Annotated in this window: 225 protein-coding genes, 4 tRNA genes, 1 rRNA gene, 1 pseudogene and 1 riboswitch (2 of these 232 running past the window's edge); of the genes and pseudogenes, 142 read left to right on the plus strand and 89 right to left on the minus strand. The window is 63.1% G+C overall.

Going from position 1 to position 222,478, the window contains the following annotated elements:
- From MRUB_RS00915 to MRUB_RS00925, 3 genes are all read right to left on the minus strand, one after another.
- Positions 1-404, minus strand: the 5' portion of a protein-coding gene (locus MRUB_RS00915; RefSeq protein WP_013012480.1) for a hypothetical protein. The gene continues 40 nt to the left of window position 1, outside the view; the window shows 404 of its 444 coding nt (coding positions 1-404); its start codon is at positions 402-404; the stop codon falls past the left edge of the window.
- 94 nt (positions 405-498) lie between these two features.
- Positions 499-1,119 (minus strand): nitroreductase family protein, encoded by a 621-nt coding sequence (locus MRUB_RS00920; protein WP_013012481.1) that lies wholly within the window; start codon positions 1,117-1,119, stop codon positions 499-501.
- Positions 1,120-1,287: 168 nt separating this feature from the next.
- On the minus strand, positions 1,288-2,061 hold the full coding sequence (locus tag MRUB_RS00925; protein WP_013012482.1) for a pseudouridine synthase: 774 nt from the start codon (positions 2,059-2,061) through the stop codon (positions 1,288-1,290).
- Between the two features lie 213 nt (positions 2,062-2,274).
- Here MRUB_RS00925 and MRUB_RS15895 point away from each other — a divergent pair, with 213 nt between their 5' ends.
- The 7 genes from MRUB_RS15895 (at position 2,275) to MRUB_RS00955 (ending at position 5,495) form a co-directional block, all read left to right on the plus strand.
- Positions 2,275-2,442, plus strand: coding sequence for a hypothetical protein (locus MRUB_RS15895; protein ID WP_013012483.1), 168 nt, complete (start codon positions 2,275-2,277; stop codon positions 2,440-2,442).
- Complete coding sequence (locus tag MRUB_RS15900) at positions 2,435-2,578, plus strand: hypothetical protein (RefSeq protein WP_013012484.1); 144 nt, start codon at positions 2,435-2,437, stop codon at positions 2,576-2,578. Before MRUB_RS15895 ends, MRUB_RS15900 begins: the two co-directional genes overlap by 8 nt.
- A 384-nt stretch (positions 2,579-2,962) precedes the next feature.
- Positions 2,963-4,057: a hypothetical protein gene (locus MRUB_RS00935; RefSeq protein WP_013012485.1), complete on the plus strand. Its 1,095-nt coding sequence runs from the start codon at positions 2,963-2,965 to the stop codon at positions 4,055-4,057.
- Between the two features lie 51 nt (positions 4,058-4,108).
- Positions 4,109-4,342, plus strand: coding sequence for a hypothetical protein (locus tag MRUB_RS00940; protein ID WP_013012486.1), 234 nt, complete (start codon positions 4,109-4,111; stop codon positions 4,340-4,342).
- Between the two features lie 230 nt (positions 4,343-4,572).
- Positions 4,573-4,935, plus strand: coding sequence for a BrnT family toxin (locus tag MRUB_RS00945; RefSeq protein WP_015586263.1), 363 nt, complete (start codon positions 4,573-4,575; stop codon positions 4,933-4,935).
- Positions 4,936-4,939: 4 nt separating this feature from the next.
- Positions 4,940-5,128 (plus strand): hypothetical protein, encoded by a 189-nt coding sequence (locus MRUB_RS00950; RefSeq protein WP_015586264.1) that lies wholly within the window; start codon positions 4,940-4,942, stop codon positions 5,126-5,128.
- Entirely contained in the window at positions 5,121-5,495 is a 375-nt protein-coding gene (locus tag MRUB_RS00955; protein WP_013012490.1) for a hypothetical protein, read from the plus strand. The genes MRUB_RS00950 and MRUB_RS00955 overlap by 8 nt, the downstream gene beginning before the upstream one ends.
- Positions 5,496-5,519: 24 nt before the next feature.
- Here the strand turns inward: MRUB_RS00955 and MRUB_RS16295 are convergent, their stop codons facing one another.
- Positions 5,520-5,684, minus strand: coding sequence for a cyclic lactone autoinducer peptide (locus MRUB_RS16295; protein WP_412176855.1), 165 nt, complete (start codon positions 5,682-5,684; stop codon positions 5,520-5,522).
- A gap of 622 nt (positions 5,685-6,306) precedes the next feature.
- Between MRUB_RS16295 and MRUB_RS00965 the strand changes: the two genes are divergently transcribed.
- The 3 genes from MRUB_RS00965 to MRUB_RS00975 all read left to right on the plus strand — a co-directional run bounded on the left by MRUB_RS00965 (position 6,307) and on the right by MRUB_RS00975 (position 9,441).
- Positions 6,307-7,653 carry an MFS transporter gene (locus MRUB_RS00965; protein WP_013012492.1) on the plus strand — a complete coding sequence of 449 codons (1,347 nt, stop codon included), beginning with the start codon at positions 6,307-6,309 and terminating at the stop codon, positions 7,651-7,653.
- Positions 7,654-7,712: 59 nt separating this feature from the next.
- The gene (hisG, locus tag MRUB_RS00970) at positions 7,713-8,351 is read left to right on the plus strand and encodes an ATP phosphoribosyltransferase (protein WP_013012493.1); all 639 of its coding nucleotides are present in this window, start codon (positions 7,713-7,715) and stop codon (positions 8,349-8,351) included.
- Positions 8,352-8,424: 73 nt separating this feature from the next.
- On the plus strand, positions 8,425-9,441 hold the full coding sequence (locus MRUB_RS00975; RefSeq protein WP_013012494.1) for an aldo/keto reductase: 1,017 nt from the start codon (positions 8,425-8,427) through the stop codon (positions 9,439-9,441).
- On the opposite strand, the gene MRUB_RS00980 is transcribed toward MRUB_RS00975, so the two are convergent.
- A complete protein-coding gene (locus tag MRUB_RS00980; protein WP_013012495.1) occupies positions 9,438-10,406 on the minus strand; it encodes a quinone oxidoreductase family protein in 969 nt (322 codons plus the stop codon). The genes MRUB_RS00975 and MRUB_RS00980 overlap by 4 nt on opposite strands.
- A 32-nt stretch (positions 10,407-10,438) precedes the next feature.
- Here MRUB_RS00980 and trmH point away from each other — a divergent pair, with 32 nt between their 5' ends.
- Together trmH and MRUB_RS00990 are read left to right on the plus strand one after the other, a co-directional pair.
- On the plus strand, positions 10,439-11,071 hold the full coding sequence (gene trmH / locus MRUB_RS00985) for a tRNA (guanosine(18)-2'-O)-methyltransferase TrmH (protein ID WP_013012496.1): 633 nt from the start codon (positions 10,439-10,441) through the stop codon (positions 11,069-11,071).
- A 41-nt stretch (positions 11,072-11,112) separates the two neighbouring features.
- Positions 11,113-12,294 (plus strand): VanW family protein, encoded by a 1,182-nt coding sequence (locus MRUB_RS00990; protein WP_013012497.1) that lies wholly within the window; start codon positions 11,113-11,115, stop codon positions 12,292-12,294.
- A gap of 54 nt (positions 12,295-12,348) precedes the next feature.
- Here the strand turns inward: MRUB_RS00990 and MRUB_RS00995 are convergent, their stop codons facing one another.
- Genes MRUB_RS00995 through MRUB_RS01005 form a run of 3 tightly spaced genes read right to left on the minus strand, consistent with a single transcriptional unit; the run spans position 12,349 to position 15,089 of the window.
- Positions 12,349-13,164, minus strand: a complete 816-nt coding sequence (locus tag MRUB_RS00995; RefSeq protein ID WP_013012498.1) for a transglutaminase family protein — start codon at positions 13,162-13,164, stop codon at positions 12,349-12,351.
- A gap of 12 nt (positions 13,165-13,176) precedes the next feature.
- Positions 13,177-14,118: a ribokinase gene (gene rbsK, locus MRUB_RS01000; RefSeq protein ID WP_013012499.1), complete on the minus strand. Its 942-nt coding sequence runs from the start codon at positions 14,116-14,118 to the stop codon at positions 13,177-13,179.
- A 41-nt stretch (positions 14,119-14,159) separates the two neighbouring features.
- Positions 14,160-15,089: a nucleoside hydrolase gene (locus MRUB_RS01005; RefSeq protein ID WP_013012500.1), complete on the minus strand. Its 930-nt coding sequence runs from the start codon at positions 15,087-15,089 to the stop codon at positions 14,160-14,162.
- Positions 15,090-15,142: 53 nt separating this feature from the next.
- Between MRUB_RS01005 and MRUB_RS01010 the strand changes: the two genes are divergently transcribed.
- From MRUB_RS01010 to MRUB_RS01020, 3 genes are read left to right on the plus strand one after another with little or no spacing between them, the layout of a single operon-like run.
- Positions 15,143-15,406 carry a hypothetical protein gene (locus MRUB_RS01010; RefSeq protein WP_013012501.1) on the plus strand — a complete coding sequence of 88 codons (264 nt, stop codon included), beginning with the start codon at positions 15,143-15,145 and terminating at the stop codon, positions 15,404-15,406.
- A 10-nt stretch (positions 15,407-15,416) separates the two neighbouring features.
- Positions 15,417-16,514: an alanine racemase gene (gene alr, locus MRUB_RS01015; protein ID WP_013012502.1), complete on the plus strand. Its 1,098-nt coding sequence runs from the start codon at positions 15,417-15,419 to the stop codon at positions 16,512-16,514.
- 58 nt (positions 16,515-16,572) lie between these two features.
- Positions 16,573-16,893 (plus strand): DUF3208 domain-containing protein, encoded by a 321-nt coding sequence (locus MRUB_RS01020; RefSeq protein ID WP_013012503.1) that lies wholly within the window; start codon positions 16,573-16,575, stop codon positions 16,891-16,893.
- A gap of 5 nt (positions 16,894-16,898) precedes the next feature.
- Here MRUB_RS01020 and MRUB_RS01025 read toward each other — a convergent pair whose 3' ends face one another.
- Positions 16,899-17,474 carry a GNAT family N-acetyltransferase gene (locus MRUB_RS01025; RefSeq protein WP_015586269.1) on the minus strand — a complete coding sequence of 192 codons (576 nt, stop codon included), beginning with the start codon at positions 17,472-17,474 and terminating at the stop codon, positions 16,899-16,901.
- Between the two features lie 42 nt (positions 17,475-17,516).
- Between MRUB_RS01025 and MRUB_RS01030 the strand changes: the two genes are divergently transcribed.
- Positions 17,517-18,023 (plus strand): MogA/MoaB family molybdenum cofactor biosynthesis protein, encoded by a 507-nt coding sequence (locus MRUB_RS01030; protein WP_013012505.1) that lies wholly within the window; start codon positions 17,517-17,519, stop codon positions 18,021-18,023.
- A gap of 222 nt (positions 18,024-18,245) precedes the next feature.
- On the opposite strand, the gene MRUB_RS01035 is transcribed toward MRUB_RS01030, so the two are convergent.
- Positions 18,246-18,503 (minus strand): hypothetical protein, encoded by a 258-nt coding sequence (locus MRUB_RS01035; RefSeq protein WP_013012506.1) that lies wholly within the window; start codon positions 18,501-18,503, stop codon positions 18,246-18,248.
- 111 nt (positions 18,504-18,614) lie between these two features.
- On the opposite strand from MRUB_RS01035, the gene MRUB_RS01040 reads away from it, so the two are divergent.
- Complete coding sequence (locus MRUB_RS01040) at positions 18,615-20,819, plus strand: MMPL family transporter (protein WP_013012507.1); 2,205 nt, start codon at positions 18,615-18,617, stop codon at positions 20,817-20,819.
- 12 nt (positions 20,820-20,831) lie between these two features.
- Here MRUB_RS01040 and MRUB_RS01045 read toward each other — a convergent pair whose 3' ends face one another.
- On the minus strand, positions 20,832-22,004 hold the full coding sequence (locus tag MRUB_RS01045; RefSeq protein ID WP_013012508.1) for an alanyl-tRNA editing protein: 1,173 nt from the start codon (positions 22,002-22,004) through the stop codon (positions 20,832-20,834).
- 22 nt (positions 22,005-22,026) lie between these two features.
- Positions 22,027-23,907 (minus strand): ATP-dependent zinc metalloprotease FtsH, encoded by a 1,881-nt coding sequence (gene ftsH / locus MRUB_RS01050; RefSeq protein WP_013012509.1) that lies wholly within the window; start codon positions 23,905-23,907, stop codon positions 22,027-22,029.
- Positions 23,908-24,189: 282 nt separating this feature from the next.
- Here ftsH and dnaK point away from each other — a divergent pair, with 282 nt between their 5' ends.
- The 4 genes from dnaK to MRUB_RS01070 all read left to right on the plus strand — a co-directional run bounded on the left by dnaK (position 24,190) and on the right by MRUB_RS01070 (position 28,188).
- Complete coding sequence (dnaK, locus tag MRUB_RS01055) at positions 24,190-26,055, plus strand: molecular chaperone DnaK (protein WP_013012510.1); 1,866 nt, start codon at positions 24,190-24,192, stop codon at positions 26,053-26,055.
- A 78-nt stretch (positions 26,056-26,133) separates the two neighbouring features.
- Entirely contained in the window at positions 26,134-26,688 is a 555-nt protein-coding gene (locus MRUB_RS01060) for a nucleotide exchange factor GrpE (RefSeq protein WP_013012511.1), read from the plus strand.
- 55 nt (positions 26,689-26,743) lie between these two features.
- The gene (locus tag MRUB_RS01065; protein ID WP_013012512.1) at positions 26,744-27,619 is read left to right on the plus strand and encodes a DnaJ C-terminal domain-containing protein; all 876 of its coding nucleotides are present in this window, start codon (positions 26,744-26,746) and stop codon (positions 27,617-27,619) included.
- A 23-nt stretch (positions 27,620-27,642) separates the two neighbouring features.
- Entirely contained in the window at positions 27,643-28,188 is a 546-nt protein-coding gene (locus tag MRUB_RS01070) for a DUF4256 domain-containing protein (RefSeq protein WP_013012513.1), read from the plus strand.
- A gap of 61 nt (positions 28,189-28,249) precedes the next feature.
- On the opposite strand, the gene MRUB_RS01075 is transcribed toward MRUB_RS01070, so the two are convergent.
- Positions 28,250-28,336: transfer RNA gene (locus MRUB_RS01075), tRNA-Leu, on the minus strand.
- A 165-nt stretch (positions 28,337-28,501) separates the two neighbouring features.
- Here MRUB_RS01075 and cas10 point away from each other — a divergent pair.
- From cas10 to MRUB_RS01200, 27 genes are all read left to right on the plus strand, one after another.
- Complete coding sequence (cas10, locus tag MRUB_RS01080) at positions 28,502-30,922, plus strand: type III-A CRISPR-associated protein Cas10/Csm1 (RefSeq protein ID WP_013012514.1); 2,421 nt, start codon at positions 28,502-28,504, stop codon at positions 30,920-30,922.
- Between the two features lie 9 nt (positions 30,923-30,931).
- Positions 30,932-31,414, plus strand: coding sequence for a type III-A CRISPR-associated protein Csm2 (gene csm2, locus MRUB_RS01085; protein ID WP_013012515.1), 483 nt, complete (start codon positions 30,932-30,934; stop codon positions 31,412-31,414).
- Positions 31,415-32,089, plus strand: a complete 675-nt coding sequence (csm3, locus tag MRUB_RS01090) for a type III-A CRISPR-associated RAMP protein Csm3 (RefSeq protein ID WP_013012516.1) — start codon at positions 31,415-31,417, stop codon at positions 32,087-32,089.
- Positions 32,086-32,973 carry a type III-A CRISPR-associated RAMP protein Csm4 gene (gene csm4 / locus MRUB_RS01095; protein WP_013012517.1) on the plus strand — a complete coding sequence of 296 codons (888 nt, stop codon included), beginning with the start codon at positions 32,086-32,088 and terminating at the stop codon, positions 32,971-32,973. The genes csm3 and csm4 overlap by 4 nt, the downstream gene beginning before the upstream one ends.
- A complete protein-coding gene (gene csm5 / locus MRUB_RS01100) occupies positions 32,970-34,100 on the plus strand; it encodes a type III-A CRISPR-associated RAMP protein Csm5 (protein ID WP_013012518.1) in 1,131 nt (376 codons plus the stop codon). The genes csm4 and csm5 overlap by 4 nt, the downstream gene beginning before the upstream one ends.
- Before the next feature lie 31 nt (positions 34,101-34,131).
- Positions 34,132-34,398: a type II toxin-antitoxin system VapB family antitoxin gene (locus MRUB_RS01105; protein WP_013012519.1), complete on the plus strand. Its 267-nt coding sequence runs from the start codon at positions 34,132-34,134 to the stop codon at positions 34,396-34,398.
- On the plus strand, positions 34,398-34,778 hold the full coding sequence (locus tag MRUB_RS01110) for a type II toxin-antitoxin system VapC family toxin (RefSeq protein WP_013012520.1): 381 nt from the start codon (positions 34,398-34,400) through the stop codon (positions 34,776-34,778). The genes MRUB_RS01105 and MRUB_RS01110 overlap by 1 nt, the downstream gene beginning before the upstream one ends.
- Positions 34,775-35,563 (plus strand): CRISPR-associated endoribonuclease Cas6, encoded by a 789-nt coding sequence (cas6, locus tag MRUB_RS01115; protein ID WP_013012521.1) that lies wholly within the window; start codon positions 34,775-34,777, stop codon positions 35,561-35,563. Before MRUB_RS01110 ends, cas6 begins: the two co-directional genes overlap by 4 nt.
- The gene (locus MRUB_RS01120) at positions 35,517-36,983 is read left to right on the plus strand and encodes a TIGR02710 family CRISPR-associated CARF protein (RefSeq protein WP_013012522.1); all 1,467 of its coding nucleotides are present in this window, start codon (positions 35,517-35,519) and stop codon (positions 36,981-36,983) included. Before cas6 ends, MRUB_RS01120 begins: the two co-directional genes overlap by 47 nt.
- Entirely contained in the window at positions 36,980-37,951 is a 972-nt protein-coding gene (gene cas1, locus MRUB_RS01125; RefSeq protein ID WP_013012523.1) for a CRISPR-associated endonuclease Cas1, read from the plus strand. Before MRUB_RS01120 ends, cas1 begins: the two co-directional genes overlap by 4 nt.
- A gap of 114 nt (positions 37,952-38,065) precedes the next feature.
- Positions 38,066-38,230, plus strand: a complete 165-nt coding sequence (cas2, locus tag MRUB_RS16305) for a CRISPR-associated endonuclease Cas2 (protein ID WP_013012524.1) — start codon at positions 38,066-38,068, stop codon at positions 38,228-38,230.
- A gap of 578 nt (positions 38,231-38,808) precedes the next feature.
- Positions 38,809-39,015: a hypothetical protein gene (locus MRUB_RS01135; RefSeq protein ID WP_015586271.1), complete on the plus strand. Its 207-nt coding sequence runs from the start codon at positions 38,809-38,811 to the stop codon at positions 39,013-39,015.
- Positions 39,012-39,236, plus strand: a complete 225-nt coding sequence (locus tag MRUB_RS16030) for a PIN domain-containing protein (protein WP_241476932.1) — start codon at positions 39,012-39,014, stop codon at positions 39,234-39,236. The genes MRUB_RS01135 and MRUB_RS16030 overlap by 4 nt, the downstream gene beginning before the upstream one ends.
- Positions 39,237-39,431 (plus strand): PIN domain-containing protein, encoded by a 195-nt coding sequence (locus MRUB_RS16035; protein ID WP_241476931.1) that lies wholly within the window; start codon positions 39,237-39,239, stop codon positions 39,429-39,431.
- Between the two features lie 178 nt (positions 39,432-39,609).
- Entirely contained in the window at positions 39,610-40,821 is a 1,212-nt protein-coding gene (locus tag MRUB_RS01145) for a TIGR02710 family CRISPR-associated CARF protein (RefSeq protein ID WP_013012526.1), read from the plus strand.
- 57 nt (positions 40,822-40,878) lie between these two features.
- Positions 40,879-41,021: riboswitch (cobalamin riboswitch) on the plus strand.
- Positions 41,022-41,137: 116 nt separating this feature from the next.
- Positions 41,138-42,019, plus strand: a complete 882-nt coding sequence (locus tag MRUB_RS01150) for an ABC transporter substrate-binding protein (protein WP_013012527.1) — start codon at positions 41,138-41,140, stop codon at positions 42,017-42,019.
- A 44-nt stretch (positions 42,020-42,063) separates the two neighbouring features.
- Positions 42,064-43,086 carry a FecCD family ABC transporter permease gene (locus MRUB_RS01155; protein WP_043956606.1) on the plus strand — a complete coding sequence of 341 codons (1,023 nt, stop codon included), beginning with the start codon at positions 42,064-42,066 and terminating at the stop codon, positions 43,084-43,086.
- Entirely contained in the window at positions 43,079-43,879 is an 801-nt protein-coding gene (locus tag MRUB_RS01160) for an ABC transporter ATP-binding protein (protein WP_013012529.1), read from the plus strand. Before MRUB_RS01155 ends, MRUB_RS01160 begins: the two co-directional genes overlap by 8 nt.
- Entirely contained in the window at positions 43,880-44,218 is a 339-nt protein-coding gene (locus MRUB_RS01165; RefSeq protein WP_013012530.1) for a hypothetical protein, read from the plus strand.
- Complete coding sequence (locus MRUB_RS01170) at positions 44,209-45,060, plus strand: ABC transporter substrate-binding protein (protein ID WP_013012531.1); 852 nt, start codon at positions 44,209-44,211, stop codon at positions 45,058-45,060. The genes MRUB_RS01165 and MRUB_RS01170 overlap by 10 nt, the downstream gene beginning before the upstream one ends.
- Positions 45,061-45,063: 3 nt before the next feature.
- Complete coding sequence (locus tag MRUB_RS01175) at positions 45,064-45,609, plus strand: histidine phosphatase family protein (RefSeq protein WP_013012532.1); 546 nt, start codon at positions 45,064-45,066, stop codon at positions 45,607-45,609.
- Positions 45,610-45,615: 6 nt separating this feature from the next.
- Positions 45,616-46,125, plus strand: coding sequence for a bifunctional adenosylcobinamide kinase/adenosylcobinamide-phosphate guanylyltransferase (gene cobU, locus MRUB_RS01180; protein WP_013012533.1), 510 nt, complete (start codon positions 45,616-45,618; stop codon positions 46,123-46,125).
- Between the two features lie 5 nt (positions 46,126-46,130).
- Positions 46,131-47,177, plus strand: coding sequence for a nicotinate-nucleotide--dimethylbenzimidazole phosphoribosyltransferase (gene cobT, locus MRUB_RS01185; protein ID WP_013012534.1), 1,047 nt, complete (start codon positions 46,131-46,133; stop codon positions 47,175-47,177).
- A 109-nt stretch (positions 47,178-47,286) separates the two neighbouring features.
- Positions 47,287-47,520 (plus strand): C1orf53 family protein, encoded by a 234-nt coding sequence (locus tag MRUB_RS01190; RefSeq protein WP_013012535.1) that lies wholly within the window; start codon positions 47,287-47,289, stop codon positions 47,518-47,520.
- A 1-nt stretch (position 47,521) separates the two neighbouring features.
- A complete protein-coding gene (locus tag MRUB_RS01195) occupies positions 47,522-48,232 on the plus strand; it encodes an adenosylcobinamide-GDP ribazoletransferase (protein WP_235438136.1) in 711 nt (236 codons plus the stop codon).
- A 60-nt stretch (positions 48,233-48,292) separates the two neighbouring features.
- Positions 48,293-49,039, plus strand: coding sequence for a hypothetical protein (locus MRUB_RS15705; RefSeq protein ID WP_013012537.1), 747 nt, complete (start codon positions 48,293-48,295; stop codon positions 49,037-49,039).
- 19 nt (positions 49,040-49,058) lie between these two features.
- Positions 49,059-49,391 carry a hypothetical protein gene (locus tag MRUB_RS01200; RefSeq protein ID WP_013012538.1) on the plus strand — a complete coding sequence of 111 codons (333 nt, stop codon included), beginning with the start codon at positions 49,059-49,061 and terminating at the stop codon, positions 49,389-49,391.
- 338 nt (positions 49,392-49,729) lie between these two features.
- Here MRUB_RS01200 and MRUB_RS01205 read toward each other — a convergent pair whose 3' ends face one another.
- The 10 genes from MRUB_RS01205 to MRUB_RS01250 form a co-directional block, all read right to left on the minus strand.
- Positions 49,730-50,488 carry an FAD-dependent oxidoreductase gene (locus tag MRUB_RS01205; protein ID WP_081439933.1) on the minus strand — a complete coding sequence of 253 codons (759 nt, stop codon included), beginning with the start codon at positions 50,486-50,488 and terminating at the stop codon, positions 49,730-49,732.
- 6 nt (positions 50,489-50,494) lie between these two features.
- On the minus strand, positions 50,495-51,037 hold the full coding sequence (locus tag MRUB_RS01210) for an FAD-dependent oxidoreductase (protein ID WP_015586275.1): 543 nt from the start codon (positions 51,035-51,037) through the stop codon (positions 50,495-50,497).
- Between the two features lie 469 nt (positions 51,038-51,506).
- Positions 51,507-52,019 carry a hypothetical protein gene (locus tag MRUB_RS01215; protein ID WP_013012539.1) on the minus strand — a complete coding sequence of 171 codons (513 nt, stop codon included), beginning with the start codon at positions 52,017-52,019 and terminating at the stop codon, positions 51,507-51,509.
- Between the two features lie 65 nt (positions 52,020-52,084).
- Positions 52,085-53,374: a cytochrome b gene (locus tag MRUB_RS01220; protein ID WP_013012540.1), complete on the minus strand. Its 1,290-nt coding sequence runs from the start codon at positions 53,372-53,374 to the stop codon at positions 52,085-52,087.
- A 9-nt stretch (positions 53,375-53,383) separates the two neighbouring features.
- Positions 53,384-54,028, minus strand: a complete 645-nt coding sequence (locus MRUB_RS01225; protein WP_013012541.1) for a Rieske (2Fe-2S) protein — start codon at positions 54,026-54,028, stop codon at positions 53,384-53,386.
- 24 nt (positions 54,029-54,052) lie between these two features.
- A complete protein-coding gene (locus tag MRUB_RS01230; protein ID WP_013012542.1) occupies positions 54,053-54,544 on the minus strand; it encodes a hypothetical protein in 492 nt (163 codons plus the stop codon).
- Positions 54,545-54,558: 14 nt separating this feature from the next.
- A complete protein-coding gene (locus MRUB_RS01235) occupies positions 54,559-55,314 on the minus strand; it encodes a c-type cytochrome (protein ID WP_013012543.1) in 756 nt (251 codons plus the stop codon).
- Between the two features lie 181 nt (positions 55,315-55,495).
- Positions 55,496-56,257: a sugar phosphate isomerase/epimerase family protein gene (locus MRUB_RS01240; RefSeq protein WP_013012544.1), complete on the minus strand. Its 762-nt coding sequence runs from the start codon at positions 56,255-56,257 to the stop codon at positions 55,496-55,498.
- A 95-nt stretch (positions 56,258-56,352) separates the two neighbouring features.
- The gene (locus MRUB_RS01245) at positions 56,353-58,170 is read right to left on the minus strand and encodes a hypothetical protein (RefSeq protein ID WP_013012545.1); all 1,818 of its coding nucleotides are present in this window, start codon (positions 58,168-58,170) and stop codon (positions 56,353-56,355) included.
- A 12-nt stretch (positions 58,171-58,182) separates the two neighbouring features.
- Positions 58,183-58,812, minus strand: coding sequence for a roadblock/LC7 domain-containing protein (locus tag MRUB_RS01250; protein ID WP_013012546.1), 630 nt, complete (start codon positions 58,810-58,812; stop codon positions 58,183-58,185).
- 133 nt (positions 58,813-58,945) lie between these two features.
- On the opposite strand from MRUB_RS01250, the gene MRUB_RS01255 reads away from it, so the two are divergent.
- From MRUB_RS01255 to MRUB_RS01270, 4 genes are all read left to right on the plus strand, one after another.
- A tRNA-Gln gene (locus MRUB_RS01255) sits at positions 58,946-59,019 on the plus strand.
- Between the two features lie 76 nt (positions 59,020-59,095).
- A tRNA-Glu gene (locus MRUB_RS01260) sits at positions 59,096-59,170 on the plus strand.
- Between the two features lie 57 nt (positions 59,171-59,227).
- Positions 59,228-60,331, plus strand: a complete 1,104-nt coding sequence (locus MRUB_RS01265; protein WP_013012547.1) for an MFS transporter — start codon at positions 59,228-59,230, stop codon at positions 60,329-60,331.
- Positions 60,300-60,950, plus strand: a complete 651-nt coding sequence (locus MRUB_RS01270; protein WP_013012548.1) for an HAD family hydrolase — start codon at positions 60,300-60,302, stop codon at positions 60,948-60,950. The genes MRUB_RS01265 and MRUB_RS01270 overlap by 32 nt, the downstream gene beginning before the upstream one ends.
- Positions 60,951-61,025: 75 nt before the next feature.
- On the opposite strand, the gene MRUB_RS01275 is transcribed toward MRUB_RS01270, so the two are convergent.
- The 6 genes from MRUB_RS01275 to MRUB_RS01300 are packed head-to-tail and all read right to left on the minus strand — an operon-like array spanning position 61,026 to position 65,688.
- Positions 61,026-61,481, minus strand: coding sequence for a methyltransferase family protein (locus MRUB_RS01275; RefSeq protein WP_013012549.1), 456 nt, complete (start codon positions 61,479-61,481; stop codon positions 61,026-61,028).
- A 56-nt stretch (positions 61,482-61,537) separates the two neighbouring features.
- Positions 61,538-62,191, minus strand: coding sequence for an outer membrane lipoprotein carrier protein LolA (locus MRUB_RS01280; RefSeq protein ID WP_013012550.1), 654 nt, complete (start codon positions 62,189-62,191; stop codon positions 61,538-61,540).
- Entirely contained in the window at positions 62,188-63,039 is an 852-nt protein-coding gene (locus MRUB_RS01285; protein WP_013012551.1) for a hypothetical protein, read from the minus strand. Before MRUB_RS01285 ends, MRUB_RS01280 begins: the two co-directional genes overlap by 4 nt.
- 57 nt (positions 63,040-63,096) lie before the next feature.
- Positions 63,097-64,218: an ABC transporter permease gene (locus MRUB_RS01290; RefSeq protein WP_013012552.1), complete on the minus strand. Its 1,122-nt coding sequence runs from the start codon at positions 64,216-64,218 to the stop codon at positions 63,097-63,099.
- The gene (ccmA, locus tag MRUB_RS01295) at positions 64,215-65,090 is read right to left on the minus strand and encodes a heme ABC exporter ATP-binding protein CcmA (protein ID WP_013012553.1); all 876 of its coding nucleotides are present in this window, start codon (positions 65,088-65,090) and stop codon (positions 64,215-64,217) included. The genes MRUB_RS01290 and ccmA overlap by 4 nt, the downstream gene beginning before the upstream one ends.
- A complete protein-coding gene (locus tag MRUB_RS01300) occupies positions 65,083-65,688 on the minus strand; it encodes a TetR/AcrR family transcriptional regulator (protein WP_013012554.1) in 606 nt (201 codons plus the stop codon). The genes ccmA and MRUB_RS01300 overlap by 8 nt, the downstream gene beginning before the upstream one ends.
- Before the next feature lie 103 nt (positions 65,689-65,791).
- Between MRUB_RS01300 and MRUB_RS01305 the strand changes: the two genes are divergently transcribed.
- Both MRUB_RS01305 and MRUB_RS01310 read left to right on the plus strand, forming a co-directional pair.
- On the plus strand, positions 65,792-66,331 hold the full coding sequence (locus tag MRUB_RS01305; protein ID WP_013012555.1) for an inorganic diphosphatase: 540 nt from the start codon (positions 65,792-65,794) through the stop codon (positions 66,329-66,331).
- Between the two features lie 133 nt (positions 66,332-66,464).
- Positions 66,465-66,869: a hypothetical protein gene (locus MRUB_RS01310; RefSeq protein WP_015586276.1), complete on the plus strand. Its 405-nt coding sequence runs from the start codon at positions 66,465-66,467 to the stop codon at positions 66,867-66,869.
- 35 nt (positions 66,870-66,904) lie between these two features.
- Here the strand turns inward: MRUB_RS01310 and moaA are convergent, their stop codons facing one another.
- The gene (gene moaA, locus MRUB_RS01315; protein ID WP_036199943.1) at positions 66,905-67,879 is read right to left on the minus strand and encodes a GTP 3',8-cyclase MoaA; all 975 of its coding nucleotides are present in this window, start codon (positions 67,877-67,879) and stop codon (positions 66,905-66,907) included.
- A 111-nt stretch (positions 67,880-67,990) separates the two neighbouring features.
- Here moaA and MRUB_RS01320 point away from each other — a divergent pair, with 111 nt between their 5' ends.
- Positions 67,991-68,398, plus strand: a complete 408-nt coding sequence (locus MRUB_RS01320) for a thiol-disulfide oxidoreductase DCC family protein (protein WP_013012558.1) — start codon at positions 67,991-67,993, stop codon at positions 68,396-68,398.
- Positions 68,399-68,449: 51 nt separating this feature from the next.
- Positions 68,450-69,280, plus strand: a complete 831-nt coding sequence (locus MRUB_RS01325; protein WP_013012559.1) for a patatin-like phospholipase family protein — start codon at positions 68,450-68,452, stop codon at positions 69,278-69,280.
- Here the strand turns inward: MRUB_RS01325 and MRUB_RS01330 are convergent.
- Together MRUB_RS01330 and MRUB_RS01335 are read right to left on the minus strand one after the other, a co-directional pair.
- The gene (locus MRUB_RS01330; RefSeq protein WP_013012560.1) at positions 69,264-70,331 is read right to left on the minus strand and encodes a quinone-dependent dihydroorotate dehydrogenase; all 1,068 of its coding nucleotides are present in this window, start codon (positions 70,329-70,331) and stop codon (positions 69,264-69,266) included. The genes MRUB_RS01325 and MRUB_RS01330 overlap by 17 nt on opposite strands.
- Positions 70,332-70,372: 41 nt before the next feature.
- Positions 70,373-71,557: an acyl-CoA dehydrogenase family protein gene (locus MRUB_RS01335; protein WP_013012561.1), complete on the minus strand. Its 1,185-nt coding sequence runs from the start codon at positions 71,555-71,557 to the stop codon at positions 70,373-70,375.
- 202 nt (positions 71,558-71,759) lie between these two features.
- Between MRUB_RS01335 and MRUB_RS01340 the strand changes: the two genes are divergently transcribed.
- Entirely contained in the window at positions 71,760-72,137 is a 378-nt protein-coding gene (locus tag MRUB_RS01340) for a S1 RNA-binding domain-containing protein (RefSeq protein WP_013012562.1), read from the plus strand.
- A 169-nt stretch (positions 72,138-72,306) separates the two neighbouring features.
- Here MRUB_RS01340 and MRUB_RS01345 read toward each other — a convergent pair whose 3' ends face one another.
- Positions 72,307-73,101, minus strand: a complete 795-nt coding sequence (locus MRUB_RS01345; RefSeq protein ID WP_013012563.1) for an enoyl-ACP reductase FabI — start codon at positions 73,099-73,101, stop codon at positions 72,307-72,309.
- A gap of 227 nt (positions 73,102-73,328) precedes the next feature.
- Between MRUB_RS01345 and MRUB_RS01350 the strand changes: the two genes are divergently transcribed.
- From MRUB_RS01350 to MRUB_RS01365, 4 genes are all read left to right on the plus strand, one after another.
- A complete protein-coding gene (locus tag MRUB_RS01350; protein WP_013012564.1) occupies positions 73,329-73,556 on the plus strand; it encodes a hypothetical protein in 228 nt (75 codons plus the stop codon).
- A gap of 64 nt (positions 73,557-73,620) precedes the next feature.
- Positions 73,621-74,160, plus strand: coding sequence for a DinB family protein (locus tag MRUB_RS01355; RefSeq protein WP_015586280.1), 540 nt, complete (start codon positions 73,621-73,623; stop codon positions 74,158-74,160).
- A gap of 88 nt (positions 74,161-74,248) precedes the next feature.
- The gene (locus MRUB_RS01360; protein ID WP_013012566.1) at positions 74,249-74,452 is read left to right on the plus strand and encodes a YgaP family membrane protein; all 204 of its coding nucleotides are present in this window, start codon (positions 74,249-74,251) and stop codon (positions 74,450-74,452) included.
- Between the two features lie 244 nt (positions 74,453-74,696).
- Entirely contained in the window at positions 74,697-76,481 is a 1,785-nt protein-coding gene (locus MRUB_RS01365) for an ExeM/NucH family extracellular endonuclease (RefSeq protein ID WP_015586281.1), read from the plus strand.
- Between the two features lie 190 nt (positions 76,482-76,671).
- Here the strand turns inward: MRUB_RS01365 and MRUB_RS01370 are convergent, their stop codons facing one another.
- Genes MRUB_RS01370 through MRUB_RS01425 form a run of 12 tightly spaced genes read right to left on the minus strand, consistent with a single transcriptional unit; the run spans position 76,672 to position 87,247 of the window.
- The gene (locus MRUB_RS01370) at positions 76,672-77,319 is read right to left on the minus strand and encodes a monothiol bacilliredoxin BrxC family protein (protein ID WP_015586282.1); all 648 of its coding nucleotides are present in this window, start codon (positions 77,317-77,319) and stop codon (positions 76,672-76,674) included.
- A 54-nt stretch (positions 77,320-77,373) separates the two neighbouring features.
- Positions 77,374-78,096: a PIG-L deacetylase family protein gene (locus MRUB_RS01375; RefSeq protein ID WP_015586283.1), complete on the minus strand. Its 723-nt coding sequence runs from the start codon at positions 78,094-78,096 to the stop codon at positions 77,374-77,376.
- Between the two features lie 45 nt (positions 78,097-78,141).
- The gene (locus MRUB_RS01380; RefSeq protein ID WP_013012570.1) at positions 78,142-79,278 is read right to left on the minus strand and encodes an oligogalacturonate lyase family protein; all 1,137 of its coding nucleotides are present in this window, start codon (positions 79,276-79,278) and stop codon (positions 78,142-78,144) included.
- A 55-nt stretch (positions 79,279-79,333) separates the two neighbouring features.
- Positions 79,334-79,669: a cupin domain-containing protein gene (locus tag MRUB_RS01385; protein ID WP_013012571.1), complete on the minus strand. Its 336-nt coding sequence runs from the start codon at positions 79,667-79,669 to the stop codon at positions 79,334-79,336.
- 9 nt (positions 79,670-79,678) lie between these two features.
- A complete protein-coding gene (locus tag MRUB_RS01390) occupies positions 79,679-80,617 on the minus strand; it encodes a sugar kinase (RefSeq protein WP_013012572.1) in 939 nt (312 codons plus the stop codon).
- A complete protein-coding gene (locus MRUB_RS01395) occupies positions 80,614-81,255 on the minus strand; it encodes a bifunctional 4-hydroxy-2-oxoglutarate aldolase/2-dehydro-3-deoxy-phosphogluconate aldolase (protein ID WP_013012573.1) in 642 nt (213 codons plus the stop codon). The genes MRUB_RS01390 and MRUB_RS01395 overlap by 4 nt, the downstream gene beginning before the upstream one ends.
- Before the next feature lie 10 nt (positions 81,256-81,265).
- Complete coding sequence (kduD, locus tag MRUB_RS01400; protein WP_015586285.1) at positions 81,266-82,015, minus strand: 2-dehydro-3-deoxy-D-gluconate 5-dehydrogenase KduD; 750 nt, start codon at positions 82,013-82,015, stop codon at positions 81,266-81,268.
- Positions 82,016-82,032: 17 nt separating this feature from the next.
- Positions 82,033-82,830 (minus strand): 5-deoxy-glucuronate isomerase, encoded by a 798-nt coding sequence (gene iolB / locus MRUB_RS01405; RefSeq protein ID WP_013012575.1) that lies wholly within the window; start codon positions 82,828-82,830, stop codon positions 82,033-82,035.
- 52 nt (positions 82,831-82,882) lie between these two features.
- Positions 82,883-84,415, minus strand: coding sequence for an extracellular solute-binding protein (locus tag MRUB_RS01410; protein ID WP_013012576.1), 1,533 nt, complete (start codon positions 84,413-84,415; stop codon positions 82,883-82,885).
- 9 nt (positions 84,416-84,424) lie between these two features.
- Complete coding sequence (locus MRUB_RS01415) at positions 84,425-85,294, minus strand: carbohydrate ABC transporter permease (RefSeq protein WP_013012577.1); 870 nt, start codon at positions 85,292-85,294, stop codon at positions 84,425-84,427.
- A gap of 10 nt (positions 85,295-85,304) precedes the next feature.
- A complete protein-coding gene (locus MRUB_RS01420) occupies positions 85,305-86,252 on the minus strand; it encodes an ABC transporter permease (protein WP_013012578.1) in 948 nt (315 codons plus the stop codon).
- Positions 86,249-87,247 (minus strand): LacI family DNA-binding transcriptional regulator, encoded by a 999-nt coding sequence (locus MRUB_RS01425; RefSeq protein ID WP_235438137.1) that lies wholly within the window; start codon positions 87,245-87,247, stop codon positions 86,249-86,251. The genes MRUB_RS01420 and MRUB_RS01425 overlap by 4 nt, the downstream gene beginning before the upstream one ends.
- Positions 87,248-87,454: 207 nt before the next feature.
- Between MRUB_RS01425 and MRUB_RS01430 the strand changes: the two genes are divergently transcribed.
- The 9 genes from MRUB_RS01430 (at position 87,455) to MRUB_RS01470 (ending at position 98,827) form a co-directional block, all read left to right on the plus strand.
- Positions 87,455-88,483, plus strand: coding sequence for a LacI family DNA-binding transcriptional regulator (locus tag MRUB_RS01430; protein ID WP_013012580.1), 1,029 nt, complete (start codon positions 87,455-87,457; stop codon positions 88,481-88,483).
- A 94-nt stretch (positions 88,484-88,577) separates the two neighbouring features.
- Positions 88,578-89,810, plus strand: a complete 1,233-nt coding sequence (locus MRUB_RS01435; protein ID WP_013012581.1) for an ABC transporter substrate-binding protein — start codon at positions 88,578-88,580, stop codon at positions 89,808-89,810.
- Positions 89,811-89,861: 51 nt separating this feature from the next.
- The gene (locus MRUB_RS01440; RefSeq protein ID WP_013012582.1) at positions 89,862-90,845 is read left to right on the plus strand and encodes a carbohydrate ABC transporter permease; all 984 of its coding nucleotides are present in this window, start codon (positions 89,862-89,864) and stop codon (positions 90,843-90,845) included.
- A gap of 1 nt (position 90,846) precedes the next feature.
- The gene (locus MRUB_RS01445; RefSeq protein WP_013012583.1) at positions 90,847-91,686 is read left to right on the plus strand and encodes a carbohydrate ABC transporter permease; all 840 of its coding nucleotides are present in this window, start codon (positions 90,847-90,849) and stop codon (positions 91,684-91,686) included.
- Positions 91,687-91,775: 89 nt separating this feature from the next.
- A complete protein-coding gene (locus MRUB_RS01450; protein ID WP_013012584.1) occupies positions 91,776-92,777 on the plus strand; it encodes an endo-1,4-beta-xylanase in 1,002 nt (333 codons plus the stop codon).
- Positions 92,778-92,785: 8 nt separating this feature from the next.
- Positions 92,786-94,120 carry a GH1 family beta-glucosidase gene (locus MRUB_RS01455; protein WP_013012585.1) on the plus strand — a complete coding sequence of 445 codons (1,335 nt, stop codon included), beginning with the start codon at positions 92,786-92,788 and terminating at the stop codon, positions 94,118-94,120.
- Positions 94,117-95,715: a glycoside hydrolase family 43 protein gene (locus MRUB_RS01460; protein WP_013012586.1), complete on the plus strand. Its 1,599-nt coding sequence runs from the start codon at positions 94,117-94,119 to the stop codon at positions 95,713-95,715. The genes MRUB_RS01455 and MRUB_RS01460 overlap by 4 nt, the downstream gene beginning before the upstream one ends.
- 154 nt (positions 95,716-95,869) lie before the next feature.
- Positions 95,870-97,358 (plus strand): 16S ribosomal RNA (locus MRUB_RS01465).
- 173 nt (positions 97,359-97,531) lie between these two features.
- Positions 97,532-98,827, plus strand: coding sequence for a cytochrome P450 (locus MRUB_RS01470; protein ID WP_013012587.1), 1,296 nt, complete (start codon positions 97,532-97,534; stop codon positions 98,825-98,827).
- Positions 98,828-99,029: 202 nt separating this feature from the next.
- Here the strand turns inward: MRUB_RS01470 and MRUB_RS01475 are convergent, their stop codons facing one another.
- On the minus strand, positions 99,030-100,016 hold the full coding sequence (locus tag MRUB_RS01475) for a hypothetical protein (RefSeq protein WP_013012588.1): 987 nt from the start codon (positions 100,014-100,016) through the stop codon (positions 99,030-99,032).
- A 148-nt stretch (positions 100,017-100,164) separates the two neighbouring features.
- Here MRUB_RS01475 and MRUB_RS01480 point away from each other — a divergent pair, with 148 nt between their 5' ends.
- The 14 genes from MRUB_RS01480 to MRUB_RS01545 all read left to right on the plus strand — a co-directional run bounded on the left by MRUB_RS01480 (position 100,165) and on the right by MRUB_RS01545 (position 113,014).
- Positions 100,165-100,773 carry a DUF3105 domain-containing protein gene (locus tag MRUB_RS01480; RefSeq protein ID WP_013012589.1) on the plus strand — a complete coding sequence of 203 codons (609 nt, stop codon included), beginning with the start codon at positions 100,165-100,167 and terminating at the stop codon, positions 100,771-100,773.
- An 18-nt stretch (positions 100,774-100,791) separates the two neighbouring features.
- The gene (locus MRUB_RS01485; protein ID WP_013012590.1) at positions 100,792-101,757 is read left to right on the plus strand and encodes an alpha/beta hydrolase family protein; all 966 of its coding nucleotides are present in this window, start codon (positions 100,792-100,794) and stop codon (positions 101,755-101,757) included.
- Between the two features lie 332 nt (positions 101,758-102,089).
- Entirely contained in the window at positions 102,090-102,287 is a 198-nt protein-coding gene (locus tag MRUB_RS01490) for a CopZ family metallochaperone (RefSeq protein WP_013012591.1), read from the plus strand.
- A 1-nt stretch (position 102,288) separates the two neighbouring features.
- Complete coding sequence (locus MRUB_RS01495) at positions 102,289-102,573, plus strand: metal-sensitive transcriptional regulator (protein WP_013012592.1); 285 nt, start codon at positions 102,289-102,291, stop codon at positions 102,571-102,573.
- Positions 102,574-102,587: 14 nt separating this feature from the next.
- Complete coding sequence (locus tag MRUB_RS01500; RefSeq protein ID WP_425277001.1) at positions 102,588-105,083, plus strand: heavy metal translocating P-type ATPase; 2,496 nt, start codon at positions 102,588-102,590, stop codon at positions 105,081-105,083.
- Positions 105,084-105,168: 85 nt separating this feature from the next.
- Positions 105,169-105,402 carry an SHOCT domain-containing protein gene (locus MRUB_RS01505; protein ID WP_013012594.1) on the plus strand — a complete coding sequence of 78 codons (234 nt, stop codon included), beginning with the start codon at positions 105,169-105,171 and terminating at the stop codon, positions 105,400-105,402.
- 11 nt (positions 105,403-105,413) lie between these two features.
- Positions 105,414-106,043, plus strand: coding sequence for a hypothetical protein (locus MRUB_RS01510; protein WP_013012595.1), 630 nt, complete (start codon positions 105,414-105,416; stop codon positions 106,041-106,043).
- Positions 106,044-106,086: 43 nt separating this feature from the next.
- The gene (locus MRUB_RS16040; RefSeq protein ID WP_013012596.1) at positions 106,087-106,332 is read left to right on the plus strand and encodes a hypothetical protein; all 246 of its coding nucleotides are present in this window, start codon (positions 106,087-106,089) and stop codon (positions 106,330-106,332) included.
- 9 nt (positions 106,333-106,341) lie between these two features.
- Positions 106,342-106,533, plus strand: a complete 192-nt coding sequence (locus MRUB_RS16045; protein ID WP_013012597.1) for a hypothetical protein — start codon at positions 106,342-106,344, stop codon at positions 106,531-106,533.
- A 66-nt stretch (positions 106,534-106,599) separates the two neighbouring features.
- Entirely contained in the window at positions 106,600-109,020 is a 2,421-nt protein-coding gene (locus tag MRUB_RS01525; protein ID WP_013012598.1) for a heavy metal translocating P-type ATPase, read from the plus strand.
- 48 nt (positions 109,021-109,068) lie between these two features.
- Positions 109,069-109,734, plus strand: a complete 666-nt coding sequence (locus tag MRUB_RS01530; RefSeq protein WP_013012599.1) for a response regulator transcription factor — start codon at positions 109,069-109,071, stop codon at positions 109,732-109,734.
- Complete coding sequence (locus MRUB_RS01535; protein WP_015586294.1) at positions 109,734-110,813, plus strand: sensor histidine kinase; 1,080 nt, start codon at positions 109,734-109,736, stop codon at positions 110,811-110,813. The genes MRUB_RS01530 and MRUB_RS01535 overlap by 1 nt, the downstream gene beginning before the upstream one ends.
- Before the next feature lie 88 nt (positions 110,814-110,901).
- Positions 110,902-112,401 (plus strand): multicopper oxidase family protein, encoded by a 1,500-nt coding sequence (locus MRUB_RS01540; protein WP_013012601.1) that lies wholly within the window; start codon positions 110,902-110,904, stop codon positions 112,399-112,401.
- Between the two features lie 34 nt (positions 112,402-112,435).
- Positions 112,436-113,014: a DUF305 domain-containing protein gene (locus tag MRUB_RS01545; RefSeq protein WP_013012602.1), complete on the plus strand. Its 579-nt coding sequence runs from the start codon at positions 112,436-112,438 to the stop codon at positions 113,012-113,014.
- A gap of 10 nt (positions 113,015-113,024) precedes the next feature.
- On the opposite strand, the gene MRUB_RS01550 is transcribed toward MRUB_RS01545, so the two are convergent.
- Genes MRUB_RS01550 through MRUB_RS01560 form a run of 3 tightly spaced genes read right to left on the minus strand, consistent with a single transcriptional unit; the run spans position 113,025 to position 116,973 of the window.
- Positions 113,025-113,477, minus strand: a complete 453-nt coding sequence (locus tag MRUB_RS01550; protein WP_013012603.1) for a low molecular weight protein-tyrosine-phosphatase — start codon at positions 113,475-113,477, stop codon at positions 113,025-113,027.
- On the minus strand, positions 113,474-115,051 hold the full coding sequence (locus MRUB_RS01555; RefSeq protein WP_013012604.1) for an alpha-amylase family glycosyl hydrolase: 1,578 nt from the start codon (positions 115,049-115,051) through the stop codon (positions 113,474-113,476). The genes MRUB_RS01550 and MRUB_RS01555 overlap by 4 nt, the downstream gene beginning before the upstream one ends.
- 11 nt (positions 115,052-115,062) lie before the next feature.
- Entirely contained in the window at positions 115,063-116,973 is a 1,911-nt protein-coding gene (locus MRUB_RS01560) for an alpha-amylase family protein (RefSeq protein WP_013012605.1), read from the minus strand.
- Positions 116,974-117,194: 221 nt separating this feature from the next.
- Here MRUB_RS01560 and MRUB_RS01565 point away from each other — a divergent pair, with 221 nt between their 5' ends.
- Positions 117,195-118,775, plus strand: a complete 1,581-nt coding sequence (locus MRUB_RS01565; protein ID WP_013012606.1) for a hypothetical protein — start codon at positions 117,195-117,197, stop codon at positions 118,773-118,775.
- A 164-nt stretch (positions 118,776-118,939) separates the two neighbouring features.
- Here MRUB_RS01565 and MRUB_RS01570 read toward each other — a convergent pair whose 3' ends face one another.
- Entirely contained in the window at positions 118,940-119,374 is a 435-nt protein-coding gene (locus MRUB_RS01570; protein ID WP_241476930.1) for a hypothetical protein, read from the minus strand.
- 122 nt (positions 119,375-119,496) lie between these two features.
- Between MRUB_RS01570 and MRUB_RS01575 the strand changes: the two genes are divergently transcribed.
- The 4 genes from MRUB_RS01575 to MRUB_RS01590 all read left to right on the plus strand — a co-directional run bounded on the left by MRUB_RS01575 (position 119,497) and on the right by MRUB_RS01590 (position 122,550).
- Positions 119,497-119,970, plus strand: coding sequence for a hypothetical protein (locus tag MRUB_RS01575; RefSeq protein ID WP_013012608.1), 474 nt, complete (start codon positions 119,497-119,499; stop codon positions 119,968-119,970).
- A gap of 74 nt (positions 119,971-120,044) precedes the next feature.
- Entirely contained in the window at positions 120,045-120,593 is a 549-nt protein-coding gene (locus MRUB_RS01580; RefSeq protein WP_013012609.1) for a TetR/AcrR family transcriptional regulator, read from the plus strand.
- A 32-nt stretch (positions 120,594-120,625) separates the two neighbouring features.
- Positions 120,626-121,276 carry a response regulator transcription factor gene (locus MRUB_RS01585; RefSeq protein WP_013012610.1) on the plus strand — a complete coding sequence of 217 codons (651 nt, stop codon included), beginning with the start codon at positions 120,626-120,628 and terminating at the stop codon, positions 121,274-121,276.
- Positions 121,273-122,550: a sensor histidine kinase gene (locus MRUB_RS01590; RefSeq protein ID WP_013012611.1), complete on the plus strand. Its 1,278-nt coding sequence runs from the start codon at positions 121,273-121,275 to the stop codon at positions 122,548-122,550. The genes MRUB_RS01585 and MRUB_RS01590 overlap by 4 nt, the downstream gene beginning before the upstream one ends.
- A 19-nt stretch (positions 122,551-122,569) precedes the next feature.
- On the opposite strand, the gene MRUB_RS01595 is transcribed toward MRUB_RS01590, so the two are convergent.
- The gene (locus tag MRUB_RS01595) at positions 122,570-122,986 is read right to left on the minus strand and encodes a PIN domain-containing protein (protein WP_013012612.1); all 417 of its coding nucleotides are present in this window, start codon (positions 122,984-122,986) and stop codon (positions 122,570-122,572) included.
- Complete coding sequence (locus MRUB_RS01600) at positions 122,983-123,237, minus strand: AbrB/MazE/SpoVT family DNA-binding domain-containing protein (RefSeq protein ID WP_013012613.1); 255 nt, start codon at positions 123,235-123,237, stop codon at positions 122,983-122,985. Before MRUB_RS01600 ends, MRUB_RS01595 begins: the two co-directional genes overlap by 4 nt.
- Before the next feature lie 54 nt (positions 123,238-123,291).
- On the opposite strand from MRUB_RS01600, the gene MRUB_RS01605 reads away from it, so the two are divergent.
- The 10 genes from MRUB_RS01605 to MRUB_RS01650 all read left to right on the plus strand — a co-directional run bounded on the left by MRUB_RS01605 (position 123,292) and on the right by MRUB_RS01650 (position 137,244).
- Positions 123,292-124,827: a GMC family oxidoreductase gene (locus MRUB_RS01605; RefSeq protein WP_013012614.1), complete on the plus strand. Its 1,536-nt coding sequence runs from the start codon at positions 123,292-123,294 to the stop codon at positions 124,825-124,827.
- Between the two features lie 171 nt (positions 124,828-124,998).
- The gene (gene typA / locus MRUB_RS01610; protein WP_013012615.1) at positions 124,999-126,786 is read left to right on the plus strand and encodes a translational GTPase TypA; all 1,788 of its coding nucleotides are present in this window, start codon (positions 124,999-125,001) and stop codon (positions 126,784-126,786) included.
- A 173-nt stretch (positions 126,787-126,959) separates the two neighbouring features.
- Entirely contained in the window at positions 126,960-127,781 is an 822-nt protein-coding gene (locus MRUB_RS01615) for a sugar phosphate isomerase/epimerase family protein (RefSeq protein ID WP_013012616.1), read from the plus strand.
- A gap of 76 nt (positions 127,782-127,857) precedes the next feature.
- Complete coding sequence (locus MRUB_RS01620; protein ID WP_013012617.1) at positions 127,858-128,790, plus strand: carbohydrate ABC transporter permease; 933 nt, start codon at positions 127,858-127,860, stop codon at positions 128,788-128,790.
- Entirely contained in the window at positions 128,783-129,607 is an 825-nt protein-coding gene (locus tag MRUB_RS01625; protein WP_013012618.1) for a carbohydrate ABC transporter permease, read from the plus strand. The genes MRUB_RS01620 and MRUB_RS01625 overlap by 8 nt, the downstream gene beginning before the upstream one ends.
- 15 nt (positions 129,608-129,622) lie before the next feature.
- Positions 129,623-130,930, plus strand: coding sequence for an ABC transporter substrate-binding protein (locus MRUB_RS01630; protein WP_013012619.1), 1,308 nt, complete (start codon positions 129,623-129,625; stop codon positions 130,928-130,930).
- A gap of 122 nt (positions 130,931-131,052) precedes the next feature.
- Entirely contained in the window at positions 131,053-131,913 is an 861-nt protein-coding gene (gene purU / locus MRUB_RS01635; RefSeq protein WP_013012620.1) for a formyltetrahydrofolate deformylase, read from the plus strand.
- Positions 131,914-131,971: 58 nt separating this feature from the next.
- Positions 131,972-133,213, plus strand: a complete 1,242-nt coding sequence (locus tag MRUB_RS01640) for a S1C family serine protease (RefSeq protein WP_013012621.1) — start codon at positions 131,972-131,974, stop codon at positions 133,211-133,213.
- A 77-nt stretch (positions 133,214-133,290) separates the two neighbouring features.
- Positions 133,291-135,996, plus strand: a complete 2,706-nt coding sequence (locus MRUB_RS01645; protein WP_013012622.1) for a PD40 domain-containing protein — start codon at positions 133,291-133,293, stop codon at positions 135,994-135,996.
- 45 nt (positions 135,997-136,041) lie between these two features.
- Positions 136,042-137,244 carry an adenylosuccinate synthase gene (locus tag MRUB_RS01650; RefSeq protein WP_013012623.1) on the plus strand — a complete coding sequence of 401 codons (1,203 nt, stop codon included), beginning with the start codon at positions 136,042-136,044 and terminating at the stop codon, positions 137,242-137,244.
- On the opposite strand, the gene MRUB_RS01655 is transcribed toward MRUB_RS01650, so the two are convergent.
- Complete coding sequence (locus MRUB_RS01655; protein ID WP_013012624.1) at positions 137,241-137,723, minus strand: YbaK/EbsC family protein; 483 nt, start codon at positions 137,721-137,723, stop codon at positions 137,241-137,243. The two genes, MRUB_RS01650 and MRUB_RS01655, sit on opposite strands and share 4 nt — an antisense overlap.
- On the minus strand, positions 137,720-138,838 hold the full coding sequence (locus tag MRUB_RS01660; RefSeq protein WP_013012625.1) for a M20 family metallopeptidase: 1,119 nt from the start codon (positions 138,836-138,838) through the stop codon (positions 137,720-137,722). Before MRUB_RS01660 ends, MRUB_RS01655 begins: the two co-directional genes overlap by 4 nt.
- Before the next feature lie 56 nt (positions 138,839-138,894).
- On the opposite strand from MRUB_RS01660, the gene MRUB_RS01665 reads away from it, so the two are divergent.
- The 3 genes from MRUB_RS01665 to MRUB_RS01675 all read left to right on the plus strand — a co-directional run bounded on the left by MRUB_RS01665 (position 138,895) and on the right by MRUB_RS01675 (position 143,115).
- On the plus strand, positions 138,895-140,736 hold the full coding sequence (locus tag MRUB_RS01665) for an arginine--tRNA ligase (RefSeq protein WP_013012626.1): 1,842 nt from the start codon (positions 138,895-138,897) through the stop codon (positions 140,734-140,736).
- 538 nt (positions 140,737-141,274) lie between these two features.
- Positions 141,275-141,883: an AfsR/SARP family transcriptional regulator gene (locus MRUB_RS01670; protein WP_013012627.1), complete on the plus strand. Its 609-nt coding sequence runs from the start codon at positions 141,275-141,277 to the stop codon at positions 141,881-141,883.
- Positions 141,884-141,918: 35 nt separating this feature from the next.
- Entirely contained in the window at positions 141,919-143,115 is a 1,197-nt protein-coding gene (locus MRUB_RS01675) for a hypothetical protein (protein ID WP_244403984.1), read from the plus strand.
- Between the two features lie 53 nt (positions 143,116-143,168).
- Here the strand turns inward: MRUB_RS01675 and MRUB_RS01680 are convergent, their stop codons facing one another.
- Positions 143,169-143,429: a glutaredoxin family protein gene (locus tag MRUB_RS01680; protein ID WP_013012629.1), complete on the minus strand. Its 261-nt coding sequence runs from the start codon at positions 143,427-143,429 to the stop codon at positions 143,169-143,171.
- Between the two features lie 140 nt (positions 143,430-143,569).
- Here MRUB_RS01680 and MRUB_RS01685 point away from each other — a divergent pair, with 140 nt between their 5' ends.
- Positions 143,570-144,376 (plus strand): DNA-formamidopyrimidine glycosylase, encoded by an 807-nt coding sequence (locus MRUB_RS01685; RefSeq protein ID WP_013012630.1) that lies wholly within the window; start codon positions 143,570-143,572, stop codon positions 144,374-144,376.
- A 4-nt stretch (positions 144,377-144,380) separates the two neighbouring features.
- Here the strand turns inward: MRUB_RS01685 and MRUB_RS01690 are convergent, their stop codons facing one another.
- Together MRUB_RS01690 and MRUB_RS01695 are read right to left on the minus strand one after the other, a co-directional pair.
- Positions 144,381-144,713 carry a hypothetical protein gene (locus MRUB_RS01690; RefSeq protein ID WP_013012631.1) on the minus strand — a complete coding sequence of 111 codons (333 nt, stop codon included), beginning with the start codon at positions 144,711-144,713 and terminating at the stop codon, positions 144,381-144,383.
- Between the two features lie 39 nt (positions 144,714-144,752).
- Positions 144,753-145,718: a helix-turn-helix transcriptional regulator gene (locus MRUB_RS01695; protein WP_013012632.1), complete on the minus strand. Its 966-nt coding sequence runs from the start codon at positions 145,716-145,718 to the stop codon at positions 144,753-144,755.
- A gap of 73 nt (positions 145,719-145,791) precedes the next feature.
- Between MRUB_RS01695 and MRUB_RS01700 the strand changes: the two genes are divergently transcribed.
- From MRUB_RS01700 to MRUB_RS01740, 11 genes and pseudogenes are all read left to right on the plus strand, one after another.
- Positions 145,792-146,706 carry an SDR family oxidoreductase gene (locus MRUB_RS01700; protein WP_013012633.1) on the plus strand — a complete coding sequence of 305 codons (915 nt, stop codon included), beginning with the start codon at positions 145,792-145,794 and terminating at the stop codon, positions 146,704-146,706.
- A gap of 300 nt (positions 146,707-147,006) precedes the next feature.
- Positions 147,007-147,975: a D-alanine--D-alanine ligase family protein gene (locus MRUB_RS01705; RefSeq protein ID WP_013012634.1), complete on the plus strand. Its 969-nt coding sequence runs from the start codon at positions 147,007-147,009 to the stop codon at positions 147,973-147,975.
- Positions 147,976-148,536: 561 nt separating this feature from the next.
- Positions 148,537-148,746: a hypothetical protein gene (locus MRUB_RS15975; protein WP_013012635.1), complete on the plus strand. Its 210-nt coding sequence runs from the start codon at positions 148,537-148,539 to the stop codon at positions 148,744-148,746.
- Between the two features lie 34 nt (positions 148,747-148,780).
- Positions 148,781-150,868, plus strand: coding sequence for a peptidase domain-containing ABC transporter (locus MRUB_RS01715; RefSeq protein WP_013012636.1), 2,088 nt, complete (start codon positions 148,781-148,783; stop codon positions 150,866-150,868).
- A gap of 3 nt (positions 150,869-150,871) precedes the next feature.
- Positions 150,872-151,855, plus strand: coding sequence for an efflux RND transporter periplasmic adaptor subunit (locus MRUB_RS01720; RefSeq protein WP_013012637.1), 984 nt, complete (start codon positions 150,872-150,874; stop codon positions 151,853-151,855).
- A complete protein-coding gene (locus MRUB_RS01725; protein WP_013012638.1) occupies positions 151,852-152,415 on the plus strand; it encodes a helix-turn-helix transcriptional regulator in 564 nt (187 codons plus the stop codon). Before MRUB_RS01720 ends, MRUB_RS01725 begins: the two co-directional genes overlap by 4 nt.
- A gap of 32 nt (positions 152,416-152,447) precedes the next feature.
- The gene (locus tag MRUB_RS01730; RefSeq protein WP_013012639.1) at positions 152,448-152,612 is read left to right on the plus strand and encodes a hypothetical protein; all 165 of its coding nucleotides are present in this window, start codon (positions 152,448-152,450) and stop codon (positions 152,610-152,612) included.
- A gap of 48 nt (positions 152,613-152,660) precedes the next feature.
- Complete coding sequence (locus tag MRUB_RS15715; protein WP_152024864.1) at positions 152,661-152,960, plus strand: hypothetical protein; 300 nt, start codon at positions 152,661-152,663, stop codon at positions 152,958-152,960.
- 95 nt (positions 152,961-153,055) lie between these two features.
- Complete coding sequence (locus MRUB_RS15720) at positions 153,056-153,949, plus strand: hypothetical protein (RefSeq protein ID WP_152024865.1); 894 nt, start codon at positions 153,056-153,058, stop codon at positions 153,947-153,949.
- A gap of 123 nt (positions 153,950-154,072) precedes the next feature.
- A pseudogene (locus MRUB_RS15460) lies at positions 154,073-154,504 on the plus strand (transposase); the annotation flags it as partial.
- Between the two features lie 1,201 nt (positions 154,505-155,705).
- Entirely contained in the window at positions 155,706-158,219 is a 2,514-nt protein-coding gene (locus MRUB_RS01740; RefSeq protein ID WP_013012641.1) for a tetratricopeptide repeat protein, read from the plus strand.
- A gap of 84 nt (positions 158,220-158,303) precedes the next feature.
- On the opposite strand, the gene MRUB_RS01745 is transcribed toward MRUB_RS01740, so the two are convergent.
- The 4 genes from MRUB_RS01745 to glgC form a co-directional block, all read right to left on the minus strand.
- Positions 158,304-159,647: a glycogen synthase gene (locus MRUB_RS01745; protein ID WP_013012642.1), complete on the minus strand. Its 1,344-nt coding sequence runs from the start codon at positions 159,645-159,647 to the stop codon at positions 158,304-158,306.
- A 15-nt stretch (positions 159,648-159,662) separates the two neighbouring features.
- Positions 159,663-160,091, minus strand: coding sequence for a gamma-glutamylcyclotransferase family protein (locus tag MRUB_RS01750; protein ID WP_013012643.1), 429 nt, complete (start codon positions 160,089-160,091; stop codon positions 159,663-159,665).
- A gap of 57 nt (positions 160,092-160,148) precedes the next feature.
- Positions 160,149-160,838, minus strand: coding sequence for a SagB/ThcOx family dehydrogenase (locus MRUB_RS01755; RefSeq protein ID WP_013012644.1), 690 nt, complete (start codon positions 160,836-160,838; stop codon positions 160,149-160,151).
- Between the two features lie 68 nt (positions 160,839-160,906).
- Complete coding sequence (gene glgC, locus MRUB_RS01760) at positions 160,907-162,148, minus strand: glucose-1-phosphate adenylyltransferase (RefSeq protein WP_013012645.1); 1,242 nt, start codon at positions 162,146-162,148, stop codon at positions 160,907-160,909.
- Positions 162,149-162,267: 119 nt separating this feature from the next.
- On the opposite strand from glgC, the gene MRUB_RS01765 reads away from it, so the two are divergent.
- Positions 162,268-164,436, plus strand: a complete 2,169-nt coding sequence (locus MRUB_RS01765; RefSeq protein WP_013012646.1) for an AAA family ATPase — start codon at positions 162,268-162,270, stop codon at positions 164,434-164,436.
- A 46-nt stretch (positions 164,437-164,482) separates the two neighbouring features.
- Positions 164,483-165,493 (plus strand): S41 family peptidase, encoded by a 1,011-nt coding sequence (locus tag MRUB_RS01770; RefSeq protein WP_013012647.1) that lies wholly within the window; start codon positions 164,483-164,485, stop codon positions 165,491-165,493.
- A 7-nt stretch (positions 165,494-165,500) separates the two neighbouring features.
- Here the strand turns inward: MRUB_RS01770 and MRUB_RS01775 are convergent, their stop codons facing one another.
- The 11 genes from MRUB_RS01775 to MRUB_RS01825 all read right to left on the minus strand — a co-directional run bounded on the left by MRUB_RS01775 (position 165,501) and on the right by MRUB_RS01825 (position 179,179).
- On the minus strand, positions 165,501-166,700 hold the full coding sequence (locus MRUB_RS01775; protein ID WP_013012648.1) for an acyltransferase family protein: 1,200 nt from the start codon (positions 166,698-166,700) through the stop codon (positions 165,501-165,503).
- Between the two features lie 39 nt (positions 166,701-166,739).
- Positions 166,740-168,575 carry an asparagine synthase (glutamine-hydrolyzing) gene (asnB, locus tag MRUB_RS01780; RefSeq protein ID WP_013012649.1) on the minus strand — a complete coding sequence of 612 codons (1,836 nt, stop codon included), beginning with the start codon at positions 168,573-168,575 and terminating at the stop codon, positions 166,740-166,742.
- The gene (locus tag MRUB_RS01785; RefSeq protein WP_013012650.1) at positions 168,576-169,721 is read right to left on the minus strand and encodes a glycosyltransferase family 4 protein; all 1,146 of its coding nucleotides are present in this window, start codon (positions 169,719-169,721) and stop codon (positions 168,576-168,578) included.
- A 17-nt stretch (positions 169,722-169,738) separates the two neighbouring features.
- Complete coding sequence (asnB, locus tag MRUB_RS01790) at positions 169,739-171,649, minus strand: asparagine synthase (glutamine-hydrolyzing) (RefSeq protein ID WP_013012651.1); 1,911 nt, start codon at positions 171,647-171,649, stop codon at positions 169,739-169,741.
- Between the two features lie 19 nt (positions 171,650-171,668).
- On the minus strand, positions 171,669-172,784 hold the full coding sequence (locus MRUB_RS01795; RefSeq protein ID WP_013012652.1) for a DegT/DnrJ/EryC1/StrS family aminotransferase: 1,116 nt from the start codon (positions 172,782-172,784) through the stop codon (positions 171,669-171,671).
- Complete coding sequence (locus tag MRUB_RS01800) at positions 172,781-173,359, minus strand: acyltransferase (RefSeq protein ID WP_013012653.1); 579 nt, start codon at positions 173,357-173,359, stop codon at positions 172,781-172,783. Before MRUB_RS01800 ends, MRUB_RS01795 begins: the two co-directional genes overlap by 4 nt.
- Before the next feature lies 1 nt (position 173,360).
- Positions 173,361-174,305: a Gfo/Idh/MocA family protein gene (locus tag MRUB_RS01805; RefSeq protein WP_013012654.1), complete on the minus strand. Its 945-nt coding sequence runs from the start codon at positions 174,303-174,305 to the stop codon at positions 173,361-173,363.
- A gap of 8 nt (positions 174,306-174,313) precedes the next feature.
- The gene (locus tag MRUB_RS01810) at positions 174,314-175,633 is read right to left on the minus strand and encodes a nucleotide sugar dehydrogenase (protein WP_013012655.1); all 1,320 of its coding nucleotides are present in this window, start codon (positions 175,631-175,633) and stop codon (positions 174,314-174,316) included.
- A gap of 9 nt (positions 175,634-175,642) precedes the next feature.
- Positions 175,643-176,881 carry a glycosyltransferase family 4 protein gene (locus tag MRUB_RS01815; RefSeq protein WP_013012656.1) on the minus strand — a complete coding sequence of 413 codons (1,239 nt, stop codon included), beginning with the start codon at positions 176,879-176,881 and terminating at the stop codon, positions 175,643-175,645.
- Positions 176,882-177,132: 251 nt separating this feature from the next.
- Positions 177,133-178,158: a right-handed parallel beta-helix repeat-containing protein gene (locus MRUB_RS01820; protein ID WP_013012657.1), complete on the minus strand. Its 1,026-nt coding sequence runs from the start codon at positions 178,156-178,158 to the stop codon at positions 177,133-177,135.
- A gap of 295 nt (positions 178,159-178,453) precedes the next feature.
- Positions 178,454-179,179 (minus strand): hypothetical protein, encoded by a 726-nt coding sequence (locus tag MRUB_RS01825; protein WP_152024866.1) that lies wholly within the window; start codon positions 179,177-179,179, stop codon positions 178,454-178,456.
- A 307-nt stretch (positions 179,180-179,486) separates the two neighbouring features.
- On the opposite strand from MRUB_RS01825, the gene MRUB_RS01830 reads away from it, so the two are divergent.
- The 8 genes from MRUB_RS01830 to MRUB_RS01865 all read left to right on the plus strand — a co-directional run bounded on the left by MRUB_RS01830 (position 179,487) and on the right by MRUB_RS01865 (position 192,540).
- Positions 179,487-180,917 carry a lipopolysaccharide biosynthesis protein gene (locus tag MRUB_RS01830; protein WP_013012659.1) on the plus strand — a complete coding sequence of 477 codons (1,431 nt, stop codon included), beginning with the start codon at positions 179,487-179,489 and terminating at the stop codon, positions 180,915-180,917.
- Positions 180,918-181,042: 125 nt separating this feature from the next.
- A complete protein-coding gene (locus MRUB_RS01835) occupies positions 181,043-182,200 on the plus strand; it encodes an O-antigen ligase family protein (RefSeq protein ID WP_157413559.1) in 1,158 nt (385 codons plus the stop codon).
- Complete coding sequence (locus MRUB_RS01840) at positions 182,175-183,338, plus strand: glycosyltransferase (protein WP_013012661.1); 1,164 nt, start codon at positions 182,175-182,177, stop codon at positions 183,336-183,338. Before MRUB_RS01835 ends, MRUB_RS01840 begins: the two co-directional genes overlap by 26 nt.
- A 2-nt stretch (positions 183,339-183,340) precedes the next feature.
- Positions 183,341-184,246 (plus strand): hypothetical protein, encoded by a 906-nt coding sequence (locus MRUB_RS01845; RefSeq protein WP_013012662.1) that lies wholly within the window; start codon positions 183,341-183,343, stop codon positions 184,244-184,246.
- A gap of 402 nt (positions 184,247-184,648) precedes the next feature.
- Positions 184,649-186,715 carry an Ig-like domain-containing protein gene (locus MRUB_RS01850; protein WP_013012663.1) on the plus strand — a complete coding sequence of 689 codons (2,067 nt, stop codon included), beginning with the start codon at positions 184,649-184,651 and terminating at the stop codon, positions 186,713-186,715.
- Between the two features lie 230 nt (positions 186,716-186,945).
- Positions 186,946-188,136 (plus strand): DegT/DnrJ/EryC1/StrS family aminotransferase, encoded by a 1,191-nt coding sequence (locus MRUB_RS01855; protein WP_013012664.1) that lies wholly within the window; start codon positions 186,946-186,948, stop codon positions 188,134-188,136.
- A 14-nt stretch (positions 188,137-188,150) separates the two neighbouring features.
- Positions 188,151-189,722, plus strand: coding sequence for an NAD-dependent epimerase/dehydratase family protein (locus tag MRUB_RS01860; RefSeq protein WP_015586309.1), 1,572 nt, complete (start codon positions 188,151-188,153; stop codon positions 189,720-189,722).
- Positions 189,723-189,783: 61 nt separating this feature from the next.
- On the plus strand, positions 189,784-192,540 hold the full coding sequence (locus tag MRUB_RS01865; RefSeq protein WP_013012666.1) for a PA14 domain-containing protein: 2,757 nt from the start codon (positions 189,784-189,786) through the stop codon (positions 192,538-192,540).
- Here MRUB_RS01865 and MRUB_RS01870 read toward each other — a convergent pair.
- On the minus strand, positions 192,537-193,772 hold the full coding sequence (locus MRUB_RS01870; protein WP_015586311.1) for a choice-of-anchor Q domain-containing protein: 1,236 nt from the start codon (positions 193,770-193,772) through the stop codon (positions 192,537-192,539). The genes MRUB_RS01865 and MRUB_RS01870 overlap by 4 nt on opposite strands.
- Before the next feature lie 484 nt (positions 193,773-194,256).
- On the opposite strand from MRUB_RS01870, the gene MRUB_RS01875 reads away from it, so the two are divergent.
- Positions 194,257-195,201 carry a glycosyltransferase family 4 protein gene (locus MRUB_RS01875; protein WP_013012668.1) on the plus strand — a complete coding sequence of 315 codons (945 nt, stop codon included), beginning with the start codon at positions 194,257-194,259 and terminating at the stop codon, positions 195,199-195,201.
- Between the two features lie 5 nt (positions 195,202-195,206).
- Here the strand turns inward: MRUB_RS01875 and MRUB_RS01880 are convergent, their stop codons facing one another.
- The 4 genes from MRUB_RS01880 to MRUB_RS01895 all read right to left on the minus strand — a co-directional run bounded on the left by MRUB_RS01880 (position 195,207) and on the right by MRUB_RS01895 (position 197,975).
- Positions 195,207-195,479: a hypothetical protein gene (locus tag MRUB_RS01880; RefSeq protein WP_013012669.1), complete on the minus strand. Its 273-nt coding sequence runs from the start codon at positions 195,477-195,479 to the stop codon at positions 195,207-195,209.
- 46 nt (positions 195,480-195,525) lie between these two features.
- A complete protein-coding gene (locus MRUB_RS01885; RefSeq protein ID WP_013012670.1) occupies positions 195,526-196,425 on the minus strand; it encodes a complex I NDUFA9 subunit family protein in 900 nt (299 codons plus the stop codon).
- A gap of 7 nt (positions 196,426-196,432) precedes the next feature.
- A complete protein-coding gene (gene ldrP / locus MRUB_RS01890) occupies positions 196,433-197,023 on the minus strand; it encodes a transcriptional regulator LdrP (protein WP_013012671.1) in 591 nt (196 codons plus the stop codon).
- A 70-nt stretch (positions 197,024-197,093) separates the two neighbouring features.
- Positions 197,094-197,975, minus strand: a complete 882-nt coding sequence (locus MRUB_RS01895) for a MerR family transcriptional regulator (protein WP_013012672.1) — start codon at positions 197,973-197,975, stop codon at positions 197,094-197,096.
- Between the two features lie 121 nt (positions 197,976-198,096).
- Between MRUB_RS01895 and MRUB_RS01900 the strand changes: the two genes are divergently transcribed.
- The 11 genes from MRUB_RS01900 (at position 198,097) to MRUB_RS01950 (ending at position 208,479) form a co-directional block, all read left to right on the plus strand.
- Positions 198,097-198,774, plus strand: coding sequence for a class I SAM-dependent methyltransferase (locus MRUB_RS01900; RefSeq protein WP_013012673.1), 678 nt, complete (start codon positions 198,097-198,099; stop codon positions 198,772-198,774).
- A gap of 41 nt (positions 198,775-198,815) precedes the next feature.
- Complete coding sequence (locus MRUB_RS01905; RefSeq protein ID WP_015586313.1) at positions 198,816-199,643, plus strand: phytoene/squalene synthase family protein; 828 nt, start codon at positions 198,816-198,818, stop codon at positions 199,641-199,643.
- 65 nt (positions 199,644-199,708) lie between these two features.
- The gene (gene relB / locus MRUB_RS01910) at positions 199,709-199,921 is read left to right on the plus strand and encodes a type II toxin-antitoxin system RelB family antitoxin (protein WP_013012675.1); all 213 of its coding nucleotides are present in this window, start codon (positions 199,709-199,711) and stop codon (positions 199,919-199,921) included.
- Positions 199,905-200,174 carry a type II toxin-antitoxin system RelE family toxin gene (locus MRUB_RS01915; RefSeq protein WP_013012676.1) on the plus strand — a complete coding sequence of 90 codons (270 nt, stop codon included), beginning with the start codon at positions 199,905-199,907 and terminating at the stop codon, positions 200,172-200,174. Before relB ends, MRUB_RS01915 begins: the two co-directional genes overlap by 17 nt.
- A 41-nt stretch (positions 200,175-200,215) precedes the next feature.
- Positions 200,216-201,748 (plus strand): phytoene desaturase family protein, encoded by a 1,533-nt coding sequence (locus MRUB_RS01920; protein ID WP_013012677.1) that lies wholly within the window; start codon positions 200,216-200,218, stop codon positions 201,746-201,748.
- Positions 201,749-201,868: 120 nt separating this feature from the next.
- On the plus strand, positions 201,869-203,062 hold the full coding sequence (locus MRUB_RS01925) for a lycopene cyclase family protein (protein ID WP_013012678.1): 1,194 nt from the start codon (positions 201,869-201,871) through the stop codon (positions 203,060-203,062).
- Positions 203,063-203,064: 2 nt separating this feature from the next.
- Positions 203,065-204,228 (plus strand): carotenoid biosynthesis protein, encoded by a 1,164-nt coding sequence (locus tag MRUB_RS01930; RefSeq protein ID WP_244403985.1) that lies wholly within the window; start codon positions 203,065-203,067, stop codon positions 204,226-204,228.
- Positions 204,225-204,914: a lysophospholipid acyltransferase family protein gene (locus tag MRUB_RS01935; protein WP_013012680.1), complete on the plus strand. Its 690-nt coding sequence runs from the start codon at positions 204,225-204,227 to the stop codon at positions 204,912-204,914. The genes MRUB_RS01930 and MRUB_RS01935 overlap by 4 nt, the downstream gene beginning before the upstream one ends.
- Before the next feature lie 4 nt (positions 204,915-204,918).
- Complete coding sequence (locus MRUB_RS01940; protein WP_013012681.1) at positions 204,919-206,007, plus strand: glycosyltransferase family 2 protein; 1,089 nt, start codon at positions 204,919-204,921, stop codon at positions 206,005-206,007.
- Positions 206,004-207,359, plus strand: coding sequence for a phytoene desaturase family protein (locus MRUB_RS01945; protein ID WP_013012682.1), 1,356 nt, complete (start codon positions 206,004-206,006; stop codon positions 207,357-207,359). The genes MRUB_RS01940 and MRUB_RS01945 overlap by 4 nt, the downstream gene beginning before the upstream one ends.
- Positions 207,343-208,479 (plus strand): cytochrome P450, encoded by a 1,137-nt coding sequence (locus tag MRUB_RS01950; RefSeq protein ID WP_013012683.1) that lies wholly within the window; start codon positions 207,343-207,345, stop codon positions 208,477-208,479. The genes MRUB_RS01945 and MRUB_RS01950 overlap by 17 nt, the downstream gene beginning before the upstream one ends.
- Here MRUB_RS01950 and MRUB_RS01955 read toward each other — a convergent pair.
- From MRUB_RS01955 to MRUB_RS01965, 3 genes are read right to left on the minus strand one after another with little or no spacing between them, the layout of a single operon-like run.
- On the minus strand, positions 208,473-209,036 hold the full coding sequence (locus MRUB_RS01955) for a GNAT family N-acetyltransferase (protein WP_013012684.1): 564 nt from the start codon (positions 209,034-209,036) through the stop codon (positions 208,473-208,475). The two genes, MRUB_RS01950 and MRUB_RS01955, sit on opposite strands and share 7 nt — an antisense overlap.
- A 54-nt stretch (positions 209,037-209,090) precedes the next feature.
- Entirely contained in the window at positions 209,091-210,368 is a 1,278-nt protein-coding gene (locus tag MRUB_RS01960) for a Glu/Leu/Phe/Val family dehydrogenase (RefSeq protein WP_013012685.1), read from the minus strand.
- Between the two features lie 41 nt (positions 210,369-210,409).
- Entirely contained in the window at positions 210,410-211,684 is a 1,275-nt protein-coding gene (locus MRUB_RS01965) for a Glu/Leu/Phe/Val family dehydrogenase (RefSeq protein ID WP_013012686.1), read from the minus strand.
- Between the two features lie 173 nt (positions 211,685-211,857).
- Between MRUB_RS01965 and MRUB_RS01970 the strand changes: the two genes are divergently transcribed.
- Positions 211,858-212,217 carry an acyl-CoA thioesterase gene (locus MRUB_RS01970; protein WP_013012687.1) on the plus strand — a complete coding sequence of 120 codons (360 nt, stop codon included), beginning with the start codon at positions 211,858-211,860 and terminating at the stop codon, positions 212,215-212,217.
- A gap of 3 nt (positions 212,218-212,220) precedes the next feature.
- Here the strand turns inward: MRUB_RS01970 and MRUB_RS01975 are convergent, their stop codons facing one another.
- From MRUB_RS01975 to MRUB_RS01995, 5 genes are read right to left on the minus strand one after another with little or no spacing between them, the layout of a single operon-like run.
- Positions 212,221-213,180, minus strand: a complete 960-nt coding sequence (locus MRUB_RS01975) for a polyprenyl synthetase family protein (protein WP_013012688.1) — start codon at positions 213,178-213,180, stop codon at positions 212,221-212,223.
- A gap of 55 nt (positions 213,181-213,235) precedes the next feature.
- A complete protein-coding gene (locus MRUB_RS01980) occupies positions 213,236-213,634 on the minus strand; it encodes a hypothetical protein (protein WP_013012689.1) in 399 nt (132 codons plus the stop codon).
- Positions 213,631-214,272 carry a redox-sensing transcriptional repressor Rex gene (locus tag MRUB_RS01985; protein ID WP_013012690.1) on the minus strand — a complete coding sequence of 214 codons (642 nt, stop codon included), beginning with the start codon at positions 214,270-214,272 and terminating at the stop codon, positions 213,631-213,633. Before MRUB_RS01985 ends, MRUB_RS01980 begins: the two co-directional genes overlap by 4 nt.
- 22 nt (positions 214,273-214,294) lie before the next feature.
- Positions 214,295-215,149: an SPOR domain-containing protein gene (locus tag MRUB_RS16160; RefSeq protein WP_024049769.1), complete on the minus strand. Its 855-nt coding sequence runs from the start codon at positions 215,147-215,149 to the stop codon at positions 214,295-214,297.
- 9 nt (positions 215,150-215,158) lie between these two features.
- On the minus strand, positions 215,159-216,598 hold the full coding sequence (locus tag MRUB_RS01995; protein ID WP_013012692.1) for a tetratricopeptide repeat protein: 1,440 nt from the start codon (positions 216,596-216,598) through the stop codon (positions 215,159-215,161).
- A 152-nt stretch (positions 216,599-216,750) separates the two neighbouring features.
- Here MRUB_RS01995 and MRUB_RS02000 point away from each other — a divergent pair.
- Positions 216,751-216,827, plus strand: a tRNA-Met gene (locus MRUB_RS02000).
- A 31-nt stretch (positions 216,828-216,858) separates the two neighbouring features.
- Here the strand turns inward: MRUB_RS02000 and fni are convergent.
- Entirely contained in the window at positions 216,859-217,881 is a 1,023-nt protein-coding gene (fni, locus tag MRUB_RS02005; protein WP_013012693.1) for a type 2 isopentenyl-diphosphate Delta-isomerase, read from the minus strand.
- A 57-nt stretch (positions 217,882-217,938) separates the two neighbouring features.
- On the opposite strand from fni, the gene MRUB_RS02010 reads away from it, so the two are divergent.
- Together MRUB_RS02010 and MRUB_RS02015 are read left to right on the plus strand one after the other, a co-directional pair.
- Positions 217,939-218,850 (plus strand): 2-hydroxyacid dehydrogenase, encoded by a 912-nt coding sequence (locus tag MRUB_RS02010; protein ID WP_013012694.1) that lies wholly within the window; start codon positions 217,939-217,941, stop codon positions 218,848-218,850.
- Entirely contained in the window at positions 218,840-219,307 is a 468-nt protein-coding gene (locus MRUB_RS02015) for a hypothetical protein (RefSeq protein WP_013012695.1), read from the plus strand. The genes MRUB_RS02010 and MRUB_RS02015 overlap by 11 nt, the downstream gene beginning before the upstream one ends.
- Before the next feature lie 3 nt (positions 219,308-219,310).
- Here MRUB_RS02015 and MRUB_RS02020 read toward each other — a convergent pair whose 3' ends face one another.
- Genes MRUB_RS02020 through ftsY form a run of 3 tightly spaced genes read right to left on the minus strand, consistent with a single transcriptional unit; the run spans position 219,311 to position 221,303 of the window.
- Positions 219,311-219,736 carry a disulfide bond formation protein B gene (locus MRUB_RS02020; protein WP_015586316.1) on the minus strand — a complete coding sequence of 142 codons (426 nt, stop codon included), beginning with the start codon at positions 219,734-219,736 and terminating at the stop codon, positions 219,311-219,313.
- 5 nt (positions 219,737-219,741) lie between these two features.
- Positions 219,742-220,389 (minus strand): hypothetical protein, encoded by a 648-nt coding sequence (locus MRUB_RS02025; protein ID WP_013012697.1) that lies wholly within the window; start codon positions 220,387-220,389, stop codon positions 219,742-219,744.
- Complete coding sequence (gene ftsY / locus MRUB_RS02030; protein ID WP_013012698.1) at positions 220,386-221,303, minus strand: signal recognition particle-docking protein FtsY; 918 nt, start codon at positions 221,301-221,303, stop codon at positions 220,386-220,388. Before ftsY ends, MRUB_RS02025 begins: the two co-directional genes overlap by 4 nt.
- A 64-nt stretch (positions 221,304-221,367) precedes the next feature.
- On the opposite strand from ftsY, the gene MRUB_RS02035 reads away from it, so the two are divergent.
- Positions 221,368-222,318: an L-threonylcarbamoyladenylate synthase gene (locus MRUB_RS02035; protein ID WP_013012699.1), complete on the plus strand. Its 951-nt coding sequence runs from the start codon at positions 221,368-221,370 to the stop codon at positions 222,316-222,318.
- A 41-nt stretch (positions 222,319-222,359) separates the two neighbouring features.
- A protein-coding gene (locus MRUB_RS02040) for a LapA family protein (RefSeq protein WP_013012700.1) crosses the window boundary here: on the plus strand, positions 222,360-222,478 show its beginning. Its footprint extends 388 nt past the window's final position; only the first 119 of its 507 coding nucleotides appear in the window; the start codon lies at positions 222,360-222,362; the stop codon falls past the right edge of the window.

The following is a 222,478-nucleotide window of genomic DNA, read 5'->3' on the forward strand; positions in this document are numbered from 1 at the left end:
AGCAACACCAGGGCTACGCTCAGCCCGTACCAGATCAGGGCTTGGCGGTGCTTGAGCAGGGCGTCGGCGGCTTTTTTGACGCGGACGTTGCCCAGATGCGCCAGTATCACGGCGGCGAGCATCAGCACCCAGTGTTCGGCGATAAAAAAGCGGGTTTGGCTGTTTTGCATGGCCGCGCCAGGGTTGTTCAGCGCGCTTTGAACAAAGGGACTCAGCAGCATCAACAGAATACCCAGAAGCAGTTGAAGATCCATCAGACCGGTATACACCTGGCCGGCGCGGCGATCGGCGGCAGTATAGGTGTGGTTTTTGAGCCCCATGATGCTCCGATAGATCAGGTACACAGCGGCGAGCAGCACCAGCCAGCGGGCGATGTTGTGGAAAGAGAGTAGAAACTCGTACATACCTTTATCCTACAGCCCGATGGATGCAGCCAGGCCGGCAAAAAGGCGCCAGCTTGGCTGATAAAAACACACGCACCAATGTCATGCGCGCTGGCTACTGCCAGCGCACCACCCGCTGTAGGTTGTGGCGGTGGTGCTCAAAACCGGCTTCATCGGCGATGCCAATCGGTAGCAGCGCGGTGATGGCAACATGTGGGGGTAAGTTCAGAATTTCTTTTACCTTGCTGGCATTGAACCCACCCATCGGTACGGTGTCATAGCCATACGAGCGAGCAATCAACATCAGGAAAGCCAGCAGAATAAAGCCCTGGGCCTTACCCCAGTTTTCGCGCTCCTCGTCGCTTTTGCTTTCCCAGGCTTTGCGCAGATTGGCGGCCCGAAGTTGTTTTTGCTCCTCGGAAAAGCCCGGATGAAAGATTTCTTCTACGTGCTCGAGGGTGTCCTTCATATCGCTGTATACCACCAGCACGGCAGGGGCCGAGCTGACCTGGGCCTGGTTGTTGGCGGCTTCGCGCAGACGCTCTTTGAGTTCGGGATTCTGCACCACCACCACCCGCCAGGGCTGGAGGTTGTTGGAGCTGGGCGCTTTGAGCGCCAGTGACAGGATTTCCTCGAGCACTTCTTGGGGAATGGGCTGGGGTTTGAACTTGCGGATGCTACGACGGGTAAGCACCGCGTCTTTGACCGAGAGGATGCGCTGGCCTACTGCTTCCATACAGGGGCTCACTCTACCGGATGGGCCTCAACCAACCATGCTTCACTTTACAATTTATAGCTTAGGGGTTTGGGGCCTGGGCTGGGGCTTTTTTGCATACCACTTTTCATTTTTGAATAGTCTGCTATAATTATCTTTAGCGCGGGAGATATCCCGCCTATTTTATTTTCAGCCGGGCAAGCCAACCACCTCGTAGAGGGCTTTGATCTCATCTGGGGTAAGTTGGCGGCTGGCCCCAGGGGGCAGGTTGGGCGGAAGTTGGAGAGGCCCAAAGGCCAGGCGTTTGAGGTAGGTTACCTGGTTGCCGCGAGCGGCGAACATTCGTTTGACCTGGTGAAACCGGCCCTCGCGGAGGACGAGCTCGACCTTACGAGGGTCGGGGCCCAGGTACAGCTCTGCTGGCTGAAGTGGTTCGCCCTCGAGCTCGAGCGTACCCGCTGCAAAGACCGCGACATCCTCGGGGGTTGCGGGGCTGGCTAACTCCACGTAATAGCGCTTGGTTACCTTCCAGCGCGGATGGGTGAGCCGGTGCAATAGCTCACCGTCGGTGGTGAGCAGCAAAAGGCCCTCGGTATCTTTGTCCAGGCGACCCACGGGCATCCAGTCGTTGCGCCAGAATTCTTCGGGCAGGAGGGCCGTGATGGGGGTGCCGCTGGGGTCTTTGGTGGAGGTGATGTAGCCGGCGGGTTTGTTGAGCAGAAGGTAGAAGAATTTTTGATATACCAGCGGCTCCCCAGCCACCTCGATGTGGGCCTGGCTGGGGTCAAACTTAAAGCCTGCATCGGCGACGATCTTGCCGTTGATGGTAATCAGGCCTGCTCGAGCCAGCCGGTGTATCTCTTTGCGGCTGCCCACGCCCAGGTGCCCCAGCACTTTGTCTAAACGCTCGTAGGCCATGTTAAATAAAAAACCCCCGATTACCGGGGCTGATAGTATCAGCATACACCCATATACGCTATGCGTCAAGGCTATGCAGGCCTGCGGGGGTAAGCTAACGCAAACCCCCGGACAGTTCCTAGGAAGGAAGCTGTCCAGATGCCCAAAAATCGCCAAGACGATAATCTCACAAGCCCTGCAAGACCCCAACCTGTAGACCCCCCTACAACCAGGAACTATTTCGAGGCCCTTGCTCGCGCATCTGCGTGCAAGGCGGCTGTGGATGAGGCGCTGCTGACCAACGACATGGCAATGCTCGAGGCCCGCCTGGCTATGTTTGCCCAGGCCCGGCGTGAGCTGGTGGCGGCTCGGGCTGCATTGTTTACCGAAACAGCCCGTTGGGTGCGGGCCATGTTCCGCCCCTGGAAGGGAGTGCGGTATGGATAGGGCCCAGCTCGCCTACCAAATCTGGCTGGCCCAGCTAGCCCTATACCGCTCTCGCTTGCAGGTGCACGAGCTGTTCTTTGTTACCGAGTACCTCGAGTTCACCCGAGAGAAAAGCCGGGAGGTGTACCGTGCCTAGCCCCACCTCCCCTTACGCCCAACAAGATGAACAGTTCAGAAAGCTGCTTGAGCAGGTACATCACGCCACCCAGCAACCGGGTGTGAAATTCCTGGCGCTGATACGCAAGCGCTACCAGGGGGCCATCATCTGGGTCTGTGCCTCCACCTCCAAGGCCCCCCAGTACGCCGAAATCTGGGGCACTGGCGAGTCACCCCTCGAGGCCCTCCTCGACCTGGTCGAGCTGCTGGGTATGGTGCCGGCCTCTCCACCGGAACAAGGGGGCACACCCACTATACAAAATGAAGCTTGTCCCTCACGCAAAAATCGAGGCTCTGTAAGCCACGCTAAGGCCCCTCGCAGAGGTGGCCCAGGGTCTACCACCGGAGAAAGGGGTGATCGGGCATGACCGCACCCCGCCCATCCATCGAATCCCCAGCCTTCAGCAACCTCAAGGCCGACCTGGCCGCCAACCCGCCCAAGGTACGCAAGACCATAGACTACTACCGACAGCAAATCGCCCTTGAGGCCAGGGAACGCCACAAGCTCAACCAACAATCCTTTGAGCTATACAGCCACCTGCTAAACGCCGCCTTGCTGTGGCTGGGGCACAAGCGACTCTCTACCCTGCCAAAACAGGTTACTTTGCACGCCCCTCTCGAGCAGGTGGCCCTGGACTTCGGGGTGCACCGCCACACCATCAAGCACTGGCTACGGCCCCTGGTACAGGCTGGCCTGGTGGTCTACCGGCCTCAGAAGGTCACAGCCTGGGGCCGCACCTGCCATACCGGCACGGTCTGGTTCGTGAGCCTTGACCCCACCCGTAAAGCCCGCCTGATCTGGAGCGACATGAAAGAAACCTACCGCAACCTGGAGCAGGATAAAGCCAACGGAAAGCTGTCCTACACGGTGATTCGACATACAAAAGAAAGTGGACAGTTAGGATTGGATGCAGGTCTTCTTAACTGGGCGATCCCCTCCAGATCTATCCAACCCGAGAATAATCTGTATGTCGAAAACTCGTCCAGCACGGTAGAAGTGCTATTTGAAGTCGAGTTTGCCAGCCGAAAAGAGGTGGGCGAGGTGGTGGAGCGGGCGGCCAGGGCTATCCTGGCGGCTCTGGGCGACGACCCCAGGCGGTTTGGGGGGTGGTGCTGGTTGCTCTGGCAGGCCCGCCGGCTGGCCGATGTGGGGCAGAGCATTTTTACGCGTCTGTATGAGCAAATCCGACGAGGCATGGATGCCCGCGAGCGCGGCCGGCTCAACAACCCGGCAGCCTACACCCGCCACCTGCTGGACGAAACCGGGCTGCTGGACATGCTACGGAACGCTCCGGTGCGTCGGTGGCCTACCTGGGAGGGCGGTCATGAACATCTACCAGCAAAAAGCCGCCTGGCGGATGCTATCCGACATTCGTATCGGTCTGCGGCTGTACACCGGCCTCGAGCCCCACACCAGCACCCGCCACCGCATCCACAGCGGCTACCGACTGGCTCTTAACAGGGCCCGGCAACTGGTGGCCCTGCTGGAAAGCCTGGAAAAGGAGCATGCATGGCAAAACCTGGCCGAAAACTAGGCTACCGCACCCCCAATAGCCTGCTGACCTACCCCATCCTGGAGAACCTGTATCTGATGGGTTACAGCTCTGATAAAGCTGCACAGATCGTGCGAGAACTGGGCTACACCTGTAGCAACCATACCGCCTGGAGGCGCTGGAAGGAGTTTGAGCGTAAGCACCCCGAGGCCCTATTGCGGTACGGCCAACCCAAACGGGAGGTTGTGTGATTGCTTTTGGTTTGCTTTTTGTCCTGGTCGTGGCAGTGGTTTGGCTGGGGCCGGAGAACACCTTTTGGCAGGCCGTGTTCCTGGCTGCACTGGCCGTTGCTATTGGATTGTGGATATCCACAGCGCTCAACACCCTCAGGAGGAAGTAAGTGCGCCGGCACATTGAGCGCGTCTTGCAAGCCGGCCCAGCGACGCTCGAAGAGATCGCCAGTCGGTTGTAGGTTACCCCTGTGGAGGTGCTAAATCAGATGGAACGGGCCGGCACAGTTTTGGAGATGGGGGGCTACTGGTCTTTGCTGCCATCAGCAGATAAAAACTGGGAGCCCAATGTAATCATCACCGCCGAAATAGAGGGCAAGATCAGGCGCAAGCACAACGTGAGGCCCCAGGAGGTGCACCAGGCTCTTGCCGATCCCAAGCGGCGCAGCAGGCCCGTAATGAGCGAGGGGGAAAACCCGGTGGCTCTTGTGGTGGGCAGCACCGACGCTGGGCGCAAGCTCACAATGATTGTGATTTTGCTGCCCGACAGCTTGTATCTGGTATCGGCTCGAACTGCTAGGGCCAGAGAAATCGCTGAGGTACACTATGAGTAGAGCCATGGCTAGAACCACCTCCAAAACCCCCCGCAAAGTTAAGGTGCCCCGCCGTCTGACCCAAGGGCCCGAACAACTGGGCCCCCTTGCCGACTGGGTCGATCGGCACAGCACCCGGCTGGAGCTGGGCCCGATTGACCCGGAGCTTGACCGGCAGATCACCCACCGCCTAACCAAGCCGCGCTATGAATGATGCACCCCCTTTTACAACCCGTCGCAGGGCTACCTATGAACGCTCGCTAGCCTACCGTTTGGGCCTGCGGGCCTGTGCCAAGCGGAATAGCCTATCGCCTGCTGAGATCGAGCACCGCCACATCCTCGAGGTCATTACCGGCTCCGCCGAGGCTGCCGAGTACCTGGCCCACGAGTTCCCCACCCTGTACGCCCTGGCCCAGTTTGGTAGCCGTTACGGGTTCAAGCGGCTGGAGTTCTGCCCAGGGATCAGTTACGCGGCCATTGGCAAGCTGGAGGTGTGGCTCGAGTCCCAGGGCCGCGTAGGGATGCAGCTCACGGTGGCGCATGGTTCGGATTGGCCAAAACGAAAACATCGGAGGGGGTGAGCGGCTTTTCAAACTGACGGTAAGCTAACGCAAACCCCCGGACAGACCTGTCCTGAGGCCATAACTTTGCGCGTCAGGTCTCGAGGGTTGGTGCCAGACCCAGGTGCAGCACATATTTTTCCGAGCCGTTCCGGTGAGCATAACGCTCATATAGCTCCCAAAGTTCGCGTTGCAGGGCTTTGGCATCATCTCTGTCCAGCATCAGGCCTCCGTTCCAGAGGTTGAGGATGGCGGGGTGCTGGGGGTTTAGGTGTTCGGGTGGGTGGGCTTCCTCCTCGAGGTAGGAGCCCCAGACCAGCAGCCCATCAGCGTTGCGGTAGACCACAATTTCCGATCCGGGGTGTTCTCGCAGGGCTTTTTGCAGGCTGCGCTCGAGGCGGGCCTTCCAGAAAGCATGACCGGTTAAGTTCTCCAAGAGGCGCTGGGGTATCAGTTCCAGGGGAACGCGAAAAGAGGTAGAGATGGCCTGGTAGTGCTTGATGGGCCGCCCTTGTCTTTTGGAGACCGCTACCACCTTCAACAAGCCGGCCTTGTGCATCTGCTCGACCCGGTAGTGCAGGGTTTGGATGGGTAGACCGAACGCCTCGGCCGCGGCTTTGATGGTGGTGGGGCTGCGCATAAAGGGCTTGAGAAATACGGCGCTCTTGGGGTCGGCCAGAATGCGGGCGGCCAGCGCGTTATCGACCAGGTGTGCCCTGGGCATGCTCTGGGACATATTTGTAGCCTACTCTAAGTTTTGTATTTTTTGTGGAGTAGATATTCCCTAAACTCGAGGGCTAGGAAGGTGCTTGTGGGTAGCACACAAACCAATATGCAGCCGTACTTAACTGGATTGAGGGGCTTCACGCTGGTGGCCCTGGGGCAGTTGGTCTCGCTGGTGGGCAGCGGCATGAGCCAGTTTGCCCTTACCATCTGGGCCTTCGAAAAAACTGGGTTGGCCACCTCGCTGGCTCTGATGGGCTTTTTCTATATGGTTCCGCTCATCCTGATCTCGCCCCTGGCCGGGGCCTGGGTCGATCGGGGCAACCGCAAGCTCATGATGATGCTCTCCGACCTGGGCGCTGCGGGGGGTACGCTGGTGGTATTTTTGCTGTATTTGAGTGGAAACCTTGAGATATGGCATCTGTACGTGGTGGGCACGCTCAACGGCCTGACCAGTGCCTTCCAGTGGCCTGCCTACTCGGCGGCCATCTCCACCATGGTGCACAAGCGAGACTACGCCCGGGCCAATGGCCTGCTCTCGCTGGCGGAGTCGGCTTCGGGCATTGGGGCTCCCATTCTGGCGGGTATCCTGCTAGGGCTGGTGGGGCTGAGGGGCATTCTTCTACTGGATCTGCTCACGTTTACGGCGGCTTTCACTACCCTTATGCTGGTGCATGTACCGCAGCCCAAGCCAAGCGCAGCGGGCAGGGAAAGCCGGGGCAGCCTGCTGGGTGAGGCCCTGTATGGCTTCCGGTTCATCTTTGCCAGACCCAGCCTGCTGGGCTTACAGACGGTGTTCTTGCTGGGTAATTTGGTGGCCAACCTGGGTTCAGCCATCATGGCCGCAATGATTCTGGCCCGCACAGCCTCGAGCGAAACCGCCCTGGCAACCGTGCAGAGTGCCGCAGGGGTGGGGGGGGTTCTGGGTGGGGTGCTGCTCTCTACCTGGGGCGGCCCCCGCCGCAAGGTGCACGGAGTGCTTATGGGCTGGGTGCTCTCGAGCTTTTTTGGCAGCGTGTTGCTGGGCCTGGGACAGAGCGTGTGGGTCTGGGCTACCTGTGCCTTTATATTTGCCCTGATTGTGCCCATCCTGAACGGCTCTAATCAGGCCATCTGGCAGGCCAAAGTGCCCCCCGATGTGCAGGGCAAGGTGTTCGCGGCCCGGCGCATGATCGCCTGGGTGGCTGGGCCTTTGGCGATGCTGGTGGCCGGCCCCCTGGCCGACCGGGTGCTGACCCCAGCCATGATGCCCGATGGGGCCCTGGCGGGTGTTTTTGGAGGTTTGGTGGGGGTGGGGCCCGGGGCCGGAATGGCGTTTTTGTTGGTGATTAGCGGTCTGCTGGGGATGGTGGTGGGCCTGGGGGGGTACTTGTTCCGGGTGGTGCGGGAGGCCGAAGACCTGATCCCCGACCACGACCACACCCCTGAGGTTCGTCCAGAACCGGTAGCATCGTAGCCGCATTTAGAGAGGGCCGAATGAAGCGCCTGGCTTTGGTGTGATATAAGGAAGCTCGGATGATTCGAGGACGTTTCACGCTGGTGGTGGCTTTGCCCAAGGGGCGCAACTTCGCAGATGGCTACAGGGCCCTGGCGCAGGCCGGGCTGGAACTGCCCCCCCTCGAGGGCGAACGGGCCTTGCTGCATGGGCAGGAGGGGGGGGTGGCGGTGCTCGAGCTGCGCAACCACGACGTGCCCACCTACGTCGACCTGGGCATTGCCGATGTGGGGGTGGTGGGCAACGACGTGCTGCTGGAGTCGGGGCGCGATGTGTACGAGCCGGTGGATCTGGGCACGGGGGCCTGCCGCCTTTCGCTCATCCGCCACCCGGCTGCGACCGACCCCATTCGCCGAATTGCCACCAAATACCCCCGCTTTACCGCGCAGGTGCTGCGCGAACGGGGGATGGTGGCCGATATCATCGAGCTGGCCGGTAATGTTGAGCTGGCCGCCCTCACCGGGCTGGCCGATGCGGTGGTGGACGTGGTGCAGACCGGGGCTACCCTCAAAGCGGCGGGCTTGCTCGAGGTCGAGGTGCTGGCCCACTCCACCGCCCGCTTTATCGTGAACCGCCAGTCGCTTAAGCTCAAGCGCGACCTGTTGCGTCCCCTTATCGAGCGCCTGCGGGCCAACGCCCACAACCTGCCCGCTTCCTAAGCCCAGAGCTGCCAAGGGCAAAGATGAAAAACGTTGCAATGCTCGAAGGCCGATGGCCGTAGAATCAGGCCCTATGCGCTACCGCAAACTAGGAAAATCCGGTCTGTTTGTTCATCCCATCGCCCTGGGCACCATGCAGTTTGGCTGGACGGCCGACGAGCCCACCGCCTTTGCCATTATGGACGCTTTTGTGGAGGCGGGCGGTAACCTGATCGATACCGCTGACATCTACAGCACCTGGGCGCCAGGCAACCCCGGCGGGGTCTCGGAGGAAATTATCGGGCGCTGGCTCAAAAGCCGGGGGCTGCGCGACCGCGTGATTGTAGCTACCAAGGTGCGCGGCCCGATGGGGCCGGGGGGCTCGGAAGGGCGCAACCACCCCCTGCAGCGCGAGGGGCTCTCGCGGGTCTGGATTATGCGGGCGGTGGAGGACAGCCTGCGCCGCCTGCAGATCGATCACATCGACCTGTACCAGGTGCACTGGGTGGATAACCAGGTGCCCATCGAGGAGACCCTCTCGGCCCTGACCGACCTGGTGCGCAAGGGTTATGTGCGCTACATCGGCTGCTCCAACTTCTCGGCCTGGCGCTTAATGCAGGCCTTGTGGGCCTCGGATAAGCACGGCTTTGAGAGCTTTATCTCGATCCAGCCCGAGTACAGCCTGACCATGCCCACCCGCATGAACTTCGAGCGCGAGCTGGCTCGAGTCTGCGAGACCTATGGCCTGGGTGTCATTCCCTACAGTCCCCTGGCCGGTGGTTTCCTGACCGGTAAATACCGGCGCGACCAGCCCCTACCCGAGAGCGTGCGGGCCCAGGGCATCGCCAGCGGACGCTTTAGCGAGCAGAACTGGAAGATACTGGATAAGGTTCTGGAAATTGCCCAGCAGCGCGGAGCGCATCCGGCCCAGGTGGCCCTGGCCTGGCAGCTATCACGCCCCTTCATCACCGCCCCGATTGTTGGAGCCAACTCCGTGCAGCAACTGCAAGATCTGCTACCGGCTGCGCAGCTACAACTGAGCGCGGAAGAGGTGGCGGCGCTCAACGAAGTGTCGAGCTGGCCGCTCTCCCGCACCGAGCGGGAAGTTTAGGGATAGAGCAGGATTTTGCCGGTGCTCTGCCGGCTTTCCATTAGGGCGTGGGCTTGGGCGGCCTGCTCGAGGCTGTAGCGCGCTCCAATGTGAAGCCGGATCCTACCTGACCGGAGCAGGGCAAAGACGGCCTCCACGGTGGGCCGCAGCAGCTCGGGCCGATTGCGCCGGTAATGCCCGCTGCTGTAGCCGATGACGGCTTTGGTCTGGCGGTGCAGCGGGCGGGTCTCGAAGCTGCCGGCCTGGCCGCTGGCATGCCCGTACACCACCAGGCGGCCAAAAGGGGCTAGGCAGCGCATGCCCTGGCTAAAAACCTCCCCCGCCACCGAGTCGAGGATCAGATCAGCGCCTTTTTGCTGGGTTCGCTCGAGCACCTGTTCAGCAAAGCCCTCGTACCCCACCACGGCATCGGCCCCCAGACTGCGGACGAACCCGGCCTTGGCCGGATGCCCCACGGTTCCGATGACCAGCCCCGCGCCCAGGGCCTTCGCCATCTGCACCGCCAGGCTGCCCACGCCACCCGCAGCGGCGTGCACCAGCACGGTCTCGTTTGGCTGCAAGCGCCCAGCCCAGGTCAGGGTGTTGTAGGCCGTGACCAGGGCGGTCAGGCCCGCGACCGCTTCGTCGGGCAGGTCGTCGGGAACTGGGTAGGTTAGCACCCCTTTAGCCAGTACTTTTTCGGCGTACGAGCCCCCACTCGCAAAGACTGCCACCCGTTGCCCCAGCGCCAGGCCCCTGACCTCCGCGCCCAGGGCTTCCACCACCCCTACCGCATCCAGCCCCGGTATAAAAGGGGGCGGTGAACCGGCCTCGTAGCCGCCCCGCCGGGCCTGGACGTCGGCGTAGTTGAGGCTGGTCAGGCTGGTGCGCACCAGCACCTCGTCGGGCCCGGGGCTGGGTTCGGGCACCTCCCGGTAGCGCAGGTGTTCGGGCGGGCCGTTCTGTTCAACCACGATGGCTTTCATGCCGTCATTTTGGCACAGTACAATGAACCTCCGTGACGCCAGAACGCCTTGCCAGGATTCGCGCCGTATTGAACAAACGCCAGCCCGACCTGACGGTGCTGATGGAGCGGGTGCATAAGCCCCACAACTTTTCCGCCATTCTGCGCTCGTGCGACGCGGTGGGGGTGCTCGAGGCCCACGCCATCCCGGCCAAGCACGGTATTCCAAACCTGGAGGAAGCCGAGGATCTGAGCCTCAAAGGCAAAACCTTCAACGAGACCTCCGGCTCGGCGGCCAAATGGGTGGGGCTGCAACTGCACGCCGATACTGCCTCGGCTTTTGCCCACCTCAAGGCGCGGGGATTTCAGGTGCTGGCCGCGCATTTTTCCGAGCGGGCCGTGGACTACCGTCAGGCCGATTACACCCGCCCAACCTGCATCCTGCTGGGTACCGAGAAGTGGGGGGTCTCGCCGGAGGCCGCCGAGCTGGCCGATGCCCACATTCTGATTCCCATGGTGGGCATGGTGCAGAGCCTGAATGTTTCGGTGGCGGCGGCGGTGATTCTGTTCGAGGCCCAGCGCCAGCGCTTGCAGGCAGGTTTTTACGAACAGGTTCGTCTTGCCCCCGAGCAGTATGAGGCTGTGCTGCAAAGCTGGATGGCCCGGCATGCGCAGGGCCAGGGTTAGTTTGCACACTTTTTGTGTATTTGGGGCCTTAGAGTGGGGGTATGCGTACTACCACATTGGCTATTTTTTGCTGGATTTCGCTAGCTTTGGCAGGGCCGGACGGCCTTTACTACGCTTTAGAAAACCGCATTGAAAAGGGCCAGATTGTGACCGTGGGGGTGTCCCAGCGCATCAAGATTGGGGGGGTGGGGCAGCTTCCGCTTCTGCTCAAGCAGGCGGCCCGGCCCGCGCTCGAGGCCCGCTGGCGCTACGACGCGGCTTTGAAGGACTGGGTGCTGCAAGACCAGATGGGTCATACCTTCGATCTGGCCGAGGCCAAGAAGCGCTACCTTGAGGCCCTGCAATCCGGCCAGACAGAGTTTTTGCTACCGGTGCGCCACACCCTGCACCCTCGAGGCACGCCGTATTTCTACAACCTGGGCATTCGTGAGCTTTTAGCCGAGGCCACCACCTCCTTTGCTGGTTCCTCCTACGAACGCCGCTACAACATTCAGCTTGGGGCCAGCCGCCTTGATGGCGCGCTGATTCCTCCAGGCGAAATTTTTTCGTTTGCCAGGGCCATGGGCGAGGTCTCCGAACGCACCGGCTTCAAAAAAGCCTTTGTGATCTCCGGCGAACAAACGGTAGAAGGGGTGGGTGGGGGGATGTGCCAGGTCTCAACCACCCTCTTCCGCTCAGCCTACTTTGCGGGACTGCCCATCGTGCAACGCCAGCCCCACAGCTACCAGGTGCGCTACTACCAGCCCACCGGCCTGGATGCCGCGGTGTTTCTGCCCTCCCTCGACCTCAGGTTCAAAAACGATACCCCCGGCCACCTGCTAATCCAGAGCAGCGTGCGCGGCAGCCAGATCACCTTCCGCATTTTCGGCACCAGGGACCGCCGGGTCACCTGGAGCAACCCCATCGTGCTAAACCGCACGCCGGCCCTGCCCACCCGCTACATCGCCACGCTCGAGCTGCCAGCCCAGCGCTTTGTGCAGGTAGACTGGGCCGCCGAAGGCGCCACGGTGCAGGTTCACCGCACCATTCGATTCTCCAATGGCAGGGTGCAGAAAGACACCCTCACCAGCACCTACCGGCCCTGGGGGGCGGTGTATCTGGTGGGGGAGGGCACCCAGCTTAAATCGGGCCGGGTTATTACCGCTGCCACCGACGACGCCCCCGACAACCACGGTTACCGCCTGCCCACCCAGAACATTCTGCGTCCCACCCGCAGCCCCTAGACAGGGCAAAAGAACACCGGTTGTGAATAGGGGTTGGCGGGGGAGCAGCCCACCCTACAGCACCTTGACCTGAACCAGCACGTTCAGGCGCTCCTGGCCCCCCCCACGGCGAAGCCCCTTAAGCGGTGGGCAGTCGTCGTAGTCGCGCCCATGGGCTTTTTTGATGTACTGCTCGGTAATGGTGGAGTTGTTGGTGGGATCGTAACCATACCAGCCTGAGCCGGGCACAAAGGCTTCAACCCAGGCGTGGCTGCCCTGTGAGCCAACCCCTGTGGCCAGGTACCCCGAGACGTACCGGGCCGGAATTCCCACGCTGCGTAGAACCGCCAGCATGGCCTGGGCGTAGTCCTGGCAGACCCCAGCCCGGCCTTCCACAAATTGCAGCAGTGGGGTGTTGAGCTCGGTGGCGGTGGCGTCGTAGCGAAAACTCCGGTGGAGGTGCTCCGTCACTTCCAGCAGGTAGCTGTGCAGGTTTTCGTGGGGAAGAGGGCGGCGCACACCCAGCAGCTCGAGCCAGTTGTGGTGCAGGGGTATCCTGGCCGTGGGGGCCAGAAACTCAAAGAACCTGGGCTGCAGGCTTCTTAAGGCCTGAACGGGTACCGGCCGGGGCTCGGGTATGGCAAAGGTCAGGACTTTGGCCTGGGTTTCTACCCGCAGGGTGGTGTGGGGATGATGCAGGTGAAAGCTGTACACCCGGTTATGAAAGTAATCCTGCCGGCTGCGGGCTGGGGCATGGGGCGTAATCTGAAGGCGAAACTCCAGAAGCCCCTGGCGGTGATCATCGACTGGATAGAGCCACAACTCGTTGAAGGAGTCCCGCGCCGCGTCGGGGTAGAAGTACTCGGTTAGGTGGTAGACCGCAAGCAGCACCGCTGGCAACCTTCAAAGCTCGAGCCGCGCGCACACCTCCTCGCGCCAGGGCAGCGAGGATTGAGCGCCGGTTTTGGTGGTAGCCAGGGCCCCGGCCACACAGCCGTGGGCCACCGCCTGGGCCAGGGGCCTTCCCTCACAGAGGGCTGCGGCCAATGCCCCGATAAAGGCATCCCCGGCCCCAGTGGCATCGACGACCTCTACTTCGGGAACTGGCTGATGTCCCTGGCCCTCGGGGGATGCCCACACTGCTCCCTGTTCACCCAGGGTGATGATGACGGTGGGCACTTTTTTAGCCAGTAGCTGGGCTACCTCGAGGGCCATCTCGGGTGAGTCGGGCTTGACCCCGCTCAGGCCCAGGGCTTCGATTTCGTTGACCACTAGGATGTCGATATGGTGTAGGAGTTTATCGGGCAGTTTTTGCGCAGGTGCAGCGTTCAGGATGACCTGAGCGCCGGCCTGGCGGCCCAGCTCGGCCGCCCGTCGCACGGTCTCGAGGGGAATCTCGAGCTGCAAGACCACCACCCGGGCCTCCTCGAACTCGGCGGGGGAGAGGTGCTCGGGCCGTAGGCGGTGGTTGGCCCCCGGCGAGACGATGATGGTGTTCTGCCCTTCCTCATCAATCGCAATGAAAGCCACGCCGGTGGGGGCCGCGATGGGAAGGGTGGCGCTCACATTGATCCCCTCGCGCTTGAGGGCGTTGCGCAGTTGCTGGCCGAACTCATCCTGCCCCACCCTACCAATCATGCGCACCCCGGGGGCTGGGCCGGGGCTGGCGCTTTTGGTGGGCATGGGGCGGGCCAGCATGCGCGCGGCGGCCACGGCCTGGTTGGCCCCTTTACCGCCGTGATGGGTCTCGTAATCCGAGCCCAGGAGGGTTTCGCCGGGAACCGGATGTCGCTTGACCCGCACCACCAGATCCATGTTGATGCTTCCCACCACCACAATGCTCATGGCCTATAGCTTATATCTTTACGGCCAACAGGACTCCCGTGCTATGCGTAGCGCGCAATGCGCTCCAGCAGCAGCTCGTAGAAGCCGTCTACGTCAACCTCGAGGCCCACTTCGCAGTTGGGTTGCCTGCCGGTCACCCGCCAGTAATCGCAGACCGTGCGCCCAAAGGTCAGCCCCTCATTGGCCTCGATCTCCACGTTGAACATCGCGGTTTTGAACAGCTCGGGACGTAGCAAATAAGCCACCGCGCAGGCATCGTGGATGGGGGCCCCGTCCCATTTGTAGCGCTGAACGTGGTGTTCGCGGAAGAACTCGAGCAGCTCGGCCACGAAATTGCCAACCCGTGTTTCCAGGGCCCGGAAGCGCGCCACCCGGGTGGGGTGGGCGATGGTTTGATGGGTCAGGTTGAGGCCCATCATCACCAGCGGAACCCCGGCTCCAAAGACAATTTTGGCGGCATGGGGGTCACACAGGATGTTGAACTCGGCGCTTGGCGTCCAGTTGCCAATGTCAATCGAGCCGCCCATCAGCACAATTTCTCGAATCTGGGGAATGATGCGGGGCTCGAGCCGCATAGCCAGGGCGATGTTGGTGAGAGGGCCCACCGGCACCAGCGTGACCTCGCCGGGATGCTGGAGCACCTGCTCAATAATGAAGTGCACAGCGTGTTCCGGCTCTGCCTGGCCGCTAGGGGTGGGCAGATGGGGGCCTTCCAGCCCCGAGACCCCATGCACAGCCTCGGCGCTGATGCGCTCGCACACCAGGGGGCGGTCGGCTCCGGCGTAGATGGGCACGCTTTTGCCCAGCACCTCCCGCACCACCAGGGCGTTGCGGGTGGTGCGCTCGAGGCTCACGTTGCCATACACGGTGGTGATGCCCAAGACCTCGAGCTCCTCGCTGGCCAGGGCCAGCATGATGGCGATGGCATCGTCGTGTCCGGGGTCGCAGTCGAGGATAATTTTGCGCGGCACGCCAGATAGCTTACACCAGCGGCGGTCTTGCTTGGAGTAGAATCGCCTTATCTATGCTCGAGGTCAAAGAAGCGGTCAGGATCGCCACCGAGTATATCCAGACCCTCTTCAACGAAAAGCAGATTCCCGAGTTGCGGCTCGAGGAGGTCGAGCTCACGCCCGACAACCGGTTCTGGGAGGTCACACTGTCCTTCGTGGTGCGCGAACCCACCGCCTACCTGAGCCTGGGCGATGCGGCCCGCACCCGTGAGTACAAGATCTTCCGCATCAACGCCGAGACCGGCCAGGTGCAGAGCATGAAGATTCGCAAAGTATAAACTAGCAGTCATGCGGCCTGCCTGGCTGGAAATCAACCTCGATGCTTTAGCCCACAACTACAACCTGCTGCGCTCCCGAGCTGGAAATACCCAGGTGATCGGTGTGGTCAAGGCCAACGCCTATGGGCATGGGGCGGTGGAGGTGGGCAAGGAACTGCTGCGCCTGGGGGCCTGGGGGCTGGCGGTGGCCACCACCGACGAGGCCCGCGAGCTGCGCAAGGCGGGCATTGTGGCCCGTATCCTGCTGATGGGGAGTCTGCACCCCCAGCAGGCCAGGGAGGTGGTCGAGCTGGATCTGATCCCTTCCATCTCGACCCTCGAGAGCGCCGAGGCCCTCAACGCCCTGGGTAAGCCGGTGACGGTGCACCTCGAGTTCGACACCGGCATGGGCCGGGTGGGCTTCCAGCCCGAAGAAGCCCCACAGGTCAAAGAACACTTGGTTCGCTATGAAAACCTGCTCGTCCAGGGCATCTACTCCCACTTTGCCGATGCTGAGGAGGATGTGCTCTGGACTAAAGAGCAAATTGCTCATTTCAAGCAGGTGCAGCAGGTGTTTGGGCCGGGCTACTTTTACCACCTGTGCAATACGGCCGGAACTTTTAATTTTGGCGAATACGGCCTGAGTGCGGTGCGTCCGGGCATCGGCCTGTATGGCCTCCTGCCCCACTTGGGCCTGAAGCCCATTGCCCGCCTGCTGGCCAAACCCACCCAGGTCAAAGAGCTGCCGCCGGGGCGCAGAATCGGCTACAGCGGACTCTACACCACCCAGGGCCGGGAATGGATCGCCACCCTGCCGGTGGGCTACGCCGATGGCATCCCCCGCCTGGTCTTCAACCGGGCGACGGTTCGGTATTACCCGGATGACCAGCCCTGCACCTGCCCGGTGGTGGGCCGGGTCTCGATGGATCAGATTACCGTGAAGCTTCCGGGGCCGGTGGGCCTGGAGCAGGTTTTTGAGGTGGTCACCCCCGACTTCGACCCCACCAGCAGCCTGTGGGGCTGGGCCGAGCTGACCGGAACTGTCAGCTACGAGCCGGCGGTGCGGCTTGCGGCCCGCCTGCCCAGGGTATACCTACGGGATGGAACCGAGGTGGCGCGGGTGGGATAGAGGGCCAAAGCCACTTTTGGTTTCGCCCCCAGCGGCGAAAATCAGACCTGTGACTGCGATGAAGGCCATCAAGCTGTTTCAGGGTTATCTGTGGCACCCCAAGGAACTCTCCTTCGACCCCCGCGAGGCAATTCCCCGCCAACTGGGGGAGGTGCACGTGCTGATTGATAAAGTGCGGGCCCCCATGACCTTTTTCGAGGACGGCACCCCCACCGAGACCCAGCAGTTTTACCAGGTGACCCTGCTGGTGCGCACCGAACAGGAGCCACAAGACCTTAAGCCGCTGGCGCTGTGGGTGAGCCAGGCGCTAAAGCCCTACCTCGAGGCCACCCCCAAGGAGGTGGGCTGGCAACTGCTGGAAGACCTGCGGCAGGTTTGAGCTGGCTAGCGATACAGCCGGGCCTCGAGGCCTTTTTTCACCTGGGGCCACTCGTCGTCGATAATCGAATAAACCGCGGTGTTGCGGATGGTGCCGTTGGGGTAAATCTGATCCTTACGCAGAATGCCCTCAAAGGTAGCCCCCAGCTTCTCGATGGCCTTGCAGCTACGGGTGTTACGGGCGTCGGCCCGAAACTGCACCCGGATGGCCTTCAGATCCTCGAAAGCCCTGCACAAAAGCAGGTATTTGCTCTCAGGGTTGGCATAGCCCCCTTGAAAAGGGGTAAAAATCCAGGTGGTGGTCTCTAAACCGCGGTACTCTGGGTTGATCCGCACATAGCCGGTGCGCCCGGCCATCTGGCCGCTGGCCCTGTCGACGATGACCCAGTTCACCCGATCTTTAGCGCTCAACAACGAGCGGATGTAATTTTGCATGGCCTCTAGGGTGGCTTCCCTGGGGGCGTTGCTCAGGTACTGCACCATCTCGGCGTCGTAGTGCTCGAGCAAAGCCGGGGCGTGCTCCAGGCGCAGGGGCTCTAGTCGAATATACAGACCCTCCAGGATTGGGCAATCGTGCCACATATAACCCAAAACTACCATCTTTATGCTCTAAATTTGTACTGAATGATTCGAGTCGGCATCCTTACCATTTCCGATCGTGAAGCCCGCGGGGAGAGCGAAGACCACGCTTATGCGGCGTTGCGCGAGAGCCTGGCCTTAGGCCCCTACGAGATTGCCAATTACGAGATTATCCCCGATGAGCCGGCCCAGATTAAGCGGGTGTTGCGCTTGTGGGCCGACCGCGATGGGCTGGACGTGATCTTGACACTGGGCAGCATCCGCCTCAGCAACCGCGATCACGCCCCGGAGGCCACCCGCGAGATGCTGGAGAAAGAGGCGCCCGGGATTGCGGAGCTTATCCGCATGGAAACTTACAAGAAAAACCCTTTAGCAGCGCTATCCCGTGGGGTGGCGGGCGTGCGGGGCAAAACCCTGATTATCAACCTACCGGGAGGGCCGCAGGGCAGCAAGGACTCCCTCGAGGTCATCCTGCCCCTCATTCCCGAGGCGGTGCAGCGCATCACAGGCCGCCCGGTGGCCCATCTGGCCAACGGCTTTTCCTTCGACTGACCCTAAGCCCAGAGGCACCCCAAGGCTGGGGGTGCGGCCCCCGGGTTCACCGGGTGGTTTGTATATGGGTGAGGGGCAGCGCAAAACGATGATAACCTTGGCCTGGGTCGCTTATGCATTTTGAAGAAATGCTGGTTTTGCTGGTTCACAAAGGGGTCTCCGATATTCACCTGCACGCCGGCATGCCGGTGCTGGCTCGCATTGGCGATGAACTCAGAACCGTTAGTTCAGCCACCGGCTCCGCTGGTAGGGGCAGCGGGCCATCTCCGGGCATTTGCGTCGGCCCTGGCGTAAAGCGGCAACCTCCGCGGGGTTGAGCAGTTCCTTGCAGACCTCACAGCGCTGATGCGACCGGCTCAGCAGGCGCAGCCCGCGCGAGCGGGTGCGGGCCTTCCAGCCTGCCGGCAGCACCCCCTGCAAGACCCGGAGGAGAAAATAGAGCACCAGCCCAACCGATAATGCGGCGACCAAATAATCCACCCCATCATCCTAAGGCCTCATAGGGGCGCTGGAGCAAGCGCGGGCTTGGTCAATTGCAGCACCCATCCTTGTCTTCGTGTGAAAGAAGGCTCATCTTGAGTGAGTTTTCGTATGCTTGCCCCCCTGGCCCGCCTGGTTGCCCGCTATCCTGTACAGATCGTTCTGGTGTGGCTGTTGCTGGTGCTGTTGGCCATACCGGCTGCCCGGCTGGCCCCGCAAAACCTGGCCGCCAACGCCAGCGCTGTAAAAAACAGCGAAGCCCAGAAGGTTTTGCAGATCTTGACCGAGGCCTTTGGTCTACCTCCGGTCGACCGTACGGTGCTGGTCAGTGAATCCAGCCTACCTGAGCACGACCCCCGCTTTCGCCAGACCTACAACCAACTGATGGCCCGGATGCAGACCCTGGAGGGGGTGCTGCGGATTCACCGCTACGACGCGCCCAGCCCGCTCCAGCAGCAAAGCCAGGATGGCAAAATAACCGCCACCCTGCTGGACACGCGCCTGGAGAACGGCGAGGCCGTGATCGAGGCTTTGAGACGGGAAGCCAGGGCTGCCCAGACACCCGAAATTCGCTTTTATGTCACCGGGGCCACCGCCGTTACCAAGGACTTTTTGCACCTGCTGGAGGCCGATGTCAAGCGCAGCGAACTGATGGCCCTGCCCTTAACCGGGCTGGTGCTGCTCCTGGCCTTTGGCGCCCTGGTGGCGACCGGCCTGCCCCTTTTGGTGGGGGTGGTGGCCATCACCACCGGCCTGGCCTGCTTGTTTTTCCTGACGCTTTGGGGCGAGGTGAGCAGTTTTGCGCTTTCGGTGATTACCATGCTCTCGCTGGGCGCGGGCATCGATTACGCCTTGCTGATGGTCAATCGCTTCCGTGAGGAACTGGCCGCGGGCCGCCCGGCGCAGGCGGCGGCCGCCATCACCACCCAGACCGCCGGCCGCACGGTGGCCTTTAGCGGGCTGGTGGTGGCCATTGCCATGGGGGCCATGCTGGTGCCCGATCTGACCTTTATCCGTTCGATGGGGGTGGGCGGGGTGATGGCCATTACCCTGACGGTGCTGGTTTCCATCACCCTGCTCCCGGCCCTTCTGGCCTTGCTGGGCGAGCGGGTTAACGCGCCACGCCGCTGGGCCTTCAAACCCACCAGCAGCGGGAAGGCCAGCCCCTTCTGGGGTCGGTGGGCTAGCGTGGTGATGCAGCGCCCCTGGATGTGGTCGTTTGGGGTGATGGGGCTGCTTCTGGCGCTGGCCTGGCCGGCCACCCAGATGAAGCTGGGCTACACCGGCGCGTTTGGACTGGGCCCCCATGTGGAGTCACGCAAGGGCCTGGAGCTCATCCGACAGCTCGAGCTCGGGGGGGCGCTGGACGCCTTCGAGGTGCTGCTCGACCTGGGCGAGGAGGGCTTTACCCCTCAGAACCGGGCCCGCTGGCGGGCGCTCGAGCAGCGTCTTTCGGCCTGGCCGGAGGTGCGGCTGGTGGTCTCGCCCTTCCTGGCGGGCCGCCTGGAAGGCCAGGGCGGGTTTGCTGAGCTGGTGGGCCTCACCAACCAGTACATCAGCCAAGACCGCCGCTACCTGCGTCTTACGGTCATTCCCCGCGACGCTGTTCACGCCCCTAGCATCCCCGATTGGTATGCCCGCCTCAAACAGGAAGCGCAGCAGGCTGGGTTCCAGCGGGTGCTGCTGGGCGGCGCGCCGGTGGGTTCGATGGAGTTTACCCAGGCCCTGGTGGGGGCCATGCCCGCTGCCATCGGGACGGTTTTTGTGGCCACCTTCCTTTTGCTGGCGGTGGCCTTTCGCAGCCTGGTCATCCCCCTCAAGTCCATCCTGATGAACACCCTGACGGTGGGGGCGGCCTATGGCCTCATTACCCTGGTGTTTCAGGAGGGGTTTGCAGCGAGGCTGGTGGGTGCGCCCACCGATGTGGGGGGCATCGACAGCTCGCTCCCGATCCTGATGTTTGCGGTGATTTTTGGGCTTTCCATGGACTACGAGATCTTTTTGCTCTCCCGCGTGCAGGAGGCCCACCTGGCCGGGCTGGACACCCCCCAGGCCGTGCGCTACGCCCTCGAGCGCACCGCCGGGGTAATTGGCAGCGCCGCCCTGATTATGGTGATCGTCTTCTCGGCCTTTGTGGTGGGGCAGGTGGTGGCCAACAAGACCATTGGTCTGGGACTGGCGCTGGCGGTGCTCCTGGATGCCACCCTGGTGCGGCTGGTGCTGGTGCCGGCGGTGCTGGTGCTGGCGGGCCGGTGGAACTGGTGGTTGCCCGAGCCGCTCCAGCGGGTCATGCCTAGGGTGCGCCTCGAGCCGTAGTCGGTTTGGGTTTTAGCGCTCCTGGGCCAGGTATCGCTGAAAGGCTAACAAAGCCGGGTGGAGTGATTTCAGGGGCATAACCCCCAGCTTGACCAGCGCCCCTCCGCCCCGGGCCCCCAGCGGCTTGAGCACCTCCTCCCAGATGGCTTGCAGGTCTTCGCTGCGGCTGGGGTGTTTGAGCAGGACATAGCGGGCTTTGTCCTCGGCCTGGGCTACCAGCAGGGCCAGCACCCCCGGCCACTCGGCCAGGCGCTTGCCCACCATGTCCAGCACGCTGTGGGGCACCTGGGCGGCCATGGTCTGTGTGGGGAACTCGGTCAGCAGGTCGCGCATAATGCGCTCGGCCAGCTCGTCCTTGAGGGCGGCGTTTTCGGCCCGCGCCCTGCGCCACTCCTCGCGCAGGTTGCCGATGGGTTTTTCGACCTCGAGGGGGCTCGAGCTAAACCACTCCCCCAGGCGGGCCAGCAGGCGGTGCTCCTGCTCAAAGAGCTCGAGGGCCTCCCAGCCGGCCATGAAGTAGACGCGCGTGCCGCCTTTGTAACGCTCGAAGCGGGTTATTTTGATGGGGCCAGCCTCGCCGGTGCGGGCCACGTGCAGGCCGCCGCAGGCCACCCTGTCCCAGCCTTCAATCTCCACCACCCGGATAAGCCCGGCCACCTTGGGGGCGCGGCGCAGGCCGTGGGCTGGGGCCTCCGCGTCGTTTATGAAATAGGTACGCACCGCTGTGTTGGCGTACACCGCCCAGTTGGCCAGGGCCTCGGCCTGGCGGATCACCGCTTCGTCGGGTGGGCCGTCGAAGTCCATGGTGCAGACCGGGTTGCTCATATTCACAGCCACCACGTTCCAGCCTGCGGCCCGCAAAAAGGCCTGGCCCAGCATGTGCTCGGCGGTGTGGCGTTGCATATGCCGGTAGCGCCGGGCCCAGTCGAGCTGGCCCACCACACGCTGCCCCTCCAAAAGGGGGCTTTCCAGCCGGTGGATCACCGGGCCGGTGGCCTTGGCGTCCTCGAGCACCTCCAGCACCGCAACCCCACCCAGGTGGCCGGTATCACAGGCCTGACCGCCCGAGGTGGGGTAGAAAAGGGTCTGATCCAGCACGGCAAAGTGCTTGCCGCCCTCGCTCCAGGCCCGCACCACCTGGGCCTCGAACTGGCTTTCGTAGGGGTGATCCCAGTAAGCGCGCACGCCGACAGCTTACCCAAAAACCTCAGGCCCCGCCCAGGTTGGGTTTGACCTTGGGGACAACCCGTGGGGGCTCCTTTTCCTCTTTGTCCTTGGGGGTTTCGCTGGTGGGCTCGAGGCGCTCCAGCTTCTCGCCTTCCACCACCCGCACAAACTCTTCGGCGTTCAGGGTCTCACGCTCCAGAAGCGTCTGCGCGACCCGCTCGAGCACCTCCCTCTTTTCGGTGAGCAGGCCCAGCACCCGGTCGTGCTGCTCCTGCAACAGCTTTTGCACGGCCTCGTCAATGCGCCGGGCGGTGTCCTCGGAGTACTGCCGGGTGTCGTAGCCACCCAGGTAGGTGTCCTCGCGCACCTGGTAGGCCACCATGCCAAAGTCGGGGTGCATCCCCCACTCGGTAATCATGCGGCGGGCCAGGTCGGTGGCCTGGCGGAAGTCGTTCTCGGCCCCGGTGGTCACGTCGTCGAAAATGAGTTCCTCGGCCACCCGGCCCGCCAGGGCCACGGCGATCTGGTCGGTCAGGCGCTTTTTGCTCCAGTGCAGGGTGTCCTGGCGGCTGGGCATCATGAAGCCCATGGCCCGTCCCCGCGGGACGATGGTCACCTTGTGCACCTTGTCGGCGTGCTCGAGGAAGTGCGCGGCCAGCGCGTGCCCGGCCTCGTGGTAGGCGGTGACCTCGCGGTCTTTCGGCGTGATCACCATGCTCTTTTTGGCGGGGCCCATCATCACCCGGTCGGCGGCTTCTTCCAGGTCTTTCATGGTGATTTTTTTGCGGCCATCGCGGGCGGCCAGCAGGGCTGCCTCGTTGAGGAGGTTTTCCAGATCGGCTCCCACAAAGCCGGGGGTGCGCCTGGCCAGCAAAGATAGATCCACATCTTCGGCCAGGGGCTTGCCCTTGGCGTGAATCTTGAGGATTTGCTCACGCCCCTTCACATCGGGGGCATCAATGGCCACCTGGCGGTCGAAGCGGCCCGGCCGCAGCAGCGCGGGGTCGAGCACGTCCGGGCGGTTGGTGGCTGCCATAATGATGATGCTGGTTTCTTTCTCAAAGCCGTCGAGCTCCACCAGCAGTTGGTTGAGGGTCTGCTCGCGCTCGTCGTTGCCGCCGCCCACGCCGCCCCCGCGCCGGCGGCCCACCGCGTCAATTTCATCGATGAAGATGATGCAGGGTGCGTGGCGCTTGGCGGTCTCGAACAGGTCGCGCACCCGGGCGGCCCCCACCCCCACGAACATCTCCACGAAGTCGGAGCCCGAGGCGGCGATAAAGGGCACCTTGGCCTCACCGGCCACCGCCCGCGCGATATGGGTTTTGCCCGAGCCGGGCGGCCCGACCAGCAGCACCCCCTTGGGAATGCGGGCCCCCATCTCGTGAAAGCGGGCCGGGGCTTTGAGGAACTCCACGATCTCTTTGAGCTCCTCTTTGGCCTCTTCGCAGCCGGCCACGTCTTTGAAGCTGGTTTTGGGCGCCTCGGTCAGCACCTTGGCCCGGCTTTTGGTGAAGCTAAAGGCGTTGTCGCCCGATGGGCCCCGGTTGCGCGAGAAAAAGAAGAAAACCCCGATCAGCAAACCGATTAGCAGCAAAGGGATCAGGAATCCCAGCAAGGGATTTTCTCGTCTGGGTGCGGCAATATCCACCTGGATTTTTTTGTCGCCCCACTCGCGGATGGTGCTGGTGTCTATGGGGCCCGGCGCAAAGGTGACGTATTGATCGCCGTCCTCGCGGCGGGTGACGTTGAGCTGCCGTCCATCAACCGTAATTTTGGCCACCCGGCCCTGGTCAATTTCGTTAAGAAAAGTGGTATAGGCAACCTGGTTGGCGGGCTGCTGATGCGAGGTAAGGCTGAAAGCCCAGGCAATCAGGATAGCTGCCAGCAGGATAAACCATAAGTTGAACGGCAGGCGGTTCATTGTTTTTTTAGCCTACACCGATTTACAGGTATAAAGGTAGTCAAAAGAACCGTGTTGGGATAAGGGCTGTTTATCGCTTTTCGGGCCCCCAGCCGAGCGGTGCTGCTTGCCGCTACGGAGCCATCTGCCGCGCACAGGTTGAGGGTGTGCGCTATACATCGGTACGCGGCTGGAGCGGGGTTCAAACTTGATAATACTAGACTCAACTCTATTGACTATATCAATAATAACTGGTATCATATGGCTCAGTGAGCCGTGCTTAGTGCGGCCAGCGGAGGATGTATGGCAAAAGCCGTAGGAATTGACTTAGGAACGACCAACAGCGTTATCGCCATCATGGAAGGTGGCAGCCCGGTGGTGCTCGAGAACGCCGAGGGCGAGCGCACCACCCCCAGCGTGGTGGCTTATAAGGGGAGCGACCAACTGGTGGGCCGGGTGGCCCGCCGTCAGGCCGTGCTTAACCCCGAGGGCACCGTCTTCGAGATCAAGCGCTTCATCGGGCGCCGGTGGGAAGAGGTGCAGGACGAGGTCAAGCGGGTGCCCTATAAGGTGGTCAAGGGCCCCGATGGCGGGGTGCGGGTGGATATCGCCGGCAAGCTCTACACCCCCGAAGAGATTTCGGCCATGATCCTGCGCAAGCTGGTGGACGACGCCTCCAAAAAGCTGGGGGAGAAGATCACCAAGGCGGTGATTACCGTACCAGCCTACTTCAATAACGCCCAGCGCGAGGCCACCGCCAACGCCGGTAGGATTGCCGGCCTCGAGGTGCTGCGCATCGTCAACGAGCCCACCGCGGCGGCCCTGGCCTATGGCCTGGACAAAAAAGGCCACGAGACCGTGCTGGTCTTCGACCTGGGCGGGGGTACCTTCGACGTGACGGTGCTGGAGATCGGCGACGGCGTCTTTGAGGTCAAGGCCACCGCGGGGGATACCCACCTGGGCGGCTCCGACTTCGACCACGCCATCGTGAACTGGCTGGCCGAGGAGTTCAAGAAGGAGTCGGGCGGGGTGGACTTGAAGGCCGACCGGCAGGCCCTGCAGCGCCTGATTGAAGCCGCTGAGAAGGCCAAGATCGAGCTTTCGGCGGTTACCGAGACCACCATCAGCCTGCCCTTCATCGGCCTCGACCCGATCTCCAAGACCCCCCTGCACCTCGAGCGCAAGCTCACCCGGGCCAAGTTCGAGGAGCTGATCCAGCCCCTGCTGAAGAAGATCCGCGGCCCGGTAGAACAGGCCCTGCGCGATGCCGGCCTGAGCGCCAGCCAGATTGACGAGGTGCTGCTGGTAGGTGGTTCTACCCGTGTGCCGGCGGTGCAGCAGATTGTGAAGGAGATGCTGGGCAAAGAGCCCAACCGCAGCGTCAACCCCGACGAGGTGGTGGCCCTGGGGGCGGCGGTGCAGGCCGGTGTGCTGACCGGGCAGGTGGAGGACGTGGTGTTGCTGGACGTGACCCCGCTCTCGCTGGGGGTGGAGACCAAGGGTGGGGTGTTCACGGTGCTGATTCCGCGCAACACCACCGTACCGACCCGCAAGTCGGAGATCTTCACCACCGCCGAGCACAACCAGCCCTCGGTGGAGATCCACGTGCTGCAGGGTGAGCGCCCCATGGCCGCCGACAACAAGAGCCTGGGCCGCTTCCGTCTCGATGGCATCCCGCCCATGCCGGCCGGCGTGCCCCAGATCGAGGTGACCTTCGACATCGACGCCAACGGCATCCTGCATGCGACCGCCAAGGAGAAATCCACCGGCAAGGAAGCCTCCATTACCATCCAGAACACCACCACCCTCTCCGAGCAGGAGATCGAGCGCATGATCAAGGAAGCCGAGGCCAACGCCGAGGCCGACCGCAAGCGTAAAGAGCACGCCGATCTCAAGAACAACCTCGATGCCGCGCGCATTCAGGCGGAGCGGGTGATGGGGGAGAAGGAGAGCACCGCCGAGGCCAAGAGCCGCCTCGAGGCCGCCATCAGCCGGGCCAAGACCCTGGTGGACACCGACGGCTCCGACGCCGACCTGCGCCAGGCCACCGAGGAGCTGCTCGCGGCCCTGCAGGCCTACGAGCAGGGGGCGGCTGCGGGCAGCCAGGCCCAGAGCAGCACCCCCAAGTCCGACGACGTGATCGACGCCGATTACAAACCCGCCGACTAAGCCGCCAGCGATGGGGTGTGGGGAAGCCTGGCCTAGGCCGCGCCCCACGCCCCACTTTGGCCCACAGAGGTGCGATGTATGGAGAATAACGAACCGGTGGTTGAGACCCCAGAGGCCCAGAACGATCTGCCTGAAGTGGAGCGCCTCAAGGGTGAGGTGGAGTTTTTGAAAGCGGAGCTCGAGGCCTCCAAAAACAAATTCCTGCGCCTGTACGCCGACTTTGAAAACTACAAAAAGCGCATGGTGCAGGAGCTCGAGGCCGCCCAGCGCAACGGCAAATTCGATGCGGTGCGGGCCCTGCTGGGCACCCTGGACGACCTCGAGCGGGCGTTGGGCTTTGCCAGCGTGAAGCCCGAAGATCTGATTCCGGGCGTTAGAAGCGTGCTGGAAAACTTCACCCGCAGCCTCAAGAGCCTGGGGGTAGAGGCCGTGCCGGGGGTGGGGGCCGAGTTCGACCCGCGCTACCACGAGGCCATCGGGGCCGTGGAGGGCGAGGAGGGCAAGGTCATGCACGTCTACCAGCAGGGCTTCAAGTACGGCGACCTGCTGGTGCGGCCGGCGCGGGTGGTGGTTGGCAGCGGCGCTAAACCGGAAGAGGCCGAAGGCCCAAAACCGAGCGCCGAGAGCAACTAGCCTCCGGCGTTCGGCCCTCGGCCTCGAGCCTTACGTCTAACTTGCGGGGATGAATATGGCCTACAAGGACTACTACAAAATTCTTGGGGTTCCTAAGAACGCCAGCGAAGATGAAATCAAAAAGGCCTTCAAGAAGCTGGCCCGTAAGTACCACCCGGACGTGAACAAAGAGCCGGGGGCCGAGGAGAAATTCAAAGAGATTAACGAGGCCTACACGGTGCTGTCCGACCCGGAAAAGCGCCGCTACTACGATACCTACGGTGCGGCTGCGGGCAGCGCGGGCTGGCAGGGCCCCCCGCCGGGGCCGGGTGGTTTTGGGGGTTTTACCGGCAATGTGGGCGATTTCTCCGACTTTTTCCAACAGCTTTTTGGCGGCCGGGGTGGTTTTGGCGGCCTGGGTGACCTGTTCGAGCAGACCCCAGGCCGGGGTGCGCGCCGGGTGGCGGGCGACCTCGAGGCCGAGCTTCCCCTGAGCCTCGAGGAGGCCTACCGCGGCGGAGAAAAAACCATCTCCGTTGGCGCCGAGCGCCTTACGGTGCGCATCCCACCAGGGGTGCGCGAGGGCCAGAAGATCCGCCTGGCCGGCAAGGGGCGCGCCGGGGGCGACCTGTACCTGCACGTCAAGCTGCAGTCCCGGCCGGAGATGCGCCTGGAAGGCGATGACATTTACACCGTGGTGGAAGTACCGGCCCCCATTGCGGTGGTGGGGGGCAAGGTGCGGGTGCAAACCCTCGACGGCCCGGTGGAAATCACCATTCCCAGGCGAACCCAGGCCGGACGCAAGCTGCGCCTGGCCGGGAAGGGCTGGCCCCGCAAAGACAAAAGCCGGGGCGACCAGTACGCCGAGGTGCGGGTGACCATCCCCACCAACCCCAGCCCCGAGGAAGAGCGCCTGTATGCCCAACTGGCCGAGCTGATCAAGGTTCAGTAACGTCTGCTTGTAAACTAATAGACATGACCCCCCAACAGCGCGACGACTTGCTCAGGCTGCTCAAAAACCGCTTCGAGCAACACCCGCACCGCCACCCAGGGCTGCGCTGGGCCGACCTCGAGGCCCGCCTCCTGGCCCAGCCCGATAAGCTGGCCTCGCTTCTGGAAATGGAAAACACCGGCGGTGAGCCGGACGTGGTGGGCCGCGACCCACAGACCGGCACCTTTATTTTTTTCGACTGCGCCCCCGAAAGCCCCAAAGGCCGCCGCAGCCTCTGCTACGACCAGGCTGCCCGTCTGGCTAGAAAGCAGAACAGGCCTGCCAGCTCAGCCCTGGAGATGGCCGCGGCCATGGGCATCGAGCTTTTGACCGAGGAGCAGTACCAGGCCCTGCAGCAACTGGGCCGGTTTGACACCAAGACCTCGAGCTGGCTCAAAACCCCCGAGGCCATTCGCAAGCTGGGTGGGGCCATCTTTGGCGACCGGCGCTACGACCGCGTGTTCATTTACCACAACGGGGCCGATTCCTACTACGCGGCTCGAGGGTTTCGTGGCTGCTTGAGGGTTTAATCGGAGGTGGCAAAGCAGAGCGGCGCAGCCTGTAAACTGGGCCGCAATTGCTTTGTATGGCTGGTGCCGGGAGCGGGACTTGAACCCGCATGAGCTTGCGCTCGCTACCCCCTCAAGATAGTGTGTCTACCAGTTCCACCATCCCGGCAAAAGGGCGGTCTGATTGCTCAGACGCAAAGATTAGGTTAGTCGGTGGGGCGCCCCTTGTCAAGAACGGCTCGAGGCCAGGGAGGGTGCTGACCTGCGAAAAAACGCACTTGGTTTATATAGCAGCGGTTGGGTTGCAAGGATGCTGTATAAAAGTGGACACTGTATGTCAGACCCAGCGAACATCGCTTTGGCGGCCCTCCTGCACGACCTCGGCAAGCTCTACCAGCGGGCCTACTGGGGCCATGCGCCGGAAGGGGTTTCGGACTGGAGCCATCCGGCCTATACCGAATGGGCCATTCGGCAGCACCGGAGGCTCTTCGAGCAGGCGGGCCTCGAGCCCGACTGGCTGGCCCAGACCGCAGCCCGCCACCACGAGGGCTGGAGCAATAAGCCCCAGTACCAGCCCCAGACCCCCGAAGGGTGGTGCGTGGCCCTGGCCGATACCTACGCCTCGAGGGAGCGCCTCGAGGTAGACGAAAAGGGCAGCCGTGCGCCCGATACGCCGTTGAAATCGGTCTTTGCAAATTTGCGGGTTCAGGAAACCTACGGCCAGCGCGACCACGGCTACAGCATGGTGGAAGCCGGGCGGGAAGTGGGCTTGAAGCTGGGCGGGGCCTATCCCCAGGCCCGCCCCAACGTCTCCCGCGACACCTACTGGCGCCTGGCCGAGCGGCTGGACGGGCGCCTGACCGAGCTGGCCAAGCACTCCCTGGGCCCGGAAGCCCTGCTCATGAACCTGCTGGGCATCTTCCAGGAGCTCCTGTGGAACGTACCCTCGGACACCCAGGGCGAGCCGGACGTATCGCTTTTCGACCACCTGCGCCTCACCGGGGCCATCGCCGCGGCGCTCTGGGCCTACCACGACGGCAAGGCCACGGTGGAAGCCCTCAGGGACGAGACTCCCGAGAAGTTCCTGCTCGTTTTGGGTGACCTGGGGGGCATCCAGGGCCACATCTACCGCATTCAGGGAGCGCAGACCGGGGTGGGCGGCCTGGCCAAGCGGCTGCGGGCGCGCAGCCTCGAGGTCTCCCTGGCCGCCGAAGCCCTGGGCCTCGAGCTCCTGCAACGCACCGGCTTCACCCCTCTGCAGCGCATCATGAGCGCAGGGGGCAAGTTTTACCTGCTCCTGCCCAACACCGAGGCCGTGCACCGGGCGCTGGATGCGGTTCGTCAGGGCTGGGAAGCATGGGCTTTGCAGCAAGGGGCCACCTTACTGCCCTTTCTGGCGGCCCATCCCTTTGCACCGGGGGGCTTCCGGGCTTTTAGTGAGGTGCTGAAAGCAGCGCACCAGAAGCTAGTCGAGGCCAAACTAAAGCCGCTCTCGAGCCAGCTTTCCACGCCCTACCTGACCTCGGGCAGCACCAGCCTGCGCCCCTGCAGGGCCTGCGGGGTGCGGCCTGCTCAGTCCGCCACCGACGAGCTTTGCCATGGCTGTGAGCGCGATGGGCATATGGGCCGGCTCATTCCCAAGCGTACGGAGATCGGCTTCTTCCCTCAGGATGCCCCCAGGCCCCACTACCGCTTTCCGGCCTGGCAGGTAGCGCTGGAGGCTTCCCCAGCCCACACCCTGCGCACCCGGCCCGACTTCACCCCGGCGGCCCACCCCTGGGAGGTGCGCCTCCTGGCTGGGCATATCCCTACCCTAGCGGATGCCTTGCGCCAGGGCCGCTGGCGCGATCTGGCCGAGTACCAGGCCTGGGCCAAGGAGCAGGGGCTCTGGGAAGAGGAAGAAGAAGGGCGCAAGGCCGACGACCCCCTTACCCTGGCCGAGCTGGCCGAGTTCTCCACCGGGGCCAAGTACCTGGGGGCCCTGATGCTCGACGCCGACCGCATGGGCGAGGCCTTCGCCACCGGCTTCAAAGACGAAGAAGGGCAGGACAGCAGCAGCCCCAGCCGCATCGCCAGCTTATCGCGGATGCTCGAGCTCTTCTTCGCCGGGGAGGTGCTGGAGCTGATCAAAAACCCCCAAACCTACGCCAAGCGCCTGGGCTGGGACGAGCTGAAGGCCAGGGAAAAAGCAGCGCGCTACCCCCTCATCTACTCGGTGTATGCCGGGGGCGACGACCTCTTCTTGCTGGGGCCCTGGGACGTGCTTTTGGAGTTCGCCCTGGATCTGCAGGCGCTGTATCGGGAGTTCACCCAGCACCCCGCCCTCACCCTCTCCGGTGGCTTTGTGCTGGTGAGCCCCAGCCTGCCCATCCCGCTGCTGGCGGAGGCGGTGCAGGAAGCCGAGCAAGCAGCTAAAAATGCGGGCCGCAACCGGCTGCACCTGTTCGGGCAGGGCGTGCCCTGGGACGAGTTGCGTAACCTGCTCCCCTGGGTGCGGGACTTCCGCCGCCACCTCGAGGCCGAGGGCAAAGCGGGCCTGAGCAGCGCCCTGGCCTACCGCCTGCTCAGGCTGTGGAGAGGACACCAGGATGAGGACGAGGCCCGGCGGATGCGCTACAAGCCGCTCTTGGCCTATGCCCTGCGCGAGCGGAACGAGGAAATTCGCAAGCACTACCTGCAACTTACCGACCACACCCAGGCTGCGTGGCAATATCTGCCGGTCTGGGTGCAGTGGGGGTTGTATCTGGAGCGATAGGAGGCGCGTATGGAGTTTTTTGAGAACCAAGAGAAGGGTATTTATAAGAAGGGTCTCTTTGATGAGGATGCCAAACGCTGGGCACAAGATCTACGAAACGAAGGGCAGGGGCAGGATAAGCTCAAGTCGAGCCAGTTCCGCAACTACTTTCACGAGTTTCGCAGGCTCGAGGACGTCTTCGACCGTTACAAGCGCGAGACTGGGGGTGATGAGGCGCTGGCCTGGAACCGGCTCACCTCCCAAATCGAGTTACTGAGGGCAAAGCTGGCCTATGGGGGGCGCTCGAACGGTGGCCCTCTGCAAAAACTTCCTCTATTCCGGAGCAAGATGGACGAACTCCTATCAGATGCCAAGAGAAGCCCCAAGCACTTCGCCGCGGTCATGCTGTTTTTGGAGGCAGTATTAGCCTATTTCTACGGTCTGGAAGGAGAGCGCGGAGGCGAAGCTGCACCCCGTAGTCCAGAGCGGCCTGCTCAGGGGAGGAGGTACTAAATGAAATTACTCGGCTACAAGCGCATCCACGGCATCATTCACCTTAGAAGCGGCCTACGCATCGGCATGAGCAAAGACCAGATGGCCATCGGGGACGTGGATAACCCGGTCATCCGCAATCCCCTGACCGATGAACCCTACATCCCCGGCTCCTCGCTCAAGGGCAAGATGCGGTATCTGCTAGAGTGGCACCTCGGCGGGAAGTACATCACCGAGTCCGACCAGTACCATGTTTACAAGGACGAGGATGGCCCCATCGGGCGCATTTTCGGTGTAGCTCCCGGCAACGACCGTCGCAGTAAAGAACTAGCTCAACAGCGCGGTCCCACCCGCCTCCTGGTGCGCGATGCTTACCTAACGCGCGAATCTAAAGAAAGACTCGAGGCCATGACCGCCCGCGGCGGCTACCTGACCGAGGTCAAGCAAGAGGTGTTTATCCCCCGCATTGGCGGCAACGCCAACCCCCGCACCGCCGAGCGTGTACCGGCCGGGGCCAAGTTTGCCTTCGAGATGGTCTACCGGGTGATGGACACCGGCGACGGCGGCCAGACCGACCAGAGCAACTTCGAGTATGTAAAGAAGGCCCTCGAGCTGCTGCAACTCGACGGGCTGGGCGGCTACATCAGCCGGGGGTACGGGCAGGTGGAGCTGCGTTACGAAGTCGAGGAAAAATGAGGGTTCGGGCCTTTCATCTAAAGCTCTCCAGCATCACCGCCCCGCCCAGGGCTCCCACCCTGTGGGGCCACCTGGCCTGGTGGGTGCGCTATACCCAGGGAGAGGAAAAGCTGAAAGAGTGGCTCGAGGCTTTCCAGCACGACCCGCCCTTCCTGTTCTCCTCGGCCTTCCCCACCGGTTACCTGCCCCGCCCCTACCTCCCCCAGCTTCAGGTGGAGGACACCCAGGCGCGCAAAGCCCTCAAGAAGATCCGCTACCTGAGCCTAAAGACCTTCGCCAGGGTCATCCAGGAAGGCGAACAAGCGCTACGCGATGCACCTGAACTCAAAGAGGGAAAAGCCCCCAAGGTCACCTTGGCCTCCCAGACCCGCGTGGGCATCAACCGCACCACCGGCACCGCGCAGGAGGGCATCCTCTTCACCGACCGGGTGTACTGGCTGAACGACAAAGCGCAACAGCAGACCTGGACGGTCTACGCCCAGGTTCGGCAGCAGGCCGACTATTTGGAGCAAGCCCTGCGGGAGGTGGGCACCTTTGGTTACGGCGGTAAGGCCAGCGTGGGGCTGGGCCGCTTCGAGGTAGTAGACACCCAGGAACTCGAGCTGCCCGAGGCCGAGAACCCCACCCACTACGTCATCCTATCGCCCACTTTGCCCCAGGGCGAGGGGTTTTATGCCCTCGAGACCTACTGGGGCCGCCTGGGCGGGCACTTCGCCCTGGCCGAGACCCCCTTCAAGCGCCCCTACCTGCGGGCGGTGGAGGGAAGCGTGTTCAAGGAGAAGCCCAAAAGTGGCCTGCTGGACGTGACCCCAGCGCCGGCCCCGGAAGCGGGCGTGCGGGTGTGGGAGTATCTCTATCCCTTCTGCTTGGGGGTGCGGATATGAGTTTCATGGAGGCTTACCGCCTCGAGCTCGAGCTCCTGGGCCCCGTTCACGTGGGCACCGGGGAGGCTTTCCCGGCCTACAGCTACTTGGTGGACGAGGCAAGGAAAGAGGTACTGATCCTGGATTCTGGCCGCCTGCTGGAGTTGCTCTCCGAGAAGCAGAGGGACAACTACCTGCAAGCCGTGGCCCAAGGCCCCAAGCAGGCCCAGAACACCTTGCGATCGCTCTGGGGCAGCGGCCTGCTGGACCTCACCCCGGCTGTTCTGCGGCGGGTAGCGGCTAGCCCAGCCTTCATCAACACCGTCAAGAGTGCCACCGACGCCGCGGGCCTCGAGTTCCGCACCCTGCCCAGGAGCCCGCTGGGGGCCTACCTGCCGGGCTCGAGCGTCAAGGGGGCTTTGCGCACGGCCTGGATGTTCCAGCGAATCCTAAAACGGGGTCAGGATATCGGGTATCACGATCGCTGGACATGGGGCAAGAAACCCCCGAAAGACGAATGGCCCCTCGTCCAGCCTCCCAAAAGCATCAACACCCGGGTTGCCCAGGAGTTTGAGGCCCTGGTGCTGGGCTACGCCACCGACCGTGGCCCTAACCTGCACCGTGACCCCTTCCGCCAGGTGCGTGTGGGAGACGGTGAGCCCTGCAAGAATCTGCTGCTCAACCGCATCGGGGTGTTTCATCCCGAGGGCAAGATGGATGGCACGGTGTTGCTGGCCGAGACCTTCCGCAGCAAGACCCGGCTCGCAGCGCTGGTGCGGCTTCACACTGGGCTGGCCCGACAGACCCACAACGACACCGTTTCTCACGCCATCTCGGCCCAGGCACTGATCAAAGCGTGCCAGGAGTACTACCAGGAAGTCGCGGCCAGGGAAAAGGAATTTGCCGAGAAACATGCCCTGGCACAGGGCCTGAAAATCTATCAAGAGCTAGAATCTCGCCTAAACTCTGACCCACAGGCATTCCCCCTGCGCATCGGGTTCGGCTCAGGCCGAATGTCCATTCGACTGGCTCTGCTTCTAGATGGCGAGGAGGGGCAAGAACCCAAAACCCGCAAAACCGCCGGGCACTCTAACCCCAAGGACGGCTTCCCCATGGGTTGGGCTATTGCCAGGCTCGAGCCTTACTGAAATCCAGCTTTTTTCAAGCTACACTGAACCCATGGCCCTGACCGTCAAAAACCCCGAAGTCGAGCGCCTGGCCGAAGAAGTGGCCCGTCTGACCGGCGAGACCAAAACCGAGGCCATCCGCAAGGCCCTTTTGGAACGCAAGGCCCGGCTTTTGTACCCGCAGCGCCCCAGCAAGGAAAGCGTGCTGGAATTTCTAGAGCGCGAGGTCTGGGCCAAACTGCCGCCCGAAAGCTTAGGTAAAGCCCCTACCAAGGCCGAACAAGAGGAAATTCTGGGCTTTGGCCCGGAGGGCTACTGATGGTGCTGGACAGTTCGGTTCTGGTACAGCTTATTTTTGCCGAGCCAGGGCATCGGGAGACGCTCGAGCACATTCTTGAGGCCGAGGTGCGCGTGGTGGGGGCACCCACGCTGGTCGAGGTGGGTATGGTGTTGACCAGTCGGTTGGGGCCGGACAACCTGTACCTGCTGGACGAACTTCTGATGCGCCTCGAGGCCCGGGTGGTTCCTTTCGAGGCAAGCCATGCGCACCAAGCCCTCTCGGCCTTCCGCCGCTGCGGCAAGGGCCGCCACCCTGCGGCCCTCAACTTTGGCGACTGCCTGAGCTACGCGGTGGCTAAGGTGGCGGGGATGCCCCTGGCCTACGTAGGCGACGACTTCGCCCAGACCGACCTGGCATGATACTCGCAGCGCTGATACTCCCCCTCGAGGGCCCCACCCGCCCCGACCCCGACGGTTGGCGTGGCCTGGTGTATGGCCTGCTTAAGGAGATAGATCCCGAGCTGCACGCGGCCCAGCACAACCCCTTCAGCCTGGGACTGGGCGGAGCCCTGGGGCAGTGGTGGGTGCGGATTGCTTTTTTGGAGGAGGGCCTGTATGCCCGGCTCTCACCCCACCTGTTTGGCCTGGCAGGCCAGACCGTGCGGCTCAAGGAGGCCTTCCAGGTGCGCGCGGTGCTGCAAGAAGCGCACCCCTGGGCCGGCGTGAGCACCTATCCCAAGCTCTTCCAGGGCCAAGCCACCGCCAGCCTGGGGCTTCAGTTTGCCAGCCCCACCTTTTTCCGCCGCAAGGGGCACAGCTACCCCCTGCCCGAGCCCCGGCTGGTCTTCGAGTCGCTCACCCAGCGCTGGAACGCCTTTGCTCCGGTAAAGGTGCCCCAGGAGGTGCAGGAAGCCTGGGAACGCCTTTTGGTGGGCCAGTTCCAGGGCCGCACCCACCACATCGCCCCCAACCAGGACGAGCGGGGGGTGGGCTTTGTGGGCCGGGTGGTCTACTACCTGCCCAAAGCCAGCCCCACCGAGGCCCAGTGGCTCCAGGCCCTGGGGCGCTTTGCCTTTTACGCCGGGGTGGGGGCCAAGACCAGCCTGGGGTTTGGGCGGGTGCGGATGTTTGACCCATTGCAACAAGAAAGGAGGCCCGATGAATCAGAACAAGGAGCGCTTACGGGAACTGTGGGCGGAGTATAAAACCCTTATAAGGCAGGAGAGTGCAAATCGAGCGGGGTCTTCCCCTCAGAGCCAAAAAGCTAAAGAGCTGTACGATACGCAAATCTGGCCCCTCACAAAAGAGGGTTTTACCGATCGAGGCCAGCAGCAGTATGTCGCGTCCTTTCACACAGTTGGCACAACAGCGGAACCGATCATTCTTTCGGTTCGGGCGCTGGATGCAGAGAAAGTGTATTTGTTGCATACCAAAGACACCGAAAAGCTCTGTGGGCGGATTGAGAGGGAATTGGGGTGGGGGGTGGAGCGCATCAAGACCCTCCTGGTTGGCCGCAGCGACCCAGAAGACATTTATAAACAGGTGCGGCAAAAGGTAGACGAACTTCCCCCGGATGCGGCCATTGCCTTCGACCCAACTGGAGGCACCAAGGCGATGGTGGCTGGGTTGGCGATGTTTGCCTTCTCGCTGGCCGAGGAAGGGCGCACGGCGCATGTTTACTACGTTGACAACGAAGAATACGACGATGAGTTGCGCCGTCCTGTCGCAGGAACAGAGTTTTTGAAGCGCCTCGAGAACCCCCGTGAGGTCATACCCGACTGGATATACCACCGCGCCAAAGATGCCTACAAACGAGGTGATTTTTCGCTTGCAAAACAGCTTTTTGACCAAGCTAAAGATCGTGAAGGGCGAGCGCATAGCCTCGAGGCGGTGTTATCGGAGGCTTACGAATCTTTGGATGCCGCCCAGTTCAAGCAGGCCAAAGACAGGCTTAATGATCTGCTCGAGCTACTACAAAAACCCGCACATAGGCAAAGTTTCCTTACTAGAAATATAGCTACCATCGAGCGTCAAAAAGAAGCCCTCGAGGTCGTTGTTCAGCTTACCGAGGCACTTTCTGCCAAAGACAAGAGCATAGCGCCTCTGGCAGACCCTCAACAAGTGGCTTGCGTGCTGGCAGCCCTCGGTTTTATGACCGAAAAGAGACTAAAGACGGGCCGTATAGCCGAAGCCGTGCTCTTGCGCTACCGCGCCCTCGAGCTGTTCTTGCAACACCGCCTTGCGCTCAGGGGTTTTGACACAGAGAAGCCAGACTTTCCGGGATTGTGCGCTGCAAACCATACCTCTATCGAAGATCTCCAGGAGAAGTACCAAGCTGAGCGCAAAGCTGCAAAGGCTGGATCAGACGATAAGCTGATAGAAAAAAACGCAGTAGACTTTATCACCGCCTTCTTTTTGCTCCGGGCCTTAGGGGATGGGCCGGCTTTAGCCGTCAATGTAAACAAGGTGCTCGGACTAACTAAAACCCGTAACGCCTCGGTTTTTGCCCACGGCTTTACGCTTCCCACAGAGGACAACGCCAAAAACCTGTCTGAAGTGTTGGTGGCTCTTGTTCAAAGTGGAGGCTTGCCAGAGGTCAGGTTCGAGCCCATTCCCCTGTCGTGACCCTCCACCTCACCGAGCAATCCTCCACCCTGCGCCTCTCCCAGGGCCGCCTGCGGGTGGAGCTCGACGAGCAAACCCTGGCCGAACTGCCCGCCCGCAAGGTGCGGGGGGTGGTGGTCTGGGGGAATGTGCGGCTGACCACCCCGGCCCTGGCCTTCCTGTTGCGGCAGGGGGTTCCGGTGCTGTACGCCACCTTGGAGGGCCAGCTTTACGGGCAGGCCCAGGCGCCCCAAAGCCTCGCACCCGAGGTGCTGCGGGCCCAGCTTCTGGCACAGCAAAACCCCCTTCCGCTGGCGCAGGGCTTTTTGCTGGGCAAGCTGCGTTCGGGGCAGATGCTGCTCGAGCGCCTCGCGCGCCAGGCCCCCATCACACCCCAGCAGGCCGAGATAGAGGCCGCCCTCGAGGCGCTGCCCCAGGCCCGGAGCCTCGAGGCCCTGCGCGGTATCGAGGGCAACGCCGCCCGCGCCTACTTTGCCGGGCTGCAAGCGGTACTAGCGCCCTACGGCTTTTCCGGGCGCAACCGCCGCCCCCCCACCGATGCCGTGAATGCCGCGCTCTCCTATGGCTACATGGTGTTGCTGGGCCGGGTGTTGCTGGCCCTGGGCATAGCTGGCCTGCACCCCGAGCTGGGCCTGCTGCACACCGAGGGCCGCCGGGTCCCCGCCCTGGCCTTCGACCTGATGGAGGAGTTTAGGGTTTCGGTGGTGGACGCGGTGGTAATTGCGGCCTTTTTACGCAGCGAGCTAACCCCCCAGCAGCACAGCGAGGCCCGCAACGGCGGGGTTTATCTGAACGAAGCCGGGCGCAAGGCGCTGCTTAGGCGGCTCGAGGAGCGCTTTAGCCAGGAGGCCCAGCACCCCAAGGGCTTCCGCAAGCCCTACCAGGAACTCATCGAAACCCAGGCGGCCCGCCTCAAGGCGGCCATCCTGGGCCGCGAACCCTACACCCCCTTCTACCTTTGGAGGTAAAACCGGTTTTATGAAAAACAGAACCGGAAGGCGCTGTAAAAAACCCTCGAGCGCCATTTGGCGCGGCAAGTGAGTGGCGCTTCATGCGTCACTCACGCGCAGATTAGGTAAAAAATGCCCGACGAACGCTTCTACACCATTGCCTACGACATCCCCGACGATGGCCGCCGGGTCAAGGTGGCCAACGTGCTCAAGAGCTTTGGCGAGCGGGTACAGCTTTCGGTGTTCGAGTGCTGGCTGGCCCCAGGGCAGCTCCAGCAGCTCAAGCAGCTTTTGTAAAAGAAGCTCGAGCTCTCCCAAGACAGCGTCCGCATCTACCCCATTGGCGGTACGGTGGAGGTGCTGGGTCTGGGCCGCCTCACCCAAAGCCCCGACTTCCTGATTCTCTAGCCGTTACACCCCCCGTAACCTTGCCCCCACCCGCCAAAAATGCCTGCGCGATCGCACCCCACCTCACACAAAACCCAACCCGAAGCCAGTCCAGAACAGCATGGAAACACTTTCACTAAATAACCCATTATGTTTTGCGCAAAATGCTATAATACTTTCGTCGAGCAATTCGACAGCGCACTTTGAAAGCCAGCTTTTGCGATGAATAAGGCAAACCCACACCACAAAAAATCTAAAAGTGCGGGAAAGTAAGCCCTCATCGCAAAAAACGCACTTTTTACCCCAGTTATCCACAGGGGGCTGTGGATAACTCCGGTTTCTCATAAATACCCCCTCCAGCACCCCTGTACAGCACGGTGTTTAACGGGGTATGCTGTTGCAAACAAAAAGCCCCGTAAGGGGATTGAAACTCGACTGGGCCAGGCGGCGCTGTGGCGGGGCTAACAGGGGTGAGCTATCATGAGATTATGGTTCTGCCCACTACTTTAGAAAAGGAACTCGAGCGCTTCAAAGAAGCTTATGGCCCAGGCTGGTACAAACGGCTACGGGAAATTCTTAGAGAGGAAGCCAAGCGCAAAAAAGCCGCTTTGGAGGCTGCAGAGCTGGCGAGGAGAATCAGTGCTACCAGCGGGCTTACCGAAGAAGAAGTATTCCGAACGCTGGAGAAAAGTTGAAAGTTGTTTTGGACACCAATGTTTTGATAGCGGCCATCCTGACCCGTGGTAGAGCACATCATCTGGTGGTTGATCTGGGGCTAGAGGGAAAGCGCTTTGAAAATGTGACCTCCCAAGACCAAATCGAAGAATTCAAGCGGGTAATTCAAAAAAAGTTTCCCAAAGTTAAAAACAAAGTGCTTATCGGTCGGTTTATACGGCAGTTCAAACAAGCCTCGTAGGTGGTTACGCCCGAGCGGGTGCACCTTTCGCCCGACCCCGATGATGATGCGATCATCGGGACGTTGCTGGCCGCCAAAGCCGACTACTTGGTCACAGGGGACAAGAGCGACTTGCTGTCGCTCAAAAAAGTCCATAACATCCCGGTTGTAAGCGTAACTTGGCTCCTAAAAAAGCTGGATCCCTATGGCCTTTAGTCAAATCTGCAGCGTGCTGATTTTGCCCAAATCGGGTTTAAGTAAAAGTTTCCGGGCCTGGTGGGGTTGGCAGTGGTAGTTGACCATCGCTTGTCGCAGGTGGGGGGGTGGCATAGCCATCCCAGGGTTGTAAACAAATGCCACGCAAAGGCCGCGTGAAGTTTGATAGATTGGGGGCGTGCAGGAGCAACTAAACACAGTTTTGATACTGGGGGTGGGGCAGACCCTGGAGCCCCTCGAGTTTGCCCTGACCGAGCACACCCCGCAGGGGGTGATTTTTATAGCCAGCCAGGATTCGCAGGTGGTGTCGGCAGAGCTTATCCAACGCTATGGGGAAGCGCTGCGCTTTCACACCCTGCTGCTCGACGACCCCGAAGACCTGGGCGAGGTGTTTCGCAAGGGGCGCTTGGCACTGCAAAAGGCCCTCGAGTGGGAGGCGCGGGCCATTGTGGCCGATATTACCGGGGGCACCAAAACCATGTCGGCGGGGCTGGTGCTGGCCCTTACCGGGCAGGGCGTTACCTTTAGCTACGTGGGCGGCCAGGCCCGCGACGGTCAGGGGCGGGTAAAAAGCGGCAGCGAGCGGCTGCGGCTGCTGGAAGACCCCACCTACCGCTACGGCCTGCGCGAGTGGGAGGGTTTCCGGCGGGCCTGGAACCAGTGCGACTACCAGGCCGCACAGGCGTTTCTGGACGCACTGCTGGCCCGGCCCCTGACCCCCTCCGAGAAGCGCTTTTACGAGCACCTGAAGGGGATTACCGAAGGCATGCTGGAGTGGGACTTGTTTTACCACAAGGCGGCCTGGCAGAAGCTGGAGAGACACCTCGAGCCCACCCTTACCATTGCCGAAGCCTGGGGGCACGGGGGCAAGGTGCGGGTGTTGCAGGAATTGCAGCAGGCCCAAGCCCGGCTGCGGGCCATCCTGGATCGGGAGGGCAAGCCCACCTTTGCCCTGCTGGCCGACCTTTTAGCCAACGCCCAGCGCCGGGCTTCCAGGGGCCGCCACGACGACGCGTTGGCCCGGCTGTACCGGGCGGTGGAGCTGGCCGCTGAGGCCGACCTGTACGAGCGGCACCAGATTGTGCTGAGCGACCCCAAAAGCTATCCGCAGGCAGCCCAGCACCTTGCTCAACAGATTCAGAGGGCCACCGGCCTCAAGGATCGGCTGTCCCTGGCGGCTACCATAGATGGGGTATTGGGGCAGTCCCAGACCCTACCCCAGCGGCTCTACGCGGCCTACCTGGGCGAGCTAGGGAACCTGCTCCAAGCGCGTCACAACAGCATTCTGGCTCATGGGTTTACCCCGGTGAAGCAGGAATCGTGGGAGAAACTTTATAAGTCCCTTCAGGGCTTGGGCCTCGAGGCCGCCCCCGCCTGGCCCACCTGGTAGACGCTTGTCGGGTGGGTCTTGGGGGTGTAGCCTGAAGCCAAGGCCCGCTAGGGCCAGACAACCCGGTCAAGTTTTGGTGCCTGGGCGCGTAGCCCTGGCTTAAAGTGGGGAAGTCCGGTGAAAGTCCGGCACTGTCGCGCAGCGGTAACGGTGCATTGATCGCCCGAAGTCCGAATACCTGCCAAAACGCCTTCTTACTCCGATACGGAAGGCACCTCTCGCAAGAAGGGGGAGTTTCGGGGAACCTGTTTGGCGTCCTCACTCCCGAGGGCGTTTTTTTACGCCTAATAGCGAGACCGGGTTGGGGAGGGACGCGATGAAGAGATCTTTCTGGCTTTTGCTTCTGGCTTTAAGCTTTGCGCTACTGGCCCCTGGCCTGGCCCAGCCGTTCCCGCGTACCCTGACCGACGACCTGGGCCGCAGCATAACCCTCAAAGCCGCGCCCCAACGCATTGTGGCCCTGCTGCCCTCGGTCACCGAGACGGTGTGCGCCCTGAATGCCTGTGGGCGGCTGGTGGGGGTGGACGACTACTCCGATTTTCCCGAGCAGGTCAAGCGGCTGCCCAAGGTGGGGGGGCTGTATAACCCCAACCTCGAGGCCATCCTGGCCCTCAAGCCCGACCTGGTGATCGTCTCAGTCTACGGCAAGCTGCACGAGGGGCTCGAGCGGGCCGGGGTCGCCAGCTTTGCCGTCAAGCCCGAGACCTACGACGACATCTTCCGCACCACCCGCCTGCTGGGCCGGGTGCTGGGCCTGGAGGCCCAGGCCGAGCGGCTGGTCGCGCAAATTCAACGTGAGGTGTACGCGGTGGAGAGCCGCGCCGCCAAGGCCGCCCAGCGCCCCACGGTCTACTACGAGATTGACCCCACGCCCTACACGGTGGGGCCCGAGTCCTTCATCGGCGTGCTGATTACCAAGGCCCGCGGCCAGAACATCGTCCCCAGGGAGCTGGGGCTCTTCCCTCAGATCAGCCCCGAGCTGGTGGTGCAGAAGAACCCCGCCGTTATCGTGCTGACCCATCCAGGGGCCGCCGACCTACCCAAGCGGCCTGGCTGGGCAGGGGTGGCGGCCATCCGCAACCAGCGCATCTGCACCTTTACCGGTCAGCAGGATAACCTGCTTTCGCGCCCCGGCCCGCGGGTGGCCCAGGGTCTGCAACTGCTGGTGGGCTGCTTCCACCCAGAACTGCGCCGCTAGGAGGTACGGTGCACACCCCAGCCCTCACCACACCTAAGCGCCGGGTGGCGGCGGGGCTTCTCCCGCGGCTGTCGGCTTTTGCTGCCCTGCTGGTGTTGCTGGGGCTGGGTGGGCTGCTGGGGCTCTGGTATGGGGCGGTGCAGATACCAGCCCAGGAGGTGCTGCGGGCCCTGCTGGGCTGGCAAGACAACCCCATCATCACCGAGCTGCGCCTGCCCAGGGTGCTGGGGGCCATCCTGGTGGGGGCCGCGCTGGGCCTCTCGGGGGCGGCTTTCCAGGGCCTGTTCCGTAACCCTTTGGCCGACCCCTACCTGATGGGTTCGGCGGCGGGGGCGGCCTTTGGGGTCACACTGGCAGTGAGCCTGGCCGGTGGCTTGAGCGGTGCATTTGCGCAACACGCCATCTTTGGCTTTCTGCCTTCCTCGGCCACCTGGTTTGGTTTTCTGGGTGCGGTGGGGGCGGTGCTGCTGGTGTTGCTGCTCTCCGGGGGGGCCAGCCGCACCCACGACCTGATTCTGGCCGGGGTGGTGGTGGGGAGCATACTGGTGGGCCTGACCAGCTACCTGATGCTGCAGGACGCCGACCGGGTGCGGGCGGTGTTCGCCTATACGCTGGGCAACCTGGCCTTCATAAGCTGGCAGGGGGTGGGGTCGCTGGCTGGCTATCTGCTCCTCACCTTGCCGGTTTTTTTGCTGCTGGGACGCACCCTCAACGCCCTCACCCTAGGCGAGGAGACCGCCCGCAGCCTGGGTCTGCCCTTGGAGGGCCTCAAGCTACTTCTGATTGGGGTCTGTACCCTGCTGACCGCTGCGGCGGTGGCCCAGGCGGGCATCATCGGCTTTGTGGGCCTGGTAGCCCCGCACGTGCTCCGGCGGCTCTTGGGGGGTGACTACCGCTACCTGCTACCGGCCTCGGCCCTGGGGGGGGCGGTGCTGCTGCTCTGGGCCGACCTGGGGGCGCGGGTGCTGGTGGCCCCGGCGGAGCTGCCGGTGGGCATCGTGACCACGCTGCTGGGGGGGCCTTTCTTTTTGTACCTGCTGTGGCGGGAGCGGAGGCGGTATGGCTAGGCTTCCCCATTCCGATGGTGTGGCAATTCCAAGGGGGCTGGCGGCCCATAACCTGGGCTTTTCGTACCGGCATAAAAGGGTGCTCGAGGGTCTTAGCCTGCACCTGGAGCCGGGGGAGTGGCTGGCTTTGCTGGGGCCCAACGGCTCGGGGAAGTCTACCCTGCTGCGCTTGCTGGCAGGGCTGGTGAAGCCCACCGAGGGGGCGGTGTACCTGGAGGGTCGGCCCCTGGGATCCTACTCGAGCTGGGCTCGAGGGCAGGCGATTGCCTTTCTGCCGCAAAACGGCGGCTACCCCGAGGATCTTACGGTAGAGGAGGTGGTGGCCCTGGGCCGCACCCCGCACCTGGGGCTTCTGGGCCGGCTGGGTAAGGCCGATCTGGAGGCGCTCGAGTGGGCCTTGACCCAGACCCAGGTGGCGGCCTTCCGTCACCGGCGGCTCCCCACCCTTTCCGGCGGTGAGCGCCAACGGGTACTCCTGGCCCGAGCGCTGGCCGCACAGCCCAGGTTTTTACTCCTGGACGAGCCCACCAACCACCTCGACCTGCATCACCAGGCCGAGTTTTTGGGCCTGCTGGCCGGTCTGCGTTCTCTGGGCTTGGGCATCCTTACGGTGCTGCACGACCCCAACCTGGCCGCTAGGGCCGACCGGGTGGCTTTCTTGCTGGAAGGCAGCCTGCTGGCCCTGGGCCATCCCGCCGAGGTGCTCAACCAGCCCTTGCTGCGCAGGGTGTACGGGCCAGGGGTGCAGGTGCACCGGGTGAAAGACCGACCGGTGGTGCTGTTGGAGGAGTAGATGCAGGCCAGCCTGAAAGTAACCGAGAAGCTGCTTTTGCTCGACCTGGGAGAGGTGCGCCGTCTGATGACCCAGGACGGCCCCTGCCTGGCGCGCTATATAGCCGTGGCGCAGGAGGCCCGCATCCGCTGTGTCCGCCCTGCGCGGGCCCGGCTGATGCGGCTGGGGGTTGCCCCTGGCGAGACCCTGCTGTACACCCTGCCGGGGGATCCGCTGGACTTCGAGCAGGAAGGTGCCAACCTGTTGCTGCCAGGGCTCCGGCTGTATCTGGAGGGGCCACCGGAGTTTGTAGAAACCCCGCTGTATGCCTGGGTGGAAGGGGGGAGCGGATGCGGGTAGCCAGCCTGGTGCCTGCGGCCACCGAGATTCTGCGCTTTTTGGGGGTGGAGCCGGTGGGGGTCTCGCACTGTTGCGCCGTGGCAGACAAGCCCGTGCTGACCGAGAGCATCCTACCCAAAGGACTTTCGCAAGCCGAGATAGATCAGCGGGTGCGTCAGGCCGCCCAGGCCGGCCAGAGCCTGTACCGGGTGCGCACGGAGGTGCTCCAGTCTCTGAAGCCCGATCTGATCCTGACCCAGGGGGTTTGCGAGGTGTGTGCGGTGGGGCCCAGCGAGCTGCGCCAGGCGGTGGACTGCCTATCCTTTGGGGTGCCCACCCTCAGCCTGCAGGGCACCCGGCTGGCCCATCTGTGGGACGATCTGCGGGCGGTGGCAGCAGCCACCGGGGTCTCGGCAGAGGCAGGGATTGAGGAGCTACAGGGCCGGCTCGAGCGGGTGCGGCGGGCTGTGGCTGGGCGAAAGCGGCCCCGCGTGGCCTTTGTGGAGTGGCTCGAGCCCCCCTTTTTAGGCGGCCACTGGGTGCCCGACCTGGTCGAGGCCGCCGGGGGCGCACCCTTGGGGGCCAGCCCCGAGGCGCCCAGCTTCCGCACCACCTGGGAGGAAATAGCCGCTTTGCAGCCCGAGGTGGTGCTGTTTTCCTTTTGCGGCTACGGGCTGGAAGCAGCTTTGCGGGATCTGGCGGGCTGGGCAAACCCCCTGTCCGGGGTGGAGTGCTGGGCCCTGGACTCGGCCTATTTTTGCGCCCTGACCCCCCAGGTGGTGCAGGGGGTGGAGATTCTGGCCGGGATTCTGCACCCCGGGGCCTGGCCAGCGCCCGCGCCCGCCGAGGCAGTGCGGAGGTGAGGGGTGGGCGAGCTTTGGCTGGTGCGCCACGGGGAGACCACCTGGAACCGGGAGGGCCGGCTTACCGGCTGGAGCGATGTGCCGCTCACGGCTTTGGGGGAGCAGCAGGCCCGGGCGCTGTCGAGCTGGCTGGCCGCCGAACGCTTCGAGCGGGTGGTGGCCTCCGACCTGCAACGGGCCATCCAGACCGCCCGGCTGGCCTACGGCGAACCCCAGGAAGTCTCGGCGGCGCTGCGTGAGCTCGAGTTCGGCCAGCTTGAGGGCCTGCGGTGGGCCGAGCTGCCCGAGGCGTACAAAGCGGCGCTCCTGGCCTTTGATGGCTTCCAGGCGCCCGGGGGGGAGTCCACCGCCCAGTTGCGCCGTCGGGTGTACGGCTTCTTCGACCGCCTGCCGGCGGGCCGCCACCTGGTCTTCACCCACGGGGGGGTGCTGCGCATGGTGCTGCGGGAGCTGGATCAAGACCGCTTCCTGCCGCCCTGCGCGGTGGTGGGGCTGGACTGGGCGCACAAGCGGGTGCTCTTTGTGCGGGCGCCCGAGAACGGGGGTTGAGGCCCTATGCAGAAGCATCTGGTGCTTATCACGGGGGGGGCCAGGGCCGGCAAGAGCCGCTTTGCCCAGGCCCAGGCCCAGGCCCTGGGGCAGGCGCAGGTGAGCTTTATCGCTACAGCGGAGCCGCTGGACGGGGAGATGCGCCAGCGCATCGCCAAGCACCGGGCCGAGCGCCCCCCCGCCTGGGAAACCCTGGAAGCCCCGCTCGAGGTGCCCCAGGCCCTGCAGCAGGCCCGGCATGGGGTGGTGCTGCTGGACTGCCTGACCTTGTGGGTCTCCAACCTGATGCTGGCCGGGCTCGAGGTGCTGCCCGCGCTCGAGCGCCTGTTGGCGGTTTGGGCCCAGAGCGACAAGACCCTGCTGGTGGTCACCAACGAGGTGGGCCTGGGCATCGTGCCCGAGAACCCCCTGGCTCGGCGCTACCGCGATCTGCTGGGGGCGGCCAACGCCCGTGTCGCCCAGGAGGCCCACCGGGTCTACCTGCTGGTGGCCGGTATCCCGCTACAAATCAAATAGTTGCTATGCTTCACTTCAAGATCCAACCCATTGCTCAAGAATGGCTGGCCCAGGCCCGCGCCCACCAGGATCAGCTCACCAAGCCGCCCGGCTCCCTGGGGTATCTGGAGGAACTGGGGGTTCGCCTGGCCGCCATCCAGCAGACCCTGCGCCCCACGCTGGGCAAGGGCGCCGTGATCGTCTGCGCCGCCGACCATGGCGTGACCGCCGAGGGCGTCTCGGCCTACCCATCCGAGGTGACCGCCCAGATGCTGCTGAACTTTCGGGCGGGGGGCGCGGCCATTAATCAAATTGCCCGAGCCGCCGACGCCCAGGTTTACGTGCTCGACGTGGGTATCAACTCCCCCACTCCGTCGCCGGAGCGGGTGCGCTCGGGCACCGGCAACATCGCCCGGGAGGCCGCCATGACCCGCGCCGAAGCCGAGCAGGCCATCCAGGTCGGGGCCGAGGCCGCCCGCCGGGCCATCGCCGAGGGCGCTACCATTCTGGCCGCCGGCGATATGGGCATCGGCAATACCACCGCCGCGGCAGCCCTCACGGCGGCTTTGCTGGGCCTGGAGGCCAGGGCGGTGACCGGGCGCGGTACCGGGGTGGATGCGGCCCGCTACCAAAACAAGGTGCAGGTTGTGGCTACGGCGCTGCGCCGGGCCCAGGCTCGTTTGGGTGAGCTTACTAAAGCCGGGCCGCTCGAGGTACTGGCCGAGCTGGGGGGGCTGGAAATCGCGGCGGTAGCGGGGGTGTTTCTGGCCGGGGCCGAGGCCGGCCTGCCCCTGGTGACCGACGGCTTCCCGGTGACGGCAGGGGCGCTGCTGGCTTGTCGGATCAATCCGAACGTGCGCGATTACCTCTTTGCTGGACACCGCTCGCTGGAGCCGGGGCACAGCAGGCAGCTAGAGGCCCTAGGGCTCAGGCCCGTCCTCGAGCTGGATATGCGCCTGGGCGAGGGCACCGGGGCGGTTTTGAGCTTTCCCATCCTGCGGGCGGCGGCCTCGGTAATGGCAGGCATGGCTACCTTTGCCCAGGCCGGGGTGTCGCAGACTGGGGGATTGTAGAAAGCCGGTAACAGACCAGATGAGCATGCGGGTGAGGCTGGACTGTAATCCCAAGCCAGATTGATATTCAATCCAGAGAACAAAGTAGGATATTTGCAAGGAAGCAAAGATGGCCAGAGCAGAGCTCAAAGAAAACGTGGATTACTACATCGAAAATGGTCTCTACGTTTTCACCGCAGACTACCACCGGCGGCGCGGCTACTGTTGCGGCTCCAGGTGCCGCCACTGTCCTTACCCTAAAGAGATTCAGGCCCAGACCGTGCAACTGCGGCTCGAGGGCCGTCCCATCAAAACCAAAGAAGAGTTCGAGGCGCGTTTTGGGGCGGTTCTGGTACAACCTTAAGGTGCGCCCTTTCTGGCTGGCTGTAGGCTTTCTAACCACGTTTCCCGTGCCCAACCTGGGCGAGGTCAAAGACGGCGAAATGAAGGCCGCCTCGGCTTTCTACCCCCTGGCGGGCTACCTGATTGGCGGGGTGCTGGCGCTGGTGGCGTGGCTGACCGCTGCCCTGCCCGACGGTCTGCAAGGGGCCCTCCTGCTGGCGGCCTGGCTGGCCTGCACCGGCATGCTCCACCTGGACGGCCTGCTGGACTCCGCCGACGCCCTGCTCTCCATGAAGCCCCCCGCCGAGCGCCTGCGCATCCTGGGCGATGTGCACATGGGCAGCTTTGCCTTTGGGGTGGGGTTTGTGGTGCTGCTCCTGAAGTGGCAGTTGCTGGCCTCGAGCCCCTCGCCCTGGCTGCTTTTGTGCCTGCCCGCCCTGGTGCGCTTTGCTTTGCTCCTGCCCATGAACCTCTTTCCGGCGGCCCGCAAGGAGGGCCTGGGGGTCCGCAGCCGTGAGGGGCGAATCTTCCCGGCCTTGCTGTTTGCCCTGCCAGCCATCTACTTCTTCCCCTGGGTTGCGCTGGCCGTGGTTGCGGCGATGCTACTGCTGGCCTCCTGGGCTGCCAGAAGGCTGGGGGGTGGGCTTTCCGGCGATGTGTACGGGGCGCTGGTGGAGATAGGGGAGGTGGCGGGCTTGTTGGTGGGGGTGTGGTGGATTAAGTACGAAATGTAACGCGCACTACACATTGGGGGGTTGGTCTAAATTGCAAAAAAACATTCCAAAGGGGGCATTATGCTACACAATCGCAAGGCGCTGGCTTGGCTGATGGTGGCGTTGCTGGTATTGGCGGGGTGCTCGAGCACGCCCAGGGTGGTGGAAACAAAGCCAAACCCAACCGTTGTAACCCCCGAAATCCGGGCGCAAATAGAAGCTGATCCTGAGGTTCAAACCTTGATTTTACTGGCCAAAAATGAGGGGAAGGGACTAGATTGGACGAAGGCCACTCAGAGTGCTGACTCCAACGATAGTTTAGTTGTTCAAGTCCCCATTTACATTAGTGAGGAAACCCTTGAGCTAGTGGTCGTAACTTTTGAGCAGAATAGGGTCACGAGTGTACTGTTATCCCGTCTTTCCCGTGAACGGGAAAAAGAGCTTATAGCATTAGCATTTTCAGACCTCAAGACTCATCTAGTTGTAAACGGTACTGTTGATCCATCACAGGGTCGTCCTGTCTTTCAAAAGGTTATTTGGGGCATCAACAGAGTAGGGAGCACCCAAACCCTAGGCGACCTGTTAGAACTTCAATCGCTTGAGCGAGACAGCTTGCATTATTCGCAGGCCAATTGTTCAGAAATCATTGCAAACTATGTAGCTGCTACTGCAGCCCTTGTAGCAGCGACGTACGCACTTTATGCAACATGCAATCCTTTTACATTTTGGACCCCTGCGTGTTTGATTGCAGTAGTAAGTTATTCGCTTGCGTTAAGCAGCTATAATTACTGGGCGAATCAGATGATAAGACATGGATGTGTATACTAACCCAAAATAGGTGATTACAATGAACGCGGTTCGGCAGCACACCCTCGAGTTTTTCGGTCGAGTAGCATTCTTTGCCGGGGCTAGCATGATGGCGGTCAAGGCGAGCGTGGGTGTCACTTCCGGAAGTCTGTCGCTTGGCGCATGGGTCTCGAGCCCGGAGTTTCTCTGGTTCTTGTTTGCGCTAGCGATGGGGCTACAGGCCATTTTTGGAGTCAACCGCAAGCTAATTGCACGGCGTCCCGAACTCACAGGTTTCGTCCACTGGAATTACCTGGCGCTGGGTGTGCTGTATTTTCTACTCTCGCTCTTTTACAGCTTCTTCGTAAAGCCCTCGTATCAAATCTTGCCGTGATTTTCGGTGGATGATACCGTTTCCGCTTGAATCCTTCAGCTTTGGACGCAGTCATAGGTGAAGGATTCAAGCCGACCGAAGGGAGTAGAAAAGCATTTCGGTAGTATTGTTTAGGCTTGTCAAAGTGAACGATACTACCGAAATGCGTATAACACCCAGGGCTTCAGGCTGGCGGTTGGGCTCGAGGTGCTTCCATGAGCAAGCGGTGGTGGACCTTTTTTGGCTTCGCTGCCGCGTTCCTCCTTTCAACGCGGCAATACCCCAGTCCACAGTAAATGCCCAGCACGGCGGTTTTTCGCCGTACTGGGCAGTCTGCGGTGTCTCTGGCCAATGCCCCGTCATGCCCCCAAGGGCAGGGCGGGTCGCAGGGTTTCGGAGCGGGGGATCGAATAGGTGAGCGCGCGGGCTTGCAGGACTTCGCGGGCGGCCCGCCGTCCGCTGGCATAGGCCCCGTGCACGGTGGCGGCCCAGGCGTTGGAGGCGGTGTGCTCGCCGGCAAAGAAGAGCCGGTTGCCCACCGGCTGGGCCAGGATGCGGCGGGCCTGGGAGGCCCCCACGCTGGCCTTGGAGTAGGCCCCCAGGGTGTAGGGGTCGTCCTGCCAGTGGGCCAGCCGGGCCCGGCGGGGGGTGAGGTCGGGGCGGCCTAAGGCCTGGCGCAGGGTTTGCAGGGCGCTTTGCAGGGCCTCTTCCTCGGGCAGGGCTAGGAGCTCACGGGCTTTGGGGCCGGTGGCCAGGGCGGTCAGAATCTCGAAGTTTACGCCGTGGCCAGCAGCGCTGCTCCACCACTCGTCGGGGCTGTGGCCGGGCACGTAGAGCTCCACAATGCCGGGCGGGAAGACCGGCCCATCGAACAAAAAGAAGAGCTTAACCGCATCGGTGAGGCCTAAGCGGTGCAGCGCTTCTTGCTTGGCCTCGGGCAGCTCGGGCACAAAACGAATCTTGCCGGCTTTCAGCACGCCCAGCGGCACGGCGATCACGGCCTGGTCGGCCAGGAAGATCCGCCCGTCGGTGGTGAGGGCCTTGACGCCAAAAGGGCCCCACTCGAGCGTCTCCACCACGGCCCCCAGCCGGATGTCCAGTGAGGTCGCAAGTTTTATCGCTAGTTAATCGTAGCCCTCGAGGATGCGGTAATCCCCCTCCTCGGCGGACTTGTCGCACAGAAACTCCAGCGCGGCTTGCGCGCTGAGGGTTTCTGGAGCATCGAAGTCGGAGATGTACTCTTGCAGCTTGTAGGGGATTTTTTGGCCCTCGAGCCGGTTGCGCTGGAGGTACGCGGCCAGCGACTCCTCGCCGATGGCCTGGGGCCAGTCCACCAGCCGAATGTTGTTGTATCCCAGTTCCTCGCAGCCGACCTCGGCAATGGTGCGCAGGCTGCCATCCGGCAGGCGTACCAGGGTGTCGTCCTGCTGGTTGAAGTAGCGGGTGCGCAGGCCAAACTGTGCGGGAAGGGGATAGGTGGGAACCTGGCTGCTGTGGATGAATTCCGCGCCCAGCTCGATAGGTACAGCAGCAAAACTTCTATCGGTGCGGATGCGTCCTCCGACGCGGTGTTGGGCTTCAAGAACAGTAACCTGATGTTTAGCTTTCTGTAGGTCTTGGGCCGCGGCCAGGCCGGCGGCTCCGGCGCCTATGACGAGCGTTTTCATGCGAATCTACCTTTTTACACTTCTGCAAACCTTTCTCCCGAGAATTGTTCTGGATGCTCGGGCATCACCCTGCCGACTTAGTCGCTCCATCGCACGGTGGCATACCGTGTGGTGGCAGTTCGTCGTATTGCTTGTAATCAAGGTCTAACCAGCAATGGGAAGTTCCTTGCGGTGTTCGATCAACCTCCTTTCTGGCTTGGTTTCCCCTTGGCGGGGTGGATTTAGTTTAGCTCGAGGCCCCAAAGCCCGATGAAGGATTACGCACAATTGAGGCAAAAACCGTATTTTTTGTTACGGCAAAGCACCGACAAACGAATCCTGGAGAACATAGTGCCATATTTCGCAAGTGCATATTTATTCAAATGGAAAAATGCGGCCCGAGCGAACAGCGAGAAGCGGGCCGCACTCGGGTAGACCCGGCACGCCACGACGAGCGCGGGGATGATTAGCCATGCGCTGGGGTGGGTCTCTATTGGGATGTGTATGCACTCGAGGTCGGCAGCTCGAGCAGGGCCAGAATTTTTTCCAGCCGCTCACGCTCGCTCATAAACCCCAGCCCCCGGCGCCGCACCAGCCAGGCGCGCAGGGCCTGCTGGCGGTGGGGCAGGCCCCGCAGGCGGCACAACCCGTCCAGCCCGTGCACAAAGGCCCCCACCGTCTCGCTGCTGTACGAACACACCGGACAGCCCAGGTACATGGGGTTGGAGTCGTACTGAAAAACCAGCCGGCCCCGGTGGTAGGCCCAGAGCAGCAGGGCGCTGTCCTCGAGGTTCATCACCGCCAGGGCGGTGCAGTGGAGCTTTTCGGAGAGCTGGGCTGCACGCTCCGCAAAACCCGCCTGCTGCTGGCACAGATGCTCCAGGTCGGGCTCGAGCGGGGGGTATAGCCACCAGTAGTCGCCGCAGGACACAGCCCTCAGGTTTTCTAATTCCCGGTGGGCCGCACCGGGCACGCCCCACAGGAGGATGTACGGCCTGGGCATGCTTTATTATGCAGCGGAACCAAAAAAAGCGCTCCACAGGGGAGCGCCTTGGGACGGAACAAGCCTTAATCGTCGGCAGCAGAGCCTTTGCCAGTCAGCTTAATCTCGGGCTCCCGGTTCCAGTCCTTGCCGTAGATGGCCTTCATGATGATGTAGCAGACCACCCCGGTAACGATGGGCACGATAAAGACCAGTACCCACAGCAGCCCGTTGGAGAGGCCCAGATCCACCTTGTAGCCGGCCAGGGTGCTCATGATGTAGAACATCAGCATCCCCACCACAAAGCTGGTGCGGAAGGGGTGCTGGCTGGGGAGCTCGAGGTAGCGCTGTTTCTCTTTGGAGTAGTCCAGGAAGGGAATGGCCAGGGCCCCCAGGATGATAACCGTGGGCACCAGGATACCGCCCCAGAACTGCGGGCCAAAGGTGGCCCCCAGGAACTCAAAGCGCCAGTTGGCCGGGATGATCTGCAGAATCCCGTAGATCCACATGAAGTACCAGTCGGGCTTGACCGCTGGGGTGTTGGCGGTGGGGGGGCCAAAGGCCTGCACCGGGTGGGCCAGGAAAGCCCCGGCGATGAAGGTGGTCACGGCGATGTAGACCAGAAACAGAATGCCCATCATCGCGGCCTGCTGCGGGAAGAGCGGCACGCCCACGATCTTGCCCGGTGCCACCTTTTCGGCGTACTTGGGCTGGGTGTGCTTCTGCTTGATCATGATGGTCAGGTGCGCGCCAATCAGGGCGATCAGGGCCAGCGGCAGCCAGAGCACGTGGATGGGGAAGAGCCGGGGGATGGTCTGGGTGTTGGTGGGCGAAAGCTCACCAGCAAAGAGGATATCCGAGAGCAGCTTGCCCACCCAGGGGGCCGCCGCGCCAATCTCGTAGCCGATCTTGGTGGCGGTGAGGGCGTAGTTGTCGAAGGGCAGGGCGTAGCCGGTGAAAGCCGTGATGATGGCGAGCACCAGCAAAAACACCCCCACAATCCAGTTCAGCTCGCGGGGGTTTTTGTAGGCCCCGGTGAGGTGGATGCGCAGCATGTGCAGGAAGGCGGCGGCGATCATGATGTGGGCGGCCCAGTGGTGCAGCGAGCGGATCACCGCCCCAAAGGGCAGCGAGTCGATGTAGAGAATCGAGTAGTAGGCCGCCGGCACTTCCTGCCCGCCCGAGAGCGAGCCCGAGACCGGGCGGATAGAGGGTTCGTAGTTGAGGGTCAGGAAAATGCCGGTGAGCACCAGGGTGACAAAGGAAAACAGGGTGATCTCGCCCAGGAAAAACGAGTGGTGCACCGGGAAGGCCTTGCGGAAAGCCTTGGCGTATAGCTTTCCGATGCTCAAGCGATCATCTAACCACTGATACATACTCCCTCCCTATACGTCGGCGCCGGGCTTGCCCAGGAACTCGCCCGCCACCACCACCTTGCCCCCCTCCACCTTAACCGGCAGTTGGGGAACGGGGGCCGGCACGGGGCCCCCCACCACCTTGGCCTGGTTGTAGATGTCATACCGGCCGCCGTGGCAGGGGCAGAGCCAGGTGTCGTTCTGCCACAGGCTCACCGTACAGCCCAGGTGTTTGCAGACCGCCGAGTAGGCCAGCACCCCTTCAGGGGAGGCGTGCTGGCGGGTCTCCGGGCTCATCTTGGCCGGGTCGGCCAGGATGACCATGATGGTGTTGGTGATCAGGTCTTTTTTGACCACGTTCTCGGGGCTTTTGGGGAAAGCGATGATGAAGGGGATTCTTTCCCGTTGAGCAGCCCGCAGGTCGTCCAGCGTAATCTCTTGCTCGGCTTTGGGGCCGGTGGCAAAAACCAGGACATCACCCACTGCCACCGGTTCTTTGCTGGGAATCTTTTCTTCGCGGGGCATCAGACCCGCACCCACCCACAGGGTCGAGAGCACCGCGGCCCCTGCGCTCACACCGATGGCCGCCTGCAGGATGGCCCGGCGGGTGGCGTGGGCCTGGGGGTCTTCGGTATGGTGCTCGTGGTGATGGGCAGTGGCTTCATGATCGGCCATTGTCAAATCCTCCAAACTCCTGTGCTACCAGGGGAAGTCGCTTTTCTCGTCCTCAGCCAGAACTTCTTCTGGTACGAAGTATTTTTTGTAGATGGCAATGAGCAGGGCCAGGATAAGCATCATCGAGGCAAACACCCCGGCCTGTAAGGTGGTGGCGTTGTAGTAGCCAATCTCGGGGTTGTTGGCGAACACCAAAGTGCGCACGAAGAAGCCCGAGAGCATCACCAGTAGAAGCGAGAGCACCACCCCGGCCACCATCGGCAGGCTGCTGGGCTCAGGTTCGTGTTTGCCGGGGCGCAGCTCGGAGCCCTCGAGCCAGTTGCTCAACAGCCCGATAAATCCATAAATGAACAGCACCATGGCAAAGGCCATCAGCCCGATGTTGCCCACCGTGAGGTGGGGCACCACCCCGGCCTCGTGCACCACCCGCATCCGGTCGTTGAGGTAGGCCATCAGAAACAACGCCGCTGAGAAGACCAGGGCGAAGTAGGGAACCACCGTATCGTTGCGGTACATCTTCCCTCCAGGGTTTAGCGGGCCGCCTTGAACTCGTCGGGCGTCACACCGCCAAACTTGTTGCTCCAGCTATTCTTGATATAGGTGGCAACTGCGGCCAGTTCCTCATCGGAGAGCCGGGCAAAGGAGGGCATGCCCCCCTTGCCTTTGAGCAGAATGTTGATGGTGTAGGCCTTATCGGCCACGTTCTTGCTGCCGTCCAGGGCCGGGAAGACCCCCGGCAGGCCCTTGCCGGTGGGCTGGTGGCAGCCGGCGCAGTTGGCGCTGTAAACCTGCTCGCCTTTGGCTTTAAGGGCTTCGTCCACGGCCGCCACCGCCCCGCCGTGATCGCCCCCATGGGCCCCTGCCTCGGCGGCAGCGGGGGGTTTGGCTACTTCCTCGAGGGTTTTGTTGGTCACGCCAGTTGCGGCAAAGAAGAGCCAGATCCCGCCCAGAATTACAGCGGTGGCGATGGCCGCGCCCAGCCCGGGGAAGCGCTCGCGGCCGGGCTTCACATCGGGGTCGGCCACCCGCAGGGTCACGTCCAGGGTGCCCGAGACCTCCTTACCCTCCTCGAGGCCCTGCAGCAGCACCCCCGGGGTGTTGGCTACCTTAAAGGGCACTTCCTTTACTTCCTGCGCGCCGTTGGTGTAGTAGGTAACCACCCGCAGCAGGTGTTCCCCATCGCTTAGTGAGCGGGTGTCGTAGGTGACTTTGAAAGGGGGTTGGGTGAGCACCTGCACAGGTTCGGCGCCGCCATCCAGATACACTTCGATTCGCTCAATCGGCATTGCTTGATTCCTCCTGGCCAGGCCCGTTCAGGGGGGCTGGGCACTGCTTTCAAGACTACCAGAAAATTAGGGGCCTGCGCCCCGGTAAGACCATCATAAAAACTCGTTGAGGGGCAAATGTCCCTAGCAGGGGCTGCAACAATAAAAGCTTGCGTGCCCCAAATTGTAGCTTGGAGTAAGTTTAGGAATTGGCCCGTAACAGGGCCACGCTCCGGCGCACACCCCCCTCGCCGCCCGATACCTCGAGGGCCGCAGTACCGCCGAAGTTTTCCAGCAGCTTCCGCACCCAGGCCCAGTCCACGGCCCCTTCCCCACAGGGCAGGTGCTCGTCTTGGATGCCCCGGTTATCGTGCAGATGAAGATGCAGCAGGCGGTGGCCCAGCAGGTGGTGGTACTCCTGGGGGCCGGTGGGGCCCCGCTGGATAAGCGCGTGGCCCACATCCAGGCAGAAGCCGTACTGGGGGTGGGCCTCCAGCAGGTTCCGCAGTTCGCTGGGGGTTTCAAGCAGATCGGTTGTCTCAAGACCCAGGTTTTCCAGCGCCACCGGTATGGCCAGCTCGAGCTGCTCGAGGGCCTGATGGGCGAGCTGGTGGGCGTGGTTCACGGCCTCGGGCAGCCGCAGCGGAACCAGGCCGGTGTGCAGCACCCCGCAGGCCGCGCCGATCTGGGCCCCGAACTCGATGGCCCGCTGGGTGCGCTCGAGGGAGAGCCGCCGCACCTCCGGCACCAGCGAGACCAGGTTCCAGTCCACAAAAGGCAGGTGTACGGTAAACCCCACCCCGGCGGCCCGGCCCATCTCAGCCAGCTCCCGGGCCTTGGGCAGCCGGGGATCCATCTCGTGCTGGTCAAAGGCGATTTCCAGAAACAGGCCCAGCTCGGCGGCCAGCTCGAAGGATTGCCGGTAGTTGAGACCAGCGGTAAGGGGACTAAAACCCAGTTTCATATAGAAAAACCGGGTGGATTATACCGCCTGGGCGTTGGGGGTATGGCGTTACATGGTCTGCGGGGCTGGCTTAACTCTGGAACAGTGCAGGTTTTTCAGAACTCCTCATCCCACTCCACGATGGTCTCGCTGGTCAGGCCGGGGTGCGGCTTGGTGCTGGCGGCGGCCCCCGCTGCACTGCCCGCAGCGGTCTGGGCTAAGGTGGAGCTGCGGCTGCGCTGTACTGGGGTGCGCTGGTTTTGCAACAAACCGAACTGGGTTGCGATGCCCCGCAGGCCAATGGTGGCGAAGATGATCACCAAGAACACCGTCAGGCCCCAGAACAACTGGGCCACCAGGTTTTGCTGAATGGACAGGTTGGTGAGAACGCCCAGGAAAGGCAGCCGACCGTAGCGCGGGTCGGACAGGATGGAGCCGATGTAGGATAGGCCTTCCATCATGGCTGGCAGCAGCAGGAAGAAAAAGGCCAGGCCCAGGAGGCGCCAGTAGACGTTGCGCCCGCCGAAGGTCAGCTTAAGCAGGTAAAGCGGGAAGAAGGCCAGCAGTCCGGCCAGGATGAACAGAAAAGCCCGGGGGATGCCCAGGATGGTTTGCAGCAGCCAGATCTGCAGGCTATGGAAAGCCCCTAGGCTCCTGCCCTCCAGAACCAGGGCGTTTTCCAACAGCTCCCCCGAAAGCACCGTGAAGTCGCTGGTGCGCAGACCCACGGCGTTCTCGGCCAGGTCGAGCACCCGGTTGGTGCGTTGGGCCAGCTCGGGTCGCAGGGCCTCGATTAGGGGAGCGATGGCTGTTCTGTAGCGGGCGCTGACCTGGGCCAGGGTGCGGCGGGCGAGGTCGGTCTGCCCGTTTTCAACCTGGGCCTGGGCTTCCAGCAGGCGTCCGCGCACCTCCAGCAGGGCCCGTTTCCAGTCGTCAATGCTGTAAACGCCGGCCCCTGTCAGGCTGTCGGCCACACGCTCGAGCTGGCGGCTATCTTTGATCAGAAAGCGCAGATCCCCCAGCAATTGCTGGTAGGCATCCGGGGTAGAGGCCGCCTGGACGGCCGGGCGGGTTTGCACTGCAATGGCCGGGGCCGTTTCCCTGGGGGCCGGGGGGGTGCGGGGGGCCTCTAGGCGAACCCCCCCAGCGGCCGGGGGGGTTTGGGTGGTGGTGGTGGGGTTACTTCGCCGCTGGCTCTGGGGGCTCGAGGCCGCTCTTAGGAAGTTCTGTGCCTGGGTTAACAGCCCCTGCACATCGGTCTTGAAACCACCCAGGTTACCGCTGGACAGTTTGCCCAGGGCATCCACAAAGGCTTTGGCGCTGAGCCCGCGGGCGCGGGGCGAGTCTTGCACGATCAGGTAGAGGGCATAGGCCCGGGTGGCCTCGAGGTAGGCCCGCACCGCACTGGTCTGGGCCTGGGCCCGCTGGAGGGCGTTGGCGATGCCCTGGGCATAGGTGCGCTCAAACAAACGGCGCACCCCCTCCAGGTTGTTCGCGGCGGCCAGGGTTTGTACCTGGGCCTGCAGGCTGTTGGGCAGCCCGCTGGCCGCGAGCACCTTGGGCAGCAGGCGCCCCGCATCCTCGGTGTTGCCCTTGTCGAGGGCGTTGAAGTAACCATCGTACAGGGCCTTGCCCAGGATGGCCTTGATGATCTGGATGCGGGCCTCGAGGTCGGCGCTGCTGCGGCGCGCTAAAGCCTGGCGGGCGTCGGCCAGGGACTGCTGTATGCCTTCACGCAGCACCGGGGGCAATTCACCGGCCCCTTTGCGGAAGTTGTCCTCGGCTTGCGCCAGGAGCTCGAGGGCCCGTGCAGGGTTGCTGTTTTGTAGCGTGCGCACCTGATCCAAGATGGGTGCGAGCTGGTCGTACAGGGTGAGGGCCGGAGCGGCCCAGGCCAGGCTAAATAGCGCGATTATCGCGAACCAACGCTTCATGATCATAACCTCCTATTGCTCAGCGCCCACCTGGAGGGCTTCGATCTTGCCCATTCGGTATAGCAATTGCCCCAGATTGGCCTCGTTGCGCGTGAGCACAGCCAGGTAGCCTTGCCCCAACGGGCGCAGCACCAGCTGAGCCTCCCTGAACACAGTGTAAAACACCCGGTAACTCCCTTTACGGTCAAGTAACCGGTGCATGGTAGAAAGCAGATCGGCCAGGCCCTCGCTGTAAGCTCCCAGGCGCAATTCGCGCCCGTAACTGGACTCCAGCACCACCGCCAGCACCCCCTCCTTGCGAGCCAGTTCCAGCACCAGGCGCTGGCGCTCGGACTCGCTTTGCAGGTCTATGTACTCGGCCAGATCGGTGACCTCGAGGGTAGGAGCTGCCACTGGCTGGGGGCTGCGGGCTTGGGTTTTGAGCTGCTGAGCCAACTGCTTTAGCTCGGGCAGAAGCCCATTCATCGGCAGGATCTCTCTGATTTCTCGCTGCAACGGCCCCTCGATCAGTTCGGCCCAGCGCTGCGGCTCCAGTGCCTCGGGCGACTGCCCCCCCAGCGCCCGTTTGAGCAGGCTGCTGGCTGCCAGGGGCGAGACCACCTGGGACAGGGCCTCGATGATTTTTTGTGCGGTTTTGTCCAATTGTCCTCCCACGCTGGGTTCGGGCCGGAAAGCCCCAACTCAGGCCCGGCCTGGGGATGATTATAGTGAAGGACTTGCCAAAACCTGGGTCATCTTGTACCATACCCGTTGCCTGCTCGAACAGGCTCCCTGTTGGGGCATCGTCTAACGGCAGGACTACGGATTCTGGCTCCGTCAATCGTGGTTCGAATCCACGTGCCCCAGCCAGATTTATCTCGAAGAGCTGCTATCTGCTGCGCCCTGACCTGGGCGCAGGGCAGCACCCCCGAGATAAAACCAACCTGGCCCCATCGACTAGCGGTTAGGTCACCGCCCTTTCAAGGCGGCGGCAGGGGTTCGAATCCCCTTGGGGTCACCAGCAGCCCTCGGTTCGCGCCGGGGGTTTTAGCTTTGCCGAGAAATTGTGAGCCCACCCATGAACCCGGTAGACAACGCCCAACGTTCACGCCTGACCTGGGGCAGCGCCCTGGGGCTGTTTATGACCGGGGCCATTGGGGCGGCGGTGGGGGCGGCCATCCCCCAGTGGCAAGCCCAGTTTGCCGTGGGCCCCGAGCTGGCCTGGTACTTCAACCTGTTTTTTGTAGGGGCTTTGCTGGGCATTTTCCTGGGCAGCCGCCTGCGCCGGCGCCACCCCTGGCTGCCCCTGGCCTTGCTGGCCGAGGGGTTGGGCCTGTTGTGCATGGCCCTGACCCCCTGGATGGGCGGGGTGTTTGCGGCTGCTTTGCTGCTGGGCCTGGGGGTGGCGGTGGTTAACTTCCACTGCAACGCCCTGCCCCTCGAGCTCTACCCCAGGGGCCAACTGACTGTGCTTTATCGTGTCAACACGGCCTTTGGGGTGGGGGCGGTGCTAGCGCCCTTGCTGATGGTGGGGCTGGGCTGGCGGGTGGGCTATGCGGTGCTGGCGCTGGTGGCCCTGGGGGCGGCGGGCCTGTTGTGGAAAGCCCCGGCGGCGCACCCGCGCCCCCAGGCTGAAGGAGCCCGCAACCCGTCGGGGCTGCTGCCCTTGGCGCTGCTGGCAGCGGTCTCGTACGTGGGGGTGGAGCTGGTGGTCTCGAGCTTCTCCGGCCTCTATTTGCGCCACCTGGGTTACGACCCCCGCTGGGTGGGGGTGCTGCTCTCGCTGTACTGGGTGAGCCTGACCCTGGGCCGCTGGCTCCTGGCCGACTTCGTGGCCGCCAACCCCCTGGCCCGGCTGGTGGGGCTGCACCTGGGGGCGTTGCTGGTGGTGGGGTGCTATTTTGTGCCTCCGCTGGCCTGGGTTTTTCCCCTGGTGGGGTTCTGGGTGGCCCCCACCTTTCCTACCCTTTATGCCTTCACCGAGAAGCACATCGGCTACGGTGGGCTGGCCTTTTTGTTTTATGCGGCGGCGGTGGGCAGCAACCTGATCCCGGCGGGATTTGCCCTGCTACCCAGGGAAACGCTAGCCACCGGTATGCTTTTGGTGGTGGCCTGGATGGCCGGCATGACCTACCTGCTCTGGAGGAAAAGTGAAGCTGAGGGCCCTGCTCTTCGACCTTGACGGCACCCTGGCCGACACCGACCGCCTGCACGAGCAGGCCTGGCTCGAGGGCCTGTCCCGCTACGGCATCCAGGGCGACCACCACTTCTACCAGACCCAGATCAGCGGCGGCCTGAACCCCGAGATTGTACAGCGCCTGCTGCCCCAGCTTTCGGAGGCCGAAGGGCAGCGCTTTATCGAACAAAAGGAAGCCCGCTTTCGCGAACTGGCCACCACGGTACAGCCTTTGCCGGGCTTGAGGGTGCTGTGGAACTGGGCCGGCGAACGGGGGCTTGGGCGGGCGCTGGTTAGCAACGCTCCGCGGGGGAATGCCCTGTACCTGCTCGAGCGGCTGGGCCTGGTCTTCGACCACATCGTTCTGTCCGAAGACCTGCCCGCTGGCAAACCCGACCCGCTGCCCTACCGAATGGCCCTACAGCATCTAAACCTTGCCCCCCAGGAGGCCCTAGCCTTCGAGGACTCCCCCTCCGGGGTACGCTCGGCGGTGGGGGCCGGCCTTCCCACCGTGGCCCTCACCACCGGCCACCCACCCGAGGCCCTGGCCCAGGCGGGGGCTTTCTTGTGCATCCCCGACTACACCGACCCGCGCCTGTGGGACTGGCTGCGGGCGCTGGGCTAGGCCCCCTACCGCCCATTTTTCTCATCCTGGGGCCCCCGCGGGAAGCGCAAACAGGCGTGGCTTCCCGCGGGGTATCTAGTAGACCCAGGGAATCAGCTTTTTGACCCGTTGGCGATAGGCGCTGTACCCGGGGAAGCGCTCTTGAAGCCAGGTTTCCTCGAGGCTGGCCTTGCGGTCGAGCCAGACAAACAGCAGCCCACACAGCAGAAGCGTCCAGAGGTTCAGATGGGCCAGGCTGCTGCCCAGCGCCCACAGCAGCACCCCGCAGTAGATGGGATGCCGCACCACCCGGTAGAGCCCCTGCTGTACCAGGTAGCCCCCCGGCCTGGGTTTGGGCAGGGCGGTCAGGTTGCGGCCCAGTTGCCAGGCCGCCAGCAGCAGCACCCCCAGCCCCACCCAGGCCAGCCCCCGCCCCAGCCCCCCCAGCCAGGGCGGGCTAAAGGAAGGCGTAACCCACAAAGCCAGCACCAGCAGGCCCAGCAGGGCAAACTGCCCCACCACATACCCCTCGCCCCGCTCGCCCAGGCGCATGGGTACAGGATACAGCGTAAAAAAGCAGAGCAACAGGCGCTGTGTGAAACCCCGGCTCAGTTGCGCCGCAGCACCTCGGCATCGGCGGGCCGCTTGCGCAGGGTCTGGGGGGTTAGGTTGGCCCGGCGGAAGTTGGTGAGATTAAGGTCAGCCAGCACCTTGTTGCTGCTGTCGCGCAGGGTGATGGAGAGGGGGCGGGGGTCGGACTTGAGCACCAGAATTTCCATGCTGGCAAAGCCCAGCGAGGCGTCCTTGGGGGCGCCGCCAATGCGCCAGGCCGGGCCGGCGGGGGTGTTTTGCTCGCCCAGAAGCCGCAGCGTGACCCGCTGGGTGAGCTCCTCGAAGTCGCCGAGGTCGGTCAGGTTGAAGCCCAGGCCTTCGATGCGGGCTTTGGCGCGGGGCTGGATGATGAGCTGGTTGGTCAGGAACAGGTAGTTCCAGACTTCCTTATCCGAGATCACCACGAAGTTGCCCTCGAGGGCGGCGGGTTTTTTGAACTCGACCCGGGCGAGCTGCTCCTTGCCCGGAATCACCTGGAGCCGGAAATCGGCCTCCTGGGTGCTGCCGTCGGGTAGCTGCACCTTGCCCGTGACGGTGGCCTCCCAGGGCGAACGTTCCATGTTGGCCTGCACCTGGCGGGTAATTTCGGCGATGCTCTGGGCCATAGCCAGCCCAAGGGATAAGAAGGCGATTGCTAGCAGTTTTTTCATTCATTACCTCCGAACTCGAGGATGTACCTTAGCCATAGGGAAAATCCACCGTCGTAGCTTGCATCGGCGCGGAAGCCGTAGGCCTCCACCCCCAGGGTAGCAGCCCAGGGGTAGGCCACGGTTAGGCGCAGCTTAAGATTGTTGAGCTGCTCCTCGTCTAAAGGCGTGGTTAAGGCTGCTTCCAGCCGGTTGAGCTGCCCGGCCCGCAGGGTGGCCTCGAGCAGCGTCCCGGCCTCGTCCAGCTCACCCCGCCAGCCCAAGAGGCCGTACAGGCGCGAATCGTCCACCCCCAGCCCAAAGGTGTAGGTCTGTTCCTGTCGCAGGGCATAGCTCAGCTCCCCCGAACCGCTGGCGATACCCGCCAGGCTGTTTTTGAAGCCCAGTTGCAGGCCCAGGGTCTGCCGGGGCTCGAGGCGGTAGCGCCCGCCCAGCCCCAGCTTCAGCCCGCCTTCGGCCTCGTCGCCCACCCACAGGCTCGAGCGCGGGGTGGTGCTGTACAGCGCCTCCAGGCTGGCGGCCACCGGGCCCAGGACGGCGCTGGCCCCGGCCTGCAAGCCCCAGCCGGCGAAGCCCAGGCTAAAGCCTGCGCCGTAGCTCAGCCGGCCCAGGGCGCTTAGCTCCAGCGCGCCGTTCAACCCCAGGCCCAGCGCATCGCGCTGCAGCCGTGCGCGTAGCTCCAGCTCGCCCAGCGGAAGGGTGGCCTCGAGGGTGGGGGTCAGGTGGTCGGGCGACAGGCGGCCAAAAAGCCCGAAGGTGAGGGACTGCCCAAGGCCGAGGGTCGAAAGCTGTAGACCCACCGCCGCCAGGGCGAGTTGCAGGAGACGTCGGTATGGGTGAAATCCTTTCATGAGCGTTCTTTTCCTCACGGTCAGAAAGAGCAGGCTAACGATACCATCCAGCGCCCCTCAGGCCGCCAGCCGTTTGCCAAAGCGCAGGCTGGCCAGACCCAGCACGGCCACGCTGAAAATGACGAGCGCCACCAGGTCTACCCAGAGGGTCTCGAGGCCCGCGCCCCGGAGCATTACCCCCCGCGTGCCATCAATCAGATAGCGGGCCGGAATCACCGCTGCCAACCACCTGAACAGCAGGGGCATGCCATCTACGGGGAACACAAACCCCGAAAGAAAGATGGTGGGCAGGATGTAGGCAAAAGTGCCAAACACCGCCTGAATCTGGGTGCGGGCCAGGGTGGAGATCAGCACCCCCACCCCCAGCGAGCCCAGCACGAAGAGCACGATCAGCCCAAAGAGCAGCAGCAGGCTCCCACGCACCGGCACGCCAAACACCCAGTGCCCGATCGAGAGCACCACCAGGCTCACCAGGGTGGCGATCACAAAATAGGGCAGCACCTTGCCCAGCACCACCTCGTAGGGTTTGATGGGGCTGGCCATCAGGGCCTCCATGGTGCGGCCCTCGTTTTCGCGCACGATCGAAAGCGCGGTCAGGAGCACCGTAAAGATGGTCATAATCAGGCCGATGATGCCCGGGATGGTAAACCAGGCGGTTTTGTTGTCGGGGTTGTAGAGGGTGTGCAGGCTGGGGGTGAGGGGCGGGGTGGTGGCGGTTCCGGCCAGCACCTTGCCGGCCAGCAGGCGGCTGTTGACGTCTCCCAGCACCTTGCGCAGGGCGGCCTGGGCCTGGAAGGCAAAGTTGGGGTCGGCGCCATCCACAAACACCTCGAGCTGTACGGCTTTATCCTGCCGCACGGCTTGCAGGGCGCCCGAAGGAATCACCAGGCCGACCCGGGCCTGGTTTTTCTGGATGGCCTGCGGCACCTCCGCCGGGTTTTGTGCGATGTGGGTGAGGGTAAAGCGGTTTTCCTTTTGCAGCTCTTGCAGCAGGTACTGGCTGATGCGATCCTGCGAGCCATCGTAGACGGCCAGGCGGATGCCCGAGAGGGTGAAGTTGATGGCGTAGCCGAACAGCAGGGTCATGACGATGGGCAGCCCCACAATAAGCCGGGACAGCACGTGATCGCGGCGGATCTGGGTGAACTCCTTTTGCGCCAGGGCCAGGATGCGGCTCATGCGGCACCCCCTTGACGGCGGGTCAGGATGATGAAGACGTCCTCGAGGTTGGGGTATACGGTCTGGAGGGGCAGGCTGAGGGAGGCCTGCTGCTCCAGAATCAGCCGCACCCCGCGCCCGCTGGGCCAGGCGTCCAGCACCCCCGGCAGGGCCCGGATGCGCTGGAGGGGCAGGTCGGTCTCGCAGTAGGCCACCCTGGCTTGCTGCAGCGCGAGCTGCTCGAGCTCGTGGGGGGTGCCCTGGGCCACCACCTGACCGCCAAAGAGCAGGGCCAGCCGGTGGCAGCGCTCGGCCTCGTCCATGTAGTGGGTGGTGACCAGCACCACTGCCCCTCGAGCGGCTTCCTGGTGAATCAAGTCCCAGATGATGCGGCGCGAGACCGGGTCGAGGCCGGTGGTGGGCTCGTCCAAAAACACCACCCTGGGCCCGTGCACCACCGCCTGGGCCAGGGCCAGCCGCTGCCGCCAGCCCCCGGAGAGGGCCCCGGCAAGCCGATGAGCAAAGTCCTGCAAGCCAAAGCGCTGCAAGGTGGTTTCGACGGCTTGTGGTACAGCCTGCGCTTTCAGGTAGAGCCGGGCGCGGAACTCCAGGTTTTCCCGCACCGTGAGGTCGCGGTAGACGCTGGCCTCCTGGGTGGCGTAGCCGATGGCGGCCTTGACCTGCTCGGGGAAGCGGGTTACATCCAGTCCGGCCACCTGGGCCTGGCCGGCGCTGGGCAGCAGAACCCCGCTCAGGATGCGAATCAGGGTGGTTTTGCCCGCACCGTTGGGCCCCAGCAGGCCAAACACCTCGCCGGGGCGAACCTCCAGGCTTACATTGTTAAGGGCCACCAGAGGGCCAAACCGCCTCGAGATCTGCGTAACGCTAATCACCTTGCCTCCCTTTCAGAAAACCCCGCACATGGGCCTGTAAATCGAACGCCGGGCGGAGGGCCAGGGCCCCCAGAAGCACCCCCCGGGCAAAAAGCGGCCCCAGCAAGGCGACGGCCACCTGAGAAGGGGCTTCATCAGCACGCAACAGGCCCTGTTTTTGCAGCTCGGCAAAATACTCAAAAACCGCCGACATGGCCTTTTGCAAACCCAGTGGCCCGGTTTCACCGCGCAGCTCGGGGTGGCGGGCCAGCTCGGGCAGGAGCCGAACCAGAAGCCCCTGGTTGGCCTCGAGCATCTGCGCGTACCCCTGGGCCAGGTGCAGCAGGCTGTCTTCCAGCGAAGACGCGCTCATCTGACCGTGGGATGGGCGGGGCAGGATCAGCTCTACCGGTGGGCGGAGCTTCTGTACCGCTGCTTGCAGCAGGGCTTTTTTGCTGCCAAACTGCCTGAACAGCGTGACCTCGGAGACCCCGGCCCTGGCCGCGATTTCGCGGGTGGTGGTGCCTTTGTAGCCTTTCTCGGCTAGAAGCTCCAACCCCGCGCGCATCAGGGCGGTGCGGGTGGAGTCGGCCTCGTCGAAACTTGAAAGTAAGTACATACTTACATAGTAAACCTCGAGCCCCGCCTGGGCAAGCCCTGCCCAGGGCCATTGGTAATAAACCTTTGCCGCTTTTGCCGGAGGATGTCAGAATAGGTGCGCTATGGCGAATCTCAAGAACCTACCGGTTGGGAAAAAAGCCCCTGAAATTGTCCACATGGTCATCGAAGTGCCGCGCGGCTCTTCCAACAAGTACGAGTACGACCCCGACCTCGAGGCCGTCAAACTTGACCGGGTGCTGCCCACCGCCCAGTTCTACCCCGGCGACTACGGCTTCATCCCCTCCACCCTGGCCGAGGACGGCGACCCCCTGGATGGCATCATCCTTTCCACCCACCCCCTCTTGCCGGGCGTGGTGGTGGATGTGCGGATTGTGGGCATGGTGGACATGCAAGACGAAAAAGGCGGCGACGCCAAGATCATCGGGGTGGTGGCCGAAGACCCCCGCTGGGATCACATCCAGGATCTGAGCGACGTGCCCACCGCCTACAAACAGGAGATCCAGAACTTCTTCGAGACCTACAAGGCCCTGGAAGCCCACAAGGGCAAGTGGGTCAAGGTGGCGGGCTGGAAGGACAAGGCCGGGGCGGTGGCCGAGGTCAAGGCCTGCATCGAGCGCTTCCAGCAGACCAAGGGCCACTAGCCTGGTTTTTGAAGACAACCGGGCGCAAACAGGGTCGGGTTAGCCGCGGTTGGGTTTGCTTGACCGGTTTGCGCATTTGTGGTTATGTAATCAAACGAGCTTGCTTATGGCCTTGCAACAGCGAATAGAATCCTTGCTGAGAGCGCTGGGGGTGCCCGACCTGAATGTCGAGGTACCTTCTGTGGCCGACGAAGAGGGCTTTCTCGAGGCCCTCGAGGCGGCCATTACCAGCTTTGTGGAGGATGGCGAGGACGACCAAAGCCCCCTGGGCCTGATCGAGGCCGATCCTTCGGCCTACGACCTCTCCGACGAACCCGATCACGAGGAGCTGCAAAATGCTGTGCGGGACTTCATGAATGCGGGCGATTCCCAGCTCACCCTGATCACCCCCGAAAGCCCCATACAGCCCGATGGCGGCGAGAACCCCAGCAAGTTCTGGGTGTTTCTGCTCCAGATGCCCTCGCTCTCCGAACACCGCTGGTGGGCCATTGTGGACAAGAATGGCCGCCACGATACCTACAACTACGGGGTCATCTAAGTACCCTACCACTGATTGTTCTCATTCTGGGGCGCTTAGCCGCCAATGCCCACCATCACCCGCTCGCGCAGGGTGGGCAGGGTGTTGCCGAAGGCCGGTTTGCGGTCGGTGGCCAGCAGGATGGCGTCTACCAGGGCCTCAACAGGGTTCTCGGCCTCGAAGGCCCAGGCAATGTCCATCTCCAGGTCGGTTAGCAAGCAGGGCCGGATTTTTTTGTCGGCGGTCAGGCGCAGGCGGGAGCACTTGGAGCAAAAAGGCTCGGTAACCGGGTTGATAAAGCCCACCGTACCCACCGCGCCGGGGATGTGATAAACCCGCGCGGGGGCGGTGGGATCGTGGTCTACGCGCTCGAGGGGGCCAAAGTGGGCCTCGATTCTGGCGCGGGTCTCGGCCCCGCTGATAAAGCGGGCGTGGTAGAGCTCGGGGTTGGAGTTGTCGAGGTGCATGTACTCCAGGAAGCGCACCTCGAGGGGTTTGTCCAGCGAGAGTGCGGCCAGCGGAATTACCTCCTGTTCATTCATGCCCCGGATCATCACCGCGTTGATTTTGACCGGGTGCATGCCCAGCTCCCAGGCGGTTTCGATGGCCTCCCAGACCTTCTCGACCTGCCCACCCCGGGTCATGCTGCGGAAGACCTCGGGGGTCACCGCGTCCATCGAGAGGTTAATCCGTTTGAGCCCAGCGCTTAGAAGCTCCCTGGCCTTGCGCTTGAACAGGAGGCCGTTGGTGGTGATGGCGATGTCGGGGATGCCCAGCTCGCTGGCTGCTGCAATCATCTGGGGCAGCTCTTTGCGCACCAGCGGCTCGCCGCCGGTAAAGCGCACCGATTCCAGCCCCAGTAGCTGCATGGCCCGCAAAAAGTGGCGGGTGTCCTCGACCGAGATGGTGCCGGGGGGTTCCGACTGTTCCCAGCCCAGCGGATGGCAGTACAGGCAGTGCAGGTTGCAGCGCGGCGTGACCGAAAGCCGCAGGTCTTTGATGATGCGCCCGTATTGGTCGGTTAGTTTCACGCTGGCCACCCCGTGTTGCACATTCTAGCAACACGGGGGGTCTGAGGCGCAAGGCGGGTTACAAATACCCCCGCCACATTCCCTCGAGCCACACCCGCCTAAACTGAAACCATGAAGACGGTGGTGCTGTTCGATGGCGTTTGCAACCTTTGCCACCGCAGCGTGCAGTTCATTCTGCGCCACGACCGGGCCCAGCGCTTTGTGTTTGCCTCCCAGCAGTCCGAGGTTGGGCAGCAACTGCTTCGCCAATACGGTGTCCCGACCGAGGCGGCCCTGGCCGATAGCCTGGTGGTTATCGAGGGGGCGCGGGTCTGGCTGGAATCGGACGCCGCCCTGCACATCCTCTACCGGCTGGGGGGGGTGTGGCGCATAGCGGCTGTGCTGCGGTGGGCGCCCAAGGGGTTGCGGGACTGGGTTTATCGGTTGATCGCCAAAAACCGCTACCGTCTTTTTGGGCGGCTCGAGCGCTGTATGGTGCCAACCCCCGAACTCAAGAGGCGCTTTTTAGATGCTTTGTAAGTGGCGCTTGTCTAAATGGAATAACGAGCGGCTTGGGGTTAGGCTAGAGGCATGGCGGAGTCTAAGCGCTTTGGAATGGCTTTGGGCGGCGGGGGGGCTCGAGGGTATGCCCACATTGGGGTCTTGCGGGTGCTGGAGCGCGAAGGCTTCCGCCCCAGCGTGGTGGTCGGAACCAGCATGGGCAGCATCATGGCGGCCTTTTTCGCCGCAGGTCACTCGGCCAATCGGGTACAGGAGATCCTGTCCCAGATGTCTTTTTGGCGCTTTTTGGACTTGAACCCCCTGAGCGATATGCTCAACTTCAGCGAGCTGGTGCGCTTTTTGGAGCCGCACCTACCCCGCCAGATAGAAGATTTTCCTATTCCGCTGGGCATCACCGCCACCGATCTGGTTACCGGAACCGAGGTGTATTTTCGCCAGGGCGATGTGTTCCAGGCCATTCGGGCTTCGATTGCCTACCCAGGGGTGATCAGCCCCATCTGGGTGGGGGAGCAACTGCTGGCTGACGGCGGCATTCTGAACCAGATTCCGGTGGATCTGGCCCGCTTTTTGGGGGCCGAGCGGGTGATTGCGGTGGATGTGACCCCGCTGGAGGTGCTGCGCGAGCACCCGCAGAAAAAAACCTGGTGGCAGCAGATTTTCCGCCGGGGCACGGATACCAATCCGATCCAAAACGTGTATCGCTCGGTGGAGATTATGCAGATTCGGCTGGCCGAGGTAAAGCTGGCGGTCTCGCGCCCCGACCTGATTTTGCGACCCAGCCTCGAGGGCATCGGGCTTTTTAGCTTCCAGCAGCTCGAGCAGGCCATCCAGGACGGCGAGGCGGCCGCCGAAGGGAAGCTCGAGGAAATCCGCCAACTGCTGGTTATGGAGTCGAACTGAGCTCCGCGAGGCTGCCCACGCCCTCTTGCTCCATTCTTTGCAGCAGCCCTTTGCACAGCTTTTTCACCATCAAGGGCCCCTCGTAGACCAGGCCGGTATACACCTGTACCAGGGTGGCCCCGTTCTCCAGCCGTTGCCACACGTCCTCCGGGCTGAAAATGCCCCCCACCGAGACGATGGGCAGGCGGCCTTGTAGCTGTGCGTGCAAGTATTTGAGCACCTCGAGCGAGCGCCCCCGCAAGGGCCTGCCCGAGAGGCCGCCGTCTTCGTCTATGGGGGTTTGCAGGCCGGTGCGGGCGGTGGTGGTGTTGGTGGCGATCAGGCCCGCGAGCCGGTAATCTTCCACCAGGCTCAGAATCTCGTCAATCTGCTCCCAGGTCAGGTCGGGGGCAATTTTGAGCAGCAGGGGCTTCCGGCCCTGCACAAAACCGGTAAGCGCGGCCAGCAGCTCTTCCAGCCGCGCTTTGTCCTGTAAGGCCCGGAGGCCCGGCGTGTTGGGGGAGCTTACGTTGATGACAAAGTAGTCGCCATAGGGCCAGAGGCGGGAAAGGCTTTGCAGGTAGTCCTGGGGGGCTTCCTTCAGGGGGGTGACCCTGGACTTGCCCAGGTTGATGCCCAGCGGCACCGGGGGCCGGCCAAAGGTTTGTTGCAAGCGTTCTAGTCTTTGAGCGATGGCCTCGGCCCCCTCGTTGTTGAAGCCCATGCGGTTGATTAGCGCCTGATCCTGGGGCAGCCGAAATAGGCGGGGCCTGGGATTGCCCGGCTGGGGCAGGGCTGTAACCGAGCCAATCTCCACGTGCCCGAAGCCCAGGGCGGCCCAGCTTCGCACAGCCACCGCGTTTTTATCGAAACCCGCCGCCAGGCCGATGGGGTTGGGGAAGCGCAGGCCAAACGCCGCGACCTCGAGGCGTGGGTCGCGCAGGCTGAAGAACTGGCGGATGAGCTCGAGGCTGGGCCCCCGCTGCCCCAGCCAGGCCAGGCCGTGCATCACCCGCTCGTGGATGGTCTCGGGGTCTTGGCGGAACAGCCAGGGTTTGAGCAGCTCGTACACCGGAAAAGGATAGCAGGGGGCAGGGAGGGCGGGAAGGGTTTCTAGCGGTACTGGGCCAGCAAGTGCTTGGCGATGATCACCTTCAACACCTCGCTGGTGCCCTCCCCGATGCGGGTCAGGCGGGCGTCGCGCCAGTAGCGCTCGACCGGGTACTCCTTGATGTAGCCATAGCCGCCTAGAATCTGGATGGCCTCGTCGCAGGCCTGCACCGCCACCTCCGAGGCGAAGAGCTTGGCCTGGGCCGCAGCCGGGCCGAAGGGCTTACCGGCGTCGCGCAGTTCGGCGGCCTTCAAGTACAAGAGCCGGGCGGCTTCTAGCTGCGTAGCCATATCGGCCAGCTTGTGTGAGACTGCCTGGAACTCGGCGATGGGCCTGCCAAACTGTTCGCGCTCGAGGGCGTACTTGGTAGCAAACTCCAGAGCGGCCCGCCCCAGCCCCACCGCCATGGCAGCGATGCCGATGCGCCCGCCTTCCAGCACCCTCATCACATCGTAGAAGCCCCTGCCCCGCTCACCCAGCAGGGCCTCTTTGGGCAAGGTAATATCCTCAAAGATTATCTGCGCGGTGTCTGAAGCGTTAAGCCCTAGCTTCCGCTCCTTGCGCCCAATCCGCAAGCCTGGAATGGGGGCCTCGAACACCAGCGCCGAGAGCCCCAGATGCTTTTTCTCCTCGCTGGGGGCGGCATCGGTGCGGGCGTTGACCACATACACCCCGGCCACCGACCCCTGGGTGATGAACTGCTTGGTACCGTTCAGCACCCAGCTCGAGCCGGTGTCTTCGGCTTTGGTGCGCATGGCCGCGGCGTCCGAGCCGCTGCCTGGCTCGGTGAGGCCCCAGGCCCCCAGCACCTCGGCGGAAGCCAGCCGGGGCAGGAATTGCCGCTTCTGCTGCTCGTTGCCGGCAATCAGGATATGGCCGGTACACAGGCTGTTGTGCGAGGCCACGGTAAGCGCCAGCGAACCATCTACCGCTGCAATTTCTTCGATAATGCGGGCAAAAACGCGCGTGGATAGCCCCGCCCCGCCGTACTGCTCGGGTACCTGGGCTCCCATCACACCCATCTCGCCCAGCTTCTTCACGATTTCAAACGGAAAGGCGCCGGTCTCGTCGCGCTCGGCGGCGGTGGGGGCCACCTCGGCCTGCAAAAAATCCCGCAGCGTACCGATAATCTGGCGTTCCTCGCTATCAAGCTCAAACCATAAGTCCCTGGGGCGATCGGCAATCATTTTGCGTTCCTCCGTGGTTCAAATATATCACTTTTTACATTTGGTGTTGCAAATACGTTACATTTGGAGCCGCCAGGCCCCTCACAGCACCCGGCTTTGCGACGAAGCAGACCGGGGATGGTATAGTGAGGTATCGTGAATCCCCAACAGCTTTAGTACACCTGAGCTATGGGATTGCGTATCGTTTTGGAGGAACGCTTGAATGGAGCTTGAAGCCGGTGCAATCGTAGAAGGTCGTGTTACGCGAATTATGGAGTTCGGGGCTTTTGTGGAGTTTCCCAACGGCGAGTCGGGTCTGGTGCATATCTCGCAGGTGGCCCACGAGTTCGTCAAGAACATCCGCGACCATTTGAATGAAGGGGATGTGGTCTCGGTGCTGGTTTTGGGGCGCGACGAGAAGGGCCGCCTGGATCTTTCCATCAAGGAGCTGACCCCAGCCCCAGTGGAGCCCCCCCGGCCCAAGCGCTTGCCCCGCCAGGCCCCCGATTTTGAGAACAAACTCAAAAGCTTTTTGCGTGGCTCGGGAGGTTTTGGTGGCGGTAAAAAGCCCGGCGGCAAGGGAGGACGCAAACGCCGCTAGGTGTTGTCCGTAAGAAATTGCCCAAAGCTGGCCGCTCCAGGGCGTTGCTCTGGAGCGGTTGCTTGCTGTGGGGCTGACCAGGGCCACCCCACCCTTTTGCTTATACTTGCGGCAGGTAGATGTTAGCCTGAGCGCCCACAAATAAACGTTGCTGAAGAAAGCACAGGATCTACTCCTGCACGTCATCCCAGCTCATGCCCATGATGCTGTAGCCCGCGTCCACGTAGACGGTCTGGCCGGTGGTGCCGCTGGATAGGGGGGAGAGCAGGTACAGGCCCAGGTTGCCCACTTCCTCGTGGGTAATCATGCGCCCCAGGGGGGCTGTGGCGTTGTACTTGGCCACCATCTTGCGGAAGCCGGGGATGCTCATGGCCGCCACGGTGCGAATAGCCCCGGCGCTGATGGCGTTGACCCGGATGTTTTTCTTGCCCAGCTCATAGGCCAGGTAGCGCACGCTGGCTTCCAGGGCAGCCTTGGCAATGCCCATCACGTTGTACCGGGGCACCACCTTTTCGGAGGCGTAGTAGGTCAGGGTGACCAGGCTACCCCCCTCGCGGAGCAGCGGCTCGGCTTCGCGGGCCACAGCGACCAGCGAGTAGGCCGAGACCTGCAGGGCGGTATTCCAGTCGGCGGCGGTGGTGTCGATGAAGCGTCCTTCCATGGCGGCGCGGGGGGCAAAGGCGATGGAGTGCACCAGATAGTCGAGGCCGCCCCAGGCCTGCCCCAGGTCGGCGAACATGGCCTTGAGGGCGGCTTCGTCGGTGACATCCACCTGGTACAAGCGCTGGTTTGGACGACCCGCGGTGAGTTTTTCCAGCTTTTCCCGCAGCCGCTCGCCCTGGTAGCTGAAGGCCACCTCGGCCCCAGCGGCATACAGCTTTTCGGCGATAGCCCAGCCCAGGCTATGCTCGTTGGTTACGCCCATGACCAGGGCTTTTTTACCGGACAGATCAATCGGAACCATAACCCCCGTATCTTACTCGCACCTGCTCGAGGGTAGGCAAATTCATTTAGGGAAAGTGAGCGGCCGGGTCTCTGAGCCAACCCTCATTGAAATGCTTTATAATGTACCTAGAACACACTGTTGAGTACATGGCCCGCAACGGGACATAATTCTCTACTCCAATCCAACCCGTTCGGCTATAAACACCTTCGAGACCAGGTTTTGTAGCAGTGAGGGGGTGTAGAGTTATGCAGGCGCTTCAACAAGGATTGGTGGCGAGGGGAGGTATTCAGTGCGAGTGGGTTCCGGGCACCATGAACCAGGTCAGGGTGTATCTGCCGGATCACCAAGTGCAGATCTCGCTCGAGCGTTTGCAGCAGATTGCTGGCATAGATGCGGTGCATGAGCTTTACTTGAAGGGCCTGGTCTGCCTGCCCTGCACCAGCAGTCTGTGCGAGGCCTTTGATAAGGCCTAGCATCAAGCACTGGAGGCAAAAAGCCATTTGTTATCGGGGGGCTTGTTTTTTGTAGAATGCTCCCATGTCTTCCGCACAGGAGATGCTGTCTCGCTTCGGCGATGCGGATCGCTGCCTGCGGCATCTGGAACGTTCACGGCAGGAGCTTTTGCAATTGGTGGAGGGCCTCACCGACGGGGTCTTGTTGGGGCGGCCTGGGCCAGAGGTTTGGAGTCCCGCCGAGGTGCTCGAGCACCTGGCGCTGGTGGAGGAGTCGGCGGGAAAAATTATCCGGCGGCTGCGCAAGGTTGCCCTGGGCGAGGCCGAGCCCTTCCCACCGCCGCCGCCCGGTCGAACCCGGCCCGACGGCCGCTTCCTGGCCCCGCCCCCGATGGAGCCCAAAGGGGGGTTGACCCGCGCACAATTGCTAGAACGCCTGGAGGCAGTGCGCCAACGCCTGCTGCTCGAGGTGGCCGAAAGTGGGGAGCGTCTGCCCCGGCCCCCCACCTATGCCCACCCCTTTTTCGGTGAGCTGACCGCCCTCGGCTGGCTACAAACCCTGGCCTACCACGAGCGGCATCACCTGCAGCAGCTCCGCCAACGGTTGAGCCGCCTTGCACCGTGAGATATAAAAGACTTATGGGCGGCGTATAATAGTAGCAAAGGCCTATGTACCTGCTCGCAACTGCTAGGCTCTGACTAAGGAGGGAGCTATGATTCCCAACGTAGGCAGCACAGATCGGCTTGTTCGCTACATCCTGGCGGCGGTGTTTTTCCTGATCGCTTTTTTCGGTAGTGGCGGCGTCTGGGCCTGGGTGTTTGGGCTGCTGGGGGTGGTCATGGTGGTAACCGCTACCCTCAATTTCTGCCCCATCTGGGCGGCATTCAAGATTAATACTCGAGGGAAAGCCTCTTAATTTCTCGCTTCCCCGCTCCGGTCGCGAAGGCCGGGGTTTTTGTTTGTTACGGTTTTGATTGGCGGTAGGGGCTCGTTTCGGATACAGTTTGCCTGGAGGATATATGGAGCCATTTTTGCGCATAGGGGTTTCATCGCTTGTCTTGGCTGGGTTGTTTTCGTACACGCACGGGCTTCTATCTTTCAGTACGTCCTCTGAATGCGATCTGCCTTATACCCCGATCTATAAAATTCAGGGCAGCGGCATGTCGGCAGCCATCACCGGCGATGTGGCAACCAAAGGCGTGGTGGTGGGGGATTACGAAGGCCCCACCCCGGCCCTGCGGGGCTTCTACATCCACGACCCCAGCGGTGACGGGGATGTGAACACCTCCGACGGCATCTTTGTGTTCAACGCTAACAACGACAGCGTGCGCCTGGGCGAGGTGGTGCGGGTGGTGGGAACCGCGGGTGAGTTCCAGGATCAGACCCAGATCAGCGCGGCCTCCATTACCAGGTGCGGAACCGGTACCGTAACGCCTACCGACGTGACCCTGCCCTTCGCCTCTGCCACCGAGGCCGAGCGCTACGAGGGCATGCTGGTGCGGCTGCCCCAGACCCTTTATGTAACCGAGCACTTCCAGCTTGGGCGCTTTGGCCAGGTGGTGCTTTCGTCGGGCGGGCGGCTGAAGCAGCCCACCCACGCGACCACCCCCGGCGCGGCGGCCAACGCCCTGCAGGCCCGGAACAACCTCAACCGCATCATTCTGGACGATGCCCTGCAAAACCAGAACCCCGACCCCATCCTGTTTGGGCGAAACGGCCAGCCCCTGAGCGCCAGCAACACCCTGCGCGGCGGCGACACCGCGACCGGCATCGTGGGGGTGATGACCTACACCTGGGCTGGCAACGCGGCCAGCGGAAACGCTTACCGGGTGCGGCCCATGGGGGCTCTGAACGGGTATGTCAATTTCGTGGCGGCCAACCCACGCCCGGCCACCCCGCCTGCGGTGGGCGGCACGCTGCGGGTGGTGGGGTTCAACCTGCTCAATTTCTTCAACACCTTTGATGGTCTGCCGGATACGGTAGACAACTGCACCTACGGGCTGGGTGGGGCCCCCGCCGACTGCCGCGGCGCTGATACCCCGGCCGAATTTGACCGCCAGTGGCCCAAGACGGTGGCGGCCATCCTGGCTATGAACCCGGATGTGCTGGGGCTGAACGAACTCGAGAACGACGGGTACGGCCCCGATAGCGCCATCGCCTTTTTGGTGAACAAACTCAACGAAGCCACCGCGCCGGGTACCTATGCCTTTATTGATGCGGACGCGGCCACGGGTCAGGTGAACGCCCTGGGCACCGACGCCATCAAGGTGGGGCTGATTTACAAGCCGGCCCGCGTGACCCCGGTGGGCCAGACCGCGGTGCTCAACACCCCAGCGTTTGTCAACGGCGGCGACAGCGCGCCGCGCAACCGGGCCTCGCTGGCCCAGGCCTTCCGGCAGAACGACAATGGGGCCATCTTTATCGTGAACGTGAACCACCTCAAGAGCAAGGGCTCGCCCTGCGACCTGCCCGACCAGGGCGACGGCCAGGGCAACTGTAATGCGGTGCGCACCAGGGCCGTTCAGCAACTGGTGGCCTGGCTGGCCACCCACCCCACCGGCATTGCCGACCCAGACATCCTCTTGATTGGCGATTACAACTCTTATGCCCAGGAGGATCCCATTGCCACGCTCAAGAAGGCCGGCTTTATCAACCTGCTCGAGGCCCGCCTGGGCCCCGATGCCTACTCCTATGTGTTCGATGGGCAGTGGGGCTACCTGGACTACGCGCTGGCCTCGGCCTCGCTGAACGCCCAGGTGTCGGGGGTGGCCGAGTACCACATCAACGCCGACGAACCCAATGTCCTCGACTACAACACCAACTTCAAAACCCCCAACCTGCAGGTCCTGCTCTACGCCCCCGATCAGTACCGCACCTCCGACCACGACCCGGTGGTGGTGGGGCTGAATCTTAGGGGAGAACCACAGCCCCCGGCCAGACCGTAGGGCCGGGGTTACATAACAAGAGCCTCCTGGGTGCGGCCCGTCGAATCCGGTATCATACGCATTTCGGTAGTATCGTTCACTTTGACAAGCCTAAACGATACTACCGAAATGCTTTTCTACTCCCTTCGGTCGGCTTGAATCCTTCACCTCTGCCTACGCAGGGCGGTGAAGGATTCAAGCAAAAACGGTATCAGAGTGTGTCGAGGCGGGCCCGCAGGTGTTGGGCGCGCTCAAATAGCGGCGTGGCCTGGGGGTTGGCTTGCTCAAACTGCAGGATGGTCATGGGGTGGATGTGGTGCTCGTCGGGATTGCCAAACAGGGAGTTGAGCAGTTCGAACTCCTCCTGTGAGCGCAGCGAGGCGTCCTCGCGGAACATGTTGAGATAGGCCCAGGCGAACTGCTGCTCGCTGATTGCTCCGCTCAGGTAGGCGTCCAGAAGCCGCTTGTAGGGCTCGAGGTTGCTTCTACCCCCTTCTTGTGCGGGTTCGACTTTTACATCCGGGAGGTGTTGCTGGAAGAGGGCCTCGAGGTTTTCCAGGGTGATCTCCCAGTTGTTCAGCTCGAAGAGCGGCTGGCCGTTGCGGAACAGAATAATTTGCGGGGAGTGGTGCACAATGCCGGTGCGCTCGGCCACCCGGTTCGAGGCTGGGCGGTGCTCCACCACCTTGATGATGCCCACCGGAATTTCGGGCCGCTCGCGCAGCATTTTTTCGACGTTGCCCCAGCCCTGCATGGTCTTGTGGCAGGTGCCGGCCTTGAAGATGGCCGTGATGGGTTTGCTGTCGATAAAAGCGTCGGCCTCTTCGGGGGTGGTGATGGCGAACATGCGCTCTCTCATGGATTTGAGTCTAACCCTCGAGGCTGCCCACAACCGTCAGCCGGAACACTTCCCCTAAGGCCGGGCATACCAGAGCAGTTCGTGTTGTATGGGCCCTTCATAACCTGCTAGGTGGAAGGTTTCGCTGGCTAGCCGGGAGCTAAAGCGATCCATAAAGTTGAGCACCGAGAGGGCCTGGGTGCGGTGCTGGGCCATGGCCCGCAGCTTTTGCAGCAGCACCTCCATGGGCAGGTGGCGCACATGGTTGGGGGGCAGCCAGCCCTCCAGGTACTCCGGCAGCGGCTGCGGGGAAGCGTAGAAGAATAGCTTGATCTTCTGTCCGGACTTTTCTACGGCCTTCACCACAAACCGATGGGTGGCGACGTGGTCGGGGTGGCGGTTGGAGCCATTGGGGCCAAAGGTAATGATGGCCCTGGGGCGCAGCACCTCCAAACGCCACAGCAGCAAATCGACAATTTCGGGGTGATCGGCCACGCCCTGCGGGGTGGAAAAACCGTGGCCCCTGGCTTCGCCGTCCACCGGGTTGTTGGGCAGACCATTGGGAAAATCGTAGAGCTCGAGGTGGCCCAGTTTGAGAATTTGCGCCGCCCGCTGTAGCTCCTGGGCTCGCAGTTCACCCAACTCCTCCGGCCTGCACAGCCCCAGGGTTCGCCCGGCCTCGCCTTTGGTAAGGGTGATCAGGCCGGTCTCCAGCCCCCAGTCGGCGTATTGAATGAGCGTTCCGCCTGCGCCGAACACCTCGTCGTCGGGGTGAGGCACCACCACCAGCAAGTCCATGGGCTCTATCATGGCCCACCTACACGGCCCGCGCAACCGCAGCGCTCAGAGCTCGAGCAGATACAGGTTGACCCGCCCGCCCCGGTCGGAAGCATAGAGAATGCGCTTCCCGTCCCAGCTCCAGGTGGGGTGGCAGTGGCTGGCCTGGGTGTGCCAGGAGGTGCCGTGCTCGCACAGCACCTCGAGCCGGGCCTGCTCCCCGGAGATATCGATGAGCACCAGGTTGTCGGCATCATCGCCCACCAGCAGGGTGTTGGAGGGGTTGGCGTGGTAATGGTTGCAGTAAAAAGGCATCTCGATCCGGCGTACCAGCCGCCCTTCGCGATCCATCAGGCCCACATATGGACGGAAGTTGTCTGGAGAGGGGGATTGCACCACCGCCTGGGTCTTGGCGGAGGTGATGGTGCCGTCGTGGCCGGGGCCGCGGTTATCGAAGAAAATCAGCCCATCCTGGGTCCAGAACTCGTGGCCGACCGAGTCCTGCTCATCCTGGCGAAAGATGGGTTTTACTTGCCGGGCGGCCAGGTCGAGCAGCCAGATGCGCTGGGTTACCAGGTTCCAGGGGCCTTCGTGGCAAAACATAGCCAGGGTGGGATCGTCCGGTGCGAACTGGAAATGCCCCAGCCAGTGGGTGTCGCAGTGGACGTCGAACCAGCTCGAGCCATCGGTGCGGGCCAGGGTGATGCGCCCATCCTTGATCTGATAGAAACTCTCCTTAAAGCCCCCGTAGTTGACGTTGGTGTTGACGGCCTTAACCCGTTCGTTGCGGGCAAACCCCACATACCGGCGGTTGGGGCTGATCGAAGGGGAGTAGAGGTTGTAGTCCCCTTTGTCTTCGTAAAGCACGGTGGTTTTCCCGGTGCGGGTGTTCAAAAGCTTAACCTTTCCGGCCGTCAGGTAGGCGATCAGCTCGCTGTCGGGGGTTTTGGTGACACTGCCAACCGGCTGGTCTTCGTCGGTAAGCTGGGTGATCTCGCCGGTCAGGTAGTTCAGGCGAAAGAGGTTGTAGTGCGGGTTTTCGTGTGGGGCGCGCTCCTGCTTGGCGGCCCGGTCTGAGCGGAAGATGATCTCGGGCCGGGTGAGGTCGAAGGCGTTTTCGGTGAAGTAGAGGTGTACGTTGTTCCCTCGGTCGGTGAGCTGGGTGATGAGCCGACCGGTTCGAGGGTCGCGGAACTGGCGCATGGTGTCTCCTTGCATCAGGGCTGCACGGTTAGGGGCCGATCCTCCAGGGTGCCGGCTACTCCGGATGGGCGGTGGGGCCATCGAGCAGATCTTCGCGCAGAGGGGAGAACACATCGAGCAGTTCCCCCGCCTCCAGCGCCTCGGCGCCGTGCTCGAGGCCGCCGGGGATGAGCAGGCTTTCACCCGCAACCACCTCCCGCGCCTCCTGGCCCAGCCAGAAGCGGAAGCGTCCGCTCAGAACCTGGGTAAGCTGCTCGTGTGGGTGGGTGTGCGCGGTGCCTGCTGCGCCTTTAGCAAAACGAACCCGCACCGCCATCATGCGCTGGCCTAAAGCCACCAGCCGGCGTTCGATGCCTGGTTCCACGGCTTCCCAATCTCCGTTCAACTGCATGTACACTCCTCAAGCAAGATCAGATAGTTCCAGTGGCCAGGGTCTGGGGGGTATAGCGCCCCGGTAGGCCAGTTTGGCCGCGGCCAGGCGGTTGGCCTGGAGGGCTGCCTCGAGGGGGTTCCACCCTTGCAACAAACCGTGTAGGAAGGCGCCGTTCCAGGCATCCCCGGCCCCCGTGGTGTCGCGAACCTGGTGAGGAGAAGCCGGAGGGACGTGCTGGATTTGACCCTCCCAGCCCAGCCAGGCTCCCTCGGCCCCTGCCTTGAGCCCCACCCGTGGGACGTACTGCAGGAGAACCCGCAAGGCTGTGGGGGCCTCGAGGTGCTCCAGGCCCCACAGGGCCAGGTCGGCGGGCTGGCTCGGCAGCAGCAGGTCTACATAGGGGAGGATTTCTCCCAGGGCTTGCCGGGCGGTCTCCAGCCCCCCGCGCAGGGCCCACAGGCGGGGACGGTAGTTGGGGTCAAAGGCCACCCAGAGACCTGCTGAACGGGCCTGCTCGGCAGCCCGCAGCGTGGCCGCCTGGGCCGAGGGCGAGATGGCCTGGGTGATGCCGGAGAGCAGCAGCATGCGGGCGCCGGCCAGGTAGGCGGGCTGGATGTGTTCGGGGGAGAGCCTCGAGGCGGCGCTGCCCTGGCGTCGGTAGGTGAACTCGCGCTCGCCATTCTCCAGCAGCGAGATGAAGTACACCCCGTTCTCCCCCTCGACCAGGGGGGCCAGGGCTGTGTCAACGCCCTCGGCCTGCCAGGCCTGGAGCAGCCCCGGGCCAAAGGGATCGTTGCCCACCAGGGTGATGAAGCCGGTGGCACTGCCCAGCCGGGCCGCGGCCACCAGCGCGTTGAGCACATCCCCCCCAAACGACCGGGTAAAGGTGCGGGCCTGGCCCAGGGGCTCGTCGGTAAAGAACTCCACCATGCACTCGCCCAGGCCAACCAGATCGAGCGTTTTCATGCAACCCCCGCTTCCGCCAGGGCCTGGCGGGCGGCGGCCTCGACGGCCGCCCAGTCGCCTCGCTCGAGCGCTGCCTTGGGAAAGAGGTTGGAGCCCAGACCCACCGCCCAGACCCCCGCCTGGAGGTAAGCCGGTACTTCGCCGGGCCGGATACCCCCGGTAGCCAGAATCTTCAGATGGGGCAAAGGCCCCAGCAAGTCCTTGATGTAGGCCAGGCCCCCGCTCGAGCCCGCCGGAAAAACCTTGACCATCTGGGCCCCCAGGCCCAGGGCCCGCACAATCTCGCTGGGGGTCAGCACCCCCGGTAGGTAGGGCACACCCGTTTCGCTGGCTAAGGCCAGCAGATCCTCGCCCAGGTGGGGGCTGACCAGAAACTCCGCGCCGGCCTCGAGGGCGGCGCGTCCTTCCTCTGCCGTCATGACCGTACCGGCCCCCAGTCGAACGTGTTCGGGGAGTTGCTGGCGCAGTGTGCGCAGGACCTCGAGGGCGCCGGGGGTGGTAAAGGTAACCTCGAGAACCTGCAAACCGGCCCGCACGGCCGCCAGCGCCGCTTCCACCGCCGCAGTGGATGTGCTGCTGCGCAGAATGCCCACCACCCGGGCCGCGGCCAGGGTCTGCATGAAGTTGGGTTGGCTCACAGGCATCCTCCTACCGGGCCATCCAGCCCCCATCCACCACCAGGACATGCCCGTGGACGTAGTCGGAGGCGGACGAGGCTAGAAAAATGGCCGCGCCTACCAGGTCGGACGGCTGGCCCCAGCGCCCGGCGGGGATGCGCTCGAGGATCTGCCTCGAGCGCTCGGGGTCGGCCCGCAGGGCTGCGGTGTTGTCGGTGGCGATGTAGCCGGGGGCGATGGCATTAACGTTGAGCCCTCTGGCGGCCCACTCGTTGGCCAGGGCTTTGGTGAGCCCGGCCACCGCGTGCTTGGCCGCGGTATAAGAGGGCACCCGGATACCCCCCTGGAACGAGAGCAGCGAGGCGATGTTGATGATCTTGCCCCGGCCCCGTTTCAGCATTCCTTGCCCCGCTGTCTGAGAGAGGCGCCAGACCGCGTTCAGGTTAAGCTCGATTACCTCCTGCCAGTCGGTATCGCTAAAGTGTTCGGCCCACTCCCGCCGGATGATGCCGGCGTTGTTGACCAGGATATCCAGAGGCCCCAGGGCCGCCTCGGTCTCGGCGATGGCTCGAGCCGCCGATTCCGGCTGCATCAGATTGGCCTGCACCAGGTGAAAGCGCCGTCCAGCGGCCTGCACGGCCTGCCGGGTCTGCGCTGCATCGGCGGTATGGGTCACGATCGCCACATCGGCCCCGGCCTGGGCCAGCCCGATGGCGATGGCCTGGCCGATGCCCACGGCCCCGCCAGTGACCAGCGCGACCCGGCCTTCCAGCGAAAACATCTGCACCTTCAGCCTCCTCACACCATGCCCACGGTTTTCTGTACCCAGGCCAGGTCGGGGTCGAAGCGCACCCCCTGCCGCCGCCCGTCGCCGGCCAGGAACCACAGGTAGTAGCCGGTGTAGCCGGGGGCGCTCACGTAGGTGTGGTAGCCATGCGGAATGGAGAGCAGGGTCTCGTCCTTCACCACATAGGTCTGGTCGTAGCCGCGCTCGGGGCTGTAGTGGCGGGTCAGCCCCCAGCCTTCCGGGGAGGAGATGCGGAAATAGTACATCTCTTCGTGGAATACCTCGCTCCCCTGGGCGGTTTCGTGTTTGTGGGGCGGGTAGGTGCTCCAGTTGCCGCTGGGGGTGATGGTCTCGCCCACGATCAGGCGGCTGGCCGGGCGCCCATCGGGTTCAACCAGGATTTCCCGGAACTGGCGGGTGAAGTTCAGGGTGCCCCAGCGGCCGGTGTTCACCTGCTCGGGGCGGATTTCGTAGGGCTCGGTCTCCAGATCGCTGGGGGCGGAGGGCAGGGCGGCCTCGAAGCGGGTAAGGGCGCGCACCCGGAAGCGCTGGCCTCGAGGTAAGTAAACGCTGTGGGGGCTGCCCGCGAACACACTGGGCCGGCCACCGATCGGGGCAAACTTTCGCCCGCCCACCTCGAGCTCCGCTTTGCCGGAGAGCGCCACCAGCAGTATCTCGCGCTCGCCGGTCTCGCCCTCATAGCTCTGGCCGGCCTCGAGGTTGAGCTTGGCGAAGGCCAGCAGTTGACAGGCCTCGTCGGCAAGGGGCAGGAGGCCCGAACCTTGGGGGATGGTGTGAAAGTACTTCATCGGATGGTTCCGCTCCTTTTGGGGGAGGGGCCGCTAGCGACCCCTCTAGGGCTTACTTGAGGTATCCGCTTTCTCGGAGGGTTTTGGCCGCTGCTTCCTCGTACTGCTCGAAACGCACATTGCGCAGGCCGCTCAGGAACTGGCCCCAGCTTGCGTCGCTGATGGGCCGCTGGCCCAGCGCAAACTGCACCAGGTTTTCCGATACGTAGCGCTCGATGTCGGCCTGGTTGGCGGCGGCCTTCACGACCAGGTCGCCGGTGCGGTCGATCCAGTTGCCCTGCCGCTGGGCCTGGGCCATGAGCTGGTGCATCACATATTTACGCCCACCCACATTGATCTCGGGGTAGCGGCCGCGCATCTCCAGGGGGTTGCCGTTGAAGGCCAGCCAGCGCATCTGGGTGTAGCTCCCGCGCACGCTGATGGGGATCTGGGTGTTGATGGTGGGAACATTGTTGGGCAGGGTGTAGTCGGTCTTGTAGCGCCCCCAGCCCAGCAGGAAGTACCCTTCGCCGCTGTGGGCCCACTCGAGGAAGCGCGCGATGGCCGGGCCTTTGCCCGCGTCCATAGCCCGCTTGGAGACCGCGTAGAGCCAGCCAGCCGAGGAGTAGGTGCCCATGGCGCTTTTGCCCTCGGGGCCTTTGGGTGGGGGGAGCATGAGCAGCTCCGCGCCGGGGTTGTTGGCGTGGAAGTTCTGCAAGCCCGCCTGCAAACCGCCTACGCTTTCAAAAAACATCCCATAGCGGCCCTGCTGCCAGCGGGTGCGCAGATCAGCCCGGCGCATGGTGGCCCAGTCGGGGTCAATAACCTTGGCCTCCACCAGCCGTCGGATGTACTCGGTGGCCCGGCGGAAGTTGGGGTCGCGCAGATTGGCGGCGAAGGCTTTGGGGTTGTAGTTCCAGGTGCCCGCTACCCCGTAAGCCCCATAGACCCACTGAAAGTGGTTGCCCAAACCCAGCCCCGGCAGGATACCGGCCGTATCAAAATCAATCACCCCGCCGAAACCAAAGGTGTCGTTGCGGCCATTGCCGTCCGGGTCGCGCTCGGTAAAGGCCCTGGCTACTTCGAAAAATTCTTCCAGGGTGGTAGGCGCCTTAAGTCCAAGCTTATCGAGCCAGTCCTTACGCACCCAGATGGCGTACTGGCGGCTCAGGGTTACCGGCTCCTGCAAACCGTAGATCTGCCCATTGGTGGTGACCAGCAGGTTGCGCCTGGCATCGCTGTAGCGCTCGGCGGTGCGTTTGGGCATCTGAGGCAGAAGGCTGTTGACCGGGGCGAGCTGGCCTTGCTGCACCAGGCGGTCGAAAAGGGCCAGGCTGCGCACCTCGAAGAGGTCGGGTAGGTCGTTGGCGGCAGCCAGCGCGCCCAGGCGGTTGTCCCCATCGGCCCCGGTGGGCAGCATGGTGAACCTGAGGTTGATCCCCAGCTTCTCCCGCACCAGGCGGTAGACCTCCCAGTTGGCCGGTGGGGCCGGGGCCTCGGGGTTGGCCGCGTACAGGGCCACGCTGAGGTCGGTCAGGTTGGCCTGGGCCAGCGCGCCTGGAGCGGCCAGGAGCAAAGAACACAAGACTCTAGCGCCAATCTTCATACGTACCTCCTATTCCTTCACGCTGCCGATCAGCACACCCTTGGTGAAATAACGCTGGATCCAGGGGTATACCAGAAGCATCGGTAGCGTGATAAGGACAACCGCCGCCATCTTCAGAGCCTCCGCCGGCGCAGCCTGGGCCGCCGTGCCCTCCACGTACTCGGCCACGTTGAGGCCGGTCAGGATGTCCCGCAGCACCACCGGTAAAGGCATCAGGCTGCGGTCGGAAAGAAAGAGGATGGGCTCGAAGAAGTTGTTCCAGTTAGCCACGCCGTAGAACAGCCCAATGGTCAGGAGGATGGGCCGGGACAGGGGCAGCACCACGTGCCACAGCACCTGCCAGTCGTTGGCCCCATCTATGCGGGCGGCCTCCTCGAGGCTCTCGGGCAGGCTCTGAAAGAAGGTTTTCATCACCAAAAGGTTGTAGACGCTCACCGCCCCGTTGAGCAGCACCGACCAGTAGGTGTTGAGCAGGCCCAGATCCTTGACCACCAGGAAGGTGGGAATCAGGCCGGCGTTGAACAAAAAGGTGAAGAGAATCAGGCCCACAAACAGGTTCCTGCCGGGCAGTTCGCGGCGTGAAAGAGGGTAGGCGGCCAGCACGGTAAGGGTCAGGCTGATGGCCACACCGCCCAGGGTGAGCACCAGGCTGTTGAGCGCGGCCCGCCAGATGGTGGGCTGGAAAACGAGCTGGGCGTAGGCTTCAAAAGACCAGTCCCAGGGGGCCAGGAACAGACTGGGGCTTTTGCCAAAGGGCAGCAGCGAGATCATCACCACGTACCACAGGGGCACCAGGGTGACCACCAGCACCCCCACCAGGAACAGGTCGATGCTCCACTCAAAGAGGCGGTCGCCGGGAGATAGGCTGCGCTTTTTCAAGATGCACCTCCTAGTACAGGCTGCTGCCGGTAAAGCGCCGGGCCAGGCGGTTCGCCACCACGATCAAGACCAGGCCGATCAGGCCCTTGAACAGGCCCACCGCTGTAGCCAGGCTGAACTGAAAGTTTTGAATGCCCTGCCGGTACACCCAGGTGTCGATGATGTCCCCCACGCTGTAGACCGGCAGCGAGTACAGGACAAAGATTTGGTGAAAGCCCGCGTCCAGGATGCTTCCGATCTTGAGCAGCACCACCAGCACCAGTACATCCATCAGCCCCGGCAGGGAGATATGGCGCACCTGTTGCCAGCGCGAGGCTCCGTCGATGGCGGCGGCTTCGTAGAGGGCCGGGTTGATGGAAAGCAGGGCGGCCAGAAATAGAATCGCGCTCCAGCCGGTCTCTTTCCAGACCTCCGAGAGCACCACCACCGGCTGGAAGGTGGCGGTGGAGGTGAGGAAGGGGATGGGCTCGAGGCCCAGCGCCCGCAAACCGTGGTTCAGCAGGCCCTCGCTGGGGGAGAGCATGGCCAGCAGAATGCCGTAGACGATGACCCACGACAAAAAGTGCGGTAGGTAGCTCATGGTCTGCACCACCCGGGCCAGAAAGCGCCGGCTGGTTTCGTGCAGGGCAATTGCCAGTAGGATGGCGGGGGGAATACCCAGCGCGATCTTGGCCAGGCTGATCACGAGGGTGTTGGCTAAAAGCTGACCAAAGTAGTAAGAGCTGAAGAAGTCCTGAAAGTGCTGCAGGCCCACCCACGGGCTGCTCCAGACCCCCAGCGTGGGCTGGAAGTCCTTAAAGGCGATCTGGGCGTTCCACAAGGGCCAGTAGCGAAAAACCAGAAAGTAGAGCAGGCCGGGCAGCAGCATCAGGTAAAGCAGCCGGTAGCGCCAGATCCGGCGGACGAGGGTTGCAGGCCCGTTGTGGCCAGCCAGGCTTTTTGCGGTTGCGGGGTTCATACTTTTTCTCCGGGGATTCGGGGGGGTGCGCTCGATTCCCGAACGATCAGCTCGCTGGGAAACTCCACCAGCACGTCGCGCACCTGCTCGCCGGCCTTGGCCTTGATGATCAGATCCACCATGGCCTGGCCCATGGCTTGAATGGGATGCGCTACGGTGGTCAGGCTGGGGTGGGAGTGGGCCGCGGTGGGGATGTCGTCGAAGCCCACCACCGAGAGGTCTTGCGGCACCTGCAAACCCCGGGCCTGGGCCGCGGCGATAACCCCAAAGGCGGTGAGGTCGCTGGCCGCGAAGATGGCGGTGGGGGGCTCCTCGAGGCTCAAAAGCTCATGGCCGGCCTCCACCCCCCGCTGCTGGGTGAAGTCCCCGGGCCGCACCAGCCGCTCATCCCACAGCCCCGCCGCCAGCATGCACTCCCGGTAGGCGCGCAGGCGCTCGGTGGCCTGGCTGGAGTGGGCCGCTCCGGTGATAAAACCGATGCGCCGGTGGCCCAGGGCCAGCAGGTGCCGCACAGCGGCCAGGGAACCCTCGAAGCTGTCGGCCCGCACCACCGGGAGGTGGGTTGGTGCGCCGAAATGGTTGACCAGCACCACCGGGGCGCGGCTGCGCTCGAGGCTGGCTAAAAAGCCCGCCGACCCAATCGGCACCACTATGATCAGTCCGTCGGCCAGCCCACCGAGCAGGGCCCCCACCCGCTCGCGCTCCCGCTCCGGGTCGCGTGAGGTGGTAAACACCGCCAGGTCGTAGCCCATCTGGCTGGCCGCATCGGCCGCGGCCCGCGCCAACTCGGCAAAATACGGGCTGACCAGCTCGGGAATGACCATCCCCAGAATCTGGGTGGGGTGCCCGCGCAGGCTACGCGCCGCCGTATTGGCTACGTAGCCGAGCTGGTTGGCGGCCTGGAGCACCCGGGCCCGGGTGGCCTCCGAGAAGCGCCCTTTGTTGTTGAGCACCCTGGAGACGGTGATGATGGAGACCCCGGCGAGGCGGGCCACATGAGCTAAGGTAACCTTTTCGCTAGACATTTAATTTTGCCATCCTTACGAGGTATTTTTTTGAGATAACGTTAGCGCAAACAATATCACCCATCCTTCCTACTGTCAACCCTGGGCGGCGGTCGCGCATCAAACAGGCACTTGACAGCGCTTTCAAAATCTGATTTACTCTTCCCTCAGAAACCTAAAGCAGTTCTAGAGGTCAGCATGCGCGAAGCCGTAACCCTTAGCGATGTAGCCCGTGAGGCCGGAGTCTCGCCCAGCACCGTTTCGCGGGTGATCAATGGCACGGCTCGAGTAGCTGCCAGCAAGCGGGAAGCCGTTCTCAGGGCCATTGAGCGCCTGCACTACCGCCCCAACATCATGGCTAAGGGCCTGGCCCAGGGTCGCTCGCTCACCATCGGGGTCATCACCCAGGAGATCAGCAGCCCCTACTACGCCGAGATGCTCAAGGGGGTGGAACAGGCCCTCGAGGGCACCGCCTACCACCCCATCTTTGCCAGCGGACACTGGCGGGTTGACCAGGAAGAGGCGGCCTTGAAGGTGCTGGTGGGCCGCCAGGTGGATGGTCTGATCGTGATGGACGGCAGCGTGCCGGAGGAGCGCCTGAAGGAACTGGCCCACACCATGCCGGTGGTGGTGGTGGGCCGCAGGATACCAGGTTTGCAATGCCTGGGTATAGACAACCGACGGGCAGCCTATGAGGGCGTCCAGCACCTGATTGAGCTGGGCCATCGCCGGATTGCCCACATTGCCGGCCCCACCTCCCATCCCGACTCTATCGAGCGCCTCGAGGGCTACCGGGCGGCCCTCGAGGATGCCCATATCCCCTTCGACCCCGCCTTGGTGGTGGTGGGGGACTACATGGAGCAGTCCGGGGTGCTGGCCGTCGAGGCGCTGCTGGCTCGAGGCGCTCTGTTCACCGCCATTTTCGCCGCCAACGACCAGATGGCCTACGGCGCCAATGTGGCCCTGTACCGCCGGGGAATTCGCGTTCCCCACGATGTCTCGCTGGTGGGCTTCGACGATCTACCCAGCTCCAGCTACTTCACCCCACCCCTCACCACCGTCCGCCAGCCGGGCCCGGCCATGGGCTGGGAGGCTGCGCGCCTGATGCTGGCCCTCCTCGAGGGGCGCGATTACACCCCTAAACCCCTCTCCACCCACCTGGTGGTACGGGAATCCACAGCCCTGATCCGTTCTACGGGCGCCCTGGCTGCGCACCTGTTGACCTGACGGCTGGAGTGAAGGAGGTGATGAAGGCTATCTGAATAACTTTGAAAGCGCTTTCAAAACCGGCTTAGGCAATCTGCTTGTTTAGGAGGAAACCATGAAGCAAATCCCATCGCTGCTGGCACTGCTGGTACTGTTTGGACTGGGCCTGGCCCAGAAAACCACCCTCACGGTTGGGGTCTTTCCCAACCTGGACGACGCCCTTAAAGCCCAGATACAGCTGTTCAACAAGAAGTACCCCGACGTCGAGGTCAAGCTGGTAATCCAGCAGTACGCCGACCACCACAACGCCCTCACCACCGCCCTGGCTACCGGGCAGGGCCTGCCCGACGTGGCGGCCATCGAGATTGGCTTTGTGGGCCGCTTTGCCGAGGGGCAGGGTTTCGAGGATCTGAACAAGGCCCCCTACAACGCCGGGCAGTACAAGCGGTTCTTTACCCCCTACACCATCGCCCAGGCCACCGCGTCGGATGGCCGGTTTATTGCCATGCCGGTGGACATCGGCCCCGGCACCTTCTTCTACCGGGTGGATATCCTGCAAAAAGCCGGTGTAGACCCCAAGAACATGATGACCTGGCCGGGCTACATTGCAGCAGGCCGCAAGATCAAGGCCACCACCGGCGCTTTCCTGATTGCCGATGCTTCCGATGTGGCCTGGATCAATATCTTCGCCACCACCCCGGCCAATACCAGCCCCTACTTCGATGCCCAGGGCAAGGTGATTGTGGACAGCCCCCGCTTTGTGCGGGCCTTTGAGCTGGCTAAAAACATTCGTGCGGCTGGGCTGGATGCCCGGGTTGGGGCCTGGACCAACGAGTGGTACGATGCTTTCAAAAAAGGTACCGTGGCCACGCAGTTCTCTGGGGCCTGGCTGCAAGGCCACCTGCAAAACTGGATGGCCCCCGAAACCAAGGGACTGTGGCGGGTGCAGCAACTGCCCGAGGGGATGTACGCGTCCTGGGGTGGTAGCTTCTACGCCATTCCCACCACTTCCAAGAACAAGGCCCTGGCCTGGGAGCTCATCAAGTTTGTAACTACCACCAAAGAAGCGCAGGTGGCTGCTTTTAGGGCCATCGGCGCCTTCCCCTCTCTATTGTCGGCCCAGGAAGACCCCTCCTTTAACGAGCCCATTGAGTTCTTGGGTGGTCAGCAGGCCCGGCTGCTCTGGCGCGACGCAGCCCGCCGGGTCAAGCCCCTCAAAGCTAATAAGTATGACCGCATCGCCAACGAGATTCTGACCCAGGCGCTGTCCCAGGTGCTGGACGAGGGCAAGGACATCCAGGCTGCCCTGACTGAAGCCAAGCGGCTCATCGAACGCCGTATGCGCTAGCCCAACGGGGGGAGGAGGGTAGGCCCTTCTCCCTCTTTCTGAGGAGCATCCGTGCGAAAGTCTGTTCGCATCCCAACCTCCGGCCATGCCGGCCCCAGCCTGGCTATGCGCTGGAGCAGCTTCCAGCGCCGCTATGCGCCCTACATTTTTGTCAGTCCCTTTTTCATCCTTTTCCTGATTTTTGGCCTGTACCCCACGCTGTTTTCTCTGTACATGTCCTTTCAGGCCTGGACGCCCAGCGACGGGTGGGGCCGGTGGAAGTACGTGGGCCTCGAGAACTACACCTTCACCCTGACCGACCCCATGTTCTGGCGCTCCATGTGGAACACCGTCTGGCTGGGGGTGTTCTCGGGTATCCCACAGCACCTGATTGCCATTCCGCTGGCCTTTGTGATTCACATGGTGCTCAGCCGCTTCAAGACCTTTGTCACGGCGGTTTACTTCCTCCCCTACATCACTTCTTCGGTGGCCATTGCCCTCATCTTCAACACCCTTTTTGCCACCAACAACGGTGTTATCAACCTGGTGATCGCCCACCTCAACACCTGGCCTCTGCTGGGTGCGCTGCTGCCCGACCAGAACATCAACTGGTTCACCAGCGCCAACATCAAGTACGCCCTTGCACTGGTGGTAATCTGGCAGTTTACCGGCTGGAACACTCTGCTCTACCTCTCGGCCATCCAGGCCATTCCCAAAGACCTTTACGAAGCCGCTGCGGTGGATGGGGCCACCCGCGTTCAGCAGTTCCGCTACATCACCCTGCCCCTTCTGCGGCCCATGATGTTTTTTGCTGTTAGCCTCACCATCATTGGCAACATGCAGCTTTTTGAGCAGCCCTTTGTGTTGCTGAACGGGGGCGCCAGCGCGGCCACACCGGGGGGACAGACCGCCACCATGTACATGTACCGCACGGCTTTTGAGTGGCTTGAGATGGGCACGGCGGCTTCCATCGCCTGGATACTCTTCGTTTTTATCGGCATACTCACCTACCTCAACAACCTGATTTTTGGGCGTGCAGCTCGAGGAGGCGATTAGTATGGCTCGAGTTTCCCCGGGGGGTTGGCTGCTGCGCCTGGGGGGGTACGCCCTCCTGGTGCTGGGTGGGGTGCTGACCATCGCGCCGTTCTACTTTATGTTCGTGTTTGCGACGCACCAGCGCTCGGAAATTTTCGGCTTTCCACCCCCCATCTGGTTTGGAGAACACTTCCTGACCAACTACCAGATTCTGATCGAGAAGATACCCTTCTGGCGGGCTTACTGGAACAACTTTTACCTGGCCCTGATGACCACCATCACCAGCCTGTTCTTTTGCAGTCTGGCTGGTTTTGGCTTTGCCATGTACCAGTTCCGCTGGCGCGAACAGCTCTTTGCGGTGGTCATGGCGACCTTGTTGATACCCGCCATTCTCAACCTGATTCCCTTCTATTTGCTCATCTACCAGATCGGCTGGATCAACACCCCCAAAGCCCTCTGGGTGCCGGCCATGGCCGGTGCGCTGGGCATCTTCCTGATGCGGCAGTACATCATCTCGGCCATTCCCAAGGAACTGGTGGATGCGGCGCGAATTGATGGCTGCAGCGAGTTCCAGATTTACTGGCGCATCGTGCTGCCCCTGATCCGCCCGGCCCTGGGCACCCTGGGCCTGATTACCTTTATCGGCTCATGGAACCGCTTTGCCGATGTGAACGTGATTATGCGTACCCAGGAGACCAAAACCCTGCCGGTGGTGCTGCGCACCCTGCAAGGGGCCACCGACGTGGAGTGGGGGGCCATTATGGCCGGGACGGCCCTGCTGGTTGCCCCGCTGCTGCTGGTGTTTGCCCTGGCGGCCCGGCAGCTCATGGAGGGGTTGACCTCGGGGGCGGTCAAGAGCTAAGGCGGCACGGAAAAGTTGAAGAACGGTTCCACCTTATGGGCCGGGCTCGAGGTTCATTACGGCCGATTCCATACGCGATAGGAGGTTAGATGTACCTAACTCGCTGGACTTTCGTGGGGGTTTGCTTGGGACTGATGGTATGGGCCCAGCCCGGCCCGCCGCTGCGAAGCCTGGCCGAGGCTCGGAAAATTCAGATCGGAGCGGCTGTGGAACCGAGTCTGCTGCTGCAGGAACCCCAGTACGCCCAGGTGCTGGCTCGGGAGTTCAACCTGGTGGTGGCCGAGAACGTGATGAAGTGGGGGGCCTTGCAGACCGCTCGAGGTGAGTACAACTTTGCCGCTGCCGACCTGCTTCTGAACTTTGCCCAGAGGAACCGGCAGGCGGTGCGGGGGCATACCCTGGTCTGGCACCAGCAACTGCCCCGCTGGATGTACGGCAGTTTTACCTCGGCCGAGATGGAGGCCATCCTGAGCGATCACATCCGCACCGTGGTGGGGCGTTACCGCGGCCAAATCGCCTACTGGGACGTGGTGAACGAGGCGATCGGCGACGATGCCCGGCTGCGCTCGACGCCCTTCGATGTGCTGCCCGGCTACCTGGAAAAAGCCTTTCGGCTGGCCCGTGCGGCCGACCCCAGCGCCAAGCTGTTCTACAACGACTACGGGGCCGAGGGCCTGGGGGCCAAGTCGGATGCCATCTACGCGCTTCTGAAGGAGCTCAGAGCAAGGGGGGTGCCGGTGGATGGGGTGGGCTTCCAGGTGCACGTGGACTCGAGCTTCTCCCCCAGGCAGGTGCGGATGGCCGAGAACCTCGAGCGCTTCGCCCAGCTCGGACTGGAAATTCACATCACCGAGATGGACGTGCTGCTAAGTAGCACCGGCTCCAGAGCCGAACGGCTCGAGAGGCAGGCCCAGGTGTACCGCGAAGTGCTGCAAGTCTGCTTGCGCCAGCCCCGCTGCAAGGTCTTCACCCTGTGGGGCTTTACCGATGCCCACTCCTGGCGGGGGGCCAGCGAGCCCCTCATCTTCGACGTGGATTACCAACCCAAACCGGCCTACTTTGCCCTCCAGCGCACCTTACAACAACCCTAAGGAGACCTATGAAACGAAGCGATTTCCCCGCCAACTTCATCTGGGGCACGGCGACCTCCGCCTATCAGATCGAGGGCGCGGTATCCGAGGACGGACGGGGGCCCAGCATCTGGGATACCTTCAGCCATACCCCCGGCAAAACCAAAGGCGGCGACCACGGGGATGTGGCCTGCGACCACTACCACCGCTATCCAGAGGACATCGCCCTGATGAAAGAACTGGGGGTGAACGCCTACCGCTTCTCGGTGGCCTGGCCGCGCATCCTGCCCGAGGGCCGGGGGAGGGTGAACCCCAGGGGCCTGGACTTTTACAACCGGCTGGTGGACGCCCTGCTGGAGCAGGGTATTACCCCCTGGGCCACCCTCTACCACTGGGATCTGCCCCAGTCCCTGGAGGATCAGGGCGGCTGGCCGAGCCGGGAGACGGCCTACGCTTTCGCCGAATACGCCGATCTGGTAACCCGGCACCTGGGGGATCGGGTCAAGCACTGGATTACCCTTAACGAGCCCTGGTGCTCGGCGTACCTGGGCTACCACGCTGGCATCCATGCACCGGGCCAGCAGAACTTTAAGCACTCGATATGGGCCTCGCACCACCTGCTGCTGGCCCATGGGCTGGCCGTACCGGTGATCCGTCGGAATGTAACGGGCGCTCGGGTGGGGATTACCCTCAACCTTTCGCCAGGCTACCCGGCCTCTCCAGACCCCGCCGATGTGGCCGCTGCCCGTCGCTTCGACGGTTTCCAGAACCGCTGGTACCTGGATCCGCTGTACGGCCTTGGATACCCAGCGGATATGCTGGCCCTCTACGGCGAAGCCCCGTCCGTGCAGGGCGACGACCTAATCACCATTGCTGCACCCACCGACTTCCTGGGGATCAACTACTACTCCCGCGCGGTGGTGCGCAACAGCGACCTCGAGCCCTACCGCTTCCAGTATGTGCGGGTCGGCGAGGAGCACACCGATATGGACTGGGAGGTGTACCCCGAGGGGCTTTACGACCTGCTCATACGGCTGGGCCGGGAGTACCGCCCCAAAGCCATCTACATCACCGAGAACGGGGCGGCCTACCCCGACGCCGTCGCCGACGACGGCGGGATTCACGACCTCGAGCGCGTCCGCTACTTCCAGCGCCACCTGGCCCTCTGCCTGGAAGCCCTGCAGCACGGCGCGCCCCTGAAAGGCTACTTCGCCTGGAGCCTGCTGGATAACTTCGAGTGGGCCGAGGGCTACGCCAAGCGCTTCGGGCTGGTGTACGTCGACTTTCCCAGCCAGCGACGCCGCATCAAGGCCAGCGGCTACTGGTTCCGGGATTTTCTGCGGGAGGCGGTCGCCAGCTCATGACCCGGATCCTCAACCCCATCCTGCGGGGCTTCCACCCCGACCCCTCCATCCTGCGGGTGGGGGACGACTACTTCATCGCCACCTCCACCTTCGAGTGGTGGCCGGGGGTGCGGCTGCACCACTCGCGCGACCTGGTGCACTGGCGGCCCATCGGCTACGCCCTGACCCGCACCTCGCAGCTCGAGATGCTGGGCAACCCCGACTCCGGGGGCATCTGGGCCCCCTGCCTGAGCCACGATGGGGCGCAGTTCTACCTCATCTACACCGACGTGAAAACCTGGGGCAACGGCGAGGTCTTCAAGGATGCGCACAACTACCTGGTAACCGCTCCAAGCATCGAAGGCCCCTGGTCGGAGCCGGTGTACCTCAATTCCTCGGGCTTCGACCCCTCGCTCTTCCACGACGAGGACGGGCGCAAATGGCTCTTGAATATGCGCTGGGATCACCGCAAGGGCCGCAACGCCTTTGCCGGCATCCTGCTGCAAGAGTACGACCCCCAGCAAAAGCGGCTGGTGGGGCCGGTGCACAACATCTTCCGGGGAACCCCCCTGGGCGTGACCGAGGGGCCGCACCTGTACAAGAAGGACGGCTGGTACTACCTGGTGGTGGCCGAAGGCGGTACGACCTATGCCCACGCGGTGACGGTGGCCCGCTCGCAGCGCATTGAGGGGCCCTACGAGGTGGATCCCTGCTACCCCACCCTGACCGCTCGAGGCCACCCGGAACTACCCCTGCAAAAAGCCGGCCACGCCTCGCTGGTGCAGACCCAGCAGGGGGAGTGGTACATGGCCCACCTGGTCGGGCGCCCCCTCGAGCCCCCCCAGGCCCTGCGCCGCCACTGCCCGCTGGGCCGCGAAACGGCCTTGCAAAAGATCCGCTGGAGCCCGGATGGCTGGCCCCGGCTCTGGCACGGGAGCAATACCCCGGCCCTGGAGGTGGAAGCCCCGGCCCTTCCCGCCCACCCCTGGCCGAAGGAACCCGAACGCGACGACTTCGAAGCGCCAACCCTGAGCCTCCACTTCCAGACCCTGCGCCACCCCCCCGATCCCTCCTGGCTCTCGCTCACCGAGCGCCCCAGCTACCTGCGCCTTTTTGGCCGGGAGTCGCTCAGTTCGCGCCACCGCCAGAGCCTGGTGGCCCGCCGCCTGCAGCACTTTTACGCCGAGGCCGAGACGGTGCTGGAGTTCGAACCCCAGCACTTCCAGCAGATGGCCGGGCTGGTCTGCTACTACGACACTGGCAACTGGGTCTACCTACGGGTGAGCCGCGATGAAGCACTGGGCAAAACCCTTAGCATCCTGACCTGTGACAACGGCCACTACGACGAACCGCTGGATGGGGAGCTGGGAATCGAGGGCTGGTCAAGGGTCTACCTCAAGGTGCGATACCAGCGCGATACCTTTGGCTTCGCCTACTCAGCCAATGGCCTGGACTGGAGCGAGATTCCCCTGCGCTTCCCGGCCTACAAACTCTCCGACGACCACTGCCGGGGGCTGGGCTTTACCGGTACCTTTATCGGGCTGTGCGCGCAGGATCTGAGCGGAGCGCGCCTGCACGCCGATTTCGACTACTTTGTCTACCGGGGGCTCGAGTAAGCCTATTGACATAACCCAAAGCATTTGATAATCTCCTCTTTGCGTCGCCAAACGGTGATGCGAGAATCTTGAAAGCGCAGGTTAGGAAACACATACGACAAAAACGTGGTTTTCCACGTTACAAATCTTGAGCATCACAGCTCAAACCCAAATGTTTTCGGAGAGTTTGATCCTGGCTCAGGGTGAACGCTGGCGGTATGCCTAAGACATGCAAGTCGAACGGGCTGTTTATGCAGCCAGTGGCGGACGGGTGAGTAACACGTAGGTGACCTACCCCAAAGTCTGGGACAACTAGGAGAAATCTTAGCTAATCCTGGATGTGGACATCTACTTTGGTGGATGTTTAAAGCTTCGGCGCTTTGGGATGGGCCTGCGGCGCATCAGGTAGTTGGTGGGGTAATGGCCTACCAAGCCGACGACGCGTAGCTGGTCTGAGAGGACGATCAGCCACAGGGGTACTGAGACACGGACCCCACTCCTACGGGAGGCAGCAGTTAGGAATCTTCCGCAATGGGCGAAAGCCTGACGGAGCGATACCGCTTGAAGGACGAAGCCCTTCGGGGTGTAAACTTCTGAACTCGGGACGATAATGACGGTACCGAGGTAATAGCACCGGCTAACTCCGTGCCAGCAGCCGCGGTAATACGGAGGGTGCGAGCGTTACCCGGATTTACTGGGTGTAAAGGGCGTGTAGGCGGTCTCTCAAGTCCGATGCTAAAGACCGAAGCTCAACTTCGGGGGTGCGTTGGATACTGTGAGGCTAGACGGTCGGAGAGGGTAGCGGAATTTCCGGAGTAGCGGTGAAATGCGCAGATACCGGAAGGAACGCCAATAGCGAAAGCAGCTACCTGGACGATTTGTGACGCTGAGGCGCGAAAGCGTGGGGAGCAAACCGGATTAGATACCCGGGTAGTCCACGCCCTAAACGATGAGTGCTGGGTGTCCGACATCTGTTGGGTGCCGTAGCTAACGCGTTAAGCACTCCACCTGGGAAGTACGGTCGCAAGACTGAAACTCAAAGGAATTGACGGGGGCCCGCACAAGCGGTGGAGCATGTGGTTTAATTCGAAGCAACGCGCAGAACCTTACCAGGTCTTGACATCCACGGAACCCTGGTGAAAGCCGGGGGTGCCCGCAAGGGAGCCGTGAGACAGGTGCTGCATGGTCGTCGTCAGCTCGTGTCGTGAGATGTTGGGTTAAGTCCCGCAACGAGCGCAACCCCTGTTGCTAGTTGCCATCAGTTCGGCTGGGCACTCTAGCGAGACTGCCTACGAAAGTAGGAGGAAGGCGGGGATGACGTCTGATCCGCATGGCCCTTACGACCTGGGCGACACACGTGCTACAATGCCTGCCACAAAGCGCTGCGACCCGGTAACGGGAAGCCAATCGCACAAAAGCAGGCTCAGTTCGGATTGGGGTCTGCAACTCGACCCCATGAAGCCGGAATCGCTAGTAATCGCGGATCAGCCATGCCGCGGTGAATACGTTCCCGGGCCTTGTACACACCGCCCGTCAAGCCATGGGAGTGGGTTTTGCCTGAAGTCGCCGGGAGCCACAGGCAGGCGCCTAGGGTAAGGCTCATGACTGGGGCTAAGTCGTAACAAGGTAGCTGTACCGGAAGGTGCGGCTGGATCACCTCCTTTCTAAGGAGTTCATGCGCCCTTTGTGGCGCCAATCTGGCGGCTGTCGTAGCCGAGCCAGACTTCGCGCAAGCGAAGACTCGCCTAACCTGCGCCAAGATTTATGCCCGCCCTTCGGGGCGGGTTTTTTATTTGCGTGGTAGAACCTTCCAGGCCTTGCAGTATTCTTTATCTGGATGATTCTGGATCCCACCGAACTCGAGCTACGCCAAGACCCGCTGGCTTTTTTTGTCCACCTCTCACGCACCAGCCCCGATATCACCACCTTTCGCTTTGCTTCGGGTAAGGAGATCGTTTTTCTCAACCACCCTGACCTGATCCGGGAGGTGCTGATTGAGCGGGCCGAGCAGTTTCATAAGTCCGACCTGACCCGCTCCTTCGCTGGAGGGATGGGCAACGGCATCCTGCTTTCCGAGGGGGAGTTCTGGAAGCAGCAGATTCGCTTGATGCGCCCGGCCTTTCACTACAAGCGCCTGCAGGGCTATGCCGAGGTGATGAGCCGCTTCACCCTGGAGATGCTTTCGCACTGGCAAAACAGCGAAATCCGGCACATCGACGAAGACATGAACGCCCTTACCCTGCGGGTGGTGGCTAAGTGCATGTTCGACGTGGAAGCTGGCGAAGACCGCGAGATTATGCACCAGGCCATCATGCTGGGGCAGAAGGTGGTGGGGCAGATGGTTTATGGCTGGCTCAACCTGCCCGACTGGCACCCCGGCCTCAACCGCGATGGCATCCGGGTGGTGCGGGCCCTGAACGACATGGTGAGCCGCCATATCGCCTACCGGCGCGAGCGCGGTGACCTGGGCGACGACCTACTCTCAATGCTGCTAGAAGCCCAGAACCAGCCCGGTGTCGAGCTATCCGACCGGCAACTGCGCGACGAGGTGCTCACGGTCATTACGGCGGGTCTCGAGACCACCGCCAACGCCCTGATATGGACGTGGTATCTGCTCGACCAGCATCCAGACGTCAAGGCCCGGCTCAAGGCCGAAGTGGACAGCCTGGGCAAGCTGCCCGGCTTCGAGGATGTGCAGCGGCTGCCCTACCTGGATCAGGTCTTCAAAGAGAGCCTGCGACTGTACCCGCCGGTCTGGATCATCGGGCGGGAAAACGTGGAGGAGCTGGAGCTGGGGGGGATGCGCCTCGCGCCCAGAACCCAGATCGTGATGAGCCAGTGGGCGGCCCACCGCGACCCCCGCTTCTTCGAGCACCCCGACGAGTTCCGGCCCGAGCGCTGGACGCCGGAGTTCGAGAGGTCGCTGCCGCGCGGGGCTTACTTCCCCTTTAGCCTGGGGCCCCGGGTGTGCACTGGGCAGGGGTTTGCGACCCTCGAGTACAAGCTGATTGTAGCCACGGTTTTGCAGCAGTTTGACCTCGAGCTCGTCCGTCCCGCGCCTGTGCGCCCGGAGCCCAACTTCACCCTCTGCGCCCATGGTGGGATGCCCATGCGGGTGCGCCGGTGGAAGTAATGCCGGGCTGGGGTGGATTTGGAGAACCGCCCACCCCAGCCGAATAGTTGCTTTGAATCCGGTATTATACCGTTTCCGCTTGAATCCTTCGCCGTTGAACGAAGTCAGAGGTGAAGGATTCAAGCCGACCGAAGGGAGTAGAAAATCCTTTCGGTAGTATCGTTTAGGCTTGCCGAAGTGAACGATACTACCGAAATGCGTATTACTCCACAGGCTGTCCGTTCAGGGTCACGGTAAACTGCCCACAACCGCTGAACTCGATGCGCAGGGTGGATCTTTCACCCGCTGGGTTGGTGTAGACAAACACCTTGGCCCCGCTGTCGAAGTTCATCAGGCGGCCCAGGGGATTCTGGCAGGCTGCGCGGTTCCAGTGCAGGCTGGGGTCGGTGTACCAGATCAGGCTGCGGGTGTTGTTGTTGCGCGTCCAGGTGGCGCTGCCGGGGTTGTTTTGCTCAACCGTGATGCTGCCGGCATCCCAGGGGTTGCTGTTGCCGTCCTGGTCAGGGGCATAGGTCTTGCTGACATCAAAGACCAGCGAGCCGGTGTAGGTGTTGTTGAAGACGGTCTTGGTGACGGCATGGGTGTAATTCTTGGTGATCTTGAAGAGGGTGGCATCCTGCTTGTCGATGGAGTAGCTACCATTCAGGGTGCGCTCGATGCTGGTGTTGCCGCTGGTCAGGCGCGTGGTGAACCGGTCGAAGGCAACGCTGTAGCCGCTGTAGGGCTGGTTGTCGTTGGTGTCTTGCAGGGTCACGCTGCCCTTCAGACTGTAGCTGGTGTTGCCAGGGCCGGTATAGGTGCAGTCGTAGGTGGTGGTGGCGCTGGCTGGTACGCCGTCGTTGTCGGCATCCACCGGGGTGGCGGGGTTGGTGCTGATGGAGCAGTTGGCGCTGGAGGTGGGGGGTAGGTACAGCACGCCCACCGCCCGCAGAATCAGGCTGCCCCTACGCGGCAGGCCCCAGGCCTGGGCGGCGGCCTCGAGGCCATCCACCTGGCCCTGGGCGCCCAGTGCGGCAGTACTTGCGTCGCCGAGCATGGCGCCGGTGAGTTGCAGATCCCCCTGAACCGCTTCAGATAGGGCCTGGGCATCGCTCTGGCTGAGCTGGTCGGAGCTCGAGGACGGATTGCTGCAAGCCGCCAGAAGCCCCAGTAAGGCCAGTCCTGCGAGTGCGCGAAGGTGTTTGTGCATGGTTGTTCCTCCCGGTTTAACAAGCTGCGCTTTAAAGCTGAAGGCCAGAGGGGTATAAGCTTAAGCCAGCCTTAAGGTGGAAAATGTGAAATGATTGGGTACTCTAGATTCTAAAGTGCTCCTAAGCTAGGGTTTCAAGGGTGATCCAATGGCAACGCAATCAAAAAAGAAAAGGAAAGCAGCCGCCAAGTACCGCTCCCAGCCCAAGCCCTCGCCCATGCCCTGGGTGCTGGGGGGGGTGGTGGTGCTGGCGGTGCTGGTGGGTGGCTATTTCTGGTGGCAGTCCAGGCAGACCGCACAGGCCTTTGAGAGGCTGGTTGCGGCAGGCAAGGCCAGTCTGGCGGCGCGGGAGATTACCTACCCCGATGCCGGGCGGGGCCATAGCAACATCGGGGTGTCCATCGTATATGCCACCGACCCGCCCACCTCGGGGGTGCACTGGCCCAACTGGACGGAGCCGGGGTTTTACACCCGCCCCGAGCCCAAGGAAAAGCTGGTACACGCCCTCGAGCACGGCAACATCGTCATTTACTACGACCAGCCCTCAGCCGAGGCCCTGAGCCAGATTCGCGCCTGGCAGCGCCGCTTTACCGGGGCCTGGGATGGGCTGGTGGTGGTGCCCAAGCAAGGGCTGGGTCAGACCATCGAACTCACCGCCTGGACCAAGCTGCTGCGCCTGGAGACCTGGGATGCCGCTTTGGCTGCGGCCTTTATTGATGCCTACCGGGGCCGGGGGCCGGAGAACCCGGTGCGCTAAAGTAGGCCACGGCCAACCATGAGCCACACCCTGCGCTTTGGAACAACGCTGCTGGCGGTCTTGCTGGGTACGGCGCTGGCCCAGGGGGGGCTCGAGGCCCATCCCATGTCCATCGAGGCCCTGCGCCAGGGCAGCTATCCGGGCAGCGCCATCACCCTCGAGCAAACCCTGGCCCCCGGCGCCAACTACCGCCGCTATATTGCTTCATACCGTTCGGAGGGGCTGAAAATCTACGGCCTGCTCACCGTTCCCAACGGCGCACGCCCCCGGGCGGGCTGGCCGGCCATCGTCTTCGTGCATGGCTACATCCCACCGGCCCAGTACCGCACCACCGAGCGCTATGGGGCCTATGTGGACGCGCTGGCCCGGGCCGGCTATATCGTGTTCAAGATTGACCTGCGCGGGCACGGCAACTCCGAGGGCACCGCCAGCGGGGCCTACTGGTCGCCGGACTACACCATTGATACCCTCAACGCCTTTGCCTCGCTGCGCCGGTTTCCCCAGGCCAACCCCGAGCGCATCGGCATCTGGGGCCACTCCATGGGGGGCTACCTGGCCCTGCGGGCCATGGTGGTGGAGCCGCGCATCCGGGTGGGGGTGATCTGGGCGGGGGTGGTGGGCACCTACGAAGACCTGCTCTACCGCTGGCGGCGCAGCCCCCCGGCCCAGCTTCCGCCGGGCGCCTTGCGGCGGCGTGAGCTGTTTCTGGCCCGCTACGGCTCGCCCGAGAGCAACCCCGGTTTCTGGGCCTCCATCACCGCCCACAACTACCTCGAGCGGGTCGGGCCCATCCAGCTTCACCACGGCCTGGCCGACACGGTGGTGCCGGTGAGCTTTTCCCAGCGCCTGGCCCAGTACCTGCGGGCCGCCGGGCGGCCCTACGAGCTTTTTACCTATCCTGGCAACGACCACAACCTGAGCCAGAGCTTTAGCCTGGCCATGCGGCGCTCGGTGGCCTATTTCGACCGTTACCTGAAGCGCTGAGAGGGGCTTGACTCACCCGGACGCAGGTGTGGCACGCTAAAGCCTCCCCTACGCGGTAGGGAGGACTTTACCATGCCGTTTCGGCTTATTGGAGGTAATACGCATTCCGGCAGTATCGTTCACTGTGGCAAGCCTAAACGATACTACCGAAAGGATTTTCTACTCCCTTCGGTCGGCTTGAATCCTTCACTACAGGGCGGTGAAGGATTCAAGCGGAAACGGTAAAAGACCCAATCCCCTTGAATCCGCTCTGGCCTGCCTCGAGCAAAAAGTGACTTTTGTCCTTACCCCACCCCAGGGGGGGTGGGTATACTGGCGCTGTGGAGGTAACCATGACCCAACTCAAGATTGAAGGCATGAGCTGCAACAACTGCGTGCGTCACGTGACCGAAGCCCTCAAAAAGGTGCCGGGGGTTGAGCACGTGGAGGTCTCGCTGCAGGAGGGCCGGGCCACCGTAACCGGGACGGCGCCGGTGGATAAGCTGATCGAGGCGGTGCAGGAAGAGGGTTACACCGCCCGGGTGGCCTGAGATGACCCACGAACACACCCTGCACCTCGACCCCAGGGTGCGGCAGGAGGCCCGCAACCGGCTGCTTTCGGCCAAGGGGCACCTCGAGGGCATTCTCAAGATGCTCGAGGGTGAGCCGTACTGCGTGGACGTGCTCAAGCAGATTAAGGCCGTGCAGGGGGCCCTCGACAAGGTGGGGGAGATGGTGCTCAGAAGCCACCTCGAGCACCACGTGGCCAGCGCCGCTGTGCGGGGCGACACCCAGAGGATGGTAGAGGAACTGATGGAGGTGCTCAAATACCGCTAACCAAGGAGCTACAAATCGGCGTTCAGGGCATGACCTGCGCGGCCTGTGTCAACCGGGTGGAGCGCGGGCTGGGAAAGCTCGAGGGGGTGGCGCTGGCCTCGGTCAACCTGGCCACCGAACGCGCCCGGGTGGTCTACGACCCCGAGAAGACCACCCCCCAGGCCCTGCTGGAAAAGGTACGGGAAGCGGGCTATACCCCGGAGGTGGCCGAGGTTGAACTGGGCATTACCGGCATGACCTGCGCGGCCTGCGTGAACCGGGTCGAGCAGGCCCTGCAGCAGTTGGACGGGGTGCTGGAGGCCCGCGTTAACCTGGCGACCGAGCGGGCTTTGGTGAGATACCTTCCGGCCAGCACCGGGGTGGCCCAGTTCAAGCGGGCCATCCGCGCGGCGGGCTACGGCGTGCTCGAGCTGGGGAGGGGCCAGGAGCGCGCCGACCTCGAGCGCGAGGCCCGCGCCCGCGAGCTGGCCAGCCTGCGCCGGGCGCTGCTGGTCGCGGCGGTGTTTGCCCTGCCCCTCTTCCTGATCGCCATGCTGCCCATGCTCTTCCCGCCCGTCGAGGCCTGGTTGATGGGCACCTTTGGGCACGGGGTGATGAGCGCCCTGAACTGGGTGATGCTGGCCCTGGCCACCCCCATTCAGTTTGGCCCTGGCCTGCGCTTTTACCGCCACGGCTGGAGGAGCCTGCGCTCGGGCTCGCCCGATATGAACGGCCTGGTGATGATTGGCACCAGCGCGGCCTACTTTTACAGCCTGGGGGTGGTGCTTTTTCCGGGCCTCTTCCCCCCGCAGGCCCGCCACGCCTACTTCGAGGCGGCGGGGGTGGTCATCACCCTGATTTTGCTGGGCAAGTACCTCGAGGCCATCGCCAAGGGCCGCACCTCCGAGGCCATGCGGCGGCTGCTCTCGCTGCAGGCCAAAACCGCCCGCATCGTGCAGGACGGCCTCGAGCGGGAAATCCCGGTGGACGAGGTACTGGTGGGCGACCTGGTGCAGGTCAGGCCCGGCGAGAAGATACCGGTGGACGGGGTGGTGGTCGCGGGGCAGAGCTATGTGGATGAGTCCATGATTACCGGCGAGCCCCTCCCGGTCTACAAAACCGAGGGGGCCCCGGTGGTGGGGGGGACGCTGAACCAGAACGGAACTCTCACCTTCCGGGCTACGGCGGTGGGCGAGGGCACCGTGCTGGCCCAGATTATCCGGCTGGTCGAAAACGCCCAGGCCTCCAAGCCGGCCATCCAGAACCTGGCCGACCGGGTGGTGGCGGTCTTCGTGCCCATCGTGCTGGCCATCGCCGCCCTTACAGCAGGGGTGTGGCTGGTATTGGGCGGCGAAAATGCCCTTACCTATGCCCTGGTCAACACCGTAGCGGTGCTGATTATCGCCTGCCCCTGTGCCATGGGCCTGGCCACCCCGGTGAGCATCATGGTGGGCACCGGCAAGGCCGCCGAGCTGGGGGTGCTTTTCCGCAGGGGCGAGGCCCTGCAGACGCTGCAGGAGGCCCGCGTCATCGCCCTCGACAAGACCGGAACCCTCACCCAGGGCAGGCCCGAACTCACCGACCTCGAGGTGCTGGAAGGCTTCGACGAAGCCGAGGTGCTGCGCCTGGTGGCCTCGGTCGAGCAGAAATCCGAACATCCCCTGGCCCGCGCCATCGTGCGCGCGGCTCGGTCCAGGGGCCTCGAGCTGGCCGAGCCGGAAGATTTCGAGGCCTTCCCCGGCTTTGGGGTGAGGGGTCGGGTGGGCCTCTACCGGGTGGAGGTGGGGGCCGATCGCTATATGGCTCAACTGGGCCTCGAGGTGCACACCCTGGCGGCGCTGGCCCAGAAGCTGGCCGAAGCCGGTAAAAGCCCCCTCTACGCGGCCATCAACGGAAAACTGGCCGCCATCCTGGCCGTGGCCGACCCCCTCAAGCCCGGCAGCGCGGAGGCTGTGGCCGCCCTGCACCGCCTGGGTTTGCGGGTGGCCATGATTACCGGCGACCATACCCGCACCGCCCAGGCCATCGCCCGGCAGCTTGGCCTCGACGAGGTGCTGGCCGAAGTTCTGCCCCACGGCAAGGCCGAAGCGGTACGGACGTTGCAGGCCAAGGGCCACAAGGTGGCCTTCGTGGGCGATGGCATCAACGATGCCCCCGCGCTGGCCCAGGCCGATGTGGGTATCGCCATCGGCACCGGCACCGACGTAGCCATCGAGACTGCCGACGTAATTTTGATCTCGGGCGATCTGCGCGGCGTGCCCAATGCCCTGGCGCTCTCGAGGGCCACCCTCAGGAACATCCAGCTCAACCTGTTCTGGGCCTTTGCCTACAACGTGCTCCTGATTCCGGTGGCCGCCGGGGCCCTGTACCCTCTCACGGGCTGGCTCCTTTCGCCGGTGCTGGCCGGGGCGGCCATGGGCCTCTCCTCGCTGTTTGTGCTGTCCAACGCGCTGCGCCTGCGCGCTTTCAGGCCGCCCTTTGGGCCGGGTGAACAAACCACAATGGGAAAGCTGGTACGGGAAATGGGATAAAGGCCTCGCTGGAGCGTTTAACGTTTACTCGAGTGCTTTATACCAGCTTAACAACACCCCCCTATGGTGAGAAAGGAGGTTGAAGATGATGCACTGGTGGCCTTATGGCTATGGCATGATGGGCGGCTGGGGTTGGCTGGGCATGCTGATTCAGCTTGCCATCCTGGTGCTACTGATCTACCTTCTGGTGCGGGCTTTCTCCCGCCCAGCCTCGAGCGAGGGAAGAGACCGCGCCCTGGAGATCCTGCGGGAACGCTACGCCAGAGGAGAGATCGATAAGGAGACCTTCGAGCGCATGAAGCACGACCTGAATGGGTGAGGAGGTCTGACATGCGACGCGAGATGCTCTGGGTGGGAATCACAGGCCTGGTTTTGGTAGGCGTTGTCCTCACCCAGGGTCTGTGGGGCTACGGGGGCCCCATGCACGGCTACGGATACGGCCCTGGAATGATGGGTGGAGGAATGGGCATGATGAGCGTTTACCCCGCCCAAGCCCAGCCCATCCCCCCTGCCGAAGCCAGGGCTCGCCTCGAGTCCTTCGCTAAACGCTTCGGTTCCGAGGCCAGGCTCAAGGACTTCATGAGCTTCAGCGAAAACTACTACGCCCAGGTAGTTGATGCCAAGGGGAACGGGCTGGTGGAGATCCTGGCCGATCGCTACACCGGTAGCGTCTACCTCGAGCCCGGCCCCAACATGATGTGGAACACCCGCTGGGGCATGGGCATGATGCAAGTCCAGCCTTCTGTAGCTGTGCGCTACGACAAGGCTGCCGCACAGAAGCTGGCCGAACAGTTTCTCAAGGGCTACCTGCCGGGAGCCAGGGTCATGGAGGGCCAGGCTTTCAGCGGTTACTACACCTTTGACTTTGGCCGCAAGGAGATCGAGGGCATGATGTCGGTGAGCGCCTATACCGGTGAGGTCTGGATCCACACCTGGCATGGGGTCTTCTTGGGCGAGTAGTGAACATGCGTGCCAGGTTAGGATTGCGATTCGAGGAGAAACCGTGGCAATCACCGAAGCTTCACTGGGTCAGTACGTTGCCAGCCTCAAGGCCAGTAAAGGCCTCGTGCGCGACTGCGAAGCCTTTCTCGAGCGCTGCCGCAAGTACCAAACCCCCAGCCTCGCGGGCTTCCCGATGGTGGGACTGGGCGGTAGTTGCGGCAAGCCTGCTTTTCTTCTGCCCTTTGTCGTCCGCTTCGACTTGCCCAAGGTGCTGGCGCTCGAGGCGTGGTTTCGCCGAACGAAGTGAGGGGTGGCCGTGGCCGAGCGCTTCGGCATGTACGTCGAGTACGGGGCCTATCCCCACCTCAAGCTGCCCGTCGACACCGAAATCGCCGCTGTGCAAGACTGGACCAACGCCACGTTGGTCTTCCTGCGGCCTTCTTACGAGAGCAAAGAAGAGTTGATCGCGGCAATTCCGGTGTTGGTGATTTGTAAGCCACAGGGCTAAACCAATCCAATACCCCACCCCAGGTGGGTTGGAATAAAGAGAGAAACCTCCCAACGAGATTCAGTCATGTCGAAAGCAGACCACGATCCCCACCTGCCCGAAGCGTTACTCGAGCTCAGCCTCAAAAACTGCCACGACGCTTCCGAACAAGCCGACCTGGAACGCCACCTGGCCCGGCTGCCCGGCGTCAGCAGCGTCCACCTCGACCGCACCCGCGCCCTAGCGCACATCAGTTTCGATCCTGGACAAATCAGTGCCCAGGACTTGCGCGAGCGGCTCGAGCGGGGCGGCTATAGCTGCGCCTGCCAGGAATGTGAGGCCTCGGTCTGCCAGCCCGGCCATCCCAGGGTCGGCTCGGATGACCAGCCACACACGCATCCCCATCACCACCCAGCCCATGAGGTCGTAACAGAGCCCCACGCACACCGTACTGCTCCGACCAAAGCCCACGACCACGCGGCCATGCCGCCAGTGCACGACGCTCACGCCGGGCATGGGGCGGCGATGGTGGCTGACATGCTGCGGCGCTTCGTGGTCTCGCTCTTGCTGACCCTGCCCATCGTGATCTTTTCACCCATCGGCGGATCCCTGGGTTTCCCTGAGATGCCACCCTTTGGTATTTCGATGGGACTGTGGGGTTTCCTGCTGAGCACCCCCGTGGTGTGGTGGGGTGGCTGGCCCTTCATACGTGCGGCCTGGCGGGCACTGCGGCGCGGCGAGGCCAACATGATGACCCTCATCGCCACGGGCATTCTGGTCTCCTGGACTTTCTCGGTGGCAGCCACCTTCCTTTTCGAGGGCGAGGTCTTCTACGAGGCCGCCGCGATGCTCACCACCTTCAGCCTGGCTGGGCACTGGATGGAGATGCGCTCGCGCTTCGCTACCGGGCGGGCGGTGGAGGCGCTGCTGAAACTGGCCCCGGCCACGGCCCGGGTTCTGCGGGGGGGGCAGGAGGTGGAAATCCCGCTCGAGCAGGTGGTTGTAGGGGACGTAATTGTGGTCAAACCGGGCGACCGGGTTCCGGTAGATGGAGTGGTGCTCTCAGGTCAGAGCTACGTCGATGAGTCCATGATCAGCGGTGAACCCATCCCCGTAGCCAAGGCTCCCGGCTCTAAGGTGATCGGGGGGAGCGTCAACCAGACCGGGGCTTTCACCTTCGAGGCCACGGCAGTAGGGGCCGACACGGCCCTCTCGCGCATCGTGCAGATGGTGCAGAACGCCCAGGCCTCCAAGGCTCCGGCCCAGCGCCTGGCCGACATTGCCGGGAAGTATTTGGTGTTCATCGCCCTGGGGTCAGGCCTGCTGACCTTCGTGTTCTGGTACTTCTTTGCCGCGCAGGGGCTGGTCTTCGCCCTCACCGCGGGTGTCTCGGCCATCGTAATCGCCTGTCCCGACGCCCTGGCCCTGGCCACCCCCACCGCCATCACCGTAGGGGTAGGCGTGGCCGCCCGGGAGGGCGTGCTGTTCAAGAACGCGACGGCGCTGGAAGCCACGGCGGGCGTGGACACAGTGATCTTCGACAAGACCGGCACCCTCACCGAGGGCAAACCGGCCCTCACCGACCTGATCACTGCTGGGGGCATGGCGGAGCAGGAACTGCTGCGCCTGGCGGCCTCGGCCGACCTGCCCTCGCAGCACCCCCTGGCCGAGGCCATCGTGCGGGCGGCCCGTGAGCAGGGCCTGACCCTGAACCAGCCGGAGGAATTCGACTCGGTGCCGGGTCACGGGGTGGTGGCGAAGGTGCACGGGCAGAGGGTGCTCATCGGCAACAAGAAGCTGATGGAGCGGGAAAAGGTGGCAGTGGAGGCGCTCGAGGAACGCGCAGCCCAGCTTTCTGCTGATGGCAAGACGGCTATGTTTGTAGCGGTGGATGGCCGGGCTGCTGGGGTGGTGGCGGTGGCCGACGCCGTGCGCGAATCGGCCAAGCGAGCGGTCGGGTTGCTCCATGCGCTGGGTATCGAGACGGTGATGCTCACCGGAGACAACCGCCGCACCGCCGAGGCTGTGGCTCGACAGATTGGCATAGATACGGTGATCGCCGAGGTGCTGCCGGAGGACAAGGCCGCCAAGGTCAAGGAATTACAGGCCCAGGGGCGTAAGGTGGCGATGGTCGGCGACGGGGTGAATGACGCCCCCGCACTGGCCCAGGCCGACGTAGGTATCGCCATCGGGGCAGGAACGGATGTAGCGGTGGAGTCCGCCGAGGTGGTGCTGGTGAAGAACGACCCCGCCGACGTGGCCAAGGCCATCCAACTGGCCCGCAAGGTGCGCGGCAAGATCAAGCAAAACCTCTTCTGGGCGGCCATCTACAACGTGCTCGCCATCCCCATCGCGGCAGGAGTGCTCTACAACAGTTACGGCCTGCTGCTGCGGCCCGAGTGGGCGGCGCTCTTGATGAGCGCCTCGACGGTGATCGTGACGCTGAACGCCCTGCTGCTGGGGGTGAGATCCCGACCTCGGGAGCTTACAAAGGGAGTTGGTGCATAACAATGTGCTCTTTATGGAAGCTTAACCAAGCCTGGCGCACAATAAGGTATGGCCCGGGTGCTGCTTGTAGACGATGACCCCGCTATTCGCGAGGTGCTGGGGGTGTATTTGCGGCAAGAAGGCTGCGAGGTGCTGGAGGCCACCAACGGGCTCGAGGCCCTTCAGCTCCTTCCCCAAGCCGATGTGGTGATTTTGGATCTGATGCTACCCCAGCTTACAGGCTGGCAAGTAGCCCAGGAGTTGCGCCGGGACTACCCCGACCTGCCCTTGCTGATGCTGACGGCTCGAGGTGAAGAAGCAGAACGCATCCAGGGGCTTGAGCTCGGCGCGGACGACTACGTCACAAAACCCTTTAGCCCCCGTGAGGTGGTGGCTCGAGTGCGGGCCCTACTACGCCGTAGCGGCTTCAAACAGGAACTGGTGTTTGGCGATCTCATCTTACGGCCCCGTCAACGCGAAGCCCTTTTCAAAGGGCAGGCCCTCAACCTGTCCAAGCTGGAGTTTGACCTGCTGCTGACGCTGGCCCAGCACCCGGGGCTGGTGTGGAGTCGCGAACGCCTGCTCGAGCGGGTATGGGGGAGCGATTTTCCCGGGGTGGATCGGGTGGTGGATGTGCATGTGGCAGGCTTGCGTAAAAAGCTAGGAGAAGATGCGGAGAACCCCCTGTATATCGAGACGGTGCGCGGCGTGGGCTACCGCTTTCGGGGAGAATGATGTTTGTACGCCTGTTCATTACCCACTGGTTGGTGGCCCTGGTGGCCCTGGTGGCCTTGCTGGCCTTTGCCGAGTGGCTTGCACCCCGGTTTTACCGCAGCCACCTCGAGCAGATGATGACCCTGATGGGGAGCCAGAGCTTGGAGTTGCGCAGCGACCTCGAGCGCGGGTTGCGTTCGACTCTGACCACGGCCTGGCTGGCCTCGCTGCCTTTGGCCGGGTTGCTGGCGGGCCTTATGGCCTGGCTGGCCTCGAGGCGCATCAGTCAAAGCGTGCGCCAGCTTGCGCAGGGGAGCCGGGCGATAGCCTTGGGCCAGTATCAAAACCGTCTAAAAGTCCAGGGCGACGACGAGCTGGCCTCGCTGGCCCAGGACTTCAACCGAATGACCGAGGCCCTGGAAAAAGTTGAACAACACCGCACGGAACTGCTGAGTAGCGTGGCCCATGAGCTGCGTACCCCCCTGAGCGCGCTGCAGGGCTACAGCGAGGCCCTAGCAGATGGGGTTTTGCCGCCCGAACAAGCGGCAGCTCATATCGAACGCGAGGTGCGGGCCATGGGCCGCCTGATTGACGATCTGGCCCTGGTGTCCCGCATCGAGGCCCAGGCGGTGGAGCTGCACCCCCAGGTGGTCGCTGTAGAAGCCGCTTTCCAGGAAGCACTCGAGCGCTACGCGACGGCCTTTGAGGCCTGTGGGGTGGCTCTAAAGCTAAATCCCCTCCCTTCTTCCGTTGCGCTGTGGGCCGACCCGTTGCGCCTACAACAGGTGCTTTCCAACCTGCTTTCCAACGCCCTGCGCTATACCCCAGCCGGAGGGGAGGTCGTGCTCAGCGCCAGCCTTCAGTCGCACCACGTGCGCATTTGTGTGTGTGATACCGGTGTGGGAATCCCGCTCGAGCACCAGCCCCGCATTTTCGAGCGTTTTTATCGAGCCGACCCTGCCCGCAGCCGCCATACAGGGGGTAGTGGCGTGGGCCTTACCATTGCCAAGGGCCTGGTTGAAGCCATGGGCGGTCAGATGGGCTTCGAGAGTGAAGTGGGCAAGGGAAGTTGCTTCTGGTTTACCCTGCCCAGGGCCTAAGACTTTACAAAGCCTTAACACCCCTTCTGCACAATGGCGCTGGAAGCGATAGATAACCCTCGAGCTTCCACACACGGGGAGAATCCCAATGAAGCTAACCCGACGCAACACCATCAAACTACTGGGCGCTGGCCTGGGCAGTGCCCTGGTAGGAGCCCATTGGCCCGGCCTGGCCCAGGGAACCCTGGCCTTCCCCGAGCCCAAGTTGCTTCCACTCAGGCGACTCGAATCAGGCTTGGTTGAAGCCAGCCTTGCCGCCAGGGAGAGCAATCTAAGCATAGGCGGCAAGCCCGTAACCCTGCTGACTTACGGGGGCATGCCAGGGCCAACCCTACGACTCCGGGAAGGGGAGACGGTGCGGCTGCAGTTCACTAACCACCTGACCCAGGTAACCAACCTACACCTGCACGGACTGCACGTATCGCCCGAGGTAGACGATCCCCTGGCCCAGATTCAGCCTGGTCAGAGCCGTATGTACGAGTTCACGGTTCCCAAAGGTTCGGCGGGCACCTACTGGTACCATCCCCATATCCACGGAAGGGTGGCCGAACAGCTATATGCGGGGTTGCTCGGTCTCATCGTGGTAGAGGGCCCTGTGGATGCCATACCCGAACTAAGAGAAGCTGAAGAGCACGTACTGGTGCTAAAGGACTTCGCTTTTTCTGGCAGCCGCATTGCCCCTTTCACCCCGATGGACTGGATGAACGGCAAGGAGGGGGACCTACTGACCGTCAATGCCGTAATTCGCCCGACTTTGCGGGCCCAGCGGGGAACTTTGCGATTGCGCATCTTGAATGCCAGCAACGCCCGCTACTATCGGCTGGCCCTGGAAAACCATCCCCTTTACCTGATTGCCACCGATGGCGGTTTTGTCGAGAAGCCGGTGGAGCTTCGCGAGCTCCTGCTGGCCCCGGGTGAGCGGGCCGAAGTGCTAATACGCCTAACCCAGGCAGGCAGCTTCCGCCTACAGGCCTTGCCCTACGATCGGGGTGCGATGATGATGCACGGTGGCGGGATGGGGATGATGAATCATCAGGGCATGGGTGGAATGAGCCATGGAGGGGAGCAAAGTACGCTGGCAATGCAGGGTATGATGATGGGGATGGGGCCAAGCCGCCTCGAGACCCTTCTAACCATCGTCGCACCGCCCAACCCCAAGCCGCTGCCCCTACCTACTTCCCTGGCCACGGTCGAGCGGCTCGACCTTACCAAGGTGGCCGCTACCCGCCGCTTTGAGCTGGGTGAACGTATGATGCAGGCTGAATTTTTCATCAACGGTCGGATGTTTGATCCAGGCCGGGTAGATGTGCGGGCTCGACGGGGCACCCTCGAGGTTTGGGAGCTGATTAATAAAACCGACATGGATCACCCTTTCCACCTACACACCTACCCATTCCAGGTGCTTTCGATCAACGGTAGGCCCCAGCCTTACCGGGCCTGGAAGGACACCGTCAACCTAAAGAAAAATGACGTGGTGCGCATTGCCATCCCCTTTCGCGACTTTATTGGCACCACGGTGTACCACTGCCATATCGTCGAGCACGAAGATCGTGGCATGATGGGGGTCTTGCAGGTAGAAGCCGAATAAAGAAAGTCGAGCAAAAAGAAACAAGGGAGGATACATGATGCGCAGATTGTGGATGGTTTTTGTTCTTTTGGGATTGAGCTTTGCCCAGATGGATCACACAGGCCATGGGGGTATGACCATGCAGGCCACGGCCGAGCTGCAAAAGCTCCAGGGGCGCGACTTCGACATCGCCTATATGTCCATGATGATTGACCACCACAAGGGGGCGGTGGAGATGGCCCAGGCCATTCTGAAGGTTTCCAAAGACGCCCGCATCCGCAAAGCCGCCCAGGAAATTATCGCGGTGCAGAACAAGGAAATTACCCAGCTTACCGGTTGGCTTAGAAGCTGGTACGGCGTAGCCCCCAGCCAGCGCTACATGGCGATGATGCGCGCAGACATGCAGGCCATGATGGACACTGCCATGATGGGCATGATGCCGGGGCACGGCAGCTCCCCCGACCGGGCTTTTTTGCAGGGCATGATTCCCCACCACCAGGATGCCGTGGATATGTCCAGGCTGTGTTTGCAAAAGGCGGCCAGGGCCGAACTCAAACGCTTCTGCCAGGGTGTCATCACCGTACAGAGCCGCGAGATTGAGCAGTACCGGCAGTGGTTGAAAAACCTGCCCTGAGCCTTAGCGATCAGGTCGCTGTGTGCTTCTGGAAGAAGGCCTCGAGGGCCCCGTCGAGCATCTGATAAACCGCCTCAAAATCCTGGGGCCCGCCGTAGTAGGGGTCGGGCACCTCGCCCCCGCCGTTCAAGTCCAAAAGCAGCCGGGCCTTGCCCCGATGGGCGGGAAACATGCGCTCGAGGGTGCGCAGGTTTTCCCTATCCATCACAAAGATGTGATCGAAGTACAGCAGGTCTTCTGCACGAACCTGGCGGGCCACATGGGGAAAATGGGCGTCGTACTTGCTCAGCACGGCCTGGGTGCGGGGGTCGGCGGGCTCGCCCGCGTGCCAGCCGCCCGTACCGCAGGAGTCCACCTCAAACTGCCCCTCCAGCCCCCGCTCGCGCAGCTTGCGACGGAAGATGCCCTCGGCCATGGGGCTGCGGCAGATGTTGCCCATGCAAACGAACAGCACGCGGGTCATAGCTTTACAATCAGGCCTTCGTGGGGCCGCAGCTCGAGCACCCCTTCCACCTTCCCGTAGCGATCCAGATGGGTCGAAAGCAGAATTTCCCCGCCGGGTGTCGAGAGCGCTTGGGGCTTCTGGGTAAAGTTCAGCGCCACCAGCACCTCCCCCCCACGCAGGTAGGCGAACACCCCCTGGGGGGCCTTGTAGCTCTGGTAGGCCCCGTGCAGGAGGGCCGGCGTTTCCTTGCGCACCACCAGCAGGGTGCGCACCAGGGTCAGCATCGAGAAGGGGTCGGCGTCCTGGGCCTCCACGTTGCGCTCGGGGTAGTCCGGGTTGATGGGGAGCCAGGGCTCACGGGTGCTGAAGCCGGCATAGGCGTGGGGGGTCCACTGCATGGGGGTGCGCTCGGGGTCGCGGCCGTGTTCGCCCGCGGCCCCGCGCTGGCGCAGGGCCGCGGGGTCCTGCACTTTCTCAGGGGGGATCTCTCCGTTCACCATGCCAATCTCGTCGCCGTAGTACCAGGTGGGTGAGCCCCGCAGGGTAAAAAGCAGCATGGCCGCGATCCGGGCCTGCTCGTGCCCGATGCGGGTGGCCAGGCGGTGCTGGTCGTGGTTGCCCAGCACCCAGTTGGGGGTGGCGAACGGGGGCAGGCTGGCCTCGTACTCCTCCACAATGCTGCGGATGTTCTCAGCCGTCCAGTTGTTCAGGCCCCTGGAAATCAGGTGGAAGTTGAAGGGCAGGTGGCAGCCGGGTCGCTCCGGGGTGCCGTAGTAGGGTATAAGCTGGTGGTAGGGCAGGTAAATTTCCCCAATCATCACCCGGTTGCCGGGGTACTCGTCCAGCACGGCGCGCATCTCCTGCACAATCTCGCGGGTCTCGGGCTGGTCTTCCTGGTAGATGTGGATATGGCGGAAGCGGTCAATGTCGCCGGGCTTGTACTGGGGGTTGTCGGGCTCGTCGCGGAAGAGCGCATCCTCCACCAGCAGCCAGATCACATCAACGCGGAAACCATCCACCCCCTTGTCCAGCCAGAAGCGCATTACGTCGTACATGGCCTGGCGTACCTCGGGGTTGCGCCAGTTGAGGTCGGGCTGCTCGGGCAGGAACTGGTGCAGGTAGTACTGGCCGGTCTTTTCGTCCAGCGTCCAGGAGGGACCGCCGAAGTGGGCCTGCCAGTTGTTGGGGGGGCCTCCGTCCGGGGCGGGGTCGCGCCAGACGTACCAGTCGCGCTTGGGGTTGTCGCGGCTGCTCCTGGACTCCAAAAACCAGGGGTGCTGGTCGGAGGTGTGGTTGGGCACAAAGTCGATGAGCACCTTGAGGCCCAGCCGGTGGGCCTCGGCCAGGAGCTCGTCGAAGTCTTTGAGCGTGCCGAAGATGGGGTCTACGTCGCAGTAGTCGGCCACGTCGTAGCCGAAGTCCTTCATGGGCGACCTGTAAAAGGGCGAGAGCCAGATGGCGTCGAAGCCCAGGTCGCGGATGTAGGGGAGGCGCTTACGGATGCCTGGCAGGTCGCCAATCCCATCGCCGTTGGAATCTTGAAAGCTGCGCGGGTAAATCTGATAGATGCTTGCGGTTTTCCACCATTCCATAACGCGCTCCTTTATACCGGGCGCTGGGTCAGCCATAGCCGGGCATAGGGCCCCAGATAGGCCGGGGCCGGGGCCTGGGTGATCTGGTCGAAGGGCTGCACGATGCCTTCTTGCTGAAGGGCCTCGAAGGGGAAGGGCTGATCCTGCTCGCTGAAGTTGTAGACCTGCACCAGCCGGCCCTGGGGGTGTTCACGCCTGAGCAGAAGCAGGTGGGGGTTGGGTTGCCAGAGGGCCTGCGTAGGGAAGGCCGCATGCATCTGGGGGATGCGGGCTCGAGCCTGCAAGAGCCCTTTGATGCCGTGGAAAATCCGGTGCTCCACGGTGCCTTCCTGGTGGCGCTTCTGGGCTTTGGCCCAGTCCATTCTGGGCCGGTGCAGCCAGCGGTTGTCGTCCTGGTGGGCGGGCTCCTGGGCGTAGTCGTAGTCGTTGAGCATCCCCAGCTCGTCGCCCATGTAGATGAGCGGGATGCCCTCCCCATAGCCGATAAAGACCGCGTGGGCCAGCAGAATGCGCTCGATGGCCAGGTTGATCAGGCGGGGATTCCCGGACTCGAGCGCGGCCTCCAGCCCGGCCAGGCTGGCCGCACTGCCCGAGGTGCGCCGGTCGCCGGTGGCGGGGTTCTCCTGGAAGTGCAGGCCTCGAGCGAACGAGCCCGGGAACTCGCCCCTGTAAAAGTCCGATAAAAAGCGCCGGTGGGCCGGGCCGCTCAGGCCCACCGCGGCGGCGTCGGTGTCGGAGATGGCCCAGCCGATGTCGTCGTGGCAGCGCAGGTAGGTGGCCCAGGCGGTGCTGGGGGGTTTTTGCGGAAAGCGCCGGAGGGCCTGGGTAAAAAGCCGGGTGTCGCGGCTGGCCAGGCTGCTCCAGATCTGCACCATCAGGGTGTTGTGGTAGGCCAGCTCGCTCACCTTGCCGTAGTGCTTCCCGCTACCCAGGTAGGCGATCAGGTCTTCCGGGGCCACGATGGCCTCGGCCTTGAAGGCCACCGCCGGCGCGGCGATGCGCACCGCGGCCCGCAGGGCCTGGGTGAGGGCGTGCACCTCGGGCTGGTTCTGGCAGTGGGTGCCCAGGCGCTTCCAGGTAAAGGCGATGGCATCCAGCCGGAAGACCTCCACCCCTTTGTTGGCGAGCCACAGAATCAGGTCGAGGTACTCCAGAAACACCTCGGGGTTGCTCCAGTTCACGTCCCACTGCCAGCGGTTGAAGGTCGTCCAGACCCAGCCCTGCAGCTCCTCGTCCCAGGTGAAGTTGCCGGGGGCGAAGTCGGGGAAGACCTCGGGCAGGGTGCGCTCGAAGGCGTCGGGGAGGGTGCGGTCGGGGTAGATGTAGAAATAAGCGCGGTACCTGGGGTCGCCACGCCGGGCGGCCTGGGCCCAGGGGTGCTCGCGGGCCACGTGGTTGAGCACCAGATCCAGGCAAAGGCTGATGCCTTCGTGGCGGAGCTGGGTGCAGAGGGCCTCGAGGTCCTCCATGCTGCCGAGGTCGGGGCGCACCTGCCGGTAGTCGGCCACCGCGTAGCCGCCGTCGTTCTCGCCCTCGCGCGGGAGCAGCAAAGGCATCAGGTGCAGGTAGCGGATGCCCAGTTCCTTCAGGTAGCCGATGTGCTGTCCAACACCCTTTAGCGTGCCCGCGAACCGGTCGGCGTAGGCGATGTAGCCGTGCATATGGGGTTGCTGAAACCAGTCCGGGGTGTGGATGCGCTCGAGGTCCAGAGCCAGCAGTTCGGCCGGGCGCTCGGCCAGGTTCCGCCCAATCACCTGGGCCGCCCGCCCGGCCACGGCGGGGGCCTGGGGGTAGACCGCCTGCAAACCGGCCATCAGGTCGGGGAAGTGGCGGCGCACCCGGGCCTGCAAATCGGCGGTACGGTAGGCGTCGGGTGCGCCCATCTGGCCGGCCATGCCTGCAAAAAAAAGGGCCTCGTCCATGCGCCCATGTATTTTACGCAATCTTTGGGAGCCTGGCCGGGTGGGTGGCTTAATCTTGCAGTGCCTGGGAAGCCCGTGTGTGAGTTTGGTTAGGACTTTCTGAGCCAATCTGGCTTTCATTCTTAAGCTGTGGTTAATCCAGAAAAGTAACGGTCAAAACACCTTGTACTTTGGTGGCTAAGGGTTGTTCACAGCTCGAGCAGGGCACAGGAGGAAGACCAATGCGACGAACCAAAATGCTTTTGCTGCTGGGCGGCCTGGGCCTGCTGCTGGGGGCCTGCGGCGGGGAGTACACCGACAACCCCACCCCCGATAGCTCCAACGGCCCCTTCCTGGCCGAGCCCCTCACCCAGCACCCCACCAACCTGCCCCTGACCCTGCTCAACCGCTACCTGGTGGTGAGCGAAGAGGACGGGCGCTTGCGGGCCAGCTACAGCGGGCTGCGCTACTGGCCGCGCCAGGCCGACAAAAACCGCAACCCCAACAACCCCAGCCAGCCCTCGGGGCCGCGCTTTACCCAGTACGCCGGCTGGGACATCCTGGACGTGCCCGGCTCGAGCGTCTCGCGGGCCGACTGGCTGCGCCTGAGCCTGACCCGCCCCGCCACGGTGGTGGTGGCCTGGGAACACTCGGCGCTGTGGCTGGCGGGTTGGCAGAAAGGGGAGACCACCGCTGCCGATGGCAAGAAGTTCAACACCTATACCCGTACCTTCCGGGCTGGTGAGATCACCCTGGGCTCCCCTGAGGGCAAGGGTGAGTACTGGGTGCTGCTGGCCGAAGGCAACGGGCAACCTTCGGCAGAACCCCCCCTGCCCAGCGGCATCACCGAACGGCCGGTGCCCAACACCACCTGCCCCTCCTGGCTCGAAAACCTCTGGCAGGCCAAAGGGCCGGATGGGCGCAACTACCCAAGCTGGCACCCCCAGATCGACCCGGTTTACTGGTGTTACTACCGCCACGACCACAACGCCGACCCCGGCCTGATCGGCTACCAGGCCCCCTTCCTCTACACCGCACAGTACACCAACAACCAGCCTGAGCGGGCCGAGGGCTTTAAGGGCTTTGCCATCCGCGACGGCGAGATCGGCTGGTATTTCAACATCCACTCCGAGACCAGCACCGACCAGCGGGTCTGCGCCCGCTTCCACACCGTGGTGGTGGTGGCTACGCGCTGGCGCACCGGCGAGAAGCTGGCCGAGCTCAACTACAAAGGCGACTTTGGGGCCTCGAGGCAGAACCAGGGCGACAATCCCTTCTTCGCCAACACCTGCACCGACCCCCGCACCGGCCAGCAGGTCACCCAGGAGCAGATCGGCCAGCAATTGCAAAGCACCACCCGGGCCTCCAAGCGCATCCGCATCGCCGCCAACAACTCGGGCTACGAACAGTGGGATGGGGGCCTGGTCAAGGCCTTAGGCATGGAGTTTAGCGGCCCCGGCATGGGCATTGACATCCAGAACCCGGCCACCGCCTGCAACGCGCTTCACTGCACCGATCTGGTCACCAACAACTCCTCCAGCACCCGCCGCACGCTGCAAATCATGAACCTGCGGCTGCGCTACAAGCCCGAACTCGACCCCGACGGCGACGGCTACTTCGAGACCAACCTGTACGGCGATGGGCCTTACATCGCCGGCGACCGCAACTCGGGGATTGGCCCCCTTAAGCAGTACATCAAACCCGGGACCGACCTGCGCCTGGACGGCTTCTTCACCACCGAGGATGCCTGGCGCGGGCTGTATGTGCGTGGTGGCAGTACCCAGGATGTCGAGCTCGAGGGCGCGCTGGGCACGGTGAACTAAAGAGGCCCATCACCAACCGGCGGGTGGTGCCTCGCCGGTGGTTCTTTTGCAGCGCATAGCGGTATCGTTTTGATTAGCGACGACGGGCCAGGGGGTGAAGCTTCCCGTGGGTATCCTTCACCCATGACTACACCCGACGGCGAAGGATTCAAGCGGAAGCGGTATTAGGGCATGCTCCACTGTATGGTGATGCTGCGCTGGGACTGGCCGCTGCAGCCGTTGCTGGTGCAGGCGATGCCATAGATGTAGAAAAAGGGCCTCTTTTCCATGGGGTCTACGCCGCGGTCGGTTACGGTAAAAGTGGCGCTCTGGGTGTTGGCGCTGCCCCGCACGGCGTTTTGTTCTACGGGGGTGACCTCGAGGCCCCCGGTGTTGCTCTGGTACCTCAAAAAAACCCGCGTCAGGTTGCTGGCGTTGAAGGTCACCCGCACCGTGAGGGTGGCGGTGCCGCCCCGGGACAGGGTGAAGGGATCGGCGGCCAGGCTAAAGCTTTCACCGGGGGCGGGGGGTGGGGGTGTGTTGGGGGGTCGGAAGACGCTCTGGCCGCCGCAGGCCGCCAGCAGCGGGGGGAGCAGCAGGGCCAGGTACGCGGGGCGCATAAGCATAATTGGCAGTCTAGGGAGGGGGGTGCGCGGGAAGTCTTAGGGCCGGCTAATGAAATCTTTATGTAACACGGGGTCGGGCTCTGGGAGTCTTAAAAACGGCATAAAATAGCCCCATCATGGGCAAACAAATCGCAGTGTTTTTCCTGCTATGCCTGGGTTGGACGGCCCTTGCCCAAAGCGCCAGGCCTTTCGCGGGGGCCAGCCTGGTATTTCAGTGGGTGGAAGGAACCTCTCTTACCAGCCTGATGCTGCAGGCTGGCAGCTACAACCTGGGCGGTGGTCTTGGGGCGCGGGCCAGTGTGGGCATCGGGTTGAGCCCCAGCTTCCTCGAGCTCGGCGCCGACCTGCTCTTTCCTTTTGGGACGGGCCGCCTGCTGCCGTATGGGGGTCTGGGGGGCAACTGGGTGGGCCTGGGGGCGCTGAACTTTTTTGGTATTCGGGGTCTGGCTGGGGTTAGCTACAGCACCGCCAGCGATACGGGCCTGTTTGCCGAGGCCGTGCCAACCCTTTACCTGGCCAGCGATGCTACGGGCATTTACGGTACAGCCTTCGGTATCCAGCTCCGCTTTGGGGTGAACTACCTTTTCTGAAGGAAGCTGCCCTGAACGCCAGTGTTGTGGAAACCACACCCCGGCCCGAGGCAGGAGGCGTAGGCTATAGCTGCATGGACACCCGCCAAGCCCTCTTGCAGAGCGCCCGTAAAGCGTTTGCAGAGCGGGGGTATGCCGCAACCAGCCTGGAAGACCTGGCCCGCACCCTGGGCCTGACCAAGGCCGCGGTGTACCACCACTTCGCTTCCAAGCGCGAGCTGCTGGAGGCTTTGTTGCAGGAGGGCTTTGCCGAGACCCAGCGGGCCCTGGCCCAGCCGGGCACGCTGCACCAGCGCCTGATGGCCCTGGCCCTGGCCTACCGGGGGCAGGTGGAGCCCCTGACCGCCCTGATGACCGCCTACTCGAGCCGCCGGGGCGGCGACCTCGAGGCGGTCAAGCTGGCCCGCGAGGCCATGCAGCGTGGCATCGAACAACTGGCCGGGCTGCTGGAGCAGGTTGCGCCGGGGCATGGCCGGGCCCTGGCGGTTATCTTTGCCTCGATTGTGCACGGGGCCTACATGACCGCCCAGCACATGCCCGGCTACTCGGCCGAGGCGCTTTTGCAGGAAGGGGTGGCCCTGTTTGTGCGGGGCTTACCGGACAAGGCCGGGGAGTCCACCTAACGGGCGGCAGGGGTTTCTGCCAGAATAGAGGCATGGCCCGGGTGCTGCTCATCGAAGACGATGCCGGGGTGCGCGAGGCGTTGCGCCTGGGGCTGGAGCTCGAGGGCTACACGGTGCTCGAGGCAGCCAACGGCGCCGAAGGGCTGCGCAGGCTGGCCGAAAACCCCGAGCTGGTGGTACTGGACGTGCTGCTGCCCGGCGGCGATGGCTTTGGGGTGCTGCGCGAGATTCGCCGGCAAAGCGCGGTGCCGGTGCTGATGCTTACCGCGCTGGACGAGGTGGAGTGGCGGGTCAAGGGCCTGCGGGAGGGGGCCGACGACTACCTGGTGAAGCCCTACGCCCTCTCGGAGCTGGTGGCCCGCCTCGAGGCCCTTTTGCGCCGCAGCAAGCGCCCGGAGGAGGTGCTTTCCTACGCTGATGTGGTGCTGTATCCAGGCAGGATGGAGGCCCGCCGGGGTGGGCGGCTGCTGGAGCTTTCGCCCAAAGCCCTGCAGCTTTTGCAGTGTTTTCTGGAGCACGCCGAGCGCCTGCTGCCCAAGGAAACCCTAATGCAGCGGGTCTGGGGCCAGGAGGTGGAGCCCAACACCCTCGAGGTGCACCTCTCGGCCCTGCGCCGGGAACTGGGCGAACCCATGCTGCTGCACACCCTGCGGGGGCACGGCTACATTCTTAAGCGGCCATGACCCTCCGCCTGCGCCTTCTGCTGTGGCTGTTGCTGGCCCTGGTGCTATTGTTGTTTCCGCTGGGAGCCCTGACGGTACAGCAGGCCCAGCGCACCGTGCAGGAGGCCCTCGAGCGGGCGGTGCTGGCCCGGCTGGGTTTTCTGGTCAGCCAGGGGATAGTGCGGGTTCAGGATCTGGCCCAGGTGGTGCAGGAGTTTGGCGGGGTGGGCTTTATTCTGGGCCCCGAGGGCCGCATAACCTTTACCGACCTGGGCGATTACCGGCTCCCCGAGGGCCTCGAGCAGGCCCTGCGAGCGGGGCGGGGTTTTCGGCAGGTGCGGGACAACTGGCTGTGGGTGGCGCTGCCCGGCGAGGAGGGGGGCCTGGGTCTGGGCACGCCCCTGGAGGAGGTGGCGGCCCTGCCCCAGCGGCTGTTGCAGCTTTATCTGGGGCTGGGGGGGGTGCTGGCCCTGCTGGCCTTTAGCGTGGGGGCCTGGGGCCTGACCCGCTCACTCCGGCCCCTGGAGACCCTCTCGCGCGAGCTGGCCCGCCGCAATGCCGAAAACCTCGAGCCCCTCCCGCCCCCGGGGCTGCCCGAGGTGCGACCGGCGGTAGAGGCCATGAACGCCCTGATGGGTGAACTCGAGGCCGCTTTGCACCGCTCGAGGGTGCAGGAGCAGGCCGCGCGGCGCTTTGCCTATGGGGCCTCCCACGAACTGCGCAACCCCCTGGCGGCCCTCAAGGGGTATCTGGAAGTCTTGCAGCGCCGGCCCGGCGAGCCCCGGGCCACCGAGGGGGCGCTGCGCGAGGCGGCCCGGATGGAGTCGCTGCTGCAAGGCCTGCTGACGCTGGCCCGCCTCGAGGGCCAAGGGCGGGTGCGGGGCCAGCCGCTGAGCCTGAACGCCTTCCTCCAACAGCGCGGGCTTAGGGTGGAGGGCGACGGCTGGGTGGAGGCCGACCCCGATCTGCTGGCGCTTATTGTAGAGAACCTTGTGCAGAACGCCACCAAGCACGGCGGGGGCGTGGAGAAGGTGGAGCTCGAGCCCGACGCTGGGGGCCTCTGGCTCTGGGTATGCGACCGGGGGCCCGGCTTCCCACCGGAACTGCAACCCAGGGCCTTTGAGCCCTTCGTCAAAAGCGACCAAAGCGACGGGGTGGGCCTGGGCCTGGCCCTGGTGGCTGCAGTGGCCCGGGTGATGGGCGCTCAAGTGCGGGCTGAAAACCGCCCCGAGGGGGGCGCGCGGGTGGGGTTCTGGTGGCCCGAAGCCCGGGGCCGGGATAAACCTGTGCGATAGTTCAGCGAGGGGCCTCAACTTATGGCTGCAACCACCCTACCCCCAGCTTTTTGAAGTCCTGGTCGAAGGAGGCGACCCTGCCCCCCAGTTCCTGGGCCATTACGGCCAGGTAAGTGTCCTCGAAGTCTATGTTGTGCTGCACCTGGAGGGCCAGGGCCGACTCACAGCGCTGCCGCTCCACCACCTCCACCGCTCCCGAGGCAAACAGCCGCAGCAGGGCCGCCTCGATCTCGGTATATTCCATCTGGTACAGTTTTTTTAGCACATACACCACGTCGGCTAGGGTAAGGGCCTCGAGCACCAGGCGCACCGCGCCTTGTTGCCCCGAGGCCAGCAGGTCGCGCGCCCGCAGGGCCTGCTCGAGCGGGGTTTTGGTGATGAAGCGCAGCAGGACATTGGCGTCCAGCACGCACAGCGGGGCCGGTTCCGAACTCACCGCTGCTCCTTGCGCGCATGGCGTGCCCGCATGACCTCGCGCTCCTTCGCAGGGCCGGGATAGGGCACCGTCGCTCCGGGCAGTTGCTCGAACAGTTCCTCAATGCGCATGCGGGGAACCACCTTTAGCCGGATGGTATCGCCTGTAACCTCAAAATTAATTTGATCGCCTTCCTTAATTCCGAATTTTTCGCGTATTTCTTTGGGAAGGGTTAGCTGTCCGCGAGCAGCTAGAGTTGTCCGATAAATCATAACTAATCTGAAGTATAGCACGGGGCTGGAGGTCTCGAGGTATGCTAAAACCCAGTGAGAAAGGAATACGACTACGTTATCGTAGGGGCCGGGGCAGCGGGGTGTGTGCTGGCCAACCGCCTCTCGGCCCGGCCCGACCGGACGGTGCTGGTGCTCGAGGCCGGTGAGCCCATGCAGGGGCTGTACTGCAAGGCCCCGGCGGCCTTCCCCAAGCTGTTCAAGGGGCCCTACGACTGGGCTTTTTTTACCGAGCCCCAGGCCGAGCTGGAGGGGCGCAGCCTGTACTGGCCGCGGGGCAAGGGGCTGGGGGGGAGCAGCGGGATCAACGCCATGATCGTCATTCGTGGCAACCCCCGCGACTACGACGACTGGCAGCAGCCGGGGTGGTCGTTTGCCGAGGTGCTGCCCTACTTCAAGAAGCTCGAGACCCACCCCCTGGGCCCCTCCCCCTACCACGGTGACCGGGGCCCTTTGCACGTGGAGGTGCGCAAATACACCAACCCCCTGACCGAGGCCTTCCTCGAGGCCGCCCAGCAGTGGGGCCTGAAGCGCAACGACGACTTCAACGGCCCCGAGCAAGAAGGGGTGGGCCTGTTCCATGTCAACCAGAAAAACGGGGCCCGGCACAGCGCCGCCGCGGCCTACCTGACCCCGGCCCTGCCGCGCCCCAACCTGGATGCCCAGACCGGGGCCCGGGCCCACCGCATCCTGTTTGAAGGGGCTACAGCGGTGGGGGTGGAGTACCGCCACCAGGGCCAGCGCTGGCAGGTGCGGGCCCGCCGGGCGGTGATCGTCTCGAGCGGGGCGGTGCAGTCCCCCCAGCTCCTGATGCTCTCAGGTATCGGCCCTGCCGACCACCTCAAAGCCCTCGGCATCGAGGTGCGGCAGGATTTGCCGGTAGGGCAGAACCTGTGGGATCACCTGGCCCTGCCGGTCATCTGGCACAGCACCCGGCCCGTGAGCCTGGACAAAGCCGAGAACCTCGCCAACATCCTGCGCTACCTGCTGGCCCAGCGCGGCCCGTTCGTAAGCAACATCGCCGAGGCCGGGGCCTTTTTGCGCACCCAGCCCCAGGCCAAAGCACCCGACCTGCAGTTTCACTTTGGGCCGGCCTTTTTCAGCAACCACGGCTTCGACCGCGAGGAAGGCTTCTTTTTCACCATTGGCCCCACCCTGGTGGCCCCCCAGAGCCGGGGCTTTATTGCCCTCAGAAGCGCCGATCCGGAGGCCGCGCCCCTCATCCAACCCCGCTACCTGAGCGAGCCGCACGACCTCGAGGTTCTGCAAGCCGGGGTGCTGATCGCCCGCGAAATTGCCGCGCAAAAAGCCTTCGATCCCTACCGCGGCCAGCCCCACGCCCGGCAGGCTGCGGAGATCCAGGCCTACATCCGCCGCTATGCCCAGACCCTCTACCACCCCGCCGGAACCTGCAGCATGGGGCAGGTGGTGGATGCAGACCTGAAGGTTTACGGCACCGAGAACCTGTATGTGGTGGATGCCTCGGTGATGCCGGGGGTGGTGCGGGGCAACACCCACATCCCTACCCTGATGCTGGCCGAGAAGGCCGCCGATGGGTTGCTGAGCCTCTAGTAGGGCAGCGCGACCCGAGCGGCTGGTCGCCGAATCAAGGCGCAGGGCTCCGAGCAAACCGCTAGGAGTTCAGGCGCTTTTCGCCCAGGTTGCCTGGCATATACAAAGCTGCCCGTATCGGCTAGACTACTAGGGTTGCCCGCCGCCGCGCGAGCCTTTCCCGGAGAGACAATGGAACTCAGAAACATCGCAATTATTGCGCACGTGGACCACGGTAAGACCACCCTGGTAGACGCGATGCTCAAGCAGGCCAAAGCCCTCTCGCGCCACGAGGCGGAGGGCGAGCGCATTATGGACTCCAACGACCTCGAGCGCGAGCGCGGCATCACCATTCTGGCCAAAAACACCGCGGTGGAGTGGGGGGGCGTGAAGATCAACATCGTGGATACCCCCGGCCACGCCGATTTTGGTGGCGAGGTGGAGCGCGCGCTTTCGATGGTGGATGGGGTGCTGCTCCTGGTGGACGCTGCCGAGGGCCCCATGCCCCAGACCCGCTTCGTGCTCAAGAAGGCCATCGAGGCCGGCCTCAAGCCCATCGTGGTGATCAACAAAGTGGACAAGAAAGACGCCCGGCCCGACGAAGTTCTAAACGAGACCTTCGACCTGATGGCCGAGCTGGGGGCCTCCGACGAACAGCTCGACTTCCCCTACCTCTACGCCATTGGCCGCGAGGGCGCGGCCTGGCTGGGCGACCAGCCCAAGCCCGACCTGACCGACCTTTTCGAGACCATCCTCAAGCACATCCCGGCCCCCCAGGTGGCCCAGGGCCCCTTCCAGCTTCGGGTGGCCAACCTCGACTACTCCAACTTTTTGGGCAAGATTGCCCTGGGCAAGGTGCACCGCGGCACGGTGCGCAAAAACCAGTTTGTGACCATCGTGGGGGAGCACGGCAACCGCGACCTCAAGGTGGTGGCGGTGTTTACCCATCGGGGCCTGGAGCGCCTCGAGGTGGACGAGGCCACCCCCGGCGATATCGTGGCCATCGCCGGGATGGAAGGCGTCGAGATTGGCGATACCATCGCGGCCCGCGAAGCCCCCGAGGCCCTGCCCCGCCTGGCGGTGGACGAGCCCACGGTGAGCATCACCGTGACCCCCAACACCTCGCCCTTCGCCGGGCGGGAGGGTAAGTACGTGACCAGCCGCCAGATCCGCGAGCGGCTGTTGAAGGAGCTCGAGACCAACGTGGCCCTGCGGGTCATCGAGGTCACGCCCGATACCTTCGAGCTGCACGGGCGCGGCGAGCTGCACCTGTCGGTGCTGCTCGAGACCATGCGGCGCGAGGGCTTCGAGTTCTCGGTGGGCCAGCCCAGCGTGCTGTTCAAAGAGATCGAGGGCCAGATTCAAGAACCCTACGAGTACCTGGTGGTGGACGTGCCCGAGGCCAAATTCGGCCCGGTGATGGAGGCCCTGGGCAGCCGCAAGGCCCAGATGGTACACATGGAGCAGGAATCGGGGCGCATTCGGGCCGAGTTCACCGTACCGGCTCGAGCCCTGTTCGGCTTCCGCACCATGTTCCTTACCCTCACCGCGGGGGAGGGGGTGATGAGCCACAGCTTCCACGCCTACGGGCCGCACGTGGGCAGCCTGGAAACCCGCACCACCGGCAGTGCGGTGGCGATGGAGGCCGGCGTGGCCTATGCCTACAGCCTGTACCGCTTGCAGGAGCGGGTCAATTTTTTCATCGAGCCCGGCACCGAGGTGTACGTGGGCATGATCGTGGGCGAGCACGTGCGCGACAACGACCTGAACGTCAATGTCAACATCAACAAAAAGCTCACCAACGTGCGGGCCGCCGGCTCCGATGAGAACATCCGCCTGATTCCGCCGCGCAAGTTCACCCTGGAGGAGGCGCTGGAGTTCCTGGCCCCCGACGAGCTTCTGGAAGTTACCCCCCAAAGCCTGCGCCTGCGCAAGCGGGTGCTCGACCCCAGCCAGCGCAAGCGGGCTGAGACGGTTTAGTCGGCGAAGTCATCCGGCTCGAGCCGCTTTTCATAGAGAGCGCGGTGGCCTGCGTTCCGTTCGGCCCGGCGCAGCTCGCGCTCGAGGGCGATGGATGTTTGATACCACCACGCATCTGCGGCCTGCCCAGGCCTGATGTGAGGCTGACAGGGGAAGCCTAGATTGGGGCAGGTATGAAACCCCCGCTGCCCGTGCTCGGCCTCGCCCTGCCCATCGAACGCCTGCTCGAGTTTCGCCCCTGGCTTCTGGAGCACGGAGGGCGCGACCTCGAGCTACAGGATGCGGTGCGCCCGGAGGTGCTGGACGGCGACTGGCAGCCCCTGGTGGCCCGGGCCCGGCAGGCCCTGGACGGCTACACCGGGCGACTGGGGATTCACGGCCCCTACGACGGCCTCTGGATGGCCTCCTTCGACCCCTTTGTGCGGCGGATGATCGCCGAGCGCTACCGGCGGGCCCTGGAGTTTGCCGCCGACCTGGGGGCCAGCCATATGGTCATTCACAGTCCTTTTCTATTCTTCGGCCACCCCCAGATGGCGCATACGCCCGGCAACGGCCTCGAGCGCGAGATCGAGTGGGTGCACGACACCCTCCAGACTGTGCTGCCGCTGGCCCGCAACCTGGGGTTGGTGCTGGTCATCGAGAACATCCGCGATACCAACCCACAGCCCCTGCGCACCCTGGTGCAGTCGTTTGGCTCCGAGCAGGTGCGCATGAGCCTGGACGTGGGCCACGCCCACCTGATGCAGCAGCTCGGGGGCCCCGCGCCCGACCAGTGGGTCAAAGAAGCCGGCCCGCTGCTGGCCCACCTGCACCTGCAGGACAACGACGGCCTGCTGGATCGCCACTGGAGCCCCGGCCAGGGCGGGGTCAACTGGCGGGCCCTGTTTGCGGCCCTCCAGACCCTCCCAAGCCAGCCCCGCCTCATCCTGGAGGTGCGGCATGAGCAACTGCCCGTGGCCGCTCAGTGGCTGGTAGCGCAGGGGCTGGCCTGCTAGCCCGCACGGTCAGCGGAGTGTAAGCCCGCGGCTGATGTTTTTTTGAAATTGCTGGCGGATTCTTTTGGGTGCGGCCATGATTAATGCCAAAAACTCCGAGCAAAACCTGCAAAATTCCATCCCAATGCGCCGGATAGGGCGGCTGGGCGAGGGCCTCGAGGTAGCCCTGCTGCTGGTTCCAGGGCTGCTCTTGCTGCTAGTGTTCACCGTCTGGCCTACCCTCAACGCCTTCTGGCTTTCCTTTCACCGCGAGAACCTTCTGGGAACCGAGCGGGACTGGGTGGGCCTGGCCAACTACGCCGAGATGCTGCGCGACCCGGCTTTCTGGCGTGCGGTGGGGGCCACCTTCCTGTTTGCGGCCATCGTGGTTCCGGTACAGCTTTTACTGGGGCTGCTGGCGGCGCTGATGGTGGCGCGGCCCTTTCCCGGCGTGGCGTTGTTTCGCACCCTGTTCTTCCTTACCACCGCGGTACCGACCGCGGTGGCGGCGGTGGCCTGGGGCTGGTACCTGCACCCCATCGGCGGAACGGTCAACCGCTGGCTGGAGGCGGTGGGCCTGCCGGCCCAGCCCTGGCTGACCAGCCCCGAGCTGGCCTTGCCCACCCTGGCGATTGTGACCGCCTGGGCCGGGGTGGGCTTTACCGCCATCCTCTTGACCGCGGGGCTCCAGCAGATCCCCGAAGACCTCTACGAGGCCGCCCGGATCGATGGGGCCGGAGCCTGGAGGCAGTTCTGGCACATCACCCTGCCCATGCTCTCGCCCACCCTGTTCCTGGTGGCCCTGCTGACGGTGCTCACCAGCCTGACCGCCTTCGGCCAGATCCACCTGCTGACCCGCGGCGGCCCCATGGAGAGCACCACGGTCTGGATTTACCGCATCTACCAGGATGCCTTCTTCAACTTCCGCTTTAGCTATGCGGCGGCGCAGTCGGTGGCGCTGTTCTTGGTTCTGCTTTTGCTGGCCGCGCTGCAGTTCCGCGGTCTGGGCCGGAGGGTGCACTATGAGTAGCCTGCCCCGTTGGCTGGCCCGCCCGTTGTTTTACCTGCTCCTGGGGGTCTATGCCTGGCTGTTGGTGCTGCCGCTTTTGAGCCTGCTCTCGGCCAGTTTTCGCACCGAAGCCGACCTCTTTACCCCTGGGCTGCTACCCCCCCAGCCCACCCTCGAGGCCTACCGGGAAGCCCTGGCCAAACACCCCATCCTGCGCTACCTGCTCAACAGCCTGGGGGTCTCGCTGGCCATCACTTTAGGCGTGCTGCTGACCTCGGCCACCCTGGGGTATGCCCTGGCCCGGGTTCGCTTTGCCGGGCAGAGCCTTTTGTTCGGCTTTGTGGTGGGGCTCCTGCTCATCCCCGACGAAGTGACCTTCCTGCCGCGCTACCTGCTGGTACAGGAACTGGGCTGGATCAACAGCTACTGGGCGCTGATCGTGCCCTTTCTGGCCTCGCCGCTCGGCATCTTCCTGATGCGGCAGTTCCTTAAGAGCCTGCCCCAGGACCTGTTTGATGCCGCGCGGATCGACGGGGCCGGCCACCTGCGGACGCTCTGGTACGTGGCCCTGCCCCTGGCCGCCCCGGCCCTGGGGGCTTTGGGGGCGCTGAGCTTTCTGGGGGCCTGGAACATGTACCTCTGGCCGCTGGTGGTGATTAACCAGAACGAGATGAAAACCGCGCAGATTGCCATCGCTCAGGTGCAGAGCGTGGAGGTCTCGAGCTGGAACGTGGTGGCGGCGGCAGCGGTGCTGGTGCTGCTGCCCACTTTGCTGGCCTTTTTGCTGGCCCAGCGGGCCTTTATCCGGGGCATCGCGCTGGGCGGGCTGAAGGGATAACGCTAGGAGGCAGATATGCTAAGACGTTGGTTGATTCTGGCAGGCATCGCACTGGGGGGGCTGGGTCTGGCCCAGCAGCGCATCACCATCGACTTCTGGCACTCCATGGGCGGGGTGCTGGGCGAGGCCACCGAGGCCCTGGTCAAGGACTTTAACGCTGCGCAGAACCGGGTTACGGTGCGCAGCCAGTTTGTAGGCTCCTACGACGACGGCCTTAACAAGCTGCGGGCGGCTTTGCAGGCTGGGGGGCAGGGCCGGCCCAACGTGATCCAGGTCTACGATATCGGGGCCCGCTTTATGGCCGACTCGGGCGCGGTCTTGCCCCTCGAAGACCTGGCCCGCGCCAACAACTTCGACCTCTCCCAGTTTGTGCCGCAGCCCCGCAACTACTACACCGTGGACGGCAAGCTGTATGGGCTGGCTTTCAACAGCTCGAATCCCATCCTCTACTTCAACGCCCAGGCCCTGGAGCAGGCCGGCATTCCCTACCGCAACACCTGGAGCCTGGCCGACCTCGAGGCCGCCGCGCGTAAGCTGACCATCAAAGATGCCTCTGGCAAGACCACCCGCTACGGCCTCTCCATTCCCATAGATAGCTGGTTCATGGAGCAGTTTAGCTACAACTCCGGCCAGTACTTCTGCAACAACGAGAACGGCCGCAAAGCCCGGGCCACCGAGGTGACCTTCAACAACCCGGCGGCGGTGGCCTTCCTGGACACCTGGGCCCGCCTGGTGCGGGAAGGGGTGGCGGCCAACACCGGGCGCAACTGGGCCGATAGCCAGAGCCTGTTCGCCCAGGGCAACGCGGCCATTGCGGTGTACTCCACGGCCTCGCTTACCGGGGTGCTGCGCCAGGTGGGCAACCGCTTCCCAGTGCGCACCGCCTTCTACCCCTACCTGCGCGAGCGCAACGGCACGGCCATTGGCGGGGCGGCGGTCTACCTGATCCGTGGCTTTAACGACGAGCAGAACGCGGCCTCGTGGGAGTTCATCCGCTTCCTGCTGCGCCCCGAGACCCAGGCCAAATGGACTATTGCCACCGGCTACTTCCCGGTGGTTAAGGGGGTGACCGAGCTGCCCAGCGTGCGCCAGGCCTATGTGCGCCAGCCCAACTACACCACCGCGGTAAGGCAGCTCGAGACCTCCAAGGTCAACACCGCTTCGGCGGGCTGCTTGATGGGCGGCTTCACCGAGATCCGCCAGATCGTGCAGTCGGCCATCGAGGAGGCCCTGCGGGGCAAGCCGGCCCAGCAGGCCCTCGACGAGGCCAAGCAGCGGGCCGATCAGGTACTTGCCCGCTACAACGCCAGCGTCCGGCCGTAAGCAAACCTGATCGGTCAGGGCCCACCTGTGGCACAGGTGGGTTTTTTCTGTGGAGTTTTTGGGACTCGCTGCACGCAGGCAGCTTGAGATTTAGAGGCCTTAGCCTTTAGCCTGTGGCAGATATGCAGTCGGATACCACTGCACGCCTTCTGATTACCTGCCCCGACCGGCCCGGCATTGTGGCGGCGGTCTCGAATTTCCTCTTCAACCACGGGGCCAACATCACCGCGCTCGACCAGCACTCCACCGACCCCGAGGGGGGGCTCTTCTTCATGCGGCTGGAGTTCCAGACCCCGCACCTCGATGTGTCGCGGGAAATCCTCGAGAAAGCCTTTGCCGAGCGGGTGGCGGCCCGCTTCGAGATGAACTGGCGCATCGCCTACGCCGCCGACCTCAAGAAAGTAGCCATCCTGGTCTCCAAATACGACCACGCCCTGCTGGAGCTTCTCTGGCGGCACAGCAACCGCGAGCTGCCCTGTACCATCACCCAGGTTATCTCCAACCACCCCGACCTGCGGCCCGAGGTGGAGCGCTTCGGCATCCCCTACCACCACGTGCCGGTGGAGAAAGACCGCAAAGAAGAGGCCGAGGCGCAGATCCTGCACCTGCTGGGGGATACCGACCTGGTGGTGCTGGCCCGCTACATGCAGATTCTCACCCCGCAGTTTGTGGCCCGCTACCCCCACCGCATCATCAACATCCACCACTCCTTCCTGCCGGCTTTTGTGGGGGCCAATCCCTACAAACAGGCCTATATGCGGGGCGTGAAGATCATCGGGGCCACCGCCCACTACGTGACCGAGGAGCTGGATCAGGGCCCCATCATCGAGCAGGACGTGGCCCGGGTCTCGCACCGGCACGACGTGGCCGACCTGGTGCGGCTGGGGCGCGACCTCGAGCGCAACGTGCTGGCTCGAGCGGTGCAGTGGCACCTGGAAGACCGCATCATCGTGTACGGCAATAAGACCGTGGTGTTTTCATAATTGCCCTTCATGCCGTCTTCACCGTGATTGATTACACTGCTAGGTGGAGGTCTTTGAGATGTCCATGAGAAATTCTTCCATTCTCCTGGGTTTGCTGATGATGGTGGGTGGGGGGGTGCTGTGGTTTAACCTGAGCAAGAGCCAGACCGAGGCCTCACCCACCCCGCCGACACAGGTGCAGGCCCAGAGCTTCGACCAGAACCGCGCTTTCCTGGAAAACGAACGCAACACCATCGATGTTGTTCAGCGCACTGGGGATGGGGTGGTGTTCGTGGCGGTGCGGGCCACCCCCAGGGTGAGCAGCGATTTTGGTTTCTTCGCGCCCTTCCTGCAGCCCCAACCTCAGGAGGGCACGGGTTCGGGCTTCGTGCTTGACCAGGATGGTCTGATTCTCACCAACTACCACGTGATCGAAGGGGCCGACCAGATCACCGTGCGCTTCCACAACGATCCCAAGAGCTACCCGGCGCGGGTGATAGGCCGGGCCGAGCCCCTCGACATAGCCCTGATCCGGGTGCAGGCCCCGCGCGAGAAGCTGAAGCCCATGCCATTAGCCGACTCCGACCAGGTGCGGGTGGGACAGAAGGCCATCGCCATGGGCAACCCCTTTGGCCTCGAGTTCACCGTGACCGAGGGCATCGTCTCGGCCATAAGGCGCAACCCCAACGACGGCAGCAGCGGCGGCCAGGGGGCTTTTGTGCCCACCGTGATTCAGACCGACGCGGCCATCAACCCCGGCAACTCAGGTGGGCCCCTGCTCAACTCCCGCGGCGAGGTGATCGGGATCAACACCTTCATCTACAGCTCGGCGGGGGCCCTTGGGGCTGCGCAGTCGGCAGGGATTGGCTTTGCCATCCCCATCAACCTGGTCAAGCAGTACCTGGCCGACCTCAAGGCCGGCAAGGACATCACCGCTGAAGACATCGTGCGCTCCCGGCCCCGCCTGGGCGTGACCCTCTCGCTGCTCTCGATGGCCGAGTACCCCGAGAACATCCGCCGGCAGAACCGCCTGCCCGATACCGGCCTGATGATCCAGCAGGTGGAGCGGGGCAGCCCGGCTGAGCGGGCCGGACTGCGGGCCGCCACCCGCACCGTGCAGCTCCAGCTCCGCACCGGTCAGGTGATTGAGCTGGGGGTGAACGGCGACATCCTGCTCGAGGCCGATGGCAACCCCATCAGCAACATCAACGACCTGCGCGCGGTGCTGCTTTCCAAAAAGCCAGGGGAAGCCGTGACCCTTAAGATCTGGCGCGACGGACAGACCCGCGAGGTGCGGGTGGTGCCGCAGGTGATCCGCTAACCCCAGCCGCGCTTCCAGCCCTCCCGCGCGCGGGAGGGTTTTCCTTTGCTTCATCTTGATTGCCTATACTGGGCCCAATGTTGCGCTTCCTGGCGGTTGCTTTGCTGATTGGTTCGCTGGCCCTGGCCCAGTTTGACCCCACCCAGCGCTGGTTTACGGTGCGCACCGAGCACTTCGACATCCACTACCACAGCGGCCTCGAGCGCGTAGCTACCGAGGCCGCCATCTACGCCGAAAAAGCCTATGCGTTGCTACTAGAAGACTTCGAGGCCCCACCAGGGCGCATCAGCATCGTGCTATCGGACGTGGGGGATACCCTCAACGGCTTCGCCAACCCCGTCAACAACCTGGTGGGCATCTTTACCGGGCAGTTCCGCAGCTCGGACTTGTTCAATCCCCGGCTTTCCTCCTGGTGGGAGACGGTGATTTTCCACGAAATTGCCCATATCTTCGATCTCTCCCAGGTGCGCGGCCCGCTCAAAGAGCCCACCCGCATCTTCGGGCAACTGCCAGCCCAGAGTGCGGTCAAGCCCTTTCCTTTCGTGGAGGGCACGGTGCTTTATCTCAAACACAAAAAGCTGGGCGAGTCGCGCCTGAACGACGCCACCACCCGCATGATGCTGCGCCAGATGGTGCTTTCGGGCCGGTTCCCTAGCCTCGACGAGATTCGCCAGGCCTACAGCCGGTCCACCTGGCCCTACCTGGGCTTTCTGGTCTACAACTACAGCGCCTGGCTGGTGCAGTACCTCGAGGTGCGCTTTGGCGAGGACGCCTACCGGCGGTTCACCGAGGCCAACGCCGGGATGCTGGCCTTCAAAGACTTCAACGAACCCTTCCTGAAGGCCTTTGGGGTCTCGCTCGACCAGATTTACGCCGATTTTGTGCGCTGGCTGCCCAGCCAGTTTGAGGGTGAGATCGCCCGCATCCGCGCCGAGGGCCTGACCCCGGTGCAAAAGCTCAGCAGTTTGGGGTTTTTTAGCGAGGGCCCGGCGGATTCGGCCAACGGCCTGGTGTATGCACACGCCTCGCCGCTGCGCAGCGGCCTGCGTATCATCGTCAATGAGAACGAACGCGAGCTGCTGAACGGCCCCGCCCAGCACCCACAGTGGTCGCCCGACGGGCGTTACCTGCTCTTTACCACCAGCAGCGCGACCAGCCCTTACTTTGTGGCGAGCGACCTTTACCAGTACGACCGCCTCGAGGGCCGCGTCCAGCGCCTGACCCAGGGTGAACGCGTTTATTACGCCCGCTACGCGCCCGACGGCAAGAGCATCTTCCTGGCTAAAAACACCCCCGACGGCTCCACCGAGCTGGCCCGCTACTTTATCGAGTTCAACCGCACCCAGCCTCTGCGCAGCTTTCCCCACCAGGACGGGGTGATCCACTCGTTTGCAGTGGCCCCGGACGGCCGCTCCCTGGTGCTTGCCTTGCTGCGGCGGGGGGGTTTTCAAGATCTTTACCGCTACACCCTGGAAACCGGGGCCCTTGCGCCCCTGACCCAGGACAGGAACGTGGATAGCGATCCGGTTTTCAGCCCCGATGGGCGTTACGTGATCTACAGCAGCGATGTGAACCGGGTCTACAACCTGTACGCCTACCGCCTCGAGGACGGGGCGGTCTTCCAGGTGACCAACCTGCTCACCGGGGCCTTCCAGCCCACTTTTTCACACAGCCAGCAGCAGATAATCTTCTCCGGCTACGACGAGACCGGCTACAACCTCTACCAGTTGCCCTACAACCCCAGCGCCTGGAAACGGGTGGAGCTACCGCGCGAACCCCTGCCCGCGTTCAAGCCCGCCGAGGCCGCCAGCGGTGAGCCCTACAACCCCTTCCACTACCTGCGCCCGCTGTACTGGCTGCCCATCGCCGGGGTGGGGGTGGAGGGGTTCGGTCTGGGGGTTTCGTTTGCGGCTTCCGACCCGGTGGGCCTCCATGCCTACGCGGTCGGGGCTGGTTTCGACAGCAGTTTGCGGGGGGTGTTCTACGACCTGGCCTACCAGTACACCGGGCTGGGCTTCCCGCTGGTGTTGCAGGCGGTGGGGGCAGGCCGGGACAGCGCCCAGGGGGTGGGTGCCTCGTTCTGGTCGCCGCAGGGCAGCCTGGGCCTGCAGTACGTGCGCTTGGACGTGCTCGAGCCCGCCCTCGACCCCAGCCAGAACACGGTTACCCATGCCTTCTCGCTTCGCTTGAACGGGGCCAGCACCAGCGCCAGCGACCTCTTCCGTTCGAGCAGCAGCCTGAGCGCCGTGGGCACAGCCTTCGTGCGCGAGGGCAGCCCGGACTGGCGCTACCGTGTGCAGGGGGCGCTGGGCTTCCAGTTCCGCCTGCCGCTGGAAGCCTCGCACCTGATCGGGCTGCGGGTGGGGGGTGGCTTCACCACCTCGCCGCTGGCTTTGGATGGCTTCGACCTGGGGGCCTGGCCCCTGGTGGCCGGGGGCCAGCCGCTGCTGGCGGTGCGGGGGTATGGGCCGGGCCAGCTTCGCGGCCAGCAGGCGCTGGTGGGCTCGCTCGAGTACCGCCTGCCGCCCTGGAGCCTCGAGCGCGGCCTGGGCAACTGGCCGCTGTTCTTCGACGACCTGAGCCTCTCGGTTTTCCTGGACGCGGGGGCTGCCGGTTCGCCTCTGGATCTGAGCCAGGTGCGCTTTTCGCTGGGGGCCGAGCTGCGCCTGGGCCTGACGCTGTTTTATCTGGCGCCGGGCAGCAGCGTGGCCCTGGGCGGCGCGCAGGGTTTTGGGGAGCCGGGGCCAAGGTTTTATCTCAGTCTGGTGTTGCCGGGCTTGTAGGGGGCTGGGCTTTTCGCTTTGGGCTTTTGGCTTTAGGCTATACCCGTGCCAGGAATCGCCATTATTGGAGCCCAGTGGGGTGATGAAGGAAAAGGCAAAGTAACCGATGCCCTCGCTGAAGACGCCGATTTTGTGGTGCGCTACCAGGGGGGGGCCAATGCGGGGCATACCGTGGTGGCCCAGGGCAAAACCTTCAAGCTGAACCTGCTGCCCACCGGGGTTATTCACCCCCAGGCCACCAACGTGCTGGGCGATGGGATGGTGATCGATGCCTACCGCTTTGCCGAGGAGATGCAGAACATCCGGGCCGAGGGACTGAACCCCAGGGTGCTGGTCTCGGACAAGGCCCACCTGGTGCTGCCCCACCATAAGACAGTGGAGGCCCGCAACAACTTTGTGGGAACCACCAAGCGCGGTATCGGGCCGGCCTACTCCGACCGGGCCCGGCGGGTGGGCATCCGCGCCGGCGATCTGCTCAACGAGGCAGTGCTTAGAGAACGGGTCGAAACCCTGCTGACCGAGAAGCCCAACTCGACCCGAGAAGCGGGCTGGGATACCCCTGAAAAAGCCCTGGCCGACCTCTACCGGATGCGCGAGATCCTGGCCCCTCACATTACCGACACCGGCCGCCTGCTGCGGGAGGCCATCCAGCAAGGTAAAAAAGTCTTGTTTGAAGGGGCCCAGGCCACCCTGCTTGACCTCAACTACGGCGACTACCCCTACGTGACCAGCTCGCACCCCACGGTGGGGGGGATTATTGTGGGGGCGGGTGTGAACCACAAGGCCATCAACAAGGTCTATGGGGTGGCCAAGGCCTATGCCACCCGGGTGGGCAACGGCCCTTTCCCCACCGAGCTTTTTGGTGAGGAGGACGAGTATTTGCGGCAGAAAGGGGGTGAGTTTGGTGTGACCACCGGGCGGGCCCGGCGCACCGGCTGGCTCGACCTGGTGCTGCTCAAGTACGCTTGCGAGGTGAACGGCTTTGATGGCCTGGTGCTCACCAAGCTCGACGTGCTCTCGGGTTTTCCGGTGGTCAAGGTGGGTGTGGAGCACCGGCCGGACGGTAGCGTAAAGTACGCGGAAATTCCCGGCTGGGGCGACCTGACCGGCATTCAGAGCCGGGAGGAGCTACCGGCCAGCCTGAAGCAGTTTATCGAACTGGTCGAAGACTTTACCCAGACCCCGGTGGTGATGTTTTCTACCAGCCCGCGCCGGGAGGACACCTTTGGGGCGGTGAGCTGGGTTTAGTCGCTCTTCAGGGCCACCACGCGGCCTCCGGTAAGGGCCAGCAGCTCTTCCGGCGAGAGGCCAAACAGCGCAAAAGGGGTTCCAGCGGCCGCATAGATCCGTTCGTACTGGAGCAGGTCGGGGTCGACGAGGGCCTCGAGGGCCTGGGCGTGACCAACGGGCGGCACCCCGCCGATGGCAAAGCCGGTGACCTGGCGCACATAATCGGCGTCGGGCTTTTCCAACTTTTCCCCTAGAAGGGCCTCGAGCCGCGCCACATCCACCCGGTTGGCCCCCGAGACCAGGAGCAGGTAGGGCCTGGCGCTCTCGGCTCCCCGAAAGACCAGCGATTTGACAATCTGGCCCACCGCACAGCCCACCGCCGCGGCGGCCTCCTGGGCGGTGCGGGTAGAGGCCGACAGCTCCTGCACCTGTAGGTGAGCAAAGCCCCGCTGATTCAGGGCTGCCTGTACTTTCAGGGCGCTGGGGGATAGTTTCATTGGGAAAGCTCGTGCAGAATGCCGCTAAGCAGAGCGATCCGGGTGGGTATTTGGGGGATGTAGACATTCTCGCTGAGCTGGTGGGCGGCTTCGCCGAACAGGCCCAGCCCGTCCAGGGTGGGCACACCCAGGGCGGCGGTAAAGTTGCCGTCGGAGCCACCCCCCACCCGGCCGGCCCCCAGGTGCAGGCCCAGTTCGGCCCCGATGCGCCGGGCCATCTCGAAGAGCTCGAGCGAGGCCGGGCTGGGCTCCATGGGGGGGCGGTTCAGGCCGCCCTCCACCGAGAGGGTAGCACCCGGCAGCAGCGGCTCCAGGGCCTTAAGCGCTTTCTCGATGCGCTCCGCTTCGGCCATCGTCCAGACCCGCAGGTCGATCTCCACCCAGGCGGTGGCCGCCACCACGTTGCTGGTGGTGCCCCCCTTGATCACGTTGGGCCCCAGGGTGGTGCCCTGTTCCCAGTCCTGCAGGGCCACAATTCTGCTTATTTGATGGGCCAGCTCGACGATGGCGTTGACCCCCTTCTCGGGCTCGACGCCCTGGTGCGCGGGCTTGCCGTGGGCGGTGAGGCGGTACTGGCCCACCCCCTTGCGGGCCACCTTGAGGTCGCCGTTGCCCATGGGGGCTTCCAGTACCAGCACCAGGTCGTTGCGCAGAGCCCCGGCCTCGATGGCCGCGCGCGAGGCCGCGGAACCCACCTCCTCGTCGGGGGTGAAGAGCAGCTCGAGGGTGGGCAGGCCCAGCCCCAGGGCCCGGTTGGCGCGCAAGGCCCACAGGAGCTGCACGATGTTGCCCTTCATGTCGTAGATGCCGGGGCCGTAGGCCCGGTCGCCCTCAATCTTCCAGGGTGTGGCAAAGGCCCCCACCGGGTGCACGGTATCGAAGTGGCATAGCACCAGCACCTTTTTGCCCGCGCCCGGGATGCGCACCCTTAGCAGCGGGCCGTTGGGGGTTTCTTCGCGCTCGAGGCTTCCCAAAGGCCCAAACTGCGCTGCAATCCAGTCGGCCACCTTCGCCAGGCCGGGCAGGTCGTGGGAGGGGGCCTCGAGGGTCACGATGGCCTCGAGGTCTTGCAGGATGGCTGGAAGTTGGGGCTGAAGGTACTCGATCGGCTTCACGGGCCCATACTACTGTTTGGGGCGGCTTAGGGGAATCTTTCTGTTATCCTATTTCGGTGCTAGCATCTCGCCCCGAGATCAAGTCCCAGCTCAAAGCCGCCATCGCCCAGGCCCTGGAGGCCCTGGGCCTGCAGGAGTGGCCCGAAATTGTCGTACAGGAAACCCCGCCGGACAAGGAAGGCGACTACGGTACGCCAGTCGCCATGAGCCTGGCCCGCACCCTGCGCAAAGCCCCGCCCCAGATTGCCGCCGACCTGCTCCAGAACATCCAGCTTCCGGCCTGGGTTCGGCGTACTTTTGTGCTGGGGGGCTACTTGAATTTCGAGCTCGATCCGGCCTTTCTGGTGAAGTCGGCCACGTTGCCCGTTGCGCCTTTCCCCAAGGTTGCAGGCAAGGTGCTTCTGGAACACACCTCGGTCAACCCCAACAAAGAGCTGCACGTCGGCCACCTGCGCAACATCTGCCTGGGGGACTCGCTGGCGCGCATACTGCGCTTTGTGGGCCGCGACGTAGAAGTAATGAACTACATCGACGACACCGGGCGGCAGGCCGCCGAGAGCCTATATGCCCTGCAGTATTTTGGCCTTAAGGAAGCCCCCGCCCAGACCAAATACGACCACTGGGTGGGCGAGGCCTATGTGCGGCTGCACCAGGCCATGGAAGACCCTGAGCAAAAAGCCCGCATCGAACAGGGCGTGCAATCCACCCTCCACCGCCTGGAGGCGGGCGAGCTGCGCGACGCGGTAGACAAAATTCTGCGGGCCCAACTGCAAACCATGTACCGCCTGGGCGCCGAGTACAACGCCCTGGTCTGGGAGTCCGACATCGTGCGGGAAGGGCTGCTGGGCAAGGCCATGAAAATCCTGGAAGGCTCGCCCTACGTTTCCCGTCCTACCGAGGGCAAGTATGCGGGGGCCCTGGTCATGGATACCAGCGCTTTCATTCCCGGCCTGGAAGACCCCTACCTGGTGTTGATCCGCTCCAACGGCACCTCCACCTACACCGCCAAGGACATCGCCCTGCAGTTCTGGAAGATGGGCCTGCTCGAGGGCCTGCGCTTCGTGACCTACGATACCCAGCCCAGCGGGGCGCCCCTGTACAGCACCCACCCCGAAGGCGTGCCCCTGCCGTTTGGTGGGGCCAGCGAGACCATCAACGTGGTGGACGCCCGCCAGAGCCACGCCCTGCGGGTGGTGCAGGCCTCGCTCGAGGTCGAAGGGCGGCCCGACCTGGCCGAGAAGTGCTTCCACCTGGCCTACGAGACGGTGCTGCTCGAGGGCCGGCAGATGTCCGGGCGCAAGGGCATTGTGGTCTCGGTGGACGAGGTGATGGACGAAGCGGTTAAGCGGGTGCGGGCGGTCATCGCCGAGAAAAACCCCGACCACCCCAGCCCCGCGGAAGCCGCCGAGCAGATTGGGGTGGGAGCGGTGCGCTTCGCCATGCTCAAAACCGAGGCCAAGAAGCAGATCGACTTCCGCTACGACCAGGCCCTGAGCTTCGAAGGGGATACCGGCCCCTACATCCAGTACGCCTACGCCCGCGCAGGCTCGATCCTGCGCAAGGCCGAAGAGCAAGGGGTTATCCAGGAAGCCCCCGACTTCACCCAGGCCACGCCCTACGAGGTGGCCCTGGCCAAGACCCTGCTGCGCTTCCCCGAGGCCGTGCAGGATGCTGCCCGTAACAAAGCCCCGCATATTGTGGCCCAGTACCTGCTCGAGCTGGCCGCGGCCTGGAGTAGCTTCTACAACGCCAAAACCCCCGATGGCCGGCCGGCCACCCCGGTGCTCAGCGCGCCCCCAGAGTTGCGTGGGGTGCGGCTGGAGCTGGTCAAGGCCCTGCGCCAGACCCTCAAGCAGGGCCTGGGCCTGCTGGGCCTGGAAGCCCCCGAGGTCATGTAACGCTGCTGGGCTCCGGCAAGCAATTGCACCCCGACGGCTCCAGGCTGGGCGGACTGGTCGTCCTGCGGCGCCGTTAATGGCCTGCCCCACACGATGCGTACGGCTGGTTTAGCCCAGCCGGCAGGGGGTGGGTTGCTGCTGCGAATTTCCACGGCTTTGGCTGCACCGGAAAATGCATCGGGGTGCGTTGCTGGGTTTATTCATCACACCCTGCTTCGGGCTGCAGGTGTTACGTGGATGTGCATTTTGCACAAGGGGTTGGTTTTCACCGTGTTACCCTGCATGGGAGGTTTAACGGAGGAGTTCACGCCTTGAGAAGGGGAGGTAGCAAGCACAGGCGAGATGGTTCAAGCCATCCGATTGAAACTTTTTTCCGGCAGGGCTTGCTGAAACAGTCCCGTGCTGAATTGGCCCTGGTGGTATGCCTTTATGCCCTCATAGCGTCGCGCCACAGCCAACAGGGCCTTCATGCCGGACAGGTGTGTGGTCGCCCATATACCGCTTGGGGCCCTTGGGGAATTGAGCAAGGAGTGTGTGCATGAATAAATCCGGAGGACCCATTCAGCTCAAACTATGGGGCCCGGCCCGGCTGGAGTACCAAGGCCGCGAATTAAAGCTCCAGCGCAAGGGTCTGGCCATTCTGTACTACCTGGCCCTGGAAGGGGCTACCCGCCGCGAAGTGCTGGCCGACCTGCTCTGGGGCCACTCGGCGGCCTCACAGAACCTGCGGGTTGAGCTGCACCGCCTGGGTCAGGCCCTGGCCCCCCTGGGCTACACCCTGTTTAAAGCCGGCGAAGACCCCTTGCAGCTCCCGCCTTTCGTGACCCTGGATCGCACCCCGGCGCCGGGGGCGCCCATGGAAGGGCTGGAGGAGATCTCGGTGGAGTTCAGAGCCTGGCTCGAGGGCCAGCGCTCACAGCTCATGGCCAACAGCTCCGGCACGGTGGGGCGGGAGCGGCTGGTACAGGAGGTGGCCTCGCAGATCGTGTTGCCCTCGGTGTTGATTCTGACCGGACGGCCCGGTTCCGGGCGCACGGCCTTTGCTCAAGCCCTGGCTAAAGCCCTGGGGATGCCCTTTTTAGAGGGCCCTCGAGGCGGCGGCAAGGCCCTGCACTACCTGCGCCCCCCTACGCCGATGTCTCGATAGAACGCATCCTTACCGACCGGGACGGGCTTTGGGTGGTGGAGCGCTCCTCCTATGGCGAAGATCCCAGGCTCATCCTGGAGCTGAGAAGCCATTACCCCGCCGAGCGCACCCGCTACATCACCCTGCCGCCCCTGTCCTGGGCGGAGGCCCGCGCTTCCATGCTTTCCAACCTACCCTTTGCCCAGGCGGCGCGGCTGTTTCTGGCCTCGGGGGGCTCGCCCGGCCACCTGCGGGAGCTGCTGGCTGTGCCCCACAACGGCACCGAGATGCCCTTGCCCCAGCGGGTGCGGGCGCAGGTGCAGCTCGAGTCCCGGATGCTGTCGCTGGAGGCCCGGCTGGCCCTGGAGCGCCTGTCGGTGCACCCCGGCCCTTACAGCCAGGGTCTGCTGGACGCCCTCGAGGCCACGCCCTACCTCGACGAGCTCGAGCGCCGTGGCTGGTTAATTTACGCCGGCCAGTGGCAGTTTTCCGATGACGCCAGCCGCCGGGTTCTGTACCTGGGGTTGCAGCCCGGGCGGCGCCAGCAGTACCACCGCCAGGCCGCCCTGCAGTGTGCGATGGAGGAGCAGCGCATGGCCGAGGCCTACCACCGCCTGATGGCCGGGGATACCGCCGACTGGGGCACCTTTGTCAACACCTTGCCGGGCTGGACCCGCTACGGCCTCAAGGCCTGGCTGGGTATGCACGAAAACCTTCCGATGGGCCCCAGTACCGGCGAGGCGGCTCGAGGCAGCGAACTGGCCTTGCTGGAAGAGGCTCGCTTTGGACAGGGCTTCGAGGTCGAAGGGCGTCATGTGCGCTGGATGCGCACCCCCTCCATGAGCAGCGCTTCGGGCATTATCTGGGCGGCGCATGACGAACCTTCGCTGCTGCACCTCAAGGGCAATGCCTACGTAGAGAACCCCCTGGGGGTGGGCATCTCGGGGCGCGCTGCCCCTCTGATGCTTGAAATTCAAGAACCCCGCGAAGCCCGCATCATCTTCCTCCCGGGTATTCAGGCGGGGGCCCTGGCCGATAACGCCCTGTTGTTGCCTTTGCAGGAAGAGCTGGATGTCTGGTTCCGGGTGCCAGCCGGGGCTAGCATCCGCCTGACCAGCAGCGCTGAGAGCGGCCTGATCGACCTCGAGGTCACCTCCTACCGCGTGGCGCCGCCTCCTTTGGCGCAGTCGGCTCCCAGAGTGGAGGTATTCGAATTTTTTCGTAGCGCGGTAGAAGCCGCCAGGAAAAGCTAAATTGGCTGCGGGCTGGGGCCGGCTTTCCCAACACACTGCTACGGCGGTGCTTGCTATGGCTGGCCGGCTTGCAGGCCGACCTGCTCCATCCAGGCTTTGAGCTTGCTGATGGAAAAGCGGCTCAGCGAGGTGGCGTGTTCTTTGTACACCAGGGTGGGCACGCTGCGCTTACCGTTGTTGACCTTCATTACCAGCTCGGCTGCGGTGGGGTCGTGTTCGATATTGACTTCCTGGAAGGGCAGTCCGAGGCTGGTCAGGGCTTGTTTGGCGGCGTGGCAGTCGGGGCACCAGGAGGTTGTGTACATCGTAATCATGGCCAGCGAGTAGTTTAGAGAAGACCCGGGCTAGGCACTGTGCGTTTGCTGACGTGTTTGGCCCGAGGGGTGGGGTTTGCGGTCTTGGTTGGGTGCGACAGGGTTGTTCCGGCCAGGGGCTGGTATAACCATAAACGGCCATGCCCGAACTACCCGAAGTGGAAACCACCCGGCGCATCCTCGAGCCCTACCTGCTGGGCCAGCGCATCCAACAACTCCTGCACCAAGACCCCGCCCGCTACCGCAACACCGAGCGGGCCGAGGGGCGCAGGGTGCTGGGCACTTCCCGCCGGGGCAAGTACCTGATTATTCACCTGGACGAGAACCTCGAGCTCATCGTGCACCTGGGTATGACCGGGGGCTTTCGCTTTGAGCCGCACCGCCATACCCGGGTCACCCTGCACCTGCCCCACCAAACCCTCTACTACACCGACCCCCGGCGCTTTGGGAAGTGGTGGGTGGTGGAGGCGGGCGACTACCGCGAAATTGACCTGCTGTGCCGCATGGGGCCCGAGCCGCTCTCGGACGATTTCACCCTCGCACACTTCCAGCAGGCACTCCGCACCCCCCGGAAAATCAAGGAGGTGCTGCTCGCGCAAGAGGCGGTGGCCGGGGTGGGCAACATCTACGCCGACGAGTCGCTGTGGCTGAGCCAGATCCACCCCGAGCGGCCTGCCGCCTCGCTTTCAAGTCCCGAAGTCCGGCGGCTGTACAAGGCCATCCGGGTGGTGATGGAGCGGGCGGTGGAGGCTGGAGGTTCCACGCTCTCGGATGCGAGCTACCGGCAGCCCGATGGCCAGCCCGGCTACTTTCAGTTCCAGCACAACGCCTACGACCGCACCGGCCAGCCCTGCAAGCGCAAGGGCTGCACGGGCCGGATTGCCAAAATTGTGGTGGGCGGGCGTGGAACCCACTTCTGCCCGCAGTGCCAGCAAAATAGCCGCTAGCAGTTCAGCCCGACTTTTCCGACCCGGCCTGTGGCAGCTTTCCCTGCTCGGCCAGGGTGTTGGTCACGATCCAGGCCTCGGCCTCCTCGGGGGTTTTGACCCGGTAGACTTCCTCACCGGTGCGCTTGTCCACGATGCCGTAGGCCTTGCTGCCCTTGAGGGGCCTGTACTCGTAAGGGGCCGACTGGAGGAAGGCCTCGAGATCCACCCCCTCCCCCAGCATCTGGCGAAACCAGGCCTGCTGGGCCTGCTCGACCCGCCGGTAGCCCCAGTAGTTGACCAGGCCAAACAGGGCGATGAGCACAAAGAGGGCCAGAAAAACCACAAGCCAGCTCATTCGCTCAGTTTAAGCCAGAGACAGGGCTGGTAGCTTTGGTCAGCTCACAGGCCGAGCCTGGGTCTGGTACAACGCCAGGGCTTTGCTCAGCGCCTCGAGCACCTGCTTGCGGAACTCGAGCGGCTCGAGGGCTTCCACCCCGGCGCCAGCGGCCAAGACCCAGCCCAAGGCTTGCTCGGGGTATTCGAAGCGAATCTGGGCTTTCAGCCAGCTATCGCCTGCCGGCTTGCAGTGCTCGAGCTGCCCCCAGTGGCTGGCAGGGTTGGAACGCGCCAGCACCTTTTCTTGAACGCGAACCCAAATGCGGTAGGAGGGAATTTTGGCGCGAAAGTCGGCGCGGGCTTTGTGCCAGTAGGCCTCGAGGTCGAAGTCGGCAGGGCGTTGGGAAGGTTCGTCCAGCACGCTGGCCTCGAGGATTCTCGAAACACGGTACGAGCGCAGTTCGCCCTGTCTGGAGGCAACCAGATACCACACGCTTCCCTTGACCACCAGGCCCAGCGGGTCTACGGTGCGCTCGGCCGGTTGCCCCTCCATCGGTTCGTAGACCAGCCGTAGCTTTCGGTCTTGCCAGACCGCTTCCTGCAAAACAGGCAACAAGGGAACTTTTTCCTGATAACGCTGAATGTCTACCAGAATACGTTGACGCGCGTACTCGGCCCCCCGCCGCTGGGCAGCAGGCAGGGCGGCCAGCATCTTGATAAGGGCATTTTCACCGGCTTTGCCCAGGCCCAGGTCGCGCAGGAGTTGGGTGGGTTTGAGTGCAAACAGCGCCATAATTTCCGGCTGGCTAAGGCCAGTCAGGTTGGTGCGGTACTCCTCCAGGAGCCGCCACCCCCCCTTGCTACCCCGCTCGGCGTAGACCGGTACACCCGAGGCGGTGAGGGCCTCCATGTCGCGGTGGATGGTGCGTGGGGAGACCTCGAGGCGCTTGGCCAGCTCTGCCGTGGTAGCCCGCCCTCTGGTCTGCAACAGCAACAGTATCGAAACCAGACGATCCGCCCGCATACCTCAACCCTACCCCACCAATATGACAGAAGGTGACATATAACGGGTCTAGGCTGAACCATGGAGGGACTTTATGTCTAATCTCAAAGAGAAAATTGTGGTTGTGGCCGGGGCGACCAGAGGCTGTGGGCGGGGCATTGCGGTGGAGTTGGGCGCAGCCGGCGCAACCGTCTACTGCACGGGCCGTAGCACGCGCGGCAACCCCTCCGATCTGAACCGCCCCGAAACCATCGAGGAGACTGCAGAACTGGTCACCAAGGCGGGCGGAACGGGGATTGCGGTGCGGGTGGATCATACCCAAGAAGCCCAGGTCAAGGCCCTGTTCGAGCAGGTTAAAGCGGAGCAAGGCCGACTGGATATCTTGGTGAACGACGTCTGGGGTGGCGATGGCCTGATCGAGTGGGGCAAGCCCTTCTGGGAGATGGACATGGCCCTGGGCTGGCGACTGCTGGAACGCTCGGTTTATAGCCATCTGCTCACCAGCCGCTACGCGGTGCCGCTGATGCTCGAGCAGAATAGCGGCCTGATTGTCGAGGTCACCGACGGGGATACCCTGAACTACCGCGGAAACTTCTTCTACGATCTGGTCAAGACCACCGTAATCCGTCTCGCGCACAACATGGCCGAGGAGTTCAAGGGCCAGCGCATCAACGTATTGGGCCAGCCCAACCCCGTTCGCGCGAACATCACCGCCCTGGCCCTCACCCCTGGCTTCCTGCGCTCAGAGGCGATGCTGGAGCACTTTGGGGTGAGCGAGGCCAACTGGCGCGATGCCATTGCCCAAGACCCCTACTACGCCGAGTCGGAGACCCCGCATTACATTGGTCGGGCGGTTGTCGCGCTGGCTACCGATCCAAAGGTTCACGAAAAGGCAGGCCAGGCCCTGGCCACCTGGCACCTGAGCCGTGAGTACGGTTTCACCGATATAGACGGCAGAGCCCCGCACTGGCAGGAGTTCTACGAAGGCAAAAAGGCCGCCGAAGCCTGAGGAGCGCAGTGCAAGGCTTCGATTCGCCCGCCTTGCTGCCGGTTTGACGTACTGACCTCGGCATTGGACAATACACATCGTGAGTAATATACACACCGTACTTTACCTTCCTGTGCGTTCCCTTTATTCAGACTGGATTGGGGGGGGTTTCGAGAAAAACCTTGTCCCTGCGGTACAAAAAACGGCTCTCCCAGGCCCTTTTATTGCCAAAGCGCCAGCGCACGCCTACACCTGTGCTCCGAAGTATGTTTTCGGGCAAGCTTGGAAAAAAGAAGTGAACCGCGCTAAAGGAGCACAAGAATGAAGGTCTTGCTGCTGGCCGGTGGCCCCCCCGGCGAACACGAGGTCTCGCTCTCCTCGGCGCGGGGGGTGCTGGCGGCCATGCCCCACCCCACCGAACTGGTAGTGATCGCCAAAGATGGCAGGTGGCTGCTGGGGGAGGACGCGTACGAAGCCCTGCGGGCCGGCGTGGCTGAGCAGGGCACCCACCCCTTCCCGCCCCCCGTTCCCTGGCAACACTACGACGTGGTCTTTCCGCTGCTGCACGGCCCCCTGGGCGAGGATGGGGTGATCCAGGGGTTTTTACAGCTCCTGCGGCGGCCCTATGTGGGGGCGGGCGTGGCCAGCTCGGCGCTGTGCATGGACAAGGACCTCTGCAAGCGGGTGCTGCGCCAGGCCGGTATCCCGGTGGTGCCCTGGGTGACCCTGTACAAAGGCGAACCAACACCCCAGCCCCCCTTCCCCCCGCCCTACTTTGTAAAGCCGGCCAACACCGGCTCCTCGGTGGGCATCTCCAAGGTCAAGGCCGACCAGGACGCAACCCGAGCGCTGGCTGAGGCTTTCGCCTGGGACGATAAAGTGCTGGTGGAGCAGGGCATCGAGGGGGTGCGGGAGCTCGAGGTGGCCCTTTTGGGCAACATTCATGCCGAGGCCAGCGTGGTGGGTGAGATTACCTACCAGTCCGAGTTCTACGACTACGAGACCAAATACACCGAGGGCAAAGCCCAGCTTCACCTGCCCGCCCCCATCCCCCCCGAACTCTCGGACGAGATTCGCGCCACCGCCCTCGAGGCCTACCGCATCCTGGGCGTGCGCGGGATGGCCCGGGTAGACTTTTTCCTTTCGCCCCAGGGGGAGCTTTATCTCAACGAGTTCAACACCATCCCTGGCTTCACCCCCACCAGCATGTACCCCAAGCTCTGGCAGGCCACCGGCCTGGCCTACCCCGACCTGCTCGACCGGCTGGTGCGGCTGGCCCTCGAGCGCTGAGCCAGGCAACACAACAGCCGCTCCTGGCTCACGCATGGGGCACTTCAATACCGATAGGACGTACGCAGTTGGGTGAAGGATGTGGATGGGATTGGCCAGGTAACTTCACGCCAATTCGGAAAAGAACCTGACACCCGGTAGAAATAAGGGACGGGAGGCTGCTCATACGACATTACCCGTCCCTACTGGGGATTGCAGCAGCCGTGCGCGCCCTGCTCCTGCCCAGACACACAAGGACGTAAGCCCTGCTATAGCAATGAAGCTATTCGCATGGGCATCAGGTGCCCGCACCCTCCACCTTCTGCGCACGCGAAGGGAAGCCACTTCCCCAGGTGATTCGGGCCGCTCTGCTCAACCCCGCCCCCTGTCTTCCCATGGATTCCAGGAAGCTGCCCACCGCCGCCCTGGCGCGGGCCAGACTCCCCGGTAGCATCGGTCGCGACCACGCCAACCGTCCATACTTTTACGGGCTGCGCTTGCACGCGCCGGTGGATGAGCAGGGCTTTTGGCGACGGGCGCTGCTGGCTTTGGCCCACGCGCATGATGGGGTGGAGGTATCGGGTGGTCACGGGGGACAGGGGCTATCGGAGCTGGGCGCTCAAGGCACAGGTGGCCTGGCGGAAGGAGTGCTTTTTGCGAGGGCATCGGCTGGTCGGAGTGGTGCTTCTGGGCTATGGCCTCCTCAGGTTGATGGAGCGCGACCCCACCTGGCGCCTTCTGGTGGGGCAGTTCAGAGAAATTTGGCTTTTCCGAATTGGGGTTTATTTTTAGAAAGTTTTTAGTCTGAATTCCTACCCTGAGCGCGATGAAATTGGTTCGCCAGGTGGATAGCACCGACTGTGGGCCGGCCTGCCTGGCCATGGTGTTGGGGTACTGGGGCCGGAAGGAACCGCTGTACCGGCTACGGACATTAGCCGGTACCACCCAGTCGGGCACCTCGATGCTGGGCTTGGTGCGTGCTGGTAGGCAGCTCGGCCTCGAGGTTCGGGCGCTGGAAGCGGATCTGGAAGGGCTCCGAACCCTAAGAACCCCCCTGGTGCTGCACTGGGAGCACAACCACTACGTGGTTCTGGTTCGCCTCACCCCGCGCAAGGTTCAGATTGCCGATCCCGCGGTGGGGTTGCGTTGGATTGGGCTTGGGGAACTGCAAAAGAAGTGGACGGGCAAGCTGTTGTGGCTCAAGCCGGAGCCTGCCTTCGAACGGGGCAACTTTGTGAGCAAGAGAGGACTCAAGGGCTTCCTGGCCCACCTGGCACATTTTCGCGGCACGGGTGGGGTGCTGCTGGAGCTCACCCTGGCCACCATCGCCCTGAGCCTGCTGGGCTTGGGTGGGCCTGTCTTGAGCCAACTGGTCTTCGATCGGGTGCTGACCTTCCGTGAGGAGAGTCTGCTGCCTTATCTGCTGGTGGCGATTTTCGCCCTGACCTTTTTCCAGACCTTGCTGGCGAGCCTGCGGGCACACCTAGCCACCCAACTCTCGATGCGCCTCAACTACCGGCTCAAACTAAGCTACCTGCACCACCTGCTGCGTTTGCCGCTGCGGACGCTCGAGGCCCGGCTGCCTGGCGACCTGCTCTCGCGGTTCGGCGATCTGGGCCAGGTTGAAAGCATCCTGCGCAACCTGTTGGTGGGATTGCCCTCGACCCTACTCACCCTGGTGTTGAGTTTTGTGTTGCTTTTCACCTACAACCCCAAACTGGCCTGGGTGGCGCTTCTGGTGGTTCCCATTCATCTGGTGTATCTGCTCTGGCTGGCCCCGCGTTTGCGCGAGAACAGTCTCCAGAGCCTGCGCAAAGGTGCCGAGGTAGATAGCTACGTGCTGGGGAGTCTGGAAGGGGTGACGGCCCTCAAGGCCTTGCGGGGAGAGGGATGGGCGCTGAGCCGAGGCCGAGACCAGATTGCCGGCCTGAACGACATTCTCTGGCAGGGATTTCTGCTCTCCAACTGGGGTGGGGCTTTGGTGGCCTTGCTGGGCGGGCTATTTAGCCTATTTTTGCTGTGGTATGGCGCCGGACTGGTCTTGCGCCTCGAGCTCACCGTGGGCCAGTTGGTGGCCGCCTACGGTTTGGTGCAGGGGGTCACGGCGGCCCTGGGTAGCCTTAGTGGCACTGTAATGGCCATTCAGCAAGGTATTGTGGCCTCCGACCGCCTGGCCGAGGTGGTCGAACTCGAGCCCGAACAGGAACAAAAGAACGCCGTGTTGCGCCCCCTCGAGCGGGCAATTGCCCTCGAGCATCTCTGCTTTAGCTACCTGCCCGAGCGCCCCCTGCTCAAAGACCTGTGCCTGGAACTGCCCAAAGGGAGCTACACCGCGATTGTAGGGCCCAACGGGGCGGGAAAGAGCACCCTGGGGGGTTTGTTGGCGCGGATGCTCGAGCCCCAATCGGGGCGTATTAGCTGGGATGGGCGCGACCTGGCCGAGCTTTCCCCCGATGCGGTACGGGAGCGGGTGGCGTATTTGCGCCAGGAGGTGCCCCTGTTCTACGCGACCCTGCGTGAAAATCTGAGCCTGGGACACCCCCTGCCGGAGGAAAGACTTTGGCGGGTTCTGGAGCTGGTGGGCCTCATGCCTGCGGTACGGCGCTTACCCGAGGGGCTCGACACCGTGGTGGGTGGCGAGAGCCTCTACCGCTTCAGCAGCGGCGAGCGGCAACTGCTGGGGGTGGCCCGCGCCCTCCTAAGCCCTGCCGACCTGCTAATTCTGGACGAGCCCACCGCCACCCTCGACCCCGATAAGGAGCGCCAAATTGTCGCCCTGCTCCGGGCTTTTAAGGGTGAGCGTACCCTGCTGGTGATCACCCACCGGCCTGCCCTGCTCGAGCCCGCCGATCAAGTCTTCGCGTTGCAGGATGGGGTTCTGAAGCCCGTCGAACCGGTGTTGCAGGGGGTGTAAGCAATGAGCCAGGGCCGCCTCGAGTGGGAACTCCCGCCTGCCCGCAAAAGCCGCTGGGTGCTGTGGCTGCTGCTCCTAATTCTGGGCATCCTGGTGGTGGGGGCTTGGCTAACACCGGTGCAGGTGTATGCCCTTGCGTCGGGCGCACTGGAACCCAGGGGCCAGGTGCTGCGGGTACTGGCTCCTTCCGGCGGACGGCTCGTCTATGTAGGCGTACAGCCCGGCCAGCTCGTGCAAAAAGGACAGCGGCTTTACACCCTGGATGGCCTGGGCAGCAGCCCGGAGGAGGCCCGCTTGCAGCTTCAGACCGCTATGGCCCAGGCCGAAGAAGCCGTGCGAACCCTGGCCCAGGTACGCGAACAGCTCGCGCAGCGTCGGCGCATCGCGCAAATCCAGACCAGCCTTTATCAGGTAGGGGCCATCGCGCGTGTGGAGTACCTCGAGGCCCTGGAAAACCTGCGCCAAGCCGAGGCTGCTGTCAGGGTGGCCGAGGCCAGGGTTAGCACCCTGCGAGCCCAGGCCCAGGCCCTCAAAAGCCGCCGAAACATTCACCTAAACAGCCCGGCGACCGGACGCATACTCACGCTCTCGAGCCACCGGGCGGGCGAGCCGGTGATGGCGGGGCAGGTGCTGGCCGAGGTACTCCCCCAGGACGTACCGCTGGTTTTCAGGGCCTACCTGCCCGAGCGGGAACGGCCCAAACTGCGTGCAAAAGCCGAGGCCGAGGTGGCCTGGAACGCCTTCCCACGCCAGCGTTTTGGCACCAGCCGCGGTACGGTTGAGCGCATATCCCCCAGCACAGTGGTTTACAACAACCAAGCCGTATACGAGGTAGAGATTTCGCTGCCCTCGCTAACGCTCTCCAGCGCCGAGGGCACCCGGCAGGTTGTTCCGGGTATGTTGGGCGAGGCGCGGATTGTTGCGGCAAGGCGCAGCGCGTTGAGCTTGCTCTGGGACTGGGTACGGGGGGTGAACCCGTGGGGATGATCCGGGTATTGAGCGGCTCGAGGCTGATTCAGGAAAGCCTGACCCTGGCCTTAGGTAACCTGCTCCTCCGCCGTGCGGTGGTGCTGGTAGCCGACTACCCCCTGGGCAGCGCCCTGGCCTTGCTTCCAGGCGTACAGGGGCCTTGCGTGGTCAAGACTGCCTCGGACTCGCCTTACTACCTTTCCGATCTGGTTGCACTGGGCCCTGCTGGCCTGGTACTGGAGGGTGCGGGTCTAGACTTCCTCAGGTGGACACTGCAGCAGGTTTCGGAGGGGCAAAGGGTCTTGCCCAGGCTTGGGGAGGTTGGTCTTACACGAAAGGAACGCGCCGTACTGCGGCTGCTGGTGGGTGGTGTTTGCAACGATGCGATATCTGCCCATCTCGGCATCAGTCCGCGTCGCACGGCCAACCTGGTTAGCACCGTCAAGCGGGCTCTGGGTGCCGAGACCCGCGCCGATGTGGTACTGCGCTACTTTGGTCTGGCCCCTGAACCAATCATTAAGGCGACCCTTCAAAAAACCGGTAACTTTTCACTCCCGCACGAGGTCGAAACTGCCTAGATTTGGAGGTGTCAAGAAAGGAGGTGAGCCCGATGAAACTTCGAGAGCTCGAGGCTGAAGAGATGGAGCAGGTGGTGGGCGGTGCGATTGAACCCAGCGCATGGCTGAAACTGATAACCCAGCTTCCCACGCTGCCGGAGCCATGGCCTCGCAGGGGGATTGTTCCTCCCCCCAGGCAGCTGGCGGAGCGGGAGTAGCGGCAAAAAGCACGAAACAATGATCGTGGCATAAGAAAGGTGGATATGATGAAAATAAAAGAACTTAGTGTGCGGGAAACGGCAGGGATGTTTGGGGGAGCACCCGGAGACGGATGTGTTGGAGTGGGTCTAAGAATCTGCTATGACAAAGATGGCAATAGCACTCTAAAAATCGATTTACCTTTCTGGCAGCATGAGTTTTCCCTGCAAACTCGCCAGGATAAAATTGACGTCCATAACGAAAATCAGTGGGCTAGGGGAGAGTTCATTCGTAAGTACATGGACGACGGTGGGGAAGCATATAACAAAAATACCGCCGTTCCAGGTACTTGGTGGGGAGAAAGATAGTTGATAAAGGTGGGGGGTTGGCTTGAAGCTAATCCCCCAGTTAGTTTTTTATGAGTCTCCGTCGAGCAACCAAATCAATAATACTTCTGCCTCACATGCTTGCGGTGTTTGGAAGCCTTGCATCTGTACTTTCGTTCATCGTTAGTACGGACAATGATCTAGGGAGATCTATAGCTATAGCCATTAGCTCAATGTTGGCATTTGTAGGCTACTATCTCCCTGCAAGGGACGAGACACCAGCATTACCTGAGTTGATACTTGCATTTGGAGTAATTACTGTCTTATTGCACTTGATTATGCCACCAACTGTTTTGAGTGCGCTAGCTCAAGTTCTCTGTATGATTTTTCTTGCACTCATGTCAAATAGAGTCAAGCTTTTTTTTCTGATCAAGCCGAAGCTTTCAGTTGTTTTTTTGTTCTTACCAATCTCCATGTTTGGAAGCTCATTCTTAATGATGAATCATTGGATAGCATATAACATTTTGAAACCGCACTACCTGGAATACTCTGGAAAAGCAAAAACTAGTCATCAATTCGAAATCCGTGGAAGTATGGTTGTGGCCAATACTTGGGAAGAAATGTTGCGGTTAGGTACATACCTGTCAGGCGTAACAAACCCGTATTTGTCCGGACTGCTTTGGGCATCGGGACATTCGCTTCCAGAAGCAAGTAGGGCTGGTAAGACTGGCGTAGACGTTCCAAATGGCAATGAAGATATATTCAAGATATGGGTTGGACTGGCCTTTTTGTGTGAGACAACGATTTATGGTGCCATACTGTTGTTTATCTTGAAGCTGACCGGCTCATTCTGGAATGTCTTACTGATACACATGATGACCAACCTTTTTGGCTTTTCTATTACTGTTGGTCCTGAGTTGCTAGGCATATTATTGAGTGGAACATTTCTTGCCTTGGGTGGTGCCTGGCTTGTCTTTCAGTTGAGGTACTTAGGAGCCAGATTTTCACAGACAGGGCCTCGATTCGGCTAGCTAGGTAAGGTTTGTTACCTTTGACGAAACTCCCTCCGATAATGTATTTCGCTACTTTGGCCTAACCGCCATCCTTCGGACTCGGCAACTTTTTACTTCTGCACGAGGTCGAAACCGCCTAGAGAGGCGATCCGGCGGGTGTATCCCCTGGCCGGGTGGCAGCGGTGCGTGGTACACCTGGTGCGTTCCGGCCTTTCTCAGGTTCGAACGCGGGACAGGGCCCTGCTGGCCCAGGACTTGAGGGGGGTTTACATGGCGGAGAGCCGACAAGAGGCGTTGCGAACCCTGGAGGGGCTCAAGGCGGTGTGGGGTGGTAGGTAGCCTTCCTTGGTGGCTGCCTGGTGGGAGAGCTCTGGAGCTATGGCCTTATTTGCGGAGCACAAGTTTCCGGGCGAAGGGGCGGCGTACAAGCTTTTGTACCTAGAGTCAGAACGCCAGGGAGGGAGGTGGTTCGAACGGCGGCTGAAGTGCTTTGCCGAGGTTGGGGAGGTGCTGGAGAGGATGCTACAGGAACGGTATGCCCCTCGTACACAGACGCTTACACATAAATCTTGACACGATCAGCGCAATGGTACTATGGAGAAGTCATTCGGGCACATGGTAATGATGGAAGCGGGGTTTTTTCAACAAACACAGCTCCATCTGGCGCAGTAGAGGGTTATAGATAAAGTGATACTAGGTGGGCTTGGTAAATATAGCCCACCTAGTAACAACTTACCCCAATATTCTTGGATGATAAGATGGATATAGTTTTATACGGCATTTTGTCATTGCTGGATATCTAGGCTGGCTGGTTTGTTGGTCAGACTCCTTAGAAGATTTGCCGAAACCTAAAAGTTTCTTTCAACTCGGAAGTTTGGCCAATTTTTTACTTGTAGCCGTCTCTTTTTTTGTGATGGGTCAAACCACAATATTTGCGGTGTCAGTAAATGCTAACCTCTACTCAGAGGTATCTCCGCCATTAGCCCTACCCGTTTTGGACATGAATCGTTCCGCTAGTATTTTGGAGCTTACCCTCCGATTTCTAAAACTTCTCCTATTTGAAGATATGCCAAGAATAGGCATATATTTATTGGCACTTTATGTTAGTACCAAGTTTTTCTCCCCAAGTACTTCGGTATTTATTTCTTTGGTTCTATCCTCATTCTGCTTTGCTTTGATACACGGGTTTGATCTATCCCTAACCATTCAAGCCGCATTCGTTGGGGCCATTCTCACTTTAGTAGGTCTAAGATATGGGGTGGCTATGTCTGCTTTCTTGCACGTAGCGCTAAATCATTTCAAAATCGGCGTGTTTTTCCCTGGATTTGCTGCTGGCACTAACATTTTCTTAGGTATATTTTTGAATTCGACTTGGGTATATGTTTTATGGAGTTCTTTGTTTTGGCCAAAACTAAGGAGGGAGTAAATATGCGCTTTGGCCCAGCCCTTGTGTTCGTACTACTTTTTTGGGTGTGTCCAGCGCTAGCTATCACATCTCAAGCTAAAAGCTACGAATGGGGGTTTTCCAGAACGAAAAAGATGAGGTGATGCAGGACGCTCTGGTCTGGCTGCGAAACCAGCCCGCCTGCCAGGATACTCGACCTTAATGATTTCTTTAACTGTTTTGTGCAAGAAATTTCTTTGATTCTTTTTTTACAAAAATGGTAAACAATGAAAACGGCGGTAAGCTACCGGATGTTATCGCTGTACCGCAAGTGCTAGCTAACAACAAATTTTCTCGGGCATATTGAGTTGATTTAGGGATGTGATCTCAATGTCCGTTCTGAGCCCCAGCGCCCTCGAGCTTCTCGCGACCGCCCCGGCAGTGGTGGTGGCCCCGGTGGGTATCGGCTTCGCCCAGACCGATCTAGAGGCTTGGGCGCACAAAACCAGACGCCGCATCTTGCGCGACCCCGCCGAGTTTTCCGGTCTGGCACCTACTCTAATTTTGCCCCAACGACGCTCCGACTTGGAGCGCCTGAACTCGAGCGACCCTCGAGACTTTCTTTTTCTCCGTGAATCCGATCTACTCTTCAGCCACGACGAATGGCAGCAGGCCGTGAGCACGCAGCAAACCTACGCCGAGACCGGCGGCTGGCCCGAGGCACTGGCTCTGTTGCAGCGAATCGTCCTACAGCCTGGTGAGTCGTTGGTGCGACATCCCCTTTGTGTGGCTCGGCTGGGGTCGCTGCTACCCAAGGATATTCCTCGCGAAATTCTAGCCAAAGCGGCCCAAAGCCCACTTTTAATTCCCGAACTGTACGGGCTGCTAGGTCTAGATGACACATCCGTTGCTGAACTCTACGACCGGGGCCTGCTTTATGCCCAGGGTTCCGGTTTGGCCATGCCCAAGCTGTTGCGGCTCTACCTACGGGGTTCTATTCCTGCCGAAGTGGCCCGGTTCATCGAGATAACATTGTTGGCCAGTGGTCATGTGACGGCTGTCCTGGAGTTGCTGGCCGAGCAGGGTGAATGGGAACGGTACCTGCGGCTCTTGACTGAGACGTTTTCGACCGCTCTTGGCAACGCCTATCTGCGCGAGTGGCTGGCTCTGGTTCCACCAAAGTACCGAGATTTGCCTGTCTATCGTTATCTGGCTACCTATCTGGCTCGCTTCGCGGGCCATACCACACTCATGGAAAAAGAGCTGGTGGAGTTGTTGCCCTTGGCCGATGACCACCTTCGCCCCTTTGTGCTTAACGCTTATGGAGTTTCTCTGGGCATGCAAGCCAGGTATGAAGAGGCCATCGAAAAGTTTCGTGAGTGCCTCGAATCCAACAGTTCCAGGGTAGAAGGGATCACTGGAAAGGTTTTTCATAACCTGGGGGTGGCGTTTTTTCATCTCGGAAAATTAGCACAGGCCCAAGATGCGCTTTTGCGTGCAGCAAGCATTTATCGCCAACTTGGGCTATTTGATCAAGAAGCCATTTCCCTGGCAACCTTGGCTCCGGTGGAGCTTTGCCTGGGTAATCCGCGGGAAGCGATTTCGCTCGTCGAGCGTGCCCTACCCTACATGAATAAGCTGGCAGCCGAGAGCTATCTCACAGCCGAAAACTTGGCCAAGGCCTGGATAATGTGCGGCGATATTTCAAATGCGGAAAGGCACCTTCTCGAGCTACCCGAACCAAAAAGAGATCTTCGCAGCCATTTGGTCACCAAGAAACGCTTGGGCGAGGTGTATTTATGGAAGGGGCGGTATGCAGAGGCAAAACAGTTGGTTGAGGAGGTTTTGTATAGCAACTTCAAGGATCAGGAAGTCCTGGACGACGTGCATTTACTGTTGAGCCGTATTGCTTTTCTGGAAGGCAAAACCGAGCAGGCTCGAGCCCATCTGAATAAGGTGGTGCGGAGTGTTCATGCCATCACCGAGTCGGCCTGGCAAGGCCTGATCAACCTCGACACAGCCATCGCCGAGCTACGTCGGCTAGGGATGAAGTTCGATTTAGCCCGACTTCTGCTTCGCAAGGGCGATTTGGCTTCTTTACGAGAGGCGCTGGAGCTTAGTCGTACATACCAGTATGGCTTGCTCTTGCATCACCCACATTATGCTCACCTTTGGCGGCCTCTGGTGTTGGCCGATAAGGGTGCGCGAAGCGTTTTCCCGTTGCAGATAGGTACTTTCGGTTCTTTTGAGGCCAGGTTATTGGGTACAAAGCTTGACTTAAGCCGGTTCAAGACCCGCAAATCTGCGGTGTTGCTTACATATATGGCCCTTCATCCCAGTGCACACAACCGGGATAAACTGGCCGAGCTGTTTTGGAGCGATGTCTCCAATCCGCTGGCCTCCCTCAACACCGCCGTCTCCGAGCTTAGAAAACTGTTCGACGCGCCGATCATGGAGGGTAATAAGGGCCAGGTATGGCTGGCTTTCCCGGTTCAAACCGACCTGGCGGACTTTACTAAGAGCACCGAACCATTCCTGAAACAGCCCTTGCTCGATCCAAACCAAATTGGCCGCCTCGAGGCCCAACTAGCCCGCTTTGATGCACCTTGGCTTCCAGACTTTCCGGATTGGTTCGATGAAGAGCGCACGTTTGTGGAACACCGGAAGGCCAAACTTTGGCGATTACTGGCCGATTTTTATGCCACTCGTGCTCCGCATAAGGCGGTTGCTGCCTATCAACGAGTGACCTGCCTCGAGCCCTTCAACGCCGAGGCTTGGGCCGGCCTGATGGAGCTTTACAACACACTTGGCGAAAAAAGCCTTGCTGAACAGGCTCAGGCAGCTATGCATAGGGCTATGCGGGAGCTCTTTCCATTTGAACCGATCTTGTGTAACCAAAAATAGAGCCTGCAATCGGTTTGTAAGAAACCCCTGTATGTGCTATCTGGATCCGCCTATGTGGAATAAAGAGGGGGTCTGTTGTAGGAGCTACCCGCCCAGCAGTTGCCGGTAGAGGGCCAGGTACTCGCGGGCCGGCCCATCCCAGGAAAAATCCTGCTGCATGGCCCGTTTAGCTACCGCCTCCCGGTCGGGGTGCTTGAGAAACTCGTGCACCCCGTGCAGGATGCCCCCGGCGTCCATGGCGTCGAACATGAAGCCGGTTTCCCAGTGCTTTACGGTGTCCAGCAGGCCGCCCACGGCCCGCACGATGGGCGGGGTTCCGTAGCGCATGGCGATGAGCTGGGCCAGCCCGCAGGGCTCGAAGCGCGAAGGCATTAGGAATCCGTCGGAGCCGGCATAGATGCGGTGGGCCAGGGGTTCGTTGTAGCCCTGCACGTAGGCCAGGCGGCCCTTGAGGTGCGCGGCCATCCAGGCGAAGGTGCGCTCGAGGTGGGGGTCTCCGCTGCCCAGCACCACCAGGTTGACCCCCAGGCCCATCAGGCCGTCCACCGCATCGGCAATCAAATCAATCCCTTTCTGATGGGCAAAACGCGAGACCACCCCCAGGGTGGGGCGGTCTTCCAGGCCCAGCTCCGAGAGCAGCAGGGCCCGGTTGCGGGTCTTGCCCGAGAGGTCGCTGGCGCTGTAGTGGTGCTCCAGGTAAGGGTCGGTGGCGGGGTTCCAGTACGCGGTGTCGAGGCCGTTCAGGATGCCCCGCAGCTTCCACTGCTGGGCCCGCAGCACCCCATCGAGGCCTTCGCCCCCTTCGGGGGTGGTGATCTCCCAGGCGTAGCGGGGCGAGACCGTGGTCACGGCATCGGCGTTCACAATCCCGGCTTTCATCAGGTTGATCGAGCCGTGGTGCTCGAGGCCCGCCCCGTAGTAGGTCTCACCCGGCAGGCGCGTCCAGGCGTAGAAGTCCTGCGAACCCCAGACCCCCTGGTAGGCCAGGTTGTGGATGGTGTAGACCGTGCGGCCCCTGAACCAGCCCAGGTTGCGCAGCAGCGGCAGCAGGGCGGCCTGCCAGTCATGGGTGTGCACGAGATCAAAATCGCGCAGCAGCTCGGCGGTAGCCATGGCGAAGCGCACGAAGCGGCGGAAGTCGTCGTCGTAGCCGTAGGGCTTGTCGCGGGCAAAATCCCCCAGCCCCACCAGCACGTAGCGCACCCCGCCGTGCTCGGCGTGGCCGATCCCAATCTTCTCGCGCTGGCCTTCGAAGTTGAACCAGGCCTCGCCCACGTAGTAGCCCTGGATGCCCCAGTACCAGGGGATGAAGATGGTGGGTTCGAGGCCCTGCTTTTTCAGGGCCTGGGGCAGGCTTCCAATCACATCGGCCAGCCCCCCCACCTTGGCAAAGGGGAAGGCTTCGGAGGCAACAAAGGCAACTTTCATAGAGGTAAAGGCAGTTTACCCCTTTGGCTGGGTTTGTTCACGCCAGACCCCCTCCGGCAGCCAGAGGCCCGAGACGCTTCGCATGGCCTCTAGGCTGGGGTAGGTATACACCCAGACCGCGCAGGGTTGCGGGGCCTGCTGGCTCAGGTAGGCCGTGGCGGAGATGCGCCGGTACTCGCGGCCTTCGTCCTCGAGTTCGTCGAGCAGCTCGAGCGCGTGCGCTAGATCGGCAAACCACTGCACCTCGCCCCAGACCCGCCCCTCCCCCCGCACCACCCCCGGGTAGGCATAGGGGCGCACCTCGCTTCTGGGAATATGAAAAAGCCTGAAACCTTCTATGTAGGCCTCGGCTGAGCGCAGCCAACCGGCCGCTTTCGAGACCTGGAAGTTGCGCTCGCCCTGCTTGAGGGTGCCATAGACAAAAACCGCTTCTGGAGCATTCATCTTCAGCCAAGCATACCGGCCAGTGACTGCCTATGGTTGAGAAGTTTGCTGCACCAATTACCGCCCCAGCAACAGCACCACCACCGGATACTCCGCCTCGGGTAGCGCAAGGAGCTTGCGCACCTCTTCGTCGTAGAAGGTGGCAGCCGGGTAGGCTTGCAACCCCAGGGCGGTGGCGGCCACCATCACCTCGCCCACGGCGTAGCCCACCTCCAGCAGCGCATAGCGGAAGCCGCGCAGCCCGAAGACGGCCTCGGAGCGCTCCGGCACGGCGCTAAACACCACCAGGGCGGCCGAGGTCTCCACCGCTTCCAGATCCATCAGGGCGGCCCGCCAGCTTTGGGGGTCGAAGCGGCTGGAAAGCTGTTCTAGCTGGTGCTGCTTGGCGGCGTAGTGGTAGATGCCCTGGAAGGTGTCCTGCAGGCGTTGCACGGCCAGGTAGACCTCGAGCGGATACGCACCCCCCGCCGAGGGATACCCCCGCCCCTCCCGGCGCACCGCCAGCGGGGCCAGCACCTGCGAAAGCTCGGCCTGGGTGATGGAGGAGCCCACCTTAGGGGTGGTGGGCGCCACCCTCGAGAGCACCCGCCACACCGCCGGGCCCCCGTCGCGGGCCGGCTCTGCAAGCTCAACCGACTCCAGCGGGTTGGCATAGACCTTGGCCGCTGGGGCCCGCCCGCCCGGCAGCTCGTCTCCGGGGAAAATGCGCGTTAGGCGGTAAAAAACCTTGCCGGGGTGCTTGTCCATAAAGGCCGATGGCCGATAGCCGACAGTGTACAGCAGAGCTCTTGAGGCTACAGGCTACCAGCTTCGGGCTAAAATCTGTAGCTCTTGGGCACCACCACGATCCCTTCCGGGGTGACGGTGAAGCCCCGAGCCCGGTCGGCCTCGAGGTCGTAGCCAATCTCGGTGTGGGGCGGAATAATCACGTTTTTGTCCACAATGGTGTTGCGCAGCTTGGCATAGCGCCCCACCTCCACCTCGTCGAAGAGCACGCTGCGCTCGACCAGGGCATAGGAATTGATGCGGGTTCGACGGAAGATCACCGACTCGCGGATGGTGCCGCCGGAGATAATGCAGCCCCCGGCAATCAGGCTATTGAAAGCCTGCCCGGTGCGGGCCCCGGCCTCGTGCACAAACTTGGCCGGTGGCGAGTTAAAGTTGGCCGCCCGCAGGGGCCATTCGGGGTTGTATAGGTCGAACTCCGGGGTGACCTGGATCAGATCCATGCTGGCCTCAAAGTAGGCATCAATAGTGCCCACGTCGCGCCAGTAGGTGTTGGGGCCGCTCTGACCGGGGATGGGGTTGCGCTTGAAGTCGTAGACCTGGATGCGATAACCCTCGCTCAGGGCGCGGGGGATTACGTCCTTGCCGAAGTCGTGCGAGGAGTTGGGGTCTTTGGCGTCGTGCTCGAGCTTCTCCACCAGGGCTTCGGTGCGGAAGATGTAGTTGCCCATCGAGACCAGGGCCAGATCGGGCTTGCCAGGGATGGGGGTGGGGTTTTTGGGTTTTTCCTGAAAGCCCACCATGCGCCACTGGTCGTCCACCTGCAGCACCCCAAAACGGCTGGCCTGCTCGATGGGCACGGGGTAGGCCGCGATGGTGAGGTCGGCCTTGTGGTCGTTGTGGTAGTCCAGCATGTGGGCGATGTTCATCTTGAAGATGTGGTCGCCCCCGAAAATTGCCACGTGCTCGGGTTTATGGTTGTTGATGAGGTGTAAGTTCTGGTAGATGGCGTCGGCGGTGCCGCGGTACCAGACCGGCCCCAGCTCCTCGTAGCGGTACATCTGGGCCGGCACCAGCAGAATGAAAGCATCCTCCAGGAAGCCCCCAAACCGCCAGTGTCGCTGCACGTGTTCGGTGAGGGACTGGGCTTTGAACTGGGTGAGTACATAAATCCCATAGATTCCCGAGTTCAGGAAGTTGTTGAGCACAAAGTCGATGATGCGGTAGCGGGCCCCGAAGGGCACCGAGGGTTTGGCGCGCTTGGCCGTGAGAGGGAAGAGCCTTGAACCCTGACCCCCCGCGAGAATCATCCCCAAAACTCGCATAGACATGACGAAGTTGCCTCCTTTGCCAACAGCATAACAGGCCTTGGGTTGTGCTAAAAGCCTGGGGTAGGCGTCCGCCCTGGCTCAGGTTATTGGCGAGCGGGCTGTGGGTATACTTTTGCAGCATGAGGCTTTCTTACGAGGCGCTCGAGTGGCGCACCCCCATCGAAAATTCCGCCGAACCGGTCTCCCTACCACCACCCCCGCCTTTTTTTGGTCAGGAGCGGGCACGAGAGGCACTGGAGCTGGCGCTTCGGGGAGGGTTCCACGCCTACCTGGTGGGGCCCTCCAGCCTGGGCAAGCACGAGGCCCTGCTGGCGTACCTGAGCACCCAGAGCGTGGAAACCCCGCCCGACCTGCTGTACGTGCCCCTCTCGGAGCGCAAGGTGGCGGTGCTGACCCTGCCCAGCGGGCAGGAAATTCACCTGGCCGAGGCGGTGGAGGGCCTCTTGCTGGAGGTCAACCGGCTGGACGAGCTGTTCCGTCAGGGCTCTTTTCTGCGGGAAAAAACCCAGCTCGAGGCCCGCTTCAAAGCGGCCCGTGAACAGCAACTGGCTGCGCTACAACAGGAGGCCCAGGAAGCCGGCTTTGCCCTTTCGGTCAACGGTGAGCGGCTGGAGCTTACCGGCCCCGGCCCGGTGCCCGCCGAGCTCAGCGCCCGGCTGGAGGAGGTTACCCTGGGCAGCCTGGCTGCTTCCGCCGAGCTCGAGGTCGCCCTCCGGCGGTTGCGCCGCGACTGGGCCCTGCACTACCTTAATAACCGCTTTGAACCGCTGTTTCAGCGCTTCCCCCAGGCCAGAACCTACCTCGAGGCCCTGCGGGCCCGCCTGGCCCGCTACGCCGAGACCGGCGAGCCCCTCGACCCGGCCCAGTGGCGGCCCAACCTGCTCACCTCCTCCAGCAGCGGCACCCCGCCCCCCATCGTCTACGAACCCTACGCCACGGCCCCCCGGCTTTTTGGACGGCTGGACTACCTGGTGGATCGGGGGGTGTGGAGCACCAATGTCAGCCTGATCCGCCCCGGCGCGGTGCACCGCGCCCAGGGGGGGTATCTGATCCTGGATGCCCTGAGCCTCAAGCGCGAGGGCACCTGGGAGGCCTTCAAGCGGGCCTTGCGCAACGGCCAGGTTGAGCCGGTGACCGAGCCCCAGGCCCCGGCGGGCCTCGAGGTAGAACCCTTTCCCATCCAGATGCAGGTGATGCTGGTGGGCACCCCCGAGGCCTTCGAGGCGCTGGAGGAAGACCCGGCCTTCAGCGAGCTGTTCCGCATCCGGGTGGAGTTCTCGCCCACCCTGCCAGCCAGCCCTGAAAACCGCGCGGCCCTGGGGGGGTGGCTCCAGACCCAGGGCTTCCAGCTCACCCAGGGCGGCCTCACCCGGCTTTACGACGAGGCCCGGCGCAGCGCCGAGCAGCGCGACCGCATGGATGCCCGCCTGGTGGAGATTCGGGCCCTGGCCGAGGAGGCCGCCGTTCTGGGGGAGGGCCTTGTCAGCGCCGAGTCCGTGGAAAGGGCCATTGCAGCCCGTGAACACCGGAGCTTTCTCTCCGAGGAGGAGTTTTTGCGGGCGGTGCGGGAGGGGGTTATTAGCCTGCGCACGACTGGAAAAGCGGTGGGCGAGGTCAACAGCCTGGTGGTGGTCGAGGCCGCGCCCTACTGGGGCCGCCCGGCCCGCCTGACCGCTCGAGCCGCCCCCGGCCGCGATCACCTGGTTTCCATCGATCGTGAGGCGGGTCTGGGCGGGCAGATTTTCCACAAAGCGGTGCTGACCCTGGCGGGTTATCTGCGCAGCCGCTACACCGAGCACGGCTCTCTGCCGGTGACGATCAGCCTGGCCTTCGAGCAAAATTACGTCTCCATCGAAGGCGACTCGGCTGGGCTGGCCGAGCTGGTGGCAGCGCTCTCGGCCATCGGCAACTTTCCCCTGCGGCAGGACCTGGCCGTGACCGGTGCGGTAGACCAGACCGGCAAGGTGCTGGCGGTGGGGGCCATCAACGCCAAGGTGGAGGGCTTCTTCCGGGTCTGCAAAACGCTGGGGCTGAGCGGAACCCAGGGGGTGATCCTGCCCCAAGCCAACCTCGCCAACCTGACCCTGCGGGCCGAGGTGCTCGAGGCCATCCGGGCCGGGCAGTTCCACATCTACGCGGTCGAGACGGCTGAACAGGCCCTCGAGCTACTGGCCGACGCGCGTATGGAGGGTTACCGGGGTTTGCAGGACAAGATTCGGGCCGGCCTGGAGGCTTTTGCCAAGCTCGAGGAGGGCCAAGACAAAGAAGACAAAGAAAATAGCCAGTAACCCGGCTACCACAGTTTGCCATTGGCTCTTTGCATATCATGCAGCTATGCGCTGGTGGGTGATGGGTCTGGTTCTGTGGGGCAGCCTGGCTTTAGCCCAGGATACCCAGGCCTTTGCTGTGCGCTTCGAGCAGGCCTGGCGGCTGGTCAAGGAGCGCTACTACGACACCAGCTTCAAAGGGCTGAATTGGGAGGCTATAGGCCATGCTTACCGGCAGCGGCTGGGCGAGGTGCGCGACTGGGACGGGCTATACCGCCTGCTGGACGAGATGTACGGTGAACTGCGCGATGACCACTCGAGGGTCTTGAGCCCTGCCGAGGCCCGACGTCTGCTGAGCGGTGCCCAGTGCCTGCCCCTGCCCTTCAAAGACCAGGATCTGCTCCCCAACGCCACCCCATCCAACCCTAACACTCCCAGCCCCCGGCCCGCTCAGCCGGCGAACCCTGTTTCACCCCCTTCCCAGCCGTCCCGAACCCCCTACGTAACACCCCAGGTGCGCTTTACCGATGGGGTGGTCATCGTGCGGCTGAACAACCTGGTGGACGCGGTGGGCCCGAGCGCTTTGCAGGAGGCCATCCGCCGCTATGAGGCCAGGGCCCGGGGCTACGTGCTGGATCTGCGGGGCAACCCTGGCGGGCTGGCCCTGCGCATGGCTGAGGTGGCAGGCATCTTTATGCGGGGTGTGCCCTGGCGCATTGTGAGCCGGGGCCTGGGGGGCATTCCGCTGCCCACCACCCCCTTCCTGGGCCGCCCTCAGACACAAAAACCCCTGGTGGTGCTGATAGATGGCAACGTGCACTCCGCCGCCGAAGGGCTGGCCGGGGCCCTAAAAAATGCAGGACGGGCCTACCTGATCGGCACCCGCAGCGCTGGTAACACCGAGGCCCTCACCCCCTACTGCTTCCCCGATGGCGGGGTGGCCCTGGTGGCGGGCGGCGTGCTGGCCCCATTCTCCGGCCCCACCTGGGAAGGGCGCGGGGTGGAACCCGACCTGGTAGAAGAAAACCCCGACAAGCAGCTCGAGGCGGCCCTGCGCTATATCCTGCACCAGCGATAGCGGTTCACTAATTGGATTCTGAAGTCCGGGAGGTGCGGGTAGTAGCTGGCTGGGCTTTATGATGAACACCAAACAAGAAACGACTGACCGCGCTGCGCTGCACCAACTCGCTTAACAACACGGTCACCACCAGCGAACCTGTCAGCAGCAGAGCATACAACCAGCCCACAGGCAGGGCCAGCTTGAGCACGAAATACCCCAGCACCACGATGACGGTCTGATGCCAGATATAAAACGGATAAACCCAGTGGCGGGCCCTGTCCAGGAATCCCGAAGACTTATTGAGAAAGCGGTGTGCATAGGCCAGAATGGCAAATATAAGGCTTAGAGCGGCCAGATCTCTTAGCGACCAGTAAACCTCATGATAGGGAAGTAGTTCGCTAGAGACAAACAAATTGCGATGCAGGACAGAAGAGTAAAAATAAGCTTTTAGCAGAATAAGACCCAGGCCAGCCAGAAGAAATTGGCGGCGTTGCCCAAAAATAGCCTGCAGCAAGCTAGGCCGCAGATATAGTGCAAAGCCCAGGACAAATAGCTCGAAGTAGAAGCCGAGGTTGGCCAGGTCTTCGGCCAGGCCCGGATGAGAACCCAAGCCCAGAGGGAGCAAAGCCCCCAGTGTGGCGGGTGTGATAACCAGCAACCAGATCCGCCAAGGGGCGGCCTGAAACCAGGTCTCGAGCCGGGCCAGAAAACCCAGCCCCAGGGGACTGCGCAGATACAAAAAAACCGGCAAGGCCAGCAGCGAAAAGTAAAACAGATACAAAAGGAACCACAGATGTTCTGTGTGCAAATTGAAAAACAAGAAGGAGCCATCCCCCCACCACGGGCCGATGAGAAACTGTCCGTAGCTGCCTTCGAAATGCTGGGGGTTGCTGGAGTCCAATGAAAGCCGCCGAATGTACTGCTGGGGCGGTACGATGAGCAAAACCCCCATGACCAAAGGGATGATCAGCCGCTTGAAGCGGTCGGTCGCATAAGCGATGGCGGAAGCCTTGCGTAGTGCGAAAACAGTTGCGGCACCGGATACAAAGAAAAGCAGGGGTAGGCGCACTGTGGTAAGGGCTTCGTTAAAGTAGGTGAGCCATCTAATTTCCGGGCCTTTGATGATCCATGGCCAGCCATCAAAAGGGCGCCCGGCATGAAAGACCAGCCCCAGAAATACCGCCAGCAAGCGCAGCCAGTCTAGGTAGTGAATGCGTTTTTCCATATGTCGCCTCTCTTGTGCTGGTGACATTGCAGGGAGCTCTTATGATGAGAGCTTCCTCGCAAGCCAGACCAAACTGATGGCTTCAGCCAGCCGGTGGGGCTGTTGTTGCATCTGGGCAGGGGAGTAGGTATGAGCAAGGTTCAGGTTGGGGGTCAGCACCTCACGCAGTACAGGTTCAGCGGCTTGTATTTGCTCTTGCAAGTGGCTTCCCAGGCCCGTGGCCAGCCAGCTTTGAGTGACGTCGAAGCCCCGCTTGTAGCGAGCGGTACGAATAGAATCGGGGATTTTGCCCTGTGCCATCTGGCGCAAAGCCCACTTGCCATAGCCGTGCCGCAGTTTGAGGTGTACCGGCAGGGCCAGGCCCAGTTCGAGCACCCGGTAGTCCAGGAAAGGAAGGCGGCTCTCGATGCTGTGGCCCATGGAGTTGCGATCCTCATAGCGTAGCAGGGTGGGCAGGCTGTACCGGGTGACATCGAGCATCTGCCGCAACCAGGGGGCCTGACGATGGTCTGTGCCAAGCGCCAGCCGCACCGAAGGCAGCCGCAAATTTCCTTGAGCTGGCCCGCCGAAGTAGCGCTGGCGGTTCTGCCAGAACAGGCCCAGCTTGTACAGCTCTGCGCTCAGGAGCCGGGCCAGTCCCAGAGCAAAGCCCGCTAGCTCGAGGTACTGCTTCTGGGCAAGCAGGTAACGGAGCTGAAACAGGAAAAACTTACGGTAGCCCATAAAGCCCTCGTCGCCCCCCTGCCCACCCAGCAGTACCTTGTAACCTTCGCTGCGGGCTGCCTTGTAGACAAAGTTCTGGGCCAGGATGCTGAGGGTGGGGAAAGGGGCGTCCTGTGCGGCCAGGGTTTTTTCGAAGGCTTGTACAAGGTGCTCTTTGGAAAGCTCGGGCCAGACAAAATGCACATCAATGCCAGCTTTTTGTGCCAGTTCCCGGGCCAGGGGGCCCTCGGAACGGGGGGCCTGGGGGTGGCCGTAGCAGAAGCCCACCACCCGCTCGTGCTGCTGTGCGGCCAAAGCTGCTACCAGCGAAGAGTCCAGCCCGCCCGAAAGCGAGACGGCCAGCGGCACATCGGAGCGCAGCCGCAGTTGAACGGCGCTGTGTAAGGTGGTCTCGAGCTCCTCCAGTAAGGCTTTTTCGTCCATGCCCCTAAGTGCTTGTATTTTCTGCTCGACCCGGCTTTTTAGGTCGTAGTAGGGCTGGGGCTCAATGCTGGGCTGGCTAAGCTGCACACAGGCGTGGTGTCCGGCGGGCAGAGCGTGCAGGCCTGTGTAGGGCGATATATCGCTATCGTCCTCGTAGACGTAGTAAAAAAGTCCCCTGCTGACATATTCCAGGTTGGGGGAGAGGCCAAAGTGCTGGGCCAGGGCCTCGGTAGAGGAAGCAAAGGCCAGCAGGCCATGCTGCAGGCGGTAAAACAGCGGCTTGACGCCAAAGCGGTCGCGCACCAGCCAGAGCTGCCCTGCCTGGGTATCCAGCAAGGCAAAGGCGAACATTCCGATAAAGCGCTCCCAGGCCTGCTTGCCCCAGGCTTTGTAGGCTTCCAGGATGACCTCGGTGTCGCCCTGGGTTTGAAAGCGGTGGCCCAGGGTCTGTAGCTCGGTGCGCAGCTCGAGGTAGTTGTAGATTTCCCCGTTGAACACAATGCAGTAGCGTCTGCTGTGATCCCACAGGGGTTGGTTGGAGTGCTCGGATAGGTCAATGATGCTCAGGCGGTTGTGACCCAGTACCAGCTGGCCGGCAGGCTGGGGTAGCTCCACCACCGCCTGATGATCGGGGCCTCGAGGAAGCTGGCTGTTCACAATTTTACCGACCAGCTTGGTCAGCTCCGGCATGGGCTGGCTGGTTGAGAATGCCCCGGCAATACCGCACATTCAGGCCTCCAGGTGACGGGCGGTGCCCGCTTTATACAGGCGCTGGTACAGCGCCGTAAGTTTGGCGAATTCCACGCCCCAGTTGAGCCGCTCGAGAATCAGCTGTCGCCCGCGCTGTCCCATGGCCTCGGCCTCGGCGGGGTGCTCGAGCAACCAGCGGATGGCCTCGGCAATGGCCTTGGGATCGTTGGGATTGACGAAAAGTCCACAGGATACATCGCCGATCGAGCGCCGCCAGAGCGGGAAATCCGAGGCCACGAAGGGAATCCCGGCCATCATGTACTCGTACAGCTTGGTCGGTTGCGAGACCAAAAAGCTGGGGATGGGATGCAGAACGGCCAGGCCAATGCGACTGCTGGCTAAAAGCTCGAGGGTCTCGGGGCGGTTTTTGTAGCCCAGGAAATCGGTGTAGCGGTAGCCGGGGTGCTGCTCGGCCTCAGCCCGAAGGCCGGGCGGAGCAAAAGCCCCAATCAGGGTTAGGCGAACCTCTGGGTTTTGCAGGTGCTGCATGGCCTCGAGCATCTCGAACAGCCCGCGCACCGCGGTAATGCTTCCGGCGTACAGCACCCGGGCGGGCCGGTTCTGGTAGGACGTGCTGCCCAGGGCGGCAATTTCCTGGGGGTGCGGGAAGTTTTGCAGCAGGATGGTTTTATGGGCCGGAAAACGCGCTGCGATGGGCTCGGTAACCGTCACAATCCCGCTTAGCAGACTGCCAGCCAGGCGCTCCAGCAGCCGCATACTGCTGGCAACCAGGCCGCGCAGGGGCTTGGGAATCCAACGCTTGCTCAGAATGTCGGTGGGCACATCCTCGTGGACATCGTAGACCACTTTTTTGCCCTGCAGGCGCAGCAGCATTCCTACAGGAATCAGCTCGGGGTCATGAAAATGATAGATGTCCCCTCGTTCGGCCAGAGCCTGCTTATATACGGCCCAGACCGTGCCCAGCATACGGCCCAGACGGCCTTTGGTTTTTGTAACCGACCGTACCTGCACCCCCTGCCGCACCTCATCTCCCTCGTGGGGTGCCACCAGCACGACCGGGTAGCCCTCCTGGGCCAGACTCACGCACTCTCGATGAAAAATACGGACATCGAAGGGGGGGTGGGCCGAGGTGAGGTGAACGATCTTGGGCAGGGGTTGTGGCATGGTATTACCTGGCTTGCTCAGTTGAACTGCACGTGGAAAGCACGGGCCCAGGCGATCAGATTGATCCAGCGCCAGACCCTAAAGTCGAAGGGCTTGCGTCCGGCCAGAATGGCCGCGAATTCCTCTTTTACAGCCGTCTGCTGGATGGGGTAGATACGGCCCAGGGTTTCGGAGTCCAGCAGTTGATGAACCCAGGGGGCCAGTTGGTGCAACCAGTGCTGCTCGGGAGTGGCAAACCCCACCTTGTCCTTGCGATCCAGGATGGCCTGGGGCACCAAGCCCTGCATGGCCCGGCGGAATACGGCCTTGGTCTGTCCCTGGGGCGAGAGGATGTGGGCTTCGGGCAGGTTCAGCAGCAGCTCGACGAGCTTGGGGGTGAGGAAGGGCACCCGGCTTTCGATGGAGTGGGCCATGGAGTTGCGGTCTTCGTAGCGCAGGAGCTTGGGCAGGCTGGTCTCGGTCAGGGACTGCAGTAACTCGTGGCGCAGTACCTCCCGTCCGTGGGCGGCGCGGGGCGAGGCGAGCTGTACGTTGCGCTCGGTAAACCAGGTGGTGTTGAGCCAGGGCGGGGCCAGTTCCTGCCCTGCCAGCCGACGGGCCAGGGGCTCGAGGGATGCGGGAATTAAAAAGCCGATCGCGCTTTTCCAGGTGTCCTTGAGGGCGGGCTCGAGCCGGCTTGTGCGCAGAAAGGCCAGGGCCTCGAGCCAGCGCCCCTGCCGCACCAGCGAGGCCAGGCGGGCGCCGCCGTACACCGCGTAGCCAGCCAGCACCTCATCGGCGCCCTGCCCGTCCAGCATCACCTTAATACCGGCTTCCTGGGCCAGGCGAAACACCCGGTACTGGGCGTAGATGCTGGTGGAGCCGAAGGGCTCGCCCTGTACCCGGACAAGCTCGTCGAGGTCGGCGACCAGCTCGGAGGCGCTGGGTTTGACCTTGTGGGCCTGCACCCCTGCGGCCTGGCCCACCAGGTCGGCCCAGGGTTCCTCGGAGACGCCGTTGTCGGCCACGTAGGTAAAGGTGTGCAGCTCGAGGCCCGGCTCGAGGTGGCGCATGGCCGCTACAATGGCCGAGGAGTCTATACCCCCCGAAAGCGCCGCGCCCACCGGTACATCCGAGCGCAGGTGCAGCCGCACGTTCTCCAAAAACTGGGCCCGCACCGCCTCGGCGGCCTCTTCGAAAGAGAGCTCGAGGGGGTTTTGCAAGCGGGGCTGCCAGTAACGCTGGGGCTCGGTGAGCTGCAAATTATTCAGATCCAGCCGCAGGTAGTGCGCGGCCGGAATCTGCCGGATATCCGAGAAGAGCGTCTGGGCTCCGTCGTCGGTCAGGCCAAAGCGCAGGTAGCGGTACAGGCCCTGGGGGTGCACCTGCCGGCCCACCCCCGGCAGCTCCAGCAAGACCGGGATTTCCGAGGCAAAGCCCACACCTTCGGCAAAAGCGCAGTAATACAGCGGCTTGATGCCGAAAAAATCCCGCACCAGGTGCAGGCTTTGTTCCTGGGTGTCCAGCACCGCAAAGGCGAACATGCCCACCAGGCGCTCCAGGCACGCCGTGCCCCAGTGGGCCCAGGCCGCCAGCAGCACCTCGGTATCGGAGTGGGAGCGGAAGCAGTGGCCCAGGGCTTTCAGCTCCTGGCGCAGCTCGAGGTAGTTGTAAATCTCGCCGTTGAACACCAGGTGGTAGCGCCCGTCCGGGCTCGACATGGGCTGCCAGCCCAGCTCGGACAGGTCGAGGATGGACAGCCGCCGGTGCACCAGCAGCACCAAGCCCTGGGCCTCATTCCAGGTCTTGCCCCTGTGGGCCGCAGCGCTGGGACTCCAGGCCAGCCAGCCCTGATCGTCCGGGCCGCGGTGGTGCAGGCCCTCCAGCGCCCGGCCCGCCCAGTTCAGGGCGCCTGGCTTACGTAACGCGAGACCGGCAATGCCACACAAAGGCGCTTCCTCCCTCGATCTAGCCCTGCACCGCGGCGCGAACGGCTTCAATCACGGCCCGCTGGGCTTCTGGTTGCATCTGCGGCCAGATGGGCAGCGAGAGCACCTCGGCGGCGGCCCGCTCGCTTTCGGGCAGGTGCAGTCCCAGGGGCTGGTAGATGGGCAGCCTGTGCAGCGGCACCGGGTAGTAGACCATGGTGCCGATGCCCAGCTCGGCCAGCCGGGCCTGTACGGCATCGCGCCTGTTGCCCAGAATCCGCACGGTGTACTGGTGGAAGACATGCCCGGGGGTCAGGGCCGGGGGGATGAGGCCCTCGAGGCCGGCCAGGCCCTCGTTGTAGCGCTGGGCGATGGCCCGGCGGGCCTGGTTGTAGCGCTCGAGGTGGGGCAGCTTGACCAGCAGGATGGCGGCCTGCAGGGTGTCCAGCCGCGAGTTATACCCCACCACCTCGTTGTGGTACTTCTTGCGCGAGCCGTGGGCCCGCAGCATCCGGGCCTGTTCGGCTACAGCGTCGTCGGCGGTAACCAGCAAACCCCCATCGCCGTAGGCCCCCAGGTTTTTGGAAGGGAAGAAGGAGAAAGCCCCTGCATCGCCCAGGGTTCCGGTAAAGCGGTGCAGGGGTTCGTAGCGGGCACCAAAGGACTGGGCGCAGTCTTCCAGCACCTTCAGGCCGTGCCGCCGGGCGATTTCCAGAATCGGGCCCATGGCCGCGGGGTTCCCGTACAGGTGCACCGGAATGATGGCCCTGGTCTGGGGTGAGATGGCGGCCTCGAGCCCGGCGGGATCCAGGTTGAAGCTCTGGGGGTCAATGTCCACAAACACCGGCCTGGCCCCCAACAGGCTGATGGCCTCGGCGGTGGCGAAAAAGGTAAAGGGGCTGGTGATCACCTCGTCCCCAGGCCCCACCCCCAGCGCCCGCAGGCCGATAACCAGGGCGTCGGTGCCGGAGTTCAGGGCCACGGCGTGTTTGACCCCCAGGTACTGGGCGAGCTGCTGCTCGAGGGCCTGTACTTCCGGCCCCATGATGAACTGGGTCGAGCGCAAGACCCGCTGGATGGCCGCGTTGAGCTCGTCCCACAGCTCGTCTACCTCTGCCTTCAGGTCGAGGATGGGAATCTGGGTTAGGGTGCTCACTTAATCCTCCGTACTTCGAAGGGGCCCACCTTCTGATAGACATGCCCCTGGGAGTCGGTTACGGTGTCGCTCTGGCTGAAGTCGAGCCGGTCGCCGTAGGCGCTCATCCAGCCGATGATGCGGGCCGGAACACCGGCCACGATGGCGTAGGCCGGTACATCTTTGGTAACCACCGCCCCTGCCGCCACAAACGCCCCTTCGTGCAGGGTCACGCCGGTCACGATGGTGGCGTTGGCCCCGATGCTGGCCCCCCGCTTGACCAGGATGCGGCCATAATCGGCGGCGGTGTTGCGGGGGAACTCGCTGCGGGGGGTTAGCACATTGGTAAACACCATGCTGGGGCCGCAGAACACGTAATCTTCCAGAATCACCCCCTCGTAGACCGAGACGTTGTTCTGGATCTTGACCCCGTTGCCAATGATTACGTTGTTGGCCACATAAACGTTTTGCCCCAGGGTGCAGTTTTCCCCGATGACTGCTTTGGCGCTGATATGGCAGAAGTGCCAGATCTTGGTGCCGCGGCCAATCTGGGCGCCTTCATCCACAATGGCGGTTTCGTGCTTGAAGTAGTCCATACTACTGCTTGACCTTCTGGAGGAAAGGGTGCATGGTGGCGGTGCGATCCGATAGGGGCAGGGTGCGGATCCGGGCCACGGTGGCGATGGCTTCGTAGGTATCCTCGAGGCCGAAGCCCTGACCGGCCAGGGTGCGCTCGTAGACGCGGGTGTGCAGCTCGGTAAAGCCTTCGGAGAACTCGATCTCCTCGCCGTCCAGGCGCATGGAGCGGTAGGTGCGCTTGCCCTGGGCCCGCAGGGCCGGGGGCACATACTCCACGTCAATCGAAAGGAACCAGCGCACCTGGGCCCGCTCGAGCTCCAGGTAGCCCGAGGCCACGGTGTCGTCGCGGCGGTGCACCTCCACCTGCTCCACCTTGCCAAAAAGCCAGGTGAGCATATCGAAGAAGTGCACCCCGATGTTGGTGGCCAGGCCCCCCGACTGCTCGGTGCGGCCCTTCCAGCTCCGCAGGTACCAGGTGCCCCGGCTGGTGATGTAGGTGAGGTCGAGCTGGTATTTGCGGGGGGGCTGGGCTTGCAGGCGGGCATGCAGGCTGAGCAGAGCCTCGTGGGTGCGGAGCTGCAGGATGGTCCAGACCCGCCGCCCGGTCTCGGCCTCGAGGTCCTTGAGTTCCCGGATTTCCTCGGGGTTGAGCACCAGGGGCTTCTCGCAGATGGCGTCGGCCCCGGCCCGGAGGGCCATGCGGATGTGGGCGTTGTGCAGGTAGTTGGGGCTGGCGATGCTCACGTAGTCCACCTGCTGGGGGGTGCCGCGCAGGCGGTAGAGGTAGTCCTCGAACAGCTCGGGCTGGGTAAAAAACTCGGCTTCGGGGAAGTACGAGTCCATGATGCCCACCGAATCGAAGGGGTCGAGGGCGGCAACAAGGCGATTGCCGGTATCCTTGATGGCCTTGAGGTGGCGGGGCGCGATGTAGCCCGCAGCGCCGATGAGTGCAAAGTTCTTCATAGTCCTCCCTAGAGCAGCACCACGTTGTCGGCTTTGATCCCCCGGGTGGCGTAGCGGGTGTCGAGCACCACTTTGGACAGGGCCACCACGCGGGCGTAGTCCACATTGGAGTGGTTGGTGGTGATGATCACCAGGTCGGCGTTTTGCAGCAGCTCGTCGGTCAGCTCCACGCTGTCGGCTACAAAGCCGTGCTCCTCCACGTGCGGCGTCCAGCTATCGTGGAAGACCACCTCGGCCCCCCGCTTTTGCAGCAGCTTGAAGACCTCGATGGCCGGGCTTTCGCGGTAATCGTCCAGGTTGGCCTTGTAGGCCATGCCCAGGAGTACCACCTTGGCCCCCCGCAAAGGCTTGCCGTGCTGGCTCAGCACGCGGGCGGCCTTGTCCACGGTGAACTCCGGCATTTTGCGGTTAATCTCGCCCGCCAGGTTGATGAAGTGGGTGTTGAAGTTATACTCCTTGGCTTTCCACTCCAGGTAGTGCGGGTCGAGGGGGATGCAGTGGCCGCCCACGCCGGGGCCGGGGTAGAAGGGCATGATGCCGAAGGGCTTGGTAAAAGCGGCGTCCAGCACCTCCCAGACGTTCAGATCCATGCGGTCGCACAGGAGGGTGAGCTCGTTGACCAGGGCGATGTTCACGGCCCGGAAGGTGTTTTCGAACACCTTGACCATCTCGGCGGCTTTGGCGCTGCTCACCGGCACCACGTGGTTGATGGTTTTGCTGTAAAAGGCCACCGCCACCTCGAGGCTCTGGGGCCCCACCCCGCCCACCACCTTGTTGGTGTTCTTGGTGGTGTAACGGGCGTTGCCGGGGTCTACCCGCTCAGGGCTGTGGGCCAGGAAGAAGTCCTGGTTTAGCTTGAGGCCGCTTTGCTCCAGGATGGGCAGCATGACCTCTTCGGTGGTGCCCGGATAGGTGGTGGACTCGAGGCTCACCAGCTGGCCGGGCCGCAGATATTTAGCAATTTCGCGGGTCACGCCCTCCACGTACTGCAGGTCGGGCACCAGGTTCTTGGTCAGGGGCGTGGGCACGGCGATTACAATCACGTCCAGCTCGGGTACTTCCTCGAAGCCGGTGGTGGCCCGGATCAGCCCCTGGGCCACCAGGTCGCGCAGCTCCTCGTCTTTTACGTCACCGATATAGTTCTGGCCCTGGTTGATCATGGCCACCCGCTTGGCGCTGCGGTCGATGCCCACCACGCGGTAGCCCACCTTGGCCTTTTCCACGGCAAAGGGCAGGCCCACATAGCCCATGCCGACCACGCCCACAAGGGCGGTTTTGTCCTCAATGCGCTGCAACAAAAGGGTTTTGGGATCTACAACGGTCTGCATACGATCTCCTTACACCGGAACTTTTTCGGCCTTGGGTTGCTGGGATTGAAGCTGGTACAGCCAGTTTTCGATGAGCACCGACCAGCTTAGGTGGGTCTCCACGTAGCGCCGCCCGTTCTGGCCCAGTTGTTCGGCCAGATGGGGGTTCTGTACCACCGCCATGATGTTGTGGGCCAGGGTTTGGGCGTCCTCAGGGAGGCTTACCAGGCCGGCTCGAGCCCCCTCCACTAGCCGCGCCCCCTCCCCCTGCCCGGCGTACAGGATGGGTTTGGCGCAGCTCATCCCGGCGAAAATCTTGACCGGGCGGGTCATCTCGAAGAGTGGGGAGTTGCGCAGGGTGGAAAGGCCGGCCACGGCCAGAGAGTAGAGCTGGGCGATGTAGGCTGGGGGCTTTGGATCCAGGAAGCGCACATTGGTAAGCCCCATCTCCTGGGCCATCTGCTTCAAGCGGGGTTTTTCCGAGCCGTCGCCGATGAGCACCAGCACCACCTGGGGGTCGGTCAGGAGCCGGGCGGCCTGCAGGGCCACCTCCAGGCCGTGGGCGTAGCCGTGGTTGCCGGCGTACAGAATGATTTTCTTGCCCTCGAGGCCAAGCTCCCTAGCCAGGGCCAGGTCGGGCGGCATGGGCTTGAAGAGATCGGTATCCACGCCGTTGGGTAGATAAAGTATCTTGTGCGGGGGTACTTTTTTCTCTTCCAGCAGAACCTTCTGGATGCCCTCGGTCACCGCGGTGATGAAGTGGGCCTGGCGGTAGCTCCAGCTTTCCAGGCCCTCGGCCAGGCACAGCAAAGGGCCTTCCTTCATCAGACCGAGCTGGCGCACCGAGTCCGGCCAGAGATCGGCTATGTTGAAGATGAAAGGCACACCAAAGCGCCTCGAGGCCAGGTAGCCCGTTAGGCTCAGAAACAGGGGCGGCGATTCCACAAAGATGTAGTCGGGCTTTTGAACCTTTAGCACTCCACCCAGCGCGCTCAGCACAAAGCTGAAGTAGTTAAGCAGCCGCTTGGGGCCGGTGCCCATGGCGGGGTAGAGCCAGGTGCGCACCACCCGCACCCCTTCCCAGTCTTCCTCGAGCCAGAGCCTGCCGCGGTAACCCTCAAACACACGCCCGGTGGGGTAATTGGGCATGGCCGTCACTACCTCTACCTGATGCCCTAACCGCACCAGCTCGCGGATAACCGAAGCCAGCCGCACCTGGGCCGCGCCGATCTCGGGGGGAAAGTACTGGGTTAGAAACAAGAAGCGCACACAACCTCCAGGAGGGCAGTTCTGAGAAGATGGTAGTTTGCCCGACCAGCACTGGCTGGGCCTGGTGGGTGCTGTGTGGATGCGCGCACCACACTCTTTGCGAGTATTGGCAGGATATATAGTTTGCTCATCCTACCGTAGTGTAGTTAGTTTCAAGCTCCCGGCCAGGTTTTTTGACGCAATAGCCGTTACAGATTCACCTCCAGGTATGTGAACTCAACGCTTCATGAGAGTTCCGCAGGTAACGGAGTTTAGCGGGTTTCCAAGGGGCCAAGGTCGGGAGCTATCCCCAGGATGCGGGGGTGGCCCATGAAATCAAAGCTAGGTGCGGCCTCACGAATGCCTTTGTCGATGGCTGGGCTATCGTTGCTCAGATAGTAGTTGCCAGAGCCGTCGGCTTTGAAGTTAACAAAGCGGGGATCTTCAGTCAGACTGTTTTGCTGGCTGCTGGTGAGCAGAGCCCAGTTGGTGGTGTTGTTCCAGACCAGGTTGTTCAAAAATCGATTAACCCCGGTGTTGTTTTCCTCGCTGATGCCACGGGGGTTGCTCACTACAATGTTGTTGGCTACCAGGAAGTTTTCAGCTTTATTGCCGAGGGTATTTTCGCCTGAGCCCACCGAGATGCCACCATATAGGTTGGCAAAAGAGAGGTTATGGGTCATCACCACAGCCGTGGCGGCCTGCCATGTGGTGATGCCAAAGCCCCGGGCACGGTAAATAATATTGTTTTGAATAATGCCTTTTGGACTTCCCTGGTAGATGCCGTGGATGCGGGTGCAGGGGCCTGCGGTGAGATCGCCTATATCATGCACCAGGTTGCTCAAAATGCTGGTGTTGCCGGCGTTGGGCTGGCTGGCGTTAATCCCGGCCCCGCCGTTGGAGTCACACTGGGCCCGGATGCCATAGACATGGTTGAACAAGAAGCGGTTGTAGGGGGCCCAGCTAATAATGCCGCTGTTGGTGGCGTTGGTAACTTCGAACCCGACGATATCCACGTAGCTGCCGCGGACATCAATACCGAAGAGATTGCCCTGGGCGTTGAGTTTGGCGCCCCAGCGGATATCGGAGGCGATGGTGATGCGCTGGCTGGACGTACCGGAGGCGGTAACCTGGACAGACTCGTTGTAGGAGCCTGGGAGCACCCGCAGGACATCGCCGGGCTTAAGTTTCTGCACGGCGAAGGAGAGGGTGGCCCAGGGGCGTTCGCGGGAGCCGTCGTTGGCGTTGCTGCCGGAGGGGCTTACGTAGTAGGTGGGGCCGCTGGGAATGCCGAACACACCGTACGAGGTATCTGGTCTGGGATTTGGGGTGTTGTGCTGAGAACTGGTGATGCAGGCTGCAAGCAAAACAACCAGGAATGCCACTACCCAGTTCAAGCGGATATGCCTAACAGGTGGTTGAGGAATATGAGGGGTAATTTGTTTTCTCATAAGCACCACAACGATTATTGAGTGAGTAAACGTGGTATACCAATATAGCTAATTTTGCCTTTGAGCAACACAACCATCCCAAGATCTGTGGTGGATTTTTATCAGGAACCTTAACAGTGGGTTTTTGAGAATGCTTCATTGGCTATCCAGTGGGGCCTAACAACCGATCTCGAACAGCCAGCAGGATAAATCCGAGCAGCAGGGTGGAGATAGCAGCAATGCCAGCGGTGAGCAAAGGACGCGGCCATATAGCTTCGGTGGGCACTTCGGCCTGGGCTAGGAGTGAGAGCTGGCCGGTGGCGCTGTTTTCCAGCGAGCGTATGATTCCCAGTTCACGCTCGAGGTTGGTACGCAACTCCCGCAAGATGTTTTGATCGGTGCGACTAGCAGCCTGGGTAATCTGGATATCTACCCAACGAATCCGGTTTTCCAGTGAGACGCTGGCACGTTTGAAGTTGTCTCGAATCAGGGCTTCTTCCCAGTTGCGCAAAGCTTCGGCCCAGGCGTTGGCTAAGGCCGCAGAGCGGCGGGGGTCGGAATCGCGGGCGCTCAGTACAAAAACGATGGAACTCGAGCCTACCGTCTCGATAGAGCGGATACGCAACTTCTCCCGTACTTTCGCCACTTCGCTTGGTAATACACCAGGAAAGCGACGGTTCATCTGCTCCAGTACTAGAGTTCCGTAGGCAGCTTCGCGGTAAGCGGCTGCGGCTAGGGGCTGGAACCGTGGCGCGCTGATAGTAGAACCTAGTTCGACCGGCTGGGCTGAAAGCAAACGGGCCGAGGCTTCGTAGATACGTGGCTGGGATATGCTTAGCAGGTAAGCTACCACCGCAATTAACACCGAAACCCCTAGCAATGCCCACATGTAGCGGCTAAAGCTCAGGAGTAAGCGATCGAAATCATTTATGCTGGATGTGCTTCTCATTGTATTTCACCGAACCTAATGGCCGGGGAACCCCACCTTAAGCTAGCCCGGCCCTTGCGGATTCAGCCTAACTGTATTACTGCACGAATGCCAGCGAAAGCAACCCAACGCTCCCAAAAATAACTCTTTCTACAAGGGATTAACGCTTGGGGTTACGCAGAATAACCAGTGCCTGGAACTAAGCTGTGTACCATTGAAGCAGAAATGCTCCCGAACTGGGGCAAAAACGAAATCCTTACGGCCTCATATGACCCGGATCAAAGGTTTTCTGACGCAAACATCTTTTGTGGGGAATGCGGCCCTACTGGCCAGCAGTACGGTGCTGGGCCAGGGTCTGGTCGTTCTGGTGCAGCCCCTTCTGACCCGTATATATAGGCCGGAAGATTTTGGCTGGTGGGCTTTGTATGGCTCTATCCTTTCTCTGGCCGCAGTGATGATCAACCTTCGCTATGAGCAGGCCATCCAGCTACCCAGAGAAGAGCCAGAAGCCCGTGGGCTTTTGCTAATTGCAGTGGGCGTTGGCTTGGGCTTGAGCCTGCTGATAGGTGGGGTTTTTTGGTTTTTTCGGGATGTCTTTTCGGTATGGTTGGGTGTCCAGATCCCAGGCTGGTTTGCAGCCCTGGTGGGGGTGGGGCTGGCTTGCATAGCCCTCATGCAATCGGGCAGTATGTGGGCCTTGCGGCTTCAGCGTTTTGGCGCACTGGCCCAGACCAAGTTTCAGCAAGGCTTATGGCAGGCTTTGGCCCAGGTGGGTCTGGGGCTGCTTGTTAAGGGGCCAGCGGGGCTTTTACTGGGCGATGTGCTGGGGCGCTTGGGGGGTGTACAGGCTTTGTGGCGTTTGTTGCCCCGGAGCCTCGAGGGCATCACCTGGCGCACCTTGCAGCAGACAGCCCGCCGCTACCGGAGTTTTCTGGTTTTTGGCACCAGCGCGGCTTTACTAACCGCGGCCAGCTTTCACCTGCCGTTTATTTTGTTGACCGCTTTTTTCGGTGCTGCTGCGATGGGGCAGTTTAGCCTGAGCTACCGCATTACCACCATTCCTGTAACCCTGGTGGCCCAGTCCATTGGGCAGGTTTTTTTTGCTCGTGCGGCCGCAGCCCGTGAGACCCCTGAGCTGGCCCAGCTCACCATCCGAACTTCCACCATGTTGATAGCGGTGGGCTTGCCGATATTCGGTGCATTGTTTGTGGTAGCGCCCCAGGCCTTCCCTCTGATTTTTGGATCCAACTGGTACGAAGCCGGGGTGTACGCCCGCTTACTTGCACCATACTTACTCCTCTCTATTGTGGCCCAACCCCTTTCCACCTTGCTCACTGTTAAGGAATGGCAGCAAGCCTTGCTGGTTTTTACTGTCTTTGAGCTGGCCTTACGCATGGGGGCCATCTACTGGGGTATTGCCATCCAGCAGATGTACTGGGCAGTTTTTTTGTTCGCCTCGAGCAGTGCCCTGGTGGCCGGAATATCGCTGGGCTTATTTTTCCGCGCGGCCGGGGCGCGCTGGGCCGATTTTGGGCGAGGTCTACGCAGGTACATCTGGCTCAACCTGCCCGCTTTGTTGCTGCTGTGGGGGCTCACCCACTGGGTTGCGGGCTGGAGCCTGTTGGGGCTAACGGTATTAGTTAGTGCTACCGTTCTATTTTTCACTGCCAGGGAACTTAGGAAGGAAGGTTTGGTATGAGATCGGTTGCACCAGTAACGGCGGCCCTGCTGTTCCCTTTGTGGTCTTGGTTGGCCTTCCCACAAATTTTGCTGTACCTATATACCTTTAGCCTACCGCTCGAGGGGGTTTTTGCTATCGAAGGGGTGTTTACCCTATCCAAGGCACTGCTGGGTTTATTTTTGCTTTCTTTGGTTTTTCAAATCAGGCGTCCGAAAATCGCCTGGTTTCCGGCCCTGGTTTTAACATGGCGGTATATTCCTCGGTTGCGAATTTCTATACTCGCGGTGGTACTGCTGTTTTGGGCATGTTTGAGCTATTTTTGGTCGGTTGACCCATCGGCTACTTGGGACAAGCTTCAGGCCCTGGCACAGCAACTGGTGGGGGCCTTGGCCATCGCTTTTTTTATTATGGTGAGACCCAATACTCTACAGCCTATGCTGTTCTTTTACTCGCTGGGGGCCAGTATTGCTGCGCTGCAGGGCATCTTCAACTATCTGCGTAATCCGTTGAGCCGCACTACCTTTACGGGAGCTGCCGATGCAGCCGATTTTGCGGCAGTGGTTTTGCTGGGCTCCCTGATAGCAGTAGGGCTGTGGTTGACTACAAGAAGCCCCTGGATGCGCTGGTATAGCATGTTCTGCTTTGCGTTGTGCACTTTAGCGGTGGTGCTTTCGGGCACCCGCAGTGCCTGGGTAGCCATCGTTATTACCTTAGCGCTGGTGGTACTGCCCCGCCTGGGTTGGCGGCAGTTTCTTTCACTGGGCTTGACCTTTGGTTTGGTGGGCCTGGCGCTGTTTCAGTTGCCAGCGGTCAACCAGTTCCTGAGCTCCCGCATTACCTCGGCAGCCGAGGATGGGGGGGCTGGTCGAACGGCTATTTGGACGGTTGGATGGCACATTGCACAACAGAATCTCATTTTTGGGCATGGCCTGGGTACCTTTACAACTTTGTTTGGACAGGGGATTGCTGCTGAGTCTGACCTCGAGTCCATCGATACCTATTACATCACCGATGGCCGGGGTGCTCACAACATCTACCTCGAGCTTGTTAGCGAAGTGGGTCTTGTAGGACTGGGTATATTTCTGGCCTGGATGTGGGTGTTGCTGCAGGTAAGCTTACGGCAGGCGGTACATCCAGATCTGATTCTGATCCTCAAAGCCTGTCTCCTGGCCTACCTGATTCAGGGGGCATTTTTAGGGATTTTGGAGCGCAAATATCTCTGGCTAACCATAGCACTTCTACACGGTCTGGCCATGATGGTTCGAGGTAACAGCTATGCGCGTATTGTTTCTAAGCCCTGATTTTCCTTCGAATGTACACCCTTCAGCCTGCATTTTCGTGCAGACCCAGGCCCTGGAACTGCAGCGCCTGGGGGTGCAGGTAGATGTGCATGCTCCCATACCGCTGGTATTGCCCGGAATGGCCCGGCTCAAGCCAAACTGGCGGGCCTATACCCAGATTCCCAATCAGTATGACGTGGAGGGGGTTCGGGTGTTGCGTCCTCGCTACCTGGCTTTCCCGAGTGAAAATCTTTGGGGGTGGCCGCACCGATTGAAAGCTTTCTCATTGCCAGCGCATTCATGCGATCTGATCCACGCCCACTTCGCCCATCCCGAGGGAACCCTGGGTCTTTTACTCAAGCGCCGCTGGAAGAAGCCGCTGGTGGTTACGCTGCATGGCGATGACGCCAACACCTATCCCGAGCAAAGCCCCCGTTACCGCAAATACTATAAGCAGGTACTGGCCCAGGCTGATCTGATTCTGACCGTAAGCGATGGGATTCGCCAAAAAGCCCAGGCCCATACCCAGCGTCCGGTGCTGACCCACCGGGTGGGCCTCAGATTACCGCCAATGCAAGAACGGCCCGATAAAAGGGGGCTACGCTCTCAGCTCGGGCTTCCCCAAGACCGCTTCGTCTTGTTGTTTGTGGGCACATTGGTGCAGTACAAAGGGGTGCTCGAGCTTTCCGAAGCCTTGCGTCAGCTCGACGACGAAGGGGTGCTGGCTGTATTTATCGGTGATGGGCCGCTGCGTGATGGTCTAGGTAGTTCTTCTCGAACGCAGCGCATCTTATTGGGCCAGCAGCCCAATGCGGTGGTGCGCCGCTACATGGTCGCCGCCGATGCGCTCATCCTGCCTTCCTACCGCGAGGGACTGCCCACGGTGGTGGTGGAAGCCGGTGCGGTAGGTCTGCCGGTGATCGCCAGCAACCGGGGGGGCACGCCTGAGATCGTGACCCCCGAGACCGGTTACCGCCTCGAGGAGATCAGCCCGGCGGCGATACTGGCGGCCATCGCCCAGGTGCGAAGCGACCCACTGGAGGCCCAGGCCCGGGGCGAGCGCTTGCGGCAGCACGTCTACCGCCACTACGATGCCAGCCGAAATGCACAGCAACTGGTGCGGTTGTACCGTCGACTGCTGGAGGGAGGGTTGGGTTGAGTATGTCGACGCCTTCGAAGCCCCTTAAGTTCCAGCAGGCCCTGCGGTCGAGCTGGCACCGCTTTTACTCCGACTTTTTGCTCCCCAGCCGGGTGCATGAATTGCGCAGCTTGCTCGAGCAGGCCCTGGCCCAGGGCTACCAGGTGCACTCCATCGCTTCCATCTGGGAGAAAATCAAGGCCGGGCAGCTTCAGGATGGCCCATACCTGGTTTTGCGGCTGGACATTGATACTGACCTACGTACCACGCGGGCTTTGTGGCAGGTTGTGCGTGAAATGGGTGTGCAAGCCTCGTTTTACTTTCGGCTCTCTACGCTGGATGTGAACCTGATGCAGGAGATTCACGCTTCCGGTAGTGAGGCCAGCTACCACTACGAAGAGATCGCCACCTATGCCAAACGCCACCGCCTTAAAAACCGCGCCGAGGTTGAGGCTTGTATGCCTGCCATTCGAGCGCTCTTTGCGGAGAACTACCGCCGGATTAAGGCCCTCACCGGTCTGCCCCTGCACACGGTGGCCTCCCACGGTGACTGGCTCAACCGCCGGTTGGGGGTGATCAATCATGAACTGTTGCAAGACCGAGGCCTGCGTGAGGAGCTGGGTATCGAGCTCGAGGCCTACGATCCGGTCTTGCAACAACGCTACACCCAACGTTTTTCTGATGGGGCCTACCCCAACCTATGGCTGGATGGCAACCCCCTCGAGGCCATCCGCACCGGTCTTCCGTTTGTAGAAGTCCTGCTGCATCCCCGGCACTGGGGGGCCAACATCCCCGTTAATTTGCGAGACAACCTGCACCGCCTGGGCGAGGAGCTGGCCTACCGCCAATCCGGGTGGTTTTGCCTGATCGGGCCGATGATTTCTCTGTGGCCCATAGTTCAAGGCGGTCTTGTGGAAAGTGGATTCTGACCATAACAAACCGACTGCCCCGGCTCGAACGCAGGTCATAATTCCTGGGCGCAAGAAGCGTGGAAACCTTGTAGGGCCGGTCAGATTGGTGCTTTTGGACATACTACCCCTATGCTGGATATGGCCGAACAAAAACAGGCTAAATAAACTGCATCGTTATCAGAGCGTTAACCACCAGCGCTTTTCTGACCGATCGGCCAGGCGTTTGATTCGTTGCTTGCCAGCCGCATTAAAAAGCCTGGTTGGGTGATTGGATAGAGATTTGCGAGCCGTTTTTGAGCGGCGTTAAGCCTTTGGGTCACGGCCGTTTCTTCCGGTACCAACGAGCATTTTCAACCAGTTTTTTGTGACTATACTCAAGGCCTAGGATCACCTAGATCCAAAACTCCAAGGAGGTACTCCATGACCTATCGCTGGTTTGTACTACTATTAGCCGCGCTGTTCCTGGCTGCGTGTGGGGGAGGTGGGGCGCCCAGCATTAACACCATCGAGGTCAGCCCGTCTTCTGCCAGCAAGCAGGTGGGCCAGACCCAACAGTTCACCGCGGTGGCCAAGGACGCGGGCGGCAATGTGATTTCCGGTGTGACCTTTACCTGGAGCTCGAGCAACACCGCCGTTGCCACCGTGAATAACAGCGGCCTGGCTACTGCCGTTGCCGCTGGCACGGCCACCATCACTGCCTCGGCCGGGGGCAAGAGCGGCAGCGCTACCTTTACCGTAACCAACCCGGCGCCCCCGACCATCGAGACCATCGAGGTCAGCCCGTCTTCTGCCAGCAAGCAGGTGGGCCAGACCCAACAGTTCACCGCGGTGGCCAAGGACGCGGGCGGCAACGTGATTTCCGGTGTGACCTTTACCTGGAGCTCGAGCGATACCGCCGTTGCCACCGTGAATAACAGCGGCCTGGCTACTGCCGTTGCCGTGGGCACGGCCACCATCACCGCCACGGCCGGGGGCAAGAGCGGCAGCGCTACCTTTACCGTGACCCCCACGCCTACCTACACCGTGGGCGGCGAGGTGCGCTACCTGAACGGCAGCGGTCTGGTGCTGGCCCTGGGTTCGCAGACCAAAACCATTAGCAGCAACGGCCCCTTCACCTTCGACACCCCCGTACAGGACGGCACCTACAGCGTGAGCGTGCAGACCCAGCCCACCAACCCCTCCCAGAACTGCACCGTCACCCCCAGCAGCGTGACCGTGAGCGGGGCCAACGTGACCAACCTGGTGGTGGAGTGCAGCCCCTACACCAAGTGGCTGGCTTCCAGCGCAACCGATATCGGAAACGCCATTACCACCGATGCCCAAGGCAACGTGATCGTGGCCGGCCTTTCCAAAGAAGTGCTGGGTGATGAGGTGGGCACGCTCGCCCTGGCCTTCCCGGATGTGGTGGTGGCCAAGTACGCGCCCAACGGCAGCCGCCTGTGGGTCAAGCAGTTCACCGTGGGTGACCCCAGCACGCCCGGCAGTGCCGAGTCGCAGGCCAAAGGGGTGGCCACCGACGCCGCCGGCAACATCTACGTGGTGGGAAGCGCCTACGTCGCCAGCAGCAACGCCTTCAAGGGCTTTATTCTCAAGCTAAGCCCTGCGGGTGCAAAGCTGACCTCGATCAAGCTGGACGAAAACACCTTGAACGTAGAGAACGGCCTTACCAGCGTGGCGGTGGTGGGTAGCGACGTGTATGTGGGTGGCTATACCGCCGGAACCGTGCCGAGCGGAACCAATGCAGGCGGGGAAGATGCAGCCTTATATAAGTACGACACCGGCCTTACCCTGCAGTGGGCACGACAGCTCGGCTCGACCGGCAGCGACCGGATTACCTCGGTGGCCGTGGATGCCTCCGGTGCGGTATACGCCGCAGGGTTTGCCGGCGGGGCCCTGCCCTCCAAAACCCACCTGGGTGACACCGACGCCTTTGTGGTCAAGTACGACAACGCAGGAACCCAGCAGTGGCTCGAGCAGTTTGGTACGGCCTATGGTGACGGGGCCAATGCGGTGGCAGTGCAGGGTTCGGATGTTTACGTGGCCGGTTATGTGACCGGAGCCTACGGGACGGGCTTTAGCTACAACGGCGGTACCGACCTGTTTGTGACCAAGTTCAGTAGCAGCGGTACGGAAACCTGGCGCCGCCAGTACAGCCCCACCGACCCAGCGCAAATTAATCCCTATGGCATGGTCGCCGATGCCTCGGGCAACGTCTACATCGTGGGGGATGTCAATGTTTCGGTAGACGGTACGGCAACCCACGCCGGTGCTAAGGATGTCTTCATCCTGCAGTATCTGGCCGACGGCACCGTGGGCTGGGCCCGCCAGCAAGGCAGTACCCAGGATGAGATTGCCCTGGCCGTCACCCTGCGTGACAGCGACCTCTACCTGACCGGCTGGAGCAAAGGAGCGCTGGACAACTACACCAACCAGGGCGAAGAGGATATCTTCGTGCTGAAGTACGGCACCGACGGCAGTAAGAAGTAGCGATGGTTTGTTTGGGGGCTCGAGGGTACCCTCGAGCCCCTTCTGCTTTGAGCTGCGTTATACGCATCGTTACGCGAGAGTTGCGTGCTATTAATAAACCAGTACCCAGGTTAACGCGCTATATGCTGCCTTTAGCAGAGGGGATTCCTGTCGAATAACGCGGTCATAACGAGCTCTGGACTAGACTTTGGGGCATATTTCGGAGGAAGCTACCTCGAAGGAGCACGTAGATGCTAAAAGAACCCTTCATTGCAGTGCCTTTTGCGCCATGGCCCTACTTTGCGCCAGACGAGATCGAAGCCGCTACAAAGGTGCTCCAGTCTGGAAAGGTGAACTACTGGACGGGCCAGGAGGGCCGCCTGTTTGAACGTGAATTTGCCGACTACGTCGGAACCAAACACGCCATTGCCCTGCACAACGGCACGGTGGCGCTCGAGCTGGCCCTCTACGCCATGGGGGTAGGAGAGGGTGACGAGGTCATTACCACCCCCCGCACCTTCATCGCCTCGGCCAGCGCGGCGGTGATGCGCGGGGCAAGGCCTGTTTTTGCTGATGTAGACCCCGAGAGCGGCCTGATTACCGCCGAGACCATTGAGCGGGCCATCACCCCCCGCACCAAGGCCATCATCGTGGTGCACCTGGCAGGCTGGCCAGCGGATATGGATGCCATCATGGCCCTGGCCCACAAGCACAACCTCTGGGTCATCGAAGACTGCGCCCAGGCCCATGGGGCCCGGTACAAGGGCCGGAGCGTGGGCTCGATTGGTCATGCCGGGGCCTGGTCGTTTTGCCAAGACAAAATCCTGACCACCGGCGGCGAAGGGGGGATGCTCACCCTCAACGACGACGAACTCTGGAGCAAAGCCTGGAGCTTCAAAGACCACGGCAAGAGCTACGACGCGGTCTACAACCGCCAGCACCCCCCCGGTTTCCGCTGGCTGCACGAAGACTTCGGCACCAACTGGCGGATGCTCGAGGTGCAGTCGGCTATTGGCCGGGTGATTTTGCGCAAGCTGGATGGCTGGGTCGAGCAGCGCCGGGCCAACGCCCACTACCTGAGCGAACGCTTCCGCCAAATTCCGGCCCTGCGGGTGCCCGAGGTGCCCGCCCACCTGCACCACGCCTACTACAAGTACTACGTGTATGTGCGCCCCGAGCGGCTCAAGCCGGGCTGGAGCCGCGACCGCATTATGCAGGCGGTGAGTGAGCTGGGCATTCCCTGCATGAGCGGGAGTTGCAGTGAGATCTACCTCGAAAAAGCCTTCACCCGGCGGGGCTGGCAGCCAGCCGAGCGGTTGCCGGTGGCCAGGGAACTGGGCGAAACCTCGCTGATGTTCCTGGTGCACCCCACCCTGGGCCAGGCCCAGATGCAAGCCACCGCCGATGCGGTTGAACGGGTGATGGAACAAGCCTCGATCTGAGGAGGGAGCAGGGCATGGTCTATTTGAGGGAATTGCGTTTCACCGCCGATGTGATTTTGCGGGTACTGGCCGACCAGCTCATGGTAGCTGGCAGCTTTGCCGTTGCCATGGTGATTCACCTGCTGTGGGCCTACCGCGGCGCTGCCGACGCGGTCTTGCTGGGGGCTTATGCCCAGATTTATGCCAAAAACGTGGGCATCCTGATGCTCATTGCCTTTGTGGTATTTGCGGCCAGCGGTTTTTATAGCCGCGGCCGGGCCTACCAGAGCCGCTACAAGATGCTGGTGGTGGCCCAGGCAGTATTGCTGGCCTACCTCATCTTTGGTTTTGCAGTCTTTATGCTGCCGCTGGTAGACCCTCCGCGCTCGGTGCTGTTTGCCAGCGGATTCCTGACCCTTGGCCTGACCCTGGCCTCGAGGGCCTGGGTGCACTACTGGGATAGCGTCGAGGCCCGGCGTAAAGCCAAAGCCAGCCCCATCCCATCTCTTATCGCCGACGAGCGCATCGTGCTGGTGATCGGTGGGGCGGGATACATCGGTTCGGGGTTGCTGCCGCGGTTGCTCGAGCGCGGCTACCGGGTGCGCCTACTCGACCTGCTCCTGTTCGGCAAGGAGCCCATTGCCCACGTGCTGCACCACCCCAACCTGGAGATCATCCAGGCCGATTTCCGCCAGGTGGACAAGGTGGTGGAGGCCATGCGCGGGGTGGACACGGTGGTGCATCTGGGAGGGTTGGTGGGCGACCCAGCCTGCGCCCTGGACGAAAACCTCACCATCGAAATTAACCTGGTGGCCACCCGCACCATTGCCGAGATCGCCAAGGGTATGCGCGTGCGTCGCTTCATCTTCGCCAGCACCTGCTCGGTGTATGGGGCCAGCGACTTAGTGCTGGATGAGCGCAGCAACCTCAACCCGGTCTCGCTCTACGCCCGCAGCAAAATTGCCTCTGAGCAGGTACTGCGTCAGCTTCAGAGCGACGACTTCTCGGTGGTGATCCTGCGCTTTGGCACCATCTACGGTCTGTCGGGCCGCACCCGCTTCGACCTGGTGGTCAACCTGCTCACGGCCAAGGCGGTGGTAGACAAGAAAATCACCGTGTTTGGGGGTGACCAGTGGCGGCCTTTTGTGCACGTAGACGATGCCGCCCATGCGGTGATGCTGGCCGTAGAAGCCCCCAAGGAGCGGGTGCACAACGAAACCTTTAATGTGGGCAGCAACGAGGGCAACATGACCCTGGGCATGGTGGGTGAGCTGGTCAAGAAGCTGGTGCCCGATGCCGAGCTGATCGACTCGGGCCGCGATGGTGATCGGCGCAACTACCGTGTAGACTTCTCCAAAATTCGCAACCGGCTGGGTTTCGAGCCGCAGTGGACGGTGGAGCAGGGCATCCAGCAGGTCATTGAGGCCCTGAAGAGCGGCAAGGTGCGCGACTACCGGTCGGCCATGTACTCCAACGTTAAATACCTGACCGAAGGGGCTACCTCCGATGCCGTTAAGCAGTATTACCTGGGCTGGGAGAAGTCCCTGATTCAGCAGACCTACGAGGCGAAAGAAGAACAGGGGTCGGCCACCGTGCCCCAGGCTTAGGGTTGTGCTCAACTTACCGCAGGGAGGGGCGGTAAGCAAATGTGGATGTACGAGGTGATGAGTGAAAGCGATATTGGCCCTTCCGAGAGTGTTTTTACTGGTACTGGCGCTGGCTTTTCTCGGTCTGACAGGCTGTAACACCACCCGGCCCCCCGCAACGCCCAGCAACTTTCAGGCCACCCCCGACGCCACCCCCCGGGTGGTGCTGCGCTGGGAGGCGGCCGCAGGGGCCACTGATTATGTCCTCGAACGCAGAACAAACAGCGGTGCTTTCGCCGTTCTGGGTGTGGTTACCAATACCGATTACACCGATGAAAGCGTGGATTACAGCACCACCTACACCTACCGCCTGACCGCCCGTAACAACGCTGCCGCGAGCAGCCCGGTCGAGCAGAGCGCCACCACCCCTGCCCGGCCCCTGGCAGCCCCCGATGCCCCCAGCAACTTCCAGGCCACCCCCGATGACACCCCCAAAGTGGTGCTGCGTTGGACGGCCCCGGAGCGGGTAGCCCGCTATGTGCTGGAGCGCCGTACCCGCGACGGTAGCTTTGCCACCCTGAGCAGTACCCTGCCCGCCAGCACCACCGAGTACACCGATGAAGCGGTGGGCAGCGGCACCCCTTACACCTACCGTCTCACCCCCTACAACAGCGCGGGCAGCGGCAGCCAGGCCACCTTGCAAACCGATACACCAGCCTACAGCGAGCCGGGCTTCACCCAGACCGCTAGCAGCTACAGCTTTTCCGACGACCGCCCCGCTGGACAGGATCCTGGCATCAACCCCCTGACCAGCCCCGACCTGGGCCTGGACGTGGAATACTTCGACAACCCCGACCTCACCGGCCTTTTTGCCCGGCGCATAGAGACCAACATCAACCACACCTTCTCGGGTCAGCCCCCCCGCCCCGGTATGGGCCCCGACACCTTCAGCATCCGCTGGACGGGCCTAATTACCGCTCCGGCAAGCGGCACCTACACCTTTACCGTGCTGGCCGACGACGGGGTGCGCCTTTGGGTCAACGATCAGCTCCTGATCAGCGCCTGGTTCGACCAGAACCTCACCCGCCGCAGCGCCACCATTTCCCTGAGCGCAGGCCAGGCCTACCGCATCAAGCTCGAGTACTACAACCAGGACGCCCGCGGGGCCATCAAGCTGCGCTGGGCCTACCCCGGCCAGTCCGAGCAAGTCGTGCCCCCTTCGGCCTTTGTGCGCCACCAGAAGGCCCGCATCGGCTACTTTGGCCCCAAACTGCCCTGGCCCACCGTAGCCACCCACGCCGCCCTGCTGCCCGATGGCCGGGTGATGACCTTCCACGGCCTCGACCCGGTGGGTAAGGGCCAGGGCGATAACTACCGCGATTACAGCAAACACGCCTCCACCCAGGTTTTCGTCTGGACGCCCGGCACCCCCACCGATGCCCAGAGCCAGGCCCGCTACGACAACACCCGCACCGACCTTTTCTGCTCGGGTTACGTGCTGGCCGCCAACGGCAAGCTCTATCTGGCCGGGGGCAACCTGGGCTACGACTACACCGCCAGTGGCGGTGAATACGGATTTCCGGCTGGGCATAAACATACCAACATCTTCGACCCCAGCACCAACACCTGGAGCGCCGGCCCCGACATGACCTACGGCCGTTGGTACCCTAGCGTGATTACCCTTCCCAACGAAGAAATGCTAATTATTGGGGGCAACCGCGACCAGCACAATGGGGATGGGGACATATATAGACAGGACTGGAACACCATACCCGATGTGTGGAATCCTTTTACCAATACTCTTCGTCGGCTGACTGGGGCCGAGTCCATTGACATCAATGGCAACGTGCTGATCAACCATTTCTACCCCTGGGTGCACGTGGCTCCCAATGGGCAAGTATTTCTCTCAGGTAACTATGAAAAATGGTTTTATATCAACACAACAGGCCAGGGCTCGCTAGGCCCGGTTCACAGTTCATTAGTGGATCGTTACTACGGCTCCTCTGTAATGTACCAGCCGGGAAAGATTTTGATACTGGGCGGGGGTGATGTTCAAAAAAGCAACCCTCCTGGTATAAGCCGAGGAGAGAACTCTGCCCAGGTAATCGAACTGAACCCCAATAATCAGAGCATTTCGGTGCGTAACGTAGCCCCCATGGCCTACAAACGCACGCATGTCAACGCTACCCTTATGCCGGATGGGCGCATCTTTGTAAACGGCGGGAATGAGGATGGTATCCAGTTTAGCAACGCAACAGCGGTGTACGAGAGCGAGATCTGGTCGCCCCTTACCGAGACCTTTAAGCGCGCTGCCGAGGCCCAGTGTCCCCGCACCTACCACTCCACCGCCCTACTGCTGCTAGATGGCACCATCATCACCATGGGTGGTGGGGCCACTGGAGGTGATGACCTACCCAACCTGCCAGAGTGCGATAAAACCAAGGGCAACGAGCAGAAGGTCAACCAGCTCAACGCCGAGATCTACTACCCGCCCTACCTGCACAATGCCGATGGCAGCCTTGCCAGCCGTCCGGTGGTGCAGAGCGCGCCGGATCGCATTAGCTACGGCCAGAGCTTTGCCCTAACCACCGACGTACCCGCCACGGCGGTGGAGCGGGTGACCCTGGTGGCTTTTGGTGCGGTAACCCATGCCTTCAACATGGGCCAGCGCTTTATCGAGCTAAACTTTACGCGCACTGGCCCCAATTCCCTCCAGGTGACCGCGCCAGCCAGCCCCAACCTGGCTACCCCCGGCTTTTACCAGCTTTATGTGCTGGATGGCCGGGGGGTGCCGTCGGAGGCCAGGGTGGTGCGTCTGCGGGATGCCAGCCTGCCCTAGCGCACCTCAAAGGGGCCCAGGTCGGGGGCGCTGCCCTGGAGGCGGGGCTTGGCCTGGAAGTCTATGGCTGGGGCCCGCTCGGTAATGCCTTTGTCAATAGCTGGGCTGCTACTTTGCAGGGTGTAGTTGCCGCTGCCGTCGGGCTGGAAGTTTACAAAACCGGGGTCGAGGCTCAGGCTGCCCTGCTGGGTGCTGGTTTGCAGGCGCCAGTTGGTGGTGTTGTTCCAGACCAGGTTGTTCACAAAGCGATTCACCCCGGTGTTGCCCTCCTCGCTGATGCCACGGGGGTTGCCTACCACAATGTTGTTGGCTACCAGGAAGTTTTCGGCCCGGTTGCCACGGGTGTTGTCGCCTGAGCCCACCGAGATGCCGCCATATAGGTTGGCGAAGGAGAGGTTATTGCTGATGGTCACAGCGGTGGCAGCATGCCAGGAGGTGATGCCAAAGCCCCGGGCACGGTAGGTGATGTTGTTTTGCACCAGGCCGCGGGGGGCACCCTGGTAAATGCCGTGGATGCGGGTACAGAAACCTGCCGAGAGGTCGCCAATATCGTGTACCAGGTTGCCCAGCATCACCCCATCCGAGGAGTCGGGTGAGCTCATGTTAACCCCGGCCCCGCCGTTGGAGTCACACTGGGCCCGGATGCCATAGACGTGGTTGAACAAGAAGCGGTTGTAGGGGGCCCAGCTAATAATGCCGCTGTTGGTGGCGTTGGTAACTTCGAACCCGACGATATCCACGTAGCTGCCGCGGACATCAATACCGAAGAGATTGCCCTGGGCGTTGAGTTTGGCGCCCCAGCGGATATCGGAGGCGATGGTGATGCGCTGGCTGGACGTACCGGAGGCGGTAACCTGGACAGACTCGTTGTAGGAGCCTGGGAGCACCCGCAGGACATCGCCGGGCTTAAGTTTCTGCACGGCGAAGGAGAGGGTGGCCCAGGGGCGTTCGCGGGAGCCGTCGTTGGCGTTGCTGCCGGAGGGGCTTACGTAGTAGGTGGGGCCGCTGGGCAGGGTGTAGCCGCCGTAGTCTGTGCCAAACGAACCACCACCCGAACCGCCGCTACTTGAGCCGCCAACCTGCAGGTTCAGAGTGGCGCTGGCGCTTAGCCCTTCGGCATCGTAGACCCGGATGACCGCGGTGTTGCTACCGCTCACCAGCGGAATCCAAAAGATAATGTTGCCGCTCTGGGTGGGCTGTATGGCGATGTCTTGCTCAGGGCCCCCGTTCACCTGGCGGGTTAGGCGGGTAACGGCCTTATCGTCGCTGATGCTAACCTCTGCTCTGGTGCCAGCGCCGCTGACGGTGGCCCCGTTGGACGGGCTAAGGATGCGTATACTGGGCGCCTGATTGGAAGACGAGGAAGGGGAGGGCGCCGATTGGTCAGTGGCGCAGGCCGTTATTAACCCAACCAGTAAAAGGAAGAACAATTGCCGCATTAGACAGAACTCCTTGGGTAAAGGCGTTACGCTTACCCGTGCATGAGGAGGGGAGAACTGCTTCCCAACCCCAGAACGTTACAAACGATATCGGGATAAAAAAAGAGTTTTTCTATTAAACGTTAAATGGATCTTTAAAAAAACTTGATTATGTAACGAAATAGATCACGCCCACGGCGCAAACCCCTACGGCGTGAGAGCGGCAAAAGAACAGACTTCTGTACCCCGAATGTCTATGCTGAGGGGGGCGCAGCCTGTAGATGGTTGAAGGGTTTCTATGAATGAACTGCTGCTGGCTTTGTTGGCAACGCTGACCGCTGCTGTATTGGTAGGGCTATCCCTGCCCCTGGCCCGGAGCCTGGGTATTGTTGATCGGCCGGGGGTTATCAAAATTCATACCCTGCCCACCCCGCGGTTTGGTGGGGTGGGGATTGTGGCCAGTGTGCTGCTTTGGGGCTATTACACCCAGGTGGTGGCTGGCTGGGCTTTGCTGGGATTGTTGGTTATAGCTATTACGGGCGGTCTGGATGACCGCTTTAGCCTTTCGCCCAGGCTGCGCCTGCTGGCCGAGCTGGTCGCCGGGGTTGTGCTGGGTATGCATTTCTGGAGTGCTTTGGGGTGGGGTGGGGTGGGGCTGGCGGTGGTTCTGGTATTGCTTATGTCCAACGCGGTCAACCTGATTGACGGGATGAACGGTCTGGCCGCCGGCAACGCCCTGATCTCGGCCGTTGGAATCGCCATCTTGTTGTGGTCAATTCCTGCCGGGGCTGGGCTGGCTGTAATTTTGGCTGCGAGCTTGCTAGGGTTTCTATTCTGGAACTACCCTCGAGCCAAGACCTTTATGGGTGATAGCGGCAGTCTATCCATTGGCTATCTACTGGCCATGCTGCTCTTGATGGCCGCAGCCCAGGGTGGGGCCACCTTTGGGGCAGCGCTGATGATGGTGGGCTTCCCCCTGTACGATACCGCAGCGGGCATTATCCGGCGCTGGCGGCGGGGTAAGCCCATCTTTGACGGGGATCGGGATCACACCTACGATCGACTGGATCAGCTTTATTTGCGGAACCCGGCCAAGACCGTGGCGGTGGTCTGGCTGGTGAGCGGGGTGTTGGTGCTGGCAGGGCTGGTGATAGGCAAGGTGGACGTTGGGATGGGCTTGGTTTTGGGGGTGTTATTGGCGGCTGTTCTGTTCTGGGGCGCGTACAGGCTGGGCTCGTTGTAGGTTTCCTACTCGGCCAGGCGCTCTTGTATGGGGTTGTCTTCCAGGGCCCGGCGGCATTCGCGAAACACGTACAGCACCAACACCGGGAAGGGTATATCGAGCTCGAGCGCCTCCTGCACAGCGTAGTAGCGTGTGGGGTCGGCGGTACGCACGCGGGGCCCCAGCGCGGCCCATAGCTTGAGCAAGGCTTCGCGGCTCTTTGGCGGGGCTTCCTCGAAGCGTTTGAGCGGGTTGGTGGGCGTGTGCATTTTCAACAGGTAGGGCCGGGCGGACTCCATCGCACCCTAGATTAGACCCACCTGAGTTTTTCAACAGTATTCCAGGTTAAGCACCGACCAACCGTTTAGCTGAGAGGATTTTGGGTAATTCGGTCTCGAGCGAGCGTTCTTCCAGGGCGAAAGCATGGCGCATATGGACTGGATCGGCGGTGTTGCCCATCTTGAGCTGAAGGTACTGGTCGCGCGTAATGGGGCTGAAGGGCAGAGGGGAGATGAGGGGAACTACCCAGTCCATCAGGGTCAGTGGGATGGAGAGCAGGGGTTTGCGGGAGCCCAGGGTGTCCCGTACCAGGAGCAGCAGCTCGCGGAAGGTATATTCCTTAGGCCCTACCAGGTTGTAGCTGCGGTGAATGGTGTTGGGGCGGCCCAGGGCTTGCTCGAAGGCCGCGGCCACGTCCCCCACCCAGATGGGCCGGAAGACAAAGCGGCCATCGCCAATCAGGGGGATGAAGGGGATGGGGGCGGTGACCAGGCCCTTCAGAATGCCCCCAAAAAACTCGTCGCCCTGACCGAAAATCAAGCTGGGGCGCAGAATGGTCCAGTCCAGCCTCGAGGCCTGTACCAGTTCTTCGCCCTCGGCCTTGGTTTCGTAGTAGCGGCTGCCTGTCCCGCGGGCGGTGCCCAGCGCGGACATGTGCACGAAGCGAGCAATTCCGGCTGCTTTGGCGGCTGCCAGGCTGTGCCGCACCCCATCCACGTGGGCCTGGCGGAAGGTCTGGTCGCCGCGCTCGCGAATGATGCCCACCAGGTAAATGAGCGCTTCCTGGCCCTGGGCGGCCTCGAGCAGCCCCTCGTTTTTGGCCGCATCGGCCATCACATAGCGCACCCCCGAAAGCGGCCCCTCCCCCCGCCTCGAGGCCACCGTGACCTGGTGGCCCCGCTCCAGCAGGTGCTGCGCCATGTGGGTGCCCACATAGCCGCTGCCGCCGACAATCAGTACCTTCATCGCTACCTCAGACCGCTTGCAGCATCCGGCTTTCAGCTTCCAGCTCCAGGGTTTTGCGGTCTACCAGATAAATTTTGCGGTAGCCGGTATCCAGGATGCCTTCGTGGCGCAGGTCGGAGAGCAGTTTGCTCACCGACTCGCGGGTGGAAGCGGTGGCATCGGCAATCTCTTCATGGCTGGCGGTGACGTAGATTCCCCGCTCGTCCTGCCCCTGGGCAGCGGTGGCAGCCAGGTAGAGCAGATAGCGGCAGATACGGCTGCGGAGCTCCCCCCACTGCAGGTGGGTTTCGTAGGCCTGTACCTGGGCCATCTGGCTGGCCAGGCTGGCGGCCAGGGCCCGCAGGTCGTCGCTGGAGAGGGTTTGGGGGTCAACAGCAAAAGCCGCTGCATCGGTGAGGGCTTCGGCGGTGTACTTGTACTGCCGCTCGGAAAGCACCTCCTCGCCGAAATAGTCGCCGGGCAGAACGTGGCGCAAGGTGAGCTGGCGACCGTCGGGCAGAATCTCGATGATGCGCACCAGGCCACGCTCGAGGTGGTACAGCGCGTCCGCACGGTCGCCCGCCCGATAGATCACTTCTTTCCTTCGTACCTTTTTCATACGGCCTCCTTGTTCCCAAGCTTGCCTTGCAACCGAGGTGACCCCTGAACGCCGTGAATAAAGCACCCACCTACCACAGGCCCGCCTCCTTTAGGGTTACCGAGAGCATTTCGGCCAGCTCACGGGGATCGTTGCCCAGGTAGTATGCGCCCAGCCGTTCCACCAGGTGGGGGTCGCTGGCTGCGGCCCGGCCCCCCACCACCACCACAGGGGCCAGGTGGCGCAGGGCGTTGTGCGGCAGCGACTCCAGGGAAACGGGCTGCACCGCCGAGAGCACCACAGCTTTGGCTCCGGTGCGCTCGGCAAACGACCGGAGGTCGGCCAGAGGGGTGTTGGGCCCCAGGTAGTGCACGGTGTAACCGGCCCGGCGCAGGAACAATGCGGTGATCAGGCTCCCAATCTCGTGCTGTTCCCCCGGTAGGGTAGAGACCACCAGGGTGGGCCCCAGCGACCCCCCCATCAGGTTGAGCAGGCCGTGTAAGGTGCCCCGCAGGTAGGTGCTGGCAAAGTGTTCTTGCGCGGTGCTCACGCGGCCCAGGTGCCAGCCGTCGCCGATGCGGCGCAGGCAGGGTGCGATGACCTCCATTACCACGGTTTCCATAGGGTGCAGCCTGTAGGCCTCCGAGAGGGTGCGCTCGGCCGCCTCGGTATCGGCCCGCAGCAAGGCCTCCTCGAGCTCCATCGAGAGGGCCTCAGGGGGGCGTGGGCCCTCCTGGGTCAGGCCTTCCAGGTAGCGGCGAACGGCCTGGGCCGGGGCGACCCCCTCGGCGATCCACTTTTTGATGTGGCGCAGGGCCTCGAGGTCGGTCTGGCTGTACAGCCTGTGCCCACCCGGTGAGCGTTCGGGCCGGGGGAACCCATACCGACGCTCCCACTGCCGTAGCAGTGCGCTGGAGAGCCCGGTGCGCTCCTCCACTTCGGCAATGGTGTAAACCCCCAGATCGTTGCGCATAAGACGAACCCTTTTATTGAAAATAAAGATAGCTTACTGTATAACTTATGTCAAGGCTTTGTGCGGATTTATGTCAAATCTTTGTCTAAGTTTAGGAATTGATCCGAATCTGAGGAGGCCCATGCAGGAATTGTCCCCCGACCAACGCCCTAAAGCACCCCTTACGCTGGCGGCCCGCACCAACCTGTGGCCCCTCACCGCCCTGGGCTACGAGGTCTGGCGCCGGCGGGCCCTCACGCTGCTATCCGGCAGACCCTTTCCCCTAGAAGAAGAGCTTTCGCTGATGCTCACACGGGTGCAGCCGGTGGTGGGGCGGGTTTTTCTGGATCTGGGCACCTCCACCGGCCTGTACGCCAGGGCTTTGCTCGAGGCGGGCGCGGCCAGGGTCTACGCCCTCGATCTATCGCCGGCCATGCTGAGGGTAGCCCTTCAGAAAGCCAGAGGACACCCCGGTTTCGTACCCTTGCTGGCCAGGGCCGAGGCCATCCCACTGCCCCAGGCTTCGGTGGATGGGGTGGTGGTGGGGGGTAGCTGGAACGAGTTTCCCGATCCCCAACCGGTTATACACGAACTGTACAGGGTGCTGAAACCAGACGGGCGGCTCTGGGTTATGTTCAGCCACCGCTCGCAAAGCCCTCTGCAGCGCCTGCTGGAAGCGGCTGGGCTGCGCTTTCCCACCCTTTCAGGGCTTATGGATTCACTCACACAAAGTGGTTTCAAGGTAGACGGTTGGCGGGAGGGGTCGGTAGGATTTGTGGCAGGGACAAAAGTCACTATGCAGAGCTCGGTGCAATCTTAGCCAAACGGTGTTTTCAGGAGAAGTTGCCCTAGGAGATGCGTATGGAACCTAACTGGCAGGCTGTATCGGCCATTATCCGGCATCACTCGGCCACGTTCTACTACGGTAGCCTGCTGTTCCGGGGTGAGACCCGCAAAGGGGCCTGGGCCGTGTACGCGGCCTGCCGCATTGGGGACGACGCGGTGGACGAGTCGGCCAACCCCCGGGCCGACCTGGACGAGTGGTGGGCGGGCATCGAGCGGGCCTATGCCGGGGTTCCTAGGGAAGACTGGGAAGCGGCCCTGGCCTGGGCTCTGGCGCGCTGGGAGATTCCCAAACAGGCCTTTGCCGATATGAAAGAGGGCTTCCTGGCCGACCTGAACCCGGTGCGGCTCAACACCCTGGAGGAGCTTTACACCTACTGCTACCGGGTGGCGGGCACCGTGGGGTTGATGATTGCGCCCATAGGCGGGGCTGGGGAGGCCGGGCGGGACGCGGCCATCAAGCTGGGCCAGGCCATGCAGCTTACCAACTGCCTGCGCGACGTGGGGGAAGACCTGGCCCTGGGCCGGGTTTATCTGCCCGCCGAGCTGATGCGTAAATACGAGGTGTCCCTCGAGGATCTGCGCCAGGGCCATATTAGCCCGCGCTACATCGGCCTGATGCGCGAGCTGGCCCAGGAGGCCCGCCGGCTCTACCGCGAGGGGCTGGCTGGCCTCAAGCATCTGAAAACCGGGCGTGGGGCGGTGGCCCTGGCCGCTTTGCAGTACCAGGGCATTCTGGACAAGCTGGAGATAAACGGCTGGGACAACCTCTCGCGCCGGGCCTCGCTTTCCGCCTACGAGCGGGTGATGCTCCTGCCCAAGGCCATCTGGCTGCGCGGGGCCTGATACCAGTTTTTTTACACCGGGTTGCGGCCCGAAGTCCTCGAGCCCGGTGCTATACTTGTATAGCAATGCTGGCCATTCGGCTGCCCAAGGAGATAGAGGAACGCCTCGAGGCGCTTGCCCAGAAAACCGGGCGCAGCAAGAGCTATTACGTGCGCCAGGCCATCCTCGAGCACCTCGATGACCTCGAGGACTACTACCTGGCCCTAGAACGGCTCGAGCAGAACCTGCCCGGCATCCCCCTAGACGAAGTGGAGCGCCGCCTTGGGCTACAGGATTGAGTTCGACCCACGGGCCGAGGGAGAGCTGGCGAAACTGGATCGTGAGGTGGCGCGTCGCATCGTACGGTTTTTGCGCGAGCGGGTGGCCTCGTTGGATGATCCGCGTAGCATTGGGGAGGCCTTGCACGGGCCGGAGCTGGGCCGGTTTTGGAAGTACCGGGTAGGGGATTATCGCCTGATCTGCCATATCCAGGATCAGAGGGTCACTGTGCTGGTCTTGCGGATTGGGCATCGGCAGGTTGTCTACCGCTGAAAGGTTTTCATGCAGGCAGTCTGCGGTATCATGCGCCCGAGATGCCGGACTTCGATGTGGCAGTGGTGGGGGCGGGGCACAACGCCCTGGTAACGGCGGCGTACCTGGCCCAGGCCGGGTACAGGGTGGGGGTCTTCGAGCGGCGCAGGGTGCCGGGCGGGGCGGTCTCGACCATTGATTACCAGGGCTTCCGCTTCGACCTGGGGGGCAGCGCCCACATCCTGATCCGCCTGACCCCGGTGGTGGAGGAACTCGAGCTTTCCAGGTACGGGCTGGAGTACCTCGAGCTCGACCCTCTTTTTCACGCTTCGGATGCGCGGGAAAGCTGGTTCGTCTGGCGCGACCCCGAGCGCACCGCCGCCGAGCTGGACGAACGCTACCCAGGCCAGGGCCAGGCCTACCGCCGCTTCATGCGCGACTGGCTGCCCTTCGCCCAGGCCGTCAAAGAAGCCTTCCTGGCCTCGCCCAGCCCGCTCAACCTGGGGCGCAAGATGCTTTGGGGGGCCGGGTTTGGGCGCGACTGGCAGAAGCGCCTGCCGCAGATCTTGCGGCCTTACGGCGATGTGGCGCGGGAATACTTCAGCGAGGAACGGGTGCGGGCCCCCCTGGTCTGGATGGCCGCGCAGTCCGGGCCGCCGCCCTCCGATCCGTTGTCGTCGCCTTTTTTGCTGTGGCACCCGCTCTACCACGTGGGCGGGGTGGCCCGGCCCCGGGGGGGTTCGGGCGGGCTCTCGCTGGCGCTGGTGCGTGCGATAGAAGCCAAAGGGGGGAAGGTGCACCTGGATAGCCCGGTGGCTGGGATTGTGCTGGAGGGCCGACGGGCGGTGGGCCTGCGCCTGGCGGATGGGCAGAGCGTGAGCGCTCGAGCGGTGGTGGCCGGGGCGCACATCCAGAAAACCCTGGCCTTGCTGCCCGCCGACCAGATACCTGAGGTAGCCAGAGGGCTGCGGGTGGGCAACGGCTTCGGCCTGGTGCTGCGGCTGGGGCTCTTGGAAAAGCTTTGCTACCAGACCCACCCCGGCCCCGAGGCCCGCATCGGTCTGGGCCTCCTCATCACGGACGAACTGCAACTCAGCCGGGCCTACGGCGACTACCTGGCGGGCGAGCCCACCCGCGACCCCCCGCTCATCGCCATGAGCTTCAGCGCGGTGGACGAGACCCTGGCCCCACCGGGGGGCGAGACCCTGTGGCTGTGGGCGCAGTACTACCCCTACAGGCTGGCCGCGGGGACGTGGGAGACCCGCGCCATGGAGGCCCGGGAGGGGGTGATCCGGAGCTTCGAGCGCTTCGACCCTGCGATTCGCCGCAAGATTGTGGCCGAACTGGTGCAGACCCCGCTCTGGCTCGAGCAGGAGTTTGCCATGCCGGCGGGGAATGTGATGCACCTCGAGATGACCCCCGACCAGATGTTCATGTTCCGTCCCTGGCTGGGGGCCCACGAGTACAGGTTTCCGGGGCTAAAAGGCCTCTACCTGACCGGGGCCAGCACCCATCCCGGCGGGGGCATCATGGGCGCGAGCGGGCGGAATGCCGCAAGGGTGCTGCTCGGGGACTTGAGCCGCAACCGGGTATAAGTTTTACAGGCCCCTGCCGTGTATATAGCGCATTAGAAGGATGCACGGTGAGGGTTGTGTGTGTCCGCTTTGTAACCCCGGCTAGCCAGGGTTGGGCGCGGCGGCGTAGCCTGTTACCAGGTGAGCGCGGCTTACGACTACGACTACATCATTGTGGGGGCCGGGGCGGCGGGCCTGAGCCTGGCCTACCATCTGGTGCAGGCGGGATTGCACGACAGGCGCATCCTGCTGCTCGAGCGGGCCCCCAAAACCCTCAACGACCGCACCTGGTGCTTCTGGGAGGTGGGGGAGGGCCCCTTCGAGCCGGTGGTCTTCCGCCGGTGGAACCGCATCTGGTTTTATGGGGAAGGCCTCTCGGAGCGGCTCGAGATCGCGCCCTATGCCTACAAGATGATCCGCGGCCTGGATTTCTATAACTTCATGCACCGCTGGATGGCAAAGCAGCCCAACGTCCGCCTGCACTACGGGGAAGTCACCCGCCTCGAGGAGGCCCCGCAAGGGGTGCGGGTCGAGGCGGGTGGGCAGGTATTTACGGGCCGCTGGGCCTTCAGCAGCCTGTACCAGCCCGCGCCCCGGCAACCCGGCTACCACTACCTGTTGCAGCACTTCAAGGGCTGGGTGGTGCGAACCCCCCGGCCGGCCTTCGATACCGGGGCCGCGACCTTTATGGACTTTCGGGTTCCCCAGGAGGGCGCGGTGCGTTTTGCCTATGTCCTGCCCTTCGATGCCCGGACGGCGCTGGTGGAGTACACCCTCTTCTCGCCCGAGCTGCTGCCCCCCGACGCCTACGATGCAGGGCTGCGGGCCTACCTCGAGGGCCCTTTGGGCCTGGCGCAGTACGAGGTGCTCGAGACCGAGTTCGGCGTCATCCCCATGACCGACGCGCCCTTTGCCCGCCGGCCAAGCCCCCACGTCATGAACATCGGCACCGCCGGCGGCTGCACCAAGGCCTCTACCGGCTATACCTTCCGGCGCATCCAGCAGCAGGCGCGCCGCATTGCCGAAGCCCTTGCCCAGACCGGCCAGCCCTTCTTTCCAGAGCCGACCTTCAACCGGTACGCCTACATGGACAGCGTGCTCCTGAACGTGCTGGCACACCGCCGCAGTCCGGGTAAACAGGTCTTCAGCGACCTGTTCCGCAAAAACCCCCCCCAGCGGGTGCTGCGCTTTTTGGACGAAAAAACCAGCCTGCTGGAAGATTTGCAGATTATGTCCAGTGTGGACATTCCGGCATTCCTGAGGGCTGCGCTGGCAGTAGGAAGGTCGCGCTGGCCCCTGGCGAGGTCGGGCCGAATGGAACCCAGGCGAGGGTAGCGGTGGACTTGCTGATAACCACGTTGTTGGCTGTTTTGCTCGCGGTTGCTGGGCTCTGCTGGGCACGGCGCGCGGGGCCCGCTGCGGCGGCAGGCCCGGTCTGGCTGCGCGGGCTGGGGGGGCTGTGGGGTATGGGCCTGGCCCTGCTGGGTGCGGTGTTGCTGGTGTGGGGGTGGGGCGGGCTGCTGGGGGCCGCGCTGGCCGGGTGGGGTTGTGTGCTGGCCTTGCTGGCGGTGTGGGGCGGCGATCTGCTCTGGGCAGGCCGCAGGGTTTGGCTGGTTGCGGGCGGGGCCGCTGCGCTGCTGGCGGGGGGGGTGGGCTGGCTGTTCTATCAATCCCCTGCGCTGGGGGTCTGGGCCTTGCTGGCGGCCACGGCCACCGCCCAGGCCCTCTGGCTCATGGCGCAGCCCCAAGCCCGGGCCCGGCTTGGCGGGCTCCGGCGGCACCTGCAACCCTGGATGCTGCCGCTGGCCCTGGCGGTGCTGGTGCGCATCCCGGTGCCGCTCTGGCCGGAGGGCTTTCCCCTCATCAGCCTGGTGCAGATGCTACTCATCAGCCTGGCGGCTTTGCTCTGGGGCTGGGGGCGGGTGGGGGTGCGAATTGTGCTGCTGGCGGTTCTGGCTTTTGCGCTGGGGCTGGGGGTGGAGCTGCTGGGCAGCCAGACCGGCTTTCCCTTTGGGCTTTACAGCTACCAGGGTGCGCCGCAGCCCACCATTGGGGGCGTGCCCCTGATCGTGCCGCTGGGCTGGTTTGCCCTGGTGCTCTCGGCCCATGTGCTGGCGGGGGGGCGGCCCTGGCGCACCGGCTTGCTGGTGGTGGCCTGGGACCTGGGGCTCGAGGCCCTGATGCCCGCCCAGGGTTACTGGGCCTGGCAAGACCCCAACCCCCTGTGGTACGGCGCGCCCATCCAGAACTACCTGGCCTGGTTTGCGGTGGGTTATGCCATCTCCTGGATGTACCGACGGCTGGGGCCCCGCCTGCACCAGGACGGTGCTTTTGCCTGGGCCTACCGGCTCGAGGCCCTGTTTTTACCGGTGGGGCTGGCCCTGCTGGGCCTGTGGCCGGCGGCGCTGCTTTGTGGCCTGGCCATGAACGGGCTGGCGTGGCTGGAATACCTGCCTCTTGGGGGGTGTGGCGGCCTGAAACGGTCTAGAGGGCAGACATGATGCGTCCCTGGGAACGATTGTTAAGCGTGGCCTTCAAGGCCCTGTTTCGCCGCACGGTGCAGCGGGGCCTGCGGGGGGTGTGGGTGCGGGGGGCCCTGCCGGGGCAGGCCTGTGTGCTGGCCGGTAACCACCACTCCTGGTGGGATGGCTATCTGCTGCCCGTCTTGTTTTGGGGGGGCGGGCGGCCTTTCAAAATTGTGGTGGGGGAGCGCCGCTTGCAGGAGTTTGCTTTCTTTCGCCGCCTCGATACGGTCTCGGCCAGCAAGCCCAGGGAGGCGCTGGCCGCCCTTGGGCGGGGGGAGGTTTTGATCGTCTTCCCCGAGGGTGAGCTGCGCCCGCCGGGGCCGCTGGGCGGGCTGAACCGGGGGGTGGTCTGGTTCGCCGAGCGGGCGGGGGTGTCGGTGGTGCCGGTGGCCTCGAGGGTGGTGTTGCGCGGGCACGAGCTGGCCGAGGCCTATCTGGTCTTTGGTGCGCCCATAGAACCCGATTTGAGGCTGCTGCGCGAGCAACTGGAGCGGATGCTGGCCGAACTCGACGACCAGATCCGCACCGCCCCCGCCGAGGAACCACTGCCGGGTTTCGAACTGCGGCTGGCCGGGCGCAGGAGCACCCACGAACGCATGGCGGCCTGGGGGGCGGCGCTGGGTAAACTGATCGGGCTGGCCGAGCGTAAAGGTGCTCCGTAGTGGTATGGTATCTATCCTCGAGGTGCTCTGGTATGGGGTGCTGGCCTGGCTGGGCCTTAAGCTTCTGGTACTGCTACTGAACATGCTCTTCTTCCCGGTCTTAAAGCGGGAGAAACTGCGCGGGCCGCGCCCCACGGTCTCGCTGCTGGTGCCGGCCCGCAACGAGGCCCACAACCTGCGGGAAACCCTGCCGGGCCTGCTGCTGCAGGGGGTGCAGGAAATTCTGGTGCTGAACGACCATTCCACCGATGCGACCGCCCAGGTGGTCGAGGAATTTAGCCGCCAGGACGCCCGCGTGCGCTTGCTTGCGGGCCTGCCCAAACCCGAGGGCTGGATGGGCAAGACCTGGGCCTGCTACCAGCTGGCCCAGGCGGCCCAGGGCGAGGTGCTCATCTTCACCGATGCCGATGTGCACTGGCACAAGCGCGGGGTGCGGGCGGTGCTGGCCCGGATGGAGCGCGAGCGGGCCGGGCTGGTCTCGGTGTATCCGCGCCAGATGACCCACAGCCTGGCCGAACGGGTGATCCTGCCCCTGATTGACGATGTGCTGCTGTGCTACCTGCCCTACCCCCTGCTCCGAACCCCCTTTCCTTCGGCGTCGGCGGCCAATGGGCAGGTGATGGCCTTTACCCGGCCGGCCTACCTGGCCTCGGGGGGGCACGCTGCGGTGCGGGGGGAGGTGCTGGAGGACGTGCGCCTGGCGCAAAAAACCAAGGGCGCGGGGCAGCGCCTGGCCCTGGCCCTGGGGGGCGGCCTGGTGGCGGTGCGGATGTACCGGGGCTTTGCCGAGATTGTGGAGGGCCTGGGCAAGAACCTGATCGAGTTTCACGGGCGCAGCCGGGTGGTTCTGGCCCTCTCGTACATGGGGCACCTGCTGGCCTATACCCTGTGCTGGCCGCTGGCCCTGTTCAATCCGCTGTGGCTTTGGGTGGGGGTGCTGGGGCTTTTAGAGCGCCTGCTGCTGGGCCTCAAAACCGGGCGGGCGTGGTGGGAGTTGGTGCTGGTGCCGCTGGCGCCCTTGCTCAGCACGCCCATCTATTGGCGTTCTGCGCAACGAAAATATACCTGGAAAGGGCGAGAATATAGCCGATGAAGGCCATTGTGATAGGGGCGGGTTTTGCGGGGCTGGCGGCGGCGCTGCGGCTAAGAAAGGCGGGCCTCGAGGTCACGGTTCTCGAGCAGTTTAACCAACCGGGCGGCAAGGCCATCGGCTGGGAGGGGGTGCCCACCGGCCCCACCGTCCTGACCCTGCCCGAGATTCCCCGCCGGATTTTCGCGGCCTTTGGGGCTGTGCTGCCCGAGCTGAAGCCGGTCTCGCCCCTCACCCGCTACACCTGGCCCGATGGGCGGGTCTTCGCGCCCGAACTGGATCTGGAGGCCACCCTGGCCCAGCTCTCGCTGCGGGAAGCCCGGCACTACCAGCGCTTGCTGCGGGTGGCCCGCGCGATGTACGAAGGGGCCCGGGGCACCTTTATCGAAGGGACTCCCCCACACCTGGCCCAACTGCTGCGCTACGCCCTGCGCGATGGCCTGAAGGCCCACCCCACCCGCTCGCTGGCGGCGCTGGTGCAGTCCGGCCCCTACCTGACCCCCTTTTTCCTGCGCTTTGCTACCTACTTAGGGGCCAACCCCTACCGGGCCCCAGCGGTGCTGCACAACATCGCCTGGGTGGAGCTGGGGCTGGGCGTGTTTCACCTGGCCGGGGGGATGCGCGCCCTGGCCGATCACCTCTTCCGGCTGGCCCTGGCCCAGGGCGTGGAGTTTTTGTTTGGGCAGCGGGTATTGCAGATGCAACGCTTGCCGGGCCGTGTGGACGCGCTGCAAACCGACCAGGGCTGGCACCGCGCCGACCTGTACATTTCGGCGGCCGACCGGCACTTCACCCTGAAGTGGCTGGGACTGCCCCTTCCGGGCTATGCCCTGGGGGTCTCGGGCTTTGCGCTGCTACTCAAGCTGGCCGAGGCGGTGCCGCTGGGCCACCATATCTATTTTTCGCCAGATTACCGGGCCGAGTGGCAGGCGATCGCGGCCGGGCGCTGGCCCCAGGATCCCACCCTGTACCTGCACACCGACGGCGAGGCCGCCTTTTTGCTGGTAAACGCACCCCCGATGGGCCGGGCAGAGCCCCCAGAAGCCGAGGGCTACGCCCGGCTACTGCTGGACAAGCTTGCCCAGGTACACCCCCTGCCCATTGCGGCCTGGCGGGCCATGAGCCCCCAGGACTACAGCCTGACCGCCTACCGTGGGGCTTTGTACGGGCGGGCCCCGCACGGCCTGCTGGGGGCTTTGCGGCCTGGCTGGGGGGTGGCGGGTCTGCGCAATTTCGCGCAGGTGGGTGGAACGGTTCACCCTGGCGGGGGGGTTCCGCTTTCCATGCTTTCGGGCTGGAACGGGGCGGGCTGGCTCCTGGATAGAACGCGTGGAGGGAATGGGCTTGAACCTTAAGGGCGCTTCAAAAGCTGGGCTGCGCGGGCTGCCCCAGCCCAGAGGGTATCCCTGGGGGCCTTTGGCCCACCTGCCGCGCTGGGCGGGGGAGCCACTGGCCTTGCTCGAGGAAGGGGCGGCCCTGGGGCCCATCTTTGCCCTGGGTCTGGGCCGCCTGGCGGTGGTGGGGTACAGCCCCGAGTGGAACCGGCGGCTGCTTGGCGACCTGGAAACCTTCCGCTCTAAAGGCAGCTTTTCCAGCCTGGTGCCCTACCTGAACGGCGGCATCATCACCACCGACGCCCCCGCGCACAGGGCCAGGCGCCAGGAACTCAACCCCCATTTCCACGCCAGGGCCCTGGGGGGGCTCGAGGCCCGCATCCGGGCGGCCTTGCAAGAAATCCGGCCCCAGGGCGTGTTCGAGGCCAACCGCTGGGCCTCGGAGGTGGCCCAGACCAGCCTCAATGTGGCCTACTTTGAGGGGCAGTTTCCCAAAGCCGAGCTGGCCCGGTTCCTGGCACCGCTCAAACAGCCCTTTCCCGCTCCCCTGTGGCCGCGGCCTTTGCTTTTTGCCCGGATGCGCCGCCGGATAGGGGAGATGCAGGCCAGGGGCCTTGGGCTGGCTGCCCATCTGCCGTTGGAAGAAGTCCTGATCGGGCTGGCGGCCGGCTACGACACCACCGCCCACACCCTGGCCTGGGCCCTGTGGCACGCGGCCTGCTACCCCGACTGGCATCACCCGGCAGGGCATCCCCTGCTCATCAAGGAGACCCTGCGCCTGTACCCGCCGGGCTTTATCGGGAGCCGCCGGGTGGCGCGGGCCCTCGAGTTCGAGGGGATATTCATCCCCCAGGGCGCGCTGGCCCTTTACAGCCCTTACCTGACCCACCGCCACCCCGACCTGTGGCAGAACCCCCTGGTGTTTGACCCGGCGCGTTTTGAGGGCCGCATCCCGGCCTGGGGGTATCTGCCGTTTGGCGGGGGGGAGCGCACCTGCCTGGGGATGCACTTCGCCCAGATGGTGCTGGGGGTGGCCCTTTCGCTTTTTGGGCCGCTCGAGCCCCTGCAAGGCGATCCCCAGCCCAGGCCCGGCCTGACCCTGGCCCCCAGGGGCGCGCTATGGTTGCGCTCAGGTCAGTAGCACGTCCAGTCTTCCCTGGTAATCTCCATGGGCACAAACTCAGCCTTGGGAGCCAGGCCGAAATTGAAGCGGGGGGTCGGGGCGGGTGGGGGCTCGAGGTAGCGAAAGCCGGCCTTCTGGAAGGCTCGTTGGGCTCGAAGGTTGTGTTTGTAGGTGCGCAGCCTGACCTTTTGCAGCCGCAGGGTGCAGAAGGCGTACTCGAGCACTGCCCGAACCGCATCGGTGCCGTAGCCCTGTCCCCAACGATCTTTGGCGCCAATCAGGATGCCCAGGGTGGCCTCGGTGCGGCTCATCTCGTAAAGCTCTACCGTGCCCAGCCACTCCCCGTTCTCGTCCAGGATGCCAAACCCCATCCGATCGCCCCGGCTGACCTCACCCATCACCACCCGCTTGAAAAGCCACAGGGGCATCCTGAGTGGACGGCTTCCGTTCCACTCGGCAATCTCCGGATCACGAAAACACTCGTAAAAGCGCCGCCACTCGGTCTCGGTGAGGGCTTCGGTAAAGGGTTTGAGGGTCACTTTGCCGTGGCGAGGCCAGGTGTTGCTGAGCGTCACACACTTAGCATACGCCAAGGCGCCGAGGCCCTCCTGGGTTATTCGACCCGAATTTTACGGGTACAGGCCCAACAAGGAGCGGGCCTCCAGCACCCGTGTAGCGGCCACAATGTAGGCGGCGGTGCGCAGGGTTACTTTTTTGTCCTGCGCCACCTGCCAGACCGCCTCGAAGGACTGGCGCATAAGGCGCTCGAGCCGGGCGTTGATCTCGTCTTCTGTCCAGAAAAAGCTGTTGAAATCCTGTACCCACTCGAAGTAGCTCACCGTTACGCCGCCGGCGTTGGCGATGACATCGGGTATCACCAGAATCCCGCGCTCGGCCAGGATATCGTCGGCGGCGGGGGTGGTGGGGCCGTTGGCGCCCTCGGCCACAATTTTGCACTGCACCTTCCAGGCGTTGGCCTCGGTGATTTGTTTTTCCAGGGCGGCCGGAACCAGGAACTCGCAGGGGGTGGTGAGTACCTCGGGGGCTGGAATGGGCTCGGCTTTGGGGTAGCCCTTCACACCGCCCATCTGCCGGACGTAGGTGGTGAGGTCGTAGGGGTCGATGCCGCCGTCGTTGCGGATGCCGCCGGTGACGTCCGAGACCGCCACAATTCTGGCCCCGTGGTCGTGGAAAATGCGGGCGGCGGCGTTGCCCACGTTGCCGAAGCCCTGCACCGCCACCCGGCTACCCGCCACGGGCAGCCCGATTTTTTCTGCAGCGGCGGCAGCAGTCACAAACACCCCGCGCCCGGTGGCGTCCTGCCGCCCCAACGAGCCACCCACCGCAATAGGTTTGCCAGTAACCACCCCCGGCGCGGTGCGGCCCACGTTCATGGAGTAGGTGTCCATCATCCAGGCCATCTCGCGGGCCCCGGTGCCCATATCGGGGGCGGGGATGTCCTTGTCGGGGCCGATGATGATGCCAATCTCGGAGGTGTAGCGCCGGGTCAGGCGCTCAATCTCGCCAGGGCTGAGCTTGCGGGGGTCTACCCGGATGCCGCCCTTACCGCCCCCGTAGGGCAGCCCCACCGCGGCGTTCTTGATGGTCATCCAGGCTGCGAGGGCCATCACCTCGGAAAGGGTGACGTCCTGGTGATAGCGAATACCGCCTTTGGCCGGGCCGCGGAAGGTGTTGTGGTGAACCCGGTAGCCTTCAAAGTGGGCCACCGAGCCGTCGTCCATCTGGACGGGCACGTCCACGATTAGGACGCGCTTGGGTCGCTTGAGATCCTCCACCCAGAAAGCCAGTTTGCCCAGGTAGGGGGTGACGCGATCCACCTGGGCCAGGTAGATTTCCCAGGGGCCGATATTGTCGCTGCAAAGATAGGAAAGGGGTTCAGATTTCATGCATTCCTCCGGAAAGCGGATCGCCGATTGACCAAGAACCTTTATGGATACACCCCCCGCAGGCGGGTGGCCTCGTTGATGCGCTCGAGGGCCAGGGCATACGCACCGGCCCGCAGGTCGCCCTGGAGGGGCTTTGCCCGCTCGAGCACCGCCTGCAAGCTCTGGTGGATAAACTCCCGCAGCTTTTGCTGCACTTCTGCCTCTTCGAAGAAAAGCATCGAGAGATCCTGTACCCACTCGAGGTACGAGAGCACCAGGCCTCCGCCGTTGGCCAGGATGTCGGGCACCACCTGAACACCTTGCAGCTTGAGCAGGTACTCGGCCTCGGGGGTGATGGCCCCGTTGGCCCCCTCGATCACCACCTCGGCGGCAATTTGCCGGGCATTGTGCTCGTGAATTACGCCCTCGATGGCCGCGGGAACCAGGTAGTTGACCTTGAGCGTGAGCAACTCGTGGTTGGTGATGAATTTGGCCTCGGGGAAGCCCTCGAGGTGGCCGTGCAGGGCATAGTGCTGCTCGAGGGCCGCCACATCCAGCCCCTCAGGGTTGTACACCCCGCCCCGGCTGGTGGAGACCGCCACCACCTTCAGCCCTTCCCTGACGGCGTACCGGGCCACGGCGCTGCCCACCTGTCCAAAACCCTGGATGGCTATGCTGGCGCCGTCCAGCGGCCAGCCCTTGGCCCGGGCCAGGTCGGCCAGGGTGTACACCAGCCCCTGCCCACCGCCCTCGTCCCGCACGGCCACCCCCCCCAGCGGGGTGGGCTTGCCGGTCACGGCGCTGAGGGTGGTCTGGCCGCGGGTCATGGTGAAGGTGTCCTGGAACCAGGCCATCACGGTGGCGTTGGTGCCCACATCGGGGGCCAGGACGTCTTCGTCCGGGCCGATGAGCTCGATGAGCTCGGTCACATAACGGCGCGAAAGGCGCTCGAGCTCCCGCCTGGAGAGCTTGGCGGGTTCTACCACCACGCCCCCAGCCGAGCCGCCAAACGGCAGGCCAAACACCGCCGATTTAAGGGTCATCCAGGCGGCCATGCCGCAGGTCTGGCCCAGCCCCACCTCGGGGTGGTAGCGCACCCCTCCGAGGGCCGGGCCGCGGGCGATGTTGTGAATGACCCGGTAGGCCGTAAAGTTGCGCACCCCTCCGTCGTCCATGACCACCGGTAGCGAGACCCCTACGATGCGCTTGGGGTGGGTCAGGTACTGGATGGTGGCGGGGTGAATCCTGGCTACCTGGATGGTGGTCTCGAGGCGGCGCAAAAAACTATCCCACAGGCTCGAGTCGCCAGGGGGGCGGTAGGCGTTTCTGAGTGGCATGACGCAACCTCCGTTGTGTGGGGCCCGTGCTCTGGATGCTGGCCCCTAGCGCGGTTTCTCTGCTTTCAAGCGTCGCAAGTTTTTTGAAAACCGCTCTGTTTTCAACGCCTAAGAGTATACCTGTTCCGAGGAGTTCGTCGTAGGGAGGCTGAATCTGGTATAAGGTGGGTGCTATGAGCGAAGCCCGCACCCTGGAATTGGTTTTTCCCGAGCACGCCAACCCCGGCGGCAATGCTTTTGGCGGTTTTGTTCTGGGTCTGATGGATAAGGTGGGCTCCTATGCAGCCATCCGCCACGCCCGCAAGCGCTGCGTGACGGTGCGGGTGGGCGAGGTGGTGTTCGAGGTGCCCATTAAGGTAGGCGACCTGCTGGAGGTGGTGGCCAAAGTCGTGCGGGTCGGTCGCACCTCGCTCACGGTCGAGGTCGAGGTGTACCGCGAGAACCTACGCGAGCCCAAGGTGCTGGCTACCAAAGGCAACCTCACCTATGTGGCGGTGGACGAGCATGGCAAGCCCACACCCGTCGAGGGGTAGGGCCTACTTAATCCGCACCAGCTCGCGCCGGGCCAGGGCCTCGAGCTCATCGCGGTAAGCCGAGTGGGGAAGGGCTCGCAAGGCAGCGATGGCCCGATCCACCCGGGCGGCGATGGCCTCGGTGACCTCGAGGTCGGCCCCCGAACGCACCGCCAGCTCCTGCAGACGGGCGATATCCCCCGGTTTGGCGGCCCGGCGCTTGAAGATGGCCCCGACCTCTTCGGGGTAGGCCTCCAGAAGCCGCAGGGTGATTAGGGTCACCTTGCCCTCGCGCACATCCCCGCCTGCGGGCTTGCCCAGCACCTCGGCTGTGCCCATCAAGTCCAGATAGTCGTCGCGCATCTGAAAGGCCTGGCCATAGAACGAGCCAAAACGGGCCAGGGCCTCGCGCTCTGCCGGGGGCGCATCCCCCAGCACCGCAGCCCCCTCGCAGGCCACCCGCATCACCGAGGCGGTTTTGCCATCAATGATGCGCTCGTAGTTTTCCAGCGAGTAGTCGTGCAAGGCGGCCACCTGAAACTGCAGCACCTCGGCCTCGGAGAGCTGCCGGGCGGTCTCGGCGAACATGGCCACCAGCTCCATGCGCCCGGTCTGGGCCAGCAAGGCCATCAGCCGCGAGAGTAGGTAGTCGCCCGAGAGCACCGAGACCGCGTTGCCGTATTTGCGAAAGGCGGCTTCCTTGCCGCGCCGGGTCTCGGCGTCGTCTACCAGGTCGTCGTGCAGGAGCGAGGCCGAGTGCAAAAGCTCCACCGCCAGGGCCAGCTCCATGGCATAGGGCACCCCCCCCAGGGCGTTGCTGGCCAAAAAAACCAGCCGGGGGCGCACCCGCTTGCCCCCTGCGGTGACCAGGTCTTCTTCAATGAGCCGGACGAACTCCACCTCCGAGCGCACCACCTCGCGCAGGCGTAGTTCAAAGGCTTCTAGCAAGGTGGGTAGGTCGGGGGTAAAGTCCTTGATGCTCATCTAAACGATTATAGCTTGGAAGAAGAGCAGAAAAAACCGGCCTACCCAAAAGAGTCTACGGATTAATGAGTACTGGAGCAGGTAGCGTAATATCGCGCACGGTACCGTTCAGGCTCTGGGCCTGATAGCCGGTAATTTCCAGGGTGCCTGGGTTGGCGGCAAAAGTAAGGGTTTGGGCCAGTTTAGGGCAGGCATCGGCGGTGGTTGGAGGCAGGCACTCGGCTACACCAAACCCGGATAGCTGGGAGGGCGTGCCGTTGATGTAGATGCGGGTAACATAGGCGGACGGACTGCCGGGTATGGGCTGCACCTCAAACGAGACCTGGTAACCACCTGCAGCGGGCCCAAACGATACCGGGTGGAAGCGTAGGGTGGGAATCCCAAAGTCGGTTACAAAGTTGCTACAGCCGGCCAGTGCAAAAGCCGCTATTACCAGCGCGATGAACCTTTTCATCCGATCATCTCCTCTCTCCATTTGGGGTTTAAGACGAAGAACGAGAGCCTGCTCAGTCCGGTGAGAAAATCTACGTTCTCCACCGCGACTTCCTTGGGCACCTCCAGAACTGCTGGAGCGAAGTTCAGGATGCCCTTGATACCTGACTCTACCAGACGATCGGCCACTGCCTGGGCCGAATCTGCAGGAACCGCCAGAAGGCCGAATTCGATGCGCCTTTCGGCTATGGCCCGCGGCAGGTTATCCATGCTTTCGACCTGCAAACCCCGGAAGGTGGTGGTAATTTTGGAGGGGTCGCGGTCGAACAGGCCCCTTAGCTCGAAGATCTCGCTGAAGCCGGGGTAGTCGGCGATGGCCTGGCCCAGGCGGCCCATGCCCACAATGCAGAGGCCCCAGCGGCGGTTCAGGCCCAGAATTTGCCGGAGCTCCCGGCGCAAAACCTGCACCGTGTAGCCCACCCCCCGCGTGCCGTAGCTGCCGAAGTACGAGAGGTCTTTGCGCACCTGAAAGGCGGTGACCTGGGCCTCCTCGGCCAGTTGTTCGGAGGAGGTGCGGTTGATCCCCCGGGCCTCGAGGTCTTCCAAAATCCGCAGATAAGTGACCAGGCGGGAGATGGCCGCACTGGGTACTTTAGCCATAGAACACTCCTATTTGCTGCATCTAGCGAACCTCCAGAACCTCGAGGCCCCGGGCCCGCAAATCGGTAGCCGCCGCGGTGGTGTCCTCGAGGGGGCCGACCCGAACCTTGACCAGGCCGCCTTCCTCCACCAGCACCACCGGGTAGCCGGCCTGCCGCACGGCCTCGATAACCGCCTGGGCGCTCTGGGCCTTGCGGAAAGCCCCTACCTGAAGGTAGCGGCCAGCCTCTGGAGTGGTTTCTGCGCGGGGTGTAGGGGTCGGAACCCGGCCCACCTGGGGCTGGTACTGCTCGAGGGTGCCAGCAACGGCGCGGGCCCGATCCTGGGTGCTGTAAGGGCCCACCCAGACCCGGGTGAGGTTGCCGGCGGCCTCGAGGCCCACCGGGTATCCCTGCTGGCGCAGGGTTGTGGTCAGGCGTTCGGCGTTTTCGCGGTCGCCAAAGGCGCCCACCACCACCCGCCAACCGCCCCCTGCATCGGCGCTTAGGCTCGGGCGCTCGCTGCTTGGAGCAACGGAACGGGTTGTTGGTTGTGGGCTTGTGGGGCTGCGATCCGTCACCTTGGGAGGGGCCGGAACGGGCTTGCTGCTCGAGGATGAGGTGGTGGGGGCTTGTGGAACAGGTAGGAGCGTTACCACAGGCTCGGGCTCGGTCTGGGGCTGGGGCTTCGATTGAGCTGGAGCTGGGGTTTGTGGCTCGGGCGGTGGGGTTGCAGGGGCCGTCTGGGGTTGGGGTGCAGCGGTTGGTGGGGGGGCCGGATTCCCCTGCGGGCCGCTAAACGGATTAACCCCGACCAAAAAGAACACCACACCTGCCATAATGGCTGCAACCAAGAGGAAGATCAGCGCATCCAACCAGTTTGCTCGAATCCAACCCATGCCATCAATCTACCGCAATAAATCGCGGGCTGGGGCGTAACCCAGGTCGGCGGAGCGCTGCCAGGCCCGTCGGGCTTCGGCCACGCGGCCCAGCGAGCGCAGGGTGAGGCCCAGGTTGTACCAGGCCACCGCGTTGCGGCCATCCAGGGTTACCGCCTGGGAGAGCACCCGCTCGGCATCGGAGTACCTTCCCGCCGAGTAGAGCGCAGCCCCGAGGTTGGCCGCGGTGGCGGCGCTAGGGGCCAGGGCCTGGGCTTTTTCCAGCGATTCGGCGGCGGCGGCATAGTCCTTCAGGTTGAACTGCGCAACCCCCAGAAAGAACCAGGCCTCGGCGTTATCGGCTTTTTGCTGGGTTACCTGTGACAGCAACTCGGCTGCCTCGCTGTAGCGGCGCAGGGTGTATGCAGACTTGCCTTGCAGGAACAGGGCCTCGAGCCGGTCGGTACCCTGGCTGGCTTTGGCGGCCATTTCGGCGAAGCGGGCGGCTTCAGCGGCCTGGCCCAGGCGGTCGTGGGTGGTGGCCAAACCCAGCAGCACCCTGGGCTCGTCGGGGTTCTGGGCATAGGCGTTCTGGAAGGACTCCAGCGCCCCCCGGGCGTTGCCATCGCGCAGGCGGGCCACACCCAGGTTGTAGTGCGCCGCCCACAGTTTGGGGTCGAGGCGGACGGCCTCCTGCAGGGTGGCCTGCTGCTCACGGCCCTGCTGCAGGGTGGATTTCTTGAGCAGCAATTGGGCCCGCACGGCGTTGTCTTTGGCGGCCTCCAGCCCTCGGTCGATCTCCCGCAGGGCCCGCAGGGGCAGGCCCTGGGCCATGTAGATATCGGCAATCTGCGAGACGGCCTGGGTGTTGGCCGGGTCTTTGGCTAGAATCTGGTACAGCACGGGTAGGGCCTCGAGGGGCTTGTTGGCTTTGACCAGGCTATCGGCCAGCAGCGAGGTCAGCTCGAGGTCGCCAGAGGCTTTTTCCAGCGCCTTGCGGGCAGCAGTTGCAGCGGCCTCATGCTGGCCCTGGGTGCGCAGGGCCTTAACCTGGCCTATATAGGCCGGTTTGAGCTCGTTGAGGCCAAGGCCAGCCTTCTCGCCCACCTCGATGGCCTTGCCAAAGGCCTCGGCGGCCTCGGCGGCCTGGCCCTGGCGGTCGCGCACCACCCCCAGGTTGAACCAGCCCTCAAAGCGGTTGGGGTCGAGAACGGTGAGCTGGGTGAACTCGAAGGCTGCCCCCCGCAAATCACCCAGGCGGTATAGGGCCAGCCCCAGTCCGAAGTGCGCGCTGTAGTTGGTGAAGTCGCGAGCAATCACAGCTTCAAAACCCTGCACGGCCTCGTTCAGACGCCCGGCCTCGAGGGCGGCCTGGGCCTGCTGCAGGGTCTGCTCTATCGCAGGAGGCTGGCTTTGTTGCGCCCAGCTCAGCGAAACAAATAGAAGCGCCGCGCACAAAAGTTGTTTCATAGCGTCTCCTTCAAGTTAAAACTCATCTTGCGGCCCATTGTAGCACGTGAAGAAAGGGCACAAGCGGCAAATGAACCTCGCGTTCTTATAGCAGTCTTGACCAAATGGGCGTTCGCGGTTAATATGTAAAAGCTGTCACATGCGGCGACCGACGCGGGGTGGAGCAGTCTGGTAGCTCGTCGGGCTCATAACCCGAAGGTCATAGGTTCAAATCCTATCCCCGCAACCAGAATCAAAAGCCCCCGGCGCCGGGGGCTTTTTTACTGCACCTGTTCGATGCGGCCCAGGGCCTCGGCCGGGGTGCGGGCCCCGATAGCGAAGAGGGCAACCCGCAGTTCGTGCAGGAAGTTTTTGATCCATGCCACCACCGCCTCGGGGCCCTGTAGGGCCGGTTCCAGCAGCGGGCGGGCCACCGCCACCACCTGCGCGCCCAGGGCCAGGGCCTTGGCGGCCTCGGTGCCGTTGCGGATGCCCCCCGAGGCGATGAGGGGTTGGTGGGGCAGCACGCTCCGGCACTCCACCAGGGCCTGCGCCGTGGGGATGCCCACCTCCACCAGCTCGGGGTGCAGGATGCGCCCGTGGTGCACCAGCTCCTCCACCCGGGCCCAGCTCGTGCCGCCGGCGCCGGCCACGTCCAGCGCGGCAAAAGGCAGGGGGGCCAGTTGCTGGGCAATTTCCCGCCCGATGCCGTGGCCCACCTCTTTGAGCACCACCGGAAAAGGTAGCTGGGGCAGCAGGCCCCGCAGCTTATCCAGGAGGCCCCTAAAGTCGGTGTCGCCCCCCACCTGCAGGGCTTCTTGCAGGGGGTTGATGTGCAGGGCGAGGGCATCGGCCTGCACCAGTTTGACCGCCTGCTCGAGGTGCTCGAGGCCGTACCCCTTGTTGAGCTGCACCAGCCCCAGGTTGCCCACCAGCAGGGTGTTGGGGGCTACTGCGCGCACTTGGAAGCTGGCGCGGGCCTGGGGGTGCTCGAGCATCACCCGCTGGCTGCCCAGCATCATGCCCACCCCCAGCTGCTCGGCGGCCTGGGCCAGGGCCCGGTTGATGCGCCCCCCGTGGGCCTCGCCGCCGGTCATGGCCCCGATCAGAAAGGGGGCCCGTAGGGTTTTGCCCAGAAACCGGGTGGTCAGGTCTACTTCCTCCAACGCCAGCTCGGGCAGCGCCCGGTAGCGCAGGCGGTAGCGCTCAAACCCGGTGGTGAGCCGGGTGTATGCCACGGGCTCCCGGAGGCAGACCTCGAGGTGCTTGCGCTTGCGGGTTTGAATATCGGTCGCATTGCTCACGGCTAGGGTGATTGTACAGGCTTTGGGGAGGCCCCCGGCACGATATAGTAACCCTTGATGATCGTACTGGTTCCCGAAGCGGTGGAGGCCCGGTTGCTGCAGGGTTTTCCGGAAGGGGTGGAGATCGCTTTTTTGCCCAAAGAGGGGCCTCTGTCGGAGAAGGCCCTCCAGGCCGAGTTCGCGGTGGCCCCTTATGGCGGGGCCCGGCGCTTCTTCGCCGAGCTCCCCAACCTCAAAGAGCTCAAGGTGGTGCAGACCCTCACCGCCGGGGTGGACTGGATTCTGCCCTACCTGCCCCCCGGCCTGGTGCTGTGTGACGCTGCCGGCGTGCACGACATTCCGGTCTCGGAGTGGATTGTGGCTGCGATACTGAGCGCCATCAAGCGCTTTCCCGAGTTCCGCGATGCTCAGCACGAGCAGCGCTGGGCCTACCGCTGGGTGGACGACCTCGAGGGCTCCACCGTGCTCTTCCTGGGCTATGGCTCCATCGCCAGAGCCACCGAGGAGCGCCTGGCTCCTTTTGGGGTCTCGTTCCTGCGGGTGGCCCGCACGGCCCGCCCGGGCGTGCACACCTGGGCCGAGCTGCCCGAGCTGCTCCCAAAGGCCGATGTGATCGTAAACCTGCTGCCCTACACACCGCAGACCGATAAGCTCGTGGGGGCAGCCCAGTTGGCCCTGATGAAGCCGGGGGTGCTGTTTGTGAATGCGGGGCGGGGCAAAACCGTAGACCAGGAGGCCCTGGTGGAGGCCATCCGGGCCCAGCGGGTGCGCCTGGTCACCGATGTGACCGCCCCCGAGCCCCTACCCGAAGGACACCCGCTGTGGTCGCTGCCGGAGGTTTTTCTCACCCCCCACATCGCCGGCTCCACCCCCAAGCTGTTCGAGCGGGGCTTCCGGCTGGTGCGGGAGCAGGTGGCGCGCTACCTGCGGGGTGAGCCCCTGCTCAACGTGGTGACCGATGGCTATTGACCTTTTGCTGGCCCTGGTGTTTGCGCTCCTGGCCTGGGCCATGGCCCTATGGGTCTCGGCGGAGGTGAGCCTGAGCCCGGCCCAGAACCGCCTGCAAAGCCGCATCCACCTGGGCCTTACGCTGGCGACCCAACTGCTCTACGTGTGGCTGGTGCAGACTGTGGGCTCCTGGCGCGATGCGCTGCTGGTGATCTCGGTCATGCTGGCTTTGGCCTGGTACGCCATGCTGGGCCTGACCAAAGCCCTGCGCCAGAACACAACCGAGAAGAGGTCGCTGGTTGAGCGCCTCGAGCTCTCCGGGCACCGGGCCTTTGCCTTCACTGCCCTCATCCTGATGGGTGCTGGCGCGCTTTTTGCGCTCTTTGACCCCACCCTGGCGCTCACCATCGCCCTACCCCTGGGCGTGGCCCTGTTCTGCACCCTCTGGGTGACCTACTGGGTGCGTAAAAGCGCCTAGCCGCTACGAACGCCGGGTGGGGCGCAGCAAAAACAGCGCCAGCGAGATAAGCGTGAAAGCGATACCAGCCTGCAGCGGGATGGGGAAGCTGGGAATGTACTCCACGTTGCAGGGAATGGGGCCTTTACAGACGTTGGGGGCCAGGCCCGGCACCCATAGCTCCAGAAGGTGGTAGCTGCTCCAGAACAGGCCCACCAGCGACAGGGTGAGGGCATAGGGCCGGATATGAACGTCGTTGCGCCAGGTGGCGAGGCCCAGGATCAATACCAGGGGATACATGGCGATGCGCTGGTACCAGCACAGGGTGCAGGGGATAAAGTTGCGCACCTCGGAATAGTAGAGGCTGCCCAGGGTGGCGACCAGCGCCACCAGCCAGGCAAAGGCCAGTAAGAGCGCGTTTCTGTCGAGCGGGGTGGATTGGGTCTGCATCGGGCTCATTCTAAGGCGTAACGTATGAAGCGGCTTAGGACGCGGCCAGGCAGCTCGGCCTCGGTTCCGGCCAGGCGCACGAAGAGCCGGGGGTGGATGCGCCCCACCAGGGCCGCGCCCACCCCGTTCCCCAGCCGTGGGGGCACCACTCCGGCCAGGAGGCCGATGTTCTGATGGGTGAGGATGGCCCCTACCGCATCGCCGTAGAGGTAAGCCACAAAGGCCTGGCTGTGGGGGTCTTGCAGCAGCTTACCGACCCGCTCTGCCAGGGCAAAGCGCCACTGGGGGGCCTGGTAGGCCTCGGTGAGGATGCGCGCGATGGACCAGGCCTCCGACCAGGGCACCTGCTCGGTCCAGTGGGCGCGGGGGCTGGGCTCGGACTGGCAAAGCTCGAACGCGGCCGTCGCCTGGTAGCCCGATGCCAGCAAGGCCGAGGTTTCGGAGCCCTCGAGCACGGTAAAGGCTGGGGGTGCTCCCACAGCCCGGAAACGGGCCTCGAGCTCCTTTTGGGCGGCCTCGAGGTAGCCAAAAGCGGTGTTGGCGAGCAGCAGGGGGCAGTTGGGCTGGAGCAGGTAGGGGATGCCTTCTACCTCGCCGGAATGCAGCCTGGAGGCCAGCGGGCGGTACAGGGGGTACAGGTCGCGGGGGGTCATGCGCCCAGCAGAGCCTCCACAAACTCGCCGGCGTCGAAGGGTTGCAGGTCGTCGGCTTTCTCGCCCACCCCGATAAACTTGATGGGCACGCCCAGCGTACGCACGATGGGCACCAGCACCCCCCCCTTGGCGGTGCCGTCCAGCTTGGTGACGATCACCCCGGTCAGGCCCACGGTCTGGTGGAACTTTTTGGCCTGCTCGAGGCCGTTCTGCCCCGTGACCGCGTCCAGCACCAGCCAGACCTCACCGGGCTCGCCGGGGTCGGCCTTGGCGATGGAGCGCTTGACCTTGGCCAGCTCCTCCATCAGGTTGTGCTTGGTGTGCAGCCGCCCGGCGGTGTCCACCAGCAGCAGATCCAGGCCCCGGGCCTTGCGGGCCGAGGCCGCGTCGAAGGCCAGGGCGGCGGGGTCGGAACCCTCCGGCCCCTGAATCACCGGGATGCCCAGCCGTTCCCCCCACAGCCCGAGCTGGGCCCCGCCCGCGGCCCGGAAGGTGTCGCCGGCGCAGAACATCACGCTTCTGCCCTTGCTCTGGTAGTACTGCCCCAGCTTGGCGATGGTGGTGGTCTTGCCCACCCCGTTGACCCCCACCATCAGAATCACCTTGCCGGCGGGCTCCACGGTGGATTTTTTAGCGTTGGGGTTGAAGCCCGCCTTGCGGATTTTGGCCCGGAAGCGGTCGGGCTCGAGCTGCACCGTGAGGGCCTGCTTTAGCGCCTCGCGCAGGTCTTTTTTGCCCGACTGACGCACCTCCTCCAGAACTTCCTGGGTGGCCTCCACCCCCACATCGGCGGCAATCAGGGCGAACTCGAGCTCCTCCAACACCGCCTCGGGGTCTTCGCCCCAGGGGATGGCTTTGACCAGGTTGTCGCGGGTTTTACTCAGGCCTTCTTTGAGGCGTTGCAGCCAACTCATGGCCTCAGTCTACCGCTTCACTTGCAGGCTACTAAACCCACTCTGCTATGATGTGCGGGTTGGTATGGTTGTACCGCCCACCCCCGAAAACCTCGAGCGCGCCGCCCAGATTATCCGCAGTGGTGGGCTGGTGGCTTTTCCGACCGAGACCGTTTACGGCCTGGGGGCCAATGCCCTGGACGCCCGGGCCGCGGCCAGAATCTTTGAGGCTAAACAGCGCCCCAGCTTCGACCCACTGATCGTCCATGTGGCCGATCGGGGGATGCTGCAAAAGGTGGTACAGGAGGTTCCAGCGCTGGCCGAGCGGCTGATGGAGCGCTTCTGGCCGGGCCCCCTCACGCTGGTGCTGCCCAGGTCGGAGCGGGTGCCAGGCCTCGTGACCTCGGGGCTCCCGACGGTGGCGGTGCGCATGCCGGCCCACCCGGTGGCCCAGGAGCTGATCCGGCGGGCTGGCCTGCCGCTGGCCGCGCCCAGCGCCAATCCCTTTGGCTACCTGAGCCCCACCCGGGCGGAACACGTCGAGCGGATGCTGGGGGGGCGGGTGGATCTGATCCTGGATGGGGGGCGAACCGAGTTTGGGGTAGAGTCCACCATTGTTTTGCTAGCCGAGAAACCCACCGTGCTGCGCTATGGTGCGGTGGCGGTGGAGGAGCTGGAGAGGGTGCTGGGTAGGCTGGAGCTGCAGGTGGGGGCGCGGGAAAAACCCCTGGTTCCGGGCCAGTTGCCCCAGCACTACGCGCCCCATACCCCCATTCGCATCGCCCCGCCCAGCGAGATACCCCTGGGCCTTCGCAAGCGGGTGGGCTACCTGGCTTTTCAGGAAGTGCCCAAGGGGTTCAAGGTGGTTAAGGTGCTGTCTCCAACTGGCAGCTTGCTGGAGGCTGCCGCCCATCTGTTTGAAGCGCTGCACCAGCTCGACCGGCTGGGCCTGGAGGCCATTTACGCGGAGCCGATCCCCGAGGTGGGGCTGGGAAGGGCCATTATGGATCGGCTGCGCAGGGCCTCGAGCGCCTAGCCGGGCTAATTGGGTGAGATATAATCGTACGAGGCTAGAAGATGCGAGGGCGTAACGTTTTCCTACTGGTGCTGATCGTCGCGATGGCGGTATTCGCCTGGCGAAACTGGGCCGTTTTTAGCGAGGAGAAAACACTCTCGCTCTTCTTTACCCAGATCAC

The sequence above is a fragment of the Meiothermus ruber DSM 1279 genome (assembly GCF_000024425.1).
In the GTDB taxonomy this organism is placed as follows: domain Bacteria; phylum Deinococcota; class Deinococci; order Deinococcales; family Thermaceae; genus Meiothermus; species Meiothermus ruber.

Coding starts and splice junctions, on each gene's coding strand:
- alr (WP_013012502.1), top strand. CDS start 15,417: ATGCGGCCTGCCTGGCTGGAAATCAACCTCGATGCTTTAGCCCACAAC.
- MRUB_RS01775 (WP_013012648.1), bottom strand. CDS start 166,700: ATGGAAAAACGCATTCACTACCTAGACTGGCTGCGCTTGCTGGCGGTA.
- MRUB_RS01430 (WP_013012580.1), top strand. CDS start 87,455: ATGCGCGAAGCCGTAACCCTTAGCGATGTAGCCCGTGAGGCCGGAGTC.
- MRUB_RS01170 (WP_013012531.1), top strand. CDS start 44,209: ATGCGGGTAGCCAGCCTGGTGCCTGCGGCCACCGAGATTCTGCGCTTT.
- relB (WP_013012675.1), top strand. CDS start 199,709: ATGCTGGCCATTCGGCTGCCCAAGGAGATAGAGGAACGCCTCGAGGCG.
- MRUB_RS01630 (WP_013012619.1), top strand. CDS start 129,623: ATGCTAAGACGTTGGTTGATTCTGGCAGGCATCGCACTGGGGGGGCTG.
- MRUB_RS01615 (WP_013012616.1), top strand. CDS start 126,960: ATGAAACCCCCGCTGCCCGTGCTCGGCCTCGCCCTGCCCATCGAACGC.
- MRUB_RS01940 (WP_013012681.1), top strand. CDS start 204,919: ATGGTATCTATCCTCGAGGTGCTCTGGTATGGGGTGCTGGCCTGGCTG.
- MRUB_RS01300 (WP_013012554.1), bottom strand. CDS start 65,688: ATGTACTTACTTTCAAGTTTCGACGAGGCCGACTCCACCCGCACCGCC.
- MRUB_RS01680 (WP_013012629.1), bottom strand. CDS start 143,429: ATGATTACGATGTACACAACCTCCTGGTGCCCCGACTGCCACGCCGCC.
- MRUB_RS01290 (WP_013012552.1), bottom strand. CDS start 64,218: ATGAGCCGCATCCTGGCCCTGGCGCAAAAGGAGTTCACCCAGATCCGC.
- dnaK (WP_013012510.1), top strand. CDS start 24,190: ATGGCAAAAGCCGTAGGAATTGACTTAGGAACGACCAACAGCGTTATC.
- MRUB_RS01010 (WP_013012501.1), top strand. CDS start 15,143: ATGCTCGAGGTCAAAGAAGCGGTCAGGATCGCCACCGAGTATATCCAG.
- MRUB_RS01235 (WP_013012543.1), bottom strand. CDS start 55,314: ATGCCGATTGAGCGAATCGAAGTGTATCTGGATGGCGGCGCCGAACCT.
- MRUB_RS01450 (WP_013012584.1), top strand. CDS start 91,776: ATGTACCTAACTCGCTGGACTTTCGTGGGGGTTTGCTTGGGACTGATG.
- ftsY (WP_013012698.1), bottom strand. CDS start 221,303: ATGAGTTGGCTGCAACGCCTCAAAGAAGGCCTGAGTAAAACCCGCGAC.
- MRUB_RS01965 (WP_013012686.1), bottom strand. CDS start 211,684: ATGCCACTCAGAAACGCCTACCGCCCCCCTGGCGACTCGAGCCTGTGG.
- MRUB_RS01860 (WP_015586309.1), top strand. CDS start 188,151: ATGGTCTATTTGAGGGAATTGCGTTTCACCGCCGATGTGATTTTGCGG.
- MRUB_RS01475 (WP_013012588.1), bottom strand. CDS start 100,016: ATGCACAAACACCTTCGCGCACTCGCAGGACTGGCCTTACTGGGGCTT.
- MRUB_RS01550 (WP_013012603.1), bottom strand. CDS start 113,477: ATGACCCGCGTGCTGTTCGTTTGCATGGGCAACATCTGCCGCAGCCCC.
- MRUB_RS01285 (WP_013012551.1), bottom strand. CDS start 63,039: ATGAAAGGATTTCACCCATACCGACGTCTCCTGCAACTCGCCCTGGCG.
- cobT (WP_013012534.1), top strand. CDS start 46,131: ATGCTTCACTTCAAGATCCAACCCATTGCTCAAGAATGGCTGGCCCAG.
- MRUB_RS01690 (WP_013012631.1), bottom strand. CDS start 144,713: ATGAGCTGGCTTGTGGTTTTTCTGGCCCTCTTTGTGCTCATCGCCCTG.
- MRUB_RS01360 (WP_013012566.1), top strand. CDS start 74,249: ATGATTCCCAACGTAGGCAGCACAGATCGGCTTGTTCGCTACATCCTG.
- MRUB_RS01070 (WP_013012513.1), top strand. CDS start 27,643: ATGACCCCCCAACAGCGCGACGACTTGCTCAGGCTGCTCAAAAACCGC.
- MRUB_RS01105 (WP_013012519.1), top strand. CDS start 34,132: ATGGCCCTGACCGTCAAAAACCCCGAAGTCGAGCGCCTGGCCGAAGAA.
- MRUB_RS01855 (WP_013012664.1), top strand. CDS start 186,946: ATGCTAAAAGAACCCTTCATTGCAGTGCCTTTTGCGCCATGGCCCTAC.
- purU (WP_013012620.1), top strand. CDS start 131,053: ATGCAGTCGGATACCACTGCACGCCTTCTGATTACCTGCCCCGACCGG.
- MRUB_RS01370 (WP_015586282.1), bottom strand. CDS start 77,319: ATGAGAGAGCGCATGTTCGCCATCACCACCCCCGAAGAGGCCGACGCT.
- MRUB_RS01950 (WP_013012683.1), top strand. CDS start 207,343: ATGGGCTTGAACCTTAAGGGCGCTTCAAAAGCTGGGCTGCGCGGGCTG.
- MRUB_RS01980 (WP_013012689.1), bottom strand. CDS start 213,634: ATGAAAAGGTTCATCGCGCTGGTAATAGCGGCTTTTGCACTGGCCGGC.
- MRUB_RS01830 (WP_013012659.1), top strand. CDS start 179,487: ATGACCCGGATCAAAGGTTTTCTGACGCAAACATCTTTTGTGGGGAAT.
- MRUB_RS01540 (WP_013012601.1), top strand. CDS start 110,902: ATGAAGCTAACCCGACGCAACACCATCAAACTACTGGGCGCTGGCCTG.
- MRUB_RS01755 (WP_013012644.1), bottom strand. CDS start 160,838: ATGGACAAGCACCCCGGCAAGGTTTTTTACCGCCTAACGCGCATTTTC.
- hisG (WP_013012493.1), top strand. CDS start 7,713: ATGATTCGAGGACGTTTCACGCTGGTGGTGGCTTTGCCCAAGGGGCGC.
- MRUB_RS00980 (WP_013012495.1), bottom strand. CDS start 10,406: ATGAAAGCCATCGTGGTTGAACAGAACGGCCCGCCCGAACACCTGCGC.
- MRUB_RS00965 (WP_013012492.1), top strand. CDS start 6,307: ATGCAGCCGTACTTAACTGGATTGAGGGGCTTCACGCTGGTGGCCCTG.
- MRUB_RS01210 (WP_015586275.1), bottom strand. CDS start 51,037: ATGAAAACGCTCGTCATAGGCGCCGGAGCCGCCGGCCTGGCCGCGGCC.
- MRUB_RS01920 (WP_013012677.1), top strand. CDS start 200,216: ATGCCGGACTTCGATGTGGCAGTGGTGGGGGCGGGGCACAACGCCCTG.
- MRUB_RS01245 (WP_013012545.1), bottom strand. CDS start 58,170: ATGAAGCGTTGGTTCGCGATAATCGCGCTATTTAGCCTGGCCTGGGCC.
- MRUB_RS01240 (WP_013012544.1), bottom strand. CDS start 56,257: ATGAAACTGGGTTTTAGTCCCCTTACCGCTGGTCTCAACTACCGGCAA.
- MRUB_RS01785 (WP_013012650.1), bottom strand. CDS start 169,721: ATGCCACAACCCCTGCCCAAGATCGTTCACCTCACCTCGGCCCACCCC.
- MRUB_RS01765 (WP_013012646.1), top strand. CDS start 162,268: ATGAGGCTTTCTTACGAGGCGCTCGAGTGGCGCACCCCCATCGAAAAT.
- MRUB_RS01435 (WP_013012581.1), top strand. CDS start 88,578: ATGAAGCAAATCCCATCGCTGCTGGCACTGCTGGTACTGTTTGGACTG.
- MRUB_RS01385 (WP_013012571.1), bottom strand. CDS start 79,669: ATGCAGTTGAACGGAGATTGGGAAGCCGTGGAACCAGGCATCGAACGC.
- MRUB_RS00990 (WP_013012497.1), top strand. CDS start 11,113: ATGCGTACTACCACATTGGCTATTTTTTGCTGGATTTCGCTAGCTTTG.
- MRUB_RS01825 (WP_152024866.1), bottom strand. CDS start 179,179: ATGTGGGCATTGCTAGGGGTTTCGGTGTTAATTGCGGTGGTAGCTTAC.
- MRUB_RS01065 (WP_013012512.1), top strand. CDS start 26,744: ATGGCCTACAAGGACTACTACAAAATTCTTGGGGTTCCTAAGAACGCC.
- MRUB_RS01545 (WP_013012602.1), top strand. CDS start 112,436: ATGATGCGCAGATTGTGGATGGTTTTTGTTCTTTTGGGATTGAGCTTT.
- MRUB_RS02015 (WP_013012695.1), top strand. CDS start 218,840: ATGGCTATTGACCTTTTGCTGGCCCTGGTGTTTGCGCTCCTGGCCTGG.
- MRUB_RS01340 (WP_013012562.1), top strand. CDS start 71,760: ATGGAGCTTGAAGCCGGTGCAATCGTAGAAGGTCGTGTTACGCGAATT.
- typA (WP_013012615.1), top strand. CDS start 124,999: ATGGAACTCAGAAACATCGCAATTATTGCGCACGTGGACCACGGTAAG.
- MRUB_RS01265 (WP_013012547.1), top strand. CDS start 59,228: ATGAACCCGGTAGACAACGCCCAACGTTCACGCCTGACCTGGGGCAGC.
- MRUB_RS16295 (WP_412176855.1), bottom strand. CDS start 5,684: ATGATGCCAAAGCCCTGCAACGCGAACTTTGGGAGCTATATGAGCGTT.
- MRUB_RS01040 (WP_013012507.1), top strand. CDS start 18,615: ATGCTTGCCCCCCTGGCCCGCCTGGTTGCCCGCTATCCTGTACAGATC.
- MRUB_RS01025 (WP_015586269.1), bottom strand. CDS start 17,474: ATGTGGCACGATTGCCCAATCCTGGAGGGTCTGTATATTCGACTAGAG.
- MRUB_RS01960 (WP_013012685.1), bottom strand. CDS start 210,368: ATGAAATCTGAACCCCTTTCCTATCTTTGCAGCGACAATATCGGCCCC.
- MRUB_RS01590 (WP_013012611.1), top strand. CDS start 121,273: ATGACCCTCCGCCTGCGCCTTCTGCTGTGGCTGTTGCTGGCCCTGGTG.
- MRUB_RS01750 (WP_013012643.1), bottom strand. CDS start 160,091: ATGAATGCTCCAGAAGCGGTTTTTGTCTATGGCACCCTCAAGCAGGGC.
- MRUB_RS01305 (WP_013012555.1), top strand. CDS start 65,792: ATGGCGAATCTCAAGAACCTACCGGTTGGGAAAAAAGCCCCTGAAATT.
- csm2 (WP_013012515.1), top strand. CDS start 30,932: ATGGAGTTTTTTGAGAACCAAGAGAAGGGTATTTATAAGAAGGGTCTC.
- MRUB_RS02020 (WP_015586316.1), bottom strand. CDS start 219,736: ATGCAGACCCAATCCACCCCGCTCGACAGAAACGCGCTCTTACTGGCC.
- MRUB_RS01720 (WP_013012637.1), top strand. CDS start 150,872: ATGAGCCAGGGCCGCCTCGAGTGGGAACTCCCGCCTGCCCGCAAAAGC.
- MRUB_RS01905 (WP_015586313.1), top strand. CDS start 198,816: ATGGAACCTAACTGGCAGGCTGTATCGGCCATTATCCGGCATCACTCG.
- MRUB_RS01645 (WP_013012622.1), top strand. CDS start 133,291: ATGTTGCGCTTCCTGGCGGTTGCTTTGCTGATTGGTTCGCTGGCCCTG.
- MRUB_RS01345 (WP_013012563.1), bottom strand. CDS start 73,101: ATGGTTCCGATTGATCTGTCCGGTAAAAAAGCCCTGGTCATGGGCGTA.
- MRUB_RS01970 (WP_013012687.1), top strand. CDS start 211,858: ATGAGCGAAGCCCGCACCCTGGAATTGGTTTTTCCCGAGCACGCCAAC.
- MRUB_RS01390 (WP_013012572.1), bottom strand. CDS start 80,617: ATGAAAACGCTCGATCTGGTTGGCCTGGGCGAGTGCATGGTGGAGTTC.
- MRUB_RS02035 (WP_013012699.1), top strand. CDS start 221,368: ATGGTTGTACCGCCCACCCCCGAAAACCTCGAGCGCGCCGCCCAGATT.
- MRUB_RS01120 (WP_013012522.1), top strand. CDS start 35,517: ATGAATCAGAACAAGGAGCGCTTACGGGAACTGTGGGCGGAGTATAAA.
- MRUB_RS01525 (WP_013012598.1), top strand. CDS start 106,600: ATGTCGAAAGCAGACCACGATCCCCACCTGCCCGAAGCGTTACTCGAG.
- MRUB_RS15715 (WP_152024864.1), top strand. CDS start 152,661: ATGAAAATAAAAGAACTTAGTGTGCGGGAAACGGCAGGGATGTTTGGG.
- MRUB_RS01770 (WP_013012647.1), top strand. CDS start 164,483: ATGCGCTGGTGGGTGATGGGTCTGGTTCTGTGGGGCAGCCTGGCTTTA.
- MRUB_RS01510 (WP_013012595.1), top strand. CDS start 105,414: ATGCGACGCGAGATGCTCTGGGTGGGAATCACAGGCCTGGTTTTGGTA.
- MRUB_RS01020 (WP_013012503.1), top strand. CDS start 16,573: ATGAAGGCCATCAAGCTGTTTCAGGGTTATCTGTGGCACCCCAAGGAA.
- MRUB_RS01900 (WP_013012673.1), top strand. CDS start 198,097: ATGCAGGAATTGTCCCCCGACCAACGCCCTAAAGCACCCCTTACGCTG.
- MRUB_RS01585 (WP_013012610.1), top strand. CDS start 120,626: ATGGCCCGGGTGCTGCTCATCGAAGACGATGCCGGGGTGCGCGAGGCG.
- MRUB_RS01505 (WP_013012594.1), top strand. CDS start 105,169: ATGATGCACTGGTGGCCTTATGGCTATGGCATGATGGGCGGCTGGGGT.
- MRUB_RS01625 (WP_013012618.1), top strand. CDS start 128,783: ATGAGTAGCCTGCCCCGTTGGCTGGCCCGCCCGTTGTTTTACCTGCTC.
- MRUB_RS01985 (WP_013012690.1), bottom strand. CDS start 214,272: ATGGCTAAAGTACCCAGTGCGGCCATCTCCCGCCTGGTCACTTATCTG.
- MRUB_RS01995 (WP_013012692.1), bottom strand. CDS start 216,598: ATGAAACAACTTTTGTGCGCGGCGCTTCTATTTGTTTCGCTGAGCTGG.
- MRUB_RS01280 (WP_013012550.1), bottom strand. CDS start 62,191: ATGAAAAAACTGCTAGCAATCGCCTTCTTATCCCTTGGGCTGGCTATG.
- MRUB_RS02010 (WP_013012694.1), top strand. CDS start 217,939: ATGATCGTACTGGTTCCCGAAGCGGTGGAGGCCCGGTTGCTGCAGGGT.
- MRUB_RS01350 (WP_013012564.1), top strand. CDS start 73,329: ATGCAGGCGCTTCAACAAGGATTGGTGGCGAGGGGAGGTATTCAGTGC.
- MRUB_RS01685 (WP_013012630.1), top strand. CDS start 143,570: ATGCCCGAACTACCCGAAGTGGAAACCACCCGGCGCATCCTCGAGCCC.
- MRUB_RS00935 (WP_013012485.1), top strand. CDS start 2,963: ATGACCGCACCCCGCCCATCCATCGAATCCCCAGCCTTCAGCAACCTC.
- MRUB_RS01355 (WP_015586280.1), top strand. CDS start 73,621: ATGTCTTCCGCACAGGAGATGCTGTCTCGCTTCGGCGATGCGGATCGC.
- MRUB_RS01805 (WP_013012654.1), bottom strand. CDS start 174,305: ATGAAGAACTTTGCACTCATCGGCGCTGCGGGCTACATCGCGCCCCGC.
- MRUB_RS01215 (WP_013012539.1), bottom strand. CDS start 52,019: ATGCCCAGGCCGTACATCCTCCTGTGGGGCGTGCCCGGTGCGGCCCAC.
- MRUB_RS15720 (WP_152024865.1), top strand. CDS start 153,056: ATGCTTGCGGTGTTTGGAAGCCTTGCATCTGTACTTTCGTTCATCGTT.
- MRUB_RS01600 (WP_013012613.1), bottom strand. CDS start 123,237: ATGATTTATCGGACAACTCTAGCTGCTCGCGGACAGCTAACCCTTCCC.
- MRUB_RS01375 (WP_015586283.1), bottom strand. CDS start 78,096: ATGGACTTGCTGGTGGTGGTGCCTCACCCCGACGACGAGGTGTTCGGC.
- cas6 (WP_013012521.1), top strand. CDS start 34,775: ATGATACTCGCAGCGCTGATACTCCCCCTCGAGGGCCCCACCCGCCCC.
- MRUB_RS01850 (WP_013012663.1), top strand. CDS start 184,649: ATGACCTATCGCTGGTTTGTACTACTATTAGCCGCGCTGTTCCTGGCT.
- cobU (WP_013012533.1), top strand. CDS start 45,616: ATGCAGAAGCATCTGGTGCTTATCACGGGGGGGGCCAGGGCCGGCAAG.
- MRUB_RS01410 (WP_013012576.1), bottom strand. CDS start 84,415: ATGAAGATTGGCGCTAGAGTCTTGTGTTCTTTGCTCCTGGCCGCTCCA.
- MRUB_RS01470 (WP_013012587.1), top strand. CDS start 97,532: ATGATTCTGGATCCCACCGAACTCGAGCTACGCCAAGACCCGCTGGCT.
- MRUB_RS01275 (WP_013012549.1), bottom strand. CDS start 61,481: ATGCGCCTGGGCGAGCGGGGCGAGGGGTATGTGGTGGGGCAGTTTGCC.
- MRUB_RS01740 (WP_013012641.1), top strand. CDS start 155,706: ATGTCCGTTCTGAGCCCCAGCGCCCTCGAGCTTCTCGCGACCGCCCCG.
- MRUB_RS16160 (WP_024049769.1), bottom strand. CDS start 215,149: ATGGGTTGGATTCGAGCAAACTGGTTGGATGCGCTGATCTTCCTCTTG.
- MRUB_RS01715 (WP_013012636.1), top strand. CDS start 148,781: ATGAAATTGGTTCGCCAGGTGGATAGCACCGACTGTGGGCCGGCCTGC.
- MRUB_RS01230 (WP_013012542.1), bottom strand. CDS start 54,544: ATGTACCGCAACGATACGGTGGTTCCCTACTTCGCCCTGGTCTTCTCA.
- MRUB_RS01945 (WP_013012682.1), top strand. CDS start 206,004: ATGAAGGCCATTGTGATAGGGGCGGGTTTTGCGGGGCTGGCGGCGGCG.
- MRUB_RS01840 (WP_013012661.1), top strand. CDS start 182,175: ATGCGCGTATTGTTTCTAAGCCCTGATTTTCCTTCGAATGTACACCCT.
- MRUB_RS01200 (WP_013012538.1), top strand. CDS start 49,059: ATGAACGCGGTTCGGCAGCACACCCTCGAGTTTTTCGGTCGAGTAGCA.
- MRUB_RS00955 (WP_013012490.1), top strand. CDS start 5,121: ATGAATGATGCACCCCCTTTTACAACCCGTCGCAGGGCTACCTATGAA.
- MRUB_RS00975 (WP_013012494.1), top strand. CDS start 8,425: ATGCGCTACCGCAAACTAGGAAAATCCGGTCTGTTTGTTCATCCCATC.
- MRUB_RS01365 (WP_015586281.1), top strand. CDS start 74,697: ATGTCGGCAGCCATCACCGGCGATGTGGCAACCAAAGGCGTGGTGGTG.
- MRUB_RS01535 (WP_015586294.1), top strand. CDS start 109,734: ATGTTTGTACGCCTGTTCATTACCCACTGGTTGGTGGCCCTGGTGGCC.
- MRUB_RS01570 (WP_241476930.1), bottom strand. CDS start 119,374: ATGCGCCCCGCGTACCTGGCCCTGCTGCTCCCCCCGCTGCTGGCGGCC.
- MRUB_RS01220 (WP_013012540.1), bottom strand. CDS start 53,374: ATGTATCAGTGGTTAGATGATCGCTTGAGCATCGGAAAGCTATACGCC.
- MRUB_RS01530 (WP_013012599.1), top strand. CDS start 109,069: ATGGCCCGGGTGCTGCTTGTAGACGATGACCCCGCTATTCGCGAGGTG.
- MRUB_RS01320 (WP_013012558.1), top strand. CDS start 67,991: ATGAAGACGGTGGTGCTGTTCGATGGCGTTTGCAACCTTTGCCACCGC.
- MRUB_RS01885 (WP_013012670.1), bottom strand. CDS start 196,425: ATGAAGGTACTGATTGTCGGCGGCAGCGGCTATGTGGGCACCCACATG.
- cas2 (WP_013012524.1), top strand. CDS start 38,066: ATGCCCGACGAACGCTTCTACACCATTGCCTACGACATCCCCGACGAT.
- csm3 (WP_013012516.1), top strand. CDS start 31,415: ATGAAATTACTCGGCTACAAGCGCATCCACGGCATCATTCACCTTAGA.
- MRUB_RS01190 (WP_013012535.1), top strand. CDS start 47,287: ATGGCCAGAGCAGAGCTCAAAGAAAACGTGGATTACTACATCGAAAAT.
- MRUB_RS01495 (WP_013012592.1), top strand. CDS start 102,289: ATGACCCACGAACACACCCTGCACCTCGACCCCAGGGTGCGGCAGGAG.
- MRUB_RS01455 (WP_013012585.1), top strand. CDS start 92,786: ATGAAACGAAGCGATTTCCCCGCCAACTTCATCTGGGGCACGGCGACC.
- MRUB_RS01225 (WP_013012541.1), bottom strand. CDS start 54,028: ATGGCCGATCATGAAGCCACTGCCCATCACCACGAGCACCATACCGAA.
- MRUB_RS01670 (WP_013012627.1), top strand. CDS start 141,275: ATGAATAAATCCGGAGGACCCATTCAGCTCAAACTATGGGGCCCGGCC.
- MRUB_RS01620 (WP_013012617.1), top strand. CDS start 127,858: ATGATTAATGCCAAAAACTCCGAGCAAAACCTGCAAAATTCCATCCCA.
- MRUB_RS01160 (WP_013012529.1), top strand. CDS start 43,079: ATGGCTAGGCTTCCCCATTCCGATGGTGTGGCAATTCCAAGGGGGCTG.
- MRUB_RS01480 (WP_013012589.1), top strand. CDS start 100,165: ATGGCAACGCAATCAAAAAAGAAAAGGAAAGCAGCCGCCAAGTACCGC.
- csm5 (WP_013012518.1), top strand. CDS start 32,970: ATGAGTTTCATGGAGGCTTACCGCCTCGAGCTCGAGCTCCTGGGCCCC.
- MRUB_RS01580 (WP_013012609.1), top strand. CDS start 120,045: ATGGACACCCGCCAAGCCCTCTTGCAGAGCGCCCGTAAAGCGTTTGCA.
- MRUB_RS01490 (WP_013012591.1), top strand. CDS start 102,090: ATGACCCAACTCAAGATTGAAGGCATGAGCTGCAACAACTGCGTGCGT.
- MRUB_RS01725 (WP_013012638.1), top strand. CDS start 151,852: ATGATCCGGGTATTGAGCGGCTCGAGGCTGATTCAGGAAAGCCTGACC.
- MRUB_RS00940 (WP_013012486.1), top strand. CDS start 4,109: ATGGCAAAACCTGGCCGAAAACTAGGCTACCGCACCCCCAATAGCCTG.
- MRUB_RS01700 (WP_013012633.1), top strand. CDS start 145,792: ATGTCTAATCTCAAAGAGAAAATTGTGGTTGTGGCCGGGGCGACCAGA.
- MRUB_RS01485 (WP_013012590.1), top strand. CDS start 100,792: ATGAGCCACACCCTGCGCTTTGGAACAACGCTGCTGGCGGTCTTGCTG.
- MRUB_RS01060 (WP_013012511.1), top strand. CDS start 26,134: ATGGAGAATAACGAACCGGTGGTTGAGACCCCAGAGGCCCAGAACGAT.
- MRUB_RS01745 (WP_013012642.1), bottom strand. CDS start 159,647: ATGAAAGTTGCCTTTGTTGCCTCCGAAGCCTTCCCCTTTGCCAAGGTG.
- MRUB_RS01895 (WP_013012672.1), bottom strand. CDS start 197,975: ATGCGCAACGATCTGGGGGTTTACACCATTGCCGAAGTGGAGGAGCGC.
- MRUB_RS15705 (WP_013012537.1), top strand. CDS start 48,293: ATGCTACACAATCGCAAGGCGCTGGCTTGGCTGATGGTGGCGTTGCTG.
- iolB (WP_013012575.1), bottom strand. CDS start 82,830: ATGAAGTACTTTCACACCATCCCCCAAGGTTCGGGCCTCCTGCCCCTT.
- MRUB_RS01935 (WP_013012680.1), top strand. CDS start 204,225: ATGATGCGTCCCTGGGAACGATTGTTAAGCGTGGCCTTCAAGGCCCTG.
- MRUB_RS02025 (WP_013012697.1), bottom strand. CDS start 220,389: ATGACCCCCCGCGACCTGTACCCCCTGTACCGCCCGCTGGCCTCCAGG.
- cas10 (WP_013012514.1), top strand. CDS start 28,502: ATGTCAGACCCAGCGAACATCGCTTTGGCGGCCCTCCTGCACGACCTC.
- MRUB_RS01565 (WP_013012606.1), top strand. CDS start 117,195: ATGCGACGAACCAAAATGCTTTTGCTGCTGGGCGGCCTGGGCCTGCTG.
- MRUB_RS01335 (WP_013012561.1), bottom strand. CDS start 71,557: ATGATTGCCGATCGCCCCAGGGACTTATGGTTTGAGCTTGATAGCGAG.
- MRUB_RS01135 (WP_015586271.1), top strand. CDS start 38,809: ATGGTTCTGCCCACTACTTTAGAAAAGGAACTCGAGCGCTTCAAAGAA.
- MRUB_RS01705 (WP_013012634.1), top strand. CDS start 147,007: ATGAAGGTCTTGCTGCTGGCCGGTGGCCCCCCCGGCGAACACGAGGTC.
- MRUB_RS01655 (WP_013012624.1), bottom strand. CDS start 137,723: ATGAAACTATCCCCCAGCGCCCTGAAAGTACAGGCAGCCCTGAATCAG.
- MRUB_RS01150 (WP_013012527.1), top strand. CDS start 41,138: ATGAAGAGATCTTTCTGGCTTTTGCTTCTGGCTTTAAGCTTTGCGCTA.
- MRUB_RS01975 (WP_013012688.1), bottom strand. CDS start 213,180: ATGAGCATCAAGGACTTTACCCCCGACCTACCCACCTTGCTAGAAGCC.
- MRUB_RS01420 (WP_013012578.1), bottom strand. CDS start 86,252: ATGAACCCCGCAACCGCAAAAAGCCTGGCTGGCCACAACGGGCCTGCA.
- MRUB_RS01800 (WP_013012653.1), bottom strand. CDS start 173,359: ATGGACTACTTCAAGCACGAAACCGCCATTGTGGATGAAGGCGCCCAG.
- MRUB_RS00925 (WP_013012482.1), bottom strand. CDS start 2,061: ATGCTGATACTATCAGCCCCGGTAATCGGGGGTTTTTTATTTAACATG.
- MRUB_RS01845 (WP_013012662.1), top strand. CDS start 183,341: ATGTCGACGCCTTCGAAGCCCCTTAAGTTCCAGCAGGCCCTGCGGTCG.
- MRUB_RS01110 (WP_013012520.1), top strand. CDS start 34,398: ATGGTGCTGGACAGTTCGGTTCTGGTACAGCTTATTTTTGCCGAGCCA.
- MRUB_RS01460 (WP_013012586.1), top strand. CDS start 94,117: ATGACCCGGATCCTCAACCCCATCCTGCGGGGCTTCCACCCCGACCCC.
- MRUB_RS01445 (WP_013012583.1), top strand. CDS start 90,847: ATGGCTCGAGTTTCCCCGGGGGGTTGGCTGCTGCGCCTGGGGGGGTAC.
- csm4 (WP_013012517.1), top strand. CDS start 32,086: ATGAGGGTTCGGGCCTTTCATCTAAAGCTCTCCAGCATCACCGCCCCG.
- MRUB_RS01695 (WP_013012632.1), bottom strand. CDS start 145,718: ATGCGGGCGGATCGTCTGGTTTCGATACTGTTGCTGTTGCAGACCAGA.
- kduD (WP_015586285.1), bottom strand. CDS start 82,015: ATGTTTTCGCTGGAAGGCCGGGTCGCGCTGGTCACTGGCGGGGCCGTG.
- MRUB_RS01555 (WP_013012604.1), bottom strand. CDS start 115,051: ATGGAATGGTGGAAAACCGCAAGCATCTATCAGATTTACCCGCGCAGC.
- MRUB_RS01560 (WP_013012605.1), bottom strand. CDS start 116,973: ATGGACGAGGCCCTTTTTTTTGCAGGCATGGCCGGCCAGATGGGCGCA.
- ftsH (WP_013012509.1), bottom strand. CDS start 23,907: ATGAACCGCCTGCCGTTCAACTTATGGTTTATCCTGCTGGCAGCTATC.
- MRUB_RS01810 (WP_013012655.1), bottom strand. CDS start 175,633: ATGCAGACCGTTGTAGATCCCAAAACCCTTTTGTTGCAGCGCATTGAG.
- asnB (WP_013012649.1), bottom strand. CDS start 168,575: ATGTGCGGTATTGCCGGGGCATTCTCAACCAGCCAGCCCATGCCGGAG.
- MRUB_RS01030 (WP_013012505.1), top strand. CDS start 17,517: ATGATTCGAGTCGGCATCCTTACCATTTCCGATCGTGAAGCCCGCGGG.
- glgC (WP_013012645.1), bottom strand. CDS start 162,148: ATGTCTATGCGAGTTTTGGGGATGATTCTCGCGGGGGGTCAGGGTTCA.
- MRUB_RS01575 (WP_013012608.1), top strand. CDS start 119,497: ATGGGCAAACAAATCGCAGTGTTTTTCCTGCTATGCCTGGGTTGGACG.
- MRUB_RS01880 (WP_013012669.1), bottom strand. CDS start 195,479: ATGGAGTCCGCCCGGCCCTACCTGTTGAAAATGCACACGCCCACCAAC.
- MRUB_RS00950 (WP_015586264.1), top strand. CDS start 4,940: ATGGCTAGAACCACCTCCAAAACCCCCCGCAAAGTTAAGGTGCCCCGC.
- MRUB_RS01875 (WP_013012668.1), top strand. CDS start 194,257: ATGAATGAACTGCTGCTGGCTTTGTTGGCAACGCTGACCGCTGCTGTA.
- MRUB_RS01165 (WP_013012530.1), top strand. CDS start 43,880: ATGCAGGCCAGCCTGAAAGTAACCGAGAAGCTGCTTTTGCTCGACCTG.
- MRUB_RS01640 (WP_013012621.1), top strand. CDS start 131,972: ATGTCCATGAGAAATTCTTCCATTCTCCTGGGTTTGCTGATGATGGTG.
- MRUB_RS01730 (WP_013012639.1), top strand. CDS start 152,448: ATGAAACTTCGAGAGCTCGAGGCTGAAGAGATGGAGCAGGTGGTGGGC.
- rbsK (WP_013012499.1), bottom strand. CDS start 14,118: ATGAGCATTGTGGTGGTGGGAAGCATCAACATGGATCTGGTGGTGCGG.
- MRUB_RS01380 (WP_013012570.1), bottom strand. CDS start 79,278: ATGCGCCAGTTCCGCGACCCTCGAACCGGTCGGCTCATCACCCAGCTC.
- ldrP (WP_013012671.1), bottom strand. CDS start 197,023: ATGAAAAAGGTACGAAGGAAAGAAGTGATCTATCGGGCGGGCGACCGT.
- MRUB_RS15900 (WP_013012484.1), top strand. CDS start 2,435: ATGGATAGGGCCCAGCTCGCCTACCAAATCTGGCTGGCCCAGCTAGCC.
- MRUB_RS01325 (WP_013012559.1), top strand. CDS start 68,450: ATGGCGGAGTCTAAGCGCTTTGGAATGGCTTTGGGCGGCGGGGGGGCT.
- MRUB_RS00920 (WP_013012481.1), bottom strand. CDS start 1,119: ATGGAAGCAGTAGGCCAGCGCATCCTCTCGGTCAAAGACGCGGTGCTT.